Genomic DNA, 222,495 nt, shown 5'->3' on the forward strand with positions numbered 1-222,495 from the left:
CGCTGCAACTCGGCGCGCCGCAGCGCAAGGTCGCGTTCAGCGTGCCGACCGGCAACTTCGGTGACGTCTTTGCCGGCTATGTCGCCGCGAAGATGGGCCTGCCGGTAGAACGGCTGATCGTGGCCACCAACGTCAACGACATCCTCCACCGCGCGCTGTCCGACGGCGACTATTCGGCCGGCGAGGTGACGCCGACCGCGGCGCCTTCGATGGACATTCAGGTCAGCTCCAATTTCGAGCGCCTGCTGTTCGACTGCGGTGGGCGCGACGGCGCGGCGCTGGCCGAACAGATGCGCGGGTTCGAGGGGACGAAGGCGATGCGCCTCACCAACGCGCAGCGCGAAGGGGCCGCTGCGCTTTTCACCAGCGCGCGCGCCGATCAGGACGAGATGGCGCAGGCGATGCGCTGGGCGTGGGAGCATTGCGGCGAGACTGTCGATCCGCATACCGCGATCGGTCTCCACGCGGCGCGGCTGCAGGACGTCGATGCGCCGGTCGTGACGCTCGCTACGGCCCATCCGGCCAAGTTCCGCGATGCGGTGGAGCGCGCGACCGGGACCCGCCCGCCGCTGCCCCCACGCGTCGGCGACCTGTTTGCGCGCGAGGAACGCTTTACCGAACTGCCCGGCGACTATGATGCGGTAGCCACGTACATCACCGAGCATGCGAGCGTGTGATCGTGGCCTCTGCGCGTGAACGACAAGGTCCGGCATGGCCCGCCTGATCGAAAACCCTCAGGTCATGATCGGCGAACCCTGGGCCGACTACGGGCTCGTCGACAGCGGGAATGGCCGCAAGCTCGAGCGCTACGGCCGCTACCGCTTCATCCGGCCCGAGCCGCAGGCCATGTGGACCCCGCGCGATGCCGACTGGTGGGCGCACGGCGAGTTCGTGCCCGGTTCGGACGAGGACGGCGGCGGCCGCTGGCAGTTCGCGGAGCCGGTACCGGCCGAGGGCTGGCCGCTTTCCTGGAACGAGGTACGCTTCACGGCGCAATGCACCCCTTTCCGCCACCTCGGGTTCTTCCCCGACATGGCCCCCGTGTGGGAGTGGATGGGCGCGCAGCTCGGCGCGGCCGAGGATGCGCAGCTCCTGAATCTCTTCGGCTATACCGGCGTCGGGACCCTGGCGCTCAGTCGCTTCGGACAGGTCGCGCATGTCGACGCGTCGAAGAAGTCCGTCGCTCAGGCGCGCGAGAACGCGGCGCTCTCGGGCATGGAGGGGCGGCCGGTTCGCTGGCTCGTCGACGACGCGGTCAAGTTCGCCGCGCGCGAGGTGCGGCGCGGGCGGCGCTATGACGGGATCATCCTCGATCCGCCCAAGTTCGGGCGCGGCCCGAACGGGGAAGTCTGGCGGATCGAAGAGGGGCTGCCCGGCCTCGTCCGCGATTGCCGCAAGCTGCTCGACGGCGAGAGCCGCTTCCTCTTCCTCACCGTCTACGCAGTGCGCATGAGCAGCCTCGCGCTCGCCGGACTGCTGGCTGAAGTTCTGCAGGATCTGCCGGGGGAAATCCAACACGGCGACCTTTCTGTGCGCGAGGATAGTAAAGATCCCCGCCTCCTCCCCACCGCAATCTTCGCCCGCTGGTCCAATCCAGGCTAAGCGCAACACATGGCCGATTCGCTGATCCTGGAAGTTGCCGATCTCGAGCACGATGTCCTCACGGGCATCTACTCGGAGGAGACCGGCAAGCCGCAGCCGCTGCGGATATCCATCAGCGCGCAGCTCAAGTGCGCGGTCCGTTACGCGCCCGATACGCCGCTGGACGCGAGCAAGAACTACATGGACCTGAAGTTCGCCGCCACGGAGGCGCTGCCGCCCGGGGTGCACTTCAAGCTGATCGAGGCAGTCGCGGACCACATCTGCGAAACGCTGTTCCTGCAGGACGAGCGGGTCGAGGCGGTCACGGTGAAGATCGTCAAGCTGGCGATCGCCCAGGGCAACGAGAAGATCGGCATCACGCTGACTCGCGAGCGCCGCTGATGAAGCGGATCGCGGTGGACGATTTGCCGGAAGATCCCCTGTCCGCCGCGAGCGTGTTCCACCAGCACTGGCTGCCTTATGCTGAGGATGCACTTGCAGCGGGCGACGATCTGCTGCTCGTCTTCGCGCCGGCCGATCACACTCATCACGCCTGGCGACTTGCCGCCGTCGCGGGTCTGGCGCGGAAGCACGCACCGCTGCGCGTCAACGCCGCGGCGGGGAAGGGGGAGGCGATCGCCCGAACCGAGCGATACGTGGCTGCGGCGCCGGGTTTGACGGGGCAATATCTGCCGCTCGACGGGAACGGTGCCAGGGATCCGGCGGGCGCTGCGCGTTAGCGGATGCTGCGCAGCTCCGTGAGAATTGCATCCTCTTGCGCAATCATGTCCGCGACCTCGCTGCGCGCAGCGGCGATCGGCTCTCGCAACTCGAAGGCGAGGGTCGCATCGGCGAATATCAGGTCGAGATCGCCCAGCGCGACCGCCGTCCTGCTGCGATGCGAATCGAGGTCGGCCAGCGCGACCTGTGCGGCGGCCCAGCTATTCGTTTCGACGCCTGCTCCGCGAGCGGCCTCGATCGTGCGGCGCGCACCCGGCACGGCTTGAGTAAACGCCTGATGGGCGCTCGCCGCCTCGGTCCGTAGCTGCGAGAGCCGCTGGAGCAGATCGGCGCTCGGCGCTGCCGGCGGGGCCGGGGCTTCGGCTGCCGGGGCAGGTTCGAACGTGCCCTCGACGCGCTCGGCATCCCGGATCGCCAGCGACGGATAGTCGGCGCTGCCGCCAGCGCAGGCGGCCAGCGGGGCGGCGAGAACGAGTGGCGCGATGCGGGTGAGGGCTTGCTTCATTCTGCAAGGCTCATAGCATGCACCCCGCGCTGCGCCAGATGGCGCGCGCAGGCGGATTTCCGCCGTTGACTTGCGCGGGCGGTTCCCTTAACGGCACCCATCTTTCCGGACACCGCCATTGGCGGCATTTCGGTCGCGCCTCTTCCACCACGGTGGGGGCACAGCAAAGAGAATGGAAGTTACCACCATGTTCGCAGTAGTGCGCACGGGCGGCAAGCAATACCGGGTTGCCGCCGGAGACAAGATCGCGGTCGAAAAGCTCGCTGGCGAAGCCGGCGATACGGTGACGCTGGGCGACGTCCTGCTCGCCGGCGAAGGCGACAAGATTGCCGACGCCTCGAAGGTTGCCGTTTCGGCGGAGATCATCGCGCAGGCGAAGAGCGAGAAGGTCGTCGTTTTCAAGAAGCGTCGCCGCCACAACTATCGCCGCAAGGCGGGTCATCGCCAGCAGCTGACCCTGCTCCGCATCACTGCAGTCGGCGATTCGAAGGCTGCGCCGAAGAAGGAAGCGGCGAAGGCTGCTCCGGCAGAAGAAGCGGCCAAGGCCGCTCCAGCGAAGGAAGCCGCGAAGAAGGCCCCGGCCAAGAAGGTGGAAGCAGGCGAGACGAAGCCCGCCGCCAAGAAGGCCGCGCCGAAGAAGACCGGTGCCACCGACAAGCCTGCCGAGAGCAAGGCCGACGCGGCGCCCGCCAAGAAAGCCCCGGCCAAGAAGGCCGAGAAGAAGTAAGGACCACGAACGATGGCACATAAGAAAGCAGGCGGTTCATCCCGCAACGGTCGCGATTCGGCCGGCCGTCGCCTCGGCGTGAAGAAGTTCGGCAGCCAGGGCGTGATTCCGGGCAACATTATCGTGCGCCAGCGCGGCACCAAGTTCTATCCGGGCACCAATGTCGGGATGGGCAAGGACCACACGCTGTTCGCGCTCGAGCAAGGCGTCGTCCGATTCCACACCGGCAAACTTGGCCGCAAGTACGTGTCGGTCGACATGCTCGCGGAAGCTGCCGAATAACCGGACGATCCGATAACGGGATCGTCCACACGGGACGGTCCCAGCCGGGCTGAACACCGGCAGACGAAGAGGGAGATGGGGCCGACCCGTCTCCCTCTTGTCGTTTCTCCCTCTCTCGTCGGCGAAATATTCTTTCGCCGCCATCGCACTGTCACGCATCGACCCTAACGGGGCGCTGCGGGGCGAATGAGGAGAGATCGCCGTGTTCCATCGCAGCCAGAGACTGCTCCTGAGACCGCCATGGCCCGAGGATTCGGACCGGGTCTTCAGCGCGATCGCCGACGAAGGGGTGGTGCGCAATCTTGCACGCGCGCCGTGGCCCTATCGCAGCGAGCATGCGCGCGAGTTCGTTTCGCGTCCGTTCGAACCGCGCTTCCCCCGCTTCCTGATCGCCCGCGCCGACGACGCCGCGCTGATCGGCTGCATCGGGATCAACCCGGAAGGTCGGGAGATCGAGCTGGGCTACTGGATCGCCCGCGATCATTGGGGGCAAGGCTATGCGACAGAGGCAGGAAGCGCGATGATCGAGATTGCGCGCATGCTGGGGCACCGGCGGATCATTGCGAGCCACTTCCTCGACAATCCCGCTTCGGGTAGCGTGCTGCGCAAGCTGGGCTTTGCGCCGGTCGGTCGCATCCGGCCGCGGTATAGCCACGGGCGCGGCGAACAGGCGCTGGCGGCGGAGTACGCACTCGAGCTGGCGGGCGAAGAGGAACCGGGAATGTGGGCGGCGTAGAGCCGCTCGCAGGCCTCGCGCTACGCCGCAGGGCAACCTTCGCTCACCCTTTCGGGAGGGGCGAGATCACTCCGCCGGCAGCAGCGCGTCCTGAAACTCGCCCTCATAGAGGCCGATCAACTCGCGGTCGTCGTGATCCCATGGGTGAAAACCGGGCTTGAAGTAGGCGAGCCAGGCGGGGAAGATCCGGCGCAGGACACCCGGGCTGACGATCAGGTACTTGAGCAGGCCCCAGCGCGCCTTCCAGCCGATGATTCCGTCCTGCGCGAGCAGACCCATCGAATCGATCCAGCGGTTCTTGAAGAACCGGCCCGTCACGGAGAGCATCACCAGGCTGCGGACCTTCCAGCGCTGCCACTTCGACCAGTCGCGCGTCGCATGATTCCAGGTGTCGAATGCGACGCCCTTGTGCTCGATCTCCTCGACCGCGTGCCAGCGCCACATCGCGCGCACCTCGGGATCGGCATTCTTGAAATGCTGCGGATTGGCCAGGAACTCATGCGCCATCATCGCTGTGTAGTGCTCGAGGGCCATGGTCACGGCGAGATTGGCGATCGGCGGCCGGTCCTTCGTCAGCGCGAGCAGTTCCTCGACCCGCTTGTCGATCACCTTGATGTCGTAGCCGGCGTTTTCCGCCAGCTTGTTGAAAGCGATGTGCTCGCGCGTGTGGTTGATTTCCTGCTTCACGAACGCGCGGATCTCGGCGTCGAGCCTGGGGTCGGCGCCGTCGCGATGAGCCTTGACCGCCTCGATGAAGAAAGCCTCCCCGCGTGGGAAGGTGGCGGAGAGCGCATTGTGCCAGGCGGTGCCGAACGGTTCGCCGGCCCACCAGCGCCGCGGCTTGTCCTCGCGGTTGAAACGCTCGTCGCGCACGGTGATCGCGAGATCCGGCGGCGTGGGGCTCGATGATGCGCGCTCGAAAGTGATGGTCTGGGGGGCGTTCATGATTCGCTCGCAACATTACTGACACCTTTGTAAGTAGCCTATACTTACATCCGTGTCAATAGCCGGGCGCTCGGAGGGCACGGGCTGGCCATCGCTCGGTTGGCGGAGCGTTCGAGACTCGGTCTTGGCAGCAACTCCCAAAGGGCGTCGCGGCGCTATTCCGCCGGCATCACCGCATCGGCATAGGGGCTGTCGAACTTGCGGATAAGCGCCCGATCGTCCTGCTTCCAGGGATGGAAACCCGGCAGCAGGATCTTCGCCCAGTCGAAGAACATCCGTCGCATCATTCCGGGCGCGATCCACAAGTGCTTGAACAACAGCCACTTCGCACGCGCACCCGTGATCCCGTCCTGCCGCAGCAGGCCGAGCGCATCGCGTACCCGGTTGTTGTAGTAGCGGCGCGTGATCAGCAGCGTCAGCAGCGCGCGCACGCGGTACCGCTGCCACGCACTCCACCCGCGGGTGGCGTGGAGCCAGACGTCGTAGGTGATGCCCTTGTGCTCGATCTCCTCGATCGAGTGCCAGCGCCACATCTCCGCGATTTCCTCGTCCACGCCTGCGAGGTAGCGCGGATCGGTCAGCAGGCAGTGGCTGATCGACGCAGCGAAATGCTCCAGCGCGATGGTGATGGCGAGATTGAATTCGACCGGCCGCCCCTGGGTCAGCGCCAGCATCTCCTCGATGCCTTTGTCGATGCTCTCGATGTCGTAGCCATGGCTCTGCGCGAGATTGTTGAACGCCACGTGTTCGCGCGCGTGGTTCGATTCCTGCCGCGTGAAAGCGCGCAGTTCCGCCGCCATGGCGGGCGGCACCTTGTCGTCGTAGCACTTCATCACCTGGATGAAGAACTTCTCGCCCCGCGGCAGGCTGGCGGAGACCGAATTGTACCAGGCGGTCGCCACCGGATCACCCGAATGCCACCAGCGCGCCGGCCGCTCGCCCCGGCAGAACTTCTGGTCGCGGATGTTCAGCGCATGATCGGCAGGCGTCGCGCTCCCGCTGGTGTGCGGCGACTTGCCGGCAGCGCTCTCGCGCTCTACCCCGATGGTTTGATCCCCCCGCATGGTTAATCTTTTATTGTTCAAGGAATCGCATGGCAAGTCGCAAGCGCCTCAGCCCGGAAGAAAGCCGCAAGTCTGCGCTCGAGGCGGCGCGCGCATTACTTATAGAAACCGGCCCGCAATCCGTGACGCTGAAGGCCGTGTCCGCGCGGATTGGCCGGACGCATGCGAACCTGCTGCATCATTTCGGATCGGCATCGGGTCTGCAGAAGGAACTCGCGCGGCATCTGGCCGAAACCGTGTGCGAGAGCATCAAGGACGCCGTGCGGGCGAGCCGCGCTGGCCTCGGATCGCCGCGTGAGGTGGTCGACCTTGCGTTCGATGCCTTCGACAAGGAAGGCGCCGGCGCGCTCGCAAGCTGGATGATCCTGACCGGCAACGAGGATGCGCTGACCCCGATCGTCGAGGCGATCCATCAACTGGTGGACGAAATCGCGCCCGAAGAAGCGGGGCCGCATGGCGATCTGACGCGTGTGCACGAGGATACGCTGGCGCTCGTCCTGCTTGCGATGGGGGACGCGCTGATCGGCTCGGCGCTCGCGCGTTCGCTCAAGCTGCCGGACACCGCCGCACGCGACCGGGCCGAGCGGATGCTGCTGAACTCGATCGCAGCCGCTACTCAACCGGGCTGAGCGATCCGGCAAGCCAGCCGGGCGCCCACGCGGGATCGATCGCCTCCAGCCTCAGGTGATCGACCGCGAGGCCAAGCGCCGGATAGGCCGCCTTGCGCCGCTTCTCTTCCGACTTGTCGAGCGGGACGACCACGAGGCGGCGGTTGACCTTTTGCCGCCAGTTCATCCGCGCGGTGTTCTCCTGCCCGACATAGCAGCCCTTGGAGAAGCTCACGCCGTGAAGCTCCACGGCATTGGTCTCGAGCCACAGCACGTCGCCGAGCTCCGCGCGCCCCTCAGGCACGCCGAGGGCAAGGCGATGCGCACGCCATTCGGCATCCGCTGCCATGTCCTCTCCCGAAACGGGGGCCAGCCAACGCTCGCCGAGATCTGCGAGTCGCGGATCGGGCGCTGCACCGTCGCCGATCTGCTTGCGCCAATGGACGCCGACCGTGTCATCCACACGAATGTCGATCTTGCGCCGCAAGCGGTAGAGCGACAGCCGCTTGACCAGCTCCTCCGCGTGGGCGGCCTCGCAATCGAGCAGGATCTCGCCTTCGCCGCCGGGCCAGACGATCAGGTCGAACAGGGTCTTGCCTTGGGCGGAGAGTAGCGCCGCATAGGCGGGCAGTGGGCCCGCGATGTCGTTGGACAGCAATCCCTGGAGGAAGCCGGCCACGTCCTCTCCCTCATCAATCGGGCTCAGGCGCACCACGGCGCGGTCGAACAGGCGGGTCGCGGTCATGGGTGACAGATAGGCAGCGGCGCGCTTAAGGGAAGCCCCATGACCGACGCGCCCGAATCCCTCATCATCCGCCGCCCCGACGACTGGCACGTTCACCTGCGCGACGACGACGTGATGCGTGGTGTGACGCCGTTCACCGCGCGCCAGTTCGCTCGCGCGATCGTAATGCCGAACCTGTCGCCGCCGGTCGTGACGGTGGAAGCGGCCGGCGCTTACCGCGATCGTATTCTGGCCGCCGTGCCGGAAGGCGTGACGTTCACGCCGCTGATGACCTGCTATCTCACCGATCACAGCGATCCGGACGAACTGGAGCGCGGCCACCGCGACGGCGTGTTCACGGCGGCCAAGCTCTACCCCGCCAATGCCACCACCAATTCGGCGCATGGCGTCACCGATGTTGCGAATATCCGCGGAGCGCTTGAGCGCATGGCCGCTATCGGCATGCCGCTCTGCGTCCATGGGGAAGTCACCGATGCCGAGGTCGACGTGTTCGACCGCGAGAAGGTGTTCATCGACCGCGTTCTCGGGCCGCTGCTGCGTGAACTGCCGGAGCTAAAGGTGATCTTCGAGCACATCACCACGGAGGACGCCGCCCAGTTCGTCGACGCGGCCGGCGGTAATGTCGGCGCGACGATCACGCCGCAACACCTTCACATCAATCGCAACGCCATGCTCGTTGGCGGCATTCGGCCGCATGCCTACTGCCTGCCGGTCGCCAAGCGCGAGAAGCACCGGCTGGCCCTGCGCAAGGCGGCGACCTCGGGCTCTGCGAAGTATTTCCTCGGCACCGACAGCGCGCCCCATGCGCGCCATACCAAGGAAAGCGCCTGCGGTTGCGCGGGCATCTTCAACGCGCCCTACGCGCTGGAGAGCTATCTGCAGGTGTTCGAGGAAGAGGGCGCGCTCCACCGCTTCGAGAGCTTCGCTTCGGAAAACGGCCCGCGCTTCTATGGGCTACCGCTCAACGAGGAGCGGATCACGCTGGAACGGACACGCGCCGATGTCCCCGATCAGATCGACGCGGGCGGGACCATGATCGTCCCGTTCCATGCCGGCGAAACGCTGCGCTGGAGATTGCGCGCCTAGGCCTGAAGGACCTTGTCCGCCTGACGCCGTGCGAGAATGTCCCACACGAAAACGGCGATGGCGATCCAGATCAGCACGAAGCAGGCGAGCTGCACCGGCTGGAGCGGCTGATCGAACACGGTCAGGCCCAGGATGAAGACGATCGTCGGCGCGAGGAACTGCAGGAAGCCCAGGGTCGAATAATCCATCCGCCGCGCGGCGATGGCGAACAGCAGCAGGGGGATTGCGGTCAGGATGCCGCCAAGCACGATTGCGAGGCTGAGCTCGGTCGACTGGCCGAACGACGAACCCGTGGATGAGGCGGCGTACCACCAGGCGATCGCCGCCGCGGGCACGAGCAGGAGCGCCGATTCGATTGTCAAGCCGGGGAGGGCGCCGACGTCGACTTGCTTGCGCAGCAGGCCATAGGCTCCGAACGTCACGGCCAAGGTGAGGCTGATCCATAGCGTCGTCAGCGCGCCGCCGAGGAGAAGCGCCACACCGCAGGCGGCGATGGCCACCGCCAGCCATTGCCGTCGGCTCAGCCGCTCGCCCAGGACGAACGTCCCCAAAAGCACGTTGAGCAGCGGGTTGATGTAATAGCCGAGGCTCGCGGCGTAGACTTGATCTTGCTGGATCGCCCAGACGTAGACGAACCAGTTTGTGCCGATCAGCGTCGCGCTCGCGGCCAGAGTGGCAAGTACGCGGCGGTTGAACAACGCTGCGCGGATCTGCGGCCCTTGTTTGCGAACCGCCACGATCAGCAGACAGATCGGCAGCGTCCAAATGATTCGCCAACCGACGAACTCGAAAGCCGGCACCTCTCGAACGAGAAGCAGGTAAAGCGGAAGGAAACCCCAGATGAAGTAGGCCGTGAGCCCGGCGGCGAAGCCCGATTGCCGGGTCTGGGGCGGTGCATCGGTCACTTGCGAGGCATTTAGGTGCGACGATGAACCGCTGCAAGAGGGCATCTCGGCAGCCGAAATCGCTCGCTCTGTCGCAAATTCGAATTCTGTATCTCGTGTTGCAGTCCGTTCAGAAAACACGTCGTAAACATGAATGCATCGAGCGGATGACCCATCGAGTCGGGGTCCGGCGAGAAAGAAAGGACCGAGCGATGACCATGAAGACTTTCAAGATCGCAGCGCTGGCGATCGCGGCCCCTGGGCTCGCGATGGCGATGCCCGCGCAGGCAGCGGTGCCTACCGGCACCTACCAGGCGGCCCATGCGGCGACTTACGAGATCGAGAGCAGCAACCAGTGGCGCGACCGCTATCGCGATCGCGACGATCGTCGCTACGACCGCGGCCGGTACGATCGCTACCGGGATCGTGATCGCGACTATCGCGACCGGCGCACGTGGCGCGGCCGTGACGGACGCTACTACTGCCGCAAGGACGACGGCACGACCGGTCTCCTGATCGGCGGCGCAGTCGGCGGCCTGGTCGGTCACGAAGTTGCCGGCCGTGGCGATCGCACCCTCGGCGCCATTCTCGGCGCGGCGGGCGGTGCCCTCCTCGGCCGCGAGATCGACCGCAGCGGTTCGCGTTGCCGCTGATCCGATTGCACTGACAAGCTTCGGCTGCACCCACCTGCAGCCGCAGCGCGGCCCCACCGTGCCGCGGAAGGCGCTCCGTTGCCAGATGGCGGCGGGCGCCTTCAACTTTTCTGCTGACCGGTTAACCCTATTCTTCCCTCTTGCCGCTAACCCGCAGGTCGTTTCGGGCACGGGGCTGGAAAGGGGACTGGCATGGCGGAGCACCGCATCGCTTTCTGCGCGCTGCTCGCCTGCGTCCTTGCGGCATGCAGCGGCGAGCGCCTCGAGCCGACCCCCGGTGATGTCGACCCAGCGGTGATCGCCGCCCTCAACGATCAGATCCTGACGGACCCCGACCTGTCGCTCCAGAACGAAGGCAGCGCTGCGCTGACCGGCGGCATCGACCACGCGCTGCCACTTGTGAACGACAGCCCCCGCGCCATCGATGCCGCGCGCGAGGAGGCACGGGCGCTCGTCGGCGGGCGCGATCGATTTCGGCGGCTGCCTCCGGTCGGGGAGCCTGAGGCGGAAGTCCCGCTGGAAAGCCGTATCACGATCACCGCACGCGCCGCCTACGCAGGCGCGAGCGAGGCCTGCGTCCGTTCGCTCGACCAAGGCTTCATCTGGGCCGCCCGTATGCCCACGCCGTTCCCCGTCTATCCTCGCGGTGCGACGCAAGAAGCGGCGGGCAGCGATGCAGCGGGGTGCGCGCTGCGAGCAGTCAATTTCCGGACGCCCGTGCCGATCGAGGAGGTGCTTGCGTTCTACCACACCCGCGCGCTCGACGCGGGCTTCTCGTCGACCCTCGCCGCCGCAGGTGATGAATCGATCCTGCGCGGCACGCGCGAAGGGGCCTCATTCGCGCTCTACGCGCGTTCTGGCACATCCGGGCTGACGGAGGCCGATCTCGTCACGCAAGGGCTGTAAGGCGCTTCAGGCGTCCTTGAAGCCGACACCTACGCTGGCGCGCGGCTGGTCCATCTCGGTGCTCGCCACCGGATAAGCGCAATAGTCCGCCGCGTAATAGGCGGCCGGGCGGTGATTGCCCGACAGGCCGATGCCGCCGAACGGCGCGTTCGAGGATGCGCCGTTCGTCGGGCGGTTCCAATTGACGATTCCCGCGCGAATATTGGCCCAGAACCTATTGTAATCCTGGGGTGTTCCGCCGATCAACGAAGCGGAGAGACCGAAGCGTGTGTTGTTCGCCTCCGCGATTCCTTCGTCGAGATCATCCACCTTGATGACCTGCAGCAGCGGACCGAACAGCTCGACATCCGGCCGATCGGCCATCGCCGTCGTGTCGATCATCGCGGGGGAAAGGAACGGCAGGTCGTCGTCGGGCCGGGTCAGGTGGCGGATCGCCTTGCCGCCGTTCGACAGCAGGTAGAGGAAGCTCTCCATCAACTGATCCGCTGCCTGGTTGTCGATCACCGGGCCCATGAAGGGCGCGGGATCGGAGAAGGGCTGGTCGACGATAATGCGGCCGGCGAGCGCCTTCACCTCGGTCACGATCGCGTCGTACATGCTAGCCTTGACGATCAGCCGGCGCGCCGCCGTGCAGCGCTGTCCGGCCGAAGTGAATGCGGACTGGATGATCAGCGTCGCTGCATCGGAAATCTTCGGTGTATCAAGCACTACGATGGGATTGTTGCCACCCATTTCGAGGGCGACGATCTTGTTGGGGCTGGTCGCCAGCTTCCGGTTGATCGCGATCCCCGCCTGGGCCGACCCGGTGAACAGCACGCCGTCCACTCCCCGGTGAGCCACCAATTCCTTGCCTTCTTCCGGCCCGCCGACGAGTAGTTGCACTACCGCCGCGGAGATGCCGGCGCGGTGGAAGCACTCGACGAGGAACTCGCCCACGGCCGGCGTCTTCTCGCTCGGCTTGAAGATCACTGCGTTGCCCGCGATCAGCGCGGGAACGATGTGCCCGTTGGGCAGGTGCGCTGGGAAGTTGTACGGGCCGAGCACGGCCATGACCCCGTGCGGCTTGTGCCGGACCGCCGCTGTGCCCTGGAGTGCGCTGTCGAGCTTCTTCTGTCCCGTTCGCTCCGCGTAGGCGGTGACCGAAATATCGACCTTCTTGATCACGCTGTCGACTTCGGTGAGCGCTTCCCAGAGCGGCTTGCCGGTCTCGCGCGCGATCAGTTCGGCGAAGCGGTCCGACTGCTTGCGCACCTCGTTCGCGAAGCGGCGGCAGAGCTCGATGCGGGTCGCCAGCGGCTGCGCGGCCCAGGCGGGCCAGGCGCGGCGTGCGCGGTCGACTGTCTCCTCGACATTGCCGGCGGGGCTGCGCCACAGTTCCTCGCCCGTCGCGGGCGCGAAAGACACGATTTCATTGCTGCTCACTGGAGCGGGTATCCCTGCGTTCCTGAATGTCGGGGCCAATGCCATAGGCCCAAGGTAGTAACAAACCGATTGTCTGCCAGTCGGTAGCTCAGTGCCCCTGAGGCGGCGGGGGCGGGCCATGTGCATCGCCCATCCGGCGGATGGCTTCCACTTTGTCGTGGAGCGGAACCCAATCGTCGCGCTGGTCGATCGCGGACCAGATCGTCTCGACCTCCTCGACCAGCATCGTTTCTGGCGCCGGCAGGTCCCAATACGGATCGTCCGAAGGAATGGCGCGATAGTCTTTGAGCGCCTCGGCCAGTTCACCCTCGGTGTCTCGCCCACCGCGGTGGCGATGGAAGAAGCCGTCCGGTTGAGCCCCGGTCTCCCGCATCGCCCTCTCGCAGGCGGCGACTAGCACGCCGTCCTGCTCCGGCCCGCGGGATTCAACTCCCAGCCGCCAGCACCAGCGCCGCGCCACCGCATCCATGTAGAGCGGTCCGAACCGCTCCAGCGCGGCGATCAGCGGCGGCGCATCGGCGAGCAGGCGCAGCGCGACCGCAAACTGCCCTAGGTTCCAGTGCAGCGCTTCCGGCTGGCGGCCAAAGGCGTAGAGCCCCGTCTGATCGAAATAAGCCGCGGTGAAGCCTGCATCCCATTCGGGTAGCCAGCGCCAGGGGCCGTAGTCAAAGCTCTCGCCCGTCACGTTCATGTTGTCGGTGTTGAGCACGCCGTGGACAAAGCCCGCGACCATCCAGGCGGCGGCAAGGTCGGCAAGTCGCTCGACCACCTGATGCATCAGGACAACCGCCGGCTCGTCCCGCCCCGGCGCATCCGCGGGCGGCTGGGAGCCGGGGAATTGGGTGAGGCAATAGTCGACAAGGCCCGCCATATGCTCCCGTTCCTCCAGCGCGAGGAGGCGCTGGAAGGTGCCGATGCGGATATGCCCGTGGCTCAGCCGCACCATGACCGCCGAGCGGGTGGGGGAGGGCTCGTCGCCCCGCCATAGCTCCTCGCCGGTTTCGATTACCGAGAAGGTCTTGGAGGTATAGACGCCCAGCGCCTCCAGCATCTCGGTGGCGAGGATCTCGCGGACCGCACCCTTCAGCGTCAGGCGGCCGTCGGCTGTGCGGCTGTAGGGTGTAAGGCCGGACCCCTTGGTGCCGAGGTCGAGCAGCCGTCCCTCCGCGTCGCGCATCTGCGCAAATAGGAACCCGCGCCCGTCGCCGATCTCGGGATTGTACACCCGGAACTGATGGCCGTGGTACCGCAGCGCGAGCGGGCAGGGCAGATTCTCCGCCAAGGGTTCGAACCGGGCGAAGTGCGCCGCCCACTGCCGATCGTCGAGATCGTCCAGGCCGACAGCACGGTCCCACCTGCGATTGCGGAAGCGCAAAGTGGCGCGGGGGAATTCGGCGGCGGCCACTTCGTCTGCAATCCAGCCCGAGAGAGGCAGGATCGCAGGATCGGGCCGATAGGGCGACGCTTGCGGTTCTTCGCGCATCGGGCGATAGTGGGCCGCGCGGGCGGCGCTGGCAATGCGGCCGTCCGGAGATGCAGCAACTTGGACACAGGAAACTCTCCGAAGCCGATGGACACAGGATTTAGCGACCGTTTCTGGGAAAGCCCGGACGGTCTGAAGCTGCATTTCCGCGACTATCCGGGGCGTGAGGACCGTGTGCCGGTTGTCTGCATGCATGGTCTGACGCGCAATGCGCGCGATTTCGGGGCGCTTGCCGGGCATCTTGCCGGGGAGCGCCGTGTGCTCGTGCCCGAGATGCGCGGGCGGGGCGACAGCGAATATGCGCGCGACCCGGCGACTTACACGCCGACGACATATGTCGAGGACGTGTCTGCATTGCTGGCGCAGGAGGGGATTTCCCGCTTCGTCGCCGTGGGGACCTCGCTCGGCGGACTGATGACGATGATGCTGGCCGCGGCCGAACCACGCAGGATCGCCGGCGCGGTACTCAACGACGTCGGTCCCGAGCTTCAGGAGGCAGGACTGGCGCGCATCGCCGAATACGTCGGCCAGGGCCGCAACTTCCCAACCTGGATGCACGCCGCCCACGCGCTTGAGGAAGTGCATTCGGCGGCCCACCCGGAGTTCGACACCGAAGAGTGGATCGCCATGGCCAAACGCACGATGACGGTGCAGCAGAACGGCCGCATCGCGTTTGACTACGACATGAGCATTGCCGACCCGTTCCAGGCCGGCGACGGCGCTGCGCCGCCCGACCTTTGGCCTGCGTACGAGGCGCTGCAGGGCGCACCGTTGCTGATTGTGCGCGGGGCTTTGTCTGACCTGTTATCGGAAGAGACCGCCCGGAACATGCTCGCGCGGCACCCCGACGCCGAACTCGTCACGGTGGAGAACGTGGGGCACGCGCCGCTGCTCGACGAGCCGGCCGTCCTGTCGGCGGTCGACCGGCTGATGGCGAAGGCGGTATGAGCGCCACCGGGCGCGGCAAGGCGCGGATACTGCATCTCCATTCGACTTTCGCCGCCGGCGGCAAGGAACTGCGCTCGGTTCGGCTGATCAATGCCTTCGGGCCCAAGGTCTCGCACGCGATCGTCTCGGCGGAACCGGACCGGATGGAGGCAGCGCAGCACATCCTGCGGCAGATTCCCGTGACTTATCCGCGCGATTTTCCGGCGCTGAAGGGCAAGCCCACGCCGGGGCGCCTGAAGCGTCTTGCCCGCGCCATGCAGGGCTACGATCTCGTGCTGACCTACAACTGGGGCGCGATGAACGCGGTGATGGCGCATACGGTGTTCAGGGACGTTTTCCGTTTGCCGGCGCTGATCCATCACGAAGACGGTTTCAACGAAGACGAGCGCAAGCGCCTCAAGCCGATGCGCAACTGGTTTCGCAAGATCGCACTCGGGCGCACGAACGGTCTGGTCGTGCCCTCGGAAACGCTTGAGGGGATTGCGCTCCAGGTGTGGGAGCAGCCGATCGGGCGGGTGAAGCATATCCCCAACGGCATCGACACCAAGGCCTTCGCCAAGCGCCCGAAGTCGGACGCTCTACGCGGCGTGGTAAAGCGGAAAGGTGAATTCTGGGTCGGCACGCTCGCGGGCCTGCGCCCGGTCAAGAACCTGCCGCGGCTGGTGCGCGCTTTCCGTCATATGCCCGAGGATTGGCACCTGGTGATCGTCGGCGAAGGGCCCGAGCGGGACGCGATCCGCGCCGAGGCGGATGAATACGACATCGGCCACCGGGTCCATCTGCCGGGCTTTGCGCCCCATCCGGAGCGCTATGTCGGCCTGTTCGACGTGTTCGCGCTTTCGTCCGACAGCGAGCAGTTTCCGATCTCGCTGGTGGAGGCAATGGCCGCTGGCCTGCCGGTGGTCGCGCCGGCAGTGGGCGATGTTGCTGATATAGTGTCCGAGGCCAACGTACCCCTGATCGGCCCCGCAGGCGACGAAAGCGCACTGGCGCAAGGCCTCGCGCAGCTCGCGGGCGATCCCGCTCTGCGCGACCGGATTGGGCAGGCAAACCGCGACAAGGCGCGGACCAGCTACGACGAAAAACCGATGATCGCGGCCTATCGCCGTCTCTACTCCTCTGCGATGGACGACGACGCCCTGAGCTGAATGTCCGTCGCGGCCCGCTTCACCTCGGGTTCACGCGTTGGGGGACAGGCGGGTTTCCAAGTTGAATTGGCGCGGTCATCCGCTAAACAGCCCGGCGAACCTTCACTCGAATGATCGAAAGTGCCACGTCTTGGCCCTGAACCCTCTTTCCAAGCAAAACCCCGACCAGCGCCGCGCCGCGGAAGAAGACGTGCTGATGCGCGAAGTCGACGAGGCGGTCCGGCAGGATCAGTTCGCGGACTTCGCACAGCGCTACGGCAAGGCCATCATCGCCGCCGTCGTGCTCGGCCTTGCGGCTTTCGGTGGATACCTGTTCTGGGACCATCGGCAGGAAGCGGCGCGGGAAGCGGAGTCCGAAACGCTCGTCGGCGCACTCGATCAGCTCCAGTCGGGTAATTTCGGCAGTGCGACCGAAGGCCTCGAGCCGCTGGTGGCCGAAGAAGGCGGCGCAGCGACCCAGGCGGCGCTGCTCAAGGCCGGCATTGCAATGGAGCAGGGCCGCAACGAGGATGCGGCGAAGATCTACGCAGAAGTCGCAGCCGACGGCGATGTGCCGCAACTGCTCCGCGATTTGGCGACGGTCCGCGAGGTCTCCGCGACGTTCGACAGCCTGGAACCGGGCGAGGTCGTCGCGCGGCTTAAGCCGCTGGCGGTGCCGGGTAACCCCTACTTCGGCAGTGCAGGCGAACTAGTCGCGATGGCCTATCTCGACCAGGGTAAGAATCAGGAGGCGGGAACGCTCTTCGCATCGATCGCGAAGGACGAGACACAGCCCGACAGTCTCCGCTCTCGCGCACGGCAGATGGCGGGCGTCCTCGGTGTGGACGCGATCGAAGACGTCGATGCGGTGCTGGACGGAATTCGAGAACCCGCGGCCGCGCCGCAAGCGCAGCAATAATTCAGGACGGGCCTAACCGATGAAGTCGAATCGCATTTCCATTCTTGGCCGCGGCGTTGCCGTGGCGGCGCTCGCCGGCATGCTCGGTGCGTGCGGCATCTTCGGCGGCGGCGAAACCAAGACCACCCCGACGATCGGCGAGCGCAAGCCGGTGCTTTCGCGGATCGAAAGCGGGGCGAAGGTCGATCCGGCCTTGGCCGGCGTGGCCGTCGTTCTGCCCCCGGCGCAGACGAATACCGAATGGGCCCAGGCAGGCGGCACCGCCGACAAGGCTTACGGCCACCTCACCCTGGCGGACCATCCGGCGTCGGCTTGGACGGTGCAGATCGCGGGCGGCGGCGAACGCCGCAAGCTCGCCTCCGCCCCGGTCATCGGTAATGGCACACTGTTTGCCGTCGATACCGAGGGCGTGATCCATGCCTTCGACGCGCAGACCGGCGCGCGGCGCTGGAGCCATCGGATGGAACTCACCGGCAACGCGCGCAACGCGGCATTCGGCGGCGGGGTGAGCTACAACGACGGCCGCGTCTATGCGACCAACGGCGTGGGTCAGGTGATCGCGCTCGATGCGGGAACGGGCAGCGAGATCTGGAAAAAGCAGCCAGCCGGACCGCTCCGCGGAGCGCCGACGATTGCGTTCAATTCAATCTATGTGATGACGCAGGACAACCAGATCCATGCGCTGAACGCGGCGACCGGCGAAACCCAGTGGAACGAATCCGGTTCGCAGGCGCAGGCAGGCGTGTTCGGCGTCGCGACTCCTGCGGCAGGGCAGGGCACCGTGATTGCGGGCTACAGCTCCGGCGAGCTGGCGGCCTATCGTTACGAGAACGGCCGGGTTCTGTGGTCGGACGCCCTCGCTCGCACCTCGATCTCGACCGAAGTCGGATCGCTGACCGACATCGACGCCGATCCCATCATCGATTCCGGAAGCGTTTACGCGCTCGGCCAGGGCGGCCGCATGGCTGCCTACGAGCTCGTGACCGGCCAGCGGCAGTGGGAGCTGAACGTCGCCGGTATTTCCACCCCGGCGGTCGCCGGCGAATGGATTTTCGCGCTGACCGACGATGCCCGCCTTCTCGCGATCGCGCGCGCAACCGGCAAGGTGCGGTGGCTCACGCAGTTGCAGCGCTACCGCGACGAAGACGACAAGGAGGGCCCGATCTTCTGGACCGGTCCCGTCCTCGCGGGCAACAACCTGTGGGCCGCCAGCACGCAGGGCGAGATCTACAAGATCAGTGTCGGCGAAGGATCGGCCAGCCTGTTCGTCGATCTGGAAACGCCTATCTCGCTTCCGCCGGTCGTGGCCAACAACACCCTCTACCTGCTGGACGATGGCGGCACGATCCACGCCTTCCGGTAATCGCGCCGTCTAGGCTCTTACCGCGCGCTTAACCCTTTGCCGCTATCGCGCGACTCGTCATGAGCGCGCACCCGATCTCGGCAAAGGGACCCCCGGCAAGCGATGTCTCGGCGGGCGTGGGCCTCGCCGGGCTGCTAGGGCTGCTCGCGTGGATCGTCTTCTGCCGCAACTGGCCGCACATCGCGGACGCCTTTGCATTGCCGGGCCCGCGTGCGCCGCTCTCCGGGCCGCACGCGGCGCTGACCGCGCTGCTCTTCTCTGCGGCGCCGATGATCCTTTGGTCGATCTTCATCGACAAGGTCCACCGCAACCCCTCCACCGGCATCGATTGGAGCCTCAAGCGCTCCCTGCCTGAAGCGATCGAGGTCTCGCTGGTGAAGATCGCGGGCCTCTGGGCGACCTGGGCGATCCTCGGCTTCCTCTACTGCGTCGCGCGCTGGTACTGGCGGGGGCAGTATCTCTTCGCGATGGACATCGTCGCCGCGGCGGCGATCCCGCTGGTCGTGCTGTCGGTGCCTTACGTGCTCTGGCTCGACCGCTACATGGTGAACCCGCGCGATCACGCCTGGCATTTCGGCGCCATGCTCCTCGGGCGCGAGGCATTCGATCCGGATGAGGTGAAGAAGCACTGGCGGGCCTGGATCATCAAGGCGTTCTTCGGTGCTTTCATGATCTCGATCCTGCCCGCCGGCTTCGCTGCGGTGGTGGAGACGGATCTTGCGCAGATCGCCGCCAACCCCGTCGCGCTCGGCATGCTGCTGATCCAGCTTCTGTTCGTGATCGACGTGCAGATCGGCACGGTCGGCTATCTCATCACCTTCCGCCCGCTCGACGCGCATATCCGCAGCGGGAATCCGCTTCTGGCCGGATGGTTGGCGGCGTTGATCTGCTACCCGCCCTTCGTCTTCGCCTTCATGGGCGGCGACGGCATGCTGGCATACGAGGTCAACACGCCCGGCTGGGGCTTCTGGTTCGGGGACAGTCCCGTTCTGGCTTCGGTCTGGGCCGCGTGGCTCGTGTTCCTGACGGCGATCTACGCCTGGGCGACGCTCGCATTCGGGGTGCGCTTTTCCAACCTGACTTACCGCGGCGTACTGACGAATGGGCCCTACCGCTTCACGCGGCACCCGGCGTATCTGGCGAAGAACCTGTTCTGGTGGTGCTCGACGCTACCGTTTCTCGTCTCCAGCGGCTCGGCTGTGGACATGGTGCGCAACACCTTCTTCCTCAGCTGCGTGAGCGCGATCTATTTCTGGCGCGCAAGGACCGAGGAGGCGCATCTGCTGGGCGAAGATGAGAAATATCGCGCCTATCACGCATGGATGGAGCGCCATGGGCTGATCACCCGGCGGCTCGCCGCGCTCGGGCGGCGGCTGCGACTGCGCGGGCGGTCCGTGCAGCAGCAGCCCGCGGAGTAGACGCTAGAAGCTCTGCTCGTAGATCCGCGAGACGTCGCCGTTCCACTCGCCGTGGTAGAGGTCGAGCAGGCGCTGCGCCGGAACTTTGCCGCTGGCAACGATCTCGTCGAGCGTTTCGAGGAATCCCGTCTCGTTGTCGCCGCCGCTGTTGAGCCGGGCGCGTGCGGCGAGGCCAGAGCGGGAGATCGCAAGCACCTCGCGCGCGATGTCGTGGAGCTTACCGCCGTTCGGTAGTGGCGCATCGAGAGCGAGCTTCGGCACTGCACCCCGCAGCGCTTCGCGCTCTTCCATCGTCCAGTCCTTCACGACGTCCCACGCCGCATCGAGAGCGCCCTCGTCGTAGAGCAGACCGACCCAGAAGGCGGGCAGGGCGCAGATCCGGTTCCACGGCCCGCCGTCGGCGCCGCGCATCTCGAGAAAGCTCTTGAGCCGCACTTCGGGGAAGGCGGTGGAGAGATGGTCCCACCAATCGCTTTCGCGCGGTTTCTCGCCGGGAAGCGCGGGCAGCTTGCCCTCGAGAAAGTCGCGGAAGCTCTGGCCCGCAGCGTCGATGTACTTCCCGTCGCGGAAGACGAAATACATCGGCACGTCGAGCATGTAGTCGACCCATCGCTCGTAGCCGAAGCCGTCTTCGAACACGAAGGGGAGCATGCCGGTGCGGTGCGGGTCCGTGTCCGACCAGATATGGCTGCGGTAGGAGAGGTAGCCGTTGGGCTTGCCCTCCGTGAACGGCGAATTCGCGAAGAGCGCGGTCGCGAGCGGCTGAAGCGCCAGCCCGACGCGGAACTTCTTCACCATGTCCGCCTCGCTGCCGTAGTCGAGGTTCACCTGGATGGTGCAGGTGCGCAGCATCATGTCGAGGCCGAGAGTGCCCACGCGCGGCATGTGCCGCATCATGATCTCGTAGCGGCCCTTGGGCATGACCGGCATCTCTTCGCGGGTCTTGTCGGGCCACATGCCCAGCCCGAGAAAGCCGACGCCGCAGCATTCGCCGATCGCTTTCACCTGCTTGAGGTGCCGGCCGGTCTCGTCGCAGGTCTCATGCAGGTTTTCGAGCGGCGCGCCTGACAGTTCGAGCTGCCCCGCGGGTTCGAGACTGACGGTGCCGTCCGCACCCCGCATCGCTATGACCTTGCCGCCTTCCTCGACCGGCTCCCACCCGAACTTGCGCAAGTTCAGCAGGAGATCGCGAATGCCGCATGATTCGTCATAGGCGGGGGCGTGGAAATCCTCCCGCTTGTAGACGAGCTTCTCGTGCTCGGTTCCGATGCGCCAGGCGTCTTTCGGCTTCTCGCCGGCGGCAATCGGCGCGACCAGCTGGTCGCGGCTTTCGATGGTGGGATCGTTGGCGGCCGAGGCTTCACGAGTGCTCATGCGGGTTGCGATAGGCAACCGGTGAATTGGAGGAAAGCGCTAATTGCGCCAGTCCCCGGCGGCCGCCATCCACAGCGCGGTGGCGGCGATCGCCGCGGTTTCGGCGCGCAGGATTCGCGGGCCCAGCGAGACCGGCCGCGCCTGCGGCAGCGCGCGAATCGCGGCACGTTCCGCGTTGTCGAAGCCGCCCTCAGGACCGATCAGTAGCGCGGCCGGACCGGCATGGTTCGCCAGCGCCTCCGCCGGCGCTTCGCCGCCCAGTTCGTCGGCGAAGAACAGCGCGCGATCCGCCGGCCAATCGCGCAGGAGCCGGTCGAGCTTCGTCAGCGGGGCAAGCTCGGGCAGGGCGGTGCGCTCGCACTGCTCGGCAGCCTCGATCATCCGCTTCTTGAGCCGTGCATCGTTGATCTTGCGCACGATTGAGCGGCGCATCTCGACCGGAACGAACCGCCGCACGCCGAGCTCGCAAGCCTTCTCCGCCACGAGCGCGAAGTTGTCGCGCTGGAGCGGAGAGGCGCAGAGCCACAGGTCCGGCACGTCCTCGCGCGGAGCCAGCTTCTCCTCGACCGTCGCCAGGCAGCGTCCGCCCCCGGCAGCAGCTAAGCGGGCGAGGTACTCGCCGGTCAGGTCGTCGAACAGGCGCACCGCGTCCCCGTCTCCGCGCCGCATCACGCCGAGCAGGTAGCGGGCCTGGGCCTGGTCGAGCGCGATCGTGGCGCCGATTTCGATCCGCTCCTCGAGGTAGAGGCGCGGGGTCGATTTGGGCGGCCAGGCGGGGGTGGCGGGCATCGCAATCCTCTCGCTTTGTGGGTCAACGGCGGAGGTTTGTGGCGCTGCCGACCTAATCGATATGGCGCAAGACGGAATCCGCGTGCTAGGGACGCGTCCAGACCATGGCCGAACAGTCTACCACCGAGTATTTCCGCTACCGGATCCGCCGCGATGCGTCCGGCGCGTTGAACTGGTTCAGGACGAGCTGGCGCGAAAAGCGCTGGTTCCGCTGGACGACGATCCTGCTGGGCGCGTTCCTCGCGCTGTGGCTCGTCGTCTGGGCATTGCTTGCGCGCGATCTGCCGGACGCGGAAACGCTGCTCGAATACGAACCGCCTCTGCCCACGATGGTGCGCGGAATCGATGGGGACATCGTCTATTCCTACGCGCGCGAACGGCGCGTTCAGTTGCAGTATGCCGACTTTCCGGTCGAATTGATCGAAGCTTACCTGGCGGCCGAGGACAAGACGTTCTTCAGCCATGGCGGAATCGACGCCGGCGGTCTCGCCGGCGCCGTGATCGACTATGTCAGCAAGCTCGGCTCGGGCGAGCGGGCCGTCGGCGGCTCGACGATCACCCAGCAGGTGGCGAAGAACATCCTGCTGTCGAACGAATATTCGGTCACCCGCAAGCTCAAGGAAATGATCCTCGCCCGGCGCATCGAAGGGGTGCTGACCAAGCAGCAGATCCTCGAGCTCTATCTCAACGAGATTCCGCTCGGGCGGCGCAGCTTCGGGGTGCAGGCCGCCTCGCGCGCCTATTTCGACAAGGACGTCGGCGATCTCGAACTGCACGAGATGGCCTTCCTCGCGATCCTTCCCAAGGCACCGGAGCGCTACGGACGCAAGCAGCACGCGGAACTGGCGCTGGAGCGGCGCAACTTCGTGCTCGACCAGATGGTCGAGAACGATTTCGTCACCGCGGCAGAGGCAGCCGAGGCCAAGAGCCAGCCGCTCGATCTCAAGCCGATGCGTGCGCAGCATGAAACCGTCGACGCCGGCTATTTCTTCGAGGAAGTCCGGCGCACGCTGATCGAGAAGTTCGGCGAAACGGCGGCGGATGGCCGCAACAGCGTCTATGCTGGCGGGCTATGGGTCCGCACCTCGCTCGACCCGGTCCTGCAGGAGGCCGCGCGCGACGCACTGCGCAATGGCATGTTGCGCTATCACGGGAACCGCGGCTGGCCCGGTCCGGTGGCGACGATCGATCCGGACAACGGCGATCTCGTTGCACAGCTCCGCTCGTCCAACCTCAATCTCGACTTCCGCGACTGGCGCGTCGGCGTCGTGACCGAGCGCAGCGGATCGTCCGCGACCGTGGGGCTCACCGACGGCGAGACTTATCCGCTGACCGGCTTTCCCGATGCGGTGAAGGTCGGCGACGTCGTCGCGGTCGAGCGTTCGGGCAACGGCTACCGGCTGCGCTCCGTACCCGAGGTCTCGGGCGGTTTCGTCGCCATGGCCCCGCAATCCAGCCGGGTGCTCGCCATACAGGGCGGGTTCGACAGCGGCCTGAGCGACTTCAACCGCGCGACCCAGGCCCAACGCCAACCCGGATCGACCATCAAGCCGTTCGTCTATGCCACCGGCCTCGACAACGGCATGACCCCCGCGACGCAAGTGCCCGACCAGACGTTCTGCTTCTACCAGGGCGCAGCGCTGGGCGAGAAATGCTTCCGCAACTTCGGCGGCGGCGGCGGCGGGGTCCACACCATGCGCTGGGGCCTAGAGCAGAGCCGCAACCTGATGACGGTGCACGTCGCGATGGACGCGGGCATGCCCAAAGTCATCGACACGTTCGAGCGCGTCGGGATCGGCAGTTACGAGCCCTATCCGGCGTTCGCGCTGGGCGCGGGCGACACCACCGTGCTCAAGATGGTCAATGCCTATGCTGCGCTGGTCAATCATGGGCGGCAGAACAACGCCACGCTGATCGATTACGTGCAGGACCGCCACGGCAAGGTGATCTGGCGCGCCGACACGCGCAATTGCGAGCGGTGCGACATGCCGGAATGGGACGGCAAGCCAATGCCGCGGCTCGGCCGCAGCGGCAAGCAGGTGCTCGATCCGCGGACGGCCTATCAGGTCGTGCACATGCTGGAAGGTGTGGTGACGCGCGGCACGGCGGTGCGCCTGCGCGACCTCGACCTGCCGCTGTTCGGCAAGACCGGCACGACCACCGGTCCGACGAACGCCTGGTTCGTGGGCGGATCGCCGGACATCATCGCGGGCATGTATCTCGGCTTCGACCAGCCGCGGAACATGGGTGGCTGGGTTCAGGGTGGGAACACGGCCGCGCCGATGTTCAAGGAATTTGTGCAGGAGACACGCGATCGCTGGTCGGAGGAGCCGTTCGTTGCGCCGCAGGGTGTGCGAATGGTGCGGATCGATCGGCGTTCCGGCAAACGGGTGCTCGATGGCTCGCCGACCGACGATCCTCTGAGCTCGATCATCTGGGAGGCGTTCAAACCCGATACCGAGCCGCCGCGGCGCACGCGCGCCGATGCGATCGAAGCCAAGCGCCGCGAGTTCCTGGATTTGATTCGCCGGGGCGAGACAGCGCGCCGCAATCCGGGGGCCGGCACTGGGCGTCACGGCGAGCCTTCGGACTTCGTCGAGGACCAGGGCGGAATCTACTGACTTTTGGGAAGGAGAGCGCGATGAGGAAACTTGCCATGGCCGCCGCATTCGCCACGCTTCTGGCTGCGCCGGCATCGGCCGAACTGCCGGTCGGGGCGAAAGCGCCGGTGTTCGCCACCGACGCAGCGCTCGCCGGCAAGGCCTTCGCCTTCAACTTGCGCGCCGCCCTGGCGAAAGGGCCTGTCGTACTCTATTTCTATCCCAAGGCCTTCACCAAGGGATGCACGCTGGAGGCGCGCCAGTTTGCCGAGGCGTCGGACGAGTTCGCCGCTGCGGGCGCGACGGTGGTCGGGATGTCGGCCGACGACATCGAAACGCTGAAGCGCTTCTCGAGAGAGGAATGCCGCGACAAGTTCGCCGTCGGCGCTGCGACCCCGAAGATCATCGAGGCGTACGATGCGGCGCTCGTCCGCGACGGCAAGGACACCGGGCTGACCGAGCGCACCAGCTACGTGATCGACCAAAGCGGTCGGATCGTGTTCGTCCATTCGGACCTCGACTATCGCAATCACGTCCGCCTTACGCTCGCCGCGGTGAAGAAGCTCGAACGGGGCGGCTGACGCCTCGCCTTCGGGCGTCCCTTTCGCTTCGCACGCCCCTCCGCTAAGCGGGCGGCCAAATCCTTTGGAGAATCAATTTATGCGTGCCGAAGGGCAGGCCCATATCGACCGTATCGACGCCGCGTTGGCGCTGGTGCGGCAGTCGCTCGACTGGGACCGCGCGCTGCGCCGGCTGGACGAGTTGAACGCGCGCGTCCAGGATCCCACGCTGTGGGATGATCCGAAGGAAGCGCAGGCGATCACGCGCGAGCAGAAGCGGCTCGAAAGCGCGATCGGCACGGTGCGGCAGATTGGGTCCGAGAAGGACGACGCGATCGAATTCGTCGAAATGGGCGAAGCCGAAGGTGACGACGATGTCGTGGCCGAAGGTCTTGCCAGCCTTGCGAGGCTTGCCGAACGCGCCGACGCCGACAAGGTCCAGGCACTGCTCGGCGGCGAGGCGGACGCGAACGACACTTATCTCGAAATCCATGCCGGTGCGGGCGGGACGGAAAGCCAGGACTGGGCGGAAATGCTCCAGCGGATGTATACCCGCTGGGCCGAGCGGCGCGGCTTCAAGGTCGAGCTGATCGACTATCATGCCGGCGAACAGGCCGGGATCAAGGCCGCGACCCTGCTGATCAAGGGCGAGAACGCCTATGGCTATGCCAAGACCGAAAGCGGCGTGCACCGCCTCGTGCGCATCAGCCCGTACGACAGCGCCGCGCGGCGGCACACGAGCTTCAGCTCGGTCTGGGTCTATCCGGTGATCGACGACGCCATCGACATCGAAATCAACCCTGCCGATCTCAAGATTGATACCTACCGCGCGAGTGGCGCGGGCGGGCAGCACGTCAACACGACCGATTCGGCGGTGCGCATCACCCACGTCCCCAGCGGGATCATCGTCGCTAGCCAGATGGACCGCAGCCAGCACAAGAACCGCGACATCGCGATGAACATGCTCAAGGCGCGCCTCTTCGAGGAGGAGATGCGCAAGCGCGAAGAAGCCGCCAGCGCCGAACATGCCAGCAAGACCGAGATCGGCTGGGGGCACCAGATCCGGAGCTATGTCCTGCAGCCTTACCAGATGGTCAAGGACCTGCGCACCGGCGTGACCTCGAGCTCGCCGGACGACGTGCTCGACGGCGCGCTCGATCCGTTCATCTCCGCCGCGCTGGCCCAGCGCGTCACCGGCGAGAAGGTCGAGGTCGAGGACGTCGAGTAAGAGGCGTTCGGCAGCTTTGCCGGGCCCGTCGGTTCCGCTAGGGGCGTCTCAGGACCAGATGAAGACCCTTCTCTCCCTCCTCTGCGCCGTGCTGGCGCTCGGCCTCGCGGCCTGCGAGCCGGTCGACGACGGCCGGCCCGAAACCGCGCGCGATTTCCCGCTTCCCGACCGGCCCGTCTCCGGCCTCGGCGCGAACGAGTTTTCGTCGGAAGACGCGCGCGACAGCGTAGGCGAAGCGCGCAAGGTGATGGATTTCGCCGAGATCGAGCCCGGCATGAGCGTAGCCGACATCGGCGCGGGCGAGGGCTACTACACGGTCCGCCTCGCCGACCGGGTAGGGGAGGAGGGCCGCGTGCTCGCGCAGGATATCGACCGTGACGCGCTCGACCGCCTGGCGCGCCGCGTCGAGCGCGAGCGGCTCGACAACGTCTCGATCAAATTGGGCGAGATCGACGATCCGAAGTTGCCCGAAAACAGCTTCGATCGTATCTTCATGGTGCACATGTACCACGAGATCAGCGAGCCTTACGCGTTCCTGTGGCGCATGTGGCCCGCGCTGCGCGAGGGCGGCCAGGTCATCGTGGTGGACATCGACCGGCCGGCCGACCAGCACGGAATCGATCCGCTGCTGCTGGCGTGCGAGTTCACGCAAGTCGGTTTCGAGCTGGTGACGTTCCGTGACGCACCCGAGCTGGCCGGGTACTATGCACAGTTCAAGCGGGCCGCTAAGAGGCCCGGACCGGAAGAGATCAAGCCCTGCCGGGGAACCCCGGTCAAGGCAGACAATGCGGCGCAATAAGGCCGCTCACGAGGATTAGCAGTTCAATGGCATTCAAGGGTCTGAGCCCGATCGTCTATGGTGGCCGCGAGGTCTGGCCGCTCATCGAGGGCGGCAAGGGCGTCTCCGCGACCAATCACGCGAGCTCGGGCGCATGGGCGGCCGCGGGCGGGGTTGGCACCGTCAGCGCGGTTAATGCTGACAGCTACGACGCCGAAGGCAAGATCATCCCGCAGATCTATGATCAGCTCACTCGCAAGGAACGGCACGAGCAGCTCGTCCGCTATGCCATCGATGGCGCCGCCGAACAGGTGAAACGCGCCTACGAGGTTTCGGGCGGCCAGGGCGCGATCAACATCAACGTGCTGTGGGAAATGGGCGGCGCGCAACAGGTGCTGGAAGGCGTTCTCGAACGCACCAGGGGCCTCGTCACCGGCGTCACCTGCGGCGCGGGCATGCCCTACAAGCTGGCGGAGATCGCCGCGCGCTTCAACGTCAGCTATCTGCCGATAATCAGCTCCGCGCGCGCCTTCCGCGCGCTCTGGAAGCGCAGCTACCACAAAGTGAGTGAGCTGATGGCTGCAGTGGTTTACGAGGACCCGTGGCTCGCCGGCGGGCACAACGGCCTGTCAAACGCCGAAGACCCGACCAAGCCCGAAGACCCATATCCGCGGGTCAAGGCGCTGCGCGATACGATGCGCGCCGAAGGGGTGAGCGAAGACGTGCCGATCGTCATGGCCGGAGGCGTCTGGTTCCTGCGCGAGTGGGACGACTGGATCGACAACCCCGAGCTCGGCAAGATCGCCTTCCAGTTCGGCACGCGCCCGCTGCTGACCGAGGAAAGCCCGATCCCGCAAGGCTGGAAGGACATGCTCCGCACGATCGAGCCGGGCGACGTTCTGCTGCACAAGTTCTCGCCCACCGGGTTCTATTCGTCCGCTGTCAAGAACCCGTTCCTGTGGGACCTCATCCATCGCAGCGAGCGGCAGATCCCCTATTCGAAGGTCGAGGCGGGTGAGCACACGGTGCAGCTCGACGTCGGCATCAAGGGCAAGAACTTCTGGGTCACGCCCAAGGACCGCGAGCGCGCGCGGGGCTGGGTGGCCGAAGGCTTTACCGAGGCACTCAAGACCCCCGACGATACGGTCGTCTTCGTCACGCCGGAAAGCCGCGCCGAGATCCGCAAGGACCAGGCCGATTGCATGGGCTGCCTTTCACACTGCGGGTTCTCGTCGTGGAAGGACCACGACGATTACACCACCGGCCGCCTCGCCGATCCGCGCAGCTTCTGCATCCAGAAGACCCTGCAGGACATCGCCCACGGCGGCCCGGTCGAACAGAACCTCGCCTTCGCGGGCCACGCGGCTTATCGCTTCAAGCAGGACCCGTTCTACTCGAACAACTTCACGCCGACGGTGAAGCAGTTGGTCGACCGTATCCTGACCGGGGATTGATAGGCGTCATCCCAGCGCAAGCCGGGATGACGTAAATCAAACCAGCGCTTCCAACACCTGGTCCGGCGGGCGGTGCCCGTCGGCCCAGAAGCGGATGTTGGCGATCACCTTCTCGCCCGATGCCTCGCGGCCCTCGATGGTGGCGCTGCCGATATGCGGCTGCGCGATGACGTTCGGCAATGCGATCAACCGCGGGTCGACGTTGGGCTCCTCGGGAAAGACGTCGAGGCCAGCGCCGCCCAGATAGCCGCTCTCGAGCGCATCGATCATTGCCTCGTAATCGACGAGGTCCGCGCGCGCTGTATTGATCAGCGCCGCCCCGGGTTTCATCAGGGCGATGCGCCGCGCGTCGATCAGCCCGCGCGTCCCCGCGGTTGCCGGGCAGTGCAGCGTGACGATGTCCGAATCCGCCAGAAGCGTATCGAGATCTTCGACGTACTCGGCTCCGAACATCGATTCGACCGCGGGGGGAAGGCGATGGCGGTTGTGATAGCGGATCTGCAGGCCGAAGGCGCGGGCCCGGAACGCGACGGCCTGGCCGATGCGGCCCATGCCGACGATCCCCAGCACTTTACCGCCCAGCGTGCGACCGAGCATCGCCAGCGGCGCCCAGCCGGTCCAGCGCCCCTGTCGGATCAATGCGGTGCCTTCGCGCAGACGGCGCGGCACACCGATGATCAGCGCCATCGTGAGATCCGCAGTGTCTTCAGTGAAAACGCCGGGGGTGTTAGTCACCAGGATCTTGCGTGTGGCCGCTGCGGCGAGGTCGATGTGATCGGTGCCCGCGCCGAAGCTGGCGATCAGACCGAGCCTTTCGCCAGCTTGGGCGATCAGTTCCGCATCAATGCGGTCGGTGACGGTGGGGACGAGCACGTCGCACTCGCGCATCGCCGCGGCGAGTTCGTCCCGCTTCATCGGCAGATCGTTGCGGTTGAGACGCGTTTCGAACAGCTCCTCCATCCGCGCTTCGATCGAGGGCAGCAGGTGCCGTGTCACGATGACCCGGGGCTTGCCCGCCACGCGCCGATTCGCAATCTCTCCCACGTTGTCCATAGATGCCGCGCTAGGATGGCCGGTGCGTCGCGGTCAAGCCGCGTGCGAGACGGCTTGAAGCGGGGGTGCCCGACGATTTAAGGGTGGAACCCATGCGCAGCTTCATCCTCGCCGCCGTTCTCGCCCTATTCTCCGTCGTTTCCGTGCCCGCCGCGGCGCAGGAGCGCGAGGTCCCCTACTGGGCGACCGTTGGGACGACCAAGCTCAACATGCGCGTGGGGCCGAGCGTCAACTACCGGATCGCCTGGGTCTACAAGCGCGAGGGGCTGCCGGTGAAAGTGATCCGTGTGGTCGACGGATGGCGCCTGATCCGCGATCACGACGGCGCGGAAGGCTGGGTGGTGGCCCGCCTCCTCGACGCCGACCGCGGCGCCATCGTGGTGGGGGAGGGCCTGGCGTCCCTGCGGGAGGCGCCCTCCGACAATGCCAAGCTCAGGTGGAATGCCGAGCCCGGAGTAATTGGCAAGCTAGGCGAGTGCGAGAACGGCTGGTGCAGCTTCGACGTCGACGGACGGGTGGGCTGGGTCAGGGCCGAACGCCTATGGGGCGCGGGCGAACCCTAGAACCCGACCCCCGCTGGCATGAATTGAGGCTTGCCTAGCCGCGCGGGCGCAGCCAAGCTCGGTTGCGAAACGCAACGCTTGGGAGGGTGCATGGATTTCCAGACAATCAGGTTCGCGGTGGACGAGCGCGTCGCTACGATCACGCTGAACCGGCCCGAGCGGCTCAACGCCTGCTCGCTGGAAATGGCGGACGAGATGCTGATGGCGCTCGACCACCTCGGCGATGCGCGCGTGCTAGTGCTGATGGGTGAAGGGCGGGCGTTCTGCTCGGGCGCGGACCTTGCCGCGCGCGGCGACCGGCCGGTGACCGGCGCGCAGGGCAGCTACATGGCGCTGACCGAGAAATACAACCCGCTGATGATGAAGCTCGCACGGCTCGATATGCCGATCATCTGTGCCGTCAACGGTCCGGCGGCAGGGATCGGCTGCTCGATCGCGCTGGCGGGCGATTTCGTGATTGCGGGCGCGAGCGCCTATTTCCTGCAGGCGTTCGTCAACATCGGGCTGGTGCCGGACGGCGGCGCGAGCTGGATGCTGCCGCGCCTCGTCGGCAAGGCGCGCGCGACCGAGATGATGATGCTGGGCGAGAAGGTCGGCGCCGAGAAGGCCCTCGAGTGGGGCATGATCTACAAGGCCGTGGCCGACGAATCGCTGGCTGGCGAAGCCGAAGCCCTCGCCGCCAGGCTGGCGAACGGGCCGACCGTTTCCTACGCCACCATGCGCAAGAATATCCTCACCGCGCTCGAGAACAGCTACGCCCAGGCGCTGCTGGCCGAAGCCGAGGGCCAACGCATCGCCGCCTCGACCGAGGACGCACGCGAAGGCGGCATGGCCTTCCTCCAGAAGCGCAAGCCCGCGTTCAAGGGCCGCTGATGCTGTTCTACGACAGCCCCAACCCCGCGCCCAATCCGCGACGCGTGCGCATCTTCGCGGCGGAGAAGGGCATCGAATTGCCCAGCCACGAAGTCTCCATTCCCGAGCGCGAGCAGAAGTCGCCCGAATATCTCGCGATCAATCCGCGCGGGCAGACGCCGGCGCTCCAACTCGATGACGGCACCGTGATCGCCGAGAGCGTGGCGATCTGCCGCTATCTTGAGGCGTTGCATCCGGAGCCGAACCTGTTCGGCGCGGCGCCCGAGGAGATCGCGCTGGTCGAGATGTGGAATCGCCGTGTGGAGATGATCGCAATGTATCCGGTCGGCGCGGTTTGGGTTCACACGCACCGTTTCACCGCCGCGCTGCCGGGCCGCAACGAAGCCTGGGGCGAGGCCAATCGCGCGGCGGTGGCGAAGGCCTTCGGCTTCTTCGACGAGGCGCTGGTCGATCGTGAATTCCTTGCTGGCGAGCGCTTCACCTTCGCCGACATCCTGTTGCTGACGACGGTCGATTTCGCGGCTTTCGCCGATTGCCCCCCGCCGGAAAGCTGCACCCGCCTCGCCGCCTGGCACACCCGCGTCTCGGCCCGCCCGAGTGCCGATGCCTGACGCATGTTGGCCGAGGTCAAGCTAAGCTCGCATTGAAATTTCCGCCGGAATGGTGGATCGGCGTCCCCATGACCGACCACAAAGACACCCGGCCCACCCTCTCCGATTGGCAGGACCTCGCCGACAAGGAAGTGAAGGGCCGCGACCTTACCTGGCACACGCCCGAAGGGATCGCGGTCAAGCCGCTCTACACCGAAGCGGATCTCGAGGGATGGGACCCGGGCCTGCCCGGTTTCGCGCCGTACACGCGCGGCGTGAAGGCGAGCATGTATGCCGGGCGGCCGTGGACGATCCGGCAATACGCAGGCTTCTCGACTGCCGAGGAATCGAACGCCTTCTACCGCCGCAATCTCGCGGCGGGGCAGAAGGGGCTGTCGGTCGCGTTCGACCTTGCGACCCACCGCGGCTACGATAGCGATCATCCGCGCGTCGTCGGCGACGTCGGCAAGGCCGGCGTGGCGATCGATACGGTCGAGGACATGAAGATCCTCTTCGACGGCATTCCGCTCGATGAGATGAGCGTGTCGATGACGATGAACGGCGCGGTGATCCCGTGCCTCGCGTTCTACATCATCGCGGCGGAAGAGCAGGGGGTGAGCCCCGACCAGCTCACCGGGACCATCCAGAACGACATCCTCAAGGAGTTCATGGTCCGCAACACCTACATCTACCCGCCCGAGCCGAGCATGCGGATCGTCTCGGACATCTTCGCCTACACGGCGGATCACATGCCGAAGTTCAACTCGATCTCGATCTCCGGCTACCACATGCAGGAAGCCGGCGCGACGCAGGTGCAGGAGCTCGCCTTCACCATCGCCGACGGCATGGAATACGTGAAGTACGGCGTCGCCAGCGGTCTCGATATCGACAGGTTCGCCGGGCGGCTCAGCTTCTTCTTCGCGATTGGCATGAACTTCTTCATGGAGATCGCCAAGCTGCGCGCGGCGCGCACGCTGTGGCATCGCGCGATGACCCAGCTCGGCGCGAAGAGCGAACGCAGCAAGATGCTGCGCACGCACTGCCAGACGAGCGGTGTCTCGCTGACCGAGCAGGACCCGTACAACAACGTCATCCGCACGACGATCGAGGCCATGGCCGCGATGCTCGGCGGCACGCAGTCCCTGCATACGAATGCGCTCGACGAAGCGATCGCCCTGCCGACCGACTTCTCCGCGCGCATCGCGCGCAACACGCAGATCGTGCTGCAGGAAGAGACGGGGATGACCAACGTGGTCGATCCGCTCGGCGGCTCCTACTACGTTGAGGCGCTGACCAAGCAGCTCGTCGACGACGCTTGGGCGATCATCGAGCGGGTCGAGAGCGAGGGCGGCATGGCCAAGGCGGTCGCCGCGGGCTGGCCCAAGGGCATGATCGAGGAAGCCGCCGCCGGGCGGCAGGCGCGGGTCGACCGGGCCGAGGACGTGATCGTCGGCGTCAACCGCTTCCGTTTGAAAGACGAAGACCCGATCGAGACGCTCGACATCGACAACACCAAGGTCCGCCAGAGCCAGATCGCACGTATCGAGCGCGTGCGTGCCGGCCGTGACGAGGCGAAGTGCCAGGCGGCGCTCAAGGCGCTGGCCGAAGGCGCGAAGGGCAAGGGCAACCTGCTCGCCCTGGCGGTCGATGCCGCGCGCCAGCGGGCGACGCTGGGCGAGATTTCTTCCGCCATGGAGGAGGCCTTCGGCCGCTACGACACCATGCCGCGCCCGGTGAAGGGGATCTACGGCGCTGCCTACAAGGACGACGAGCGCTACGCGCAGGTCGTGCGCGGGATCGAGGCGGTTACCCGCCGGCTCGACCGCAAGCCCAAGGTCATGATCGCCAAGATGGGGCAGGACGGGCACGATCGCGGCGCCAACGTGATCGCCAGCGCCTTTGCCGACATGGGTTTCGAAGTGCTGAGCGGCCCGCTGTTCCAGACCCCGCGCGAGACGATGGAGATGGCGCTGGAGGCCGATGTCGACGCGATCGGCGCATCGAGCCTCGCCGCGGGCCACAAGACCCTGATCCCCGAACTGATCGAGCTGCTCAAGGATGCGGGCCGCGCGGACATCAAGATCGTCGCCGGCGGAGTGATCCCGCAGAGCGATTACGAGTTCCTGCGCAAGGCAGGCGTGCAGGGCATCTACGGCCCGGGCTCCAACGTCGTCGAATGCGCCGCCGACATGCTGCGCCTCCTCGGCCACAATATGCCGCCGTCGGGCGAGGACACCGAGGATGGAGATGGCAAGGCCGAGGCGGCGGAGTGAACGAGACTCCGTCATCCCAGCGAAAGCTGGGATCGCGTGTCGCCCGCTCTGACCGAGTGGAGAGCGGCCCCAGCTTTCGCTGGGGTGACGGGAGAAGGTAATGACTCTCGGTTTCTCCGTCGATGAACTGCTCCCCCGCGCCCGCGGCGGGGGCGTGCTCAAGATGGGGCTCGCCGCATTGTCGGAGGACGAGTGGCTCCAGCCCGGTCCCGACCTTGCGGCGCGCGAGGCGGGGTTCGCCACCTTCCCCGAGGGCATCCAGCTTGCACCCGAAAGCGAGGCGCCCGGGCGTGAGCTCGCGGCAATGCTCGGCATCGACGGCGGCCTGCCCGAGGCCGCGAAGGCGCGGTGGGAGGATATGTGCCTGCTCACGCGCCAGGAGGGCGAGGATTTCTACCGCCTCGTCGGCGCAGCGGTCGCGTTCCCGAGCGACTGGCGCCCGGCGGAGAAGATCGGCCTGCCGCTCGCCGCCATGCACGCGCCGATCCAGGGTTATGCCGAACATCTCGCAAGCGGTGTGGATCACTTCATCGCCAGGCTGAGGCCCGGACAGATATTCGGCCGCTGCAACTGGTTCGTTGTCGCGACGCCGGCGCTGCACTGGATCGCCGAACCGCCGGAGCAAGCCTTCGCCCATGTCACGCCGGAGAACGCGGGTGAGACGCTGTTCGTCCGTTCCGAACGCCAGACGCTGCGCCGCTTGCCGGAGACGGGCGCGATCCTGTTCGCCATCGGCGTCTATGTCGCGCCGCTCGGTTCGCTCTCGGATGAGAACGTGACGCGGCTCGCGGGCGCGATGGAGGGCCTGCTCTCGGGCGAAGGCGACCGCCGCGGCGCGCCGCACTATGCCGCCGCACTGCAAGGGTTTGCGCAAACGCGCGAGGCCGCTATCGGACTGAGGATATGACACAGAAACTGGAAACGCTCACCGTCCATGCCGGGACCGAACCCGATCCCACCACCAAGGCGCGGATCACACCGATCTACCAGACGTCCTCCTATGTCTTCGACAGCGTCGACCATGCATCGCGCCTGTTCAACCTCGAGGAATTCGGGAACATCTATTCCCGGATCATGAACCCGACGAACGGCGCGCTGGAAGGCAAGGTCGCGGCGTTGGAGGGCGGCGTCGGGGCGCTGGCGGTGGCATCTGGCCATGCGGCGCAGTTCCTGGCGTTCCACACGCTGATGGAGCCGGGCTGCGAGATCGTCGCGGCGCAGAAGCTCTACGGCGGTTCGCAGAACCAGCTCGGGCAAAGCTTCCGGAAGATGGCGTGGACGACGCATTTCGTCGACGCCGATAATGCGGACAATGTCGCCGCCGCGATCACCGACAAGACGCGCGCGGTGTTCATCGAGAGCCTCGCCAACCCCGGCGGCGTGGTGCAGGATATCGAGGCGATCGCCAAGGTAGCGCACGACGCCGGCGTTCCGCTGATCGTCGACAACACGATGGCGACCCCGGTTCTCTGCCGCCCGATCGAATACGGTGCGGATATCGTCGTCCATTCGACGACCAAGTTCCTGAACGGGCACGGCAATGCCATCGGCGGGGTGATTGTCGATGCGGGTAGCTTCGATTGGGCCAGGGGCGGCAAGTACCCGACGCTTTCCGAGCCCAACGATTCCTATCACGGCATCAGGTTCACCGAGAATTTCGGCAATCTCGCCTTCATCCTGGCTGCGCGCACGCTCGGCCTGCGCGATCTCGGGCCGGCGCTAGCGCCGATGAACGCCTTCCTGGCGCTCACCGGAATGGAAACGCTGGCCCTGCGGATGGAGCGGCATTGCAATAATGCGCTGGCGCTCGCCAAATGGCTGAAGGCGCATCCCAAGGTCGACTGGGTCTCCTACGCCGGCCTGGAGGACGACGCCTATCACGCGCTCGCGCAGCGCTATCTCGGCGGCAAGGGCGGGGCGGTGTTCACCTTCGGCCTGAAGGGCGGATACGACGCCGGCGTGAAGCTGGTCTCCTCGGTGAAGATGTTCAGCCACCTCGCCAACCTCGGCGACACGCGCTCGCTCATCATCCACCCGGCCTCGACCACCCACAGCCAGCTCGAGGGCGAGGCGCTGGAGGCGACCGGCGCAGGGCCGGACGTCGTGCGGGCATCGGTCGGCATCGAGCATATCGACGACATCATCGCCGATCTCTCGCAGGGACTGGACGCTATCTGATGACTCAAATCCGCAATGACTGGACCCGCGAGGAAATCGCCGAGCTGTTCGACCTGCCTTTTACCGAGCTCGTGTTCCGCGCGGCCTCGGTGCACCGGGAGAACCATCCGCCTGCCGAAGTGCAGCTCTGCACACTGCTCTCGATCAAGACCGGCGGATGCCCGGAGGATTGCGGCTATTGCTCGCAGAGCGTCCATGCCGACAGCGGGGTGGAGGCGACCAAGCTGATGGACGTGCAGGCCGTGCTGCAATCCGCGGCACAAGCCAAGGACCACGGCAGCCAGCGCTTCTGCATGGGCGCCGCCTGGCGCAACCCCAAGGATCGCGACATGCCCAAGATCGTCGAGATCGTGAAAGGCGTGCGCGAGATGGGGCTGGAGACCTGCATGACGCTGGGCATGCTGACGCCCAGCCAGGCCGAGCAGCTCGCCGACGCAGGGCTCGACTACTACAACCACAATATCGACAGCAGCCCGGAGTACTACGAGCGCGTCATCAGCACGCGCACGATGGACGAGCGGCTGGAGACGCTGGACAATGTGCGGCAAGCCGGGATCAACGTTTGCTCGGGCGGGATCGTCGGCATGGGCGAGACGCGGGCGGACCGGGTGGGCTTCATCCACACGCTCGCGACGCTGGAGCAGCATCCGGAAAGCGTGCCGGTCAACGCGCTGGTGCCGGTCAAGGGCACGGTGCTGGGCGATATGCTGGCCGACACGCCGCTCGCGAAGATCGATGACATCGAGTTCGTGCGCACCGTCGCGGCCGCGCGGATCACGATGCCGCTGAGCATGGTCCGCCTCTCCGCCGGCCGCGAGTCGATGAGCGAGGCGACGCAGGCCTTGTGCTTTCTCGCCGGCGCGAACTCGATCTTCACCGGCGACAAGCTCCTGACCGCGCCGAACGCGGGCGACGATAGCGACGGGGCCCTGTTCGCGAAGCTGGGCCTCACGGCGCTGCAGGGCGAGGAGCCCCTAAGGGCTTCTGGGCGTGCCTGCCGTGTCGCGGAGGCAGCCGAGTGAGCTTTAACGATCGGCCGACGCTGACCGTATGGCAGATGGCCGGTTGTTTTGCTTACATGGTGCTGGGAGCTTCGATCACATTCGCCGGGCTAATCGGTGCGGCGTTAGGCGATTGTGCCCCTAGTCCTGGCGGTTATGACTGCCGTCACGATGGCCCCGTCAAATTCGCCATGTTTCCGGGAACCCTCATTGTGATTCTTGCCGGTGGGATTCTGCTGGCGCGACATATGATGAAAGATCGAGATTGATGTTCTCCAAAATCCTCATCGCCAACCGGGGCGAGATTGCGTGCCGGGTTATCAAGACGGCGCGCCGCATGGGTATCGCGACTGTCGCGGTCTATTCGGACGCCGACGCGCGCGCGCCGTTCGTGCGGATGGCGGACGAGCCGGTGCATATCGGGCCGGCGCCGGCCTCCGAGAGCTACCTCGTCGCGGACAAGATTATCGCCGCGTGCAAGCAGACGGGCGCCGAGGCGGTGCATCCGGGCTATGGTTTCCTTTCGGAGCGCGCGAGCTTCGTCGAGGCGCTGGAAAAGGAGGGGATCGCGTTCGTCGGCCCACCTCCCGGCGCCATCGCGGCGATGGGCGACAAGATCGAATCGAAGAAGCTGGCGAAGCAGGCGGGGGTCAACGTCGTCCCCGGTTTCGTGGGCGAGATCCGCGATACCGAACACGCCGTCGAGATCAGCAACGGCATCGGCTATCCGGTCATGATGAAGGCCTCGGCCGGCGGCGGGGGCAAGGGGATGCGCCTCGCCTACGACGAGAAGGACGTCCGCGAAGGCTTCGAGAGCGTCAAGCGCGAAGGCCTCAACAGCTTCGGCGACGATCGGGTGTTCATCGAGAAGTTCATTCTCAACCCGCGCCACATCGAGATCCAGGTGCTCGGCGACAAGCACGGGAACATCGTCTATCTCAACGAGCGCGAATGCTCGATCCAGCGCCGCCATCAGAAGGTGGTGGAGGAAGCGCCGAGCCCCTTCGTTACGCCCAAGATGCGCAAGGCGATGGGCGAGCAGAGCGTCGCGCTGGCCCGCGCGGTCGGATACCATTCGGCGGGCACCGTCGAACTGATCGTCAGCGGCGCGGATGAAACCGGCGAAAGCTTCTACTTCCTCGAGATGAACACGCGCCTCCAGGTCGAGCATCCGGTGACCGAGGCGATCACCGGCGTCGATCTGGTGGAGCAGATGATCCGCGTCGCTTACGGCGAGGAATTGCCGTTCAAGCAGAAGGACATCGGCATCGACGGCTGGTCGATCGAGAACCGCGTCTATGCCGAGGATCCCTATCGCGGCTTCCTGCCCAGCACCGGGCGCCTCGTGCGCTATCAGCCGCCGGTCGAGGGCTGGACCGACGACGGCGAGGCCAACGGTCGCCGCGGCGTCGACGGCGTGCGCATCGACGATGGCGTGTTCGAAGGCGGCGAGGTGTCGATGTTCTACGACCCGATGATCGCCAAGCTGATCACCTGGGCGCCAACGCGCGAGGCGGCGGCGGACTTGCAGGTGCAGGCGCTCGACGCCTTCTGCATCGAAGGGCTCGGACACAACGTCGACTTCCTTTCCGCGATCATGCAGCACCCGCGTTTCCGCTCGGGCGAACTCACCACCGGCTTCATTGCGGAGGAGTATCCCGAAGGCTTCACCGGTGCGCCCGCCTCGGACGAGTTGGAGCACGTGCTTGCCGCCGTCGGCGGAGCCATCGCCACCGCCGATAGCGACCGTGCGCGGCGGATCGACGGGCAGCTCGATCCCGCTCTCGCCGCGCCGGGCGACTGGTGCGTCACTGTAGGCGGCACCGACTTCGCGGTAAGCCTGGAAGAAACGGCGATTACCGTGAACGGTGAGCCGGTCGAACTGGCGATGGAATACACACCGGGTGCGCGCTTCGTCGACGTCGCGCTTTACGAAACCGGTTCGGACGAGGACGCGGAGCCCGTCCAGCATTTCGGCCTCCAGCTCGAACCGACGCGCACCGGCTACGCGATCACCACGCGCGGCGCGCGCCATGTGCTGCGTATCCTGCCGGCACACGTCGCGCACCTCACGCAGCATATGATCGAGAAGGTGCCGCCGGACCTTTCCAAGCTGCTGATCTGCCCGATGCCGGGCCTGCTGGTGAAGCTCCACGTCGCCGAGGGCGAGGAGGTCCAGCCGGGCCAGCCGCTCGCCACGGTCGAGGCGATGAAGATGGAAAACATCCTGCGCGCCGAGAAACAGGCGACGGTGGCCAAGATCAACGCCGCGCAGGGCGACAGCCTCGCGGTCGACGCGGTGATCCTCGAGCTCGAGTAATGCACCTCCATCACTCACCCGATGCGCCGGCTGCCGAGCTGACCGATTTCGAGACCTTCCTCAAGGCCGATATTCGCGTCGGCACGATCGTTGCGGCCGAAGCATTCCCCGAGGCGCGCAAGCCGAGCTACCGGCTGCGGATCGATTTCGGCCCAGCCATCGGCGAGAAGAAGAGCTGCGCGCAGATCGCGGCCAACTATGAGCTGGACGAGCTTCCCGGCCGGCAGGTCGCGGCGGTGGTCAACTTCCCGCCGCGCCAGATCGGCCCGGCGATGTCCGAGGTGCTGACGCTGGGGTTTGCGGACGAGGCGGGCGAGGTCGTGCTGTTCGCGCCCGACAAGCCGGTGCCGAATGGGTCGCGCCTGTTCTAGTCCTCGATCAGCGCGACGGCCCTGATCCAGCCCGCGCTCGCGCGTTCGATCTTCACCGGGAAGCAACTGACGGTGAAGCCGCGGCTCGGCAAGTTTTCGAGGTTGGTGAGCTTTTCGATCTGGTAATACGGGCGGACGCGGCCGGCCTTGTGGCCTTCCCAGATGATCGAGGGGTCGCGGTTTTCGGCCCAGCGCCGCGCCGTGTGGCTGAACGGCGCGTCCCAGCTCCAGGCGTCGGTGCCGACCACTTCCACGCCGCGCTCGGTCAACCACAACGTAGCCTCGGCGCCGAGGCCGACGCCCTGATCGGTGAAGTTGTCAGTTCCATAGACAGCGCCCGACTGCACGAGCACGATGTCGAGCGGCTGAAGCTGGTGCCCGATGCGATCGAGTTCCCCCTCGACTTCTGCCGCGCTCACGACATGCCCGCTCGGGAGATGGCTGAAACCGAGCTTCACGCCCGGGCGGAAGAAGCGGTCGAGCGGCGCCTCGTCGATACTCGTGGCGGGGCGGGCGCCTTCGCTGGTGGTCGAGTGGTAATGCCACGGCGCGTCCATGTGCGTGCCGTTGTGCGTGGAGAGTTCGAGCATCTCTACCGCCCAGCCTTCGCCGTCGGGCAGATCCCCTTTTTCCAGCCCGGGGAAGAACATGGCGATCTGCTGCCAGGTGTCCTCGTGCGTCATGTAAGTGATCTTCGGTCGCATCACCTCGGGGTCGGAGATCACGTCGTTGGTGATCGGGATCGAGAGGTCGACGAAGCGGGTCATCGGGCGAGAGTGCGTTGGGCAGCGCGCGCGGTCAATCCTCCCCATTCCGTCGCAGGCCAAGGAGGGGAGTAGAGATCAATCCGCCCGCAGCTCTTCGTTCAGGAATTCAGTGACGTCCGTCAGCTCCACATCCCGCGCCACATAGGCGTCGCCGATGGCGCGCAGGAGGACGAAGGGGAGGGTGCCGGCGTCCATCTTCTTGTCGTGCAGCATGTGGTCCGCGAGGCGGCGTCCGTCGCAGTTGAGCCCGAGAGCGGCGATCTCGCTTGGCAGGCCCGCAGCATCCGCGGCGCGGGTTACCCGCTCCGCATCGGCATCACTGATCTGGCCCCGCCGTGCCGAGTAGCGCGCGGCGAGCACCATGCCGAGCGCGACGGCTTCCCCGTGCAGAAGGCGGTCCGAAAAGCCGGTCTCCGCCTCCAGCGCGTGGCCGAAGGTGTGGCCGAGATTGAGCAGCGCGCGCCGGTCGGCGGTTTCGCGCTCGTCCTCGGCGACGATCCGCGCCTTGGCCGCGACGCTGGCGGCGACGGCGTGCTCCAGCGGCGCATCCTCGCGCGCGAGGACAGCTTCGCCATGGGCCGAGAGCCAGTCGAAGAACTGCGCGTCGCCCAGCACGCCGTACTTGAGCACTTCGGCATAGCCGGCGCGCATCTCGCGGTCGGGCAGAGTGGCGAGCGCGCCGAGATCGGCCAGGACCAGCGAGGGCTGGTGGAACGCGCCGACCAGGTTCTTGCCTGCCCCGGTGTTGATCGCGGTCTTGCCGCCCACAGAGCTGTCGACTTGCGCCAGCAGCGTGGTCGGCAACTGGATGAAGCCGCAGCCGCGCTTGAGGATCGCGGCGGCGAACCCGACGAGATCGCCGATCACCCCGCCGCCAAGCGCGAGCACCTGGTCGCCACGCTCGACCTGCTCGGCCAGCAGCCAGTTTGTGACCCGCTGCAGGTCCGCCCAGCTTTTCGATGCTTCGCCGGGCTCTAGGACCAGCCAGCGCGGCTCGAGGCCTTCACCCTCGAACGAGGCCTGGACAGGTTCGCGCCAGTGCTGCGCGACGTTGGCGTCGGTCACGATCGGCACCGAACTCTTGCGCAACAGCGGCGCGCATTCGCGCGCAGCGTCGCGCAGCAGGTCCTTGCCGATGCGAACCTCGTAGGATCGGCCGCCCAGTTCCACCGGCACTACAGCCATCGATCGATTGCCTCCACTATGGCCATTGCAGTGTCGAGATGGGGACCGTCCTCCCCCGCGATGCGGATCGGCGCCTCGGCGTAGAACGGCATGCGCTCGCGATGGAGCCGGGTGAGTATCTCGTGAGGATCGCCATCGCGCAGCAGTGGGCGGACGTTGCGGCGACCGGTCCGCTCGACCAGCGTTGTGACATCGCAGTCGATCCACACGGCGATCGCCTTCTCGAGGATCAGCGCACGCGTGACGTCGTTGACGAAGGCGCCACCGCCGGTGGCGATCACCCCGTGCCGATCCTCGATCAGCCGCGCGATCACCCGCCGCTCCCCGTCGCGGAAGTAACTCTCGCCGAAGCGGTCGAAGATTTCCGTGATCGGCATCTGAGCCGCGTCCTCGATTGCCTCGTCCGCGTCGACGAAGCTCTTGCCCAGCAGCGCGGCGAGCTTGCGCCCGACAGTGGACTTGCCCACACCCATCAGCCCGACGAGTACGACCGGGCGGTCGATCCGCCGTGCGACGCGGGCGATTTCGGCGTCGTTCCATGTTTCGGACTGCTGGGTCATTGCCGCTTCGCCTATAGATGGGCTAGGTGCGGCGCAACTGTGCAAGGACGGGCAAAGAAGGGTCTGCTGGCTTGGCAATTACGGGTAGGCGTGTCGTATGGGCGGTGGTGGTGCTGGTCGCCGCACTGCTGCTCTATGCCTGGATCGACGGAGGAGAGGAGCCGATACGCCCCATCGCCGAGCCGATCGACCTGCCGGAGACGGCGGAATGAAGGCGGCCCTCTTCGCCGGTGGCGCGGCGCTCGCACTGAGCTCCACGTTCGTGCTGGCGCAGAGCGCGCCCGAATCGTTGTTGCCGCCGGGGTTCGACGATCCGGCGCCGGCGCCGAGTCCCACGCCCACTCCGCGCCCCACAGCCACGAGCACTGCCGCCCCTGCGCCGAGCGCGACCAGCACGCCCGTCATTCAGCCGCTGCCCGAGCTCGATGTCGCGGATATCGAGCTGCCGCCGGATCTGCCCTCGCTCGAAGAGCTGGAGGCGATGGACACCGACGAACTCGACGAGCTGCTCGGACTCAAGCCACGTGACGACATTCCGCGGGCCGCACGCCGCTCGCTTGCCGAAGTCGGCGTGCTCGCGCCGGACGAAGGCGGGTTCGCGACGGCGTCGCTTGCGGCGCAGCCCGCCTCGCTGGTGCGAGCGGCGCTCGCCGGAACGCGCGGGCCGCTCGTCTCGCGCTGGGGTCATATCCTGCTCCGGCGCGCACTCGCGAGCCGCCTTGCGGCACCAGAAGGGATGGATCCGGTCGACTTCGCAGCGCTCCGCACCGCGACGCTCAACTCCATCGGCGAATACACCGCCGCACGCGCGATCGCGCAGGACGTCGATACGAGCAACTGGAACGGCGCACTGACCGGCGCTGCGCTCGACGCCTATGTCGCGACCGGAGACATCGTCGGCGCCTGTCCGGCGGTCCAGCTTCAGGGCAGCGACCGCGACGAAGCGCGCTGGCAGCTCTGGCGCTCGATCTGCTCGGCCTTTGCGGGGCAGGGCGTGCGTGCCGGGACCGAGCTCAGCCGCGCGCTGTCGCGCGGAACCGCGCCGGCGATCGACGTCCTTCTCGCGCAGCGCTACGCCGGCGCCGCGGGATCGGGGCGGCGAGCCGTCAACCTCGAGTGGGATGAGGTCGATGAGATCACGCCCTGGCGTTTCGCGCTCGCGACGGCGGTCGGCGCGGAAATTCCCGAGAACCTGCTTGCGGACCCCGAACCCTACTATCAGCGAGTCTCCGCCGTCGCGCCAATGCTCGCCCCCACGGCGCGCGCGGAAGGTGCCGACCGAGCGGCACGTGAAGGTATTCTCTCTGCCTCCGCGATGGTCGATCTCTACAGTCAGATCTATGCAGTCGAAGGCGCCGAAGGCCCCGCTGCCGCGACCGCCGCAAGCTTGCGGGAGGCCTATGTCGGCGAACCCGCGTCGCGCCTCACTGCGATGCGGGAGATCTGGGGCTCTTCCGATTCGCCCGCCTACGGGCGGCTGGTGCTCACCGCCTATGCCGCGGCACGCCTGCGGCCGAGCGAGGATCTGGCGGAGGCTGCCCCGCAGTTGATCGCGTCGATGCTTGCCGCCGGGCTCGACCGAGACGCAATGGAATGGGCGCCCGTCGTCGAGCAGGGAAGCCAAGCCTGGGCGCTCCTCGCACTGGCGCAGCCGGATGCGCAGGATTCCATCGGCGGTGGGCCGCTCGACACTTTCATCGATGCCGACGGCAGCGCTGGACAACGCAAGTCGCGCTTCTTCGTCGCGGCCCTGGCGGGGCTGGGGCGGATCGATGGCGATACCGCCCAATCTTATTCGGCACGTGTCGGGATCGATCTCTCGCGCGAGACGAAGTGGATACGCATGATCGAACGCGCCGCCGACGTCGACAACCCGGCGCTCGTAGCGCTGCTCGCTGGGCTTGGCATGCAGGGCGAGGGGTGGGAGCGGATGACCGCGCGGCATCTGTTCCACATCGTCTCCGCGCTCAACCGAGTCGGGCTTTCGGCGGAAGCGCGCATGATCGCGGCGGAGGCCGTGGCGCGCGCCTGATCCCGCCTCGCGCTTGCGAGTGGGACCAGAGGTGGGTCAGAATGCGATTGATGCTCCGGCTCCGTACCCATCCGCCATTCCTCTCCGCCAAGCGGGAAGGAGAGTAGTGTCAGGGATCGAGGATTTCCTTGCCATGCTCGCTGCCGAGCGTGGCGCGGCGGCGAACACGCTCGCGGCGTACCGACGGGATCTCGAAGGGGCGGAGGAAGCGATCGGCTCGCTCGAGCTCGCAGAACGCGACGATCTGGCCCGTCTGGGCCAGGCATGGGCCACGCTCGCGCCGTCGAGCGTGGCGCGAAAATCCTCGGCACTGCGGCAGTTCTACGGCTTCCTGGTAGACGAAGGCCAGCGCAGCGACGACCCTTCCGCCGCATTGCCACGGCCTGCAACGCGGCGTCCGCTGCCGAAGATTCTCTCGCACGGCGAGATCGAGGCGCTTTTCGCCCGTGCAGAGGAGGAAGCCCAGGGCGACGATGCGCGCGCGGTGCGGCTCTTAACGCTGCTGGAGCTTCTCTACGGGTCGGGGCTGCGCGCGACCGAGCTCGTCTCGTTGCCGCTCTCGGCGGTGCCGCGGGATGCGCCCTTGCTCACGGTGACCGGCAAGGGCGGGCAGGCGCGCATGGTGCCAGTCAGCGGCCGGGCAGGAGCGGCACTGTCGCGCTGGCTGCCGCTGCGGCCGGAGGGATCGAAGCACCTCTTCCCTTCGCGCGGAGGCAAACACCTGACGCGCGTGCGCCTTTTTCAGCTCCTGAAGGCACTTGCCGCCCGTGCCGGCCTAGGGCCGGAAAAGGTCAGCCCGCACGTGCTGCGCCATGCCTTCGCGACGCATCTGCTGGAGGGCGGGGCGGACTTGCGCGTGCTCCAGACGCTGCTCGGCCATGCGGATATTGCAACCACGCAGATCTACACCCACGTCGACAGCGCCCGGCTGGTCGCGTTGGTCAACGAACGGCATCCTCTTGCCGTTCGCGGCTGCGCGGACTAGGCGCTCTGCGATGATTTCCTATCTCGAATTCGAGAAGCCCGTCGCGCAGCTCGAGGCTCGGATCGCAGAACTGCGCACCGCAGCCGAAGGCGACGACGTCGATATCTCGGGCGAGCTCCAGCGACTCGAACAGAAGAGCGCCGATCTGCTCTCCAGCACATATGCGGCGTTGACGCCGTGGCAGAAGACGCAGGTCGCCCGCCATCCGGCGCGGCCGCACTTCCGCGATTTCGTCGAACATGCGTTCGAAGAGTTCATTCCGCTCGGCGGGGACCGCTGCTACGGCGAGGACGAGGCGATCCTCGGTGGGTTCGCGAAGCTCGGCGATCACCGTGTCATGCTGATCGGGCACGAGAAGGGCAACGACACCGAAAGCCGCCTGAGGCACAATTTCGGCATGGGCAAGCCCGAGGGATACCGCAAGGCCATCCGTCTCATGGGGATGGCCGGGCGCTTCGGTCTGCCGGTGGTGACGCTCGTCGATACGTCGGGGGCCTTTCCCGGCGTCGAGGCGGAGGAGCGCGGCCAGGCCGAGGCGATCGCGCGCTCGACCGAAGCCTGCCTCGCACTGCCCGTGCCGATGGTCGCGACGATCGTGGGCGAGGGCGGATCGGGCGGCGCGGTGGCGCTGGCGAGCGCCGAGCGCGTGCTGATGCTCGAACATGCGGTCTACTCGGTGATTTCGCCGGAAGGTTGTGCGTCGATCCTCTGGCGGACGGCCGAGAAGGCCCCTGATGCTGCCGAAGCGATGAAAGTCACCGCCCAGCACCTCGAGCGGCTCGGTGTGATCGATCGCATCGTGCCCGAGCCCGTGGGCGGTGCGCACCGCGACCCGGTGGCGACCGCGCACACCCTGGCGCATGCAATCGGCGAAGAGCTGGACGCCCTGTCGGATCTCGCGCCGGACGATCTTAGGCGCAAGCGCGAGGAACGCTTCCTTCAGATCGGCGGCGCCTGACCCGGTAAGCAGCCGCTCGTGGCCCCCTCCCGGTCATCATCGCGAAGGTTGGGATCGCCGACCGCGAGGTCGGACTTCGCTGCGCGCGGTCCCGGCTTTCCTTGTGATGATGCACCGAGCGGCCGCGTCTCGCACCGGGAACGGGAACCAAGCCCATCCGCGCCGGGTTTCTCGCATAGAATCAACCGCAGCGGCGAGCGCAGCGTCGCGCACGCTTGGAGGAGACATCGCAATGCTTCGCCTAAAACCCCTCGCCCTGGCTTCAGTCGCCACGCTTTCCCTGACGCTCGGTTCGTGCACGTCGATGGGCAACATCCCAAGTCCGTCGACACCCATCACCCAGCCCGAGGCGCAGATGGGTGCCCAGGCACACCCGCAGCTTCTCGCCGAATTCGGCGGTGCGATGACGGGGCCGCAGGCGCAATATGTCGAGCAGGTCGGCAAGAACATCGCGGTGCAGTCGGGGCTGGGCAACGCGCAGTCGGATTTCACCGTCACGCTGCTCAATAGTTCGGTCAACAACGCCTTCGCGATCCCCGGTGGCTACGTTTACACCACGCGCCAGCTCGTCGCGCTGATGAACAATGAGGCGGAGCTCGCCGGCGTGCTCGGGCACGAAGTCGGCCACGTCGCCGCACGCCACTCGCAGCGCCGGCAGGCAACGGCGCAGCAGAACACGCTGCTCGGCGCGGCCGGGGCGATCCTCTCGGGCATCCTGCTGGGCGACAGCGGCATCGGACAGCAAATCTCGCGGGGTATCCTGCAGGGATCGCAGATGCTGACGCTGCGCTTCTCGCGCGATCAGGAACTGCAGGCGGATGACCTCGGCATCCAGTATCTCAATCGCGCCGGCTACGATCCGCGAGCGATGGCGACTGTGCTGCAGAGCCTCGCAGCGCAGAACGCGCTCGATGCTTCATTACAGGGGCGCGATGACGCGAGGGTGCCCGAATGGGCTTCCACTCACCCCGATCCGGCGAGCCGCGTGCAGTCGGCGCTGCAAAGGGCGGCGGGCGGCACCGGCGTTACCAACCGCGACACGTTCCTCACGCGGATCGATGGGCTGGTCTACGGCGACGATCCGGCGCAGGGGATTATCGAGGGGCGGCAGTTCATCCATCCGGTGTTCCGCCTCTCGTTCACCGCGCCGCAGGGATTCTACATGATCAACGGCACGCGCGCGGTTTCGATCAACGGGCAGAGCGGACAGGCGCAGCTCAGCACCGGGCCTTACGACGGCAATCTTGGCAACTACATCCGCAGCGTGTTCCGCGCGCTCGGCGGCAATCAGCAGACGCTGGCGCCGGCGAGCATGGAGCAGACGACGGTGAACGGCATTCCCGCCGCTTACGGCATCGCGCGCGTCAACAGCGGCAATGGCCAGGTGGACGTGGTGGTCTTTGCCTATGAGTTCTCGAACAATCAGGCGTTCCACTTCGCGGCGATCAGCCAAGCCGGGCGGTCGGGGGTGTTCACGCCGATGTTCAACTCGATGCGCCGGATCAGCCAGTCGGAAGCAAACCAGGTCGTACCGCGGCGGATCGATGTGGTGACGGTGCGCAGCGGCGACACAATTTCATCGCTCGCCAGCCGCATGGCTTTCGATAACGCGAAGGAGCAACGCTTCCGGGTGCTCAACGGCCTCGGTTCGGGAGACACGCTCCGTGCGGGGCAGAAGGTGAAGATTGTAGTGCGGGGGAGCTAGGGGCGAGCGGTCGCGTAAACCAAAAAGGGTGACAGGATCGCTCCCGCCACCCTTTAGCATTTATTCGCCGAGACTTACGGCGTGACGGTGTTCGACTTCGCCATTTCGGTGTGCACGGTCGAGAACGTCGTGGTCAGCTCGTCGCCGAGCGTGCTCATGGCGGTGATTGCAGCAACCGCGATCAGCGCGGCAATCAGGCCGTATTCGATGGCGGTGGCGCCCTGCTCGTCGCGGAGCAGCTTGTTGATGAACTTCATGTCAGTCTCCTGGTTCAGTCTTCGATACCCGAACTCTTTCCCGCAACGCCGGAACGAGCAGTGAGCGGCAATAAGGGGAATGGCTTTATAAAGTGCTAAGGTCGCAAGCAGCCGTTCACCTATCCCCTCTCTTTGGTGACCTCGCTCGAAACCCAGTCCCACATCTCGATGGTCTCGCCAGCGACGAGTTGGAGAGCGCCCATGCAGGCGATTACGATCAAGGCAACAATCAGGCCGTACTCGATGGCGGTTGCGCCACTGGTGTCGCGTCCGATGCGCGTCAGAAGATCCGTCTGATGCATGGGACGCTCCCCCCGGTACGGTCCTGAGGGCCGACTATGGACGGTCTCCATTAAGAAAAAGTTCTGATAGGTCCGCGAGATGGAACAGGAGCCGAAATGGATCACGGTCGTCGCGCTGGCATTGCGTGGAGCCGACGGCCGCTGGCTGATGCACCGTCGGCCGCCGGAAAAGCATCACGGCGGGCTGTGGGAGTTTCCTGGCGGCAAGGTCGAGCCTGACGAACTGCCCGACTGCGCACTGGAACGGGAAATCCGCGAGGAACTCGGCATCGCGGTCCGGCGCGATCGGCTTCAGCCCGTCAGCTTCGCCCAGTCCGCACCGTGCGCTGGCGCACCGGGCATTGTCATTCTCCTCTACCAAACCAATCACTGGATTGGGGATCCCTGCGCGCTTGAGGGCGGGGAGATTGCCTGGCTCACGCCCGAGGAGATCGCCCCGCTTCCCAAGCCCCCGCTCGACGTCGCACTTTGTCAGGCGCTGTTCGGAGGTTCACCCGAAAAACCGGCCCGATAGGGGATTGCCAAGCCCGACCGCCCCCCTTATGTGGCGCCCTCCAAGCGCGCCCGTAGCTCAGCTGGATAGAGCACCAGACTACGAATCTGGGGGTCAGAGGTTCGAATCCTTTCGGGCGCGCCATTAAACAGGGCCGTCTCCTCTGGGGGCGGCCCTGTTTGCTTATATGGTCTAGCAAGACCACACCTCACTCCGCCGCACGCCCCTCGCGAATCCCTATTGCTTCGCATGCGCTCGGGCGTAACTTCGGGCGCATGGGGCAGGGGGACGAGGAAATCCGGCGCGAGGAGCGTCACCACATTGCGGTCGAGGGGCGCTACCGCACCGGTAGTGGTGTGCCCAAGGACGTCAGCGTGCTCGACATTTCGGAACGCGGCTGCCGCTTCTTCGACAAGTTCGGCAGTCTCATCCCCGGCGCGCAGATCACGGTCCGTATCGGACCGATCGGGCCGATCGCGGCGACGGTGAAATGGGCGGAGCGCCAGGTGGTCGGTGTCGAGTTCGAGAACCCGATCTACGGCCCCGTGCTCGATCATATCCGCAACCAACTCGCCCGGGGTTCCGGCGGCTAGGGCGTAAGTTCGTCGTCCACGCTGTCTTCGAGCCAGTGCATTTCCTCGTCGGAGAAGCCGAAGTGATGGCCGGCCTCGTGAATCACGACGTGGCGCACCAGGTCGGCGAATTCGACCCCGGTCTCCCGCCATTCCCGCCCCAGCGGCTGGCGGAACAGGCTGATGACCGGCGGCAGGTCGCCGGAATCCCAGCTCGACTGCTCGCCGAGCGGACGCCCTTCGTAGAGGCCGGTCAAGTTCCACTTGCTGCGGATGTCAACCGAATCGAGTTGCTCGCGCGTGGCGAACTCCTCGATCCGGACGACCACCTGGCGCAGCGGTTCGCGGAACTCCTCGGGCAGCGAATCGATCACCGCCTGCGCCATGCGCTCCATGTCCTCGGCGGTCGGCGGGGCCTGTCGGAATGCGTCCATACCGGGAATATGGCGTGTGCCCGTGCCTTCGTCACCCCCGACCGCCGCGTGAGGAACAATGCTTCGCCTCGTCCATTTTTTGGTGGAACATCAACTGAACAGGGGCTCCCCGATATGGCAGCGGCCGAAGCGATCTTCGCGCGTCTCAAGCAGGATCACGACAAACACCGCGAACTGCTCGACCGGATTCTCGGCACCCAGGGCGAGAGCGGAGAACGCGAAGCGCTCTTCATCGAGCTGACCAAGGAACTGAAAAGCCACGCAGCGGCGGAGGAGCAAGCGCTCTATTCGACAATGCTGCGCAAGCCTGAGACCACTGACGAAACTCGCCACTCGGTGGCCGAGCATCACGAGATTGACGAGATGCTCAACGACTTGGCCGCGACCGACACTTCGAGCGGCGGCTGGATGACCAAGTTCAAGACCCTCGATGACCGCTACCGCCACCACATCGAGGAAGAGGAGGACGAGCACTTCCCCGACTTCGAAAAATACCTCACGGAGGAGGACGAGGTGTACATGGAATCGGTCTTCGAGCGCCGCAAGCGCGCGGAAAAGGCTGAGGCCGAGGTAACGCCAGAGAAGATGGAAGACGCGAAGGAATAACGGAAAGCGAGGGAGGGGTGGGCGCGGCCGAGGAAGACTTGAGCGAGCCGGAGTTCGACGACTGCTCGGAAGAACCGGGCGTCTGGCGCTATGCCCGTGTCGACCGCGCGAGCGTGATCGTCGATGCGGCAGCCTATTTCGCGCTGATGCAGCAGGCGATGCTCAAGGCGCGCCATCGCATATTCCTGGTCGGATGGGATTTCGACACGCGCATCCATCTCGCGCTGGGCCGTCGCTGGTTCCACCGGATCTTGCGCCGCAAGTATCCGCGCCGGCTGGGCAGTTTCCTGATGTGGCTCGCGCGCCATCGCCCGGGGATCGAGATTCGGGTTCTCAAGTGGAGCCTGGGCCTGGTCCAGTTCATGCTGCGCGGTTACATGCTGGTCGACCTGGCGCGCATGGCGGCGCATCAGGGGATCACCTTCAAGTTCGACACCCACCACCCGGTCGGCTGTTCGCATCACCAGAAGATCGCCGTGCTCGACGACAAGCTCGCGGTCTGTGGCGGGATCGACATGACCCAGGACCGATGGGACACGCGCGAGCATCTGCAACACGACCGGCGCCGGCGGCGCCCGCACGGCAGGCGCTACGGCCCCTGGCACGACGCGACAATGATGTTCGAAGGCGACGCCGCGCGCGTGCTGGGCACTCTCGGCCGCAACCGGTGGGAACGCGCGGGCGGCGAACCCCTGGAACAGGTGCCGATCCCCGATGAGAGCCTTTGGCCCGACGATCTGCCGGTGCAGTTCGAGAACATCGAAATCGGCATCGCGCGGACGCGCGCGAAGCACGACGGATCGCCGCAAGTGAACGAGATCGAGCAGCTACTGCTCACCCAAATCGCACGCGCCCGGCACTTCATCTACAGCGAGAACCAGTACTTCACCTCACGCAAGATCGCCGAAGCGATTGGCGAGCGGCTGAAGGAGGACGATCCGCCCGAAATCGTGATGGTCCAGCCGCTGACGGCTGAAGGGTGGCTGGAACAGCAGGCAATGGACCACGCGCGCAACTGCCTGCTCCACAGCCTGGCCGAACTCGATCACAAGCGCCGCTTTCAGGTCTATGTCCCACACACCGGCGATACGCCGATTTACGTGCACGCAAAGTTGATGATCGTGGACGATCGGATTCTGCGGATCGGTTCGGCCAATTTCAACAACCGCTCGATGGGCCTCGATTCCGAATGCGACGTATTCATCGACTGCGACCGTCCGGGCAACGATCGTGCCTGTGATGGAGTCGCCGCGCTGCGCCATTCGCTGCTCGGCGAACACTGCGGTATCGAGGAGGAAGAGGTGGCCCGGCTGCTTGCCAGCGACCCGTCGATGCATCGGCTGATTGCTGCGTGTGGGCAGGGGGACGGGCGCTCGCTGCGAGCCTTTGATCCGCCTGAGATCGGCGCAATCGAGGAGACGCTTGCGGGGTCCGGCCTGCTTGACCCCGAGCGACCGGAAGAGCTGTTCGAGCCGTTTGCCAAAGGAGGACTTTTCCGTAAGGGGAGCCGGCTGGGCCGCGCCTTTCGCGGGGCCAAGATGAGGATGGGGAAATGAGCAGCCTGGTCGGACCCGACGAAGACGATCCACGCGGCAAGCCGCCGGTGCCCGAGGATGTACAGGAAGCGATCCGCACGCTGATCCGCTGGACGGGCGACGACCCGGCCCGCGAAGGCCTGCTCGACACTCCCAAGCGCGTCGCCCGCGCGTGGAAGGAATATTGCCTCGGCTATGGCGAAGACCCCTCTATCCACCTCAGCCGCGTGTTCGAGGAAGTCGGCGGCTACAACGAAATCGTCCTGCTTAGGGACATTCCCTTCCAGAGCCACTGCGAGCATCACATGGCGCCGATTATCGGCAAGGCTGCGATCGCATATCTGCCGACTGACCGCGTCGTCGGCATCTCCAAGCTCGCCCGCGTGCTCCACGGCTTCGCCCGGCGCCTTCAGGTGCAGGAGCGGCTGACAGCCGAAGTCGCCGACTGCATATGGGAGCACCTCCACCCGCAAGGCGTCGCCGTCGTGATCGAGGCCAGCCATAGCTGCATGACTGCCCGCGGCGTCCGCACCCCCGGCGTGACGATGACCACCAGCCGCATGATGGGCACTTTTCTCGAAGACCCCCGCAGCCGCGAGGAAGTGCTCAAGCTGATGGGGTATTGAGCAGGCCTCCAGGGCAGCTTCCGCTTTCCACCGAAGGCGGCGTCCCAGCAAAAGGTGGGATCGCGTGCCACCAAGGGGGGTGTCGGAAGCGATTCCAACTTCCGCTGGGGCGACGGGGAGAAATCAGGCGAGCCCGGCCCTCAGCCTTTCCATGTGCGCCAGGTGCCGGGTGACTACGGGCGCCGTACCGGCCGCGAGCGACCGCAGTTGGGGATTGTCGCCGTGGTCGCGGAAGCCGGTCATCAGGTCGACCGTTTCCTTGTGCGCGAGGACCTGCTGGTCGACGTAGGTCTCGTCGAACTTCTCATCGGGCGCGGCCTCGAGATGTTCGATCATCGTCTTGCGCCGTTCGTCCAGTTCGGTGGGCGGCGGCGGGAGTCCGCGGGTCGAATTCATGCGCAGCGCCGAGCGGAGGTGGTGCGTGCTCGTGGTGTGATCGACGATCATCTTCCGCGCCGCTGCCTTGACCGCGTCGTTGCGGGTCCGCTGTAAGGCCAGCCTGGCGGACGCGATCTCGTACATGTCTCCTATCGCCGCGCTCGTCACGAACTCGTCGGCGCTTGTTGAACCCGCGCTGCGCGCGCTCATCCGCCCGACCATGCCGCCGACGACATCTCCGGCCTTGTCCATAGCGCGCCGCATGCCTTCATGCTTCTCATCGTTACCGGTCATCACACATTCTCCAGATGCATCTGCTCGACCTTTGCGTACGGTGTTTCCTCGCAGGTCCCACTCTCCCGCAGCGAGGCGTTCGGGTGCTCGCCTTCGCTTGCTGAGCGGTATTCGCCGCCCAGTTCCTCGCGGTGCCTGCGGATCACGTCTTCGCTCGGAACGCCGCCGGCGTTGACGGTGGCCTGATAGTCGAAGAATCTATGGTCCTCGGGCAGGTTGCCGACCGGTACGAACTCGGAATCATAGGCGGTCAGTTCGAGCGTCCGGGCAAGGACATCGCGGACGTAGAGTTTGTTGGGCTCGAAAGTCATCGGCTCGCTCACCCCCTCGCGGGGGAAGATCTCCTCCGGGTCGATGCCGTCGACTTCTTTCATCATCTCGCAGGCGAGCCGGAGATGCTCGATCTCCATCGCCAGATGCAATTCCCACACCTGGCGGATGCGCGGGTCGGGCTCGGTCTGCATGCACGACCAGTAGAGCCAGCACTCGTTGTACTCGTGCAGCGCGAGGTTGAGTAGTTCCGGCGTGGTCGGGTCGAGTATGGATTCGTAGTGGGAGACGTGCTGCTCCTCGACCATCGCGATCTCGCAATAAAGCGCGCGCGCCATCGGGTCTTTGGGCCTATTGCCGACGTTCATGTAGTAATTCATCGTCTGCTGCTCGGCGGAGACCACCGTTAGAGCGTTGAGGATCGACTGGAAATCGGACGCCTCCACCGTCATCGGGCGGCGCAACTCGTCATGCGGGTGGCGATGATGGAAGATCGTCGGGCGGCCCGGCAGGATCTCGGTCAGGTCGCCAGTGATCTCCTCAGCCTTCCGCCGCTCCCCCATCAGGTCCATCAAGTTGGCGTAGCGGTAGAGGTGATCGTAATCTTCGAGCACGCCGAACTCGTAAACCTGGTTGAGGTAAGGATCGGGCTCATGCCGCGCGATCCAGCTGGTGAGGTCCACTGCAACTTGCTCGTAGCCGATCGTGTTGGCGATCGTGCTCTCGCTGCCGGGGATCAGCCAGTTCACTGCCTTCTGTTGTTGCTGCTCGGCCTTCCTAACCAGAGCGAGCATCTGTTTGATCCCGGTGTCGGCAATTCGGCGCGCGGCGTTGTGCGAATTGACCAACGCCTCCACCTCGATCCCGTTCATCAGGATCACGCGACAGCGAGTGTACGGGTGAACGTCGTTCGTGTTGTAGGTGTGCCCGGTCAGCTCCGACCAGTTGCGGAACTGCCGTTCTATCGGAATGCCTTTTTCGGCCAAGGGATTGAAAGCCATGCGGTATGTCCTGTCCTGCAGATGAGTGACCTTGGGGCTCATCCAGTGAAATCAGGGCAACCGGTGTTCGTTCCTAAATAACTGAAAAGAACAGGTTATTATATCCTAGGTTAAAAGGTTTGATGCGTGAGCGCAAAAAAGCCGGAGCGCCGCTGGGCGCCCCGGCTCATGAAAACACCGTCGATGATCGGATCAGAGCTGGCCCAGCATATGCTCCGCGCTCGAGACCGAGAAGTCGCCCGGCTGCTCAACGTTTAGTTCCTTCACGACGCCGTCCTCGACGATCATCGAGTAACGCTGCCCGCGCGTGCCGAGGCCGAAGCCGCTGCCGTCCATTGTCAGGCCCACGGCTTCGGCGAATTCGCCGTTGCCGTCCGCAAGCATGGTGATGTCTTCCGAACCCGCGTTCTCGTTCCAGGCGCCCATCACGAAAGCGTCGTTGACGGCGGTGCATGCGATCTCGTCAACGCCTTTCGACTTCAGGTCCTGGGCCTTCTCGACGTAGCCGGGCAGGTGCCGGGCCGAGCAGGTCGGGGTGAACGCGCCGGGGACGGAAAACAGCGCCACCTTCTTGCCCTTGAAGTAGTCGCCCGCCTGGACCTTCTCGGGCCCGTTCTCGGTCGCCTTGACCAGGGTCACATCGGGAATTCTATCGCCTACCGAAATCGTCATCGGGAAATTTCCTTTCGTCGTCCCGTCCGTTCGCGCCCGATATAGAGCCTGCGCCCTGCACGGCAATATGGCATCATATAAAGATCGCTTTATATTTGCCTCGAACCAGGCCGATCGCTACATCGCAACCGATCACGAGGCGCCCCTTCGCGCGGGGCCGGACGTAGTAGAATCTCAGGAGATCATTCGTGGCCGACGCCAAGCACGACTACATCATCAAGGACATCGCCCTCGCCGAATATGGACGCGACGAGATCGGAATCGCCGAAACCGAGATGCCGGGCCTGATGGCGCTGCGTGGGGAATACGGCACCGCCCAGCCGCTCAAGGGCGCGCGGATCACCGGCAGCCTGCACATGACGATCCAGACCGCGGTGCTGATCGAAACGCTGGTCGCGCTCGGCGCAGAAGTCCGCTGGGCGACCTGCAACATTTTCTCGACCCAGGACCATGCCGCCGCCGCAATCGCCGCACAGGGCATTCCGGTGTTCGCGGTGAAGGGCGAGAGCCTGGCGGAGTATTGGGATTACGTCGGCAAGATCTTCGACTGGTCGACCGCGGATGATGCCGATCGTACCGCCAACATGATCCTCGATGACGGCGGCGACGCGACGATGTTCGCGCTGTGGGGTGCGCGGATCGAGGCGGGTGAGGAAATGCCGGAGCCGCAGAATGCCGAAGAGATCGAGATGCAGCGGGCGCTCAAAGCCTTCGTGAAGGCGAAGCCCGGCTATCTCACCAAGGCGGTGGAGAACATCAAGGGCGTTTCGGAAGAGACGACCACCGGCGTCATGCGGCTCTACCAGATCGCCAAGAAGGGCAAGCTCCCGTTCCCGGCGATCAACGTCAACGATTCGGTCACCAAGTCGAAGTTCGACAACCTTTACGGGTGCAAGGAATCGCTGGTCGACGCGATCCGCCGCGCGACCGACGTGATGCTGGCCGGCAAGGTCGCCTGCGTCGCGGGCTACGGCGATGTTGGCAAGGGCTCGGCCGCATCGCTGCGCAACGGCGGTGCGCGGGTGATGGTGACCGAGATCGATCCGATCTGCGCACTCCAGGCGGCGATGGACGGGTTCGAGGTCGTGACGATGGAAGAGGCGGTCACGCGCTGCGACATCTTCGTTACCGCGACCGGCAACGAGGACGTCATCACCGCCGAGCACATGAAGGCGATGAAGAACATGGCCATCGTGTGCAACATCGGCCACTTCGACAGCGAAATCCAGATCTCGGCGCTCGACAACTACACCTGGAAGGAAATCAAGCCGGGCACCGATCTCGTCACCTTCCCCGACGACAAATCGATCCTCGTGCTTGCCAGGGGCCGTCTGGTGAACCTCGGCTGCGCGACCGGCCATCCGAGCTTCGTGATGAGCAGCAGCTTCACCAACCAGACGCTGGCGCAGATCGAACTGTTCACCAAGTCGGACGAATACGAGAACGACGTTTACGTCCTGCCCAAGCATCTGGACGAGAAAGTCGCCGCACTGCACCTCGAGAAGCTGGGCGTGAAGCTGACGCAGCTCAGCAAGAAGCAGGCCGACTATATCGGCGTGCCGCAGAACGGCCCCTTCAAGCCGGATCATTACCGCTATTGAGCAAGCGCAGCTTCCGCTGCCGGACACCGAAGATGGGTGCCCGGCAGCGGGCGTCTGCACCGGGATAGCCGTTGCATCCTCTCCGCATGCCGCATAGCTGATCGGCATGGACCTCTCCCCCACCGCGCTGGCTTTAATCGGGCTGCTGCTTGCAGCCTGGACGGCCGGCGCAGCGTGGCTGATGATCGCCGCCGCAGGGAAGGCCAAAGGGGCGGAAACCAGCCGCCGGGCCGCACGGCGCATGGCGCGCATGATCGACGAGGCGCCGGCGATTCCGCTGCTGGTGCGTGCCGACATGCGGATCGAAGCGTCCGAGCGGCTCGCCGCCTGGCTCGGGCTTGCCAAGCTGCCCGCATACTTGAGTGAACTGGCCGGTCGGAACGGCGAGGGCCTGTCCGAGGGCCAACTCGCCGAACTGACCGAGAACGTGCGCCGCGCGCAGAAGACGGCGGCGCCTTTCCGCATGGCCATTACGCCGCCGGGATCGCAGCGCAGCCTGGCCCTGCGCGGGGCGCTCGCCGATCCGCAGGTCTCGCCTGGCGGCGCCGCGCTCGTCTGGGTGTTCGATTTCAGCGAAAGCGAGAGCGAACTCGCCCTGCTCCGGGAGGAGGCCGCGCGTGCCCGTGGGGATTTCGCCGCGCTGGTCGGCCTGATCGAAGGGGCGCCGATGCCGATGTGGTTCCGCGGGCCCGACGTACGGCTGCAACTCGTTAACGCGGCCTATGTTGAAGCGGTCGGCGCGGCCAGCGCGGCCGACGCGATCGAGCGCCAGCTCGAGCTGATTGAAGCTGTCGACGGACTAACCGCGGCGCAAGTCGCGCGCCATTCTGCCGATCAAAAAACGCCGATCGAGCGGATCGTCGCGACGACCGTGGCAGGTGAGCGGCGCTCGCTGCGGGTCAGCGACCTGCCTCTCGGGCAGGAGGGGATCGCCGGCTATGCCATCGATATCGAGGATCAGGAGGAACTCGCGCGCGAGTTCCGTGCCTTCCGCGAGGCGCAGCGGTCGATCCTCGATCAGCTCTCCGTCGGGGTTGCGCAGTTCGACGCGCGCTGCCGCCTGACTTTCGCCAACCAGCCATTCCGTCGAATCTTCGGCGTCGCGCCGGGCTCTGTGGCGACTGGCCTCGATTTCGAGCGTTTTCTCAGCGACGCGCGTGATGCAGGAAAGACTCCCGAGGTACGCGATTTCCCCGCGTGGCGCCGCGAGCATGCGGAGTGGTTCAGCGCCGGCGCGCCGCGCGAGGAAGCCTGGCCACTGGCGGACAAGACGCACCTGCGCGTCGTCGGCAATCCGATGCCCGACGGCGGCCTGGTGCTGATTGCCGAAGACCGGACCGAGCAACTCGCGCTCTCCGCCACTCGCGACACACTGCTGCGCACCCGGACTGCCACTTTCGATAGTCTGTTCGAAGCGCTCGCGGTCTTCGCGCCCGACGGGCATTTGCAGCTCTGGAACCGCGGCTTTGCGGGGAGCTGGGGCCTCGATCCCCAACTGATGGACACGCACCCTTCCGCCGACCGGTTGCTCGAAGCGATCGCGCCGAGCCTTGCAAAGCCCGTTCAGGCCAAGGCGGTCGGTGAGGTGATCCGCGCGGCAACGCTCGACCGCAAGGAACAGGGCGGGCGCATTCAGCTCGCCGACGGGCGCACGCTCGAGTTCGCCGGTGTTCCGCTGCCCGACGGCAATGGACTGCTGACGGTGCTCGACATCACGGATTCGCAGAAAGCGGAAGAGGCGCTGCGCGAGCGCAACATGGCGTTGGAAGAGGCGGATCAGGTCAAGACCCGGTTCCTGACAAACATGTCCTACGAATTCCGCACCCCGTTGACCTCGATCGGCGGCTTCGCCGAACTACTCGAGAGCGGCGTGGCGGGCGAGCTGACTGACCAGGGCAAGGACTATGTCCGCGCGATTCTCGACTCGGTCGCGAGGCTGGCCGATCAGGTCGAGAACGTGCTCGACCTCTCGCAGAGCGAGGCCGGGCTGCTGCCGATCGCGAAGGAACGGATCGCACTGATGTCGTTCGTGACAAAGGTTGTGCGGGAGCGGGAGCAGGCGATCCTCGGCGGTGGCCTAAGCCTCGACTTGCGCGGAAGCGCCGCCGGCAAGGTCGATGCCGACCCCCGCCAACTCGGCCGCGCGATCGGACACCTGCTCGACAACGCGATCGCGGCGACGGGCAAGGGCGGCAAAATTCTGGTCGACCTGACGCGCAAGGCCGAGGGCGCGCGCATCGTAATCTCGGACAACGGAAAGGGGATGACAGCCAAGGAACTGGCGCATGCGCTCGACGGCTTGCGCACCACGCCTGACGGCAATGGGCTCGTGCGGCGCCAGGGACTTGGTATCCCGCTGGCGCGCCAGCTCATCGAAGCGCAGGGCGGCACGCTCGAGATCGTCTCGCGCGAGGGCACGGGCACGACCGTGACGATCGAGCTGCCCTGATGTTTGAAGTGAATCTTCCCGACTTGACTGCGGTTGAAGCGTTCGGCAGGCGCATCGCGGCCCAGTTACGGGCGGGCGACGTGATCGCCCTCTCGGGTGGGCTCGGTGCAGGCAAGACGACATTGGCGCGCGCCATTGTCTCTGCGCGGGGCCACGAGGGGGAGGTGCCGTCGCCGACCTTTACGATCGTCGAGACTTACGACGCGCTCGACCCGCCACTTGTCCACGCCGACTTTTACCGTCTCGAACACCCTGAGGAAGCGGAGGAGATCGGCCTCGACGACTACCGCCAGGGGGCCGCGCTGCTTGCGGAATGGCCCGAGAACGCCGGCGGTTTCGCGCACGAGCCGGGCTGCCTCTCGATCACGCTCGAAATTGCAGGCAGCGGGCGCAAGGCGATTGTCGAACCCGGCGCGGATTGGCTAGGGCGCCTGGCATGAGCGAACTGCCCGATGGCTTGATTCAATTCCTCGAAAGCGCAGGATGGGGAGGGGCCGCTGTCGATCCGATCCCCGGCGATGCCTCCTTCCGCCGCTATTTCCGCGTTCGCGACGGTGACCGCAAGGCGATGCTGATGCACGCGCCGCCGCCCGAGGAAGACCCGCGCCCTTTTCTCGACGTCGCGCACTGGCTCGCCGCGCACGGCCACCGAGCGCCCGAGATCATCGCCGAGGATGCCGAGGCGGGCTGGATCCTACTGGAGGATTTCGGCGTCGACCGGATGCGCGACTGGCTGGACGAGAACCCCGAGGGCGAGACGAATGCCTACGCGGCGGCGATCGATGCCCTGGTCGAGCTGCACCGCGCGCCGCCGGGGCCGTTCGATCCCTACGACATGGCGGTCTATCAACGCGAAGGCGCGCTGCTAACCGAATGGTATTGTCCGACGATGGGCCTGACGGTCGATGTCGAGGGCTATGCCGCCGCCTGGACGGAGACGCTCCGCCCGGTGCTAGGCCGCCAGCAGCCGGGGGTTACCGTGCTGCGCGACTATCACGCGGAGAACATCATGCTGCTCGGGCCCGCGCCGGACGGCACCGGTGCGCAGGGGCTGATCGATTTCCAGGATGCCCTCGTCGGCCATCGTGCCTACGACCTCGTCTCCCTGCTGCAGGATGCGCGCCGTGAGGTCTCGGTGGAGCTCGAACGGGCCATGCTCGACCGCTACATCGCACGCGCCGCGCCCGGCGACGAGTTCGAGGCAGACTACGCCCGGCTCGGCGCGCAGCGGAATGCGAAAATCGTCGGCATCTTCACCCGCCTGTGGAAGCGCGACGGCAAGGCGCGCTATCTCGCGATGATCCCGCGCGTGTGGGAAGCGATGGAGCGTGATCTCGCGCATCCCGCGCTCGCGCCCATCGCAAGCTGGTTCGATCTCAACATCCCGCGCAATATCCGCGATACGTTCGGCGGGGAGATCCAGTGACGACGCTCGCCTCGGACACAGCGATGGTCATGGCCGCGGGCCTCGGCAAGCGCATGCGGCCGCTGACGGCGAGCCAGCCGAAGCCGATGGTGCGCGTCGCCGGCAAGCCGCTGATCGACCATACGCTTGATCGCCTTGCCGAGGCCGGCGTGGCGAAAGCGGTGGTCAACGTCCACTACCTCGCCGATTCGCTCGAGGCGCATCTGAAGGAACGCGCCAACCCGAAGATCACGATCTCGGACGAGCGCGAGCTGCTGCTCGAAACCGGCGGCGGCATGACGAAGGCGCTGCTGCACCTGCCGGACCCGTTCTTCTGCCTCAACGCTGACAACATCTGGCTGGAAGGGCCGCGCGATGCGTTCGCCGATCTGTCGGAGCTGTGGAACCCGGACGAGATGGACGCGCTGCTGCTGGTGGTTTCCCATGCGCGGGCGAGCAATTTCCGTGGCCTCGGCGACTTCCATATGGACCCGGTGGGCCGGTTGAAGCGCCGCCTGGCGGGACGGGTGGCCCCGTTCATTTACACCGGCATCCAGCTCGTCTCGCACCGCTTGCTGCGCAACGCGCCGGAGGGCCCGTTCGGCACGATGGTGCTGTGGGAGCGCGCGATCGCGGAGGGGCGGCTGTACGGTGCGGTTTTCACCGGGCTGTGGTTCGAAGTCGGCACGCCGGAGGCGATCGCGCCGACCGAAGAAGCGCTCAGGCGTGGCTGAACGCAGCGGGCCGAGCGTCTATTCGATCGCCGCGCACCGCGGCTTCGCCGATGCGCTGGTGGCCGGCCTCGTCCCACGCTACGCCGAACCCGACCTCGGGTTGGCGCGCCTGACACTGCTGCTTCCCAGCACCCGCGCGGTTCGCACCGTCACTGAGGCTTTCATCCGCCACTTCGGCGCGGAAAGTCAGTCCGGAATGCTGATGCCGCGCATGGCGGTGGTCGGCGACCTCGATCTCGACGAAGCGCTAGGCATGCTGCTCGACCCGCTGGGCGCGAGCGACACTCCTCCGGCAGTTGAGCCGACGCGGCGCTGGCTGACGCTGGCGCAACTCGTCGATCAGGCGATGGCTGCTCTGGGCCGCGATCCAAGACCGACGCCGGCGGGCCGGCTGCGGCTTGCGTACGAGATCGGGCAGACGATGGACCGGCTGCTGGTCGAAGGCATCGCGCCCGACGATTTGTGGAACGAGCCGGTGATGCAGGCGCTCGCCGAAGTCGCTGCGCACTGGAGCGAGAACACCAAGCTTTTCTACACGGTGCAGACGATGTGGCTGGCCGAGCTCAGGCAACTCGGCATGGTCGATGCCGCCACGCGCCGGAACATGCTGTTCGCCCGCGCGGCGAAGCACTGGCGGGATCATCCGCCGGCAAGTCCGATCGTTGCGGCAGGTGTGACCAGTGCTGCGCCCGAGCTCGCGAAGCTGCTGAGAGTGGTTGCCGATCTGCCCAACGGCGCGGTCGCGCTGCCCGATTTCGACCTCGCGCTCGACGATGCGGTGTGGGAAGAGCTGGGGCACGCGGGCCGCGGCGATAGCCCCGATGATATGGCGTTTGCGCGCGCCGACGCGGTGACTCATCCGCAGTACCACCTCAAGCTGCTGCTCAATCGCATGGGCGTCGCACGCGGGGAGGTGCGGCCGTGGCACCGCCGAGGGCTCGGCGCGGCCGCACCCGAGCGCAGCCACGCGATTTCCAGCCTGTTCCTACCGCCGCAGGCGAGTACGGGCTGGGTCGACCTTCCGCCGGAGAAGCGCCGCCTGGCAGGCGTGCGGATCATGGAAAGCGCCAATCCTGAGGAGGAGGCGCAGGCCATCGCCCTGCTCGTGCGGGAGGCGCTGGAGACGCCGGGAAGACGCGTGGCGGTGGTGACGCCAGACCGTGGGCTTGCCGCGCGCGTCGCGGCGCACCTGCGGCGCTGGAATATCGAGGCGGACGATTCCGCAGGTCGACCTCTCTCCCAGACAGCGGCGGGGCGGCTTCTGCTCCTGCTTGCGGAAGTCGCCGCCGAAGAGATCACACCGGTCGCTCTGATGGCGCTGCTGGAGCATCCGTTGGCCGGGCAGCCGTTCGGCCGTGCCGATTGGCTTGATCACGCGCGCGCGCTCGAACTGGCGCTGCGTGGACCGCGGCCGGCACCGGGCCTTGCTCCCTTGCGCGAGCTCGTGCTGCGCCTTGGCGATAAATCGCGAGGGATCGTGGACTGGTGGGCGGAGGTCGAGACCATTCTCGCCCCGCTCCTGCCCAGCGAGGGCGAGGAACCGCCGCTCGCTGATCAACTCGATGCGCTCGCGGTTGCCGGGGAGGGGCTGTGCGGAGAACAGCTCTGGGCGCGCGAGGACGGGCGCGCGCTCTCCGCCTTCGTCGACGACTTGCGCCTGCATGCGCGGGAGGCGGGCCTCGGCCTCGCCTCCGCCGATCTCGCCACCGTGCTGCGCGAGGCGATGGAGCGGGTCGCTGTGCGGCCTCCCTATGGCGGACATCCGCGCGTCGCGATCTATGGCTTGCTGGAATCGCGCATGAGCAGGGCAGACCTCGCGATCTGCGGCGGCCTCAACGAGGGGAGCTGGCCGCCGCGCCCCGCGCCCGATCCGCTGCTCGCGCCGCCGGTGATGCGGGCGCTGGGCGTTCCCGGCGCGGACTTCCGCATCGGGCTGTCGGCGCACGATCTCGCCGGCGCTTTGGGCGCGCCCGAGGTCGTACTGAGCCGCGCTGCGCGCGACGAGAGCGGCCCGGCAATTCCTTCCCGGTTCCTGCTGCGGGTCAAGGCACTGTTGGGTGAGACAATGCTCGAATCTCACCGGGAGAAAGCCGCGGTAGACCTGGCGCGGGCGCTCGATGCCGCGTCCGGCGAGCCGCCGCCTTATCCGCGCCCCACGCCGCGCCCGACCGCCGATCAGCGCGACGTGCCGATCGCCGTCACCGCACTCGACCGACTACTCGGCGATCCCTACCAGTTTTACGCGAGCGCGATCCTCGGCCTGCGCCGTCTCGACGCACTCGACGCCGAGCCCTCCGCCGCATGGCAGGGGACCGCTGCGCACAAGATCCTCGAACGCTGGCACCTGGCTCGTGAGAGCGATCCGCGGGCGCCGCTCAAGTCGATTGCCGAAAACGTGCTGGAGGAGATGAACGCTCACCCGCTGATGCGCGGCCTTTGGCGCCCTCGGTTGATGGCAGCTCTCGAATGGGTCGAGGCGCAGATCGACGCGGAGCCCGGGCGCGAGGTAATGGCTGTCGAGCGCAAGGGCGAGATGATCGTCGACGGTGTCCGCATCCACGGGCGCGCGGATCGGATCGATCGCTTGCCGGGCGGTGAGCTCGCGATCGTGGACTACAAGACCGGCAAGCCGCCCAGTTGGGCAATGGTGCAGGAAGGTTTCGCGCTCCAGCTCGGCCTGATCGCCCTGATGGCGCGGGCCGGGGGGATCGAAGGCGTATCGGGCGAGCCCACGGCCTTCGAATACTGGTCGCTCGCGAAGAACCGCGAGGGCGATTTCGGCTATGTCGAAACGCCGCTGCGGATCGGCACCAAGCGGGTCGGAATCGCGCCCGAGAGCTTTCTGCCGCTAACCGAGAAAAAGGTGCACGAAGCGATCGACGGGTACATCAAGGGCACCGAACCGTTCACCGCGCGCAAGAACCCCGACTATCCGGGCTATGCCGATTACGACCAGCTCATGCGGCTCGACGAATGGCAGGCGCGCTTCGATGACGACGGAAACGACGCATGAGCGGCAAGGTCTATCCGCTCCATGGCAATCAGCGCGCTGCGGTCGATCCACGGGAATGCGTCTGGCTTTCCGCTTCGGCCGGGACGGGCAAGACGCAGGTTCTTTCGGCGCGCGTGCTGCGGCTGCTGCTTCAGCCGGACACCGATCCATCGCAGATCCTGTGCCTCACCTTCACCAAGGCGGGTGCTGCGGAGATGGCAGTGCGGGTCAACGACGTGCTCGCGCGCTGGGTGCGGATGGACCCTACAGCGCTGGCTGGCGAGCTCAAGGCCATCGGGGCGCCGTTCGATCCCGAGACGCTGGCCCGCGCCCGCACACTGTTTGCCAGCGTGCTCGACACGCCGGGCGGAGGGCTGCGGATCGACACGATCCACGCCTTTGCGCAATGGCTGCTCGCGACGTTTCCCGAGGAAGCGCGGATCGTACCGGGATCGCGTCCGATGGAAGACAGAGAACGCGAGCTGCTCTCGCACGATGTGCTGGCCGATATGCTGCTCGTAGCCGAGCGCGAGGGCGACGCGGCGACACTCGATGGGATCGCCAGGCTCAGCCGCGAGAAGGGGCCCGATGGAGTGCGCGCCTGGCTCATGCGCTGCGCCGCCGCGAGCGAGCTCTGGTTCGGCCCCGGCGCCTGGCAGCCGCCTGTGCGCCCACGGGTCAACCGGCTGCTAGGACTGGAAGCCGATGCCCGACCTGAGGACGCGGCGACGCTTTGTGCGGACGAAAGCTTCGACGTTGCGGCTTTGCGGCAATGCCTCGCGCAATACCGCCAGTGGAAAGGCAAGACCGGTGCGGCCGCGGTCGAGGCGATCGGCGCCTGGCTCGACGGCGATGGCTCGATGCGCGCGGCGGGGATCGAGGCGTTGGCCGATGCGCTGTTCTACAAGAACGGCAATCCCAAGCTGCCCAAGTCCGCCGCCCCCGCATTCTCCGGCGCCAGTGCGCGGGCGAGCGAGTGCATCGGCAAAGTGCGCGAGTTCCTCGGCCTTCTGGCGCTAGCGGAAAGCATCGCGCCGCTGCTCGAGCTCGGCCGCAAGTTCGCCCTGCTGTGGGAGGAGGCCAAGGCGCGTGAGGGACTGGTCGATTTCGACGATCAGATCCGCCGGGCCGCCGATCTGCTCGGCCGTTCCGACATGGCGGCGTGGATCCGCTACAAGCTCGACCGCCGCTTCGACCACATCCTGATCGACGAGGCGCAGGACACCAATGCCGAGCAGTGGGCGATCGTCTTCGCGCTGATCGACGACTTCTTCAGCGGCGAAGGCGCGCACAACGGCAAGCTGCGTACGATCTTCACCGTCGGCGACTACAAGCAGGCGATCTTTCGCTTCCAAGGCACCAGCCCGGAGAACTTCGAAGCCGCGCGCAATCGGGTGAAGCGCGAGATGGAGGCGGCGGGGAAGTTTGCCGACGCTCCAGTCCGCCGCCTTCAGGAATACGGCCTAGGCCAGTCATTTCGCACCGGGCAGCCCGTGCTCCAGTTCGTCGATCGTGCCGTCGAGGCGATCGGGTTCGAACAACTTGGTCTTCGCGAGCGGCCTGAGGCACATGTGGGTGAGGTGCGCCCTGGGCTCGTGACGGTCTGGCAGCCGGTCACCGGCGAAACGCTCGACGGGGAGGACGACGAGGGCGAAGAAGGCTGGCTCTCGCGCCACGACCGGCAGATGGCCGACCGGATCGCGCGGCAGGTCAGGCGCTGGCTGGACGAGGGGTTCCCGCTCGCGAAGGGGAAGCCGCGGAATGCCGGCCCGGGCGACATCATGGTGCTGGTGCGCAAGCGCAAGGAGCTTGCCGGTCTGATCGTCGCGCGGCTCCACGCGGCGGGCGTGCCCGTCGCGGGCGTGGACCGCCTGCGGCTCGGCGCGCCGCTGGGGGTCAAGGACCTTATGGCGGCGCTCCGCTTTGCCGCGCAGCCGTTCGACGATCTGAACCTCGCCAATCTGCTCGTGTCGCCGCTGGGAGGGTGGAGCCAGGACGATCTGCTCGTGCACGGGTATCGGCCGAAGGGCACCCGCTTGTGGACGCACTTGCGCGCCTCGCGCGAGCCGCGCGTGGTGGAGACGCTCGAACAGCTGGGCGCGCTGCTCGCGCGGGCCGATTTCGAACTGCCGCAGGCGCTGCTCCACTGGATCCTCGTCGGGCCATGGCAGGGGCGGCGGAGGCTGGCCGCGCGGCTCGGGAGCGAGGTCAACGACCCGATCGACGAGCTGCTCAACGCCGCGCACGCCTATGCCGCCGCGCATCCGGCGAGCCTGCAGGGCTTCATCCGCTGGTTCGATGCGGGGGAGGGCGAACTCAAGCGTGAGGCGGGCGAGGGGGGTGATCTCGTCCGGGTCATGACCGCGCATGGTTCCAAGGGGCTGCAGGCACCGATCGTGATCCTGGCAGACGCGACCGGAACCCCGCCTTCCGGCGGCGCGCTGACGCTCATGGAGCCGGGTCCGGGCGGCGACAAGGGTCGCGGCGTGCCAATCCCGGGCTTGCCGAAGAACCAGCGCCTCGGCCCCGTCGCCGCCGCGCACGAAGCGGCGATGGCCGAGGAAATGCGCGAGCACTGGCGCCTGCTCTATGTTGCCATGACCCGGGCGGAGGAGGCGCTGTTCATTGGCGGGTCGCTCGGCCCACGCGAAAAGGGGGAGCCGCACGCCGACAGCTGGTACGCGCGCCTTCGCCCGTTGTTCGAGGGTGACGGCCTGGCCGACGATCTGTGGGGTGCCAGGTGGGAGATCGGCGCGCCGGCGCCGCCGCTGCCGGTCGACGACCCTGCCGAGCGGAAGGCGGAGCGTGCGCTGCCCCCTTGGGCTGTCACGCCTGTCGGCCCAGAGCCGCGCCCGCCGCGTCCTCTCGCGCCGTCCTCCGCTGGCGAGGACACCGGTGCCGACCCGCCATTGCCCCCCGATATGCTGCGCGAAGCGGCGCTACGCGGCACTCTGACGCACAAGCTGCTCGAGCGCCTGCCGGAGGTACCGATCGGCGAGCGCGAGCGGGTCGGGCGCGAGTGGCTGGAGCGGCAAGGGCAGGGCCTCTCTTCCGGGGTGCGCAATGAAGTGCTCGCCTCCGCGCTTGCCGTGATGGCCGATCCCGCTTTCGCGCACGTATTCGGTCCCGGCGCACTAGCCGAGGTTCCACTCGCGGCGATCGTCGAGGGTCAGGTCGTCGCCGGCACGGCGGACCGCCTGCTGGTCGAGCCCCACCGCGTGACCGTGGTCGATTTCAAGACCGCGAGGCGCCCGCCCCAAACCCTTGAGCAGGTGCCGCCATCTACCCTTCGCCAGATGGCCGCGTACGCCGCCGCCCTTGCGCAGATATATCCGGGCAGGGAGGTCGCTGCGGCCGTGCTCTACACGCAGGCACCGCGGCTGATCTCGATTCCGCCGGAGGTTCTGGCCGCGCAGAAAACCGCCTTGTCCACAGCGCAGGAAAGCTTTGGCCGGCCGCCCGTTGAGCCGGCAGGCCGCGGCCCTAAATAGAGGTCAACACAACAGGAGATTCCCCATGGCAACCGTCAACGTCACCGATGCCAGCTTCCAGGCCGATGTGCTCGACAGCGACAAGCCCGTGCTTGTCGATTTCTGGGCCGACTGGTGCGGCCCCTGCAAGATGATCGCGCCCGCGCTCGAGGAAATCAGCGAGGAACTGGCCGACAAGGTGACGATCGCCAAGATGGACATCATGGAGAACACCGGTGTTCCCGGTCAGATCGGCGTCCAGTCGATCCCGCTGATGGTGCTGTTCAAGGACGGCAAGCCGGTTGCCCAGAAGCTCGGCGCCGCGCCCAAGAGTCAGCTCAAAGGATGGCTCGAAGGCGAGCTTTGAGAGCCATCCGCACCGAGCGAGCCCCTGCGAAGGCAGGGGCCTCGGGCAATTGAAGAAGACCAGGCGGCCTGAGGCCGCAGCCTTCGCTGGGGCTCGGGCTCCTTTTCAGACCCCGGCCGTCCGCTCCGCCAGTTCGTCCCACAGCGCCGGGCTTGCCGCGCCGAGCAGGCCCGGCTTCTGCCATTCATCGACCCGATAGGCCGAACCGTCGGGCCGCGCGGCCTTCCCGCCTGCCTCGTTGAGCCACAGCACCCCGGCGGCGTGGTCCCAGGCCAGTGTGCGCTCGAAGATCGAGACGTCGTTCACCCCCAGCGCCAGACGCGGGTACTGCTCGGCTGCGCAGTAGGGAATGTCGGTCATGCGGTAGTGCGGAGCGATCTGCCGCTTCACCGCCTCGCGCCGCGCTTCATCCATGAAGATCAGCGAGATCGCCGCAACCGGCGGCGTTTCGCCGGTGGGATTCGCCTCGATCCGCTCTCCATCGACGAACGCGCCGCGTCCCTCGTGCGCGGCGCAGAAGCGTCCGCTCAGACAGTCGTAGATCCAGCCCGATCGCGCCACGCCGCCTTCGGCGCGCGCGATAATGATCCCAAACGGTGGTTCTCCGCGCGCAAAATTGCGGGTGCCGTCGAGCGGGTCGACGATCCAGCAGTCGCCGGAGAGCGCATCCTGTATCGAAGCATCTGCATGCGAGGCTTCCTCCCCCACGACGGGCAGGGCGGGCTCGAACGCGGCCAGCGCCTCGGCGAGCATCGCCTCGGCCGCATGGTCGGCCACCGTAACGACGTCGCCCGGCGCCTTTGCCACGATCTGGTCGTCCGCAAGCGCGCGGTAGAGCGGCACGATGGCCTCCTCGCTCACCCGCCGCATCAGGGCGAGAATCTCACGGTCGAGCAAGCTCACGACCGGTAATCCGCGTTGATCGCGATGTAGCCATGCGTGAGATCGCAGGTCCATACGGTCGCGCAGCCGTCGCCGAGGCCGAGGTCCACCGCGATGGCGATTTCGCTACCGCGGAGATGTTCGGCGACTGGTGCTTCGTCGTAATCGGCGAGCGGCAGGCCGTCGCGAGCGGTCCAGTGGCCGCCGAACCCTATCGAGAGCTTGTCGCGGTCGGCGGGCTCTCCTGCCTTGCCGACGGCCATGACCACGCGACCCCAGTTCGCGTCCTCGCCGGCGATGGCGGTCTTGACCAACGGCGAATTGGCGATCGCGAGGCCGACCTTGCGGGCGCTTTCGTCGGAGACGGCGCCAGTGACGGCAACTTCGATGAACTTGCGGGCCCCTTCGCCGTCGCGGACCACGAGGTGCGCGAGCTGACGGCAGACATCGCGCAACGCGGCGGCGAAGGCGTCAGCGCCAGGATCATCGAACGAGGCGAGCGGGGCGTTGCCGGCCTTGCCCGTCGCGAAGGTCAGCACCGTATCACTGGTCGAGGTATCGCTGTCGACGGTGATGCAGGAGAACGTCCGCTCGTTTGCTTCTGACAGCAGGCGCTGCAGGAATGCAGGTTCGACAGCCGCGTCGGTGAAAACATAACCAAGCATCGTTGCCATATCCGGCGCGATCATGCCGCTGCCCTTGATGATCGCGGAGAGGGTCACGGTGGTATCGCCGATCACCGCCTGTGCAGTGGCCCCTTTGGGGAAAGTATCGGTGGTTCCGATGGTTGCAGCCGCTTCCTCCCATGAGCACTCGTCTGCTTCCAGCGCTGCGGCGATGCCGGTGCGCGCCTTGTCCTTGGGCAGCGGCACGCCGATCACGCCCGTTGAGGAGACGAAGACCTCGGTCTTCGGGCAGCCGAGGTGTTCGGCGACCTGTGCCATTATCGCTTCCACCGCCTCGCGCCCGCGATAGCCGGTGAAAGCGTTGGAGTTGCCCGCATTGACCACCAGAGCGCGCGCACGGCCGGTCTGGATCTGTTCGCGGCCGAGTTCGACCTCGCTCGAGCAGCACACGTTGCGCGTGAACACGCCTGCGACCGCGGTACCTTCCGCAAGCTCCACGTAGGTCAGGTCGCAACGCCCCCAATCCTTGTAGCCGGCACGCGCCACGCGCGGCACCACGCCTGCGATCGGGGGCATTTCAGGAAAGGGCACGGCGAGGGGCGAGCGTTCAAGATCCATGGCGGGCTCCTACCCGGCGGACACGCGGGGGTAAATGCGGCTTTCTAGGTGGACGATCGGACGAACAGCACCTATCTTACGCCGAGATGCTGACCCGCCTTCTCGCCTGCCTTGCGCTCATTACCGGGCTTGCCGCTGCCGGCACCCCGGCGAGTGCGGCGTTCGCGCAGGCACTAAGCGCAGAGGTCAGTGACCGGGCGGAGGAGGCGCAGCCGGGCAAGGCGCAGCGCTGTGACGCCGCGGTTCGCCGGAACAAACTGCCCGCGAAGGCCGATCCTGCGCCGGGCTGCAAGGTGCGCAAGGCGGTCAGGATCTATATCCCGACCGTTCAGTTCGGCCCCGACCGCGCCTTCGAATAGTCGCGTTACCGCACTCTCAGACATGATCCGCCGCCGGCGCCGAATGCGCGCGGGCGGCTTCCATCCATTCTCAGTCCGGACAGGGCCATCTTCATGTTCCAAGCCTTCGCCAAATCGATTTTCGGTTCGTCCAACGACCGCTACGTCAAGTCGCTCGGCAAGATCGTCAACCAGATCAATGCCCTGGAAGAGCAGCTCGAGGCGTTCTCCGACGAGGAGCTTCAGGCTCAAACCGACAAGTTTCGCGCACAGCTCCAAGAGGGCAAGACGCTCGACGACATCATGCCCGAAGCCTTCGCCACGGTGCGCGAGGCTTCGAAGCGCGTGCTCGGCATGCGTCACTTCGACGTGCAGATGATCGGCGGCATCGTGCTTCATCGCGGCGAGATCGCCGAGATGAAGACCGGCGAGGGCAAGACGCTCGTCGCCACGCTGGCGACTTATCTCAACGCGATCGAAGGCAAGGGCGTCCACGTCGTCACCGTCAACGACTATCTCGCCCGGCGCGACGCCGAGCACATGGGCCGGCTTTACCGCTGGCTCGGGCTGACGGTGGGCGTGATCGTCCCCAACATGGGTGAGCACGAGCGGCGCGATTCCTACGCCGCCGACATCACCTACGGTACGAACAACGAGTTCGGTTTCGACTATCTGCGCGACAACATGAAGCACGAGCGCCGCCAGATGGTGCAGCGCCCCTTCAACTACGCGATCGTCGACGAGGTCGATTCGATCCTGATCGACGAGGCGCGGACGCCGCTGATCATCTCCGGCCCGACCGAGGACAAGACCGACCTCTACGTCTCGATCGACGAGATCGTGAAGACGCTCGACGAAACCTACTACGACGCCGACGAGAAGACCAAGAACATCACCTGGACCGAAGACGGCATCGAGAAGGTCGAGCAGCTGCTGACCGAGGCGGGCCTGCTCGAGACCGACAATCTCTACGACGTCGAGAACACCCAGGTCGTCCACCACCTCGACCAGGCGCTCAAGGCGAACATGATGTTCAAGCGCGACATCGACTACATCGTGAAGGACGAGAAGGTCGTCATCATCGACGAGTTCACCGGCCGCATGATGGACGGGCGCCGCTGGTCGAACGGCCTGCACCAGGCGGTCGAGGCGAAGGAAGGGGTGAAGATCGAGCCCGAGAACCAGACCATGGCCTCGATCACGTTCCAGAACTACTTCCGCATGTATCCCAAGCTGTCGGGTATGACCGGTACCGCTGCCACCGAGGCGGCCGAATTCTGGGACATCTACAAGATGAGCGTGGTCGAGATTCCGACCAACGTTCCGGTCCGGCGCATCGACGATGACGACGAGTTCTACAAGAACACGCAGGACAAGTTCAAGGCGATCGCGAAAGGCATTCGCGAGAAGAACGAGATCGGCCAGCCGGTGCTGGTCGGCACGGTCTCGATCGAGAAGAGCGAGCTCCTTTCCAAGTTCCTCGACGAAGAGGGTGTGAAGCACGCCGTGCTCAACGCGCGCTTCCACGAGATGGAAGCGCACATCGTGGCGCAGGCAGGGCGTCTCGGCGCGGTGACGATTGCGACCAACATGGCGGGCCGCGGCACCGACATCCAGCTCGGCGGCAACATCGAATTCCGGATTAACGATGAACTCCGCGACATGGAGGACGGCCCCGAGAAGGACGCCGCAATCGCAAAGATCAAGGAAGAGGTCGAAGCGGAGAAGGCCAAGGTGCTCGAAGCGGGCGGTCTGTTCGTCCTTGGTACGGAGCGGCACGAATCCCGGCGCATCGACAACCAGCTTCGCGGCCGGTCGGGGCGTCAGGGCGACCCCGGCCTCTCGCGCTTCTATCTGTGCCTGGAGGACGATCTTCTGCGCATCTTCGGACCGGACACGCTGTTCGCCCGGATGATGAATTCGAACCTGGAAGACGGCGAGGCGATCGGTTCGCGCTGGCTGTCGAAGGCGATCGAGACCGCGCAGAAGAAGGTCGAGGCGCGCAACTACGACATCCGCAAGCAGGTCGTCGAATACGACGACGTGATGAACGACCAGCGCAAGGTGATCTACGAGCAGCGCGCGGAGATCATGGATAGCGAGCGCGTCGACGACGTGGTGGTGGACATGCGCCACGACACGGTCGCCGGCATCGTCGCCGCCGCCTGCCCGCCCGAATCGTATCCTGAGCAGTGGGACGTGGAGGGCCTGAAGGAGCGCGTGGCCGAAGTGCTCGGCATCAATCCGCCGATCGACGCGTGGATGCAGGAGGACACACTCGATCCCGAGATCATCGAGGAGCGCATTCGTACCGAAGTTGACGGGATCATGGAGCGCAAGATGGCGGACAACGATCCGTCGATCTGGCGCCAGGTCGAAAAGTCGATCCTGCTCGAGCGGCTCGACTACCACTGGAAGGAACACCTCGCGACGCTCGACGCGCTGCGGCAGGTCGTGTTCCTGCGCGCGTATGCGCAGAAGCAGCCGATCAACGAGTACAAGCAGGAAGCTTTCGGCCTGTTCGAATCGATGCTCGACAAGCTGCGCGAGGATATCACTTCGATCCTCCTCAAGAGCGAGCTGCGCCTTGCTCCGCCGCCACAGCAGGCGCTGCCGGACCTGCCGGATTTCCTCACTGGCCATATCGATCCGTTGACCGGCATCGAGGATTCGGAAGACGGCGATGGCTCGGCGGCGCGGGCGGCGCTGTTCGGCGCGCTTGCCGGCAGTCCGCGGGCGGCCGCGGGTCCGGGCGGCGCTGCAGGCGAAAACCCCTATGCGGGCATGGACATCAGCCGCAACGCGCCGTGCCCCTGCGGCTCCGGCAACAAGTACAAGCATTGCCACGGCGCCGCCTCCTGAGGTGCGCCGTCGGCAATTGCTAGACGATCACAACGACGGGGTTGCAAACTCCGAAGCTCGACCATATACGCGCGCTCTGCCTGCAGGGGCTGCTCCCCGATAGCTCAGCGGTAGAGTAGGTGACTGTTAATCACTTGGTCGTTGGTTCGAATCCAACTCGGGGAGCCATCATTCTGTAACGGCTTGAAAAAAGGGCGCGACGGGTCTTCCCATCGCGCCCTTTTTGTGTGCCGAGAGCGCCGGCAATGCCGTCAGGCGACGAACTGTTCCGCCACGATCCGTTCGTCGAGCGCGTGGCCCGGATCGAACAGCAGGGTCAGCTCGGATTCGCGGGCAATCTCCAACGTCACTTCCGCGATATCGCGTACTTCCTTCTGGTCGGCCACGGCGGAGACGGGCCGTTTGGATGGCTCGCGCACACGCAACTGGATTCGGCTGCGGTCGGGCAGAAGCGCACCGTTCCACCGCCGCGGGCGGAAGGGGCTGATCGGCGTCAGCGCCAGCAGGTTCGAATCGAGCGGTAGGATCGGCCCGTGGGCGGACAGGTTATAAGCGGTGGATCCGGCAGGCGTCGCCACCAGCACGCCGTCGCAGACCAGTTCCTCGATCCGCACCCGATCGTCGACCGACACTTCGATCTTCGCGGTCTGGCGCGTTTCGCGCAGCAGCGAGACCTCGTTGATCGCGCAGAACGTCGTCCTCGCACCGTCCTGCGTCACCGCTTCCATGCGCAGCGGCGCGATCGCAATCGCGCGGGCGCGGTTCACGCGGTCGAGCAGCCTGCCGCCCTTGCGATACTTGTTCATCAGGAAGCCGACGGTGCCGAGGTTCACGCCGTACACGGGCTTCACGGCCCCGCTGTCGAGCATCTGGTGCAGCGTGTGGAGCATAAAGCCGTCGCCGCCGATCACGGCTACCGCTTCGGCCTCCTCGATCGGGCAGAACGTGTGCGATTGGCGCAAGTCGTGCGCCGCCTCCTGCGCACGCTCTGTGTCGGAGGCGATCATTGCCAGCCGCGTAAATCCGTTGGAAACGCCCACTTAGAGCTCCGTCCTGCCGGCGCGCACCCTATGGGCCACCGTCTCTATTTGCAACGCGCGCGGCACACGGGCAGACGGGCAGGCCGGACTGCGCCAACGGCGAGGAATGAATTTCATGACATCGACTCGCGAGCGCCGTTCCCCGACCGACCGCCGGCGCAGCGGCGCCGAGCGTTCGCAGGAGTTGTTCGCCGCGATCGAGCAGAATCAAGTCGAGCTGCTGTTCCAGCCCCAGTTCTCCTGTGCCGACGGGCGGGTGATTGGCGCGGAAGCGCTGGCGCGGTGGAATCATCCGCAGCGGGGCCCGCTCGGCATCGAGAGCTTGTTCGACCTGGCGGCGAATGCGCACGAAGCTGCCGCGCTTACCCATCACATTGCGGCACACGCACTGGCGGCCGCAGCGTGCTGGGCGGACAACCTTCGCCTCTCGCTCAACGTGACCGCCGCCGATATCTCGGCCGCGGATTTCGCCGATGGGCTGCGGGCGCTGGTTCGCGAATCAGGCTTCGATGCCGGAAGGCTGACGCTGGAGCTGACCGAGCATGCCCTGGTGCGCGATGTCGAAGGCAGCGCAGCGCAGCTCGCCTGGCTCGCGAGCGACGGCATTCGGATCGCGCTCGACGACTTCGGCGCGGGCTTCTGCAACTTCCGCTATCTCAAGCTCCTGCCGCTTGATTACCTCAAGCTCGACCGCACGATGGTCGAAGGGATCGCCACCGACAGACGCGACCTTGCCGTACTGCGCGCGATCGTGGCGATGGCGGGCGCGCTGGACCTGGCGGTGATCGCCGAAGGCATCGAGAGCGAGGCGCAACTCGACAAAGTCCGCGTGGAGGGCTGTGCGGCGTTCCAGGGTTTCCTGCGCGCGAGACCGATGGAAGCGGAGGCCTTCCTCAGCTTCGCGCGTTCAGGATAGCCGCTGCACGGGCGTCAGAGCCTGCCACGGCGGGCCCCAGGTCAGGCGGCGAGTTCCTCGCATTTGCCTGCCTTGCGCGCGATGCCGCTTAGGCCCTTGGTGAGCTGGAACAGCCCGTTCAGCCGCGACTTGGGGTCGCCCCATGCACGGTTGATGACGAGTTTCATGTCGGGGCGGAGCTTGGCGGTATCCTGCAGGCGTTCGACATAGGCGAGCAGGCCGGCTGGGTCGGGGAAGTCATCGTTGTGGAACGTCACCAGCGTGCCGCGTGCGCCGACGTCGATCTTGGCGATGTTGGCGGTGATCGCCTGATGCTTGATCTCGATCAGACGGATGAGGTTCGCGGTGGCGTCGGGCAGGGGGCCGAAGCGGTCGATCATCTCGGCCGCCATCGCCTCGATCTCGGCGCTGTCCTTCGCGTCGTTGAGGCGGCGGTAGAGCGCCATGCGAACGGTGAGGTCGGGCACGTAGGCCTCGGGGATCATGATCGGCGCGTCGACCGTGATTTGCGGGCTCAGCGGATCGCCCTGCCGCTCCAGCCCGGCGTCGCCAGCCTTGGCGGCCAGGATCGCGTCCTCCAGCATCGACTGGTAGAGCTCGAAGCCGACCTCGCGGATATGGCCCGATTGCTCGTCACCCAGCAGGTTGCCCGCGCCGCGAATGTCGAGGTCGTGGCTGGCGAGCTGGAATCCCGCGCCGAGGCTGTCGAGATCGCCGAGCACTTTCAGGCGCTTCTCGGCGACTTCGGACAGCGCGACATCCTTCTCGTATGTCAGGTAGGCGTAGGCACGCAGCTTCGCGCGCCCGACGCGGCCACGAAGCTGGTAGAGCTGGGCGAGACCGAAGATGTCCGCGCGATGGATGATGATCGTGTTGGCGCTCGGCAGGTCGAGCCCACTTTCGACGATCGTGGTCGAAAGCAGTACGTCGTACTTGCCTTCGTAGAAGGCGCTCATCCGCTCCTCGATCTCGCCGGCGCCCATCTGACCGTGTGCCGCGACGAACTTCACTTCGGGCACATGCTCGTGCAGCCAGTCGGACACCTGCTCCATGTCCGAGATGCGCGGCACGACGATGAAGCTCTGCCCGCCGCGATGGTGCTCGCGCAGCAGGGCCTCGCGCATGACCATATCGTCCCATTCCATCACGTACGTGCGCACCGCGAGGCGGTCGACCGGCGGGGTCTGGATGGTGGAAAGTTCGCGAAGACCGGACATCGCCATCTGCAGCGTGCGCGGGATCGGCGTGGCGGTGAGCGTCAGCACGTGAACGTCGGCGCGGAGCTGCTTGAGCTTCTCCTTGTGGGTGACGCCGAAGCGCTGCTCCTCGTCCACGATTACCAGGCCGAGATTGCGGAACTTGGTCGTCTTGGAGAGGATCGCGTGCGTGCCGATCACGATGTCGACCTTGCCATCCGTAAGCCCTTCACGGGTCTCCGCCATTTCCTTGGCCGGGACGAGGCGCGAAAGGCGCCCGATGCGCAGCGGGAAGCCGGCGAAACGCTCGACGAAATTGGTGTAGTGCTGGCGCGCCAGCAGCGTGGTCGGTGCGACGACGGCCACCTGCTGCCCCGCCATCGCTGCGACGAAGGCGGCCCGCAGTGCCACCTCGGTCTTGCCGAAACCCACGTCGCCGCAGACCAGACGGTCCATTGGCCGGCCGGCTTCGAGATCGCCCAGCACGTCCTCGATGGCGCGGTCCTGATCGTCGGTTTCCTGCCATGGGAAACGATCGACGAACTGATTGAAGCTCGCTTCCTCCGCCGCGAGCACCGGCGCCTTCTTGAGCGCGCGCTGGGCCGCGACCAGCATCAGCTCGCCCGCGATTTCGCGGATGCGCTCCTTCAGGCGCGAGCGGCGCTTCTGCCACGCCTCGCCGCCGAGACGGTCGAGCATGACCGCCTCCTCGCTGCTGCCGTAGCGGCTGAGCACGTCGATGTTCTCGACCGGAATGTAGAGCTTGTCGCCGCTCCGATACTCCAGCATCACGCAGTCGTGCTGGCTCTTGCCGACCGCGATCGGCTCCAGCCCGAGGTACTTGCCGATCCCGTGCTCGACATGGACCACCAGGTCGCCGCGGTTGAGCGCCGACAGCTCGGCCAGGAAGGCGTCGGAATCCTTGCGCTTCTTGCGCCGGCGGACGAGGCGGTCGCCGAGCACGTCCTGCTCGGTAAGCAGCTCTAGCTCGTCGTTGGCGAATCCGGTCTCCAGCGGCAGGACCAGCGCCACCGGCTTGCCCTTCGCCGCCGTCCCGAGCGCTTCCTGCCACCCGTCGGCAAGCTGCGTCGTCGCACCGGCCTCTGAAAGGATCGAAGCGATGCGGGCGCGGCTGCCGGTGGAATAGGCGGCGAAGATCGCCCTCTTCCCGGCCTTGCCGATCGCGCCGAGATGTTTGGCCGCGGCCTCATAGACATTGTCGCCCCGTGCGCGCTCCGGCGCGAAGTCGCGCGCGGAAGCGAAGCCGAAGTCGACCACGCGCTCGCTTTCGGGTTCGGCGAAGATCGTCGTGCGGTGGACGGGCTTCTTGTCCAGCGCGGTGCCGAACTCGTTTTCGGTGAGATAGAGCGCGTCGGCGGGCAGGGGGCGGTAGCTGCCCTTGGTCTGTCCGCCGGTGCTCGTGCGCTGCTCGTAGTAGTCGGAAATGTCCGACAGCCGCTCCTCGGCGGCCTGGAGCGCAGCGGAATCGATCGCCACCACGTCGCCGTCGCCGAGGTGGTCGAACAGCGTTACCATTCGCTCCTCGAACAGCGGCAGCCAGTGCTCCATCCCCGCGAGACGGCGGCCTTCGCTGACAGCCTCGTAAAGCGGGTCCTGCGTTGCGTTGGCGCCGAACATTTCGCGATAACGGGTGCGAAAGCGCTTGATGCTGTCCTCGTCGAGCAGCGCTTCGCTGGCCGGCAGCAGGAGGTGTGACTTGAGCACGCCGGTGCTCATCTGCGTCGAGGGATCGAAGCTGCGCAGGCTTTCGAGCTCGTCACCGAAGAAGTCGAGCCGCAGACCCTCGTCGAGCCCCGAAGGGAAGATGTCGACGATCGAACCGCGCACCGCGTACTCGCCTTTGTCGACCACCGTGTCGGTCCGGCTGTAGCCCTGCCGCTGGAGCAGCGCGGCCAGGCTCTCGCGGCCGATCTCGATCCCGGGCTTGAACTCGCGCACGCTCTCGCGGACGCGGAACGGCGTCAGCACGCGCTGGAGCACGGCGTTGACCGTGGTCACGAGGAGCTGCGAACCAGCCTTGCCGGCCTGAAGCCGGTGCAGCGCGGAAAGCCTGCGTGCGCTGACGGTGAGGGCGGGGCTGGCGCGATCGTAGGGCAGGCAGTCCCATGCGGGGAACTCGATGACGTCGAGCTCGGGGGCGAAGTACTGCGCCGCTTCCGTCACGCTGTGCATCGCCGCCTCGTCTGCCGCGATGAAGACCGCGCGGCCTTTCGCCGCGCGTGCGAGGTCGGCCATCACGAGCGGCTGCGCGCCCCGCACGACAGAGGCGAGGGTGAGCGGCCTCTCGGCCTTCAGGATACGGTGGAGGTCGGGCATGTCCTGTCCAAATCGAGTTGCCGCGCCCGCGTTCCGCGCACGAGCGAAAACCCGCTCGAGGAATTCGAGCGGGTGGGTCGTAGTGCCTCACATAGACATTCGGGACGATTTTCCCACCCCAAGGCGAGCTACGAAATGTGGACGTAATCGAGCTTCTGCATCGCCGTGATCTGGGCTCCGGCGAAGCGTTGCGGCACGGGCTGCGTCCCGAGCGCCCAGGCCATGACATCGACGTCGTCTTCTTCCAGCAGCGCCTCGAACCACGCCAGTTCCGCCTCACCCCAGCTGGCGTGATAGCGGTCGAAGAACCCGCCGATCATGTAATCGGCCTCGCGCGTGCCGCGGTGCCAGGCGCGGAAGCGGGCGCGGGAGAGACGGGTGGGATCGGGCATGCGGGGCGCCTATCTTCCCCGTCATGCCTGCGCAAGCCGGCATCGCTCTCCACAAGCGCGGCCGGTGGTACGCGATCCCGACTTTCGCTGGGACGACGATCGCGGTTAAGAGCACCACATGCGCCCCGACATCCTCAACCCGCTGTTCGCCGAGACCGCGACGCTCGACGGTGTCGGGCCCAAGCTGCAGAAGCCGCTCGACAAGCTCGGCCTTACGCGCGTGAAGGACGTCGCCTATCACCTGCCCGAACGCTTCGTCACCCGCCGCCCGGTCGATGACCTCGACAGCGCGAGTGAGGGCGAGCAGATCGTGATCGCGCTCACGCCTACGGAGCATCGCGCCCCGCGAAGCGGCCGCGGGCCTTACCGCGTGCTCGCGCAAGATGCGGCGGGCAACGTCTGTGCGCTGACTTATTTCGGCCGCGCGTCCTACACCGCGAAGAAGCAGCTTCCGGTCGGCGAGAAGCGCTGGGTCGCCGGGCGCCTCGATCGCTATGGCGACATGCTCCAGATCGTTCATCCGGATCACGTATCGGAAGACGGCGGCAATGCGCTCGGCCAGCTCTGCGAGCCCGTTTACGCGCTGTCGGAGGGACTGACGCAGCCGAAGGTTGCCAGTCTCGTCGAGCAGGCGCTCGCGCGGCTTCCCGAGCTTCCCGAGTGGATCGAACCCGGGCAATTCGCGCGCCAGAAGTGGCCCGTCTGGGCCGACGCGCTCAAGCTCGCGCATAAGGATGAGCATGCGGCCGCCCGCGAGCGGCTCGCCTACGACGAGCTCTTCGCCAATGGCCTCGCGCTCATGCTCGTGCGGGCGGACAATCGTCGCCGGCGCGGTCAGCCGCTCCGGGGCGACGGCGGACTGCGCGCCAAGCTGAAGCTGCCGTTCCCGCTCACTGGCGCGCAGAAGCGCTCGATCGCGGAAATCGAGGGCGATCTGGCGCAGGAAGCGCCCATGCTACGGCTGCTCCAGGGCGACGTCGGCGCGGGCAAGACGGTAGTCGCTCTCGAAGCCATGCTGATTGCCGTCGAAGCCGGCAAGCAGGCGGCGCTGCTCGCACCGACAGAGATTCTCGCGCGCCAGCACTTCGAGACGCTGCGGGCGATGGTGCAGCCAACGGGAGTCGAGATCGCCCTGCTGACCGGGCGCGACAAGGGCAGGGCGCGTGAATCGATCTTGATGGGCCTGATGGATGGAAGCATCGACATCGTTGTCGGCACGCACGCGATCTTCCAGGACAGCGTTGCCTACCGCGACCTGGCGCTGGTGGTGATCGACGAGCAGCACCGCTTCGGCGTCGCGCAGCGGCTGCAACTTGCGGGCAAGGGTCGCCGCACGCCGCACACGCTCGCGATGACAGCGACGCCGATCCCGCGCACGCTCACCCTCGCGCAGTACGGCGAGATGGACGTCAGCCGCCTCGACGAAATGCCTCCCGGCCGTCAGGCGATCGACACCCGCGTCGTGGCGCAGGAACGGCTGCAGGACGTCGCCGAGGCCGTCGGCCGGCACATCGTGGGTGGGCAGCAGGCCTACTGGGTCTGTCCCATGGTGCGCGAGCACGAGAGCGAGGACATCGCCGCAGCCGAGGCACGCTACGCGGCCCTGCGCGAGCGCTTCGGCGACACGGTCGTGCTGGTACACGGGCAGCTCAAGCCGGAACTCAAGGACGCCGCGATGGAGCGATTCGCGCGCGGGGAGGCGAAGCTGCTGGTCGCGACAACGGTGATCGAGGTCGGCGTCGACGTACCCGCCGCGACGCTGATGGTGATCGAGCAGGCCGAACGCTTCGGCCTCGCGCAGCTCCACCAGTTGCGCGGGCGGGTAGGGCGGGGCTCGGAAAAGTCGGTCTGCCTGCTGCTGCGGGGCGAGGCCTTATCCGAAACCGGTCGCGAACGCCTCGCCCTGATGCGCGAGACGCAGGATGGTTTCCGCCTTGCCGAGGAGGACTTGCGCCTGCGCGGCGGCGGCGAGCTTCTCGGCACGCGGCAGTCGGGCGACACCCCGTTCCGCGTCGCGACACTAGAGCAGATCCAGCGCCTCCTCCCGCTCGCGCACGACGATGCCCGCCTGCTGATGGAGCGCGATGGCGGCCTGGAAGGCGAGCGCGGCGCTGCGGCCCGCGTGCTGCTTTACCTGTTCGAACGCGACTGGGGCGTGCAACTGCTGCGCGGGGGCTAGCGCAGCAGAGCCACGAGCGCTTCGGCGCCGCGGCTCACGTCTTCCCAGGTGTAAGTGAAATTATCCTCCCCGCCGTACCAGGGATCGGCGACTTCCGCCCCTTCGCGGCCCGGCACGAGGTCCATCAGCATGGCGACCTTTGCCCTGCTGTTCGCCGGCCGCAGCCGTTCGATATCGCGCATGTTCGACCGGTCCATACCGATGATCCAGTCGAAGCGGTCGAAATCCTCCGCCGCCAGTTGCCGTCCGCGATAGTGCGAAATGTCGATCCCGTGCCGCTCCGCCGTGGCGATGCTGCGCGGGTCGGGCGGCTCGCCGACGTGGTAGTCGGCGGTCCCGGCACTGTCCGCCGTGACATCGAGCCCCGCGCGTGCCGCGGCCTCGCGAAACGCCGCCTCGGCCAGCGGCGAGCGGCAAATGTTGCCGAGGCAGACGAAGAGAACTGTGGGCTTTGTCATGACTTCCTGCCGCCGGATTGGCCGTCGTGTCCGTTACCGGGCTTCGCTCCGTCACGCGAGTTCGGCGATCGCGCGCGCGAGCTCGCTGTCCGTGAAGGGCTTGGCCAGTCGAGGGACGTTCAGTGCGGCCCCGTCGGGAAGTTCGGCATAGCCGGACGCGACGATGATCTTCAGGTCCGGCTTTACCGTCTTCGCAGCTTCGACCAGTTCGCCGCCGGTCATTCTCGGCATGGCATAGTCGGTAATCATCAGATCGACGTCCTCCTTTTGGAGAACTTCCAGCGCCGATCTGCCCGAATGAGCCTCCAAGACTTCGTGTCCCATGTCGGAAAGGACCGTGGTCGTATTCAGAAGGATTATGGGGTCGTCGTCGACGGCAAGAATCCGGAGCGGCCTGCCGGTCGGTGCCGTTTCGGCCACATCCTCAGTCTGACCAGCCGTGCCCTGCTCCACCATCGGCAACCAGATCTCCGCGGTGGTGCCGTGGCCGAGTTCGCTCTTCAGGACGAAATGGCCACCGCATTGCTCGACCATGCCTCGTACCATGGAGAGGCCCAGACCGGTCCCCTTTCCGACGCCTTTCGTCGTGAAGAATGGCTCGGTCGCGCGTGCGAGGACTTTCTCGTCCATTCCCTCGCCTTCGTCCTTGATCGCCAGACACACGAAGTTCCCTTCCTCTCCGGGAAGCTGCGCCTCGCGCGCGCTCACAAGGATGCTGCCGCCCTCCGGCATCGCGTCCCGAGCGTTCACGATCAGGTTCATGACGGCGAGTTCAAGCTGCGCCCGGTCTGCCGTCACGGGATGGAGCCTGAGCGGGAAATTCGTATCGATGGCGATGCCCGGACCGATGGTGCGCTGCAGTAGCTCCGCCATTTCCCGGACTGAGCCGACAAGGTCCACCTCCTGTAGCTGAAGTTCCTGCTTGCGGGCGAACGCGAGCATGCGCTGGGTCAATGTGGCGCCGCGATCGGCAGCCGTGATGGCGTTTTCGATGAAGCGATCGCCGACTTTGTACTCGCCTTCCGAAATGCGCCGCTGAGCAATCCTGAGGCTGCTGAGAATGGCGGCCAGGATATTGTTGAAGTCATGCGCCACGCCCCCTGTGAGCTGGCCAATGGCCTCCATCTTCTGCGACTGGAAGAACTGCTCCTGCGACTTCTCCAGCGCCTCCTGGGCGTGCTTGCGCTCGGTTAGGTCGCGGGTGATCTTGGTGAAACCCCGCAACACGCCGTCGTCGTCGTGGATGGGGTCGATCACCACATTGGCCCAGAAACGGGTTCCGTCTTTCCGCAGCCGCCAGCCCTCGGCCTCGAACCGCCCCTCCGAAGCGGCCGTCGCCAGCGCCGTCTGCGGTACGCCCGCCTCTCGATCGGCTTCGGGATAGAAGCGGGAAAAATGCTGCCCCATGATCTCGTCGGCGGAGTAGCCCTTGAAACGCTGTGCACCGGCGTTCCAGCTCGAGACGTAGCCGTTAGGATCGAGCATATAGATCGCGTAATCGGTGACGCCCTGCACCAGCAGACGAAAGCGCTCTTCGCTTTCGCGCAGTGCTGCCTCGGCCTTTCTCCTCTCCGAAAGGTCCCGTGTGATCTTGGCGAAGCCCAGGTGTGTTCCGGTCGGATCGCGTATCGGTTCGACGACCACACCGGCCCAGAAGCGGCTGCCGTCCTTCCGGACTCGCCAGCCCTCGGCCTCGAACCGGCCCGTGTCGAGGGCGGTTTGCAAAGCTTTCGCCGGAATCCCGGCGCGCTGGTCCTCTTCGGTGTAGAAGCGGGAGAAGTGCTGACCGATGATCTCTTCGGGCATGTAGCCTTTCAGCCGCTCGGCTCCAGCATTCCAGCTACTGACGACGCCACTGGGATCGAGCATGTAGATCGCGAAGCCGGTGACGCTCTGGATCAGCAGATCGGCGCTCGTGGATAAGGGCGTCATTTCCGCATCCTGTCGATGTTCCCCCAGCTTTGAATGGAGGCCTAAACCCCTTCGCGTGCAAATAGTTCCGATGTTTGAGCCACTTGCTTGGCAACCAGCCTGGCTGCATTGGCGAAGAAGATGCTTTGACGACCGAGCTACGCCAGCCCAAGCTTGCGCGTCTTCGAACCACCTTCAACCGCGGGTTTGCGCAACTTACATCTCAAAGGCTCAGGAGCCGCTGTCCGGAGCGCCGCAGTCGGCACGGCCCGCGCCGGTCTTATACCGGGGACCTGCAATAATAAGCGAAATCCGCCGCTTGGGCGATTTAATTGGTCGGGGAGAGAGGATTCGAACCTCCGGCCCCTGCCTCCCGAAGACAGTGCTCTACCAGGCTGAGCTACTCCCCGACCGTGTCGGTCCCGTCCGGCAAAGCGCCGTGCGGGTCGAGGCAAGGCGCGCCCTATAGGCAGCGTGGGTCGGGGTGGCAAGCGGGCAATTGCAGGTCTAGGAAGTCGGCATGGCCAGCGCCGCACTTCCTGCCGATTCTTCGAATCGCGATCACCCCGAACAGCAGTATCTCGACCTGATGCGCCGCATCTGGACCGAGGGGAGCGAGCGGGTGGACCGCACCGGCATCGGCACCCGGTCGGTGTTCGGCGCGATGCTGCGCTTCGATCTGGCGGACGGCGCGATGCCGCTCCTCACCACCAAGCGGGTCTACTGGAAGACGGCCACGCGCGAGATGCTGTGGTTCCTGACGGGCGAGACGAACATTCGCCCGCTGGTGCTGCAGGGCGTCAAGATCTGGAACGAGTGGCCGCACGCGCGCTACGTTCGCGAGACCGGTGATGCGATTGCGCTGGACGACTTCGTGCAGCGGGTCGCCGATGACGAGACGTTCGCCGAGCGCTGGGGCGATCTCGGACCGGTTTACGGCAAGCAATGGGTCGACTGGCCGACCTATCGCTATCGCCCGGACGGCACGTACGAGAAGGGCCCCGGGATCAACCAGGTCGCGCAAGTGATCGAATCGCTGCGCACCAATCCCGGTAGCCGGCGCCATATCATCGAGGGCTGGAACGTCGCCGAAGTCGATCGGATGGCGTTGCCGCCGTGTCACAAGACTTATCAGTTTCACGTCGCGGATGGCCGGCTCAACTGCGCTCTCTACCAGCGAAGCTGCGACGTGGCGTTGGGGCTGCCGTTCAATCTGTGGTCCGGCGCGCTGCTGCAGCGGATGATCGCGCAGCAGGTCGATCTCGAGCCCGGCGAGTTCGTGTGGATGGGGGGTGACGTGCACCTCTACCTCAACCACGAGCACCTGATTACCGAGCAGCTTGCGAGGGAACCGCAGGGCCGTCCGCGGCTTGAGATAGTGCGGCGGCCTGAGACGATTTTCGACTACCGTCTCGAGGATTTCGAAGTCCGCAATTACGCGCCGCTGGGGGCGATCAAGGCTCCTGTGGCGGTCTGAGACGGGAGAGCTTGACCCCTCCCGAGCCGTGAAATAAAATAACGCACACGTATAAGAATGCGTCTCACGCTTTGGGAGATCACCCTATGGCCGACAGGCCCGACGCGGACCGGGAAGCAGGGGCCAACAAGCCCGCGCTCCGGCTTCACGTTCCCGAACCGAAATTCCGCCCTGGCGACACGGTGGATTTCAGCCATATCCAGGTCAGCGAGCCCGGCGCGCAGCCGCGCCCCGACGAGGCGTGCGACGCCAAGGAAACGGCTCCGCTCTGCCACGATTTGATCCGGGTCCTGGGCGACGACAACCGCGCCCATGGGCCGTGGGATCCGAAGCTCGATCCCGATACCCTGCGCACCATGCTCGGGCATTTCGCGCTCGTGCGCGCGTTCGATGAGCGCATGTTCCGCGGTCAGCGCCAAGGCAAGACCAGCTTCTATATGAAGTGCACGGGGGAGGAGGCGACGTCCGTCTCCGCCGCGATGGCGCTCGCGAGCGACGACATGGTCTTCCCAAGCTACCGCCAGCAGGGCGTGCTGATCGTGCGCGGCTACGATCTCGTCGAGATGATCAACCAGATCTACTCGAACAAGGGCGACAAGCTGAAGGGCCGCCAGCTCCCGATCATGTATTCGAGCCGCGACCACAGCTTCTTCTCGATCAGCGGCAACCTCGCGACGCAGACGCCGCAGGCGGTCGGCTGGGCGATGGCGAGCGCGATCAGGGGCGACAGCCGCATTGCCGCGACCTGGGTGGGCGAGGGCAGCACCGCGGAAGGGGACTTCCATTCGGCCTGCACGTTCGCGACCGTCTATAATGCACCGGTTATCCTCAACGTTATCAACAACCAGTGGGCGATCAGCAGTTTCAGCGGATTCGCCGGTTCCGAGCGCACGACGTTCGCCGCGCGTGCGCTGGGGTACGGGCTCGCAGGGCTGCGGGTCGACGGCAACGACCCGCTCGCGGTCTATGCCTCGCAGCGCTGGGCCGCCAACCGCGCGCGCGCCAACGCCGGGCCGACGCTGATCGAATACTTCACCTACCGCGCGGAAGGGCATTCGACCTCGGACGATCCGGCCGGCTACCGCAGCGCGCAGGAGCGCGAGGAGTGGCCGCTCGGCGATCCAATCATGCGGCTCAAGAATCACCTCGTCGCGCTCGGCGAATGGGACGAAGAACGGCAGGAGGCGATGGACCGCGAGGCGGCCGAGCGGGTCAAGGCCGCGACCAAGGAGGCGGAGAAGAACGGCACGCTCGGCCACGGCATGCACCAGCCCTTCCGCACCATGTTCGAAGACGTGTTCGAGGAACTGCCCTGGCACCTCAAGGAACAGGCGGAGCAGGCGACGCGCGAGCGGTTGATCAAGTTCCACGGGGGGCGTCCGCAATGAGCGCCGAAGTGAAGGAAAACCAAGCGGCACAGAGCGGCACCGAGCGCCGCCTCAACATGATCGAGGCGATCAACGATGCGCTGGACATCATGCTGGAGCGCGATCCCGACGTGATCGTGATGGGGGAGGACGTCGGTTACTTCGGCGGCGTCTTCCGCTGCACGGCCGGCCTGCAAAAGAAGCATGGCAAGACGCGGGTGTTCGACACGCCGATTTCGGAATGCGGGATCATCGGCGTCGCGGTGGGGATGGGCGCCTATGGTTTGAGGCCGGTGCCGGAAATCCAGTTCGCCGACTACATCTATCCCGGGCTCGACCAGCTCATCTCCGAAGCGGCGCGGCTGCGCTATCGCTCGGCGACCGAATACATAGCGCCGATGACGGTGCGGTCGCCCTTCGGCGGGGGCATCTTCGGTGGGCAGACGCACAGCCAGAGTCCGGAGGCGCTGTTTACCCACGTCTCGGGCCTCAAGACGGTGATCCCCTCGACGCCTTACGATGCCAAGGGTCTGCTGATCTCGTGCATAGAGGACAACGACCCGGTGATCTTCTTCGAACCGAAGCGGATCTACAACGGGCCGTTCAGCGGCTATTACGACAAGCCGGCCGAGCCGTGGAAGCGCCACCCGCAGAGCGTGGTGCCGGAGGGATACTACAAGATCCCGCTCGGCAAGGCGCGCACGGTGACCGAGGGCGACGCGATGACCGTGCTCACCTACGGCACGATGGTTCACGTGGTCGAGGCGGTCTGCCGCGAGAAGGGGGTCGAGGCGGAAATCCTCGACCTGCGCACGCTGGTGCCGATCGACATCGAGGCGATCGAAGCCTCGGTCGAGCGCACCGGCAAGTGCCTGATCGTGCACGAGGCGACCCGCACCTCCGGCTTCGGCGCGGAGCTTTCCGCGCTCGTCACCGAACGCTGCTTCTATCATCTCGAGGCCCCGGTCGAGCGCGTGACCGGCTTCGATACCCCTTATCCGCACAGCCTCGAATGGGCCTATTTCCCAGGTCCCGTTCGCATCGGCGAAGCGATCGACAAGCTCCTGAAGGACTGACGCACATGGCCAGATTCACCTTCAATCTTCCCGACATCGGCGAAGGCATTGCCGAGGCCGAGATCGTCGACTGGCACGTCAAGGTCGGCGATCGCGTAGAGGAGGACGACCGCCTCGCCGATATGATGACCGACAAGGCGACCGTCGAGATGGAAAGCCCGGTGGCGGGCAAGGTCGTCGAGGTCGCGGGCGAGACCGGCGACACGATCGCCATCGGCTCGATGCTGGTGGTGATCGAGACCGAGGGCGAAGTGCCCGAGGACGTGCAGGGGGCAGAAGACGCCGCTCCCGCGCCGAAGGCTGACGAAGTCGAGGAGCGAATCGAGGTCGAGACCTCGGACGCGAGCGACGCCGACGATGCGATTGCGGCTGAGAAGCCCTCTCCCGTTCAGGGGAGAGGGAGGAGCGGCGAAGCCGCGGAGGGAGTGGGGGATGTGAGCGGTGTCCCCCACTCCCCGGCCCTCTCCCCTGAAGGGGAGAGGGAGAAGGTCCTCGCCTCTCCTGCCGTGCGCGCCCGCGCGAAAGATCTCGGCATCGACCTCGCCGAAGTAAGGCCGGCCGAAGACGGCCGCATCCGCCACGCCGATCTCGACGCCTTCCTCTCCTACAACGCCGGCAGCGGCTTCTCGGCCGCGGGCCGAGTACGCGCTGACGAGCAGATCAAGGTCATCGGCCTGCGCAAGCGCATCGCGCAGAACATGGCCGAATCGAAGCGGCACATCCCGCATTTCTCCTATGTGGAGGAATGCGACGTGACCGAGCTCGAGCGGCTGCGCGCCGACCTCAACGCGAACCGCGGCAGCAAGCCCAAGCTCACCATGCTGCCGCTGCTGATCGCCGCAATCTGCCGGACGCTGCCCGGCTTTCCGATGATCAACGCGCGCTATGACGACGAGGCGGGCATGGTCACGCGCCACGGCGCGGTTCACCTCGGCATGGCGACGCAGACCGACAAGGGCCTGATGGTCCCCGTGATCCGCGACGCGCAGGCGAAGAACCTGTGGCAGCTCGCGCGAGAGATCGGCCGCCTGGCGGAAGCCGCGCGCGACGGGTCCGCGAAGTCGGAGGAGCTTTCCGGCTCGACGCTTACGCTCACTTCACTCGGTCCGCTGGGCGGCGTGGCGACGACGCCCGTCATCAACCGGCCCGAAGTGGCGATCATCGGGCCCAACCGGATCATTGAGCGGCCGATGTTCGTACCCGACGGTATGGGCGGCGAACGGATCGAGAAGCGCAAGCTGATGAACGTCTCGATCAGCTGCGACCACCGCGTGGTCGACGGCTACGACGCCGCCAGCTTCGTGCAGGCGCTCAAGAAGCTGCTGGAAACGCCGGTTCTGCTGCTGGCGGACTGACCTGGATCCTCCCCATTTGCGCTTCGCGAAAATGGGGAGGATCGGGTAGGGTCGGCCTTATGCCCACCAACCCACGCATCGACGCCTATATCGACAAGGCTGAGCCCTTCGCGCAGCCGATCCTCCGGCATGTCCGCGCTCTCGTGCATTCCGCGCTGCCGGAGGCCGAGGAAGCGATCAAGTGGGGCATGCCGCACTTCACCGTGGGCGGCAAGAACGTGGTCGGGATGGCAGCGTTCAAGGCGCATGCGGCGGTGATGATCCACGGCGAGGATGATTCGGCGGAGGGCATGGGCACCCTCGGCAAGATCGCGTCGCTCGGAGAATTGCCGCCCGATGAGGATCTCGCAGCACGCTTCCGGGCGGCTGCCGATGCGTTCGTTTCAGGGAAAGCATCGACGCGCGCCGCGAGGCCCAAGCCGGAGATCGCGATGCCGGACGACTTCGGCCGCGCGCTCGAGGCCGCGCCGCAGGCGCGCGCGTTCTTCGATACGCTCGCCCCGTCCTATCGCCGCGAGTACCTGGAATGGATCGTCGGGGCGAAGCGCCCGGAAACGCGCGCGAAACGCATCATCACTGCCGTCGAGTGGCTTGGCGAGGGCAAGAAGCGCAACTGGAAGCACGCAGGCCGCTAGTCGGTCCGCTCAGCGCACGATGGCGCTGTAGGTCACGCGGGCGGAGCGCGGTGCGGCGCTGCCGTCGTCGAAGCGCCAGCGCAGATGCGTGACGTCTTCGGGCGAGGCGAGCCGCATACCGTCGCTATCCGCGGTTCGCATCGTGCCGAGCCGGCCCCAGCTGCGGCCCCCGTCGACCGAAACCTCGAGCGCGTCCGAACTGCTGCGCTGGAACGAAAGGGCGCGGGGCACCGCGCTGGAGACGGTGACCGGATCGCCGCTCCGCCGCCCGCGCCATTCGACCATCAGCACGACCTTGTCGCCGGACCGCAGGCTCTCGGCCGGCTCGATGGTGCGAACCCGCTCGCCGTCGGGCGTGGTCGCGGTACGCTCCACGTAGACCGCGCGCGAGATGCCGCTCGCTGACTGTGCTGCCACGCCGCTGGCGGCGAAGCAGGCGAGGCTGCCGATCACAAAACCGATACGCATGGGCTTTCCCCCCTTCGTCTCCTCGTGCTCCGAGGTGAGGGGAAGAGACGAAAATATGGTTAACGAAAGCCTCCGCGCGGGCGCTTTTCCACACCGTGAAAAAGCCGCGCGCGAGGCCATTGACAGCCCTTTCAGGCTGCCCTAGTGGCCCGGCTCCCAAGCGGCGCACCGCCCGAGAATGCGCGGGTGTAGCTCAGTTGGTTAGAGCGCCGGCCTGTCACGCCGGAGGTCGCGGGTTCGAGTCCCGTCACTCGCGCCACTTGGGGCTTTCTTCCAGATTTGATGGTGGTTGGCGGCAGGTGTTTCGCAGGCACCACCCCCCGACCCCCTCCTCTGAAGAGGAGGGGGAGAAAAGACCTGCGCGCTTCTAAGCCCCCCTTCTCTTTAGAGGAGGGGGTCGGGTGTGGCGGCAACTCCGCGCCGCATCAGCCCCAGCGGCCGGTTTCCATCCAGATCAGGAAGCGCCTGAGCGGCAGGAGCCAGACGAGGCCCAGCGCGAGGTAGATCGGAGTCTGCGCCCAGGCCGGCCAGCCGCCGATGAGATCGGGCACGTAGCGTGCGATCAGCAGGCCGTAGACCGTCAGGCCGGCGAGCAGCCCCAGGATGCCGACCGGAAGGCGCCAGCTCGGTTCCTCGCGCATCAGAAGGGCCCGTAGAGCCGCGTGGGTGTGACGACGGCGTCGAGCGGCATGTCATGCGGTTCGACCGGCAGTTCGCCGACGAGCTGGCTGTCCCACGCAAGCCCGATCCGAAGTGTGTCGGGATGCGCGGCGAGCCAGCGGTCGTAGTGCCCGCCGCCCTGACCCAGGCGGTCGCCACGATCGGTGAAGCCGAGCAGCGGCACGAACAACACCTGCGGCTCGATCGCTTCGGCATCGGCCGAGGGCTGGCGAATCGCGAACGGGCCCTCGACGAGATCGCTCTCCCCGAACGGATCGGTGTGCTGGGCGAACTCCATCGGCGCCTCGCGCGCGGCGAAGCGGGGAAGGGCGACCGTGTGCCCGCGCTCGGCGAAGAACCGGGTGTAGGACGCCGCCGGCGCCTCGTGCGGATGCGCGACGTAGAGGCCGATCACGGCGCCTTCGGGTACGCGTTCGAGCAGCGGCGCGGGCGGGCGGTGGAACACGAGCGCGCGAATCTGTTCGGGCAAGGCGGCGACATGCTCGCGGCGCGCGGCGCGCAGCGCCTTCCTCAGTTCGGCCTTGGTCATAGCCTCGCGTATATCGGGGAAATCGAGTGGCGGAACCACCATGGGTCGTTTTCCGGCGAAATCCTCTGACGCCTAAACGTCAGGTGGGCGCCGTATGCCCGGGTCCCCCGGACGAACCAGTGGACCAAGGCAGGGACAGCTCCCTTTGGATTGCTTATAGCCTCAGGGATATTCTAGCAGATCGTGCCGGGCAGTCCCGCCGCCCTCTATTTAGGGTGCCGGAGCCTTGCTCTCAAGCTTCTCGGCGCAATTCTCGAGCAGGTCGGCGAATCGTTCGAGCGCAGGGGCGAGATCCGGGTCGCGAAACAGGTCGGGGGCAGGGGACGCGGTCGCACCGGCGGCCTTCAGTTCCTCGAGCTCCCGGCGGAGCGTCTCGATCTCGGAGCGGGCGGCTGCCGCGTCCACTTCGGCATCCTGATGGGCGGCGCGAAGCCGCTCGATCTCGTCGTCGCGCTCGGCGATCGCCTGGCGCATTTTCCCCGCCGTGCCGTCGAGGCGTTCGCGCAGGCCGGCGGCTTCGGACGCGGCGCGGCGCTGTTCGTCGAGTTCGTCTGCGAGCAGGAGCGCGGCGAAGAGCAGGTTCTGCGCATCGCGGGCGGTGAGATTGCTGCCGAGCTGCTGCAGCTTGGCGTCGACCACTTCGCCCAGCCGCGTGACGTGCGCTTCCTCGCCATCGGCGCAGCCGACCGTGTACTCGCGGCCGCCGACCAGGAGCCTGACTTCGCTCATCGCTCAAGTCTCTCGATCAGCGCGTCCAGTTCCTTGAGAGCGCCGGAGGTCGCCTCGCGCAGCCGCTCGTGCTCGACCACCAGGCCGGAAACCGAGGGCGGGGCCGGGTGATAGTCGTCCGCCGCCTTGGCGATCCGGCCGAGTGCAGCCTCGATGCGCTGCACGGCGCGTTCGATACGCTCGCCATCCATGAGACCAAACTATCGCAAATGTGTGACCGCGCAAAGCCTTGCCGTCGCCTGTTGATAACTTGCGCCGGCTCGGCGGCCGGGGACGTGCCGCTACCCGCTGTTGACCTGCGCCTGCGCGTCCGCAAAGGCTTCGCGCGCCCGAATCGACCGGGCATGCGCATTACCTTACGCCTCCAGGAGCACACCCCGCATGAGCCTCGATCCGACCCGCCTGGCGCCGATGGCCAATGCCATCCGGGCGCTATCGATGGATGCGGTTCAGGCGGCGAATTCCGGACACCCCGGCATGCCGATGGGCATGGCCGACGTCGCCGCGGTCCTGTGGTCGAAGTATCTGAAGTTCGACCCTTCCACGCCCGGTTGGGCGGACCGCGACCGCTTCGTGCTCAGCGCCGGGCATGGCTCTATGCTGATCTACTCGCTGCTCCACCTCTCGGGCTACGCGCATCCGACGATGGAGGAGATCAGGAACTTCCGCCAGCTCGGCAGCCCCTGCGCCGGCCATCCGGAGAACTTCCTGCTCGACGGTGTGGAATGCACGACCGGCCCGCTTGGCCAGGGCCTGGCGATGGCGGTCGGCATGGCGATCGCCGAGCGGCATCTCAACGCCGAGTTCGGTGACGATCTGGTCGATCACCGCACCTGGGTGGTCGCCGGCGACGGCTGCCTGATGGAAGGCATCAACCACGAGGCGATCGGGATCGCCGGGCACCTCAAGCTCGGCCGCATGATCGTGTTGTGGGACGACAACCGGATCACCATCGACGGCTCGACCGACCTCTCGACGAGCGAGGACATCCGCGCCCGCTACGACGCGACCGGTTGGCACACGGTCGCCTGTGACGGGCACGACCCCTCCGACATCCAGCGCGCGCTCGACGAGGCGCTGACGGACGAGCGCCCCTCGCTGGTCGCCTGCCGCACCGTGATCGGCAAGGGCGCGCCCAACAAGCAGGGCACGTCCGCCACGCACGGTGCAGCGCTCGGTGCCGAGGAAGTAGCGGCGGCGCGCGTGGAACTGGGGTGGACCTCGGAGCCGTTCGAGGTTCCCGAAGCGATTCTCGCCGACTGGCGTGCGACCGGCGAGCGCGGTGCGAAGGCGCGCGGCGATTGGCATGCCCGGCTCGCGGCTTCGGATCGCAAGGGCGAATTCGAACGGCGCATGGCCGGCGACCTGCCCGCGGGCGAGGACGCCGCCAAAGCCTTCGCCGAGTGGCTCGGGAAGGACCAGAAGGTCGCCACCCGCAAGGCCTCGGAGCTGGCACTCGAGGTCCTCACGCCGCTGCTGCCCGAGATGGTCGGCGGCTCCGCCGACCTCACCGGCTCGAACAACACCAAGACCAAGGCGATGGAGCCGCTCACCGCCGACAATTACGGCGGGCGCTATGTCTATTACGGCATCCGCGAATTCGGCATGGCCGCGGCGATGAACGGCATGGCGCTGCACGGGGGCGTGATCCCCTACGGCGGCACCTTCCTGATCTTCAGCGACTATTGCCGCAACGCCGTGCGCCTCTCCGCCCTGCAGCAGGCACGGGCGATCTACGTCTTCACCCACGATTCCATTGGGCTGGGCGAGGACGGGCCGACGCACCAGCCGATCGAGCAGGTGATGAGCCTGCGGCTGATCCCCAATCTCAACGTGTTCCGCCCGGCCGACATTATCGAAACCGCCGAGTGCTGGAACCTCGCGCTGCAGACCAAGGGTACGCCGTCGGTGCTCGCGCTGAGCCGGCAGAACCTGCCCCAACTCCGCCATGAGGGCGAGATGCTGAGCGGTAAGGGCGCCTACCGCCTGCGTGCGGCCCAGGCGGAGCGCAAGGTCGTGCTGATCGCGACCGGCTCCGAGGTGCAGGTCGCCTGCGACGTCGCCGATGCGCTTGAAAGCCAGGGCATCGGCGCCGATGTGGTCTCCATGCCGTGCATGGAACTGTTCGAGGTGCAGGACCAAGCCTACCGGCGCGACCTGCTCCCGGCGGACACTCTCAAGGTCTCGATCGAGGCCGGCTCGACCCTCGGGTGGGAGCGGTACACCGGCACGGACGGGCTGCAGATCGGCCTCGACCGCTTCGGCGCCTCCGCCCCGGCGGAGGATCTGTTCGCGAAATTCGGCTTCACCGCTGAAGCCATCGTTCCCAAAATCCAGGCCAAACTCGGCCTTTAGCAGGAGCTCTTCATATGGCGACCAAGGTTGCGATCAACGGTTTCGGACGTATCGGGCGGCTCGTGGCGCGCGCCATCCTGGAGCGCGACGATCATGATCTCGAACTCGTTTCGATCAACGATCTCGCCGACACCAAGTCCAACGCCCTGCTGTTCGGTTTCGACAGCACGCATGGCCGCTTCCCCGGCAAGGTCGAGACCGATGGCAACGACCTGGTCGTCAACGGCAAGCGCATCCACGTCACCGCCGAGCGCGAGCCGGGCAAGCTGCCGCACAAGGCGAACGGCGTCGACATCGTGCTCGAATGCACCGGCTTCTTCCAGTCGGACGAGGCGAGCCGGCCGCACCTCGATGCAGGTGCAAAGCGCGTCCTCATCTCCGCCCCCGCGACGGGCGTGTCCAAGACCATCGTGTTCGGCGTCAACCAGGACTCGCTGACCGCGGACGACGTGATCGTCTCCAACGCGAGCTGCACCACCAACTGCCTCGCGCCGGTCGCCAAGGTGCTGCACGAGACCGTGGGGATCGAGCGCGGCTTCATGACCACGATCCACAGCTACACCAACGACCAGCGCATGCTCGACCAGATCCACAAGGACCTGCGCCGCGCCCGCGCCGGCGCGCAGAACATGATCCCGACCACCACCGGCGCCGCGCGCGCGGTCGGGCTCGTCCTGCCTGAGCTCAAGGGCAAGCTCGACGGTTCCTCGGTCCGCGTGCCGACGCCGAACGTCAGCCTGATCGACCTCGTCTTCACGCCCGGCCGCGACACCAGCGCGGAGGAGCTCAACGCCGCGCTCAAGGCCGCCTCGGAAGGCGCGATGAAGGGCGTGCTCGACTACACCGACCAGCCGCTCGTCTCGAGCGACTTCAACCACTATCCGGCAAGCTCGACCGTGGACAGCCTCGAGACCGCCGTGCTCGAGGGCAAGCTCGCCCGCGTCGTGAGCTGGTACGACAACGAGTGGGGCTTCTCCAACCGCATGATCGACACCGCCGGCGTAATGGCGGGGCTTCTTTGACGGCTTGCCCCCTCCCGCTTGCGGGAGCGGGGCGAGACTTGCGGGCGCGAAGCGGTCGCTAGTCGCAGCGGGGTGGGCCCTTTGCGGACCCATGCCCACCCCCGACCCCTCCCGCCAGCGGGAGGGGTGAAGGAGATGCAAATGCCCAAGTTCAAGACTCTCGACGATCTCGGCGACGTAACCGGCAAAGTCGCGCTCGTGCGGGTCGACCTCAACCTGCCGATGAAGGACGGCTCGGCGACCGACGTCACCCGCGTCGAGGCGAGTATGCCGACGATTCTCGAACTGGCGGACGCGGGCGCCAAGGTGCTGCTGCTGGCGCACTACGGGCGGCCCAAGGGCCAGCGCCATTCGACCATGAGCACGAGCTTCGTCCAGGGCGACGTGTCGCGCGTGCTCGGGCGCGAGATCATGTTCATCTCCGAAGTGATGGGGCCGGTGGTCGAGCAGTCGATTTCGATCCTTCGCAACGGCGACATCGGCCTGCTCGACAACGTTCGCTTCTGGCCGGGCGAGGAGGCGAACGACCCCGAGTTCGCCAGGGGCATCGCCGCGCACGGCGACTTCTACGTCAACGACGCCTTCTCCGCCGCGCACCGCGCGCATGCCAGCACCGAGGGGCTGGCGCATCTGCTGCCCGCCTATGCCGGCAGGGCGATGGAGAAAGAGCTAACCGCGCTCGACAAGGCGCTCGGCACTCCCGAGCAGCCGGTCGCGGCGGTGGTGGGCGGGGCCAAAGTCTCGACCAAGCTCGCCGTGCTCGAAAATCTGGTTGGGCGCGTGCAGCACCTGATCATCGGCGGCGGCATGGCCAACACCTTCCTCGCCGCGCGCGGGGTCGACGTTGGCAAGTCGCTGTGCGAGCACGAGCTGGCCGACACCGCCAACGCGATCATGGACAAGGCCGATCACGCGGGCTGCACCGTGCATCTGCCCTACGACGTCGTGGTGGCGAAGGAATTCGCCGCCAACCCGCCGAGCGTGCGCACCTGCAACGTGCACGAGGTCGCCGCCGACGAGATGATCCTCGACATCGGTCCGCAGGCGACCGAGGCGCTGGCCGACGTGCTCAAGACCTGCCGCACGCTGGTCTGGAACGGCCCCCTCGGCGCGTTCGAGACCGAGCCGTTCGACACCGCCACCGTCGCGCTCGCCCGCACCGCGGCGGCGCTGACGCAGGACGGCTCGCTCGTCTCGGTGGCCGGAGGCGGCGATACCGTCGCGGCGCTCAATCATGCGGGCGTGGCGAAGGAATTCACTTACGTTTCAACCGCCGGCGGCGCCTTCCTGGAATGGATGGAAGGCAAGGAGCTGCCGGGCGTCGCGGCGCTCTCGGCATGAGCGAGGCATCGGCGGTTAGCGAGGGAAGCGGGCTCACCCTGATCACCGAGGGTGAGTGGGCCGGCTGGTCCAGATGGATCGGCGACCCGTTCGAGGAGCGCGCAGGCCCGTTCTACGACAAGGAACTGGAGGACGGCTCGCTCGTCTCCGCCTTCCGCGCTGAAGAGCGGCACATGAACGGCGCCGGCTTCATGCACGGCGGATGTCTGATGACGTTCGCTGATTCGGCAATCTTCACCATCGCTCGCAAAGCGATGGGCGACAGTCGCGGCGTCACGCTCCACCTGACGGGCGATTTCCTGGATCCCGCGCGCGTGGGCCAGTTGATCGAGGCACGTGGAGAGGTCGTGCGCGCAGGCGGCAAGACCGTGTTCGTGCAGGGTATCGTCACCGCCGACGGCCAGCCCGTGCTGCGCTTCGACGGAATCATCCGCAAGGTTTCCGGCACGCGCACGTGAACCCGGTTGCGGGCGCGGCGGGTGCTGGCTAAGGGCTCGCGCGCATACGAATGCATAAGCCAAGGGGTAGACGATGAATCAGCAGGAAATGACCGATCGCATCGCAACGGGCCAGGGCTTCATCGCCGCGCTCGACCAGTCGGGAGGCTCCACCCCGAAGGCGCTGCGCGGTTATGGCATCGAGGAAGGCGCCTGGAACGGCGACGACGAGATGTTCGGGCTGATTCATGAGATGCGCAGCCGCATCATCGAAAGCCCCTGCTTCGGCAACGGCAAGGTCCTGGGCGCGATCCTGTTCGAAAAGACCATGGACGGTACGAGCGGCGGCAAGCCCGTGCCCGATCGCCTGAAGGAGCGCGGCATCGTTCCCTTCCTCAAGGTCGACAAGGGGCTGGAGGACGAGGCGAACGGCGTCCAGCTCATGAAGCCGATGCCCGACCTCGAAAGCCTGCTCGCCCGCGCGCGGGACAAGGGCGTGTTCGGCACCAAGATGCGCTCGGTCATCAAGGCGAACGACACCGCGGGGGTCAAGTCGGTCGTCCACCAGCAGTTCGCCGAAGGCGCGCGCATTCTGGCGATGGGCCTGATGCCGATCCTCGAGCCGGAATACGACATCAAGGCGCCCGACCGCGTGGAGGGCGAGAAGGTCCTGCTCGAAGCGATCATGGAAGGGCTCGACGCGCTTCCCGAAGGGCAGCAGGTCATGCTCAAGCTGTCGATCCCGGCAGAGGCGGGCCTCTATCGTCCAGCGATCGAGCATCCCGCGGTGCTGCGTGTGGTCGCGCTCTCGGGCGGCTACAGCACCGAGGAAGCCTGCGCCAAGCTGGCGAAGAACCCCGGCATGATCGCCAGCTTCAGCCGCGGCCTGCTGCAGGACCTGCGCGCCGGCCAGAGCGACGAGGAATTCGACGCGACGCTAGTGGCGGCGATCGACCGCATCCACGCAGCCTCGGTTACCTAAGATCTTCCCCGTTTTCGCCGGAGGCGCAAATGGGGAGGGGGACCGCGAGACGCGCAAGCGTCTCGTGGTGGAGGGGCCTTGTGTGACAATGCCCCTCCGTCACGCGCCTGCGGCGCGCGCCACCTCCCCATTTGTGCTTCGCAAAAATGGGGAGGACCTTGGAGCTACCGCGCTTCGTAGGTGAACCGGTACTCCTCCGGCCGGGTTTCCCGATCGGCCTTTTTCTCGGGAATCCCCGAAACCAGCGCGATCACGCGGCCGTGGGTGCCGTAGGTCTCGCCCAGAGTGATGTCGGTCGTGTCGCGCCAGCCTGCGCCGTCGACCTGCGTCTTCACGATCAGCCGTCCGGCCCAGACGCAACGCGCGTTCTCTGGGCAGCGGCTGTCCTCTACCACGCCCTTGGGCGTGACCACGAGATCGCCGACCTGAACCGGCTGCCCGATCGGCACCGCATAGCCTGCGGACTTCGGCGTCCGCGCCACGTTCGGCGCGTCGGGGACCACCATGCAGGCGGCGAGCGAGAGTGAGGCGAGGCCGGCGAAGGCGAGGGCGCGTTGGCGGTTCATGACTGCAGTAAACGCGCAACCCCGCTTTCCGGGCCCTGAACGCGTGACGAACGCGTGACGAATCCCCTCGGCCGCACTACCTACCGCGCGATGACCAATACGCCCCACACCACGCAGCTCTACCTCATCTCGCCCCTGGACGTCGGCGGCAGCTTTCCCGACCGTCTGGCGCGGGCGCTCGGCGCGGGCGAAGTCGCGGCATTCCAGTTCCGCGTAAAAGGCCTCGACCAGCACGACGAAGCCCGGCTCGCCGCGCCGCTGCAGGAGATCTGCGCGGCGCACGACTGCGCCTTCATCGTCAACGATTCGGTTGCGCTGGCGAAGCGTCTTGGGGCCGACGGCGTGCATCTCGGGCAGTCCGACGGGTCGCCCAAGGAAGCGCGGGAGGCGCTCGGGCGCGAGGCGCAGATCGGCGTCACCTGCCACGCCTCCAAGCATCTGGCGCTGGAAGCGGGCGAGGCCGGCGCGGACTACGTCGCCTTCGGCAGCTTCTACCCGAGCAAAACCAAGGCGAGCGAGCATCGGCCCGATCTCGAGCTGCTCGTCTGGTGGCAGGCAGTGGTCGAGATCCCCTGCGTCGCGATCGGCGGCATCACGCCGGAGAACTGCGCCCCGCTGGTGACGGCCGGTGCCGATTTCCTCGCGGTGAGCCACGCCGTGTGGGGCGGCGACGAGGCCGAGGCGGTCCGCGCCTTCCAACGTGCGATCGCGGCTGCGTCGGAGGACTGACTCGGCGCCGTTTCTCCGGCTTTTTCCTGCAGTTGCGCGGCAGGCGCGGAAATATCCCGAACATCGCGCGTTCTCTAGGGTGAGGGGCGGGTCGCGTCCCGGCAATCGGGAGAACTCCATGCGCCATGCATTCGCCGCCGCTTCACTGCTCGCCCTGTCCGCCTGCGGGTTCAACGGAACCGACAGCAAGGGCGCCGAAAGCGAAGCGACTGCTGCTCCCGCCGCGCCGGCAGACGACAATCTCGCCGATTCGATGGCCTCGCGCGATCCCGCAGAGGGGGAGCGCGTGGCGCCCGAGATCCCCGACATCGAGGAGCGCCCCATGATGCAGACGCAGGTCGTGCTCGACCGGCAGGGCTTCGGCCCCGGCGTGGTCGACGGCACCATGGGCATGAGCACACGCAACGCGCTCCGCGGCTTTCAGGAGGCGAACGGGCTGGAGGCGACGGGCGAACTGGACGAATCGACGCGTCAGGCTCTCGCGCAATGGGACAACATCGCCGCGACGCGCGTGGTCCGCATCCCCGAGGCGTGGGGGAAGCTCACCTTCGCGCCGGTTCCCGACGATCCGGCCGAGCAGGCGGAGATGGAGCGGCTTGGCTACGAAACGCTGGCCGAGAAGCTGGCCGAGCGGTTTCACACGACCGTCGAGGTGCTCGAAACGCTCAATCCCGGCGGCAAGCCTGCCGGCATGACCGGGGCCGCCGAAAAGTCTGCGGCCACGGGCGCAGCGGGCCGCGGCGGCGAGGGCGAACGGCAGGCGAAGTTCACGGCGGGGCAGCTTGTGCGCGTTCCCAACATCGGCGCGGACCGGATCGTCCCGGGTGCGATCGACAACCCTGACTGGCAGCGCACGCTGCAGATGCTGGGCGTCGGCAGCGAGCAGCCGGAGGCGGCGCGGATCGTCGTCAGCAAGTCGAAGGGCACGCTGCGAGCCTACGACGCCGATGACAAGCTCGTGGCGCTGTTCACCGTCACCTCGGGCTCGGAGCACGACCCGCTGCCGCTCGGCGAGTGGGGCGTGAACGGCGTCGCCTTCAACCCGCCCTTCGCCTACGATCCCGCGCTGTTCTGGGACGTGCCCGACGACGAGGAGGAGCAGCAGATCCCGCCGGGCCCCAATAACCCCGTTGGCGTCGTCTGGATCGATATCACCAAGGAACACTACGGTATCCACGGCACGCCCGAGCCGCAGACGATCGGTCGCACGCAAAGCCACGGTTGCGTGCGCCTGACCAACTGGGATGCCGCCCGGCTCGCGGAAATGGTGACGGGGAGCACAAAAGTGCTATTCGAGGCCTGATGGCGCTCGATTTCGTAGACAGGATGCTGACGGTCGCGGTCACGGCCACGCTCACCTCGGCCGTGTGGATCGTGGCGGGGGGTAGCCTGATCGAAATGGCCGACGGCGAGAATCAGCGCGACACCACCCGCCCGGCCGAAGCTGCGCCGAGTCCGTCCCCTGCTTCGGGCGAAGACGGCACGGTGCGACCGGCGAAGGCTCTCGACGCCGCGGCCGCCGGTTCGCCCGACGCGATCGAACTGCACGAGCTGGTCATCCCGGTGCTCAACGTGCGTGCCCAGGATCTCACCGATACCTTCACGGACGAACGCGCCGACGCGCAGCGCCTGCACGAGGCGATCGATATCATGGCGCCCCGCGGCACGACGGTGATCGCGGCGACGCCGGGGCGGATCGAGAAGCTGTTCCGCTCCAAGGCAGGCGGCAACACGATCTACATCCGCTCGAACGACGGGCGGACGATCTACTACTACGCCCATCTCGACGAATATGCGGAGGGGCTGCGCGAAGGACAGCGCATCCGCCGCGGACAGCGCCTCGGTTCGGTCGGCAGCACCGGCAACGCGCCGGAAGATGCGCCGCACCTCCATTTCGCGATCCTGCGCACAACGGCCGACGCCGACTGGTGGGAGCCGGCGAACGCGGTCAATCCCTATCCGCTGCTGACGGCCAAGGCGCCCTAGCGCGACGTTTCGCGGACGCAGCGCACCCGGCGCGGCACGCCCTCGCGGTCGGTCCGCTGCAGCGTCGCCGTTCCCGTTCGGACGAAGCGCTCACCCTTGAGCGGCCCGCGGGTGAAGACGAGCCGGTCGTCGGTCAGCAGGTACGTGCCCGATCCGGCCGCCGTCTCGTAAGTGGAGGCAGTGTCGATGGTGAACTCCCCGCCCGGAATCAGCTTCCACGGCGCGCCCATCGCGTCACCCGGCGTCGAGCAGACGTAGACCCCGTGCGGCAGCGTCCCCAGCTTGCCGCCCGGCGCGGCCTGCGCGGCGAGAGCGAGCGAGGCGAGGCCCGCCGCGGCGAGAAGAGCGATCGTACGTCCCATCATGACGCGCCCGCTCCTAACAGCGTGCTCCCGCATACGCCAGCGACCTTGCCCGCGCCCCGCGGCTCCGCTAAGGCGCGGCGCGCGATTGCGGGCGTGATTTCTCTCGCTCTTCCAACGAAGGCTCCTTGAACCATGAAAATCAGCGGCGTGGACATCCGTCCCGGCAACATCCTCGAATACGAAGGCGGCATCTGGAAGGTCGCCAAGATCCAGCACACCCAGCCCGGCAAGGGCGGGGCCTACATGCAGGTCGAGATGAAGAACCTGCAGGACGGCCGCAAGACCAACGTCCGCTTCCGCAGCGCCGACACGGTCGAGCGCGTGCGGCTCGACACCAAGGATTTCCAGTACCTCTACGAGGACGGCGAGATGCTGGTGTTCATGGACCAGGACACTTACGAGCAGATTAACCTTCCCGCCGACCTGCTGGGCGACGCCAAGGCCTTCCTGCAGGACGGGATGCAGGTCACGCTCGAACTGTGGGACGAGAAGCCGATTTTGGTCGCGCTGCCCGAGCAGGTCGAGGCGACGATCGTGGAGGCCGACGCGGTGGTGAAGGGGCAGACCGCTTCATCCAGCTACAAGCCCGCGGTGCTCGACAACGGCGTGCGCGTGATGGTGCCGCCGCACATCGGGAGTGGCACGCGTATCGTGGTCGATGTTTACGAGCGAACATACGTGGGCAAGGCGGGATGAAATGAGCGAGGGCGGGGATCCGAAGCTGGCCGGGATCGACCTCCCCACCAGCTATGTCCTGGGCGTGATCTACGACGACGAGTCGCTCACGCTCGAGATGGATTTCCGCCTCCTCGAATCGCATCCCCGATACCAGCCGCCGGGCGACGGGTCCGACGGCTGCTACGGCAAGGGCTTCATCCGCTTCGCCGATCTCGGCGACCTGCGCCTGCGCAAGGCCGAGCCCGACGAAGGACGCGAAGTGAGCTATAGCGAGATCTATTCGGCCACCATCGAGGGCGACTACGCCAATATCTCGAGCGGCTGGGGTGAAATCGAACTGACCGCGCGATCGATCCAGATCGCGCTCGACTGACGGATACGGACAAACAATGGCTCTTCCCGGACTGATCCGCGTGATGGAACGCGCCGCGCGCAAGGCGGGAGGCCGCCTGCGGCGCGACTTCGGCGAGATCGAACATCTGCAGGTGAGCCGCAAAGGCCCCGCCGATTTCGTCTCCAAGGCCGACCGCGTCGCGGAGCGCGCGGTCTACGACGAACTGCTCCACGCGCGCCCCGATTGGGGCTTCGTGATGGAGGAGGCGGGCACGATCGAAGGTGATCCGGGCAAGCCACGCTGGGTCGTCGATCCGCTCGACGGCACGAGCAACTTCCTCCACGGCATCCCGCACTTCGCAGTCTCGATCGCGGTGCAGGAACCGAAGCTCGACGGTTCGGGCTGGGGCGAAGTGACCGCCGCCGTGGTCTATCAGCCGATCACTGACGAGACCTACTGGGCCGAGAAATCGCGCGGCGCGTGGCTGCAGGACGGCCGGCTGCGCGTCTCCTCCCGCTCGCGCCTGTCCGAGGCACTGATCGGCACCGGCATTCCCTTCAGCGGTCACGGCGATTTCGGCGAATGGAGCCGGATCTTCGCTGCGATCGGCCCGCAGGTCGCCGGCATCCGCCGCTACGGCGCGGCCTCGCTCGACCTCGCCTGGCTTGCTGCCGGCCGCTTCGACGGGTTCTGGGAAAGCGATCTCGCCGACTGGGACACCGCGGCCGGTTGCCTGCTGGTGCGCGAAGCCGGCGGCTTCGTCAGCGACTACCGCGGCCGCTCGCAGCCGATCCATGCGAAGCAGGTCCTCGCGGCCAACGACAGCCTCCATTCCAAGTTGCACAAGCTGCTGGCGGGGGCGGTGAAGGTCTAAGTGCATTCTTGCCGGGGGGATACGGCTCCGCTATCCGCGCCCTCCCGCATCAGTGCCCCTGTGGCGGAATTGGTAGACGCGTTCGACTCAAAATCGAATTTCTACGGAAGTGCCGGTTCGAGTCCGGCCAGGGGCACCACACAGCCTGAAAGACGGCCAACCTCCGGCCCTCCCGCACAGTTCGGACAATAAGGCCGCAGCCGCAATGGAACTACTGCTGCGAGCTACCGTTGTGACGACACGAAACGGATTCGATCCGTGCATCGGGAGTGAGAAAAATGAAGAAGCTTCTGGCAATGCTGGCTTTGGGCGGCACAGTTATGTTCCTGCCGGCCTGCAACACCGTTGAAGGGGCTGGTGAGGACGTAGAATCCGTCGGGGATTGCGCCGATGGAGTGGAAGGAAACTGCTAGCAGCACGTCCAGAGGACTTCTGATGAGACGCCCAGAGGACTTCTGATGAGGCGGCCACCGCCTTCATTTTGATCCTTTGGCGTCTCCTCAGGCTAACGTCTGCAGTTGCGTCGCTTCCAGACAAACTTGCGAACGTAGTTTTGACGCCATGCGCGTTAGAGCTTTTGTGCACGCCTGCGATACACCCTGGCGTGAGTCCGCTGATTGCCCAGCACGGTGCCTGCCTTCGCCTCCTGAACACCAGAATTTCCCGCAACTGCAAGGACCTATTTGAAGGGCTTCCCTTTTCGTCCGGCGGAATTGGCTTGATCTTGGCGGGCGGCTCTGGGAATTGCCCGGTAGATGTTCCCCAGCGCCCCTTCTTTCCACGCGATCGCCGCCATGGCGGTTACGGTCGCGATGTTCGTCGCTTTCGCGCGCGGGCGGATGTCGACCGAGATCATCTCGCTGCTCACCATCGCGGTGATCGCGGTTGGGCTCTACTTCTTCCCGCTTGAAGGCACCGGCCCCACCGACGGCCTCCAACTCGCCTTCTCCGGCTTCGGGCACTACGCGCTGATCACGATCTGCGCGCTGATGATCATGGGCCGCGGTCTGGTGACGACCGGCGCGCTCGAGCCTGCGGCGCGGTTCCTCGAGCGCGTGTTCAAGATCAATCTTCAACTCGGCTTGCTGATCTCGCTGCTGATCGCCTTCGGACTTTCGATGGCCGTGAACGACACGCCGGTGCTGGTCCTCCTGCTGCCGATCTTCGTCAGCCTCGCGGCGCGCGGCGCCATGCCCGCGTCGAAGACGCTGATTCCGCTCAACGCGGCGGTGCTCATCGGCGGCATGGCGACCACAATCGGCACCTCGACCAACATCCTTGTCGTCTCGATCGCACGTGACCTCGGCATGCCGCAGATGGGTGTGTTCCACTACACCCCGATCGTGCTCGTCGCCGCCGTGGTAGCCTTGCCCTACCTGTGGCTCGTCATGCCGCGCCTCCTCGGCGACAACAGGACGGAAGAAAACCATGCGGCGCGCCGGTTCCAGACCCGGCTGCGTGTGGGCGACGCCAGCGCGCTGAACGGTCAGGTTCTCGCCTCGATAATGCCGAAATTGCCCGCGGATCTCGAGTTCCACGATGCGCCGCAGGGTCCGATCCAACCGCAGCAGCGGCTCAGTGTTTCCGGGACCCACGAGGCGCTGGAAGAAGCCATGCGCACGCTCAAGGGCGAGGTGGCGCCTGACTGGGTGCTCGACCGCATCCGCCGCAGTTCATCGGCCAGCGGTGAGGACATCGCCGTCGTCGAGATGACCGTGACTGCGGACTCGCGCCTGATCAACCGAACGCTGCCGACCTCGGGCATTGCCGACCTTTACGGCGTGGCAGTGCTGGGCATACATCGGCCGCAGCGGCTGGTGGGCGAGCGGGATCGCTATAACGAGGGCGGCGACTTGCGCATCGCGGAAGGCGACGTGCTGCTGGTCATGGGCATTCCCAACGACCTCGCCAACTTTGCCCGCTCCGACAGCCTTCTGACGCTGGAGGGCATGCGCGAGCTTCCGCGCCGCTCGAAGGCGGTGCTTGCGGGCGGCATCATGGTCGGCTCGGTCGGGCTCGCCTCGATCGGGCTGCTGCCGATCGCGATCTCGGCACTGGCGGGCGCGATCCTGATGTTCGTGACCGGCTGCGTGAAGTTCGACCGCGTCGGCCGCGCGCTCTCGGCGCAGGTCATCGTGCTCGTGGCGGCTAGTATCGCGATCGGGCGGATCATCCTCGAAAGCGGCGCGGCGGGCTGGCTGGGCGAGGCCCTCGCATCGGGATTGCAGTTCCTTCCGCCCGCAGGGGTCCTCGCTGCGATCATGCTGTTCGTGACCCTGCTTACCAACTTCGCCTCGAACGCGACGGCGGCAACGGTGGGCACCCCGATCGCCTTCGCCGTCGCGCAGCAACTGGACATGCCGCCCGAACCCTTGATCCTGGCCGTGCTGTTCGGGTGCAATCTCTGCTACGCGACGCCGATCGCCTACCAGACGAACATGCTGATCATGTCGGAAGGCGGCTATGAATTCCGCGACTACATCCGCACCGGCGTGCCGCTGGTGCTGTTGATGGTGACGACGCTCTCGATCCTGCTGGCGACAACCTACGGCATGTAGGACCGCGCCCGTCCGGCCGAATGGCACGAGGCGGTCTTTCCTACACGCCCGCGATCTGCAATGATCCGCTCCGATGACGCGTGCGAGGGACGAGAGGGGCGGCCGGGACCTTGAATGGACGGCCGGGTTCCGAGGTGACAGTCGAAAGTCACACTCGTGTGACCCCTGGCACGGAAGGTCACGGGAACAGGGGAATTACTCAATGACTGCAAAACGTTCTCGCGGCGCGCATGCCCGACGAGTGTCAACTCTGGCGGCCGCGGCCCTGGCCTTGACGCTCGCCGCTCCGGCCCATGCCGATGAACTGAGCGATGCGGTCGCGGCGGACATGCCCGCGCTGATGGAGCTGTACCGCGATCTCCACGCCCATCCGGAGCTGAGCTTCCAGGAAGTCGAGACTGCGAAGAAGCTCGCCGCCCGCATGCGCGAGCTCGGTTTCGAGGTGACCGAGAACGTCGGCAAGACCGGCGTGGTCGCGGTGATGGAGAACGGCGCAGGGCCGACGGTCATGCTCCGCGCCGACATGGACGGGCTGCCGGTGGTCGAGCAGACCGGGCTGCCGTTCGCCTCGAAGGAAGTCGCCGTGCCTGCGTCGGGCGTCGAGACCGGCGTGATGCATGCCTGCGGGCACGACACCCACATGACCGCCTGGATCGGCGCGGCGCAGCAGCTCGTCGAGCGCAAGGACGAATGGTCCGGCACGCTGGTGATGATCCTCCAGCCGGCCGAGGAGATCGGCGAGGGCGCGCTGGCGATGATCGAGGACGGGCTCTACACCCGCTTTCCCAAGCCCGACTATGTGGTCGCGTTCCACGACGCGGCGCAGTTTCCGGCTGGCATGATCGGCTACTCGCCCGGCTACGCGCTGGCCAACGTCGACAGCGTCGACATCACCGTCCCCGGTGTCGGCGGGCACGGGGCCTATCCGCACACGACCAAAGACCCGATCGTGCTTGCGAGCGCGATCGTGATGAAGCTGCAGACGCTGGTCAGCCGCGAGAGCAGCCCGCTCGACCCGACCGTGGTCACCGTCGGCAGCTTCCACGCGGGCGCCAAGCACAACATCATCTCCGACGAGGCGAAGCTGCAACTGACCGTCCGCTCCTACAGCGACGAGACGCGCAAGCTCCTGCTCGACGGCATTGCCCGCATCGCACGCGGCGAGGCGATCGCGGCCGGCATGCCGGAGGACAAGATGCCGACGGTCACGGTGGCGGATCCCTACACGCCCTCGACCTTCAACTCGCCCGACTTCACCGAGGAAGTCATGGCCGGCTTCCGTACCCGCTTCGGCGAAGATCGGGTGGTCGAGGTCCCCTCGGTCATGGGCGGGGAGGACTTCGGCCAGTTCCTGCGCGCCGATCCCGACGGGCTCAAGTCGCTGATCTTTTGGGTCGGCGGTGTGCCGCAAGCCCAGTTCGATGCCGCGCAGAAGGGGGAGGGCACGCTGCCTTCGCTGCACAGCCCGTTCTGGGCGCCCGATGCGGAGAAAGTGATCGCGACCGCCGCCGAAGCGCTCACCGCGGCGACGCTCGACCTGCTGCCCGCGGCGGGTCAGTAGTCGAGCGAACTCCCGCCACCGCGCGCGAGCGAGCCTTCGAGCAGCGAGCGCGCCTGTTGGGAGCGGAGCTGGCGGAATTCGCGCAGCAGCGCTTCCTGCTCCGAAGGGGCGAGCTGCTCGAATTCCTCTTTCGTGAGGCCGAGCGCGGCATAGTCCACGCCGGTGCCGACCCGGGTGGTGGTGTTGCGCGGGAGATAGCCGCTCCCGCCCCCTGAGTTGGCGCCCGCGGTGTCCATCGGTGCGCCGAACTCGCCTGCGGTTCCGCCGTAGCTGAACGTCGCCGCATGGCCGCCGCGCCGGGCCGCGCTCGTGACGAGCTTGGGCGCGCCGAACTTCTCCACCTCCGCGCGCTTGAGCTCCGCCTGCTGGTCGCGCCGGGCCAGCTCGTCGGCAACTGCCTCGCGGCTCTCCCCGTCTGCGAGGATCGCGAGCGCGCTCGTCAGGCAGACGGTGACGACGGCGAAATGCCGGTACATCTTCGCGTTCAACGCCGCCGGGTTCGCGCGCCGTGCCATCGGCCCGCAGGGCTGTCACAAAAGGGTTAAGATCGCGGCAACGGCCGCCCGGACTATGACGGCCGCCGAGGTCCGAGGAACCCCGACGGCCGTACTCTCCTCCCCAGGAGATCGTTAGCTGTAGGTGCCGAGCCGGTGATGCAGGGCGTTGATCCGGGCGAGCTCGTCGCGGTCCTCGGTCGTGCGGGCATGGCTGGCCAGCGCGGCGCGCAGCAGCTTGAAGTCCGCAGTCGAGAACAGCGCACGGGCGCGGGACGGTTCTCGGGGCAGCGTTTCGGTGCTCATGTTGCCTCTCCTTCGGGCGGTGTTCGCGGCGGCTCGGGGGTCAGGCCGCCGCGAACTGGTTCATCGTATTCGCCGTTCCGCCGGCTTTCAGCGCGGCTTCTCCGGCGAAGTATTCCTTGTGGTCGTCGCCGATGTCGGAGCCGGCCATGTTCTGGTGCTTCACGCAGGCGATGCCCTGGCGGAGCTCCTCGCGCTGCACCTGCTTGACGTAGCCGAGCATCCCTTCCTCGCCGAAGTAGCGCTTGGCGAGGTTGTCAGTGCTGAGCGCCGCGGTATGGTAGGTCGGCAGCGTGATGAGGTGGTGGAAGATCCCCGCCTCGCGCGCCGCGTCGGCCTGGAAGGTACGGATGCGCTCGTCGGCCTCGGCGGCAAGTTCGGTGCCGTCGTAGTCGACGCTCATCAGCCGCGCCCGATCGTAGGCCGAGAGATCGCGGCCCTCCACTTCCCAGGCGTCGTAGACCTGCTGGCGGAAATTGAGCGTCCAGTTGAAGCTCGGCGAGTTGTTATAGACCAGCTTCGCGTCCGGGATGACCTCGCGGATGCGGCTGACCATCCCGCCGATCTGCCCGATGTGCGGCTTCTCGGTCTCGATCCACAGCAGGTCCGCGCCGTTCTGGAGCGCGGTCACGCAGTCGAGCACGCAGCGGTCCTCGCCCGTTCCGGGGCGGAACTGGTAGAGGTTGCTCGGCAGGCGCTTGGGCCGCAGCAGCTTGCCCTCGCGGGTGATCAGCACTTGCCCATTCGATTCCGTGCCGTTTCCGATCTGCGAGAGATCGACCTCCTCGCAGTCGAGGAACCCATTGTACTGGTCGCCGAGGTCGCCCGGCTCGGTGCTGTAGGCGATCTGCTTGGTCAGCCCGGCGCCAAGACTATCGGTGCGGGCGACGATAATGCCGTCCTCCACCCCGAGCTCGAGGAAGGCGTAGCGGATCGCGCGGATCTTCTGCAGGAAGTCCTCGTGCGGCACGGTGACCTTGCCGTCCTGGTGTCCGCACTGCTTCTCGTCGCTGACCTGGTTCTCGATCTGCAGCGCGCAGGCGCCGGCCTCGATCATCTTCTTGGCGAGCAGGTAGGTCGCCTCTGCATTGCCGAAGCCGGCGTCGATGTCGGCGATGATCGGCACGACATGTGTCTCGTGGTTCTCGATCGCGTGCTCGAGGCGCTTGGATTCGACCTCGTCGCCGCGCTCGCGCGCCGCATCGAGTTCGCGGAACAATATGCCGAGCTCGCGCGCATCGGCCTGGCGGAGGAAGGTGTAGAGCTCCTCGATCAGCGCAGGCACGGACGTCTTCTCGTGCATCGACTGGTCGGGCAGGGGCCCGAAATCGCTGCGCAGCGCGGCGACCATCCAGCCGGACAGGTAGAGGTACTTGCCCTTGGTCGTGCCAAAGTGCTTCTTGATGCTGATCATCTTCTGCTGACCGATGAACCCGTGCCAGCAGCCGAGCGACTGGGTGTAGGCCGCCGGATCGGCGTCATAGGCGGCCATATCCTCGCGCATGATCTTGGCGGTGTAGCGCGCGATCTCGAGCCCGGTCTGGAAGCGGTTCTGCACCCGCATGCGCGCCGCCGCCTCGGCGTCGATCGCATTCCACGGCGCGCCCTGCGCGGCGATGGTGCTCCTGAACTCGTCAATCTTGCCCTGATAGGTCACGTCGGTCGTCTCCTGAAATCGATCGGCCGTTTCCGGCTTCGGAGACATTCATCGCGCGTCAGGCGGCAGCAGGATAGCTAAACTTACAAAGTTTCTTGTCCGATTGCGCAGCATCGTGCAGTATCTTCTGTAAATATGTAAAGGAATTTACATGGCGGATGAAGCCATCTTCGCCGGTCCAGCCTTGCGACGCCTGCGCAAACGCGAGGGGCTGACCCAGTCTGCCATGGCGGCGCAGCTCGCAATCTCGCCGAGCTACCTCAATCTTATCGAACGCAACCAGCGCCCGCTAACCGCGCGGGTCATGGTGCAGGTGGTGGAGCGGTTCGATTTCGACCCCCGGAGCTTACGCGAGTCCGAAAGCGTCGGGGGGGTCGACGGACTCGCGCGGCGGCTTGCGGACCAGCGGTTCGCGGGGCTCTCCATCGATCGCGACGAGATCGGTGAAGTGCTGGCCATGGCGCCGCACTTCGCTGCCGCTTTCGCACAGCTCTACGACACCGCGGGCGAGGGGGGTACGGCAGGGGAAGACCCGCTTGCCGGATCGCGGCGCGAGATCGAGCGCTGGCGCAATCATTTCGCCGATCTCGATGCCGCTGCGGAGGAATTGGCGGACGAACTGCGCCTGTCGCGCGCGGACATCGGCACCGCGCTGGTCGAGCGCCTGCGGGAGCGGCACCAGATCGCGCTGCGTATCCTGCCGCGTGAAGTCATGCCGGAGGCGATCCGGCGGCTCGATCTGCATGCGCGCCAGTTGCAGCTTTCGGAAATGCTCTCGCCCGCCTCGCGCAATTTCCAGATCGCGGTGCAGCTCGCGCAGCTCGAACAGCGCGAGGCGATCCGGACGCTCGCGGCGGGCGGCCAGTTCCAGAACGAGGATGCGCGCAAGCTGTTCGAGCGGCACCTGCAAGGGTACTTCGCCGCCGCGCTGATCATGCCTTACGGCCGTTTCCTGCGCGCCTGCGATGCGACGGGCTACGACTTTCCCGTTCTGATGCGGCGCTTCGGCGTCAGCTTCGAGCAGCTAGCGCACCGGCTGACCACGTTGCAGCGGGTGGGCCAGCGCGGGCTTCCCTTCTTCATGGCGCGGCTCGACCGTGCGGGGCAGTTCTCCAAGCGGTTCGCCGGGGCAAGCGGGGCGACCTTCCTCGAATCCGAAGCAAGCTGTCCGCTGTGGCACGTTCACCGGACTTTCGAACGCGCAGGCGAATGGTGCGTGCAGGAGATCGCACCCAACGTCGCGGAAGCCGCGCCCGATCACTGGCTGACTGTCTCGCGCCTGACTGAAGGCGTTGCTGCGGAGGGGGAGGCGCAGTTCGCCGTCGTCGTCGGTGTGGAGGCGCGCTTCGCGGCGGACCTGGCGCTCGCACGGGCGTTTCCGCTGCGGCGTGAACAGGCGCAGCCGATCGGTCCCGGATGCAGCGGCTGCCACATCCGCGGCTGCCGCCAGCGCTCGCTGCCGCCGCACAATGCGCGGCTTGCATTCGAGAACCACCAGCGCGGAATCACGCCGTTCCGCTTCGGCGTAGAAGACTGATGAGGGAACCGCCGTTGGCGATGGGGAGTTTCCAAAGCGGTAAAGGGAGTAGAGACATGGTAGAAGAGCGAACCACCGACGTCGAAACGCCGCGAGGCGATACCCACACTCACACCACGGTCGTCACCGACGAACCGCGGCGGCGCGGTTCGAGCGGATGGATCATCGCGCTCGTGCTGATCGTCGCGCTGATCGTCGGCATCTATCTGTTCACGCAGACTGGTGGCGCCGAAATCGCCAAGGACAATGCGATCGCCGATGCTGCGGGCGAAGTGGGCGACGCTGCCCAGCAGGCGGGCGATGCGGTCGACCGCGCCGCCGACGAAGTCACCGACGGGAACTGACCCCTTCTGATGCGCGCCCGCCACAGTGGCGGGCGGGCAGCGGTGTAAAATTTACCGACATTTCATTTCTGCGTCCTAGTCCGGCTGTCCTTCGCAAGGATTTTCCGGACCGGGACTGAGATGATCCGCCTGTTCAAGCACTACATTCCCCATGCGGTGCTGCTGCTGGGGCTGGTCGACCTGCTGCTGCTCGTGGCGGCGGGCGAGCTGGCCTGGCTCGCGCGCGCCTCGCAGGCGGGGATCGACACCGGGCCGCTGTCTGATCGGGCCGCGCCGCTCGCCGGCTTCGCGTTGACGGTGTGGATCGCGATGATCTCGGTCGGGGTCTACGGCAGCGAAGCGCTGCGGTCGATGCGCTACGCCTGTGCGCGGCTGCTGGTCGCGATCAGCCTTGCGATCATCGCGCTGTCGTTCATCGACTTCTTTCTTCCGGGGCTGACCTTCTGGCGCTCCACGCTCCTGTTCGCGATGGTAATCTCGGCCGCGCTGCTGGTGTTCGGGCGGCTGCTGATCGGCTCGTTTCTCGGCACGTCCACTTTCCGCCGGCGTGTGATGGTGCTCGGCGCCGGCCGGCGCGCGCAGCGCCTGCGCAAGCTGGCGGACCGACCCGAGAGTGGTTTCGCGATCGTGTCCTACATCGCCATGACCGATGGCGAGCGGGTGGTGGAAGAGGCGATCGCCCGCGCCGCCATCCACGACCTGGGCCGCTTCGTGGAGAATCTCGGCGTAAGCGAGGTGGTTCTCGCGCTGGAGGAGCGGCGCAACGCGCTGCCGCTCAAGGACCTGCTGCGGGTCAAGACGATGGGGGTCCACGTCAACGACTTCAGCAGCTTCATCGAACGCGAGACCGGCCGGGTCGATCTCGATTCCCTCAACCCCAGCTGGCTGATCTTCTCCGACGGTTTCTCGTCCGGCCGCATGGTTTCCAGTGCGGCGAAGCGCCTGTTCGACATTGCCGCGAGCGGTCTCCTGCTGCTGCTCACGCTGCCGGTGATCGTGCTGTTCGCGCTGCTGGTGAAGCTCGACAGCAAGGGGCCCGCCTTCTTCCGCCAGACGCGGGTGGGGCTCTACGGACAGACGTTCAATCTCATCAAGCTCCGCTCGATGACGGCCGACGCCGAGAAGGATGGGGCGAAATGGGCCGAGCGCAACGACCCGCGCGTGACACGGGTCGGCAAGTTCATCCGCAAAGTGCGGATCGACGAACTGCCGCAGGTCTGGACCGTGCTGAAGGGGGAGATGAGCTTCGTCGGCCCGCGGCCCGAAGTGCCCCGCTTCGTCGCCGAACTGGAGGAGGACCTGCCCTATTATGCCGAACGCCACATGGTGAAGCCGGGCATCACCGGCTGGGCGCAGATCAACTATCCCTATGGCGCCTCGACCGAGGATGCGCGGCACAAGCTCGAATACGACCTCTATTATGCGAAGAACTACACGCCCTTCCTCGACCTGCTGATCCTGCTTCAGACCTTGCGTGTCGTGCTCTGGCCGGAGGGCGCGCGATGATCGGGCTCCGGCGCTTCCTCCGCCACCGCTACGACTACCGCGCCGAATGGCTGCGTTTCACGCGGACCATGGGGCAGGGCGGACCGGCGGGTGAGGCACTGCCGGAGCGGGCGATCCGCGCCATTGCGGAGATGACCGAGAGCGCCGGCGGACTGCTGTTCATGCCGGAGCAGGACGGCACTCTCGTTCTCGCGGCGCGCTGGCGCTGGCCCGCGATCGAAGTGCCGGGCATGGCGTTCACGATCGAGTTCGCGGCGGAGGTCGAGCGAACGGGCAGAATCATCGATATCGGCGAGGCGCGCGCCGGACCTGAGCGGGAGCGGGCCGGGGCACCGCCCGAATGGCTTGCCGCCGCGGCGGACGCCTGGGCGCTCGTCCCGCTGCTCCATCTCGACCGTCTGCATGGAGTCATCGTTCTTGCCCATCCGGCCGTGCGACGGCAGCTCGACGGGGAGGACATCGACCTGCTCGGCATCGTAGGCCGGCAGCTTGCGAGCTATCTCGCCGAGCGCGCCGGGCAGGAAGCGCTGATGGAAGCGCGCCAGTTCGACGAGTTCAGCCGCCGCATCGCCTTCGTGATGCACGACGTGAAGAACCTGGCCAGCCAGCTTTCGCTGCTCGCCCGCAATGCCGAGCGCCATTCGGACAATCCCGCCTTCCGCGCCGACATGCTGGTGACCCTGCGCAACAGTGCGGACAAGCTCAATGCGCTGCTCGCCCGCCTCGGACGCTACGGCGCCAACGGCGGGACGCGGCGCGAGCGGGTGGAACTGCGCGAGCTTGCCGCACGAGTGAAGAATCGGCTGGCCGACGGCGCCTCCCTGAGCATCATCGATTCTGGGAGCGTCGCGGTGCTCGCCGACCCGGACGCGCTCGAGCAGGCGCTGGTCCACCTCGTGCAAAACGCGATCGAGGCGGGTGAAGGACACGGGCCGGTCTATCTCGACGTGGCCAGCGACGGCGTGCGCGGGCGGATCGACGTGATCGATTCCGGCGCAGGAATGTCTGCCGATTTCATCCGCGACGGACTGTTCCGGCCCTTCGTCTCGTCCAAACCCTCCGGGTTCGGCATTGGGGCGTTCGAGGCGCGCGAGCTGGTGCGGGCGATGGACGGACGGCTGGACGTCGACTCGCGGGAAGGGATCGGCACCCGTTTCTCGATCAGCCTGCCGCTATTTGCCGCAGCCCAGCTCATTCGCAACGCGGAGGCGGCATGATGGCGCAGGACAAGCCGCGTCTGCTGATCGTCGAGGACGATCTTGGTCTCCAGGCGCAGCTCAGGTGGGCCTACGAAGATTTCGAGGTCGTCTGCGCCACCGACCGCGAGACGGCGCTCGCCGCGCTGCGGGCCGATGCACCGGCGGTGGTGACGCTCGATCTCGGCCTGCCGCCTGATCCCGACGGGGTGAGCGAAGGCTTCGCCGTGCTCGACGCGATCATGGCGCTGAAGCCGGATACCAAGGTGATCGTGGCGTCCGGCCACGGCGCACGGGAGAGCGCGCTCGCCGCGATCGCACGCGGCGCCTACGACTTCTATCAGAAGCCCGTGGATATCGAGGCGCTCGGGCTGATCGTCCGGCGTGCTTGCAACCTGCGGCAGATCGAGCAGGAGAATCGCCGCCTGGCCCTGAGGGCTGCGGAGGACCGGACCGTGCTTGGCGGGCTCGTCACCGCGGCGCCCGAGATGATGAAAGTCGCGCGCACGATGGAGCGGGTGGCGAACACCGGCGTCTCGGTCATGCTGCTCGGCGCGAGCGGGACGGGCAAGGAACTGCTCGCGCGAGGCTTGCACGAGGCGAGCGATCGGGCGGGCGGGCGGTTCGTCGCGATCAATTGCGCCGCAATTCCGGACACCCTGCTCGAAGCGGAGCTGTTCGGGCACGAGAAGGGCGCCTTCACCGGCGCAGTGAAGACCACCGAAGGCAAGATCGAGCAGGCGCACGGTGGGACGCTGTTCCTCGACGAAGTCGGCGACATCCCGCTGCCTCTCCAGGTCAAGCTGCTGCGCTTCCTGCAGGAGCGGCAGATCGAGCGGATCGGCGGCCGCAAGGCGATCGACATCGACACGCGGATCGTATGCGCGACGCATCAGGATCTCGAGGCGATGATCGCCGAGGGCCGCTTTCGCGACGACCTGTTCTATCGCCTCGCCGAGATCGTGGTGAAGATTCCGCCGCTGTCGGAGCGGGCGGGCGACGCGGCCTTGCTCGCGCGGGTGTTTCTCAAGCGCTTCGCGGCCGAGATGAACCCTGGCGTCGGCGGCTTCGCACCCGATGCACTCGCGGCGATCGACGGCTGGAGCTGGCCCGGCAACGTGCGCGAGCTGGAGAACCGCGTGAAGCGCGCGGTGATCATGGCCGACGGGAAGCTGATCACCGCAGCGGATCTCGACCTCGACGCGGCGAACGAGGACGATTTCCCTCTCAACCTGAAGGGCGCGAGGGAACGATCGGACCGCAAGATGATCCGCCACGCACTCGCGCGCAGCGAAGGCAATATCTCGCATACGGCCAAGCTGCTCGGGATCAGCCGGCCAACGCTCTACGACCTGCTCAAGCAGTATGACTTGCAGGCGTAAACCGGTCTTGCGTCGGGCGCTGGCAGGCTTCGCCCTGCTGGCGCTGGTCGCGTGCGGTCAGGGAGAGCCCCAGCTCGCCCCGCTCGATACCGCGCGCGCCGCACTGGCACGTGGCGACGGACTGAGCGCGGAGATCGTGCTGCGGCGGATGCTGGAGCAAGGTACTCCGCGGGCGGACGTCGCGGCCTATCTCGGACAGGCGGAGCTCGCGCAGGGCAAGGTGATCGAGGCGCGCGATTGGCTCGCTTCGGGCGACTTCTCACCTGCCACCAGGGCGCACGGTTTCCATATGCTTGGCGTGCTCGAAATGCGTGGCGGCAACCTTCCCGCCGCCGGTGCTGCATTCGACCGCGCGCTGCGAAGCGATCCCGACAGTCCCGAGTTGTGGGTCGATATCGGCCGGCTGCGTTATCTCGGCGGCGAGCATACGCTTGCTCTCGAAGCGGCGGAGCGCGCGGTCGCTCTCGGCCCGCGCAATCCGGAGGCGTTGCGGTTCAGGGGGCAGCTGACCCGCGATACCCGCGGCCCGGCGGCGGCATTGCCATGGTTCGAGGGGGCGCTGGAAGCAGCGCCGGACGACGCCGACATCCTGGCGGACTACGCCGCCACGCTTGGGGAGAGCGGGCGGACGAGCGAGATGCTGGCTGCCGTGCGCCGGATGGCAGAAGTCGCTCCCCGTGATCCGCGCCTCTATTTCCTGCAGGCCACTCTGGCAGCGCGCGCGGGCGACTTCGATCTCGCGCGGGGGTTGCTCTCGCGGCGCGGCGACCTGGACCGGTTGAGCCCTGCCATGGCGCTGCTTTCGGGTGTGATCGATCTTCGGAGCGGCAACCCTGCGAGCGCCGCGCAGACCTTCGACCGCCTGCTCCTGAGTCAACCCGACAACCGCCGGGCGCGCCGGTTGCTCGCTCATGCGCTGCATCTTTCGGGCAACGACCGCGAACTGGTCTATCGCTTCGGCGATGCAGCGATGCGCTCCGATGCCGATCCCTATCTCGCTGCGACCGTCGGGCGCGCGTACGAGGCGCTGGGGCAGCGGGACAGGGCCGCACCGCTGCTGGAAAAGGCAAGCCGGGTGGATGGACCTCGCCTGGCGCCTCTCGCCACGTCCGTTCCAGTTGAGATCGCGCAGACGCGCGGCGGGGCGACCGGCGCCGATGCCGTCGCGCTCGTGCGCGGTCTGCTCGCCGCGGACCGGCTGCCGGAGGCGGCGGCGGCGGCCGAGGCCTTTCGTGAGCGGTTTCCCGGTTCCTCCGACGCGCTCGGGCTTGCCGGGGATGCCTTGCTGGCAGCCGGGCAGCCGGCTGAGGCGCTCGAGCGGTACCGCGCGGCCGCCGGCATCCGGAGGTCGTGGCCGCTGACGCGCCGCATGCTCGCGGCCTACGCCGTGCAGAACGACCGTTCCGCCGCCTACGCGCTGCTCAACGAGCATTTGCGCGCCGAGCCGCGCAACCGGGAGGCTGCGGCCATGCTTGCACTGCTCGCCTTCGATGCCGGCCGGCGGGAACAGGGCGTAGCGCTGCTCGATCACGCTCTGGTTTCCGGCGGCAGGCGCGATCCGCGGCTGTGGGCGCTGAAAGCCGAAGCCGGTTTGTTGCAGGGCGACGTCAACGGTGCGCGCGAAGCTGCCGAACACGCCTATCGCCTCCAGCGCAGCGATCCGCTGGCGAGGCGCGTTCTCGCCCGCGCTTTTGCCGCCTCCGGCAACGTCGCAGCGGCGCAAGCGCTCGCGGGGCGCTAGCCCACTCGACAGGCGAACGGCCGTTAGGCATGGCCGCGGCGTGGCCATTCCGATCCTCTCTCGCATCGACCCGATGGTGCGCCTGCTTGTTGTGGCCATCGCACTGGCGACGATTTTTCCTGCCGTGGGGGAAGGGCGGGAGGTGGCGCAGGTTGTGTCTAACTTTGCTATCTTTGCGCTGTTCGCGCTTAACGGACTAAGATTGCCGCGCGGCGAGGTGCTGCATGGGCTGCGGCATGCGCGGTTCCTCGTGCCGCTGCTCGTCTGGTGCTTCGGGGCGATGGCGCTGACGGGGCTCGGGCTGTCGCGGATCGGCGCGGGCCATCTGCCGCAGGAGCTTGCGATCGGCTTGCTGTTCCTGGGGACGCTTGCCTCGACCGTCCAGTCGGCGACCGCCTACAGCTCGCTCGCCGGCGGCGACGTCGCGCGGTCGGTCGTGGCGGCGGCACTGCTCAATATCGCGGGTGTGTTCGTTACGGCGCCGCTGTTTGCGGTGATGGGCGGCTTCGGGACGGCCGAGATCGGTATCGGCGGCCTGGGCAAGATCCTCGCGCTGCTGGTCGTGCCGTTCGTGCTGGGGCAGGCGCTGCAGGGCGTCGGACGGTCATGGGTTCGGGCACACCCGGCGCTGGTATCGACAATGGACCGGCTGGCGATCGCGATCGCGGTCTACGTCGCCTTCTCGGGCGCGGTCGAGCGAGGGATCTGGACCACGCTGGAAGCGGGACAATGGGCGATCCTGCTCGGCCTGCTGCTCGCGTTCCTGGCGGTCGGCTTCGGCGGAAGCTGGCTCTTCTCGGGCCTGTTCCGGCTCGACCGGCCGACGCGCATCTCGTTCATGTTCGCCGGCGCGCACAAAAGCGTGGTGAGCGGCGCGCCGATCGCGCTGATCCTGTTCCCTCCGGCGAGCGCGGGCCTCGTGATGGCCCCGCTGCTCGCCTACCACCTGCTGCAATTGGTGGCGTCGGCCCCGCTGGCTAGTCGGCTGTCCCGCTCTCTCCGCTGACCCCTTGGAGCCGGTTGTGGCGGACCGACCACCACAGCGACAGGCCGATCAGGATCGCGCCGATCAGGCCGGTGATCGTTTCCGGAATGTGGACCACCGCGGAGAACAGCATAATCATCCCGAGCACGATGATCGCCCAGAAGGCGCCGTTCTCGAGGAAGCGGTACTGCGCGAGCGTGCCTTGCTTGACGAGGTGAATGGTCATCGAACGCACGAACATCGCGCCGATCGAGAGGCCGAGCGCGATCACGATCATGTTGTTCGAGAGCGCGAAGGCGCCGATCACGCCGTCGAAGCTGAACGAGGCGTCGAGCACGTTGAGGTAGAGGAACCCGCCCAGGCCGCTGCGCACCACCGCACCTTGCAGCCGCGCGGCCTCCGCACGCATTTCGAGAATGGTATTGACCCCCTCGACCGCGATGAAGGTGACGAGGCCGAGAATGCCCGCGATGAGGAACGTGAGGGCATCGGCCGGATCGAGCATCGTCGAAATGCCCCACAGGACCAGCAGGAGCAGCGCGATTTCCGCCGCCGGAAGCGCGGCGAAGCGGGCGAGCTGAACCTCGACAATGCGGACCCAGTGCACGTCCTTGTCGAGATCGAAAAAGAACTTGAGGCCGACCATGGCGAGGAAGGCACCACCGAAGCCGGCGATGCCGACGTGGGCAGAGCTGACGATCTCCTCGTACCGCAGCGGATCGTTGAGCGAGAGATTGAGCGTCTCGACCGGCCCGAGGCCTGCGGCGATGGCGACGATCGCCAGCGGGAAGACGACGCGCATGCCGAAGACCGCGAAGGCGATGCCCCAGGTCAGGAAGCGGCGCTGCCAGACCTCGTCCATTTCCTTGAGCACCGATGCGTTGACCACCGCATTGTCGAAGCTGAGTGAAACCTCCAGCACCGAGAGAACGACGATGATCCACAGCAGCGATGCGGTCGCGCCCAGGTTGCCCCCCGAGCTCGACCAGCCATACCACGCCCCGAGGGCGAGGCAGATCAGCGTGAAAATAAAGGAGAACTTATAGAAGCGAAGCAGCGTAGCCATGCGGGGGTCCCGTCGAAATATCTGCGCTCGTGGAGCGAACGCGCGCTAGAAAATCCGCGGCGGAATCGCAAGTTCCCCGCGCCGCCGTTTGCCGGCCTATTTCGGCTGGTAGGTCTGCTCCTCGCCCGGAAAGGCGCGGCTGCGCACTTCGGCGGCGTAAGTCTCCGCCGCCTTCGCGATGACTTCGGCGATTTCCTCGTAGCGCTTCACGAAGCGCGGAACCCGCTCGAACATGCCGAGCATGTCCTCGGCCACCAGCACTTGCCCGTCGCACCGGGCCGAAGCGCCGATCCCGATCGTCGGACAGGAGATGCTCTCGGTCACCTCGATCGCGATGGGCTCGACCACGCCTTCGACGACGACGGCGAAGGCGCCGGCCTCGTCGAGCGCCTTGGCGTCGCCGACGATCTTGGCCGCCTCGGCGTCGCTGCGCCCGCGCGCGCCGTAGCCGCCGAGCACGTTGACCGCCTGCGGAGTCAATCCGATGTGTCCCATCACCGGAATGCCGCGCTGGCTGAGGAATGCGACCGTTTCGGCCATGGCCGCGCCGCCTTCGAGCTTCACCCCGGCCGCTCCGCTTTCCTTGAGCAGGCGCGCGGCGCTTTCGAACGCCTGCTGCGGCGAGGCTTCGTAACTGCCGAAGGGCATGTCGACGATTACCACCGAATGATAGCTGCCGCGCACCACGGCGGCCGCATGGTTGGCCATCATGTCGAGCGTGACCGGAACGGTGGAGGGGAGGCCGTAGATCACCTGGCCGAGCGAATCGCCGACCAGCAGCAGATCGCAGTGCGCGTCGAGCAACTGGGCCTGACGCGCGGTGTAGGCCGTCAGCATGACCAGCGGTTCTTCGGTAACGCCGTCCTTCTTGCGCTGCCGGATCTTGGGCACCGTGAGGCGGCGCATCGGCTGCGGAGTGGGGGTAGCGCGGCTGGTCGCGGTATCGAGCTGGAAGGTCGTGGACATGCCGGTCTTCTAGCTCGCCGGTGGGGAACCGCCAACCGTGCCCTTGGCCTTGCGCGCGAAACTTGCAACAGGGGCCTGTAAGGAACGGGAAAGGGAACAATCGATGGTCGCAACGCCAAGCGCGCAAGCGGGAACGCAAAACTGGTCCTCGCGCACGGCCTTCATTCTTGCGGCGGTGGGCGCAGCGGTGGGGCTCGGCAATATCTGGCGCTTTCCGACCCTTGCCGGCGAGAACGGCGGCGGGGCTTTCGTGCTGTTCTACCTCGGCTGCGTGCTCTTGATCGGAATGCCGCTGATGCTGTCCGAATTCGTCGTCGGGCGGGCGGGCAAGTCGGATGCGGTGCAGTCGGTCTCGCGCGTGGCCGAACAATCGGGCGTATCCCGCCGATGGCGGGTTTTCGGTGGGATCGAGATCCTTGCCGGCTTCCTTATCCTCTCCTTCTATTCGGTCGTTGCGGGCTGGGTGATCTACTACGTCTGGCTTTCGGGCGGTGATTTCCTCTCCAATGCGTTTGCAGGGGAGCCCCTGCGCGGCGCCTTTCCCGATATGGGCCAGGACGCGGTGAGCGGAATGATGGCGGATCTCTTTGCGAGCCCCGGCCGGCTGATCCTGGTGCACGCGGTGTTCATGGCGGTGACGATCGGGATCGTCGCCAACGGTGTGCACGACGGGATCGAGAAGGCGGCGCTCTGGCTGATGCCCACGTTCTTCGTCCTTCTGATCTGCATCACGATTTACGGAGCATTCACGGGCGACTTCGGCCGCGCGCTGAGTTTCCTGTTTACCCCCGATTTTTCCAAGCTGACGACGCCGGTAATGAACGAGGCGCTCGGCCAGGCATTCTTCTCCCTCAGTCTCGGCGCCGGCGGACTGATCACCTATGGCGCCTACGTCGGGAAGGACGTCAATCTCGGCCCCACGGCGGCGACCATCAGTCTCACGGATACGGCAGTGGCTCTGGTCGCCGGGCTGATGATCTTTCCCATCGTTTTCGCGGTAGGGCTCGATCCGTCAGCCGGTCCGGCGCTGATCTTCCAGTCGCTGCCCGTTGCGTTCCAGACGATGCCAGGGGGATCGCTGATCGGCTTGCTGTTCTTCGTGCTGATCTTCTTTGCCGCGCTGACGAGTTCCATCTCGCTGCTCGAAGGGCCGACCGCCTGGGCAATGGACCGCTTCGGGCTGCGCCGGCCGATGGCTGCATTGCTGCTCGGCTTCATATCGTTCCTGATCGGTATTGCCTGTGCGCTGGGCTATAACGTGTGGGCGGATGTCCGGCCGCTCGGTTTCTGGAGCATCTTCGCCGAGACCGACATCCTCGATACGCTCGACGGATTCACCGGCAAGATCATGCTTCCGCTTGCGGGGCTCTTGCTGGCGATCTTCGTCGGCTGGAGGGCCGATCGACGCCTGGTGGAAGCCCAGAGCGGACTTTCGGGCGGAGCATTTGCCCTGTGGCGTTTCCTCGTGGCCTGGCTGTGCCCGGCGGCGGTGGGTCTGATCCTGCTGTTCGGCCTGTTTCCGAGTTTGTTGACAGGTTGATGAATCCCGCTTGTCAGCGCAACGCGATCGCATAAAACGGCGCGCCGGCTGGGAGGGGCGGGGGATTCTCGCTCGGGCCGCGGAGAGCCCCTGATGTTTCTGGATCGCGTCAAACCGCTGGATGCAATTCTTGCAACGGCGGAAAAGAAGTCGCTGAAGCGTACGCTGGGCTGGTTCCAGCTCACGTTGTTCGGCATCGGCTGTGTCATCGGCACGGGCATTTTCGTACTGACCTCGGTCGGCGCACAGAAGGCGGGGCCGGGTCTCATGCTGGCCTTCGCCATTGCCGGGGCGGTCTGCATCGTCGCGGCGCTGTGTTATGCCGAGATCGCCTCGATGATCCCGGTCGCCGGCAGCGCCTACACCTACAGCTACGCGACCATGGGCGAATTCCTCGCCTGGACGGTCGGCTGGGCGCTGATCATGGAATACGCAATCGCCGCCTCGGCCGTGTCGGTCGGGTGGTCGGGTTATTTCACCGGCACGATCCTGGGAGGGCTGGGCGTAGAATTGCCCGCCTGGCTCAGCGCCGGACCGCTGGCTCTTGGCGGCGCCGAGGGCGGCCTGATCAACCTGCCCGCGCTGCTCATCGCGCTGCTGGTCACCAGCCTGCTGATCGTCGGCACGAGCGAAAGCGCCAAGTTCAACGCCCTGCTGGTCGCGATCAAGGTGACCGCGCTGACTCTCTTCGTCGCGCTGACGCTGACCAGCGTCGAGTTCGACGCGGAGAGGTTCAATCCATTCCTGCCTGCCGGCGTGTTCGGCGGCTTCGGAACCGGGGTTGGCGCCGTGGGCGCGGCGGCGACGATGTTCTTCGCCTATGTCGGCTTCGACGCGGTCTCGACCGCGGCGGAGGAAACCAAGAACCCGCAGCGCAACGTGCCGATCGGCCTGGTCGGATCGTTGCTGTTCTGCACCGTGTTCTACGTTCTAGTCGCCGCAGGTGCGATCGGCACGATCGGCGGGCAGCCGATCATGGACGCCCTGGGCATTCCGCTCGAAACCGGCTCGCCCGAACTCGCGCGGCAATGCGCGATGCCGCAATATGCCGACGCGCTGGTGTGCTCGAACGAGCCGCTCGCGCATGTGCTGAAGGTTCTGGGCTTCTCGTGGTTCGGCAATGCGATCGGGATCGCGGCGATCCTCGCCCTGCCGTCGGTCATTCTCATCCTGATCTTCGGGCAGACGCGCATCTTCTTCGTCATGAGCCGCGACGGCCTGATGCCGGAGATGCTCAGCCGCGTGCACCCGAAGTTCCACACGCCGCACGTGGTGACCGCGATCACCGGCGCGGTCGTGGCCGTGGCGGCCGCGTTCTTCCCGGTCGGGCAGTTGGCCGACATTTCCAATGCGGGGACGCTCTATGCGTTCTTCATGGTGGCGCTGGCGGTGATGGTGCTCCGGCGCCGGGATCCCGGCCGCGCGCGGGGCTTCCGGGTGCCCATACTGTGGCTCATCGCCCCGTTGACGATCGCAGGGTGTCTGTTCCTGTTCCTCAACCTGCCGAGCGCGGCCATGCTGTTCCTGCCGGCGTGGACGGTGCTGGGGCTGCTCGTCTACTTCCTCTACAGCCGCAGTCGCAGCCATCTGGGCCGCGGGATCGTGGAAGTGGTGGACGACATCGGCGGGGAGGAGACGATGATCCCGATCCATCCTGATGGGCGGGCGGACTGAGTTCTCCTTTCTGGAAAACGGGAAAGGGCTGCCTCGCGAGGCAGCCCTTTTTCTTTGTCCGCCGGATCGGCTTTAGAGCCTGGTGTCGGCGTGCTGCTTGCTCGCGTCCTCGCGGACGTCCATGCCGAGCGCCATCTTGGCGGTGTCGAGCAGTCCCATGTCGCCGTTCCAGATCTCCGCCTCGCCCAGGTCCATACGCAGGAACAGGATGTCGGGATCGTCCTTGCCGCCGTCGAACCAGGCTTCGGCGAAGTTGCTCCAGAACTGATCGAAGCGTTCGCGGCTGGTCTCGACCGTCAGCGTGCCGTGGAAACGCGCGTAGATGTCGTGGCCCTTGCCCTCGAACGTCGCGGTGGCCGGGCCGAGCGCGGCGAACTTGCCCTGCTTGTGGGTGAAAAACCAGATCGCGCTGTTCGCGTCCTTGTCGAGCTGCGCGCTCATCGGCACCGCGCTGGTGGTGTCGCTGTCGAGCTGGAGGAAGAGGAACGGCGAATCCGCGAGCGCCGTCCAGAATTGGGTCTTCAGCTTGTCGGGGTCGCCTTGGCGGTATTTCATGGGGATGGCTCCTTTCGTGGGGGCAACGGGGCGGCGGGAGCTTTCGTTCCTTACGGCACCGAGCGGTTGCCAATCGGCACAGAACGGAACATAATAGGAACATATGAGTCGTTCCTCCATGCCCAAGACGCTTTCCGACCTGTGCGATGTCGATGCGCTCGCCGCCGCGCGCAGCATGCGCTGGCGGCCGGGGCTTGCCGCGCCTGCGCATAGCGAGATCTTTGCCAGCGGGTGCGAGGGCGGCGGGGCAGGCTTGGCGCTGGCACTTGCCTGCGATGCGCTGCGTTCGCCGCTTGCCGAGAGCGAGGATGGGCGTGCCGTCCTGTGGGTGCAGGACCGCGCGGCGGTGCGGCGGACCGGGCGGCCTTACCGTCCCGGGCTTCCGGCGGAGCTGCGCTGCCGGCTGATCCATGTCGTGGCGGAGAAGGCGGAGGATGCGCTGTTCGCCCTGGAGGAAGGGCTACGCTGCCGCGAGCTCGCCTTCGTGATCGGCGAACTGACGGGCAACCCGAAGGCACTCGATTTCACCGCCTCGCGCCGATTGAGCCTCACGGCGGAGAAGCACGGCGTGCCGCTGTGGCTGGTGCGGCTCGATGCGCAGCGCGATCTTTCTTCCGCCCGGATGCGGTGGGAAGTGCGCGCTGCCGCCTCGCCGCCGCCGCGCTGGAACGCGGCCGCGCCCGGCAATCCGAGCTGGCGCGCCGAACTGTTCCGCGCGCGGGCCCATGCCCCTGGAGAATGGATATTGCGTGATGACGGACGAAGTCTCGTCGCCGCCCCGCCGCATTCTGTCGGTGTGGCTGCCGCGGCTGGCGATCGACCGCTGGCGGTTGGGTGAGAGGTGCGCGCGCGGGGAAGGGCCGGACGCCGACCCGCTCGCGCTGATCGCCGAAACCGCGCACGGGCCGCGCATCGATGCGGTCAACGATGCCGGCCGCGCCGCAGGCGCGCGGCGCGGCATGATGCTGGCCGACGCGCGTACGCTCTGCCCGAGACTGAAGGTCGCCCCGTCCGATCCGGAGGGCGATCTCGCATTTCTCGGGAAGCTGGCCGTCTGGGCGCAACAGTGGGGGCCGTGGAGCGCGCTCGACGCGCCCGACGGACTAGTGATCGACGTCACCGCCGTGGCGCATCTGTTCGATGGCGAGGCGCGGCTGCTTGCCGATGCGCAGGCCGCTTTCGCCCGTCGCGGCCTGGCCGCGCGCCTCGCGATCGCGCCGACCGCAGGCGCGGCCTGGGCGCTGTCGCACTTCGGGCCGGAGCGTGCGATCCTGCAGCCGGGCGACGATACAGCGGCATGCCTTGAGGAGCTGCCGGTCGCCGCGCTGCGGCTTGACGACGAAGTGCTCGTAGTGCTCCGCCGTCTCGGCCTCAAGCGCCTGGGCGACCTGCACGGGATCGGCCGCAGCGCGCTCCACCGGCGCTTCCGCAACCGCAAGTCGCCCGCGGCCAATCCGCTGATCCGGATGGACCAGCTTCTCGGCCGCGTGTCGGAGCCGCTGCTGCCCGTGGTGCGGCGGCAAGCGCCGCTCGTCCAGCGCCGGCTGCTCGAGCCGATCCGCCATCGCGAGCTGCTGGACCAGGTGGTGGCCGATCTGGCCGGCGACATGGCGCGCGAACTCGAAGGCAAGGGGCAGGGCGCCCGACGGCTCGAAATCGGCCTGTGGCGGGTGGATGGCGACGTGGCGACGCGGTATCTGGAACTCTCCGCCGCCACGCGGGACCCGGCGCATATGTGCCGGCTGTTTTCGGCCAAGCTCGACGACGTGGATGCCGGATTCGGTATCGAGATGGTGCGCATGCGCGCGAGCTGGACCGAGCCGCTGGCGCTGGAGCAGGACGATATCGAGGCGGCGGCCGAGACGCAGGGCACCTCGCTCGCCGCCTGCATCGACCGGCTGACGGTACGGCTCGGCGAGAAGGCGGTGCGCCGCCCGGTCGTGCACGCCAGCCACATGCCCGAGCGCGCGCAGCGCTGGCGCCCGCCGCTGGAGCATGAGCCTGCCGCACAGGAGGAACTGCGCTTCCACGCCCGACCGCTGAAGCTGCTCGACCGGGCGGAGAAGATCGCCGTGCTCTACGCCACGCCGGATGGGCATCCGAAAGCCTTCCGCTGGCGCGGGCAGGTGCGCGAGATTGCGCGCGTCGAAGGTCCCGAGCGCATTGCGCCCGAATGGTGGCGATCGAGGTCGACTGTCCGTCTGCGCGATTACTACCGAGTCGAGGACACCGCGGGATGCCGCTACTGGATCTACCGCCACGGATTGCCCGACGACGGGCGCGGCGGGCTGCCGGACTGGTTCCTGCAAGGGCTATGCGCGTGAAAGCGCTAGGCAAATCCGGCATGAGAACATATAGTGAACGAATGGAGTCGCAGTCCATTCTCGAAAGGCTCGGGATTCTCGCCGATGCCGCGAAGTACGACGCTTCGTGCGCCTCTTCGGGCACGTCCAGCAGGAACAGCCTCGGCGGCAAGGGCATCGGCTCGACCGAAGGCATGGGCATCTGCCACGCCTATGCTCCTGACGGCCGCTGCATCTCGCTGCTGAAGATCCTGCTGACCAACCACTGCGTGTTCGACTGCCACTACTGCATCAATCGCAAGAGCTCGAACGTCCGCCGCGCGCGCTTCACGCCGCAGGAAGTCGCGGATCTCACGCTCAGCTTCTACCGCCGCAACTACATCGAAGGGCTGTTCCTCTCCTCCGGCATCGTGAAGAGCTCCAACCGCACGATGGAGCAGTTGATCGAAGCCGCGCGCATCCTGCGGGAGGAGCACGACTTCCGCGGCTATATCCACCTCAAGACGATCCCGGAGGCGGATCCCGAACTGGTCCATCAGGCCGGGCTCTATGCCGACCGCGTCTCGATCAACGTCGAACTGCCGACCGACAGCGGCCTCACCCGACTCGCGCCCGACAAGAATGCGCGCCAGATCGAAGGCGCGATGGGGAGGACGAAGGACGACATTGCCGAGGCGAGTGATGCGAAGAGGAAGTTCCGCCACGCGCCGCGTTTCGCGCCCGCCGGCCAGTCGACGCAGATGATCGTCGGTGCGGACGCGGCGACCGATGCGGATATCGTGGGCAAGGCGAGCCGGCTCTACGGCAGCTTCGGACTGCGCCGCGTCTATTACTCGGCCTTCAGTCCGATCCCCGACGCTTCGGCGGTGCTGCCGCTGAAGCGCCCGCCGCTGATCCGCGAGCACCGGCTCTATCAGTCCGACTGGCTGATGCGCTTCTACGGCTACAAGCCCGCCGAGGTGATGCAGGCGGTCGGAGCGGACGGGATGCTGCCGCTCGACATCGATCCCAAGCTCGCCTGGGCGCTCAAGTTCCGCGACCGCTTCCCGCTCGACGTCAATTGCGCGGCGCGCGAGGACCTGCTGCGCGTGCCCGGGCTCGGCGTCGGCGCGGTCGACCGCATTCTCGCCGCGCGCCGCCACCGCGCGCTGCGCCTCGACGACGTTGCGCGGCTGACCCGGTCGATCGCCAAGGTCCGCCCGTTCCTGTGCACGGTGGACTGGCGCCCGACCACGCTCACCGACCGCGCCGACTTGCGCGCGCTGCTGACGCCGAAACAGGAACAATTGGAGCTGTTCGCGGCATGAGCGCGCTCCAGCACCTCGAATTCGACACCTGTTACCTCGTGCATCTGCCCGAGCCGGACGACTTCGACGCCTGGCGCAAGCGGGCACGGGCGCTGATCCAGTGCGATGTGCCGCCCGACCGGATCGTCTGGACTGCGCCGGGCGGAGCAGGGGACCTCTTCGCGCAGGGAGATCCGCGTCTACCCGTGCCGGAGCCGGATGCGCCGCCCGTGCGTGCGAGCCGCCGCTTCGTGGAACTCGCGCGCCAGGCTGTGCTCCACACCGATGCGGAGCGTTTCGCGCTGCTCTATCGCGTGCTCCGGCGGCTTCAGGCCGATCCGCGGATCATGGAGGACAAGGCCGACCTCGACGTCCGGCGCATCGAGGAACTGGACAAGACCGTGCGCCGCGACAGCCACAAGATGCATGCTTTTGTCCGCTTCCGCCGCGTCGAATCCGACGAAGAGGAGAGCGGCGAGCACTACGTCGCCTGGTTCGAGCCGGAGCACCACATCCTGCGCGCGAACGCAGGGTTCTTCGTGCGCCGCTTCGCCAACATGAAATGGTCGATCCTCACGCCGCGTGGCAGCCTTCACTGGGACGGCGAGACGCTGGAGGAAGGGCCGCCCGCGCAGCGCGCCGACGCACCCACCGGCGATCCGATGGAGGATCTCTGGCGCACCTATTACGCATCGATTTTCAATCCCGCGCGTTTGAAGGTCGGGGCGATGCTCAAGGAGATGCCCCGCAAGTACTGGAAGAACATGCCCGAGGCGGCGCTCATTCCCGAGCTTGTCGCCGGGGCGCAGAAGCGGGAATTGCAGATGGTCGCGGAAGGCGCGCCGGAGACTGAAGATCGGCCCGAGACGCTCAAGGCAGTCGACAAGGCGATCCACCGATGCCGCAGATGCCCGATCGGCTGCCTCGAGAACGATGCGGTGATGGGGGAGGGGCCGAAGGACGCGGCGCTGATGATCGTCGGCGAACAGCCGGGCGATCAGGAGGACTTGGCCGGCCGGCCCTTCGTCGGGCCCGCGGGGCAGTTGCTCGATCGGTATCTCGAGAAGGCGGGAGTTGAGCGCAAGGAGGCTTACCTCACCAACGCGGTCAAGCATTTCAAGTTCGTCCAGCGCGGCAAGCGGCGGCTGCACCAGTCGCCGACCGCGAAGGAAATCGACATCTGCCGCTGGTGGCTGGAAAGCGAGCGCGCGATCATCCAGCCCAAGCTGATCCTCGCCACGGGCGCCAGCGCCGCGCGCGGCATACTCGGCAAGACGGTGAGCATTTCGAAAACGCGCGGCGAACCCATTCCGCTCGAGGACGACAGCGAACTGTGGGTCACGGCGCATCCTTCCTACCTCCTGCGCCTCGATGGCGAGGCGAAGGAGAAGCAGTCTCGCCTGTTCGAAGCCGATCTTGCCGCGGTGAAGGAGCGGTTGGCGGAGCTGGTTGGCACATGAGCCATGAAATTTACTCCGTCACTCTGGCGAAAGAGAGCTGCCTTTCGGCCCTTCCTTTTGCGGTGAGTGCGGATGGGCCCCTGCTTTCGCAGGGGTGACGGAAGTGGTGCAAACATGCCCGATGCCCCGATCACACCCGGCAAGCGCCGGATCGAGATCGATCCCGATCTGATCGATGCGCCCCCGCGCGCGCCGTTCGTCGAACTGGGGCTGGTTTCCAATTTCAGCTTTTTGCGGGGGGCCTCGGATGCTCCCGATCTGGTGAAGGCCGCGCGCGAACTCGGCTACGACGCGATCGGGATTGCCGACGCGAATACGATGGCTGGCGTCGTGCGCATTCACTCGAATGCAAAAGAAGCGAAAATACGGCCGGTTATCGGCTGCAGGATAGAAACGGTAGAGGGCCTTTCCTTCCTCGCCTATCCGGTGGACCGCGCAGCCTATGGCCGGCTCTGTCGGCTGATTTCGGCCGGACGGATGAACACACTCGACGGCAAGTGGCAGGACAAGGGCGTGTGCGATATCTCGCTTCGCATGCTGGCCGACCATGCGGAGGGGGTGCAGTTGATCCTGCTGCCGCCGGACGATCTGGCGAAACAAGTCACGATCGCGGTGCCGAACAACGTCATCCCGTTCCCGGGCCCGGACTCACGGGTGGCCGAGGACATCTCAACATCTCTGCGCGAAATATCAGGAGGTTTCACCGATATTCTGCCGCATCTTGTGAGCCAACTCCCGACCTTGCGCCATCTGGCGGCATCTTACCTCTATAGCGGCGACGACATTGCGCGGATCGACCGGCTCGACGCGCTGGCAAGGGCGAACGGGCTTGCGCTGCTCGCTACCAACGACGTGCATTACCATGCTCCCGACCGGCGGCCTCTGCAGGATGTCATGACGGCAATCCGTCACAAGACGACGGTGGTCGAGGCCGGGCACCTGCTGTTCGGCAATGCCGAGCGGCACCTCAAGTCGCCCGGCGAGATGGTCAAGCTGTTCGCGCGCTGGCCCCACGCCATCGCAGCGGCGCGCGAGGTGGCGGATGCCTGCGACTTCGATCTGAAGGAACTGCAGTACGAGTATCCGGAGGAGATCTATCCCGACGGCATGACGCCGCAGCAATACCTTGAAAAGTCGACTTGGGAGGGGGCGCAGGGGTATTACCCAAAGGGCGTTCCCGACAGTGTGAAGAAAGCGCTCGATCACGAGCTGGCGCTGATCGCAAAGCTCAAGCTCGCCCGCTACTTCCTGACCATCAAGGATATCGTCGATTACGCGCGAACGCGGGAGCCGCCGATCTTGTGCCAGGGGCGCGGATCGGCGGCCAATTCGGCGGTCTGCTATTGCCTCGGGATCACTGCGGTCGATCCTGCCAAGCATCAGTTGCTTTTCGAGCGTTTCATTTCGGACGAACGCAACGAACCGCCCGACATCGATGTCGATTTCGAGCATGAGCGGCGCGAGGAGGTGATCCAGCACATATACAAACAGTACGGCCGCGATCGCGCGGGTCTGTGCGCCACGGTGATCCATTACCGCCCGCGCATGGCGATCCGCGAAGTCGGCAAGGCGATGGGGCTTTCCGAAGATGTGACATCGGCCTTGGCGCGCACCGTCTGGGGCGGACACGGGCGCAAGATCGACGAGAACCATGTCATGCGCGAGACCGGGCTCGACCTTTCCGACCCGCACTTGAGACGAGTTCTGAAGTTGACCGAGCAGATGATCGGAATGCCGCGGCATCTCAGCCAGCACGTCGGTGGGTTCATCCTGACCCAGGGTCCGTTGATCGAGACTGTGCCGATCGGCAACGGGGCCATGGCCGATCGCACTTTCATCGAATGGGACAAGGACGACATCGACGACCTCGGCATCCTCAAGGTCGATGTGCTCGCGCTCGGCATGCTGACCTGTATCAGGAAGTGCTTCGATCTGGTTGAAAAGCATTGTGGAAACTCGCTGACGCTTACCACGGTGCCGCCCGATAAAGAGGCTGTCTATGACATGCTGTGCCGAGGCGATTCCATCGGCGTCTTCCAGGTGGAGAGCCGCGCGCAGATGAACATGCTGCCCCGGTTGCGCCCGCGCTGTCTCTACGATCTCGTCGTTCAGGTGGCGATCGTGCGGCCCGGGCCGATCCAGGGCGATATGGTCCATCCCTATCTGAAGCGGCGGAAGGAACGGCGCGAGGGCAAGAAGGCCTTCGAACTTCCGGGGCCTGCGCCAGAGCATGGTCCACCGGACGAACTCTCATCGATTCTGGGGCGAACGCTCGGCGTGCCGATCTTCCAGGAGCAGGCGATGAAGATCGCGATCGACGCGGCCGAGTTTACCCCGGCCGAAGCGAACCAGTTGCGCAAGGCCATGGCCACGTTCCGCAACCGCGGAACCGTCGATGAACTGGAAGAGCGGATGGTCGGCAGGATGATCGAGCGCGGCTACGACCCCGAATTCGCCGAACGCTGCTTCAACCAGATCAAGGGGTTCGGCGAGTACGGCTTCCCCGAAAGCCATGCGGCGAGCTTCGCGCATCTGGTCTACGTCTCGAGCTGGCTCAAGTGCCACTATCCCGCGGTCTTCGCCTGCGGCCTGCTCAACTCGCAGCCGATGGGGTTCTATGCCCCCGCGCAGATCGTGCGCGATGCGCAGGCGCACGGCGTCACCGTGTTGCCGATCGACGTCAATGCGTCGGAATGGGATTGCACGCTGGAGAGCTGCGCGGATCAGCCCTTTGATAACGATCGCCTGGATGGATACGTCGCGCTCCGCCTGGGGCTGCGGCAAGTCGATGGCCTGCCCGAGCATGTTGCTGCCGGGCTCGTCGACGAGCGGGCCAGGAACGGCCCCTATCGCGATGTCGCGGATCTGCGCGACCGGGCGAAAGTGCCGGTAGGTCATATCGAGCGGCTCGCGAGTGCCGACTGCTTCGGCTCGCTCGAGCTGTCGCGGCGGCAGGCGCTGTGGGATGCGCGCAGTCTGGTGGCGGCGCCCGATCTGCCGCTGTTCCACTTCGCGAAGGCGCGCGACGAGGGGGTGGAGAAAGGCACCACCCGCCTGCCAAAGATGCCGCTGGGCGAGGAAGTGGTCACCGATTACCAGACGACGCGGCTCAGCCTGAAGGCGCATCCCCTGTCTTTCCTCCGCGCCGAGCTCAGTGCGCGCGGCTTCGTGCGCGCCTGCGATCTGCGCACGCGCAAGTACCGCTCGATCGTCAATGTCGCGGGAGTCGTGCTGATCCGCCAGCGGCCGGGTTCGGCCAAGGGCGTGTGCTTCATCACGCTGGAGGACGAGACGGGGGTGGTCAATCTCGTCGTCTGGCCCGATCTGATGGAAAGACAGAGAACCGTCGTGATGGGTGCGCGTTTGATGGAAGTGCGCGGAAGAGTGGAATACGACGGCGAGGTGATCCATGTCATCGCCAGCGACCTGGTCGATGCGACCCACCAGCTTCGCAAGCTGTCGGACGACACGCCGGGCGCGCCGACCGAGGAGGATTACCGCCACAGGCACCCGCGCAACGTGCGGATCATTCCCAAGTCGCGGGATTTCCATTGAGCCGCGGGCGCTGGCGCATCTCCCGCCGCATCGGGCACTTTCGCGGCGACAGGCGTGTGGTCTGGCTGCTGATCGTCGCCGGCCTGCTGCTCGCCGCGCGCGGGTGGCTGGCCGATCATCCGCAGCACAATCCCTGGGCGCCGCTCGACCTCAACGATCCGCCGGGCTGGGCGACACAGAGCAAGCTGCTCGCGCTCAAGGACGATCCAGTCGAGTGCCGCGCCGTGCTCGAGCGCAGCGGCGTCGAATTCCGCGCGCTCGAGCCGCAAGGGGAGGGAGCTTGCAGGCGCGAGGACCGCACCGTGCTCGCCGCGCTGCCGCTCTCGCCCGACGTGCCGCCGACGACCTGCCCGGTGGGCATCGGCCTCGAACTATGGCTGCATGACGTCGTGCAGCCGGCCGCGACCGAGCGCTTCGGCGCCGAAGTGGCGCGAATCGAGCATTTCGGCGCCTTCAGCTGCCGCCGCCTCTATGGCCGGGCGGAGGGACGCTGGAGCGAGCATGCCACCGGCAATGCGATCGATATCGCCGCCTTCGTACTCGCCGATGGGCAGCGGATCGCGGTGTTTGGCGACTGGACCGGCGAGGATGAGGAGGCGGCGTTCCTGCGCGAGGTGCGCGACGGTGCCTGTCCGCTGTTCGCGACCGTGCTCTCGCCCGAATACAACGCGGCGCACGCCGACCATTTTCACTTCGACCAGTCCGGTCGCTACATCGGCGTCTGCCGCTAGCTGCGCTCGCTCAGACCGCTTCGAAGGCGTACCCGGCCGAGCGCACTGTGCGGATCGGATCGGGCGCCCCGGTCAACTCGATCGCCTTGCGCAGGCGGCGGATATGAACGTCGACCGTGCGCAGCTCGATATCGCTGCCGGTGCCCCACACACCGTCGAGAAGCTGGTTGCGGCTGAATACGCGGCCCGGGCTTTCCATGAAGAACTTGAGCAGCCGGTATTCGGTCGGGCCCATCTGCAGGGTCTGCCCGCGGCGCGCGACCTTGTGCGCGACCGGGTCGAGCTTGATGTCGCCGACCTCAATCGTCTCGCCGGCGAGGGCCGGCCGGATCCGGCGCAGGACGGCGGCGACACGCGCCAGCAGCTCGCGGGGCGAGAAGGGCTTGGTCACGTAGTCGTCGGCACCAGTTTCGAGGCCGCGGATGCGGTCGTCCTCCGCCTCGCGCGCGGTGAGCATGATGATCGGAACGTGGGCGGTCGCCTTGTCGCGGCGCAGACGGCGGCAGACCTCGATGCCGCTGGTCCCCTCGATCATCCAGTCCAGAATGACGAGGTCGGGCACTTCCTCGGCGGCGAGCACAAGGGCTTCGTCACCGTCGGCCGTGGCGCGAACGCGGTAGCCCTCGTTGGCGAACCGATATTCGAGCAGTTCCGAAAGGGCGGGGTCGTCTTCGACGAGAAGGAGCGTTGCGGTGGTCATGACGAATTCAAGACACCGCGATTATTTCACTTTGACGACACGCGTGTCATGAATCGTCATCGGCCGGATAAGTGCCGGTTGCCGCGTAGTGGACCATTTCCGCCACGTTGGTCGCGTGGTCGCCGATCCGCTCGATATTGCGGGCGACGAAGAGAAGCTGGGCTGCGGTCGAAATGGTCGAAGGATTCTCGACCATGTGGCTGACCAGATTGCGGAAAATAGAATTGTAGAAATTATCGACCTTGCGGTCGGCGGCGATCACCTCGCGTGCTAACACCGGATCGCGCGCCCCGTAGGCGGTGAGCACGTCGTGAACCATCTCGGCCGCGAGCTCGCCCATCGCGGGCAGCAAAGTCAGCGGCTCGAAATGCCGGCGGTCGGCGATCTCGCGGCTCGCCTTGGCGATCGCCTTCGAATAGTCGCCGATCCGCTCGACCACGCCGGCGATCTTCAGCGCCGCGATCACCTCGCGCAAGTCGTCCGCCATCGGCGCGCGCAGCGCGATCACGCGCACGGCGAGCTTGTCGACTTCGGATTCGAGAGCGTCGATCTTCTTGTCGCCCTTGATGATCTGCTGAGCCAGAGCATCGTCGCCCTTCACCAGAGCATCCATGGCGTTCTGCACGGCCACTTCGGCGAGGCCGCCCATCTCCGCGATAAGGCCGCGAAGCCGGGTGATGTCCTCGTCGAACGCCTTGACTGTATGCTCGGTCATCAGCCGTACCTGCCCGTAATATAATCCTTCGTCCGCTCCTCGAGCGGATTGGTGAATATGTCAGAAGTCCGGCCGTATTCCACCATCTTTCCGAGGTGGAAGAACGCCGTGCGCTGGCTGACGCGTGCGGCCTGCTGCATCGAATGGGTGACGATGACGATCGCGTAGCGCCCGTTGAGCTCGTCGATCAGTTCCTCGATCTTGGCGGTCGCGATCGGGTCGAGCGCGGAGCACGGCTCGTCCATCAGGATCACCTCGGGATCGACCGCGATCGCGCGCGCGATGCACAGGCGCTGCTGCTGGCCGCCCGAGAGCGCGGTGCCGCTATCCTCGAGGCGGTCCTTCACCTCGTTCCACAGGCCTGCGCGCTGGAGCGAGGTTTCGACGATCGCGTCGAGTTCCTGCTTGCCCTCGGCCAGGCCGTGGATGCGCGGACCGTAGGCGATGTTCTCATAGATCGTCTTCGGAAAGGGGTTCGGCTTCTGGAACACCATGCCCACGCGTGCGCGAAGCTGCACGACATCCATCTTCGAGCGGTAGATGTCCTCGCCGTCGAGCACGATCTCGCCTTCCACTCGGGCCGAGGGGATCGTGTCGTTCATGCGGTTGAGCGTGCGCAGGAAGGTCGATTTTCCGCAGCCCGATGGGCCGATGAAGGCGGTGACGTACTTGGTCGGGATGTCGATCGAAACGTGGTCGATCGCCATCTTGTCGCCGTAGAACACGGAAACGTCCCGCGCGCTCATCTTCGCTTCGGTGTCGTCCAGGTTGGGATGGATTACGGTCACCACTTTTTCTCGAATTTGTTGCGCAGGTAGATTGCGAGGCCGTTCATCACGAGGAGGAACAGCAGGAGCACGATGATCGCAGCCGAGGTCCGCTCGACGAATCCCCGGTCGATCTCGTCCGACCATAGGAAGATCTGAACCGGCAGGACAGTCGCGGGTGAAGTAAATCCGTCGGGCGGCGAGGCGACGAAGGCGCGCATGCCGATCATCAGCAGCGGCGCGGTTTCGCCCAGCGCACGGGCCATGCCGATGATCGTGCCGGTGAGAATGCCGGGAAGGGCGAGGGGGAGCACGTGGTGGAACACCACCTGCACCGGCGATGCGCCGATCGCGAGCGCACCGTCGCGGATCGACGGCGGCACCGCCTTGATCGCGTTGCGCCCCGAAATCACGATAACCGGCATCGTCATCAACGCCAGCGTCATGCCCCCGATCAGCGGCGCCGACCGCATGCTCGGGAAAATCCACAGGAACACCGCGAGACCCAGCAGACCGAAGATGATCGAGGGCACGGCAGCCAGATTGTTGATCGAAACCTCGATCAGGTCGGTCCAGCGGTTCTTGGGCGCGTATTCTTCAAGATAGAGCGCGGCGAGAACGCCGATCGGGAATGCCAGCGCGAGCGTGACGATCATCGTCAGGATCGAGCCCTTGAGAGCGCCCCAGATGCCGACCTGCTGCGGATCGGTGGCATCGGCGCGGCTCAGGAAGCCCACGTCGAACGCCGTTCCGAGCTTGCCTTGCTCCACGAGCCGGGCGGCGAGAGCCTGCGTCTCGTCGGAACCCTCGCCGTTGAGCGCGGCGGCCAGATTGGGGCTCGCCGGGAGATCGAAGGTCGCTGTGGTGTTCAGCAGCGAAGGATCGTCGATGATCGCCTGGCCGACCTCGCGCCAGGCACCGCTGCCGAGTTGTGCGGCACCTTGCGGGCCAAGCTCCTGCTCGGCGAAGAATTCCACCACTGAAGGCAGGTCCTGCGCCTCGAGGCTCTGCATGCCGCCGGGCTGCGACAGCACGGCCGGATCGCCTGCTATGCCGGCCTGGGTAAAATCGATCGGCACCGTCAGCTCGGCGCGCTGGAAGCCGCCGACGCCGTTCAGCGTCATCGTTACCAGCAAGAACGCCAGCACCGCGATCGAGAACATGATCGCAGCGATGCCTGCCAGCTTGAAGCGGCGCTCGGAAGCATAGCGCTTCTTGAGCCGGTCCTCGAAGACGGGGGTGCGTGTCGGGGGAATGCGCTCACTCATAGGCTTCACGGAACCTCTTCACGACGCGCAGGGCGATGAAGTTGAGGCCAAGCGTGACCAGGAACAGCACGAAGCCGAGCGCAAAGGCGCTCAGCGTCGCCGGATGGTCGAAGCTGCCTTCGCCGGTCAGCATGGCGACGATCTGTACGGTCACGGTTGTCATCGCCTCCAGCGGATTGCCGCTGAGATTGGCGGCGGTCGATGCGGCCATGACGACGATCATCGTCTCTCCGATCGCGCGGCTGATGGCGAGCATGATGCCGGCGACGATGCCGGGCAGGGCCGCGGGCACGAGCACGCGCCGGATGGTTTCCGAAGTCGTCGCGCCCATCGCGAGGCTGCCGTCGCGCATCGCCTGCGGAACGGCAGCAATCGAATCGTCGGCCATCGAGGACACGAACGGAATGATCATCACACCCATCACCAGGCCGGCCGCGAGTGCGCTCTCGCTCGACGGATTGGACATGCCGGCGGCGAGCGCCAGGTCGCGGATCGCGGGAGCGACGGTCAGCGCCGCGAAATAGCCGTAGACGACGGTCGGAACACCGGCGAGGATCTCCAGCGCCGGCTTGACCCATGCGCGCACGCTCGGCCTGGCATACTGGGTCAGATAAATCGCGCTCATCAGCCCGAGTGGGATGGCGACGATCATGGCGATGATCGCGCCGATGTAGATCGTGCCCCAGAACAGCGGGATCGCACCGTAGCGGCTCGAATCGGGATTGGCCGCGCTCGACATCGGGTCCGGACCCCAGTGCGTCCCGAACAGGAAATCGATCGGATTGACCATTCCGAAGAACCGGATCGTCTCGAACACCAGGCTGGCGAAGATCCCAAGCGTCGTGAGGATCGCGACGAGCGAGGCGAGCAGCAGGACGACCATGATCGTCCGTTCCACGCGGGTGCGGGCGGTGAAGTCGGGCTTGATGCGCAGGAAGGCCCAGACGCCGCCCAGGAAGCCGAGCACGAGCGTTACGGTGATGCCGATGAACTGGTAGCGCCCGATCGCCTCCCGGTAGGGTTCGACCAGCGCACGCGCCTGGTCGTTGAACACGGCCGGCGCCGTTCCCATCGCCACCGCTCGGGCTTCGGCGAGCATCGATTCGCGCTGGAAACCGAACGCGGGAAGATCGGCCGCTGCCGGGGAGGCGAGCACGTGCTGGCTGACGAGGTGCGGGCCGACGATGCTCCACAAGGCGATGAAGAGGACCATCGGAACCACGATCCACAGCGCCACGTACCATCCGTGATAGCTGGGGAGGGCCGCCATCGCGCTCGCGCCGCTGGCCCGGCGGAAGGCCCATGCGCGCGACCGTGCGGCAAGCCATCCGGCCAGCCCCAGTCCCAGCGCCAGAAGAAGAAGAATGGTGAGAGACACGCCTGTTGCGACCTAGCTCGAGAGGGTTTCGAACGGACGCAAGCGCGCGGGCCACGAGCTTGCCATGGAGGCTTTGTTGAACTTTCGTGACAATTTCATGACACTTCCTCGGCGGTCTTGGCGACGGTCGGAATGCGCACGGTGATAGTCGTGCCTTGGCCAAGCTTGCTCCCAATGTCGAGGCGTCCGCGGTGTCGCTCCACAATGTGCTTGACGATGGCCAGGCCGAGCCCCGTTCCGCCCGAGGCGCGGCTGCGGCCCGGATCGGTGCGGTAGAACCTGCGCGTCAGGTGCGGGAGATGCTCGGGCGCGATGCCTTCGCCGCGGTCGGTGACGGTCAGTTCGGCATCGCCTTCGGGCAAGCGGTGCAGGGTGACCACGACCTTTTCCTCAGGCGCGCCGTACTTCAGCGCATTGTCGACCAGATTGCGGATGAGCTGTTCGATCTGGCGCGCATCGCCCCTGATCTCGATGTCGCCTTCACAATTGAGGTCAAGGCGATCCTGCCGCTCCGGACCGGCGGCGTCGCGCGCGGCGCTCTCGACCAGTTCGCGCAAGGGGAGGTGTTCCTGCGGCAGGTCGTGCTTCTCCGCCTCAACGCGCGAGAGCGACATGAGGTCGTCGACGAGGTTTTTCAGGCGCCGCGCTTCGCCGAGGACGGTGTCGAGGAACTTGGCGCGGGTTTCGGGCGGAGCCTTGCCGCCGTCCTCGCGTAGCGTCTCGACATAGCCGATGATCGATGAAAGCGGCGTCCTCAGCTCGTGGCTGGCGTTGGCGACGAAATCGGTATGCGCGCGGCTGATGTCGGCTTCCGCCGTCTGGTTGAGCAGCTCGATTACGCCGAGCTCCTCGCCAAGCCGCTGATAGTTGAGGATCCAGATGTCGCGCCGGCGGACGAGCCCCTGCACGGTTGCTTGCCCGCTCGTGTCCCGCTCGAGCAGCGCCACGGCTTCGGGATGGCGGAAGGCGACCCGGATATCCTGTCCCAGGATATGGGCGCCGAGGAGATTGCGGGCGGAGCGGTTGGCGATCGAGATCCGGCGGTTCTCGGTGACCAGCAGCGGTGTTCCCGCATGTTCGATGAACTGGCCCATATCATCGCGATTGAACGAGCCGCTGGTCGCCGATTCGAGGGACGGCGGAGGAGATGCGACCGCGAGCCAGAGTGAGCCTGCCCAGACGAGAAGCACTGCCAGTGCAAGCCACAGCGGCGCCCCGGCGATTGCCATGCCGACCGCGGTGATCGCGGCCAGCACGAGCGCGGCGACGGGGTAGGTGCGATCCTGCTCCATAGCGCGCGGGGCCTTAGCCTCGGGAAACCGCTCCGGCTAGAGAATTGCGCCAAGGTCCGGGTGAGATTTGGAACATCGCCGCCCCTTTCACACGATCGCGGTTGCCGGGGCGTAGCCGAGCACCAGCCCGAGGATGAACAGGGCCGCCGCGAGGCCGGCCCCGACGGTTCTGACGGTGTTCCAGATCGTCCAGTCGCGCAGGAATCTCCGCCACAGGGCATCGCCGTGGCCGGCGTCGACCTCCGCGAGCTGGCGGTTGAGCGGCACGTTGAACGCTATCGTCACCCCGAAGCAACCGAAGAGGTAGAGTAGGGAGGCGGCAAGCACGAGCTGGCTCGCGAGGTTTTCGATCGAGAACAGCGACCAGACCGCGAGGACGGCGGACAGCAGCGCGGTCCCCATGAACAGGATCATGAAACTCGGCGTATAGACCGCCACGTTGATCGCATTCATCGCGCCGCGGCCTTGCTCGTCCGGAACGCGGCCGAGCGCGGGCATGACGAAGGAGGAGAAGGCATAGAAGATGCCGGCAACGAGCGCGGTGGAAATGGCGCCCACAAAGAGCATGATGGGGTAAACCCAGATCATCGCCGCTGACCTCCCTCCCGGCACGGGTCGAACTCAGCGCGGACGGTAGAGATCGCGGAGGCAGCTGTCATCCACCCATCGGAACCGGGGTGCGCCCGCTCGCGAGTAAGGCTTCGGTATCTGTCGCGTGAGTTGGTGACCCCTACGGGAATCGAACCCGTGTTTCAGCCGTGAGAGGGCCGCGTCCTAACCGCTAGACGAAGGGGCCATACCATGAAGGATGGCGCGCCACGGCGACATTTCGTCGGTGGTGACCCCTACGGGAATCGAACCCGTGTTTCAGCCGTGAAAGGGCCGCGTCCTAACCGCTAGACGAAGGGGCCGAACCGTCAGGTGTCGGTGGCGTGGCGGCGCACTTAGGGGGGAGGCGCGGCGCGGTCAACCCTGTGCGTTACGCGCGGATGTCAGTCCGCCCAGGCGGCATCCTCCAGATGGAGCTCGGCCTGCGGGCGCGCGCCCCAGTCGTCGATCTTCGCACGGCCGGCCAGCCACAGCCGCCGCCCCTTCGCGCCGTGGAGTAGCGACTGGCCGAGATCGCTTTCCGCCATGCGGAAACCGATCGCCTTGAACGAGCGCCCGTCGTCGCCGCTGGCGATCACGCGCACATGGTCGCTGCCGACCAGATCCGCCTTGACCAGCCGCACCGGCCCAACCGCGAGCTTCGGTCCCGGCCAACCAACACCGAACGGACCCGCGTGCTCGAGCGTCTCCACCAGCTCCGGCGTCAGCCCACCAGGAGCGAGGGAAAGATCGAGCGACAGGACCTGCTCGGCACTTGCGCGCTGCACCGCACCCGCAAGGCGCTCGTCGAGCCAGTCGGCAAGCGAGTCGAGTTTGTCTGCATACAGCGTAAGCCCCGCCGCCATCGCGTGTCCGCCACCGGCGAGGAGGAGCCCCGATTCGCGCGCTGCGATGATGGCCGCGCCGAGGTCGACACCGGAGATTGAACGGCCCGATCCCTTGCCTTGGCCGGTCTCGCCATCGAGCGCGATCACGATCGCTGGCCGGCCCGTCTTTTCCTTGATTCGCCCTGCGACGATTCCGATGACGCCAGGATGCCAGCCCGAGCCGGCGAGTACGAGCACGGCGCGGTTGTGCTGCCGCGCGAGCTGCGCGTCCGCAGCTTCCTGCACCGCCATCTCGATCGCGCGCCGTTCCTCGTTGAGCGCGGAAAGCTGCGCAGCGATCTCACGCGCTTCGTCGGGATCTTCGGTGGTCAGCAGACGGACGCCGAGCGTCGATTCGCCGACGCGGCCGCCCGCATTGATCCGCGGGCCGAGCGCAAAGCCCAGATCGCTGCATACCGGCGCGCGCGACAGCCGGCTCGCATCGATCAGGGCGGACATGCCAACGTTCTGGCGCTTCGCCATGACCTTCAGGCCTTGCGCCACGAAGGCGCGGTTGAGGCCGTGCAGAGCCGCGACGTCCGCTACGGTGCCGAGCGCAACCAGATCGAGGAGGCCGCGCAGATCGGGCTCCGGCCTGCCTGAGAAGTACCCTCGCTCCCGCAGCGTCCGCACCACGGCGATCGCCAGCAGGAACGCCACGCCAACCGCGGCCAGATGGCCGTGCCGCGCGCCGAGATCGCTTTCGTCGAGCCGGTTCGGATTGACCAGCGCCGCAGCCTTGGGAAGCTCGGCGGCGCACTTGTGATGGTCGACCACGATCACGTCCACGCCCGCGTCGTGCGCCATGCTCAGCGCCTCGTGCGCCATCGCGCCGCAATCGACCGTGACGATCAGGCTCGACCCTGCCTCGGCCAGTCTGACCAGCGCTTCGCCGCTGGGGCCGTAGCCTTCGAGCAGACGATCGGGGATATAGTGACCGGCGTCGTGGCCGAGCATGCGCAGCAGTCGGATCAGCAGCGCCGAACTGGTTGCGCCGTCTACGTCGTAGTCGCCATAGATCGTGATCGCCTCGCCGCCGAGCACGGCTTGGGCGACGCGCTCCGCGGCCGCATCCATGTCGCGGAAGGCGGACGGGTCGGGGAGAAACTCGCGCAAAGTGGGGGTGCGGTGCCGGTCCAGCTCCTCGCGGGCGACGCCGCGCGACAGGAGAAGCTGCGCGACAATATCGTCCTCGAGCGAGGCGGCGCCGTCGGCCAGCGCCATGTTCCCGCCGCGCCAGCGCCAGGCTTTGCCGGAGAGCGAGCGTTCGATGCCGAACACGCAGGAAACCGATTGCGACGCCATAGGCCGCATCTACCGCAGCCGTGCTGCTTGCGCAAAGCACCCCGTTTGACAATCGACAGCTATCGGCGATGTTCGCCGGCATGAGCGAGGACGGAAAGCACCTGCTGATCGCCTGGCACAGCCGCACCGGTGCGAGCCGGGCGATGGCACGTGCCGCCGCCGAAGGGGCGGGACATGCGGCTCGGCCCCTGCCTGCGGGCGAGGTCTCGCCGAAGCACATCCTCGCTGCCTCCGCCTATCTTTTCGTGTGCCCCGAGAACCTCGCGAGCATGAGCGGCGAGATGAAGGAGATGTTCGATCGCTGCTACTATCCCGTGCTCGGCCGGATCGAGGGGCGGGCGTATGCAACGTTGATCGCCGCCGGCTCCGACGGGGAAGGCGCACAGCGCCAGATCGACCGCATCGCAACCGGGTGGCGCCTGCGGCGGGTGGCCGATCCGGTGATCCTCTGCTTCGACGCGCAGACGCCAGAGGCGATCATGGAGGAAAAGGCGGTTTCGGCAGAGCGCCTGTCGCAGTGCCGCGAGCTCGGCGCGGCCCTGGCAGAAGGTCTTGCTCTGGGCGTGTTCTAGCGAGCCATCGCAAATCCCTCGAAACCGGACGCATCTCTCGCCCCAGGCGACTCGACGTGCGATGCCTTTCGCGTCAGGATTTCGGCGCACTACCGAGGGACGCACCAATCGCAATCAGGTCCGACATTGCCGCGCGCGAGGCTCCGCCGGGACTGCTGCTCATGTTCCGGGCGGGGGCACGTCCCGACGTCGCCACGGTCCGCCGAGCAGTAGAAGCTGCGGAAAAGGTGGCGATCAGTCACGGCGGCGAGGAGCCGGGAGGAGCGGCAGGCGGCCAGGCGCTCTGGCTCGAGCTGCTGATCGATGGGATGACCTTCGATCTGAGCGGGATGGCGCCCGGTGCCGGTTACGCGGCGGCGGAGCTGCGCAACCGCTACGAGGTTTCACCCAATTTCGGTGAGGCGCTGGGGGAAGGCCTCTGCCTCCTGCCGGGACCTCATCTTGCAGGCGGCCGCGCCACGGTTCCCGTGGTGCGCGCGCAGGCCGCGCTGGGCGCAGAGCTCGTACGCCGCCTCCCGGGTGCCCTGGCCGTCGCTTGGACTCCGGCGCGAACCCTCGTCGGGCGCGACTTCTATCTGTCGATGATCGAAGCCTGGCTGGCGGGCGGACCGTTTCCGGCTCTCGGCCTGTGCGCGTTCCGGCAGATGCTTGGCGGTGCGGTCCAGTCCGAAGGGCTGGCGTTCTTCACCGGGCAGGAACTACACTTCGACAATGCACAGTTTCCCGACCCCGCGGCGGCGGTGCGGCTTGGCCTGAGGCTGGTGAACGAGCTGGTCGGGGGCGGCAGGATCGCCGAAGCCGTGTCGCTGACCGGACCGGAAGGCGCGCGCGTAACGCTCCGGCCCTCGGGGAACGGGCGGTTCCTCAGAGTCGAGCGTGGCTGATCGTGCGCCGGCAGGTTTCGGCGGCGCCCGCCGCAGCATTCCCTTCGGAGCGGTCAACCACCGAAATTGTCCGGGACACGATCCGAGCCTCCAGCGCCATCACCTGCTGCCGCGCCAGTTGCGCACGATGCGGTGCTTCGAGCGGATGTTTGCAGAACTCGGGATCGCACGGATGGGGCTCGAGGACTTCCGGCGCAATGGCATGCTCCTTCCGGCTCGGGAGCGTGCGGCGCTGCGCACGGGCCTGCCGCTTCACAGGGGACCGCACCGGACCTACAGCGAACTCGTCGCTCAGCGGGTCGGGCAGATCGAGCGCGGGTGGGCCGCAGCGCGGCCGCGCGATCCCGAAGGTGCCGTGGGGGAAGCGCTGATGCGGCTCGCTCTCCTCCAGCGCGGATTGCGGCGGCGGCTCCTCGACACGCGGCGGAGGATCGTCCTCAACCGACGCGATCCGATCGGACAGGGGTTCGACTTCACTGCGATGGACGAGATGGCGGAGGCCCTCTGGTCGGCCACTCAGCCGACGACTTTGGCTGCCAGTTCCTCTCGCGCAGCCTGATACTCGCGCTCAAGTCGCTCGACGCGCTCCGCCACGCTTTCGACCTCGTCGACCATGCCGACGCCTTGGCCCGAGCCCCAGATGTCCTTCCACGCCTTGGCCTTGCTGTTGCCGCCCGAACCGAAGTTCATCTTGCTCGGATCGCTCACCGGCAGGTTCTCGGGATCGAGCCCCGCAGCGACGATCGATCCGCGCAGGTAGTTGCCGTGAACGCCGGTGAAGAGGTTGGTGTAGACGATGTCCGCCGCGCGGCTCTCGACGATGCTCTGCTTGTAGCGCTCGTCGGCATTCGCCTCCCTCGTCGCGATCCAGGGTGAGCCGATATAGGCGAAATCCGCGCCCATCGCCTGCGCGGCAAGCACCGAGCGGCCGTGTGCGATCGAGCCGGAAAGCGCGACCAGCCCGTCGAACCACTGGCGGATTTCCTGCATTAGCGCGAAGGGCGACTGCACGCCGGCGTGCCCGCCGGCGCCGGCCGCGACGGGGATCAGGCCGTCGGCGCCCTTCTCGATCGCTTTTCGGGCAAAACGGTCGTTGATCACGTCGTGCAGCGTGATCCCGCCCCAGCCGCGCACGGCCGCGAAGATCTCCTCTCGCGCGCCAAGCGAGGTGATGACCAGCGGCACCTGCCACTTGGCGCAGACCTGCATGTCCTCCTCCAGGCGATCGTTCGACTTGTGGACGATCTGGTTCACGGCGAAGGGTGCCGCAGGCCGATCGGGATTGTCGCGGTTGTGCGCCGCCAGTTCCTCGGTGATCCGGTGCAGCCATTCATCCAGCACGCCCGATGGCCGGGCGTTGAGTGCGGGGAAGGAGCCGACAATCCCTGCCTTGCACTGCGCGATCACCAGTTCGGGGCCGGATACGATGAACAGCGGCGATCCGATCACGGGCAGGCGCAGGCGGTCGAAAGGGGCGGGAAGGGGCATCCGGTTCTCCGTTGTCGATTGCAACTTATTGCGCCGGGCTATCGGGGTGCCGCCGCCTTGTCGAGATTGCCGTTACGTAAGGGTCAGGCAAGGACGTGCTCGATCTCGTAGATGCGCGCCGCGGTGCCGGCGAAGAGGCTACGCTTCTCGTTCTCGCTTGCCCCGGCGGCGAGCCGCTTGAAGGCGTTCCACAGCACCGGGTAGCTGGCGCCCCAGCGGTCCACCGGATAGTTGCTTTCGAACATCGCCCGATCGGCGCCGAACGCTTCGATGCAGGTGTCGATGTACGGCTTCCACAGCGCGGCGAGTTCCTCGGAGCTGTAGCCTTCGGCCGGGCCTTCCTCCGGCATGCCGCAGAAGGCCATCGCGAGGCCGCCGAGCTTGACGGTGACGTTCGGGCATTCCGCGATCGCGCGCACGCTGGTGCGCCAGCGCTCAAAATGCTCGCCCAGCGTACCGCGATAGCAGGCGATGTTGAGCGGGGTGCCGCAGTGGTCGAGCACGATCGGCTGATCGGGAAAGGCGCGCGCGAGATCGAGCACGTCGCCAAGCTGCGGTTCGAGCACCCACGCATCGAAGGTCAGCCCGCGCTTGCCGAGTTCGGCAAACCCTTCGCGGAACTTGGCGCCGCGATAGAGGCCTTCGGGTGCATGGAAGGGTGGACCGAGCACTTCCGGGTCGGCGTCCCACGCACCCTGATGGCGGATGCCGACGAAGCGCGGGGATGCGGCCTGCAGCGCGTCGAGCACTTCGCCGGCCGCCGCACCCAGCCTCAGGTCCGCGTGGCCGACGATCGCCGCACAAGGGCGATAGGCGCCGTAGAGCCCGCTTGCCCCCTGCGCGGCGACGCCATTCGCGAACTCGACCTCCCCGACGGGCTTCAGCGCGTCTCTGCGGCTTGCATCGTAAAACGCGCCGCACTCCATGAACACGGTGGCGAGGACGTTATGGCCGCTCTGCGTATCCGTCTGAAGCTGGTCGAACGTGTACTGGGCCGCGCCGACAATCGCTTCCAGGAAAGCGTGCCGCGGCTCGGGAAATGCCGGCAGAAGTGGGCGCAGGTCCCACAAGTGGTGATGCGGATCGACGATCGGCAGATCGGGTTCGATGATCTCTTCGGTCATGGCGGCTCCTCCCGGATCGCCACGCTAACCGCACCGCCGATGTTGACAAGCTAGATCGCAGCAGCCGAGTTCGCCGCGCTCAGCACGGCGCGCACGCTGGCGGTGGCCACGTCCTCGTCGATGCCGCAGCCCCAGACACGCTCGCCGGAGGGCAGGGCGCATTCGAGATAGGCCGCCGCCCGCGCGTCAGATCCCGTGGAGAGCGCATGCTCGGTGTAGTCACATACCTCCAGGTCCAGCCCGAAACTGTCCTTCAGGGTCGCCACCACCGAGGAGATCAGGCCGTTGCCGCGCCCGGAAACGCTCTGCACTTTCCCTTCCACCTCGACCGTCCCGGCAAACACGCGGGTACCGTCGCCAGCGCGCGTTTCCTCATAGTCGACGAGCTGAAAGTGCTTGGGCCGCACCTGCACGTGGTAGGTTTGCTTGAAAACCTCCCAAATGTCGGCGGCGTTAAGCTCGCGCCCGAGCTCGTCAGCCATGCGCTGGACGTGCTTGGAGAAGTCCGCCTGCATCTTCTTGGGCAGCTTGAGCCCCTGATCCTGCTCCAGCACCCAGGCGAAGCCGCCCTTGCCGGACTGCGAGTTGACGCGGATCACCGCCTCGTAGTCGCGGCCGAGATCGGCCGGATCGATCGGCAGGTAGGGCACGCGCCAGAATTCGTCGTTCTGCTTCCCGCGAGCCTCGAACCCCTTCTTGATCGCATCCTGATGGCTGCCGGAGAAGGCGGTGAACACAAGCTCGCCGCCATAGGGATGGCGCTGGTGGACCGGGATCTGGTTGCAGTACTCGACCGTCTCGATGATCCGGTCGATGTCGGAGAAGTCGAGCCCCGGATCGACGCCCTGCGTGTACATGTTGAGCGCTACGGTCACGAGGCAGCAGTTGCCGGTGCGCTCGCCATTGCCGAAGAGGCAGCCTTCGACGCGGTCCGCGCCTGCCATCAGGCCGAGCTCGGCCGCTGCGACGCCGGTGCCGCGGTCGTTGTGCGTGTGGAGGCTGATCACCGCGCTCTCGCGGTTCGGCAGATTGCGGCAGAAGTATTCGATCTGGTCGGCATAGATGTTGGGCGTCGCCGCCTCGACCGTCGCCGGAAGGTTGAGGATGATCGGCCGCTCCGGTGTGGGCGCCAGCACCTCCATCACCGCCTCGCAGACCTCGATCGAGAAATCGAGCTCGGCGGTGGAGAACGTCTCCGGGCTGTACTGGAAATGCCATTCGGTCCCGGGGTGGCTGCTCGCCTCGTCGCGCATGACCTTGGCACCCGCGACGGCGATTGCCTTCACCTCCTCGCGGCTCATGCGGAACACGATATCGCGCCAGGCGGGGCTGACCGCATTGTAGAGGTGCACGATTGCCGCGCGCGCGCCGTCGAGGCTGGCGAAGCTGGTGCGGATCAGATCCTCGCGGCTCTGCGTGAGGACCTGCACCACCACGTCGTCGGGAACGCGTCCAGAGCGGACGAGGCCCTGGATGAAGTCGAACTCGGTCGCGCCCGCGCTGGGGAAGCCGACCTCGATTTCCTTCACCCCGATCTCGACCAGAAGGTCGAAGAAACGGTTCTTCTTCGCCGAATCCATCGGGTCGACGATGGCCTGGTTGCCGTCGCGCAGGTCGGTCGAGAGCCAGCGCGGCGCGGCCTCGATCGCGCGCGTCGGCCATTGGCGATCGGCCAAGGGCACCTGGGGGAAGGGGCGGTACTTGCGCGACGGTTCGCGGAGCATGGTCATTGTAGGGAATCTCGCAACGGAAGGTTCTGCTGTCTGGTGGCCTGACCCCTTGGGCGCCTCGCGCACCCGCAAGGCACGCGTCAGGTCACGCCCAAGGGCGAGTAAGTCGAAGCAGAATAAGTCCGTTGCGTGTCATGGTGCTCCCAATGACTCAAAGTTACCGCGATGGCAAGCGATCGAGGCCGGATTATTCCGCCGGGCGCTTCTCGAAGGCGGCGGTGAACTCCAGTTCCACGTCGTCGGACACCACCGGCACGCCGAAGCCGATGCCGAAATCCGAGCGCTTGATAAGGCCTCGGCCTTCGAAGCCGACCGTCTCCGCCTTCGTCATCGGATTGGGGCCGGTGCCGGTGAAGCGCGCCGCGAGCGTAACCTCTTTTGTGACGCCGTTCAGCGTCAGATCGCCGACCACGTCGGCCGTCATGCCGCCGGGGCTGACCTGGACCGACTTCGAGACGAATCGCGCCGGCGCGGGCTCGGGGCCGAAGAAGTCGGGCGCGCCGCCATCCTTGCCGGGCCGCAGCAGGTGATCGCGCAGTCCCTCGCTCGCAACCGTGACGCTGGCGACCGGGATCGTGACGTCGACCGACGACTGGCCCGGATTGGCCGGATCGAGTCGCAGCGTTCCCTCGACATCGCCGAAGATGCCGAAATAGTCGTTGAAGCCGAAGTGGTTGACCCGCCACTGGACCAGGCTGTGCGCCGGATCGGCGGCATAAGTGCCGCCGGTGATCTTGCTCGGATCGATGACGCCCGGCACCTCGGGCGGCGCATCCTGCGCGCCGAGCGTGGTCAGGGCCGAGAGGCCGAGCGTTGCCGCGCCGATTGCGGCGATCCAGGTCGTCTTCGTCATCTCGCGTCTCCGTATGCTGTCGGCGCGAAAGATGCCGTCAGTTCTTCTCCTTGTCGACCAGCTTGTTCTGGCCGATCCAGGGCATCATCGCCCGCAGGCGGGCGCCGGTCTGCTCGATCGGGTGCGCTTCGGCCGCCTTTCGGGCGGCCTTGAGCTCGGGCTGGCCGGCCCGGTTGTCGAGGACGAAGTTCTTCACGAAGCGGCCCGACTGGATGTCGGCCAGCACTCGCTTCATCTCCGCCTTGGTCTCTTCGGTGATGATCCGCGGACCGGTGCTGATGTCGCCGTATTCGGCGGTGTTGCTTATCGAATAGCGCATGTTGGCGATCCCGCCTTCGTAGAGCAGGTCGACGATCAGCTTGGTTTCGTGGAGGCACTCGAAATAGGCCATCTCGGGTGCGTAGCCGGCTTCGACCAGCGTTTCGAACCCGGCCTGGATCAGGTGGGTGATGCCGCCGCAGAGCACCGCCTGCTCGCCGAACAGGTCGGTTTCGCACTCTTCCTTGAAGTTCGTCTCGATGATCCCGCTGCGGCCGCCTCCGACGCCGCTGGCATAGGCGAGGGCGACGTCGTGCGCATTGCCGGTCGCGTCCTGGTGGACCGCGATCAGGCACGGGACGCCGCCGCCGCGCTGGTATTCGCTGCGCACCGTGTGGCCCGGGCCCTTCGGCGCGATCATGATCACGTCGATGTCCTTCGGCGCCTCGATCAGGCCGAAGTGGATGTTGAGCCCGTGGGCGAAGGCGATCGCGCTACCCGGCTTCATGTTGCCGGCGAGATCGTTCTCCCAGATCGCGGCCTGATGTTCATCGGGCGCGAGGATCATCAGCACGTCGGCCCATTTCGCCGCTTCGCCGTTCGACATGACGGTGAAGCCGGCGGCTTCCGCTTTCTTGGCGGTGGCCGAACCCTCGCGGAGCGCGATCGCGACGTCCTTCACGCCCGAATCGCGCAGGTTCTGCGCGTGCGCGTGGCCCTGACTGCCGTAGCCGAGCACGGCGATCTTCTTGTTGACGATCAGGTTCAGATCGGCATCGGCGTCGTAGTAGACTTTCACGTCGGTTTCCTCGTCTCTCTCGAATGTCGTCGTCCCAGCGCAAGCTGGGACCGCTGTCCACATAGTCTCACTTGGCTGCGCCCGACCCCAGCTTGGCTGGGGTGCCGGCAAAGGCTCAGGCCCCCTGTGCCCCGCGCATCATCCCCACAATGCCGGTGCGGCCGACTTCGACGAGCCCCAACTCGCGCATGAGGCCGACGAAGCTGTCGACTTTCTCCGGCGGGCCGGTGATCTCGAAGATGAAGCTCTCGGTCGTGGTGTCCACCGGGCGGGCGCGGAAGATGTCGGCGAGGCGCAGCGCCTCGACCCGCTTCTCGCCTGTGCCCGCAACCTTGACCAGCGCCAGCTCGCGCTCGACGTGCGGGCCTTCCTCGGTAAGGTCGACGACCTTGTGCACCGGCACCAGCCTGTCGAGCTGCGCGTGGATCTGGTCGATCACCTCCGGCGGACCGTTGGTGACGATGGTGATCCGGCTGACCGCGTGGTTCTCGGTGATGTCGGCCACGGTCAGGCTGTCGATGTTGTACCCGCGCGCCGTGAACAGCCCCGCGATCTTCGCGAGAATGCCCGCCTCGTTGTCGACGGTGATCGCCAGCACGTGGCGCTGCGATTCGGCTTCCTTGATCAGCATCACACCAGCGCCTTCGCTTCGTCGTCCATCGTGCCGCTGACGCGGTCGCCGTAGAGCAGCATGTCGGTATGCGCAGCGCCGCTCGGGATCATCGGGAAGCAGTTCGCCCCCTTCGACACGCGGCAGTCGACCATCACCGGCCCGTCATGCTCGATCATCGCCTGGATCCCGGCGTCAAGGTCCGCCTCGTCCTCGATCCGGATGCCTTTCCAGCCGTACGCTTCGGCGAGCTTCACGAAGTCGGGCAGGCTGTCGGAGTAGGAATTCGAATAGCGGCTCTCGTAAGTCAGTTCCTGCCACTGGCGGACCATGCCCATGTACTCGTTGTTGAGGATGAATATCTTGACCGGCAGGCGGTACTGGCTCGCGGTGCCGAGTTCCTGGATGTTCATCTGGATCGAGGCTTCACCTGCGATGTCGATCACCAGCGCGTCGGGATTGCCGAGCTGCGCACCGATCGCGGCGGGCAAGCCATAGCCCATCGTGCCGAGGCCGCCGCTGGTGAGCCAGCGGTTGGGATCGGAGAAGCCGAAATACTGCGCCGCCCACATCTGGTGCTGGCCCACTTCGGTCGAGATGATCGGGTTGTGGTGGCGGGTGAGGGCGAACAGCCGCTCGATCGCCTTCTGCGGCATGATCTCGGTCTTGCTCGGCGGATAGGCCAGGCATTCGCAGGCACGCCAGCCAGCGATGCGGGCCTTCCATTCGCCGAGATCGCGCGGTTTGCGCGTGCCCCATGCGGCGATCAATTGGCGTAACACATGCCCGCAGTCGCCCAGGATAGCGAGGTCGACCGGCACGGTCTTGTTGATCGAGCTCCTGTCAATGTCGATGTGTATCTTCTTCGAATCAGGGGAGAACGCGTCGAGCCGTCCTGTCACGCGATCGTCGAAACGGGCGCCGATGCAGACCATCACGTCGCAGCGATTCATCGCCATGTTCGCTTCGTAGGTTCCGTGCATGCCGAGCATGCCGAGCCAGTCCGGATGATCGGAAGGAAACGCGCCGAGACCCATCAGAGTGCTGGTGACGGGCGCGCCGGTCAGGTCCTGCAGACGGCGCAGCAGTGCACTCGCCTCGGGGCCCGAGTTGATGACGCCCCCGCCGGTGTAGAAGATCGGGCGCTCGGCCGCGGCCAGCATCTCGATCGCCTGAGCGATCTCGTCCGTCTCGCCTTGCACCGGCGGCGAATAGCGGGATGAGGGCAGGGGAGCAGTGTCCTGGTCGTCCCAGCTTGCGAGAGCGATCTGCACGTCCTTCGGGATGTCGATCACCACCGGACCGGGCCGCCCAGTCGTGGCGATGCGGAAGGCTTCCTCGATCGTCGCGCGGAGCTGTGTCGGATCCTTCACCAGATAATTGTGCTTGGTGCAGTGGCGGGTGATGCCGATCGTATCGGCTTCCTGGAACGCGTCGGTTCCGATCAGCGCCGTCGGCACCTGGCCGGTGATGACCACCATCGGGATGGAATCCATGAAAGCGTCGGCAATGCCGGTCACCGCATTGGTCGCGCCGGGGCCGGAGGTGACAAGCACCACGCCCGGCTTGCCGGTCGAGCGCGCGTAGCCTTCGGCCGCGTGAGCTGCGCCGGCCTCGTGGCGGACGAGGATGTGGCGGACGCGCGTGTCGGCGAAGAGCTCATCGTAGATCGGTAGCACCGCGCCGCCGGGATAGCCGAAGACGAATTCGACGCCCTCCCGAACCAGGCATTCGATCAGGATGGATGCGCCGCTGCGCTCCTCCGCCATTGTCCGACCCTTTCCTTCTCAACTTCGTCATACGCTGAAAAAAGATCGACCCGGCGCGGAGGGGGTGTTCGCGCCGGGCCAAACTGTTCACTTTGATCCGACTATGCGACAGAATATGATATGTCAAGAGCTATTGGTGAAACAATAATGCGAATTGCCCCTCGATATCATTCTGAAGTGACTCGACGCGCATCCATTCTTGCGGAGGCTGGCGGCGGAACCAGGTGTACTGCCGCTTGGCGTAGTTGCGCGTCGCCTGCTGCCCTGCGGCAATCATCTCTTCACGCGAGTGTTCGCCCCTCAGCCAAGCCGCGATCTCGCGAACGCCGATCGCGCGCATGACGGGCAGCATGGGATCGAGCCCGCGTGCCAGCAGCGCCTCGACTTCCTCCACCGCACCCGATTCGATCATCATCTCGAAACGCCGGTCGCAACGTTGGTAGAGCCACGCACGATCAGGGAGCAGGACCAGCGGGTGAAGCGTGACCGCGCCGCCGATGCCGCCTTCGCGCAGCGTCTGCCAATGGGCGAGCGTATAGCCGGTAGACCGGACGACTTCGAGCGCCCGGGCAACCCGCGTCGTATCGGCGGGAGCGAGCTGTGCGGCGCGATCGGGGTCGAGCGCCGCGAGCTCGGCATACGCTTCGTTCACCGGCATGGCGCGAACCTTTTCCCGGATATCCGGCTCGATCGGCGGCACGGGCGCGATCCCCTCGATTAGGGTACGCAGATAGAGCCCAGTCCCGCCGACCAGAATCGGGACGCCATCGCGCGCGTGCATCTCCGCGATCTCGACTTTCGCGCGCGAGGCCCAGTCGGCAGCGGAACAGGCCTCCGCCCCGTCCCAAGCGCCGAACAGCCGGTGCGGCACTCCGGCCATCTCTTCCTCGGAAGGCCGCGCGCTGAGGACGCGCAAGTCGCGATAGACCTGTGCGCTGTCGGCGTTGATTACCGCCGCGGGCCGACCGCTTTCCATCAGCGCGCGCCCGAGACGCACGGCGAGATCACTCTTGCCGCTCGCGGTCGGCCCTGCGATGAGCGCCACCGGCGGCCGTTCGCGGCGGGATTTCGGAGAATTTGCGGTGCTCATCGCCCGGCTGATAGCAGACCCGGTAAACCTTGAAACGCGCCTCGACCGCGCGACCGCCGCGCTCGAGCGCGAGGGGATGCGCGTGGCCGTGGCGCAGATGCTCGACTTCTGCGGCGACGTGTTGGAAATCGGATTGCCGGAAGGCGACGCAGCGGCGCTTCGTGCGATCCTCTACGAGCATTTCACGCCCGCTGACCTGCTCGTCTCGGCACGCGATATCGCCGTGCCCGACCTGTTCGTATCGGACATGGACTCGACCATGATCGGGCAGGAATGCATCGATGAGCTGGCCGATTTCGCCGGGTTCAAAGATCGCGTCGCGGCGATCACCGAGCGGGCCATGCAAGGGGAGCTCGACTTCGCCAGCGCGCTTACCGAACGCGTCGGGCTGCTCGCCGGCCTTTCCGAAGAGACGATCACCACTTGCCTCACCGAACGCATCCGCCCGATGGACGGCGCGAGAACGCTCGTCGCAACGCTGAAGGCGAAAGGCTGCCGCACCGTGCTGGTGACAGGCGGCTTCCATCACTTCGCCGACCCGGTGGCCGAGGACATCGGATTCGAGCAGGTGGTCGGCAACCGCCTCGCTGTTGCCGACGGCAAGCTGACTGGCGCGGTCGCCGGCGCGATCACCGACAGTTCGGTGAAGGAGCGCGTCCTGCGCGAGGAGGCGGCGAAGATCGGCCTCGATGCGACGAGTCTCGCTGCCGGGGACGGGGCGAACGACATCCCGATGCTGCGCGCGGCGACCTGGGGGCTGGCCTACCGCGGGAAGCCGAAAGCGCGCGAGGCGGCCGACGGATGGATCGACCGTGGCGATTTGACAGCGGTGCTCGAGCTGCTCGGCGTGCCCCATGAGGAATGGGTGAGCGGGTAGGGCGCGCGAGCCGACTCCCGTCGCGCGAGGCCCTTCCCCAGTCCCAGCGAAGGCTGGGACCTCGAGCTGTCGGGCGAAACGCCAGCGGCCTGAGGCCCCTGCCTTCGCAGGGGCTCGCGAAAGGCTGCCAACAGAACTAGCTTTCAATTTGCAACTGAAATGCTACATTGACAGGTGTGTCAGTAAGGGGCGACGCGATGACCGAAGTGCAGACCCTGCCGCATGCCGATCCGAACGCCGCCTGCGCGAGCGACGGCACGCTGTTCCGCAATCCCGCGCGGCCGGAAGTCAGACGCGACGTCGGCAAGGCGCTTCATCATTTCCGCGAGCTGCTGAAGGATAAGGAAGATACCGAGCAGGTCTTCCACATCTACGAGGCCTTGCCGTCGAAGACCTTCTTCCCTCGGGCCCGCGCGCTGACGCTAAGCGCAGAGGGTGAGGAACTGCGCGCGAACGAACCCTTTCTGCCGCCGATCCTCGACGATCACGATGCGCTGCGGCGGTTGCCGGCGGGCAGCGTCGCCCATGCCTACGTGGATTTCATGGAGCGCGAAGGACTGACCGCGGCGGGCCTGGTCGCCGAATCGGACAAGATGGGCCGGCCGAAGTACGGCGATCTCATCGAATGGTACGGTTTCCGCCAGCGCGACACGCACGACCTGATGCACGTTCTGACCGGCTACGGCCGCGATGCGCTGGGCGAGCAGTGCGTGCTGCTGTTCACCCATGGGCAGAGCCCGAGCCACGGGCATCTGCTGCTCGGCTATGCGGGCGCGCTCAACATCAAGAAGCAGGTCAAGAGCAAGGCGCCTGTCTACCGCGCGGTGCGCGAGGCGCATCGGATCGGCAATGCCTGTCCGTCGATCGTCGAGATGTCGGTGCGCGAGCTGCTCGCCATGGACCTGCAGGACGCGCGGCAGAAGCTGCGGATCACGGAACCGAAATGGTATCGCCGCTGCCACGAGGTGTGGCGCGGCGAGGGCGTCGACCCGTACGACCTTCTCGGTAAGGCGATGACGGAGAAGCTGGCGGCCTGACCCTTCGGATGGTTCTCAGCTGGCTTTTGGCCAACTAGCGGGTTTCGCGTCTCCAGCGGGCTGTGATCCATGCGATCGGAATGCCGACCAGGACGCAGTGCGAGAACAGCGCGTTGCCAATATTCCATGCGATCTCCGCCACGCTGTCGCCTGCGTAAGCCGCCGGCGGCCACTGCGCGGGCCAGCGCAGCGGGCGGACGATCCAGTACATGATGACCCATAGAAGCAAGCCGTAGAGCAGCCCGGCCGTCACGGGATGCTGCAGCGTTTTGGAGAAATTCGGCGCGATCACGACGTAGGTGGCGACCATCGCCAGCATGATTGCAAAGTGCGTCAGCAGCCCGAGCGGCGCGCCGGCCGCACTCTCGTACATCCCGTCGCCCAAAGGGCCACTGGCGACGAACTGCAGAACCTGGGTAGGCGTAACGCCGGCCATTCCGGCAAAGACGAACGCCGAAAGGATGTCGAGCGTCCCAGCGACAAGCCATGCGATGACAATCGTGCGTGCCATTCAAGGGCTCCCCTCACCTTTACCCCTATCCCGCATTACCCGTTCGGATCACGCTTGTCGAAGCACCGCGTTCTTCCGGTGCATTGCCTAGCGACAGAAAGGCGGCCTTCAGACGAACTCAGGACCGACGGATAGGGCTCAAGTTTGCATCCAGTCGCGGAAGAAGCTCTGGTGCGCCTCGCGCAGGTCGGCCAGCGGAACGCCCAGCAGCTTGTCGCCGCCGACCGTGCCGAGGCGGCGGAAACCGATCATCGCGGTCTCGGCATTCTCGGTGCCCTTGGCCAGCGCTTCGTTGAGCGCGTCGGCATCGGGCACGGTCACGACATAGCGGCCCTGGTCCTCGCCGAACCACCACTGTGCCGCGGTGTAGGCCTCGTTGCCGCTGACCTCGGCGCCGATCCCGCTAGCGAGCGCCATCTCCGCCAGAGCGACCGCCAAGCCGCCGTCCGAAATGTCGTGCACCGCATTGACCAGCCCGTCGGTGATGAGCTGGCGCACAATCTCGCCCGCGTTGCGCTCGATGGTCAGGTCGGTGGGCGGCGTGCGGCCTTCGTCACGGCCGTGGATCTCGCGCAGCCACAGCGACTTGCCGAGATGCGAGCGCGTCGGGTCGGGCTTGGCCCAGTATTCGGCCGCAACGAGGTAGACGATGTCGCCTTCGTTCTTGAACGGCATCGTCATCATGCGGCCGTAGTCCTCGATCACGCCCAGGCCGCCGATCGCCGGCGTCGGGAGGATCGCGCTGCCGCCGCCGGTCGCCTTGCTCTCGTTGTAGAGGCTGACGTTGCCGCTCACGATCGGGAAGTCGAGCGCGCGGCAGGCGTCGCCCATGCCTTCGAGGCAGCCGGTGAACTGGGCCATGATCTCGGGCCGCTGCGGATTGGCGAAGTTGAGGCAATTGGTCACCGCCAGCGGCCGCGCGCCGACCGCGCAGAGGTTGCGGTAGGCCTCGGCGATTGCCTGCTTTCCGCCTTCGTAGGGGTCGGCGTAGCAGTAGCGCGGCGTGCAGTCGGTCGTCATCGCCAGCGCCTTGCGGGTGCCGTGGACGCGGACCACGCCCGCGTCACCGCCGGTCTGGAGCGTGTCGGCGCCGACCTGGCTGTCGTACTGCTCGGCGATCCAGCGGCGCGAGGCGAGGTCGGGGCAGGCCATAAGCTTGAGCAGGTCCGCGCCGATGTCGGTGCTCTGAGGCACGTCATTGAGGGGCTTGATCTGCGCCCAGGCCTTGTAGTCCTCGCGGCTCATTGCCGGGCGGTCGTAGAGCGGCGCGTCGGCCGCGAGCGGGCCGAGCGGAATGTCGCACACGACCTCGCCGTCGAATTCGAGCACCATATGCTGCGTGTCGGTGACTTCGCCGATGACCGCGAAGTCGAGCTCCCACTTGCGGAAGATTTCTTCGGCCATCGCCTCCTTGCCGGGCTTGAGAACCATGAGCATGCGCTCCTGACTCTCGCTCAGCATCATCTCGTAGGGGGTCATGCCGTCCTCGCGGCAGGGCACCTGATTCATGTCGAGCCGGATGCCAGCCTTACCGTTAGTCGCCATCTCGACGCTGGAGGAGGTGAGGCCCGCCGCGCCCATGTCCTGAATCGCGACGATCGCGTCGGTCGCCATCAGTTCGAGGCAGGCTTCGATCAGCAGCTTCTCTGTGAACGGATCGCCGACCTGCACCGTGGGGCGTTTGGCGTCGGCATCTTCGGCGAAGTCGGCGCTCGCCATCGTTGCACCGTGGATGCCGTCGCGACCGGTCTTGGAGCCGACATAGACGATCGGGTTACCGACGCCGGTTGCGGCCGAGTAGAAGATCCGGTCCGCATCGGCGACGCCCACGGTCATCGCGTTGACCAAGATGTTGCCATCGTACGCCGGGTGGAAGTTCGTCTCCCCGCCCACGGTCGGTACGCCGACGCAGTTGCCGTAGCCGCCGATGCCCGCGACAACGCCCTGCACGAGGTGCTTCATCTTCGGATGGTCCGGCCGACCGAAGCGCAGCGCGTTCATGTTCGCGACCGGCCGTGCGCCCATCGTGAACACGTCGCGCAGGATGCCGCCCACCCCCGTCGCCGCGCCCTGATAGGGCTCGATGTAGCTGGGGTGGTTGTGGCTCTCCATCTTGAAAATCGCGGCTTGTCCGTCGCCGATGTCGATCACACCCGCGTTCTCGCCCGGTCCGCAGATGACCCACGGCGCCTCGGTCGGGAGCTTCTTCAGGTGGAGGCGCGAGCTCTTGTAGGAGCAATGCTCGGACCACATGACGGAGAATATGCCGAGCTCGACGAGGTTCGGCTCGCGGCCCAGCGCGTGCAGGACGCGCTCGTATTCTTCGGAGCTGAGGCCGTGCTGTTCGACGACTTCGGGGGTGATCGCGGACTCGGAGGTAGCCATGCGCGCGCCCTTAGCCTTGGTATGCCCGCGCCGCCAGTCCCACGTCATGCCCGAACGCGCGACAAATCCACATCATCCGCCTTCTCCCCCGCCTGTCGCCTTGACCAAGCGGGGGGCGCCCGCCAATGCTTCTGCGCCATGACCGAGGCTGCGCCCGAAATCGCCGAAATGTCCTTCGAAGATGCGCTGCGCGCGCTGGAGGAGATCGTGAGGAAGCTCGAGGGCGGCGAAGTCCCGCTCGACGATTCGATCACGCTTTACGAGCGCGGCGAGCAGTTGCGCCGGCACTGCCAGGCGCGGCTCGACGCGGCGCAGGCGCGGATCGAGAAAATCGTGACCGGGCCGGACGGGCAGCCGCGCGGTACCGCACCGTTCGGCGCGGACGGCTAACGTGCAACTGGTCGGCGATCGGGCGGATATTCTTTCCGGAAACCTTGCGCGGGTCCAGCGCGAGGTCGACGCCGCGTTCGAAGAGTTCCTTCCCGTTCCCGACGATACCCGCGCGCGTCTGGTCGAGGCGATGCGCTACGCCGCGATCGGCGGCGGCAAGCGGGTTCGCCCGCTGTTGGTGATGGCGACCGCCGGGATGTACGGCGTCGCACGACAGACGGCAGTGAAGGCCGGATGCGCGGTCGAGGCGATTCACGTCTATTCGCTGATCCACGATGACCTGCCGTGCATGGACGACGATGATCTGCGCCACGGCAAGCCCACACTGCACCGGGCTTACGATGAAGCGACCGCAGTGCTCGCCGGCGATGCGCTCCACGCGCTCGCCTTCGAGATCCTCTCAATGCCCGAAACCGTCAGCGACCCTTTTTGCCGCGCCGAGCTGATCGCTACGCTTGCGGGCGCGAGCGGCATGGGCGGCATGGCTGGCGGGCAGATGATGGACATGGCCGCCGCCGAGAAGGCCTACGATCTTCGCGCCATCACCCGGCTGCAGCAGCTCAAGACCGGCGCCCTGCTGACCGCTGCCGTGGAGATGGGTGCGATACTCGGCCGCGTCCCGGTCGATTCCCGGGGTCACCTGCGCAACTACGCCCGCGACGTGGGTCTTGCCTTCCAAATAGCCGACGACCTGCTCGATCACGAGGGCGACGAAGCCAAGGCCGGCAAGGCGCTGCGCAAGGACGACCAGAAGGGCAAGCAGACTTTCGTGACGCTGATGGGCGCCGACAAGGCACGCGACCAGGCACATGCGCTGGTCGAACAGGGGATTGGCCATCTCGCGCCGCACGGCCGCGAGGCCGATCTACTGCGCGCGCTGGCGCGGTACATCGTGGAGAGAGACAGGTGAGTGCCAAGGAAGATTCGGAGCGCATCGGCGTATACCCAGGTACGTTCGACCCGATCACGCTCGGGCATGCCGATATCATCCGGCGCGGGGCGAAGCTCGTCGACCGGCTGATCATCGGGGTGACGACCAATCCGTCGAAGAACCCGATGTTCTCGCCCGAGGAACGGATGGAGATGGTGCGGCGCGAGGTTGCCTCGCTCGGGCTCGGCAACGTCGACGTGGTCGGGTTCAACGCGCTGTTGATGAAGTTTGCGCGGGCGCAGGGCGCAAGCATGATCGTGCGCGGTCTGCGCGCCGTGGCCGACTTCGAATACGAATATCAGATGGCGGGCATGAACCAGCAGCTCGACGACGAGATCGAGACGGTATTCCTGATGGCCGATGTCTCGCTCCAGCCGATCGCGTCGAAGCTGGTCAAGGAGATCGCGCTGTTCGGCGGCGACATCTCCCCCTTCGTCAGCCCCGCGGTGTGTGACGAGGTGATCGCGCGGGTCGACGAGATCGGACGCCGGGGGGATTACTGATCCTTCCTTCGAAATATCCCGCCGCGCATCATTCATTGAACCGACAGTCCCCCGGCGCTAGACGCTGCCGCCGAAGCTGCCTGAAAGACGGAATACTCATGATCAGACGCCTGATTGCCGCCGGCGCCCTGCTGTCGCTTATTACCGCCCCCACCATCGCCGCCGCTCAGGACGGCGATGCGCTGGAGGACTCTGCGGCCGCGATGGAAGAAGATGCCACCGCGCAAGCAGCGGCCGCGCCGGTCTACGCGCCGATCAACTACAACATCCAGGAGGACCGGGAGAACATCCTCCTGCTCGATCTCTCGACCGGACAGCGCGTCGCGATCCGTCTGATGCCGAGCTGGGCCCCCAACCATATCGAGCGGGTCAAGACGCTGACCCGGCAGGGCTTCTACGACGGCGTTATCTTCCACCGCGTGATCGACGGCTTCATGGCGCAGACGGGCGATCCGACGGGCACGGGGCAGGGTGGCTCGCAGCTCCCCGACCTGGAGGAAGAGTTCAATCCGATGCCGCACTTGCGCGGCACCGTCGCAATGGCGCGCGCGCAGTCGGAGGACAGCGCCAACAGTCAGTTTTTCATCGTCTTCTATCCGCGCTTCAGCCTCGATAAGCGCTACACCAACTTCGGCCGTGTGATTGTGGGCATGGATGCAGTCGACGCGATCGAACGGGGCGAACCGCCGGCCAATCCGACCACGATCCTCCAGGCCTCGATCGCCGCCGACAACAAGCCGCAGCGCATGCCGCTCCCGGCCGCGCCGCAGGCGCAGGCTCAGGAGATTACCGCCGACATGCTGAACACGCCGACGAGCGAAGCGCCGGCGGGCGTGCCGGTCGAGGAATAGCCGCCGGATATTCCGCGTCCCTCTTCGCGGGGGTGACGAAGCGCGTGCGCCAGTTTAAGCGCGCGCGATGCGTGTCGACCTCTTCGATTTCGAACTTCCCCAGGATCTGATCGCGCTGCGCCCTGCGGTGCCGCGCGATTCCGCGCGCATGCTGGTGGTGCGCAGCGAGGGCGCCTTTGCAGATCACATCGTGCGCGATCTGCCGGACCTGCTCGAGCCGGGCGACGTGCTCGTGTTCAACGACACGCGCGTCATTCCCGCGCAGCTCGAGGGTATCCGAGGTGAGGCGCGGATCGGAGCGACGCTGCACAAGCGGATCGACCTTAGGCGCTGGCAGGCCTTCGTGCGCAACGCCAAGCGCTTGCGCGAGGGCGACCGGGTCGAATTCGGCGCGGGTGTGACAGCCATTGCCGAGGCGCGCCACGACGACGGCAGCTTCACGCTGGCATTCGAGGGTGAGGAGCCGGTCGAAGTGCTGCTCGAACGCGCGGGCCGCATGCCGCTGCCGCCCTATATCGCTCAGCGTCGAGAGACCGACGAGCGCGATCGGGCGGACTACCAGACCATGTTCGCCGCGCGCGACGGCGCCGTGGCAGCGCCCACCGCGGCGCTCCATTTCACACCCGAGCTGCTTGCCCGCCTCGAACAGCGCGGCGTCACCACCGAGACGCTGACGCTGCACGTCGGCGCGGGCACGTTCCTGCCGGTCAAGGCCGCGGACACTGACGAGCACCGAATGCACGCCGAATGGGGACGGATCGACGCGGCGACGGCGGACCGGCTCAACGCCGCGCGGCAAAACCGCCGACGCGTGATTGCGGTGGGCACGACCAGCTTGCGCCTGCTGGAGAGCGCAGCGGGGAAGGACGGCACGATCCACGCCTTCGAAGGCGATACCGCAATCTTCATCACCCCCGGCTACGCCTTCCGCGCCATCGACGGGCTGATGACCAACTTTCACCTGCCGAAATCGACCCTTTTCATGCTGGTCAGCGCGCTGATGGGGCGGGAGCGGATGCAGACGGCATACGCTCACGCGGTCGCGGAAAAGTATCGCTTCTACAGCTATGGGGATTCCTCGCTGCTGCTGCCCGATTAACACTTGGCAAGTGCGGCCGTTGCGGCAATGTTCCGCAGCCCATGGAACCGATTCCCCAACCCATTCTCGACATCCGCGGGCTGACCAAGGTCTATCCCGGCGGCCTCAAGGCGCTCGACAACGTCGATCTGGAGATCCGAAAGGGCGAGATCTTTGCGCTGCTCGGTCCAAACGGGGCAGGCAAGACCACGCTGATCGGCGCGGTCTGCGGCATGGTCCGCATCAGCTCCGGCACGATCAACGCGTTCGGCGAAGACCTTGCACGCCACTGGCGCAGCGCGCGTCAGCGGATCGGGCTGGTTCCCCAGGAGCTCGGCTTCGACATGTTCGATACGGTCGAGCGCCAGGTTGGCTATTCGCGCGGTCTGTTCGGCCGTGCGCCCGACGCGCACCGGATCGAAGAAGTGCTTCGTTCGCTGAGCCTGTGGGACAAGCGGGGCGAGGAAATTCGCAAGCTCTCGGGCGGGATGAAGCGCCGCGTGCTGATCGCCAAGGCGCTCGCGCACGATCCCGAACTGCTGTTTCTCGACGAACCGACCGCCGGCGTCGATGTCGAGCTGCGGCGGGACATGTGGCGCCAGATCGGGGCGCTGCGCGAACAGGGCGTAACCGTCATCCTCACCACCCACTATCTTGAGGAAGCCGAGGAGATGGCTGACCGCGTCGGCGTGATCGACAAAGGCCGCCTGCTGCTGGTGGACGAGAAGGATGCGATGATGCGGCGCCTTGGTCGGACGGAGGCGCACTTCGCGCTCGCGGCGCAACTGGCCGAGATTCCGCTCGCGCTTCGCGACTATCCGGTCACGCTTTCCGAGGACGGCCGCACGTTGTGCTACCGCGGCGGTGACGGGACGGGGAAGGGCAAGGCGGAAGTCGCGGCGGTGGCGACCGCCCTTGTCCAAAGCGGCGTCGTATTCACCGCGCTGGATCAGAAGGAATCGAGCCTGGAAGACATCTTCGTCGATCTGGTCGAGCGGCAGGGGTTGGCAGCATGATCAATTGGCGTTCCACTTTCGCGATCTACCGCAACGAGCTGTCGCGCTTCCGCCGCACGGTGTTCGGTTCGATCGTCTCGCCCGTGCTGACCACGAGCCTCTATTTCATCGTGTTCGGCGCCGCGATCGGCGGGCGGATCAACGAGGTCGACGGTGTAGCTTATGGTGCGTTCATCGTGCCTGGCTTGCTGATGCTGACACTGCTGTCCGAAAGCACCAGCAACGCCAGCTTCGGCATCTACATGCCGAAATTCACCGGCGCGATCTACGAGCTGCTCTCCGCGCCCGTCGGCGTTGCGGAGACGCTGCTCGGCTTCGTGGGGGCGGCGGCGACCAAGAGCCTGATCCTCGCTGCGATCATTCTCACCACCGCGATGCTGTTCGTCGATTACACGATCGCGCATCCGCTGTTCGCGCTGGTTTACATCATGCTCGTGGCGGCGAGCTTCTCGCTGCTCGGCTTTATCCTCGGCGTCTGGGCCGAAGGGTTCGAGAAGCTGCAGATGGTCCCGCTGCTGATCCTGACTCCGCTGACCTTCCTTGGCGGCACGTTCTACTCGATCGACATGCTGCCGAGCCCTTGGGACAAGATCGCGCTGGCGAATCCGATCGTCTATCTCGTCAATGGGTTGCGCTGGACGTTCTACGGCCAGTCCGACGTGTCGATCGGCGTTTCGCTCGGCCTGACACTGGCGTTCCTCGCAATCTGCGTGGCAGTCATCGCAGTGATCTTCCGCACGGGCTGGCGCCTCCGGTCCTGACGCGCTAACCCGACGCCGCGATGTTCCAACGATCTCCTCTATGTGTCGCGGCCGGCGTCGCCGCTGTTGTTCTCGCGTCTTCATCGGCTGCGGCCCAAACCGCGGTGCAGAATGACGGGATAACGCTCGCGCCCGTTGAGTCCGTCCCTCTGCCGGTGGGCGAAATTCAGTCCGTGGTGGAATCTCCGCCCACCGCCGAGGAGGTTTCGAATATCCCCGGCGGCGTGCGCGCGATGATCAACGCCGCGATGAAGACGAACGACAACGGCAAGATTGAAACTGTGCTCGCCCTCGCTCGCCAAGCCGCACCCCAGGGTGAGGGAGAGATGAAGGTAATCGAGAGTGCCTGGCGAGCGGACGTTGCCGAGAAGGCGAGGCTCGCGCGCGAGGCGGAGACGCACAAGATCCGGGAGGCCGGTCTGTTCGAGCTGTGGAGCGGGGAGGGCCAGCTCGGCGGATTCCAAGCCAGCGGCAACAGCAACAATATCGGGCTGTCTGCGGGCCTTAAGCTCAAGCGCCAGGGCCTGGACTGGAGCCACTCGCTGCGCGCAACGGCCGACTATCAGCGCTCCAACGGCGTGACGAGCCGTGAGCAGTTCCTGTTCGCCTACGAACCCCGCTACCAGGTCAAAGACGAGCTGTTCGTCTACGGTCTCGCCCAATACGAGCGTAACAAGCTGCAGGGCTTTACCGGCCGGTACGCGATCTCCGGCGGGATCGGCTATCAGGTCGCGAACAGCGGTGACCTGAAGCTGTCGGTCAAGGCAGGCCCTGCGCTGCGGGTCACGAATTTTACGATCGAGGAGGACGAGACCCGCCTCGCGGCGCTGTTCGGGTTGGACTTCGACTGGAAGATCGCCGAGCGGCTCTCGTTCACCCAGGACGCGAACATGGTCGCCGAAACCGGCGGTCAAGCGACGGTCATCGTCGATTCGTCCCGCACGACGTTCAATCTCGTCAGCGGACTCGACGCCAAGGTCAGCGACCGGCTGCGTTCACGCATCACATATGCCGTCGACTACGACAGCAAGCCGCCGGAAGGCAAAGTCTCGACCGATACGGTCACGCGTCTGACGCTCGTCTACGACTTCTAATGACCGGACCTCGGTTCGATTTTCGCGTCGACGCCGTCGACGGCAAGGCGCGTACCGGCCGTATCGCGATGCGGCGCGGCGAGATCCGCACGCCCGCGTTCATGCCGGTCGGCACCGCGGCGACGGTCAAGGCGATGAAGCCAGAAACGGTGCGCAAAACGGGCGCCGACATCATCCTCGGCAATACCTATCACCTGATGTTGCGCCCGGGTGCGGAGCGGGTCGCGCGGCTCGGCGGTCTGCACGCCTTCATGAACTGGCCGCGGCCGATCCTGACCGACAGCGGCGGTTATCAGGTTATGAGCCTTTCGGATTTGCGCAAGCTGACCGAGCAAGGGGTGGAGTTCCGCAGCCATATCGACGGTTCGAAGCACATGCTCACGCCCGAGCGGTCGATGGAGATCCAGCGTCTCCTGGGTTCCGACATCGTAATGGCATTCGACGAGTGCCCGCGGATCGATCGGCCTTACGACGAGATCGCTGCCTCAATGGAACTGTCGATGCGCTGGGCGAAACGCAGCCGCAATGCCTTCGATGCCAGCGGCGAGCATGCCGCAGGAGCGGCCCTGTTCGGCATTCAGCAGGGCGCGCTCGATGCGGAATTGCGCCGCCGGTCGGCCGATGCGCTGACCGAAATCGGCTTCGATGGCTATGCAGTCGGGGGCCTGGCCGTGGGCGAGGGGCAGGAGGCGATGTTCGCCACGCTCGACTTCGCGCCGGACATGCTGCCCACCGACCGACCGCGTTATTTGATGGGCGTGGGCAAGCCGGACGATCTCGTCGGCGCGGTCGAGCGGGGGATCGACATGTTCGACTGCGTCCTGCCGACCCGTTCCGGCCGCAACGGACAGGCGTTCACCTGGAACGGTCCGCTTAACCTGCGAAACGCACGCCACGCAGAAGACACGGATCCGCTCGATCCGCGTTGCACCTGCTCGGTCTGCGGGACCTACTCGCGCGCCTATCTCCATCACCTGCAGAAGGCAGGCGAGATTCTCGGCGCAATGCTCGTCACCGAGCACAACCTCGCGTTCTACCAGCAATTGATGCAGGCCATGCGCGAGGCAATTGCCGAGTGGCGCTTTGCGGCCTTTGCCGCCGAGTTCCGGCGAGACTATTTCGTCGGGTGATCCGGAGACTCGAGCGCTTCAAGGCTGGTGCCAGGGTAGGCCACGAAGCGGCCGGTCATCTGCTCCAGGAAGCCCGCGCCGATGGAGTTGGCGAAGAGCTGAGCCTGCTTGAGATCGGGGTACCACTTGCCCTTTCGGTGAGGAGTTATGAAACGGTACTTTGTCATAGCTCCAGGGAAATTCGCAAACCGGCGCCAGGTTCCTAAGCTTTTGTAATCTTGCGATGAATAGAAAAAGAGCGGCCCCGCGGGGCCGCCCTTTCTTGTTCCGTAACCGGAAATCGGATCAACGCGAATAGAACTCGACGACCAGGTTCGGTTCCATGGTTACCGGGTAAGGGACCTCGTCCAGCGTGGGAACGCGGGTGTAGGTGATCTTGTCGGTGCCGTCGGGGGCAACGTAGTCTGGGATGTCGCGCTCTGCCAGGCTCTGCGCTTCGATCACCAGCGCCATCTCCTTGGCTTTGTCGCCCAAGCTGATGACGTCGCCAACGTTGATGCGGCGGCTCGCGATGTTGCACTTCACACCGTTCACGCGAATGTGCCCGTGGTTGACGATCTGGCGCGCGGAGAAGATCGTCGGAGCGAACTTCGCGCGATAGACGACCATGTCCAGACGGCGTTCGAGTAGGCCGATCAGATTCTGACTGGTATCGCCCTTCATGCTCGACGCTTCCTGATAGGTGCGCTTGAACTGCTTCTCGGTCACGTCGCCGTAGTAGCCCTTCAGCTTCTGCTTGGCGCGCAGCTGAAGGCCATAATCGCTCACCTTGCCCTTACGGCGCTGGCCGTGCTGGCCGGGACCGTAGGAGCGCCTGTTGATCGGGGAATTCGGACGACCCCAGATGTTCTCGCCCATCCGGCGGTCGAGTTTATGCTTGGCGCTCTTGCGCTTCGACATATGTCGCGTCCTTCGATTTGCTGTCGCCACCCCAGTGGTGGCGCTTCAACCCGGCATCGCCCGCCTGACCCATTCGTCAGGCGCGGCCACCGCTTCACCGGGATGCGGGGCCAAATTCGCGAAGGCGCGCGTCTAGCAGGATTGCGCGAGGCGTCAAGCACGCGATGGGCGCTCGACAAAACCGGTCGCGCGGGGCAGGGCGCGCGCATGACCGACGAACTCAAACTGCCAGACGAATGTACCAGTATGGGCGAGGTGCGGATCGGCGTCGACGCGACCGATCGCGAGTTGATGGCGCTGCTCGACCGGCGTTTCGGCTATATGCGCGCCGCCGCCCGGATTAAGCAGTCGCGTGACACCGTGCGGGACGAAGCGCGCAAAGCCGCGGTCATTGCCGCGGTTGCCGCCGATGCGCAAACGCGAAACCTCCCTAGCGAGAAAATCGCGGAGATCTGGAATCTTCTGGTCGAAACCTCGATTGCGTACGAGCTCGAGGAGTGGGACCGGCTGCGTAGTTAGGCGCCGTCCCGCCGCGGCTTGGCGAGGCTCGACAATACCCCGCGCATGGTCCGTACCTCCAGGTGGTTCCAGCCGGGCTTGGTCAGCATCGTTCGAAGGGTCCGCCGCGTTGCCGCGGCGCGGCTTGGTGGCATGAAGTAGCCACGCGGCTCGAGCATGGCTTCGAGTTGTCCTATCATCCCTTCGAGTTCATCTTGCGGCGCTGGCGGAAGCAGGTCCTCCCCGGTGGGCTGCACGAGCGTGCCGCCCTCCCACTGCGTCTTCGACCATTCGTAAGCGCACAGGATCACCGCTTGCGCCAGGTTGAGCGATCCGAATTCGGGGTTAATGGGCACCGTCACGATCGCGCGGGCGAGCGCGACGTCGTCGGTTTCGAGGCCGGAGCGCTCGGGCCCGAACACGATTGCGGAGCGGCCTTGTGCGTCCGCGATTTCAGCTGCCGCCTCCTCAGGCGTCACCACGGGCTTGGTCACGCCGCGCTTGCGAACGGTGGTGGCGTAGACGTGCGCGCAATCGGCGACGGCGTCGGCCAGCGTGTCGTGCACCGTGGCTTTCTCCAGCACGCCATTCGCCCCGGCCGCTGCGGGTCCGGCGCTGGGGTTGGGCCACCCATCGCGCGGGGCCACCAGCCGCATCTCGGTCAGCCCGAAATTGAGCATGGCCCGCGCGGCCTTGCCGATGTTCTCGCCCAGCTGGGGGCGGACGAGGACGATGACGGGTGCGGTGCTTTCCACTCTTTCAGCGATCTCCATATCCGCTCGCCTCCTGTTTACGCACAGGATGAACGGTAACAGTGCAGAGCGCGCAACCTAATCGCCACCCGCGTCCCGCACAGTGCTGGCGAATTCCTCGAAATCCTTTGCCTCGCTGAAGTCGCGATAGACGCTGGCGAAGCGGATATAGGCGACGCTGTCGATCTGGCGCAGACCGTCCATCACCAGTTCGCCGATCCGAGCGGAGGGGACTTCGCTGTCGCCCGCCGTTTCCACCTGGCGCTGGATGCCGGAGATGAGCTGGTCGATCCGTTCCTGCTCGATCCCGCGCTTGCGGCAGGCGAGGGCGACCGATTGCTCGAGTTTCAAACGATCGAAGGCCTCACGGCGATCTCCGCTCTTGATGATCGTTACCTCGCGCAGTTGCACGCGCTCGAACGTGGTGAAGCGCGCGCCGCAGCTCGTGCACTGGCGGCGGCGACGGATGGCGGTGCCGTCTTCGGTGGGGCGGCTGTCTTTTACCTGGCTGTCGTCATGCGCGCAGAAGGGGCATCGCATCGCGCATCACATTCCCGGATAGACGGGGAAGGCGTCGCACAGCTCGTCGACCTTGCCACGCACCTGCTCCTCGATCTGCGCATCGCCTTCGGGGCCGTTCTTGGCAAGGCCATCGACCACCTCGGCGATCAGCGCGCCGACCTTGCGGAACTCGGCCGGGCCGAAGCCGCGGGTCGTGCCCGCCGGGCTGCCGAGACGCACGCCGCTGGTGACGAAGGGGCTGCGCGTGTCGAACGGGATACCGTTTTTGTTGCAGGTGAGCCAAGCCCGATCGAGGCCCTTTTCGGCCGCCTTGCCGGTCACGTCCTTGGCCGTGAGATCGACCAGCATCAGGTGGTTGTCGGTGCCGCCCGATACGATGCGCAGGCCGTTCTCCTCCAGGCTGGCGGCGAGCGCCTTCGCGTTCTCGACGACGCGCGCGGCGTAGCTCTTGAACTCGGGCCGCAGCGCTTCGCGGAAGGCGACCGCCTTCGCCGCGACGACATGCATCAGCGGACCACCCTGCATGCCGGGGAACACCGCGCTGTTGACCTTCTTGGCGATGGCCTCGTCGTTCGTGAGGATCACGCCCGAGCGGGGCCCCCGCAGGCTTTTGTGGGTGGTGGTGGTCACCACGTGCGCGTGCGGGAAGGGGGAGGGGTGCGCGCCGCCGGCGACGAGGCCGGAGAAGTGGGACATATCGACCATCAGGTACGCGCCGACGGCATCGGCGATCTCGCGGAACTTCGCAAAATCCCATTGCCGCGAATAGGCGGTGCCGCCGGCGATGATGAGCTTCGGCTTGTGCTCGTGCGCGAGTCGTTCGACTTGCTCCATGTCGAGCAGCTCGTCGTTCTGGCGCACGCCGTAGGGCACGACATTGAACCACTTGCCGCTCATGTTGACGGGCGAGCCGTGGGTCAGGTGTCCGCCCGAGTTGAGGTCGAGTCCCATGAAGGTGTCGCCCGGCTGCAGCAGCGCGAGGAACACGGCCTGGTTCATCTGGCTGCCGCTGTTGGGCTGAACGTTCGCGAAGTCGCAACCGAAGAGCTGCTTTGCACGCTCGATCGCGAGCGTTTCGACCACGTCCGCGTAGTCGCAGCCGCCGTAGTAGCGCTTGCCCGGATAACCTTCCGCATACTTGTTGGTGAAGACGCTGCCGGTCGCCTCGAGCACCGCGCGGCTCGCGATATTCTCGCTCGCGATCAGTTCAATCTTGTTGCGCTGGCGCTGGAGCTCGTTCCGGACGGCTTCGGCGATCTCGGGATCGGCCTCGGCGAGGGTGTCCTGCCAGAAACTGTGCATGATGTCGGCGTTGGCGGCTTCCGCAGTGCTCATGAAATTCCTCAGCAGCTTGGGTTCGATAGCTTGTCGACGCGGCGCTGGTGGCGGCCGCCGCCGAATTCCGTTTCGATAAAAGCGGTGACGCAGGCCCGGGCCATCTCGACACCGATCAGCCGCGCACCGATGGCGAGGCAGTTGGCATTGTTGTGTTCGCGCGCGAGGCTGGCGGAGAGCGGCTCGGACACGAGCGCGCAGCGCACGGCCGGATTACGGTTCATTGCGATGGAGATCCCGATCCCCGATCCGCACAGGGCAATCCCGCGTTCCGCCGTGCCCTCGGCAACGACGGCTGCGAGCTTATAGCCGAAATCGGGATAGTCGACGCTGTCGTGACTGTCGGGGCCGAGATCGGCCACTTCATGCCCTTCCTCGATCAGCCACTCGCGCAGGGCGGCTTTCATCTCGATGGCGGCATGGTCGGAGGCGATGGCGATACGCATGGCGTCCCCATAGTGATTCGCGCGCCATGTCGCCACCGCAAACCGGTCTTGTCCCCGGCGGGCCTCGAAAGGCGGCCTGCTCAAGGCGCCGCGGGAGGCTCAAAGCAAAAGCCCCAGCGCCGTTAGGCACCGGGGCTCCTGATAGCTTCTCCTGAGAGAAACTTCATATCCAGTCGATTTTTACATCGTCTGGACTCGAACAACGGCTGATAGCGCGACCGGTTCCCGGATCGAACTTACTGATCCAGGAAGCTCCGCATCTTGCGGCTGCGGCTCGGGTGCTTGAGCTTCCTCAGCGCCTTGGCTTCGATCTGACGGATGCGTTCGCGGGTGACCGAGAACTGCTGGCCGACTTCCTCGAGCGTGTGGTCGGTGTTCATGCCGATGCCGAAACGCATGCGCAGCACGCGTTCCTCGCGCGGGGTGAGGCTGGCTAGCACCCGGGTGACGGTTTCCTTGAGGTTCGCCTGGATCGCGGCATCTACCGGAATGATCGCGTTCTTGTCCTCGATGAAATCGCCGAGGTGCGAATCCTCCTCGTCGCCGATGGGCGTTTCGAGAGAGATCGGCTCCTTGGCGATCTTCATCACCTTGCGCACCTTTTCCAGCGGCATGGAAAGGCGTTCGGCCATTTCCTCGGGCGTGGGCTCGCGGCCTTGCTCGTGGAGGAACTGACGGCTCGTGCGGACCAGCTTGTTGATCGTCTCGATCATGTGGACGGGAATGCGGATCGTGCGCGCCTGGTCGGCGATCGAGCGGGTGATCGCCTGGCGGATCCACCACGTCGCGTAGGTCGAGAACTTGTAACCGCGGCGGTACTCGAATTTGTCGACCGCCTTCATCAGTCCGATGTTCCCTTCCTGGATCAGGTCGAGGAACTGCAGCCCGCGGTTGGTGTACTTCTTGGCGATCGAGATCACGAGGCGCAGGTTCGCCTCGACCATTTCCTTCTTGGCTATGCGCGCCTCGCGCTCGCCCTTCTGGACCATGTTCACGATACGGCGGAACTCTTCCAGGCTCATGCCCGTCTGGCTCGCGATATCGGAAATTTCGGCGCGGATGCGCTCAACCGCGTCGGCTTCCTTCTCAGCGAAGGCGGCCCACTTCTTGTCCTTCTTCGTGCGAGCAGCCAGCCAGCTATCGTCCATCTCGTTGCCGATGTAGGCCTGGAGAAAGTCGGTGCGCTTGATCTTGTGCCGTTCGGCCAGGCGCAGCATCTGCCCGCCGAGCGCAGTCAGCCGGCGATTGAAGGCATAGAGATTGTCGACCAGAAATTCGATCTTGGTTGCGTGGAACTGTACGCTCTCGACTTCGGCAGTGAGCTGTTCGCGTAGATCCTCGTACTTCTTTTCCTTCGCCGCCGGGAACTCGTCGCCGCGACCGAGCACGTCGACGCGCTCGGCCTGGAGCTTCTCGAACTTCTTGAACAGGTCGGTGATGCGAGCGAAGCGTTCGAGCGCGTCGGGCTTGAGGGCCGCTTCCATCTGGGCGAGGGACATGGTGTTGTCTTCCTCGTCGTCCTCTTCGCGCCGGCGCGAGCTGCCGCCTTCCTCGTCGTCGTCCTCGCCGTCTTCCTCGTCCTCGACCTCGTCGTCTTCGCGGATCGAAGGGCCGGCGGTTTCTTCGGAAATCTCGCCGTCGTCGTCCTCTGCGCCTTCCTCCATCTTGTCGGCCGGCGGCTCCTTCGAGAGCATGGCGTCGAGATCGAGAATCTCGCGGAGCTGCATTTCCTCGTTGTTGAGCGCTTCTGACCATTGAATGATGGCGTGGAAGGTGATCGGGCTTTCACACAGCCCGATGATCATCGTGTCGCGGCCGGCCTCGATGCGCTTGGCGATGGCGATCTCGCCCTCGCGGCTAAGCAGTTCGACCGCGCCCATTTCGCGCAGGTACATGCGCACCGGATCGTCGGTACGGTCGGTGGTGGTGGTCTTCTTGGCGGCGGTCGGGGCGGCCTTCTTCGCCGCTTTGGGCTCGTCGCCGTCGTCGTCGTCGCCGCCGATTTCCTCGACTTCGTCGCTCTCGGCGTCTGCCTCGCCGTCGGCTTCCTCGTCGTTCTCGACGATGTTGACGCCCATTTCGGAGATCGCGGACATCACGTCTTCGATCTGGTCCGTATTCATCTGATCTTCGGGCAGCGCCTCGTTGAGCTCGTCTACGGTCACGTAGCCGCGCTTCTTCGCCCTGGCGATGAGCTTCTTGATCGATGCTTCGTTAAGGTCGATCAGCGGTGCGTCGTCCTTGTCGGAATTCTTCGACGTGGTTGCCATGGAGGTGCGTTCAGTCCGTTTCTGCGCCGTTGGCGGGCCCTGTCTCCCGCCGACGCGTTGAATCAGTTTGGGCCGCCGAAGCAGCCCTTCGGCTTGCCATTTGCCCGAGTCGTCGCTCGAATTCCAGCTTTCGTTTGAGCAACCTCTGCTGCTCGGCGAAGGCTCCTTCAGGGTCGGATTCGAACCGCGCGGTGGCTGCGGCTAGCGCAGCCTCCAGCGCAGGCCTTTCGACCAGCAACGCTACGGCTTCGGCCAACTGTTCGCGCGCGTCTTGCGGATCGATGCCTTCACTGAGGAAGGCGAAACGGGTGTTATCCGGCGGCGCGACGGGACCGTCGAACGACGATATGGGGAAAATCTCTCCCGGTTCAAGCATTTCCACCGCTTCGAGTATCGCATCGACCAGCGGGCCCGACTTCGCATCCAGTTGCGCGAAGCGGCCGAGCTGCTCTGCATGGCGCAGCGCTTCCTCCGGGAAGCGCACCAATCCGGCGATCACCGCGGAGACGAGTTGATCGCGTGAGCCCTCTCGTGCGCCGCGCAGCCGCCGGGCGATATCGGGCGAAAGGCGCGGTACCGCCGGCTTGCGCCAGTCGCCACGCGTGCGTTCACGGCGCGGGAAGGCGAAGGCGGAGAAGCGCTCCAGCAGTTCGCGTTTGTAGAGAGCACGGATGTCAGGGTGCTCGATCTTCTCGACGTGATCGACCAGGCGCTGCTTGAGGCCGGCCTTGTCCTCGGGCGTGTTCAGCGGCTGCGCGGCGCGCTCGAACTCCCACAGCGTGTCGAGCAGAGTGGCCGGCTCGGCCAGCAGCTTCTCCATCGCGCCCTTGCCTTTCGCGCGCAGCAGATCGTCGGGATCGAGCCCGGCGGGAAGGCGCACCATAGTGAGCGAATGGGCAGGGCGGAGCAGGGGCAGGGCACGCTCGATCGCACGCATGGCCGCGCGCTGGCCCGCCGCATCGCCGTCGAAGCACAGAATCGGCGTTTCGACCATGCGCCAGAGCAATTCGATCTGCCGCTCGGTCAGCGCGGTGCCGAGCGGCGCCACGGCATCCTCGAACCCGTGTGCGGCGAGCGCGATCACGTCCATATAGCCTTCGACGACGATCATTCGCCTCGTCTGCCGCGAAGCGGGACCAGCGCGGTGCAGATTATAGAGCGTGCGGCCCTTGTCGAACAAAGGCGTGTCGGGCGAATTCAGGTATTTGGGGGCGTTGGTATCGGTCTCCAGGATGCGCCCACCGAACGCGATCACTCGCCCGCGGGCGTCGTGGATCGGCAACATCAGGCGATTGCGGAACCGATCGTAGGGATCGCGCTCCTCAACCGAGATCCTGAGGCCTGCTTCGATCAGCAGCTTCTCTTCGAAGCGCGAGAGCGCCGCCTTGAGCGCCTGCCGCTCGTTCGGCGCAAAGCCGAAACCGAAGCGCTCGATCGTGCGCGCATTGAACCCGCGCGTCTGCAGATATTCCCGCGCTTTGGCGCCGCCGGGTCCTTCGAGGCTGGCGACGAACCAGTCCTGCGCCGCCTGCGTCACGTCGTGCAGGCCTGCGCGTTCCTCCGCCCGCTGCGCCGCACCGGGATCGGGCGCGGGGACTTCCAAGCCTGCCTCGGCAGCGAGTTCCTTTACCGCATCCATGAAGGGAAGGCCGCGCTGGTCGGTCATCCAGCGGATCACGTCGCCATGCGCGCCGCAGCCGAAGCAGTGGTAGAAACCCTTCTCGTCGCTGACGGTGAAGCTCGGCGTCTTCTCGTTATGGAACGGACAGCACGCCTTCCACTCGCGCCCGGCGCGCTGGAGCTTGGTCGTGCGCATGATGACGCTTGAAAGCGTCACCCGCGCACGCAGTTCGTCCAGCCATTGGGGTGAGAGCGCCATACCCGACCATTGCGCGGGTGCGGCAGGGACTTCAAGTTGCGATCGGCGGAGGAGTGCCTCAGCCCAGCGCTTCCTTCACCCAGGCGCTCGCCTTGCTCATGTCTAGCACGGCGCCGTGGCGGGCTTTCAATTCGGCCATGACGCGGCCCATTTCCTTGATCGAGGAGGCGCCGAGGCTGGTCTTGACGTCCTCGATGGCGGCGCGGGCGGCGGCCTCGTCCATCATCTGCGGCAGGAATTCCTCGATCACGGCAAGTTCGTCACGCTCCTGCTGCGCGAGTTCCTCGCGCCCGCCCTCTTCGTACATCTGGATCGATTCGCGGCGCTGCTTCGCCATCTTCTGCAGCACTTCGGTGACGAGATCGTCGTCGTTCACTTCCTTGGCGGAGGTGCGCATTTCGATATCGCGGTCCTTGATCCGGGCGGAGATCAGGCGGAGCGCGGCGGTGCGCGGCTTGTCGCCAGCCTTCATTGCCTGGACCGTGGCCTGCTTGATGTCGTCGCGGATCATGGGTGCTCTTTCTGTGGAAGGGTTTTGCCGGGCAGGGCACTTAACCCGATAAATCGCAATTGGACAGGTTGACGGGCCCGCACACGAGGCTTAGCGGCAACGACTTAGCGACATCGCCGGAAACACCTGACTCGGAGTGCCACCATGGCAAACCCCGCAAACTCTCGCGCGCAACCCAGCGGCGCGACGGGAGTCCTCGTGCTGGCCGACGGAACGGTCATCTGGGGCAAAGGCTTTGGTGCCGCTGGCAATGCCGTGGGCGAGGTATGTTTCAATACCGCGATGACCGGCTACCAGGAAGTGATGACCGACCCGTCCTACGCCGGGCAGATCGTCACCTTCACTTTCCCGCACATCGGCAATGTCGGCGCGAATCCCGAGGACATCGAGTCGAAGGTGGAAGGCGCGGTCGGCTGCGTGGTGCGGGAAGAGATCACGCCGCATTCGAGCTTTCGCGCGCGCGAGCAGTTCGGCGAATGGCTGGCCGCGATGGGCAAGATCGGCCTGTCGGGCGTCGATACCCGAGCGCTCACCCGCCGCATCCGCCTGAACGGCGCGCCCAATGCAGTGATCGCGCATGATTCGAAGGGCACATTCGACATTCCCGCGCTGCTCAAGCGCGCGCAGGAATGGCCGGGGCTGAAAGGCATGGACCTCGCCCAGCGCGTCAGCCGCGAGAAGCAGGAGAGCTGGGAAGGGGGCTACTGGCGCCTCGGCACCGGCTACGGCCTCGCGCCGCGCGATGCGAAGCCCCACGTTGTTGCGATCGACTATGGCAGCAAGGACAACATCTTCCGCAGCCTGGTGAAGGCCGGCGCGCGGGTGACGGTGGTTCCGGCCAAGACCTCGCTGGACGAGGTGCTGGCGCTCCAGCCCGACGGCGTGTTCCTCTCCAACGGTCCCGGCGACCCGGCGGCGACCGGCGAATACGCGGTGCCGGTGATCGAGGGCCTGCTCGAGCGCGACATGCCGATCTTCGGCATCTGCCTCGGCCACCAGATGCTCGGCCTCGCGGCGGGCGCCAAGACCGCCAAGATGCACCAGGGCCATCGCGGCGCGAACCACCCGGTCAAGCGGCTGGAGGACGGCGTGGTGGAGATCACCAGCATGAACCACGGCTTCGCGGTCGATAATTCCTCGCTGCCCGACGGGGTGGAGGAAACCCACGTCTCCCTGTTCGACGGCTCCAACTGCGGCATCGCGATCCGCGGGAAGAAGGCCTTCGGTGTCCAGTACCACCCGGAGGCAAGCCCGGGGCCGCAGGACAGCTTCTACCTTTTTGAAAAATTTGTGGGATCGCTCGGATAAAATGCCCAAACGCACTGACATCTCCTCGATCCTCGTTATCGGCGCCGGGCCGATTGTTATCGGCCAGGCTTGCGAGTTCGATTATTCGGGCACGCAGGCGATCAAGGCGTTGAAGGAGGAGGGCTACCGGGTGGTCCTCGTCAACTCCAATCCCGCGACGATCATGACCGATCCCGAGTTTGCCGACGCGACTTATGTCGAGCCGATCACGCCGGAAATCGTCGAGAAGATCATCGCCAAGGAGCGGCCGGACGCGCTGCTCCCCACGATGGGCGGACAAACCGCGCTCAACTGCGCGCTGGCGCTGTTCAACGACGGCACGCTGGACAAGTACGGCGTTCAGATGATCGGCGCCGATGCCGACGCGATCGACAAGGCGGAGAACCGCCAGCGCTTCCGCGAGGCGATGGACAAGATCGGGCTCGAAAGCGCGCGCAGCGGGGTCGCCAATACGCTCGACGAGGCGTTCGCGGTGCTCGAACGCACCGGGCTGCCGTCGATCATCCGGCCGAGCTTCACGCTCGGCGGCACCGGGGGTGGCATCGCCTACAACAAGGCCGAGTTCGAGCGGATCGTGCGCGAGGGGCTCGATGCGTCGCCAACCACCGAGGTGCTGATCGAGGAATCGCTGCTCGGGTGGAAGGAGTTCGAGATGGAAGTCGTGCGCGACCGCGCCGACAACTGCATCATCATCTGTTCGATCGAGAACGTCGATCCGATGGGCGTTCACACCGGCGATTCGATCACCGTCGCCCCGGCGCTGACGCTGACCGACAAGGAATACCAGATCATGCGCAGCGCCAGCATCGCGGTGCTGCGCGAGATCGGGGTTGAGACGGGCGGGTCCAACGTCCAGTTCGCGGTCAACCCGGAGGACGGGCGGCTGATCGTGATCGAGATGAACCCGCGCGTATCGCGCTCCTCGGCGCTTGCTTCCAAGGCGACCGGCTTCCCGATCGCGCGCGTCGCGGCCAAGCTGGCGGTCGGGTATACGCTGGACGAGATCACCAACGAGATCACCGGCGCCACGCCCGCGAGCTTCGAGCCGACGATCGACTATGTCGTCACCAAGATTCCGCGCTTCGCGTTCGAGAAGTTCAAGGGCGCCAAGACCGAGCTCTCGACCGCGATGAAGTCGGTCGGCGAGGTCATGGCGATCGGCCGAAACTTCCAGGAATCGGTGCAGAAGGCGCTCCGCGGACTGGAGACCGGGCTCGACGGCTTCAACCGCGTGGTCGAGCTGGAAGGGGCGGATCGCGAGGCGATCACCACCGCGCTCAGCCGACGCACCGACGACCGGCTACTCAAGGTCGCGCAGGCGATGCGCGAGGGCTTCACGGTCGAGGATATTAACGGGATCACCGGCTACGACCCGTGGTTCCTGCGCCAGATTGCCGACATAGTCGCCGCCGAGAAGGAAGTGAGCGAGAACGGGCTGCCGAGCGACGCCGCAGGGCTGCGGCGGCTGAAGGCGATGGGCTTTTCCGATCGCCGTCTCGCGACGTTGGCGGTGCGCTCGGTCGGTGTCGCGGGTGGACTCGCCGAGACGCAGGCGCGCCATTCGGGGCTCCTGCACGATGCCCTGCGCGCCATGGCCGGCGCGACGAGCGAGGAAGAGGTGCGCAAGCTGCGCCGTAAACTCGGCGTGCAGCCCGTGTTCAAGCGCATCGATTCCTGCGCCGCCGAGTTCGAGGCAGTCACGCCTTACATGTACTCGACCTACGAGGCGCCGAGCTTCGGCGAGCCCGAAGACGAGGCCATGCCGAGCGATCGGCGCAAGATCGTGATCCTCGGCGGTGGGCCGAACCGGATCGGACAGGGCATCGAGTTCGATTACTGCTGCGTCCACGCCTGCTTCGCGCTCGCCGAAGCCGGGTTCGAGACGATCATGGTCAACTGCAACCCGGAAACGGTCAGCACCGACTACGATACCTCCGACCGGCTCTATTTCGAGCCGCTGACGGCGGAGGACGTGCTGGAAATCCTGCGCGTGGAGCAGCAGGCGGGTGAGCTGGTCGGCGTGATCGTCCAGTTCGGCGGGCAGACCCCGCTCAAGCTGGCGCAGGCACTGGAGGACGAGGGTATCCCGATCCTCGGCACCAGCCCCGACGCGATCGACCTCGCCGAAGATCGCGAGCGCTTCGCCAAGCTGGTCAACCGCCTCAAGCTCAAGCAGCCGATGAACGGCATCGCCAAGAGCCGCGACGAGGCTGCGGCGGTGGCCGCGCGGATCGGCTATCCAGTGCTCCTGCGCCCGAGCTACGTGCTCGGCGGGCGGGCAATGGAGATTGTCGATTCCGAGGCGCAGCTCGACAACTATATCGCCACCGCCGTGCACGTCTCCGGCGACAGTCCCGTGCTCGTCGACCAGTACCTGCGCGATGCGATCGAGTGCGACGTCGACGCACTCTGCGACGGCAAGGAAGTGCGCGTCGCAGGCGTGATGCAGCATATCGAGGAGGCCGGCGTGCACTCCGGTGATAGCGCCAGCACGCTGCCGCCTTATTCGCTGCCTGCCGAGATCGTCGAAGAGATGGAGCGCCAGACCGAGGCGCTGGCCAAGGCGCTGGGAGTACGCGGGCTGATGAATGTGCAGTTCGCGGTCAAGGACGGCGAAATCTATCTGATCGAGGTCAATCCGCGTGCGAGCCGCACGGTGCCTTTCGTCGCGAAGGCGATCGGGCAGCCGGTCGCAAAGATCGCCGCACGGGTGATGGCAGGCGAGCCGCTCTCTGCCTTCCCGCCGTTCCGGCGCGATCTCGACTATATGGCCGTCAAGGAGGCGGTGTTCCCGTTCACCCGTTTCCCCGGCTCGGACCCGGTGCTGACGCCCGAAATGCGCTCGACCGGCGAAGTTATGGGCATCGACCGCGCCTTCCCCGCCGCGTTCTTCAAATCGCAACTCGGAGCCGGAGTGAAGCTGCCCGAAAGCGGTGTGGTGTTCGTCTCCGTGAAGGACAGCGACAAGCCCATCATCCTGCCCGCGGTGCGAACCTTGATCGAGCAGGGATTCGAAGTGATCGCGACCGGTGGGACGCAGACCTACCTCGCCGATCACGGGCTGCCGGTCGCACGGGTGAACAAGGTGGCGCAAGGGCAACCGCATATCGTCGACCGCATGATCGACGGGGAGATCGCGCTGGTGTTCAACACCACCGAGGGGTGGCAGAGCCTCACCGACTCCAAATCGATCCGCGCGACGACGCTGGAAATGAAGATCCCGTACTACACTACAGCGGCGGCCTCGCTCGCGGCGGTTACGGCGATTCGCGCGGTCAAGGCGAGCCAGCTTGAAGTGCGCCCGTTGCAAGCTTATTATAGCTGAAACAACCGCGGTTCCCACTTCCGTACAATTCACCATTCAGTTTGCCGCTCCCGTTGGAGGGGCACAGCGTGAATTGCGATTGCAGGGCCGCCTGGAGGAAAGACGCGATGGCTACGATGGAAAAGGTTCCGATGCTGGCGGAGGGTTATGAGCGGCTGACGGCCGACCTCAAGACGCTGCGCGCGGAACGTCCGAAGATCGTTGACGCGATCGAGGAAGCGCGCGCGCACGGCGACCTCTCGGAAAATGCCGAATATCACGCCGCCAAGGAGCGGCAGGGTCAGGTCGAGGCGCAGATCGCGGATATCGAGGACCGCGTCAGCCGCGCGCAGATCATCGATCCCTCGACACTGTCGGGCGACAAGATCGTGTTCGGCGCCACCGTCACCTTGATCGACGATAATGACAAGCCTGTGAAATACCAGATCGTGGGCCAGACAGAGGCTGACGCGAACAAGGGGCGGATCTCCTACAACTCGCCGCTCGGCCGTGCGCTGATCGGCAAGAGCGTGGGCGACGAGATCGAAGTCACCGTTCCCTCGGGCGACAAGTTCTACCTCGTCGAGAAGATCGAATTCATCTAAATGCAGAGCTGAGCCCCGCGGAAGCGGGAGCTCAGCCCTCACACCTCCGGCGTCAGCAACCGGTGCAGGTGGACGATGACATATTTCATTTCCGCGTCGTCGACCGTGCGCTGCGCGTTCGAGCGCCAGGCTTCGACGGCGTCGTCGTAGTCGCTGAACACACCCACCACGTGAATGCTTTCCGGGTCCTGGAACTCCAGGCTCCGCGGATCCTTGACGCGGCCGCCCATCACGAGATGCAGCCGCTGCTTGGCTTCAGTTTCTTCCATGTCTTTTCTCTGGGGTCGGGGGGAGGACGGCGCGGCCATTAAAGCAAACGGCGCGGCAGGCAAGCCCACCGCGCCGCGTGCGTTGCCCGAAGGACCGGATCAGTGCGCCATCCGCGCCCGCAGATCGCGAACCTTGCGCCCGGTTTTCTTGCCCACCTCGCGCGTCAGACGGCGCGCGCCTTCGCTGGCGGCGCCGCCCTGCAAGCTTGCCTGCCTGCGCAGATCATGCGCGCTGTCGCCGATCGCATCGCCCAAATCCTCGAGGCGGTCGCCGCTTGCGCGTGCAGCAGTGCCCAGGCTGTCGATGAGGCTGGCGCCGTAAGCGAGGCCGATCTCGGCCGCCATGGCCGCCAGCGCGGAGCCGCGCCGGGTCGCCTGCTTGCGCATCCGTCGGCCCGGTCCAGGGATCATGCTGGCGACGATCACACCGATCGCGAGGCCGCCCACGACCGTCGCCACTGGATGATCCTTGACGAATGCGGTGGCCGTATCGCGCGCCTCGCGAGCGTAATCGCCCACCGTGCGGTCGGCGTGACGCTGCTCACCTGCCTCGATCCGGTTTTTCAGTTCTTCGCGTTTTTGGTTGTCGGCCATCGGCTCGTCTCCGCTGGAATGGGTTGTCGTGGATCGAACGGGCTCAATCGCGCTCGGGTTCCTCGGTTTCTTCGTCCTCATCGTCATCGTCGCCGAACAATGCGAGGAGCGGGTTGCGCGTCAGCCAAAGCACAACTGCTGCGAGCAGCGTGAACAGCACGCCGCGATTATTTTCAGCCACTTCCGCAGCTTCGTCGAGCACGTCGCTCGCCCCTTCGGCCACCCGATCGAGGAAGCGCGCGCCAATGCCCTTGGTGGTAAGATCGACGCGGAGGTGGGCGATGTCGGCCTTGACCAGCGCCAGCGCCGCATCGCGCAACGCGCGGTCTTCGATCATCTTGTGCTCGGGATCGCTCATGGCCCATCACCCGTGAAGCTGCTGCCCACGTCCCTGAAGTGCGCCAGCGCCTTGCGTGCGATGACGACCCCGGCAATCAGCAGTACGCCTGCGACGAGCGCCGTGGCGCCCCAGATGGTCAGGATAGGCGCTAGCGCAATCACCGCGCCCACGACCAACCCGATCAGTGCCGTGTGGATGAGCGCGAAGGCGATCAGTCCATGGATGATGCCGCTCTTGCTCTCGTGCGCGGCATAGATCGCGCGGCTCTTCTGATAGGCCTTCTCGGCCTCGAGATAGGTCTTCCCGTCGTCCAGCAGCGCCACAAGGTCGTCGGTCAACGAGGAGCCGGAGCGAGGGGATTCCCCAACCGGCTCCCCATCGCCGTCCTGCGCGTGCGGCAGGGGCTCGTCTTGCATGGATGCCACCGCGGTGCGGGAGATCAGTCGCGGCTGCCGCGGAACATCCGCGCCAGCATGAAACCCGCCACCGCGGCGAGGCCGACGGCAAGCCCGGGGCTCTTGCGGACCACCTCGCGCGCATCCTCGCTCAGGTCGTCGACGCTCTTGCTGTCGAGTTTGACCGAGGCTTCCTGCAGGCTACGGGATGCCCTGCGGGCATAGTCGCCGTACTGGGCGCCGAATTTCTCGTCGATCGCAGCGGCGTTTTCGGAGACCATCCTGCTGAGCGAGGACAAGGCCTCGCTAGCCTTTGTCTTTCCTTCGGTCGCGAGTTCCTTGCTCTTGCCCTTGGCCTCTCTGCCGTAGGTTTTCGCTTCTTCGACCCAGTCCTCGGAACGGCCCTTGGCCTGATCGCGATAGGCGACGGCACGGTCGGCCGCCTCGGCCTTGAGGGCCGCTGCGCCAGCCTTGGCTTCCTCGAGCGCGGAATTGAAGCGCGACTTCGCCTCCGTGCGATGGTCGGTCGTCGTTCCGGCGACGGCCGGTGCCGCCTTCGCCGCGGCGGCCGGCTTCGGAGCCGTCTTCCGCGCGGTCTTCTTCTTGCCCGTGCTGGGGGTCATCGCATCAGCCATATCTCGTTCCTTAGCCCTCATTGGTTCGTTGTCCACCGTCACCCGACGACGGTTTCGCGGTTCTGTATCGCAACGTAACTTGCGTGGCATTGTTCCGGCGCATAGAGGGCGCCTAGCTCCCGATATGGGAGTGTCCTAGTCCTTTACAACACCTCGACTTCGGAGCGCAGCATGACCGCCATCATCGATCTTCACGGCCGCGAAATTCTCGACAGCCGCGGCAATCCGACGGTCGAGGTGGACGTGCTCCTCGAAGACGGCAGCTTCGGCCGTGCGGCGGTGCCCTCGGGCGCCTCGACCGGCGCGCACGAGGCCGTCGAACTGCGCGACGGGGACAAGACGCGCTATCTCGGCAAGGGAGTGACCAAGGCGGTCGACGCGGTCGACGGCGAGATTTCGGACGCGCTGCTCGGCCTCGACGCCGAGGATCAGCGTGACATCGACCTCGCTATGATCGCGCTCGACGGCAGCGCGAACAAGGCCCGCCTAGGGGCCAACGCGATCCTTGGCGTCAGTCTGGCAGTGGCGAAGGCGGCCGCGAACGCACGAGGATTGCCACTCTATAGCTACATTGGCGGCGTCTCAGCGCATGTCCTGCCGGTGCCGATGATGAACATCATCAACGGCGGCGAACACGCGGACAATCCGATCGACGTCCAGGAATTCATGATCGTGCCCGTGGGTGCGGAAACGCTGGCCGATGGCGTTCGCTGGGGCGCGGAGGTGTTCCACACGCTCAAGAAGGGTCTGGCGGAGAAAGGCCTCTCGACCGCCGTGGGCGACGAGGGCGGCTTCGCGCCGGATCTCGCGAGCACGCGCGCCGCGCTCGACTTCATCATGCAATCGATCGAGCGGGCCGGCTTCAAGCCCGGCTCCGATATCGCGCTCGCGCTCGACTGCGCCTCGACCGAGTTCTTCGCCAGCGGCCGTTACGATCTGGCGGGCGAGGAGCTTTCCCTCACGCCCGACGAGATGGCCGAATACCTGGCGAAGCTCTGCGCCGATTACCCGATCCGCTCGATCGAGGACGGCATGAGCGAGGACGACTTCGAAGGCTGGAAGGCACTGACCGACATGATCGGCAACAAGGTCCAGCTCGTCGGCGACGACCTGTTCGTGACCAATCCGGAGCGCCTGCGCATGGGCATCGGCAAGGGCCTCGCCAACTCGCTGCTGGTCAAGGTCAACCAGATCGGCACGCTGACCGAGACGCTGGAGGCGGTCGATATCGCGAACCGCGCCGGCTACACGGCGGTGATGAGCCACCGTTCGGGCGAGACCGAGGACACGACCATCGCCGACCTCGCCGTCGCCACGAACTGCGGGCAGATCAAGACCGGATCGCTCTCCCGCTCGGACCGGCTCGCGAAATACAACCAGCTTATCCGCATCGAGGAAGAACTGGGCGACAGCGCGCTCTACGCGGGCGAGGGCTGCTTCGGGAAGCTCGCGGCGGGCTGACGCGGGGGAGGGGGGCTCAGCCGATTTCGGCTTCGGCCTCCCGCTCGGCCTCCTCTTCGAGCTCCTCCAGCTTCTCGATCTTCTTCCGGTTCTTGGGGCTGAGAAGGTACTGCCACACGCCCCAGACGTTGATCAGCAGCAGGATCGCGTTCATCGCCGCGATCGGCTGCGCATCGCTGGTGAGGCCGGAAACGATCCAGATCACGGCGACAGCGCAGAACAACACGAAGCCCCAGCCGGTGGCCTTGCGCCCGAGATCGGCTGCGATCAAACCGGCGGCGATCATTGTGCCGACCGCGGCGATCCATTCCAGCGAACCGTTCATCCCTGCCCGAGCGCTCGGCACGGGAGAAGGTTCCTGAACTTAGCTGGGCAGGGACTTCGTCAGCCGCGCGATCTGATCCTCGCTTAACTCCACCCGGGTGAACTCGAGCAGATCGTGCAACTGTTCGACCGTGCGTGCGCTTGCAATCGGCGCGGGAATGCCGGTCTGCCGGATCAACCAGGCGAGTGCGATCGCGGGCAGGCTTGCGCCGGTCTCCGCAGAGATCTCGTCCATGGCGCCGAGCACGGGCTGCCCCTTCTCGGCATAGCCTCTCACGCTGCCCGACCGCGCACCGCGCTCGAAATCCTCTGCGGTGCGGTACTTGCCGCTCAAATAACCTGCGGCGAGGCCGTAGAACGGCAGCATGGCAATCCCCCGCGCGGTGCACAGCGCCTGGAGATCTTCGGCATACTTGTCGCGGGAGACGAGGTTGTATTCGTTCTGAAGCACGGTGAACGGCGTGCGGCCGGCCGCCTCGGCAGCATCGAACGCGGTCGACAGGCGCTCCGAATTGAAATTGGAGGCGCCGAGTTCGCGCACCTTGCCGCTAGCCACCGCGCCGCCGAAGGCCTCGACGATCTCCTCGATCGGCAGTTCGGGATAGTCCTTGTGGGCGTAGTAGAGATCGAGATAGTCGGTCCGCAGTCGCTCGAGCGATGCATCGAGCGAGCGCAGCACGCGCACGGGTTCGTAAAGCTCCTTCCCGCCCATCATGCCGGTCTTGGTGTGGATCAGCATCTCGCTGCGCACGCCCCGAGATTCGAGCCATTCGCCGATTACCCGCTCGGATTCGCCGCCCTGGTGACCTTCGACCCAGGCAGAGTAGACGTCAGCGGTGTCGATCATCCGCCCGCCGGCTTCATGAAAAGCGTCGAGCACCGCAAAACTCTCGTCGCGTGCGGCAGTCCAACCGAAGACGTTCCCGCCCAGCACTAGCGGAATGCCGCCGATGGCAGGATGCACGCTCACGCGAACTTCTCCTGCAGCGCGAGCAGCGCCAGCGCCGCCTTGGCCGCTTCGCCGCCCTTGTCCTTCTGCGTTTTGTCCGCGCGGACGAGCGCTTGCTGCTCATTCTCGACCGTCAGGATGCCGTTGCCGATAGCGATTCCATCCATCGTCAGCGCCATGATTCCGCGCGCGCTCTCGCCGGCGACGATCTCGAAGTGATAGGTTTCGCCGCGAATGACCACGCCGATCCCGACGAAGCCGTCGTAGCGGCCGCTTTCCGCGGCGAGGGCGATCGCACCGGGAATTTCGAGCGCACCCGGGACGGTCAGCACCTCCACCTCGTGCCCCGCCGCCTCGATCGCGCTGCGCGCACCGTCGACCAGCATGTCGTTGAGATGGTCGTAGAACCGGGCTTCGACGATCAGGAAGCGCGCCATGTCTTTCTCCGCGGGCAATGAACCAACGCGGCGTAGCCACGGGATCGCTGCAGGGGAAGGGGGACGCAAAAGAAAGCCCCACCCGAAGGCGGGGCTTGGAGGCGAGAGCCCGTGCGAACACGGGCCCCTCGGGTCGCGCTCCGCTTCTGCCGGATTGCGGATGCCGGACCTAGCCGAAGAAATGTTGGGGTACCGGCGTGCTAACCTGCCGCGGAAGGCTGAAACATGATGACTGCCATGCCTGCGAGCGCGACCAGCACGCCCGCGATGTCCCAAGCGGTCGGACGGACTCCGTCGACCACCCAGAGCCAAACGATCGCGGCGCCGATGTAGACCCCGCCATAGGCCGCATAGACGCGCCCCGCCGCGGTATCGTGCATCGTCAGCAGCCAGGCGAACAGCGCAAGTGCGATGGCCGCCGGCACGAGCAGCCAGATGGACTTGTCCTCGCGCAGCCAGAGATAGGCCATGTAGCAGCCGACGATCTCGGCCAGCGCCGTTGCGGCATACAGCAGGAAGGTCTTCACGGCAGGCCCCTTTCGGGCCGGGGCCGTACAAGTTCCGGGGTGCGACCGAAAGCAGATGATGAAGGAGGTGGTGGACGCACTAGGGCTCGAACCTAGGACCCGCTGATTAAGAGTCAGCTGCTCTACCAACTGAGCTATGCGTCCACATCCCGGCGGATTGTCGGAGAAGCCACGAGGGCCGTCCGACTCGGGAGGCGCTGCATATAGCGATCTCCGCGCGCATGGAAAGGGTCGATTTTCGCTCTAACTCAGTCGACTGCGCGGGGCCCGGTTGTTCCAGCGGTTCACCATCATGAGCGTGCCGATGCAGATCATGTTCGTCATCATCGACGATCCGCCATGGCTCATGAAGGGCAGGGGGATGCCGACGACCGGAGCAAGCCCCATCACCATCATCAGATTGATCGCGACGTAGAAGAACATCGTCGCCACCATGCCTGAGGCGAGCAAGGTAGCGAAGCGGTCGTGCGACTTGCGCGCCACGCTCAGGCCCCAGCGCATGATGAGGCCGTAGATCAGGATTACAGCGAGCCCGCCGAGGAGACCCCACTCCTCCGCCATGGTGGCGAAGACGAAATCGGTATGCGGTTCGGGCAAGTAGTTGAGATGGCTTTGCGAGCCTTCGTTGAATCCCTTGCCGAACAGTCCGCCCGATCCGATCGCGATCTTGGACTGCGTAATGTGATAGCCTGCGCCGAGCGGATCGCTCTCCGGATCTAGGAAGGTCGTCACGCGGCGTTGCTGATAATCATGCAGCCCGAAGAAGTAGGCGAGCGGGGCGATCACCAGGGCGGCCACGCCCGCCGCAACGAACCAGCGTAGCGGCAGGCCCGCGAGGAACATCACCGTGGCGCCACCGAAGCCGATCGCCAACGCTGTGCCGAGGTCCGGCTGCAGCAGTACGAGGCCCATCGGAATCGCGATCAGCACGGCCGCGGGCACGAGTGCGCGCCACGACATGGTCATTCCCGGGGGGAGGCCGCTGTAGAACCTGGCGAGGACAAGGATGATCGCCGGCTTCATCAGCTCCGAGGGCTGCAGTTGAACGACCCCGAGATTGAGCCAGCGCTGGCTGCCGCCACCTACGAAGCCGATCGCCTCCACCGCCAACAGAAGGACCAGGAGGACAGCGTAGATCGGATAGGCGGCGAAGCGCACGAACTCGCGCCCGAACAGCGTCATCACCGAGGCCATGACGAGGAAGAGGAGGAAGCGCAGAAGGTGCGAGGTCGCGAAGGGCTCCCAGTTTCCCCCGGCCGCGGAAAACAGAACCATGGCGCCGAATCCGACCAGCGCGATCAGCGGGAACAGCATCGACCAAGGCTGGCGGGCGATGGGGGCGGGAACCACGGAGTTCATTCGGCCACGTCCGAACGGTTGATGGCGGCGTCGGTCGCCTCGGTGACCGGGACCATTGCAGCGGCGCGGGCCTCCGCGTCGACGCTGGCGAAGATCTCCTCGTCACGCCGCGGGGCGGGCGGCACGGCTTCGCCCGTCTGTGCGGCATAGGCGGCGTAGCGGGCGGCGAGCCGCTCCTGCGCGTTGCCGCCCCACTGCTTCTCCAGCGCATGCAGGGCCTCCATTCCCTTGCGCGGGTCGAACAGGAAGGTCGTCACGTCGCGGGCAATGGGGTAAGCCGAGCTGGACCCACCCCCGTGTTCGATCACCACCGCGCCTGCGTAGCGCGGATTGTCGTAGGGCGCGAAGAAGATGAACAGCCCGTGGTCGCGATATTTCCACGGGCCGGAGGTGCCGTCGGAAATCGAGAGCGAGACGACCTGAGCGGTGCCGGTCTTGCCCGCCATCAGCACGTCTTCAATGGGCAACCGTGCCCGACCGGCAGTGCCGGGCCCGTTGATTACATCGCTCATGGCCTGACGCACCAGTGCCACGTGCTCGGGGGCGAAGTCGGCCGGGGGGAACTGCCCTTTGGATTCGCCGAACAGCAGATGCGGCTCGACGTGTCGCCCGCTCGCCAGCCGCGAGGCCATGACCGCGAGCTGGAGCGGGTTTGCCAGCATGTAGCCCTGACCGATCGTGGCGTTGACCGTGTCGTAGGCCTGCCACTTCGTTCCGTACTTCTCCAGCTTCCACGCGGGGTCGGGCACTGTGCCGTAGAACTGACTGAGCACCGGCAGATCGAATTCCTGCCCCATGCCGCAGCGGCGCGCCATCGCGGCGATCGGATCCATCCCGATGCGCTGGGCGAGGTGGTAGAAATAGACGTCGCAGCTCTGGTAGATGCCCTTCGCCATGTTCACCTGGCCGTGACCGCGGCGCTGCCAGCAGTGGAACACACGGTTGCCTACCCGCAAGCCGCCCCCGCAGTAGACGGTCTCTTCAGGGTCGACCCCTTCACGCAAGAGCGCCATCGACACCATCGGCTTCACGGTCGATCCGGGCGGGTAGAGCCCCTTCAGCACCTTGTTGCGCAGCGGCACCCGCTCGTCATCGCGCAGCATGGCATATTCGACGCGGCCAATGCCGTCGGAGAAGCTGTTCGGGTCGAAGCTGGGCATCGAAGCCATGCACAGCACGTCGCCGGTGCGGCAATCCATTACCACGACGGAGCCCGACTCCGGGCCGATGCGGCGCGCCGCATAGTCCTGCAGCGGGCCGTCGATCGTCAGCTTGACCGGTTTGCCTTGAATGTCGTCGCGCGTCTCAAGGTCGCGCACGATGCGGCCGGTGGCGGTCACCTCCACGCGCCGGGCGCCGGGCACGCCGCGAAGCCGCTGTTCGAACTGCTTCTCCAGTCCGTCCTTGCCGATCTTGTACCCGGGCGTGATCAGCAGCGGATTGCGGTCCTTCTCGTACTCTTCGGCTGAGGCAGGGCCGACGTAGCCGATCAGGTGTCCGATCGACGGGCCCGTGGGATAGTAGCGCGAATAGCCGCGCTGCGGCACGACGCCGGGAAGATTCGGCAGGCGTACGCTCAGCGCAGCGAACTGCTCGTAGGAAAGGCCGCTAGCGACTTCGACAGGGCGAAAACCACGCGTCCGGCCGATCCGTTCGCGCAGGTCTGCCATCGCCGCCTGATCGAGGTTCAGCACCTCGCGCAGGACCTCCATCTGCTGTTCGGGACGATTCATCCGCTCAGGGATCACATCGACGCGGAAATCGGCGCGGTTAGATGCGAGCGGCGCGCCGCTGCGGTCGACGATCCATCCGCGGCGGGGCGGAATCAAGGACAGGTTGACGCGGTTGCTTTCCGCCTCCGTTTCGTACTTCTCGTTCTCGGCAATCGCGAGATAGCTCATCCGGCCGGCGAGCAGCACGCCGATGGTTGCGCCGAAGCCGGCCACGACGAAGCTACGCCGATCGTAGGTGTTTTCGAGTGTGGCGGAGGTGATCTGGACCTGCGGACCTTTGCGGAACAGCGGTTTCCTGCGGAACATCAGCCGAGAATCCGAACGCGCAGAAGCCTGAACCGATCGAGAGTGGAGACCATTCGTGCGATAATGGGATAGAGCATCAGCGACAGCAAGACCTGAGGAACGAGGGCCGCGAACAGGGGCACGCCGAGCGAGGCGCCCGACAGGCACGCCGCCGCAACGATGCTGCAGGCGACTATCCCCACCGCGATCAACCAGTCCTGGACGAAGCTGCGCCACGGGAAACGCGTTTCGACCGCCTCGATTACGATCATCGCCAGCGACCACAGCAGAATCCCGCTGCCGAACGGCTGACCGCTGAAGAGGTCGTTGAACATGCCAAGCGGAAACCCGGCCCAGACGGGCAGCAGCCCTGGCCTCACGAGCCGCCAGGCAAGCATCGCCATCAGCCCGATCGGTGGCAGGATCGGCGCGGCCGACGCGATCGGAAATACGGGGAGGAGGCTGGCGAACAGGATCGTCGTCCACGGCACGGCATAGGCGAGAAGCGGCGAATGCGCGCGATTAATCCGCGAGCCGTAGGCATCCCGCCGCGATCTCGGATCGGCCCGTTCCATCAGGTCTCGTCCGCATCCGCGACCGACTGCTCGACCGGAGTCTCCGCCGCCCGGATCGCCTGCGGCTGCCAGATTTCCTCGATCGCCACGTAGTCGGTCGCCGCAGGATCGCTGATGATCCGCGCGAGTGCGCCGTCTCCCGTCTTTTCGGCGACGATGGCGACTGCGGTGCCGGGTCGATAATACCCTCCGGCGCCGCTGGTCACGAAGATATCACCTTTCTCGAGCGGGTTGACGCCGAGGTTGATCAGGCGAATCCGCAGCATACTGTCGCCGCGGCCCTCGGCGTAAGCGACGACATTGCTGTCGGATAGCCGGACGGGCAGGACGCTCTGGCTATCGGTGAGCAGCAGCACGCGCGAGCTGTGCCGCCCGACTTCGAGCACACGACCGACGACGCCGCGCGGGCTGCGCACCGGCATGCCAACCCTGACACCGTCCGCACTGCCGGCGCCGAGATAGGCAAAGCGCCGCGCGCTGGCCGAACTCGACCCGATCAGCCGTGCGACGGCAACCGGCTTCGTTTCTTGCTGATCGAGGCCGAGCAGCGCCTTCAGGCGCGCGTTCTCGCGCTTGATCGCCTCCGCCTCCGCCAGACGGATGCGGGCGAGCTCGACTTCCTGCTTCAGCTCGGCATTTTGGCTTCCCGCGCGCAGATAGCCACGGATCGCCTCGATCAGATTCTGGCTTTCGGCCCGAACTTCCGCGCTGGCTTCTGCGGCGGGGGCCACTGCGTCCTGCGCAACCGTGCGCGGGCCGTTGAAGCTGGCGGGCCGCCAGAGCGAGAGAGCGAGCAGGATGGCGCCGATCAGCGCACCGACCCCGGCGATCACGTAGCCGGTGAAAACCCCGTATTGCGCCCTGCGCGAATAGCTCGAGCGCCGTGACGAAGGCGGCGCCATATCTCTCCCCTCAAGCGGTCATCAGCACGCCGCGATAGATCGGATCTTCCATCGCCCGGCCGGTGCCGATAGCGACGCAGGACAGCGGATCCTCCGCGATGCTGACCGGCAGCCCGGTCTCCTCGCGCAAGTGCTCGTCGAGCCCTTGGATCAGCGCGCCGCCGCCCGTGAGGACGATACCCTGGTCGACGATGTCGGCGGCCAGTTCGGGCGCGGTGTTCTCGAGCGCGATGCGCACGCCCTCGACGATTGCGCCGATCGGCTCGGCCAACGCCTCGGCGACATGCGCCTGGTTGATCGTGATTTCCTTGGGCACGCCGTTCACGAGGTCGCGACCCTTGAGGGTGATGATATCGCCCACGCCGTCTTCCGGCACGGTGGCGATGCCGTAATCCTTCTTGATCCGCTCCGCCGTCGCTTCACCGATCAGCAGGTTGTGATGGCGGCGAACGTAGGAGACGATCGCCTCGTCCATCTTGTCGCCACCGGTGCGGACCGAGGTGGTATAGGCCAGGCCGCGTAGCGAGAGCACCGCGACTTCGGTCGTGCCGCCGCCGATGTCGACCACCATGGAGCCGACCGGTTCGGTCACCGGCATGTCGGCACCGATCGCGGCAGCCATCGGTTCGAGGATCAGGTAGACTGCGCTTGCGCCGGCGTTGCTCGCCGCATCGCGGATCGCGCGGCGTTCGACCGAGGTCGAACCCGAAGGTACGCAGATCGTGATTTCGGGATAGCGGAACAGGCTCCGCTTTCCATGTACCTTGCGGATGAAGTGCTTGATCATCTCCTCCGCGATCTCGATGTCCGCGATCACGCCATCGCGCAGCGGACGGATCGCTTCGATGCTGTCGGGCGTCTTGCCCATCATCATCTTGGCGTCGTCGCCAACCGCCTTGACCCGCTTGATCCCGTTGATCGTCTCGATCGCGACCACCGAAGGTTCGTTGAGGACGATACCCTGGTCCTGAACGTAGACCAGCGTGTTCGCAGTTCCGAGGTCGATCGCGAGGTTGGGTGAGCCGAATTTGAACATGTTGGAGAAGAAGCTCATGCGGTTGCGTATTTCCGTAAGTGTTTCGGGCCCTTGCCGCAGTGACCTGCGACTGCCGTAACCCGCATCTGACAGGGACCGCGGGTCCTTACCCAATGCTGCAGAAAAAGGCCAAAAGAAATATGACGAAACTCGGGGGCAAAATTCACTGCCGGCCTCGAATTCACGGCGCTTCGCCGCTAGGTCCCGAAAACAATGCCGCAGATACGCCGCCTGCCCGAGAACCTGGTCAACCGCATCGCCGCTGGCGAGGTGGTCGAGCGGCCTGCGGCCGCGCTCAAGGAACTGGTCGAAAACGCGATCGATTCCGGCGCCTCCCGGATCACCGTGAAGATCGCCGATGGGGGTCTCGCGCGGATCGAGGTGACCGACGACGGCTGCGGCATGGCGCCGGACGAGATGGCGCTCGCTCTCGAACGTCATGCCACCTCCAAGCTCCCCGACGATGCGATCGAGCAGGTCGCGACACTGGGCTTCCGGGGCGAGGCTCTGCCTTCGATCGCCAGCGTCGCACGCCTCACCCTGGAAAGCCGGCCACAGGGCGCCGCGGACGGATGGCGGCGGGTGGTCGATCATGGCGAGCTGCGCGAGGATGGTCCGGCCGCGCTGCCGCCCGGCACACGGGTGCGGGTCGAGAACCTGTTCGGCAAGATCCCCGCCCGCCGCAAGTTCCTGCGCACCGCGCGCAGCGAATACGGTGCGTGCCACGAGGTCGTCCGCCGGCTCGCAATGGCGCGGCCGGATATCGCCTTCACCTTCGAGCATGGCGACCGGCGCGTGCTGTCGCTCCAGGCCGGGCAACCGCTCAGTCAGCGGGTGGCAGAGATCGTCGCGCGTGAACTGGCCGAGAACGGCGTCGCGATCGATCTCGAGCGCGGAGCCATGCGGCTGACCGGTATTGCGGGGCTGCCGACCTACAACCGCGGCGTCGCCGATCACCAGTACCTGTTCGTCAACGGGCGCCCCGTGAAGGACCGGACGCTCACCGGCGCGGTGCGCGGGGCGTATGCCGATATGCTCGCGCGCGACCGCCACGCGGTCCTCGCGTTGTTCCTCGAGCTTCCGCCGGAGGAGGTGGACGTGAACGTCCATCCGGCGAAGACCGAGGTGCGTTTCCGCGACGCACCGGCGGTGCGCGGCTTCATCGTCTCGGGTCTGCGCCAGGCGCTTGCCACCGGCGACAAGCGCAGCGCGCAGACGCCCGACGCAGGCGCAATGGCGCGCTGGCAAGCGGAACCTACGGGAACACAAGAGGTACCTAGCGCGCTCGAAACGATGTTCTCGGGCCGCGACTGGTCCCGCCCGCAGAGCAGCGTGCGCGAGGCCTCCGAAGCCTGGCGCAGCTACGAAAGCCAGGTCATGGCCGCGCCCCAGGGCAGAGCGGAAGAAGCGGCTCCGCTGCCGGAGGAAGCGACCGAGTACCCTCTCGGGATCGCGCGCGGCCAGGTTGCCAGCACCTATATCGTGGCAGAGGCTGCCGACGGGCTGGTGATCGTGGACCAGCATGCCGCGCACGAGCGGCTCGTGCTCGAACGCCTGCGCGCGGCGGGGGCGGGGAACTCCGTCGCGCGGGCGCAGGCGCTGCTCATTCCGGAGGTGGTCGAACTCGAGGAGCCGGCCTGCGACCGGCTCGAGGATGCGGCGGAGAAGCTCGGTGCGCTGGGCCTTTCGATAGAACGCTTCGGCCCCGGTGCCATGCTGGTGCGCAGCGTTCCGCATGCGCTCGGCAAGTCCGATCCGCAAAAGCTGCTGCAGGACATCGCCGACGATCTCGCGAACCACGGCGAGGCGCTGCTGCTCGGCGAGAAGCTCGATCTGGTGCTCGCGACCATGGCCTGCCACGGGTCGGTTCGCGCAGGCCGGACGCTCTCGGTTTCGGAGATGAACGCACTGCTGCGCGAGATGGAGCGGACCCCGCGTTCGGGGCAGTGCAACCACGGGCGGCCGACCTGGGTCAAACTTCGGATGGAAGACGTCGAGAAGCTGTTCGGGAGACACTGAGATGAGAAAGGCCGTTCTCTTCCTCCCGCTCCTGCTCATGGCCTGCAGCGAGCCCGAACTGACGCCCGAGCAGCAGGAGGCGGCGGAGGAGCGCGCCATCGCGGCGGTGGAGGCAGCGCAGACCATCCCTCCCGAACCCGTGACGCCGGAACCGATCCTCTTTGCCGATATCGAGCGATACGACCTGTTCAGGGCCGGATGCAGCTTCATGCCCGGCGGCCGGCCCGCCGAGGCGCCGAACGGGGCGGGCGTGCTCGCGCTCACCAGCGAGGGCGGCGCCTACATCAAGGTGGAGGGCGAGCTCCACCGCCTCGCGCCCGACGTCGGCAGCCCGGGACTGCCGCTCGGAACACGCGGCAAGTACGACGGCAGGGAGTTCGCCCTGATCCTCGACATCGCGGCCGAGGAAGGCGCGCCGAGCGGAATGGAGACGATCGACTTCCCCGCGCGCCTGGTGCTGCGCAACGCGCGCGACCAGACCGTCTACGCCGAAACGGGCATCGCGCAGTGCGGCTCGTGAGCCGCTAGTCCCCGATCGGCGCGTCGGGGTCGCGCACGCTGATCAGGCCGTTGGAGGTCATCTCGAGAACCGGCGTGTCGTCCTGATTGAAGACCCGGATCCGTGACTTGAACAGGCCCATGTCGCGCCGCGACTTGCTGCGGCGCTTCTCGATCACTTCGGTTTCGCACCGCAGCGTGTCGCCGGGATAGACAGGCCGCAGCCACTTGAGCTGATCGACGCCGGGCGAACCCAGCCCCGCCTGCGTCTGCGATTTCATGTTCTCGACCAGCATCGCCATGGTCATCGCGCAAGTGTGCCATCCGCTGGCGGAAAGCCGCCCGAAGTGCGTCTTCGCCGCGGCTTCGTCGTCGAGGTGGAACGGCTGGGGATCGTACTTTGAGGCGAAATCGGTCACCTCCTCGCGCGTGACTTCATAGCGGCCGAAGCTCTGCTTCCCGCCGACTTCGATATCCTCGTAGTAGTTCATCTCGTCCCCTCAGGCTGAATCGAACGCCGATCGTGTAACGCATCCGGCGGCCAACGCCATAGAGGGCGAAGCGCGGCTCGCGGCCGAGCGCCTCACGGCATAAAGATCATCCAGATCGCCATGCCGATCATGAACAGGTTCTCGGTCAGCGAAACGAAGCCCAGGGGCACGTTGCTCGATCCGCCAACGCAGGCGCACTTGATCTCGCGCTTCTGCACATAGACGGCGTAGAACACGCTGACCGCACCGATCGTGCCGATGAACAGCGCCACGGGGATGGAGAGCCAGTCGAGCGCGTGCGCCGCCATCAGCACGCCGGCGCCGGCCTCCAGGAAGGGGTAGGCATAGGCGTAAGGCACGAAGCGCTTGGCAAGCAGGTCGTAGCCCAGGAACATGGTCGAGAACTGCTCGACGTCCTGCAGCTTGAGCATCGCGAGGATCGCCATGGTGAAGGCGACGAACCACTCGGCCGCGCGAATGGTGAAGGGCGAGCCGAACATGAACTGACTGACCGCCATCCCCAGCGCAGCCGCGATGACGAACACGGCGATCACCGGCGTATAGCTGGTGGCCCCCTTCTCGGGCAGCGGCTTGCCGAGGAAGGCGCGCAGCTCGGTGTAGCCGCCGATGCGCTTGCCATCGATGAAGGTCTGCGGAGTGGTCGCGACGTCGTGTTCGCGCTTGAACGCGTCGGTCTCCTCGCGAGTCGTCAGCCAGTTGTCCTCCACCGTGTAGCCGTGGCGCTTGAGCAGCCACTTCGCTTTCACGCCGTAGGGGCAGATGTGTTTGTCCATCACCATGCGATGGAGGCGGGCGGTCTTGTTTCCAGTCATGAAAGCACCCATAACCTCCGTACTATGGTACGGAGTCAAGCATGAAAGCGATGCGCATCTCGGATCTCGCAAAGGCCGGCGGTGTCGGGGTGGAGACCGTGCGCTTCTATCAGCGCAAGGGGCTGCTGCAGGTTCCGCGCGGCGATGCGCCCGGCGGGCGGCACTACGGCCCCGACGACCTGCGCCGCCTGCGCTACGTCAAGCAGGCGCAGACCGCGGGGTTCACGTTGGCGGAGATTGCCGAGTTGATCGATCTCGATCGCACCGATGACCGCCCCCGCGCCCGGGACATGGCCCGGGAGCGAATCGCCGCCCTGGACGAGCAGATCGCGCAGCTCACCGCTGCACGCGCGTCGCTCGCGAAGCTCGCGTCCGACTGTGCGAAGGGCGGGGAGGGGCCCTGTCCGATCCTGGCGGCGTTCGCCTAGGTGCGAAAGCTCGGCTGCAGTCCCTGCGACCCGAGATCCGGGATGATCCGGTAGCGCGCCAGCACGAGGCTGAATGCCCCGAACAGCATCAGACCGGCGGCGACCAGCGTGTAGAGCGCGCCCATGTCCCGCAGCGAGAGTATCGCTTCGCCGAGCCCCTTGATCTGGCTTTCCTGCGCGAACCAGGCGCCCTGAACCATCGACCAGCCGATGATCGCGAAGACGATCGCACGCGCGGCGTGTCCGATCCGGCCCACGGTGCGCACGCCGGCCGGGGCGCGGCCGCTGATCCGGTGCATGAACTCGCAGGTCCAGGCCTTCTTGCCCTGCATGAAGCCGGCCACCAGAAATCCGAGCCCCACCGCCCCGATGAGTACCGAGCCGAGCTCCATCGACAGCACGGAGCCGGCCATCTCCTCCCCGCTCGAGCCGCCGCCCGAACTCTGCTGCGCGCCGCTGGCGAACTGATAGCAGGCATAAGCGAGAAAGGCGTGTGCCACACCGCTCGCGGCGTCGCCGATGCGTTTCAGGCCGCCGGAGGTGTCGTTGCCGCGGTGCTGGATATCGGCGAAAGCGGAGAGGAACTTGAACGCGGCGTAGCCGAGCAGGCCCAGGGCCATGATCCATAGCAGCGGCGTGCCGAAGGGCACTCCCTGGATATAGTCGAATACGGCCGACTGGCCGTTCTCCGCCTCGCCCGCGGTTCCGAGCGCGATATAGCCGAGCAGAAGATAGACCACCCCTCGCGCCGCGAAGCCAAGGCGAACGAGCCAGCGGAACTTCTCGGATTTGTCGACCATTCGCTCTCCCCTTGAAATTCCTGGCGAAACGGGCGGGGAGGGAATTGGTGCCCGGCGTAGGCCGGCGGCCCACGCGTGAGGCGTTTAGCGCGGGGCAGAAAGCGCCCCGCGCACCGGCTCCAGCGAGCCGTCGGCGGCCGCCACCTGCGGCAGCCCGATCAGCTCGCGGATCAGCGGCGTTATCGCCGTGTTGCGGAAGGACGGCAGGGCCGCGCCGCTGCGGAAGGCCGGGCCATGGGCTACAAACAGCGCGGCCATCTCGGGCGCGGCGGGGTCGTAGCCATGGCTGCCGCCGTTCCACGCCTGCGCGGGCCGGGTGGGAGCGACCGTCCAGCCGACCTCCGGCAGGCAGAAGTAGGGCGGAATGCGATCATGGGTGCCGTAAGCGAAGCGTTCCGGGATCTCGCCCTTACGCCAGCACTCCATATGCTCGTGCTCGCGCAGGAGCGCCTTCTCGAGCGCGGCGGTGTTGCCTTCGGTCGGCTCGAATGTGGCATAGGCGCCGCCCTCGACGAGCCGGTAGAGCGAAGCATCGAGCACCTGGTCGAGCGCGATCACGCGCTCCGAACTCGTCGCCGCCATGCCGTGGTCGGACACGATCACGAGATTGGCCGGTTGATCGAGATCATGCAGGCCGCCGACCAACCTCTCGATGTCGCCGTCGATGCCGCGCAGGGCCTCGTTCAGTTCCTCGCTGTCGGGTCCGCCGCCGTGGCCCGCAGTGTCGACCGTGTCGAAATAGAGCGTGACGAACTCGGGGCGGATTTCGGCGGGACGGCGCAGCCAGTCGAGAACGGTGTTGACGCGCTGCACGTTGGTGACCTGCATACTGAACTGCTGCCAGTCCTGCGGCAGTGTTCCGTCAGTGACCGGCCCCCAGTTCCCTTTCGGCATCGTGCCGCCCCAGGCGACCGCAGAACCCGGCCAGAACATTGCCGCGCTGCGGATGCCCGCTTCCTCCGCGGCGACCCACACCGGCTTCGCTTCATTCCACCACCACGGGTCGAGCGTCGCCATGGTGAACACTTCGTCCGGGCGCTCGGGGTCCTCGATCCGGTTAGCCACAATGCCGTGATGATCGGGCACCATGCCGGTCACCAGGGTCCAGTGGTTGGGGAAGGTCTTGGTCGGAAAGGACGCCTGCATCGGCGCGCGCACGCCTTCGGCAGCGAGCGCGGAAAGCGTCGGCGTCAATCCGCGATCAAGATAGTCGGGCCGAAAGCCGTCGATCGACACCAGGATGGTGACAGGCGCGCGCTGTTCGGCCTGCACGGCGCTGGCGTTCGCGGGAGCGCTGCTTTGGGAAATCGGCGCGCAGGCGGCGAGCAGCGCCGCCGCCGTCAGGGTGAGGGCACTCGCAAGCCTGCGCATCTCGTCACTCCGCGTGTTCAGACGTTGAACTTGAACAGCAAGACGTCGCCGTCCTGGACGAGGTATTCCTTGCCTTCCTGCCGCAGCTTTCCGGCTTCGCGCGCACCGGCCTCGCCGCCGAGCGCGACGTAGTCATCGAAGGCAATTGTTTCAGCACGAATAAAGCCGCGCTCGAAATCGGTGTGGATCTCGCCGGCAGCCTGCGGCGCCTTGGCACCGGCGGGGAAGGTCCAGGCGCGAGCCTCCTTCGGCCCGGCGGTGAAGAAGGTCTGCAGGCCGAGCAGCTTGTACCCGGCGCGGATCACCCGGCTGAGGCCGCTCTCGGTCAGGCCGAGCTCGGAGAGATACTCGGCGCGTTCTTCCGCATCCATGGCGACGAGTTCGCTCTCGATCGCCGCGGAAACGACGACCGCTTCGGCGCCTTCGGCTTTCGCCTTCTCGAAGACCTGCTCGCTCAGGGCGTTGCCCTCCGCCGCGTCTTCCTCGGCGACGTTGCAGACGTAGAGCACCGGCTTGGCGGTGAGGAGCTGCGCCTGTTCGAACAGGCGCTCCTCCTCGTCGTCCTTCGGCTCGGTCAGCCGGGCGGGCTTGCCGTCGCGCAGCAGGTCGAGCGCCTGGCCGAGCACGCTCGCCATCGCCTTCGCTTCCTTGTCGCCGCCGGTCGCCTTCTTGGCCGCGGCGGGGACGCGCTTCTCGAGGCTTTCCAGATCGGCCAGCATCAGTTCGGTCTCGACCACTTCGGCGTCGGCGATCGGATCGACCTTGTTGGCGACGTGCTGGATGTCGTCGTCCTCGAAGCAGCGCAGGACGTGGACGATTGCATCGACCTCGCGGATATTGCCGAGGAACTGGTTGCCGAGCCCTTCACCCTTGCTGGCGCCTTTCACGAGACCCGCGATGTCGACGAAGGCGAGCTGGGTCGGAACGATCTTGGCCGAACCGGCGATCGCGGCGATCTTCTCGAGCCGGTCGTCGGGCACGGCGACCTGGCCGACATTCGGCTCGATCGTGCAGAACGGATAGTTCGCCGCCTGCGCCGCCTGCGTTTCTGTCAGCGCGTTGAACAGGGTGGACTTGCCGACATTAGGCAGCCCGACGATTCCGCAACGGAAACCCATGAGATTCGAATACCTTCCATGAACGGTTCGGCCTGAGCTGTTCGCACGGCCGTTCTCGCGACGCCCGCTAGATGAAAAGGCGGTGCTTCGACAAGCTCAGCCCGACGTGAATCTGATGATGCGGCCTAATCGTGCACCGCCCGCACCAGAGGGCCCAGCGTTTCCGAGCGGCCGAGCCAGCCGACCTGGGTTTGCGCCGTGACCTCATTGATCTGCGTCTGCGGGATCGCGCTCCCGCTTACGGCGCGGCGGAGAGGGCGCGTGCCGGCGGGGAGGGCGATGATCTCGGCGATCGCGCGCGGCACGTCCATGGCGTCGGCGGTGCGGCCCGAGCCGTCCTCGGTGCCCATGCGGGCGACGACTTCGGGATAGCCTGCCTTGTGGATCGCCTCCGCCCGTTCCTTCAGCGCGCCGGTGTAGATGTTGCGGTTGACCCACACCTCGGTCGGATAGCCGCCCGGCTCGATGATGGTCACGTCGATGTTGTGCGGCACGAGCTCGTAAGCGAGTTGCTCGAACATCGCCTCGACCGCGAACTTGTTGGCCGAATAGTGCCCGCCATAGGGCACGATGACCCGGCCGAGTTGGGAGGAGACGGCGAAGATCTGGCCACTCTTCTGCGCGCGCATGCCCGGCAGCACGGCGCAGGCGAGACGATGATAGCCGAAGACGTTGGTGTCGAAGGCCAGCCGCGTCGCCTCCATGTCCTGGACCTCGACCGGGCCGGAAATCCCAATACCAGCATTGTTGACCAGCACGTCGAGAGGGCTGCCGTTGATTCGCTCCGCCTCGGCCACCCCCTGCGCGACCTGCTCGTCAGAAAGCACGTCGATCTCGATCACGTGCAGATCGAGCTTGTCGTCGGCCGCGAGCTGCCGCAGTTCCTCCGCTTCGGGCCGCGGAATGTTGCGCATGGTCGCGAACACCTTTGCGCCGAGCCGCGCGTAGTGCTCTGCTCCGAGCCTGCCGAAGCCGGAAGAACAGCCGGTGATCAGGATCGCCTTGCCCGAAAGATCGGGCGTGGCTGCAACGGCATCCGGCTGTGCGCGCGATGCGCTGGCGGCAAGGGCGGTGGTGGCGGCTACGCCTGCGAGCAGAGTGCGGCGGTCGATCGAAGGCATGCGGGGCTCTCCTCTTCCTTTTGCTCCCTATTACCCGAAGCCTTCGGCTCTGCGAAGGCAGAGCGACCCGCTCCGATTGCAGGAGAAAAGAGTGAGCCTACCTCTGCAGCCGCAGCGCGACATCGCTCATGAAGCGGGCGTCTTCGCCCTTCGCGAGCCACTCCGCTTCCGCGCCCATCGCAGCGAGCATGTCGGTCAGGTCTTCCAGCTCCGCCTTGGCGTAGTTGCCTAGGACGTGGCCGGTCACGCGGTCCTTGTGCCCCGGATGGCCGATGCCGACGCGGACGCGGCGGAAGTCGGGGCCGAGATGCTTGTCGATGCTCCTGAGGCCGTTGTGCCCGGCGAGGCCGCCGCCGGTGCGGACCTTGACCTTGAACGGCGCGAGATCGAGCTCATCGTGAAATACCGTCAGCGCCTCGGTGCCGAGCTTGTAGAAGCGCAGCGCTTCTCCCACGCTGCGGCCGCTCTCGTTCATATAGGTCGCTGGCTTCAGGAGCAGTACCTTGTCGCCGCCGATGCGGCCTTCCTGCACCCAGCCGGAGAACTTCTTCTGCACCGGGCCGAAATCATGCATGTCCGCGATCACGTCGCAGGCCATGAAGCCCACGTTGTGACGATGGAGCGCATATTGCGGTCCGGGGTTACCGAGGCCTGCCCAAATCTGCATGCGCGCTCCCTAGCCGGGTTGGCGGGGGCGGCAAGCCCCCAGGGCAGGTCAGCGGTTCAGCCGTCCCTCGATCAGCCCGTCGACGAGCGAGGGATCGGCCAGCGTCGAGGTGTCGCCGAGCGAGCTGTAGTCGTTCTCCGCGATTTTGCGCAGGATGCGGCGCATGATCTTGCCCGAACGGGTCTTGGGGAGGGCGGGCGTGAAATGCAGGTGGTCGGGCGTCGCGATCGGGCCGATCTCCTTGCGCACCTGCTGGCGCAGCTCCTCGGCGAGATCATCGGACGGCTCCTCGCCTGCAATGAGCGTGACGTAGCAGTAGATGCCCTGGCCCTTGATGTCGTGCGGGAAGCCGACCACGGCCGCCTCCGCTACCTTCGGGTGGAGCACCAGCGCGCTCTCGACTTCGGCCGTGCCCATGCGGTGGCCGGAGACGTTGATCACGTCGTCCACCCGGCCGGTGATCCAGTAGTATCCGTCCTCGTCGCGGCGGCAGCCGTCGCCGGTGAAGTACTTGCCGGCATAAGTGCTGAAATAGGTCTGCACGAAGCGTTCGTGGTCGCCGTAGACGGTGCGCGCCTGGCCGGGCCAGCTTCGCGAGATGCACAAGTTGCCGGAGCCGGCGCCCTCGATCGGCTCGCCGTCGGCGTCGACGATCTCGGGGCAGACGCCGAAGAACGGCCGGCCCGCGCTGCCCGGCTTCATCGGGTGCGCGCCCGGGAGCGTGGTAATCATGATACCGCCTGTCTCTGTCTGCCACCAGGTGTCCACGACCGGGATCTCGCCCTTGCCGACAGTGTCGTGATACCAGCGCCAGGCCTCCGGGTTGATCGGCTCGCCCACGGTGCCGAGCAACCGCAGGCTCGACAGATCATGCTTCGTCACGTGCCCGGCGCCTTCGCGCATCAGTGCTCGGATCGCGGTGGGGGCGGTGTAGAAGATGTTGACCTTGTGCTTCTCGCACACGGCCCAAAACCGGTCGTGATCGGGCCAGTTGGGCACACCTTCGAACATCAGCGCGGTCGCACCGGCCTGGAGGGGGCCGTAGACGATGTAGCTGTGGCCGGTGACCCAGCCGATATCCGCCGTGCACCAGTAGATTTCGCCCGAACGGTAGTCGAAGACATAGCGGAAGGTCGACTCAACCCAGACGGCGTAGCCGCCGATCGTGTGCAGCAGACCCTTGGGCTTGCCGGTCGAACCGGAGGTGTAGAGGATGAACAGCGGATCCTCCGCGTTCATCTCCTCGCATGGGCACTCCTCGGAGACACCCTCGGACAGCTCGTGGTACCAGTGGTCACGCCCGCCCTTCATCGATATGTCGGCGCCGGTGTGGCGAACCACAAGTACGGCCTTGGCCGAGACCTTCTCCAGCGCCGCGTCGACATTGGCCTTCAGTGGAATCGCCTTCGATCCGCGGAGGCCTTCGTCGGCGGTGATGACCCAGTCGCTCGCGCAATCCTCGATCCGGCCGGCGATGGCGTCGGGCGAGAAGCCACCGAAGATTACGGAATGGACCGCGCCGATGCGCGCGCAGGCAAGCATGGCGATCGCGCCTTCGGGGATCATCGGCATGTAGATCGTCACGCGGTCGCCCTTGGCCACGCCCATTTTCCTGAGCGTGTTCGCCATCCGGATCGTTTCGCGCTGGAGGTCCGCATAGGTCAGGCGCCGCACCGCCCCGTCCGGATCATCGGGCTCGAAGATCAGCGCAACGGTGTCGCCGTGGCCGGCATCGACATGGCGGTCGACCGCGTTGTGGCAGATGTTGAGCGTGCCGTCGGCGAACCATTTGATCGAGACCGAGTCAAAGTTCCAGTCGGCGATCGTCGTCGGCGAGCGAAACCAGTCGAGCCGCTGTGCCTGTTCGGCCCAGAACGCATCGGGCTCCTCGATGCTGCGGCGGTACATCGCCTCGTACTGTTCGAGCGTGCACCCGGTCCGCTCCTCCGCGGCGGCAGGGACAGGAACGGTTTCGGCAGTGGCATCGGTGTTACTCAAGTCGGTATCTCCCGGGGCTCGCGATGCGAGTCAGCGTGATCGTATCGCGGCGCGGGAGATAGACAAGCGAGCGTGCAAAGACAAAGCGCCGGCCCATCGCTGGACCGGCGCTTCGAAAAATGCCGTGAAAGGAAAAGGCGGGATTATTCCTCGCCGGCTTCCTCTTCTTCGGTCTGCTCGGTGGCAGGAACCTCGTCAGCCGCGGCTTCCTCGCCCTCGGCGGCCTCGGCGCGCTTGAGCGCGGACGGGGCGACGATGGTGGCGATGGTGAAGTCGCGGTCGGTGATCGCGCTCTCCGAACCTGCGGGCAGCGTGATGTGGCTGATGTGGATCGCGTCGCCGACCTCGAGGCCGGTGACGTCGATTTCGATCTCGCTCGGGATCTTGTCCGCTTCGCAGACCAGTTCGAGTTCGTGACGCACGACGTTGAGCACGCCGCCCTTCTTGAGGCCGGGGCTCGCTTCTTCGTTCACGAACACCACCGGCACCGCGACATCGACCTTGGCGCCCTTCGCCAGGCGCAGGAAGTCCACGTGGATCGGGCGGTCGGTGACCGGGTGAAGGGCAACGTCCTTCGGCAGCGTGCGCAGGGTCTTGCCGCCGAACTCGATCTCAACGATCGAATTCATGAAATGGCCGGTGCCAAGCTGCTTCACCAGCAGGCGTTCCTCGACGTGGATCGGGGTGGGGGCTTCCTTGCCGCCGTAGATGACGGCGGGAACACGGCCTTCGCGACGCAGTGCACGGGAGGCTCCCTTGCCAGCCCGATCGCGCGTCTCGGCCGGCAGGGTCAGAGCGTCGCTCATGTCGCTTACCTTTCGAAATGCTTCTGAGTACAGGTTTCCGCCACGCCTCCAGGGATGACCATGGCCGGAAGCGCGCGCCTATAGCGGACCGGGGCGGGAATGCAAGCGCGCTACTGGATGCGCCGCACTGTGTAGCCGTAGGCGGCGAGGAGCGCGGGCAGGCCGTCCTCGCCCGCGAGGTGGGCCGAGCCCACCGCGATCAGCGGGCGCGGCTCGCGTTCGAGCAGCGCCGCAAGCCGTTCGGTCCATTCACGGTTGCGACGGGCGTAGAGCGCCTCGCGCAGCTCCGGATCGGCAAGGATCGCGCTCGTGGCGGGATTGGCAAGGTGATCGATCCGGCCTGCGTACCAATCGGTCGCATGGCGCATGGGATCCTCGCCCTCCCGGGTCATGTCGGCGATTACCGCTTCCAGGAGATCGCGCTGTTCGGCCTCGGGCAGGCCGTCGAACACATCGAGCTGCCGCGCCGCCCCTTCCAGTTCAACCACCTTCTCACGCGAAACACGGGCGAGCAGCGCACGGTCGACGCCGTTCGCTGCCTCCCCGGTTGCGGCATATTGGGCAAGCGTTAGCGCCGCCGCCCAGGTTTCCATTCCGGCAAACGCGCTGGCGGCGAGATCGTGCTCGGCAAGAACCGCGAACAGATCGCCGCGCATCGGGGCAGGGACCTTCACGGCCAGCGGCGGCTGACCTGCCGTATAGGCGCGCTCCGCGAAAGCCTCGCGCAGCCCGGAAGCATCGTCCAGATCGCGCACTTCGACCACCAGCAGGTCTGCGCGCGCAAGCACGCCCTCCAGCGCTTCGGTCTCCCAGGCGACACCGTCGGGCAGCGAGTGGATCGTGCCGAACATCCACCCTTCGACCGCGCCGTCCGGAGAGGATACCTCGAACAACGCGGGTGAGGGCCGGCCTTCGAAACCCGGCGGGGGATCGGCCTTCCCGCAGGCGGCGAGCGCGAGCGGGGCCGCCAACGGGAAAGCCAATCGTCGGATCACAGGACGGGTCCGATCACTGAACTCGCGCGGTCTCGATGCCGAGCTCGGCGAGCTTGTCCTGCACGCTCTGCTCACCCGCTAGGTGCCCCGCGCCGACCGCGACGAATACCGTCCCCGGCGCATCGAGCCGCTCGTCGATCCATTTCGCCCAGTTGGCATTGCGCGCGTAGAGCAGGCGTTCGGCAAGCACCGGATCGGTCATGCCCTCGTTCATCAGCCGCGCAAGTTCATCCGCGTCGCCTTCCGCCCATTCGGCGACCATTGCGTCGAGCATCGCCTTGATCTCGTCGACGGCATCGACCGTCTCCATCAGGAATGCGATCTGCGTCTCCGGCGGCAGATTGTCGAAGATCGAAAGCTGCTCCTCGACTGTCTCGAGTGCACCGCGCTCCAGCTCCTTGCTTGCCTTCGTTTCGAGCACCGCCTCGACGCCCGCATCGGTCGTATAGCCCTGCTTGAGCAGCGGCAGCATGGTGAGCATCATCGCGCCGTACCATGGCTCAAACCGATCGAAGGCGGCAGGCGGCAGTTCCACCCGCGCCAGCGCCGCCTCGTAAGCCGCGCGCTGCTCGTCGCTGAGCATCTCACGCAGCGTCTCGCCTTCGGGCAGCACGCCTTTGGTCATCACCAGGTTCTGGGTCGCGGCCATCGATTCAGGCGTCATCTCGATCTCGGTCACCAGGATATCGGAGGTGCCCAGCGCGTCGGCGATAGGGCCGTGATACCATTCGATCCCATCTGGGAGAGCATGGACCGTGCCGAACAGATAGATGGTCGTATCCTCGTCCGCGACCTTCCACAGCGCCGGCGTCGCGATCTCGACTTCCTGCCTCTCCGCAGGGACGGGGGCAGGCGCCGTCTCCTGCGCCTGGGCCGGGGTAACAAACGCGAGGGCGCAGGCGGAGACACCGAGCGAGAGCGCACGGATTTTGGTGGGGATGCGGTTCAGCTTCATCGTTCTTGGATCCTTCATTGTGGGAGATGGTCTCGGCGGGTCAACGGTACCGACGAACCACCCAACCAATCAGCCAGGTGACCATAACCACCCAGAAGATGACGTAACCGTTCGGCACCGCGGCGAATCCTCCGCGCGCGAGCAACCACCACCCGGCGCTCAGCAGGAAATACAGGTAGATCGAGACGACAGCTCCGAAATCGTAGGCGGCGCGCTCATGCTCGTCGAGGAGCATATGCCAGCGGATCGACAGGCCGAACCCGCCGATCAGGGCGGCGAGCAAGATCAGCGTGGCCGCCGGCGAGATCGGTTCGTCCGAAGCGAAGAGCGTCCGCCATCCTGCCGTATCGCCACCCTCGAAGAGTACCATCGCCATGCCAGCGACGAGGCCTACGACGCCGGATGCATAGAGAATTATGCGCGACTTCCGCATGCGCGGACTCGCCGGGAGATCCACGATTGCCCGGTTGCGAAAGATCAGCCAGATCGCCCCTGCGGCAAGCGATACGACAGCCAGAAGAATGAGGTAAAAGGTGGCGCTGTGCGACCCGCCCTGGCTTGCAGCCGCGCTGATCATTCCGGCTGCCACGCCGAGCGCGAAAATGACTACGAGACTCGCGGCTACGACAATCAATATACGAACGAGCCCGGACGGGGGAGGCTCGTCCCGTTCAAGCCTGGTCATCGAAAATCTCCTCGATCGGCATCCCGAACAGGCGGGCAATGCGAAAAGCGAGTGGTAGCGACGGATCGTGCTTGCCGGTCTCGATCGCGTTCACCGCCTGGCGCGAGACGTCCAGCTGGATGGCCAATTCCGCCTGGCTCCAGTCGCGTTCCGCTCTCAGCACTTTCAGCCGGTTGTTCATCAGCTTCGCAGCCGTTTGAGATAGAGGGTGGCGCGACGCGAGGCCGACATGGCAATCCTTCGTGTGTCAGGTATACCTGACTATATGTCGCGATTCGCTGACTGTGTCAACATTACCTGACATCATGTCGTGAGAACCTGTCATTTCTCCAGAATGCCCGTCGCACCATTGACGGGTTTTGCCTGCTACGTCATGGCGCGGCCCGATGGACCGGAATCCCGCGAAAAGCTTCCAGGACATGATCCTCGCGCTTCACGACTTCTGGAGCGCGCAGGGCTGTCTTATTCTTCAACCCTACGACATGCGGATGGGGGCCGGCACGTTTCACACCGCCACGACGCTGCGCGCGCTCGGGCCGGAGCCGTGGAACGCGGCCTTCGTGCAGCCCTGCCGCCGCCCGACCGACGGCCGCTACGGCCAGAACCCGAACCGGCTGCAGCATTATTATCAGTATCAGGTGATCCAGAAGCCGAGCCCGGCCGACATTCAGGACCTCTATCTGGAAAGCCTGCGCGTCATCGGGATCGACCCGCTGCTGCACGACATCCGCTTCGTCGAGGACGACTGGGAAAGCCCGACGCTCGGCGCCTGGGGGCTGGGCTGGGAAGTCTGGTGCGACGGGATGGAGGTGACCCAGTTCACTTACTTCCAGCAGATGGGCGGGTTCGACTGCAAACCCGTCGCTGGCGAGCTGACTTATGGGCTCGAGCGCCTGGCGATGTACATCCAGGGCGTCGACAACGTCTACGACCTCGATTTCAACGGCCGCGGCGTCACTTACGGGGACGTGTTCCTCGAGAACGAGAAGCAGATGTCGAAGTGGAACTTCGAGGTCGCCGATACGGACGCGCTGTTCGACCTCTTCCGCAAGGCCGCGGCGGAGTGCCGCAACTGCCTCGACAACGACGTCCCGATCGCCGCCTACGAACAGGCGGTCGAAGCGAGCCACGTGTTCAACCTGCTCCAGGCGCGCGGCGTGATCAGCGTGCAGGAACGCGCCAGCTACATGGCCCAGGTGCGCGACCTCGCCCGTGGTAGCTGCGAGGTCTACATGGCGAAGGAAGCCCCGCGCTGGGCTGAGAAATACCCGGAGTGGTCGAAATGAGCGACTTCCTCCTCGAACTGCGCTCCGAAGAAATTCCGGCCCGGATGCAGGCCGGCGCACGGGCGGAGCTGGAGAAGCTGTTCCGCCGCGAGATGGATGCAGCGGGCGTCGAGATCGGCGAGGTGACCATCTGGTCGACCCCGCGCCGGCTCGCCCTGATCGCGCGTGGTCTGCCGGAAAGCACCAGGGCCGTGCGCGAGGAAGCCAAGGGACCGCCGGAGGGCGCGCCCGACGCGGCGATCGACGGCTTCTGCCGCAAGAACGGTGTCACCCGCGAGCAGCTCGAGCTGCGGGAGATCAAGGGGCGGGCAACCTGGTTCGCGGTGATCGAGAAGCCCGGGCGCGCCACCCGCGATCTCCTCGCCGAAGCAATCCCCGCGATTGCGCGCGATTTCGCCTGGCCGAAGTCGATGCGCTGGGGCGCCGCCTCGGTCTCGACCGGATCGCTGCGATGGGTGCGCCCGCTCTCCGGCATCGTCGCCATTCTGGGCGAGGATCTGGTCGAGTGCGCGGTGGACGGGGTCCGCTCCGGCTACGCCACACTGGGTCACCGCTTCCACTGCCCGGGCGAGATCACCATCGGCGGTGCGCACGACTATGCCGAGAAGCTGCGCGCCTGCCACGTGATCGTCGACCACGAGGAACGCGCCGCGTTGATCCGCGACGGTGCGCACAAGGCGGCGGCGGAGGCCGGGCTCGCACTGGTCGAGGATGAGGGACTGGTGATCGAGAACGCCGGCCTCACCGAATGGCCCGCGCCGCTGCTCGGCCGTTTCGACGAGGCCTTCCTCGACGTCCCGCCCGAGGTGATCCAGCTCACGGCGCGGACCAATCAGAAGTATTTCGTATGCGAGAATGAGGGCGGGAAGCTCGCCAATGCTTTCGTCTGCACCGCCAATATCGAGGCCGGGGACGGCGGTGCGGCCATCGTCGACGGTAACCGCAAGGTCCTCGCCGCGCGCCTTTCCGATGCCCGCTTCTTCTGGGAGCAGGATCGCAAGACCCCGCTCGCGGACCACGCGAAGAAGCTAGAGCGGATCACCTTCCACGAAAAGCTCGGCACCGTCGCCGACAAGGTCGAACGCGTCGCCAGACTGGCGCGCTGGTTGGCGGAGGAAGGGATCGTCAAAGACGCGAACCCCGATCTGGCCGAGGCCGCCGCGCGTCTCGCGAAGGCCGACCTTGTCACCGAGATGGTCGGTGAATTCCCCGAACTCCAAGGCCTTATGGGCGGCTACTACGCCCGTGCCGAGGGCCTGCCCGACGAAGTCACCGATGCTATTCGCGATCACTACAAGCCGGTTGGGCAGGGCGATGATGTGCCCACTGCGCCGATTACGGTGGCGGTGAGCTTGGCGGATAAGCTGGATACGTTGGCTGCGTTCTTTGCAATTGACGAGAAGCCAACCGGCTCCAAAGATCCTTACGCTCTGCGACGAGCGGTACTAGCCTGCATTTCGCTGTTCCTTACCAACGATCTACGAGCTTCATTAGGTTCGCTTATTCGGCGCTCACATCGGTCTTTGATCGCCCAGCTTGGCGAACGTGACGATGTATACGTAAGTGGCGAACCTAAGAACATCCTAGGCTGGACTCGGATTGAAGATGTAGGACGAAGCAAGAGGCTTTACTTCGTTGAGGGTTCACCAGAACTACCCGCAGAGGACTTTATCTACTTAGGTCCGAGCGACGAACCGGAAGAACGAGTTGATTATTGGATAGCGAGTGCCGCTGAAACAGAGATTGGCATCCTCGACTTCCTCGCCGACCGCCTCAAAGTCCAACAACGCGAAGCCGGCGTCCGCCACGACCTGATCGACGCCGTGTTCGCGCTCGGGAACGAAGACGACCTCGTGCGGCTTCTTGCTCGTGTGAACGCTCTGCAGGCCTTTATCGAAACCGAGGACGGCGCCAATCTGCTCGCCGCCTACAAGCGTGCCTCGAACATCCTCAAGAAGGAGGACTGGCGCGGCATCGAGGGTCAGATCGCGCAGACCGGCGAGGAGGACCCGCTGGCCAACGTCGACGATCCCGATCTCGCCGCGGTGGTCGCCGCCAAGATGGCCGAGCGCCATACGCAGGAGTTGTCCTACACGCCCGAGCCGGCGGAGAAGGCGCTGATCGAGGCGCTCCACACCGCCGAGCCGGCGGCTGCGCGCGCGGTCGAGGCGGAGGACTTCTCCGCCGCCATGGCCGCGCTCGCCACGCTGCGCGCGCCGATCGACCGCTTCTTCGACGAAGTGACGGTAAACGCGGATGAAGAAAAGAAGCGCGCGGCGCGGCTCGATCTGCTTGCGCGCTTCCGTGCTGCGGTGCACAAAGTCGCCGACTTCTCGCGCATTGAGGGGTAGACGCTACTCTCCTCGCTGTTCTCCCTAACCTGGCGACGGACCGCTCTTGTCGAGCGCGGCAGTGAACGGGTAGCGACCTCTCGGAATCTCTGGGTTAACGGATGGGCACGATGGAACAGACGGTCTTCACCTTCGGCGGCAACGCACCGCATACGAATGCACGGCAGAAGGACAAGACCGTCACCGGGGGCAAGGGCGCCAACCTCGCCGAGATGGCGTCGATCGGCCTGCCGGTGCCGCCCGGCTTCACCATCGCCACCGAGGAGTGTGTCCGCTACCTGAAGCACGGTGGCGACTTCTCCGACGAGCTGCAAAGCTCGGTCGCCAAGGCGCTGAGCCACATCGAGAAATCTGTCGGCAAGCGCTTCGGCGATGCTGCCGACCCGTTGCTCGTGTCGGTGCGCTCGGGCGCGCGAGTCTCGATGCCGGGCATGATGGACACGGTGCTCAATCTGGGCCTGAACGACGAGACGGTGGAGGGTCTTGCCGCCGCCTCCGGCGATCCGCGCTTCGCGTGGGACTCTTACCGCCGCTTCATCCAGATGTATTCCGACGTCGTCCTCGGCCTCGATCATGGACTGTTCGAGGAGGCTCTCGAAATCACGAAGGAAGACAAAGGTTTCTATAACGATACCGAGATGGAGTACGAGGACTGGCAGGCGCTGGTTGGCGATTACAAGCGGATCGTCGCCGACACGCTGGGAGAGTCGTTCCCACAGGACGTCTCTCGCCAGCTCTGGGGTGCCATCCGCGCCGTCTTCGATAGCTGGGATTCCGAGCGCGCCAAGGTCTACCGCCGCCTGAACGACATCCCCGGCGACTGGGGCACCGCGGTCAACGTCCAGGCGATGGTATTCGGCAATATGGGCGACACCTCCGCCACCGGCGTCGCGTTCACTCGCGATCCGGCGACCGGTGAGAAGGTCTATTACGGCGAATACCTGATCAACGCGCAAGGTGAGGATGTCGTCGCCGGCATCCGCACGCCGCAGTACCTGACGAAGGCCGCACGCGAAGCCGCCGGAGCGAAGCCGCACTCCATGGAAGAGGCAATGCCCGAGGCTTTCGCGGAGCTCGCCCGCGTGTTCGACCTGCTGGAGCGGCACTACCGTGACATGCAGGACATCGAATTCACCGTCGAACGCGGCAAGCTGTGGATGCTGCAGACCCGCAGCGGCAAGCGCACCGCGAAGGCCGCGCTCAAGATGGCGGTCGACATGGTGGGCGAGGGCCTGATCAGCGAGGAAGAGGCAGTGCTGCGCGTCGATCCGATGGCGCTCGATCAGCTTCTTCATCCTACGCTCGATCCCGATGCCCCGCGCGACGTGCTCACCACCGGCCTGCCGGCGTCTCCCGGCGCCGCCTCCGGCCGTATCGTGCTCGACGCCGATACCGCCGAGCAGTGGTCGCAGCGCGGCGAGAAGGTCATCCTCGTCCGGGTCGAAACCAGCCCGGAGGACATCCACGGCATGCACGCCGCGCAGGGCATCCTCACCGCGCGGGGCGGCATGACGTCACATGCGGCCGTCGTTGCTCGCGGTATGGGGCGGCCCTGCGTGTCGGGCGCGCCGAGTGTGTCAATTGACCTCAAGACGCGCACGCTGCGCATCGGCGAGCGTGAGCTGGCCGAGGGTGACACGCTCACGCTCGACGGCAGCAAAGGCCAGGTCATGGCCGGGGAAGTTGCGACGGTCGAACCCGCGCTCGCCGGCGACTTCGGCACGCTGATGGAGTGGGCCGATCGCCACCGCCGAATGAAGGTGCGCACCAATGCCGAGACTCCGGCCGACTGCCGCATGGCGCGCCAGTTCGGCGCCGAGGGTATCGGCCTCTGCCGCACCGAGCACATGTTCTTCGACGCCGGCCGGATCAGCGCCGTGCGCGAGATGATCCTGGCCGAAAACGAGCAGGGGCGCCGCGCGGCGCTTACCAAGCTTCTGCCCGAGCAACGTGCCGACTTCCGCGAGATCTTCGATGTCATGGCCGGTCTGCCGTGCACGATCCGCCTGCTCGACCCGCCGCTGCACGAATTCCTTCCACACGGCGATGCCGAATTTGCCGAACTCGCGGCGGTCACCGGCGTCGACGTCGATCGCCTCAGGCGCCGTGCGGACGAGCTGCACGAGTTCAACCCCATGCTCGGCCATCGCGGTTGCCGCCTCGGCATCACTTATCCCGAGATCTACGAGATGCAGGCGCGCGCGATCTTCGAGGCCGCCTGCGAAGTCGCCGAACGATCGGGCGAAGCGCCCGTGCCCGAGATCATGATTCCGCTGATCGCGACCCGCCGCGAGCTCGAGCTCCTGCGCGCACTGGTCGAGCGTGTCGCGACCGAGGTGTTCACCGAGAAAGGGCGTACGCTCGAATATCTCGTCGGCACTATGATCGAGCTTCCGCGCGCCGCCCTGATGGCGGGTGAGATTGCAGAGGAGGCGACGTTCTTTTCCTTCGGAACCAACGATCTGACGCAGACCACTCTTGGGGTTTCGCGGGATGATTCAGCGCGCTTTCTCGCCCCTTATGTGGAGAAGGGTATATTCGCGCGCGATCCGTTCGTGAGCCTCGATATCGAAGGCGTCGGGCAACTCGTGGAACTCGCAGCGGAGCGGGGCAGGGCGGCGCGGCCTGACCTCAAGCTCGGCATTTGCGGCGAACACGGCGGCGATCCGGCGAGCATCGCCTTCTGCAACACAGTTGGGCTCGATTACGTCAGCGCATCGCCCTACCGTGTGCCGATCGCGAGGCTGGCTGCGGCACAAGCAGCCCTGCGTTAGCTTTTCCAGCCGGTTAGGGTAACAATCTCGAAGATCTCGGTAACGCGGCCCTCGGCATCCGCGGTTTCGACGAAGGCCTCCCGCGCTCGCTGGAGCGCGGCACGGGATAGCGCGGGCGGGGCCGCCGTCAGGACGTTCGTTAGCGCCTGACTGCGCAGATCCTCGACGAGCCTGTCGAGCGCGCCGTAGCGCACGCGCAGCGGATAGCTATCCGCTACTTGCCGCGCGAAACCGGCGCGCTGCATCAGCGCCGAACCCGCCTGCATGTCGATCATCGGGTGCATGCGCGCCGCCGGCCTGTCGGGCTCCGCCGCCAGTAGGGCCCGCCTGAGATTGGCGAGGCTCCCTGCGCCCACGAAGCTCACCATTGCGATGCCGCCCGGTGCGAGCGCGTTGCGCAGATGGATCAGCGCGCCCGGGACATCGTTGACCGTATCAAGCGCGCCGAGGCTGGCGATCAGGTCGAACGAGCCCTCGATCGCCTCCTCCTCGTCATGATCGAACGGATCGACGGTACGGACGGTCTCGGTGCATTCCGCCAGCACGGCACGCGCCAGTCCGGTGGGATCTCCGGACAGCAGCGCGGTGCCGGCGCGGACGTTCATGAAGGAGAGACGCTCCTCCAGTTCTTCGGCCATGGACCGGAAAACGAAATCGGCCGCGCCCTCGCGGCGCTGCTCGGCCATGGCGCGGCGCCAACGCGCATGCCGCCGGTGAGGAGAGAATATCTGCGGAACCCGGGCTGCCGTCATCCGCCCGCCCTGCCGGGGTTGCCTTTGCCTTGCAAGAGCGACAGCATCGCGGGGTGAGCGCCGCCGCATTCCTGCACGAATCGATCGCCCCCTTCGTCGATCTGGTCTTTCCGCCGCGCTGCCCCGTCTGCGGAGCCGGAATTGCGCAGCAGGCCGGGCTTTGCGCGTCGTGCTGGAGCGAGCTCGTCATTCCGGGTGAGCCCGCGTGTGCTGCGTGCCAGCGGCCATTCGCGAGTGAGTCGATGGCAGGCGGCGCGATCTGTGCGCCTTGCCTGGCGCAGCCTCCGCGTCACGACGGCATCGCAGCCGGGACGATCTACAACGATACCGCGCGCAAGCTCGTGCTTGCCTTCAAGCATGGCAGGCGCATCGCACTTGCACCGATGCTCGCCCGCCTGATCATCGCGCGGCTGCCGCCGATGGAGGGGGAGTGGCTGGTTATGCCGGTGCCACTCCACCGGTGGCGCCTGTGGCATCGCGGCTTCAACCAGGCTGCCCTCATTGCGGGAGAGATCGCGCGTTCGACGGGCGCGGAACTTCTCGTCAACGGCCTCGAGCGCCGCAAGCGCACGCCGGCGCTTGGCGGGTTGGGGCGCCAGGCGCGGATGCGGACGCTTCACGGGGCGATCGCCGTCGACTCGCGCCGCCGCGCACGCATTCGCGGATCGCAGGTCCTGCTGGTGGATGACGTACTTACGAGCGGCGCGACCAGCGACGCCTGTGTCGCCGCTCTCAAGCGCGGGGGTGCGACGCGGGTCGTCGTCGCATGCTTTGCACGGGTGCTGGAGAATGAGGGCGGTTGGGGCGAACGCAGGGCTCTGGCGGCACCTGAAAGCTAGACGCCTCACAAACGAAACGCCCGAAGCCGAGGCTCCGGGCGCCACGTGACGAAAATCGTCGGTCCCGCTTTAGCTGCGCAGTCGCCCCCATCGACTGCGGGCACGAGACCCGATCCCTCAACGTTGCGGGGGCGCCATCACCTTGCGGCGGGCTGCGTCCCCAATTCCCCCTGAACCTGGCGCTCTTGCGGCACCGAACGGTCGGCGGGCGGCTCTTGCGAGCTGCCTGCACTTCTTCCCACCTGAGGGCTGTTCATCAAAGCGACATGTGCGGCAGGCGGGGATTTTGGGCAGCCGCTGTGGTTATCGTGCAACAAATCAACTAACGGGCGGGGCCGCGCATCCGTTCAGCATGATGGAGAACACCTTGATCGACCGATTCGAACCCAAGTTCGACAGCAGCGGATTGCTCACCGCAGTGGTGGTCGACAGCGCCGGCGGGGCGGTGCGCATGGTTGCGTTCATGGACAGGGAAGCTCTGGCCAAAACGCGTGAGACGGGCTTGGCTCACTTCCACTCGCGCTCGCGCGGTGCGCTCTGGCTGAAGGGTGAGACTTCGGGCAACACCCTGCAGGTTGAAGAGATCCTGGTCGATTGCGATCAGGACGCGGTAGTGCTTCGCTGTCACCCGCAGGGGCCAACCTGCCATACTGGGGCGGAGAGCTGCTTCTTCCGGAAGCTCGACGGCGATAGGCTGATCCCGGCCGAAGATTGACGTTTACGTAAAGGGTATTATTCTGCGGCCATGCCTGATCCAGTCCGCAAGCTCCCCGAACCGCATTCCGGCGCCCATCTCGAGCGGCCCGACAAGCATTCGCGCGAGCAATACTCCATCTCCGACCTGACGTCGGAGTTCGGCTGCACCGCGCGCGCGCTGCGCTTCTATGAGGACGAAGGGCTGATCGGCCCGAAACGCCTCGGCCTGACGCGAGTCTACTCGAAACGCGACCGCGCGCGACTGGCGTGGATCATGCGCGCAAAGAACGTCGGATTCTCGCTATCCGAGATCCGCGAAATGATCGACCTCTACGATCTCGGCGACGGGCGTGTGGAGCAGCGGCGCGTTACGGTCGAGAAATGCCGCGCGCACGTTGCCAAGCTCAAGCGCCAGAAGGCGGACATCGATTCGTCGATCAAAGAACTGAGCGCCTTCATCAAGCTCGTCGAATCGATTGACTGACGAGCACCCTTCTTCGCAGGACCAACGCATGCCGACTTATACCGCTCCGACCCGCGACACGCGCTTCGTCGTCAACGAACTGCTGGACCTTGCGAGCTACGGCGATCTGCCGGGCTTCGAGAGCGCCACGCCGGACATGATCGACACGGTCATCAACGAGGCAGGCAAGTTCTGCTCGGAGGTTCTCGCGCCGCTCAACCAGGCAGGGGACGAGCACGGCTGCACCCGGAACGACGACGGTTCGGTCACCACGCCGCCCGGATTCAAGCAGGCGTTCGAGCAGTTCCGCGAGGCGGGCTGGGGCACGATCTCCGCTCCGGAGGAATTCGGCGGGCAGGGCATGCCGCATGTCCTCGGCTTCGTCATTGAGGAGTTCATCTCCTCGGCCAACCAGGCTTTCGGCATGTATCCGGGCCTAACCAACGGTGCAGTGTCGGCGCTGCTTGCCAAGGGATCGCCCGAGCAGCAGGCCAAGTACGTGCCGAAGATGATCGCCAACGAATGGCTCGGCACGATGAATCTGACGGAGCCGCAGTGCGGCACCGATCTGGGCCTGATCCGCACCAAGGCGGAGCCGCAGGCCGACGGCAGCTACGCGATCACCGGCACGAAGATCTTCATCTCGGCCGGCGAGCACGACCTGACCGAGAACATCATCCACCTGGTGCTCGCCAAGACCCCCGGCGCGCCGGATTCGACGAAGGGTATATCGCTGTTCGTGGTGCCCAAGGTGCTGGTGAACGACGACGGCTCGCTGGGTGAGCGGAACGGCGTCACCTGCGGCTCGATCGAGCACAAGATGGGCATTCACGGCAATTCGACCTGCGTGCTCAACTACGACGGGGCGAAGGGCTGGATCGTCGGCGAGGAGAACAAGGGCCTCGCTGCGATGTTCATCATGATGAATGCTGCGCGACTCGGCGTCGGCATTCAGGGCTTCAGCCAGGCGGAAGCCGCCTATCAGAACGCGGTCGCCTATGCGCTCGACCGGCGGCAGGGCAGGGCGCTCACCGGCCCGGCCGAACCGGAGGAGAAGGCCGATCCGATCATCGTCCACCCCGACGTACGGCGGATGCTGATGGACGCCAAGGCCTTCACCGAGGGCTTCCGGGCGCTAGCGCTGTGGGGCGCGCTTCTGGTCGATCTGACGCACCGGGCCGCGACTGAGGAGGAACGGGCCGAGGCCGACATGCTGCTCGGGCTGATGACCCCTGTGATCAAGGGCTACGGCACCGACAAGGGGTTCGAGACGGCGGTCGACATGCAGCAGGTCTTCGGTGGGCATGGCTACATCAAGGAATGGGGCATGGAGCAGTTCGTGCGCGATGCCCGCATCACGCAGATCTACGAAGGCACCAACGGCATCCAGGCGATGGACCTGTGCGGCCGCAAGCTGGCGCAGAATGGCGGCGCGGCGATCCAGGCGTTCTTCAAGCTGGTCGGCGAGGAAGCCGCGGCGGCCAAGGGCGATGAGACACTCGGCCCGCTCGCGGAGCGGCTCGAGAAGGCCCTGAACGAGCAGCAGGCCGCGACCATGTGGTTCATGCAGAACGCGATGCAGAACCCGAACAATCTTGGCGCGGGCGCGCATCACTACATGCACATCATGGGGCTGGTGACGCTGGGCCTGATGTGGCTGCGTATGGCGAAAGTCGCGCAGGAAAAGCTCGCCAGCGGGGCGGAGGACAAGGGGTTCTACGAGGCCAAGCTCGTCACGGCCCGCTATTATGCCGAACGCTTCCTTCCGGATGCGGGCGCGCTGCGGCGCAAGCTCGAAGCGGGCAGCGAGGCGATGATGACGCTCGGCGAGGAGGCGTTCGCGACCGCCGTTTAGGCAGGTCGCATCCGCCTGTCGTTATCCGAGCGGAAGCCGGGGTCGTTGCGGTCCCGTGCTCGATTGGAGAGCGATCCCCAGCTTTCGCTGGGATGACGCGGTTGGTTTGTCCCTCGGCACATTGTAGCGCGAGTGAACTGAGCGCTAGCGGGACGCGGAAACCAACAGCATCATCGGTCGCTCCAGTTCTTCGGCAAGTTGCGGCATCTGCCGGATCTGCTCGGCCGTAGGCACAAACTCGACGACCCGCTGAAGACGGAAACCTGCATCGAGGAGCGTGTTCAAGGTCGTGTCGAGCGTTCGGTGGTATTTCCTTACGCCTTCGACGAACCATGTCGTGATGCGCTCTCCCTCCCGGAAATAGCCGTTCACCGGCCACGTCATGCGGCCGTCCGGGTCGACGATCCAGTTCGGATGAGTGGCCGCCATGTAGATCGGGTGCTCGATCGTGAAGATGAGATTCCCACCCGGCCTGAGAGCGGCTCGGATCATACGGACGAGGCGTCCGAAATCCTCGACATAGTGGAAGGTGAGGGCGCTGTAGGCGAGATCGAACGCGCCGGTCGGCAGTATCAACGTGTCGAGATCGGCAATCCGGTATTCGATAGCTGGGTCCGTGGTGCTGGCACAGGCGCGGTCGATCATGTTCTCCGAGAGGTCGAGCCCAAGGACCGAGGCGGCGCCTTGCGCTCTCATCCAGCGCGAGGCCCATCCGAAGCCGCATCCCAGATCCACCACATCCTTGCCAGCGAGATCGGGCAGAAGCGCGCGGATTGCCGCCCATTCCGGTGCGCCGTCGAGGCCGTGCACCTGGCGGGGGAGCTTGCTGTAACCCGCGAAGAACGCGGGATCGTCATAGACATTCTGTGCCATCGTGCGAACGCTGATGGTGGTTTGGCGAGCCCGGCGCAATCTTCCCGCTACGGGCCACTATGTTCAGTGCCGCCCCACGTCTTCAAGCGCAGGGCGGCACACGACGCTCAAGTCACGCCCGTTCGGCATCTCCGCCGACGTGGTCCAGAGTCTCGCCCGGCATCAACAGGAAGCGCCAGATCAGCGCACCCAGCGCCCCGCCAACCAGCGGCGCGAGCCAGAAGAACCATAGCTGGCCCATCGCCGCAGTGTCCGCGAACAGTGCCACACCGGTCGAGCGCGCCGGATTGACCGAGGTGTTGGTCACCGGGATTGAGATGAGGTGGATCAACGTGAGAGCCAGGCCGATCGCCAGCGGCGCGAAACCCGCCGGGGCGACGCGGGACGTCGAACCGAGAATAACGATCAGGAACCCGGCAGTCAGGATCACCTCGATCAGCAGGGCAGCCTCCATCGTATAGCCGCCCGGCGACAACTCGCCGAACCCGTTGGTCGCGAACCCGCCGGCCTCGAAGCCCGCTTGTCCTGAGGCAATGGCCAGCAAGGCAGCACCCGCCACGATTGCCGCCACCACCTGGACGACCCAGTACGGGATGACGTCTTTCCATGAGATGCGATTGGCGATGGCGAGCCCCAGCGTCACCGCCGGATTGAAATGCGCTCCGGAGATTCCTCCTACCGCATAGGCCATCGTCAGGACCGTAAGGCCGAAGGCCAGCGCAACACCGGCAAAGCCTATCCCGAGTTCGGGAAACCCCGCCGCGAGAACCGCTGCGCCGCAGCCGCCGAAAACGAGCCAGAACATGCCGAAAAACTCAGCCCCAAGTTTGCGAACCATGTCTTATCCTCCCTCTCCGTTGTTCATCGTCTCCCCTGACAGGTTAAGACACAATCGCCGAAAAGAGAAAAGTTAATGAATGTGTCCCCGCTTGCCGCGCGCACCGGCGCAGCAGGGGGCTAGCCGAGAACCTCGCGGAAGAGTTCCAGCATCGCAGCCCAGCTTTGCCGGCCTGCGCTGGGGTCGTAGTCCACGGCAGCGCTGCCGGGCGGCGGATTGGGATTGGTGAAGCCGTGCTTCACACCGCTGTAGCTGTGGAAGTGCCAATTCGCGCCAGCGCGGTCCATTTCTTCCCAGAAGGCCAGCACCTGCGCGCGCAGGACGAGGGGGTCGGCATCGCCATGGCAGACCAGGATCCGCGCACCGACGGCGCCGGGCTCGGCGGGCGCCTGGGTATCCAGCAGGCCATGAAAGCTCGTCACCAGCGCCAGATCGGCGCCATCGCGCGCGAGTTCGAGCACGGCCTGCCCGCCCATGCAGAAGCCGATCGCCACCTGCCGCAGGCTCGGCGCAGCTTCGCGCAACGCGGCAAGCCCAGCACGGAGACGCGCGCGGTAAACGCGCGGATCTGCGCGCAGGGCATTCGCCCATTCGTTCGCTTGTGCAAGGTCATGCGGAGCAGCGCCGTAGAAGTCGCAGACCATCGCCAGATAGCCCGCTTCGGCCAAGGCGCGCGCCTTGGCCTCGACGGCGGGCGTGGGGTTCATGATCGTCGGGAAGACGGCGACCGCCGCGCGGGGCTCGCCTGCGGGCCGGATCAGGTGACCGGTGAGCGCACGGTCACCATCGGTGTAAGAGACTGCTTCGAAATTTGCCATGATCGCTATTCCGCCTGGGCGACGTAAGCCTGCCGCAAGATCGCGAGGGCGCGGTCGGTTTCGGCGCGGTCGACCACTTCGTTCGCGTCGCCATAGCCGAAGTCCTCGTTCGGTCCGTAATACTGGATCACGACCCCATCGCGGCGCGAGATCGCGTTCACGCCACCGTAGTAGAGCGAATAGCGCGCCTCCGGCTGCGGGATAAGCCATCCGATCTGGCCGCGAACCGGCACCATGCCGGCGTCGCCCCAGATGGCCTTCGCGCCGTAGCCCATGCAGTTCACTATCACCGGTTCCGGTAATGCGAGTGCTGCTGCGCGGTCGGGGAAGCTGCGGCGGATCATCCGTCCGCCGCGCAGCATAAAGAGCCGTGCGAGCCGGTCCGCGTAGCTGGCGACGTTGAACACCATTCCGTTTCCTGTCGCAGTTTCGCG

214 protein-coding genes and 8 tRNA genes (2 of these 222 only partly in view) are annotated in these 222,495 nt (G+C 66.1%); 120 read left to right on the forward strand and 102 right to left on the reverse strand.

Annotated elements, in window-relative coordinates:
• The 4 genes in view from thrC to AC3A5N_RS06160 are tightly spaced (at most 34 nt apart) and all read left to right on the forward strand, a layout consistent with a single transcriptional unit that may run on beyond the window.
• A protein-coding gene (thrC, locus tag AC3A5N_RS06145) for a threonine synthase (RefSeq protein ID WP_487736434.1) crosses the window boundary here: on the forward strand, window positions 1–677 show its end. 727 nt of this gene lie to the left of the window's left edge; the window shows 677 of its 1,404 coding nt (coding positions 728–1,404); its start codon lies off the left edge, out of view; the stop codon is at window positions 675–677.
• Window positions 678–711: 34 nt separating this feature from the next.
• Window positions 712–1,602 carry a class I SAM-dependent methyltransferase gene (locus AC3A5N_RS06150; RefSeq protein ID WP_487736435.1) on the forward strand — a complete coding sequence of 297 codons (891 nt, stop codon included), beginning with the start codon at window positions 712–714 and terminating at the stop codon, window positions 1,600–1,602.
• A 9-nt stretch (window positions 1,603–1,611) separates the two neighbouring features.
• Window positions 1,612–1,983 carry a dihydroneopterin aldolase gene (locus AC3A5N_RS06155; RefSeq protein ID WP_487736436.1) on the forward strand — a complete coding sequence of 124 codons (372 nt, stop codon included), beginning with the start codon at window positions 1,612–1,614 and terminating at the stop codon, window positions 1,981–1,983.
• A complete protein-coding gene (locus AC3A5N_RS06160; RefSeq protein WP_487736437.1) occupies window positions 1,983–2,321 on the forward strand; it encodes a Rossmann fold domain-containing protein in 339 nt (112 codons plus the stop codon). Before AC3A5N_RS06155 ends, AC3A5N_RS06160 begins: the two co-directional genes overlap by 1 nt.
• On the opposite strand, the gene AC3A5N_RS06165 is transcribed toward AC3A5N_RS06160, so the two are convergent.
• Window positions 2,318–2,827, reverse strand: coding sequence for a hypothetical protein (locus tag AC3A5N_RS06165; RefSeq protein ID WP_487736438.1), 510 nt, complete (start codon window positions 2,825–2,827; stop codon window positions 2,318–2,320). The two genes, AC3A5N_RS06160 and AC3A5N_RS06165, sit on opposite strands and share 4 nt — an antisense overlap.
• Window positions 2,828–3,014: 187 nt before the next feature.
• Here AC3A5N_RS06165 and rplU point away from each other — a divergent pair, with 187 nt between their 5' ends.
• From rplU to AC3A5N_RS06180, 3 genes are all read left to right on the forward strand, one after another.
• The gene (gene rplU, locus AC3A5N_RS06170) at window positions 3,015–3,554 is read left to right on the forward strand and encodes a 50S ribosomal protein L21 (protein WP_487736812.1); all 540 of its coding nucleotides are present in this window, start codon (window positions 3,015–3,017) and stop codon (window positions 3,552–3,554) included.
• A gap of 12 nt (window positions 3,555–3,566) precedes the next feature.
• Window positions 3,567–3,836 carry a 50S ribosomal protein L27 gene (rpmA, locus tag AC3A5N_RS06175; RefSeq protein WP_487736439.1) on the forward strand — a complete coding sequence of 90 codons (270 nt, stop codon included), beginning with the start codon at window positions 3,567–3,569 and terminating at the stop codon, window positions 3,834–3,836.
• Window positions 3,837–4,038: 202 nt separating this feature from the next.
• A complete protein-coding gene (locus tag AC3A5N_RS06180) occupies window positions 4,039–4,572 on the forward strand; it encodes a GNAT family N-acetyltransferase (RefSeq protein ID WP_487736440.1) in 534 nt (177 codons plus the stop codon).
• A gap of 66 nt (window positions 4,573–4,638) precedes the next feature.
• Here AC3A5N_RS06180 and AC3A5N_RS06185 read toward each other — a convergent pair whose 3' ends face one another.
• Both AC3A5N_RS06185 and AC3A5N_RS06190 read right to left on the reverse strand, forming a co-directional pair.
• Window positions 4,639–5,517 carry a metal-dependent hydrolase gene (locus AC3A5N_RS06185; protein WP_487736441.1) on the reverse strand — a complete coding sequence of 293 codons (879 nt, stop codon included), beginning with the start codon at window positions 5,515–5,517 and terminating at the stop codon, window positions 4,639–4,641.
• A gap of 155 nt (window positions 5,518–5,672) precedes the next feature.
• Window positions 5,673–6,581: a metal-dependent hydrolase gene (locus tag AC3A5N_RS06190; RefSeq protein WP_487736442.1), complete on the reverse strand. Its 909-nt coding sequence runs from the start codon at window positions 6,579–6,581 to the stop codon at window positions 5,673–5,675.
• A 29-nt stretch (window positions 6,582–6,610) separates the two neighbouring features.
• Between AC3A5N_RS06190 and AC3A5N_RS06195 the strand changes: the two genes are divergently transcribed.
• The gene (locus AC3A5N_RS06195; RefSeq protein WP_487736443.1) at window positions 6,611–7,210 is read left to right on the forward strand and encodes a TetR/AcrR family transcriptional regulator; all 600 of its coding nucleotides are present in this window, start codon (window positions 6,611–6,613) and stop codon (window positions 7,208–7,210) included.
• Here the strand turns inward: AC3A5N_RS06195 and ygfZ are convergent.
• Window positions 7,194–7,934, reverse strand: a complete 741-nt coding sequence (gene ygfZ, locus AC3A5N_RS06200; protein WP_487736444.1) for a CAF17-like 4Fe-4S cluster assembly/insertion protein YgfZ — start codon at window positions 7,932–7,934, stop codon at window positions 7,194–7,196. The genes AC3A5N_RS06195 and ygfZ overlap by 17 nt on opposite strands.
• 39 nt (window positions 7,935–7,973) lie before the next feature.
• On the opposite strand from ygfZ, the gene pyrC reads away from it, so the two are divergent.
• On the forward strand, window positions 7,974–9,020 hold the full coding sequence (gene pyrC, locus AC3A5N_RS06205) for a dihydroorotase (RefSeq protein WP_487736445.1): 1,047 nt from the start codon (window positions 7,974–7,976) through the stop codon (window positions 9,018–9,020).
• Here the strand turns inward: pyrC and rarD are convergent.
• The gene (gene rarD, locus AC3A5N_RS06210; RefSeq protein ID WP_487736446.1) at window positions 9,017–9,925 is read right to left on the reverse strand and encodes an EamA family transporter RarD; all 909 of its coding nucleotides are present in this window, start codon (window positions 9,923–9,925) and stop codon (window positions 9,017–9,019) included. The two genes, pyrC and rarD, sit on opposite strands and share 4 nt — an antisense overlap.
• 191 nt (window positions 9,926–10,116) lie before the next feature.
• Between rarD and AC3A5N_RS06215 the strand changes: the two genes are divergently transcribed.
• Together AC3A5N_RS06215 and AC3A5N_RS06220 are read left to right on the forward strand one after the other, a co-directional pair.
• Window positions 10,117–10,557, forward strand: a complete 441-nt coding sequence (locus AC3A5N_RS06215; RefSeq protein WP_487736447.1) for a glycine zipper 2TM domain-containing protein — start codon at window positions 10,117–10,119, stop codon at window positions 10,555–10,557.
• Window positions 10,558–10,749: 192 nt separating this feature from the next.
• Window positions 10,750–11,463: a hypothetical protein gene (locus tag AC3A5N_RS06220; RefSeq protein ID WP_487736448.1), complete on the forward strand. Its 714-nt coding sequence runs from the start codon at window positions 10,750–10,752 to the stop codon at window positions 11,461–11,463.
• Between the two features lie 6 nt (window positions 11,464–11,469).
• Here the strand turns inward: AC3A5N_RS06220 and astD are convergent, their stop codons facing one another.
• Both astD and AC3A5N_RS06230 read right to left on the reverse strand, forming a co-directional pair.
• The gene (gene astD / locus AC3A5N_RS06225; protein WP_487736449.1) at window positions 11,470–12,930 is read right to left on the reverse strand and encodes a succinylglutamate-semialdehyde dehydrogenase; all 1,461 of its coding nucleotides are present in this window, start codon (window positions 12,928–12,930) and stop codon (window positions 11,470–11,472) included.
• Window positions 12,931–12,973: 43 nt separating this feature from the next.
• Window positions 12,974–14,368, reverse strand: a complete 1,395-nt coding sequence (locus AC3A5N_RS06230) for a protein adenylyltransferase SelO family protein (protein ID WP_487736450.1) — start codon at window positions 14,366–14,368, stop codon at window positions 12,974–12,976.
• Window positions 14,369–14,455: 87 nt separating this feature from the next.
• Between AC3A5N_RS06230 and AC3A5N_RS06235 the strand changes: the two genes are divergently transcribed.
• From AC3A5N_RS06235 to AC3A5N_RS06255, 5 genes are all read left to right on the forward strand, one after another.
• Complete coding sequence (locus AC3A5N_RS06235; RefSeq protein ID WP_487736813.1) at window positions 14,456–15,316, forward strand: alpha/beta fold hydrolase; 861 nt, start codon at window positions 14,456–14,458, stop codon at window positions 15,314–15,316.
• Window positions 15,313–16,464 (forward strand): glycosyltransferase family 4 protein, encoded by a 1,152-nt coding sequence (locus tag AC3A5N_RS06240; RefSeq protein WP_487736451.1) that lies wholly within the window; start codon window positions 15,313–15,315, stop codon window positions 16,462–16,464. Before AC3A5N_RS06235 ends, AC3A5N_RS06240 begins: the two co-directional genes overlap by 4 nt.
• Before the next feature lie 130 nt (window positions 16,465–16,594).
• Window positions 16,595–17,362 carry a tetratricopeptide repeat protein gene (locus tag AC3A5N_RS06245; protein ID WP_487736452.1) on the forward strand — a complete coding sequence of 256 codons (768 nt, stop codon included), beginning with the start codon at window positions 16,595–16,597 and terminating at the stop codon, window positions 17,360–17,362.
• Between the two features lie 19 nt (window positions 17,363–17,381).
• Complete coding sequence (locus tag AC3A5N_RS06250) at window positions 17,382–18,725, forward strand: outer membrane protein assembly factor BamB family protein (protein WP_487736453.1); 1,344 nt, start codon at window positions 17,382–17,384, stop codon at window positions 18,723–18,725.
• A 59-nt stretch (window positions 18,726–18,784) separates the two neighbouring features.
• Entirely contained in the window at window positions 18,785–20,143 is a 1,359-nt protein-coding gene (locus AC3A5N_RS06255; protein WP_487736454.1) for a methyltransferase family protein, read from the forward strand.
• Window positions 20,144–20,146: 3 nt separating this feature from the next.
• Here AC3A5N_RS06255 and AC3A5N_RS06260 read toward each other — a convergent pair whose 3' ends face one another.
• On the reverse strand, window positions 20,147–21,517 hold the full coding sequence (locus AC3A5N_RS06260) for a glutamate--cysteine ligase (protein ID WP_487736455.1): 1,371 nt from the start codon (window positions 21,515–21,517) through the stop codon (window positions 20,147–20,149).
• Between the two features lie 39 nt (window positions 21,518–21,556).
• Window positions 21,557–22,306 carry a 16S rRNA (uracil(1498)-N(3))-methyltransferase gene (locus tag AC3A5N_RS06265; protein WP_487736456.1) on the reverse strand — a complete coding sequence of 250 codons (750 nt, stop codon included), beginning with the start codon at window positions 22,304–22,306 and terminating at the stop codon, window positions 21,557–21,559.
• 104 nt (window positions 22,307–22,410) lie between these two features.
• Here AC3A5N_RS06265 and AC3A5N_RS06270 point away from each other — a divergent pair, with 104 nt between their 5' ends.
• The 5 genes from AC3A5N_RS06270 (at window position 22,411) to AC3A5N_RS06290 (ending at window position 28,926) form a co-directional block, all read left to right on the forward strand.
• Window positions 22,411–24,927 carry a penicillin-binding protein 1A gene (locus AC3A5N_RS06270; RefSeq protein WP_487736457.1) on the forward strand — a complete coding sequence of 839 codons (2,517 nt, stop codon included), beginning with the start codon at window positions 22,411–22,413 and terminating at the stop codon, window positions 24,925–24,927.
• A 20-nt stretch (window positions 24,928–24,947) separates the two neighbouring features.
• Window positions 24,948–25,487 carry a peroxiredoxin gene (locus AC3A5N_RS06275; RefSeq protein ID WP_487736458.1) on the forward strand — a complete coding sequence of 180 codons (540 nt, stop codon included), beginning with the start codon at window positions 24,948–24,950 and terminating at the stop codon, window positions 25,485–25,487.
• Window positions 25,488–25,566: 79 nt separating this feature from the next.
• Complete coding sequence (gene prfB, locus AC3A5N_RS06280; RefSeq protein WP_487736459.1) at window positions 25,567–26,694, forward strand: peptide chain release factor 2; 1,128 nt, start codon at window positions 25,567–25,569, stop codon at window positions 26,692–26,694.
• Window positions 26,695–26,752: 58 nt separating this feature from the next.
• Entirely contained in the window at window positions 26,753–27,493 is a 741-nt protein-coding gene (locus AC3A5N_RS06285) for a class I SAM-dependent methyltransferase (RefSeq protein WP_487736460.1), read from the forward strand.
• A 26-nt stretch (window positions 27,494–27,519) separates the two neighbouring features.
• On the forward strand, window positions 27,520–28,926 hold the full coding sequence (locus AC3A5N_RS06290; protein WP_487736461.1) for an NAD(P)H-dependent flavin oxidoreductase: 1,407 nt from the start codon (window positions 27,520–27,522) through the stop codon (window positions 28,924–28,926).
• A gap of 36 nt (window positions 28,927–28,962) precedes the next feature.
• Here AC3A5N_RS06290 and AC3A5N_RS06295 read toward each other — a convergent pair whose 3' ends face one another.
• Window positions 28,963–29,979: a 2-hydroxyacid dehydrogenase gene (locus AC3A5N_RS06295; RefSeq protein WP_487736462.1), complete on the reverse strand. Its 1,017-nt coding sequence runs from the start codon at window positions 29,977–29,979 to the stop codon at window positions 28,963–28,965.
• Window positions 29,980–30,071: 92 nt separating this feature from the next.
• On the opposite strand from AC3A5N_RS06295, the gene AC3A5N_RS06300 reads away from it, so the two are divergent.
• From AC3A5N_RS06300 to AC3A5N_RS06345, 10 genes are all read left to right on the forward strand, one after another.
• Window positions 30,072–30,542: an SH3 domain-containing protein gene (locus AC3A5N_RS06300; protein WP_487736463.1), complete on the forward strand. Its 471-nt coding sequence runs from the start codon at window positions 30,072–30,074 to the stop codon at window positions 30,540–30,542.
• A 90-nt stretch (window positions 30,543–30,632) separates the two neighbouring features.
• Window positions 30,633–31,415, forward strand: coding sequence for an enoyl-CoA hydratase-related protein (locus AC3A5N_RS06305; protein WP_487736464.1), 783 nt, complete (start codon window positions 30,633–30,635; stop codon window positions 31,413–31,415).
• Entirely contained in the window at window positions 31,415–32,026 is a 612-nt protein-coding gene (locus AC3A5N_RS06310; protein WP_487736465.1) for a glutathione S-transferase family protein, read from the forward strand. Before AC3A5N_RS06305 ends, AC3A5N_RS06310 begins: the two co-directional genes overlap by 1 nt.
• 68 nt (window positions 32,027–32,094) lie before the next feature.
• Entirely contained in the window at window positions 32,095–34,278 is a 2,184-nt protein-coding gene (gene scpA / locus AC3A5N_RS06315) for a methylmalonyl-CoA mutase (protein WP_487736466.1), read from the forward strand.
• Between the two features lie 100 nt (window positions 34,279–34,378).
• The gene (locus AC3A5N_RS06320) at window positions 34,379–35,185 is read left to right on the forward strand and encodes a heme-dependent oxidative N-demethylase family protein (RefSeq protein ID WP_487736467.1); all 807 of its coding nucleotides are present in this window, start codon (window positions 34,379–34,381) and stop codon (window positions 35,183–35,185) included.
• Entirely contained in the window at window positions 35,182–36,456 is a 1,275-nt protein-coding gene (locus AC3A5N_RS06325) for an O-acetylhomoserine aminocarboxypropyltransferase (RefSeq protein WP_487736468.1), read from the forward strand. Before AC3A5N_RS06320 ends, AC3A5N_RS06325 begins: the two co-directional genes overlap by 4 nt.
• Window positions 36,456–37,478: a biotin synthase BioB gene (gene bioB, locus AC3A5N_RS06330; RefSeq protein ID WP_487736469.1), complete on the forward strand. Its 1,023-nt coding sequence runs from the start codon at window positions 36,456–36,458 to the stop codon at window positions 37,476–37,478. The genes AC3A5N_RS06325 and bioB overlap by 1 nt, the downstream gene beginning before the upstream one ends.
• Window positions 37,475–37,726 carry a hypothetical protein gene (locus AC3A5N_RS06335; RefSeq protein ID WP_487736470.1) on the forward strand — a complete coding sequence of 84 codons (252 nt, stop codon included), beginning with the start codon at window positions 37,475–37,477 and terminating at the stop codon, window positions 37,724–37,726. Before bioB ends, AC3A5N_RS06335 begins: the two co-directional genes overlap by 4 nt.
• Window positions 37,726–39,777, forward strand: coding sequence for an ATP-binding protein (locus tag AC3A5N_RS06340; protein ID WP_487736471.1), 2,052 nt, complete (start codon window positions 37,726–37,728; stop codon window positions 39,775–39,777). Before AC3A5N_RS06335 ends, AC3A5N_RS06340 begins: the two co-directional genes overlap by 1 nt.
• A complete protein-coding gene (locus AC3A5N_RS06345) occupies window positions 39,777–40,148 on the forward strand; it encodes a tRNA-binding protein (RefSeq protein WP_487736472.1) in 372 nt (123 codons plus the stop codon). The genes AC3A5N_RS06340 and AC3A5N_RS06345 overlap by 1 nt, the downstream gene beginning before the upstream one ends.
• Here AC3A5N_RS06345 and AC3A5N_RS06350 read toward each other — a convergent pair.
• From AC3A5N_RS06350 to AC3A5N_RS06360, 3 genes are all read right to left on the reverse strand, one after another.
• The gene (locus AC3A5N_RS06350; RefSeq protein ID WP_487736473.1) at window positions 40,145–40,915 is read right to left on the reverse strand and encodes a cyclase family protein; all 771 of its coding nucleotides are present in this window, start codon (window positions 40,913–40,915) and stop codon (window positions 40,145–40,147) included. The two genes, AC3A5N_RS06345 and AC3A5N_RS06350, sit on opposite strands and share 4 nt — an antisense overlap.
• A gap of 75 nt (window positions 40,916–40,990) precedes the next feature.
• Complete coding sequence (gene aroB / locus AC3A5N_RS06355; protein WP_487736474.1) at window positions 40,991–42,100, reverse strand: 3-dehydroquinate synthase; 1,110 nt, start codon at window positions 42,098–42,100, stop codon at window positions 40,991–40,993.
• On the reverse strand, window positions 42,091–42,660 hold the full coding sequence (locus tag AC3A5N_RS06360; protein WP_487736475.1) for a shikimate kinase: 570 nt from the start codon (window positions 42,658–42,660) through the stop codon (window positions 42,091–42,093). The genes aroB and AC3A5N_RS06360 overlap by 10 nt, the downstream gene beginning before the upstream one ends.
• 71 nt (window positions 42,661–42,731) lie before the next feature.
• Here AC3A5N_RS06360 and AC3A5N_RS06365 point away from each other — a divergent pair, with 71 nt between their 5' ends.
• The 5 genes from AC3A5N_RS06365 (at window position 42,732) to AC3A5N_RS06385 (ending at window position 48,340) form a co-directional block, all read left to right on the forward strand.
• The gene (locus tag AC3A5N_RS06365) at window positions 42,732–42,872 is read left to right on the forward strand and encodes a hypothetical protein (protein ID WP_487736476.1); all 141 of its coding nucleotides are present in this window, start codon (window positions 42,732–42,734) and stop codon (window positions 42,870–42,872) included.
• Window positions 42,869–44,692, forward strand: coding sequence for a hypothetical protein (locus AC3A5N_RS06370; RefSeq protein WP_487736477.1), 1,824 nt, complete (start codon window positions 42,869–42,871; stop codon window positions 44,690–44,692). Before AC3A5N_RS06365 ends, AC3A5N_RS06370 begins: the two co-directional genes overlap by 4 nt.
• A gap of 106 nt (window positions 44,693–44,798) precedes the next feature.
• Window positions 44,799–45,677, forward strand: a complete 879-nt coding sequence (locus AC3A5N_RS06375) for a tyrosine recombinase (RefSeq protein ID WP_487736478.1) — start codon at window positions 44,799–44,801, stop codon at window positions 45,675–45,677.
• Window positions 45,678–45,687: 10 nt separating this feature from the next.
• Window positions 45,688–46,635, forward strand: a complete 948-nt coding sequence (locus AC3A5N_RS06380; protein ID WP_487736479.1) for an acetyl-CoA carboxylase carboxyltransferase subunit alpha — start codon at window positions 45,688–45,690, stop codon at window positions 46,633–46,635.
• A 232-nt stretch (window positions 46,636–46,867) separates the two neighbouring features.
• On the forward strand, window positions 46,868–48,340 hold the full coding sequence (locus AC3A5N_RS06385; protein WP_487736480.1) for a M48 family metalloprotease: 1,473 nt from the start codon (window positions 46,868–46,870) through the stop codon (window positions 48,338–48,340).
• A gap of 74 nt (window positions 48,341–48,414) precedes the next feature.
• Here the strand turns inward: AC3A5N_RS06385 and AC3A5N_RS06390 are convergent, their stop codons facing one another.
• Together AC3A5N_RS06390 and AC3A5N_RS06395 are read right to left on the reverse strand one after the other, a co-directional pair.
• Entirely contained in the window at window positions 48,415–48,597 is a 183-nt protein-coding gene (locus AC3A5N_RS06390; protein ID WP_487736481.1) for a Flp family type IVb pilin, read from the reverse strand.
• 119 nt (window positions 48,598–48,716) lie between these two features.
• A complete protein-coding gene (locus AC3A5N_RS06395) occupies window positions 48,717–48,899 on the reverse strand; it encodes a Flp family type IVb pilin (protein ID WP_487736482.1) in 183 nt (60 codons plus the stop codon).
• Window positions 48,900–48,978: 79 nt separating this feature from the next.
• Here AC3A5N_RS06395 and AC3A5N_RS06400 point away from each other — a divergent pair, with 79 nt between their 5' ends.
• From AC3A5N_RS06400 to AC3A5N_RS06410, 3 genes are all read left to right on the forward strand, one after another.
• A complete protein-coding gene (locus AC3A5N_RS06400; RefSeq protein ID WP_487736483.1) occupies window positions 48,979–49,413 on the forward strand; it encodes a (deoxy)nucleoside triphosphate pyrophosphohydrolase in 435 nt (144 codons plus the stop codon).
• A gap of 46 nt (window positions 49,414–49,459) precedes the next feature.
• A tRNA-Arg gene (locus AC3A5N_RS06405) sits at window positions 49,460–49,536 on the forward strand.
• 131 nt (window positions 49,537–49,667) lie between these two features.
• Window positions 49,668–49,985 (forward strand): PilZ domain-containing protein, encoded by a 318-nt coding sequence (locus tag AC3A5N_RS06410; protein WP_487736484.1) that lies wholly within the window; start codon window positions 49,668–49,670, stop codon window positions 49,983–49,985.
• Here the strand turns inward: AC3A5N_RS06410 and AC3A5N_RS06415 are convergent.
• Window positions 49,982–50,398, reverse strand: coding sequence for a metallopeptidase family protein (locus AC3A5N_RS06415; protein ID WP_487736485.1), 417 nt, complete (start codon window positions 50,396–50,398; stop codon window positions 49,982–49,984). The genes AC3A5N_RS06410 and AC3A5N_RS06415 overlap by 4 nt on opposite strands.
• 114 nt (window positions 50,399–50,512) lie before the next feature.
• Between AC3A5N_RS06415 and AC3A5N_RS06420 the strand changes: the two genes are divergently transcribed.
• Genes AC3A5N_RS06420 through folE form a run of 3 tightly spaced genes read left to right on the forward strand, consistent with a single transcriptional unit; the run spans window position 50,513 to window position 53,165 of the window.
• Complete coding sequence (locus AC3A5N_RS06420; RefSeq protein WP_487736486.1) at window positions 50,513–51,004, forward strand: hemerythrin domain-containing protein; 492 nt, start codon at window positions 50,513–50,515, stop codon at window positions 51,002–51,004.
• A 38-nt stretch (window positions 51,005–51,042) separates the two neighbouring features.
• Entirely contained in the window at window positions 51,043–52,560 is a 1,518-nt protein-coding gene (locus AC3A5N_RS06425; protein WP_487736487.1) for a phospholipase D-like domain-containing protein, read from the forward strand.
• Window positions 52,557–53,165: a GTP cyclohydrolase I FolE gene (gene folE, locus AC3A5N_RS06430; RefSeq protein WP_487736488.1), complete on the forward strand. Its 609-nt coding sequence runs from the start codon at window positions 52,557–52,559 to the stop codon at window positions 53,163–53,165. The genes AC3A5N_RS06425 and folE overlap by 4 nt, the downstream gene beginning before the upstream one ends.
• A gap of 123 nt (window positions 53,166–53,288) precedes the next feature.
• Here the strand turns inward: folE and AC3A5N_RS06435 are convergent, their stop codons facing one another.
• The 3 genes from AC3A5N_RS06435 to AC3A5N_RS06445 form a co-directional block, all read right to left on the reverse strand.
• Window positions 53,289–53,837, reverse strand: a complete 549-nt coding sequence (locus AC3A5N_RS06435) for a DUF4142 domain-containing protein (protein WP_487736489.1) — start codon at window positions 53,835–53,837, stop codon at window positions 53,289–53,291.
• On the reverse strand, window positions 53,837–55,108 hold the full coding sequence (locus AC3A5N_RS06440) for a hypothetical protein (protein WP_487736490.1): 1,272 nt from the start codon (window positions 55,106–55,108) through the stop codon (window positions 53,837–53,839). The genes AC3A5N_RS06435 and AC3A5N_RS06440 overlap by 1 nt, the downstream gene beginning before the upstream one ends.
• Before the next feature lie 192 nt (window positions 55,109–55,300).
• Window positions 55,301–55,780 carry a redoxin family protein gene (locus tag AC3A5N_RS06445; RefSeq protein ID WP_487736491.1) on the reverse strand — a complete coding sequence of 160 codons (480 nt, stop codon included), beginning with the start codon at window positions 55,778–55,780 and terminating at the stop codon, window positions 55,301–55,303.
• A 188-nt stretch (window positions 55,781–55,968) separates the two neighbouring features.
• Here AC3A5N_RS06445 and ahcY point away from each other — a divergent pair, with 188 nt between their 5' ends.
• The 8 genes from ahcY (at window position 55,969) to trxA (ending at window position 68,798) form a co-directional block, all read left to right on the forward strand.
• Window positions 55,969–57,381 carry an adenosylhomocysteinase gene (ahcY, locus tag AC3A5N_RS06450; RefSeq protein ID WP_487736492.1) on the forward strand — a complete coding sequence of 471 codons (1,413 nt, stop codon included), beginning with the start codon at window positions 55,969–55,971 and terminating at the stop codon, window positions 57,379–57,381.
• Window positions 57,382–57,487: 106 nt separating this feature from the next.
• Window positions 57,488–59,830, forward strand: coding sequence for a PAS domain-containing sensor histidine kinase (locus tag AC3A5N_RS06455; RefSeq protein ID WP_487736493.1), 2,343 nt, complete (start codon window positions 57,488–57,490; stop codon window positions 59,828–59,830).
• Complete coding sequence (gene tsaE, locus AC3A5N_RS06460; protein WP_487736494.1) at window positions 59,830–60,270, forward strand: tRNA (adenosine(37)-N6)-threonylcarbamoyltransferase complex ATPase subunit type 1 TsaE; 441 nt, start codon at window positions 59,830–59,832, stop codon at window positions 60,268–60,270. Before AC3A5N_RS06455 ends, tsaE begins: the two co-directional genes overlap by 1 nt.
• A complete protein-coding gene (locus AC3A5N_RS06465; protein WP_487736495.1) occupies window positions 60,267–61,256 on the forward strand; it encodes an aminoglycoside phosphotransferase family protein in 990 nt (329 codons plus the stop codon). Before tsaE ends, AC3A5N_RS06465 begins: the two co-directional genes overlap by 4 nt.
• Window positions 61,253–61,969 carry a nucleotidyltransferase family protein gene (locus AC3A5N_RS06470; RefSeq protein ID WP_487736496.1) on the forward strand — a complete coding sequence of 239 codons (717 nt, stop codon included), beginning with the start codon at window positions 61,253–61,255 and terminating at the stop codon, window positions 61,967–61,969. Before AC3A5N_RS06465 ends, AC3A5N_RS06470 begins: the two co-directional genes overlap by 4 nt.
• Window positions 61,962–64,982 (forward strand): PD-(D/E)XK nuclease family protein, encoded by a 3,021-nt coding sequence (locus AC3A5N_RS06475; RefSeq protein WP_487736497.1) that lies wholly within the window; start codon window positions 61,962–61,964, stop codon window positions 64,980–64,982. The genes AC3A5N_RS06470 and AC3A5N_RS06475 overlap by 8 nt, the downstream gene beginning before the upstream one ends.
• On the forward strand, window positions 64,979–68,452 hold the full coding sequence (gene addA, locus AC3A5N_RS06480) for a double-strand break repair helicase AddA (protein ID WP_487736498.1): 3,474 nt from the start codon (window positions 64,979–64,981) through the stop codon (window positions 68,450–68,452). The genes AC3A5N_RS06475 and addA overlap by 4 nt, the downstream gene beginning before the upstream one ends.
• Before the next feature lie 25 nt (window positions 68,453–68,477).
• Window positions 68,478–68,798 (forward strand): thioredoxin, encoded by a 321-nt coding sequence (gene trxA / locus AC3A5N_RS06485; protein WP_129523774.1) that lies wholly within the window; start codon window positions 68,478–68,480, stop codon window positions 68,796–68,798.
• A 105-nt stretch (window positions 68,799–68,903) separates the two neighbouring features.
• Here the strand turns inward: trxA and AC3A5N_RS06490 are convergent, their stop codons facing one another.
• Both AC3A5N_RS06490 and argJ read right to left on the reverse strand, forming a co-directional pair.
• Complete coding sequence (locus tag AC3A5N_RS06490; RefSeq protein WP_487736814.1) at window positions 68,904–69,668, reverse strand: inositol monophosphatase family protein; 765 nt, start codon at window positions 69,666–69,668, stop codon at window positions 68,904–68,906.
• Between the two features lie 29 nt (window positions 69,669–69,697).
• The gene (argJ, locus tag AC3A5N_RS06495) at window positions 69,698–70,924 is read right to left on the reverse strand and encodes a bifunctional glutamate N-acetyltransferase/amino-acid acetyltransferase ArgJ (RefSeq protein ID WP_487736499.1); all 1,227 of its coding nucleotides are present in this window, start codon (window positions 70,922–70,924) and stop codon (window positions 69,698–69,700) included.
• 86 nt (window positions 70,925–71,010) lie between these two features.
• On the opposite strand from argJ, the gene AC3A5N_RS06500 reads away from it, so the two are divergent.
• The 3 genes from AC3A5N_RS06500 to AC3A5N_RS06510 all read left to right on the forward strand — a co-directional run bounded on the left by AC3A5N_RS06500 (window position 71,011) and on the right by AC3A5N_RS06510 (window position 74,292).
• Complete coding sequence (locus tag AC3A5N_RS06500) at window positions 71,011–71,283, forward strand: hypothetical protein (RefSeq protein ID WP_487736500.1); 273 nt, start codon at window positions 71,011–71,013, stop codon at window positions 71,281–71,283.
• Between the two features lie 93 nt (window positions 71,284–71,376).
• A complete protein-coding gene (gene secA / locus AC3A5N_RS06505) occupies window positions 71,377–74,124 on the forward strand; it encodes a preprotein translocase subunit SecA (protein WP_487736501.1) in 2,748 nt (915 codons plus the stop codon).
• Window positions 74,125–74,217: 93 nt separating this feature from the next.
• A tRNA-Asn gene (locus AC3A5N_RS06510) sits at window positions 74,218–74,292 on the forward strand.
• An 83-nt stretch (window positions 74,293–74,375) separates the two neighbouring features.
• On the opposite strand, the gene AC3A5N_RS06515 is transcribed toward AC3A5N_RS06510, so the two are convergent.
• Window positions 74,376–75,164 (reverse strand): NAD kinase, encoded by a 789-nt coding sequence (locus AC3A5N_RS06515; protein WP_487736502.1) that lies wholly within the window; start codon window positions 75,162–75,164, stop codon window positions 74,376–74,378.
• A gap of 115 nt (window positions 75,165–75,279) precedes the next feature.
• Here AC3A5N_RS06515 and AC3A5N_RS06520 point away from each other — a divergent pair, with 115 nt between their 5' ends.
• Window positions 75,280–76,080, forward strand: a complete 801-nt coding sequence (locus AC3A5N_RS06520; RefSeq protein ID WP_487736503.1) for an EAL domain-containing protein — start codon at window positions 75,280–75,282, stop codon at window positions 76,078–76,080.
• Between the two features lie 41 nt (window positions 76,081–76,121).
• Here AC3A5N_RS06520 and mfd read toward each other — a convergent pair whose 3' ends face one another.
• Together mfd and AC3A5N_RS06530 are read right to left on the reverse strand one after the other, a co-directional pair.
• A complete protein-coding gene (gene mfd, locus AC3A5N_RS06525; protein WP_487736504.1) occupies window positions 76,122–79,613 on the reverse strand; it encodes a transcription-repair coupling factor in 3,492 nt (1,163 codons plus the stop codon).
• 128 nt (window positions 79,614–79,741) lie between these two features.
• Window positions 79,742–80,005: an FAD assembly factor SdhE gene (locus AC3A5N_RS06530; RefSeq protein ID WP_487736505.1), complete on the reverse strand. Its 264-nt coding sequence runs from the start codon at window positions 80,003–80,005 to the stop codon at window positions 79,742–79,744.
• Window positions 80,006–80,123: 118 nt separating this feature from the next.
• Here AC3A5N_RS06530 and recG point away from each other — a divergent pair, with 118 nt between their 5' ends.
• The gene (gene recG / locus AC3A5N_RS06535; protein ID WP_487736506.1) at window positions 80,124–82,184 is read left to right on the forward strand and encodes an ATP-dependent DNA helicase RecG; all 2,061 of its coding nucleotides are present in this window, start codon (window positions 80,124–80,126) and stop codon (window positions 82,182–82,184) included.
• Here recG and AC3A5N_RS06540 read toward each other — a convergent pair.
• The 3 genes from AC3A5N_RS06540 to AC3A5N_RS06550 all read right to left on the reverse strand — a co-directional run bounded on the left by AC3A5N_RS06540 (window position 82,181) and on the right by AC3A5N_RS06550 (window position 84,963).
• Window positions 82,181–82,642 carry a low molecular weight protein-tyrosine-phosphatase gene (locus tag AC3A5N_RS06540; protein WP_487736507.1) on the reverse strand — a complete coding sequence of 154 codons (462 nt, stop codon included), beginning with the start codon at window positions 82,640–82,642 and terminating at the stop codon, window positions 82,181–82,183. The two genes, recG and AC3A5N_RS06540, sit on opposite strands and share 4 nt — an antisense overlap.
• 51 nt (window positions 82,643–82,693) lie before the next feature.
• Complete coding sequence (locus tag AC3A5N_RS06545) at window positions 82,694–84,574, reverse strand: hybrid sensor histidine kinase/response regulator (RefSeq protein WP_487736508.1); 1,881 nt, start codon at window positions 84,572–84,574, stop codon at window positions 82,694–82,696.
• A 312-nt stretch (window positions 84,575–84,886) separates the two neighbouring features.
• Window positions 84,887–84,963 (reverse strand) — tRNA-Pro (locus tag AC3A5N_RS06550).
• Between the two features lie 110 nt (window positions 84,964–85,073).
• On the opposite strand from AC3A5N_RS06550, the gene thyA reads away from it, so the two are divergent.
• The 5 genes from thyA (at window position 85,074) to AC3A5N_RS06575 (ending at window position 90,463) form a co-directional block, all read left to right on the forward strand.
• Window positions 85,074–86,030, forward strand: coding sequence for a thymidylate synthase (gene thyA / locus AC3A5N_RS06555; RefSeq protein ID WP_487736509.1), 957 nt, complete (start codon window positions 85,074–85,076; stop codon window positions 86,028–86,030).
• Window positions 86,031–86,116: 86 nt separating this feature from the next.
• Window positions 86,117–87,418 (forward strand): thiamine pyrophosphate-dependent enzyme, encoded by a 1,302-nt coding sequence (locus AC3A5N_RS06560; protein WP_487736510.1) that lies wholly within the window; start codon window positions 86,117–86,119, stop codon window positions 87,416–87,418.
• Window positions 87,415–88,473: an alpha-ketoacid dehydrogenase subunit beta gene (locus tag AC3A5N_RS06565; RefSeq protein ID WP_487736511.1), complete on the forward strand. Its 1,059-nt coding sequence runs from the start codon at window positions 87,415–87,417 to the stop codon at window positions 88,471–88,473. The genes AC3A5N_RS06560 and AC3A5N_RS06565 overlap by 4 nt, the downstream gene beginning before the upstream one ends.
• Window positions 88,474–88,478: 5 nt before the next feature.
• Window positions 88,479–89,828, forward strand: a complete 1,350-nt coding sequence (locus tag AC3A5N_RS06570; protein ID WP_487736512.1) for a dihydrolipoamide acetyltransferase family protein — start codon at window positions 88,479–88,481, stop codon at window positions 89,826–89,828.
• Between the two features lie 59 nt (window positions 89,829–89,887).
• Window positions 89,888–90,463, forward strand: a complete 576-nt coding sequence (locus tag AC3A5N_RS06575; protein ID WP_487736513.1) for a YdeI/OmpD-associated family protein — start codon at window positions 89,888–89,890, stop codon at window positions 90,461–90,463.
• A gap of 9 nt (window positions 90,464–90,472) precedes the next feature.
• Here the strand turns inward: AC3A5N_RS06575 and AC3A5N_RS06580 are convergent, their stop codons facing one another.
• Window positions 90,473–90,931 carry a hypothetical protein gene (locus tag AC3A5N_RS06580; RefSeq protein WP_487736514.1) on the reverse strand — a complete coding sequence of 153 codons (459 nt, stop codon included), beginning with the start codon at window positions 90,929–90,931 and terminating at the stop codon, window positions 90,473–90,475.
• Between the two features lie 182 nt (window positions 90,932–91,113).
• Between AC3A5N_RS06580 and AC3A5N_RS06585 the strand changes: the two genes are divergently transcribed.
• Window positions 91,114–91,190 (forward strand) — tRNA-Asp (locus tag AC3A5N_RS06585).
• Between the two features lie 166 nt (window positions 91,191–91,356).
• Here the strand turns inward: AC3A5N_RS06585 and AC3A5N_RS06590 are convergent.
• From AC3A5N_RS06590 to AC3A5N_RS06605, 4 genes are all read right to left on the reverse strand, one after another.
• Window positions 91,357–91,572, reverse strand: a complete 216-nt coding sequence (locus AC3A5N_RS06590) for a DUF2842 domain-containing protein (protein ID WP_487736515.1) — start codon at window positions 91,570–91,572, stop codon at window positions 91,357–91,359.
• Window positions 91,572–92,141, reverse strand: a complete 570-nt coding sequence (locus AC3A5N_RS06595; protein ID WP_487736516.1) for a 5-formyltetrahydrofolate cyclo-ligase — start codon at window positions 92,139–92,141, stop codon at window positions 91,572–91,574. The genes AC3A5N_RS06590 and AC3A5N_RS06595 overlap by 1 nt, the downstream gene beginning before the upstream one ends.
• A gap of 210 nt (window positions 92,142–92,351) precedes the next feature.
• The gene (zapA, locus tag AC3A5N_RS06600; RefSeq protein ID WP_487736517.1) at window positions 92,352–92,870 is read right to left on the reverse strand and encodes a cell division protein ZapA; all 519 of its coding nucleotides are present in this window, start codon (window positions 92,868–92,870) and stop codon (window positions 92,352–92,354) included.
• Window positions 92,867–93,061, reverse strand: a complete 195-nt coding sequence (locus AC3A5N_RS06605) for a hypothetical protein (RefSeq protein WP_487736518.1) — start codon at window positions 93,059–93,061, stop codon at window positions 92,867–92,869. The genes zapA and AC3A5N_RS06605 overlap by 4 nt, the downstream gene beginning before the upstream one ends.
• Before the next feature lie 190 nt (window positions 93,062–93,251).
• On the opposite strand from AC3A5N_RS06605, the gene tkt reads away from it, so the two are divergent.
• The 5 genes from tkt (at window position 93,252) to AC3A5N_RS06630 (ending at window position 99,007) form a co-directional block, all read left to right on the forward strand.
• A complete protein-coding gene (tkt, locus tag AC3A5N_RS06610; RefSeq protein WP_487736519.1) occupies window positions 93,252–95,225 on the forward strand; it encodes a transketolase in 1,974 nt (657 codons plus the stop codon).
• A 14-nt stretch (window positions 95,226–95,239) separates the two neighbouring features.
• On the forward strand, window positions 95,240–96,247 hold the full coding sequence (gene gap / locus AC3A5N_RS06615; RefSeq protein WP_487736520.1) for a type I glyceraldehyde-3-phosphate dehydrogenase: 1,008 nt from the start codon (window positions 95,240–95,242) through the stop codon (window positions 96,245–96,247).
• A 141-nt stretch (window positions 96,248–96,388) separates the two neighbouring features.
• Window positions 96,389–97,588 carry a phosphoglycerate kinase gene (locus AC3A5N_RS06620; RefSeq protein WP_487736521.1) on the forward strand — a complete coding sequence of 400 codons (1,200 nt, stop codon included), beginning with the start codon at window positions 96,389–96,391 and terminating at the stop codon, window positions 97,586–97,588.
• Entirely contained in the window at window positions 97,585–98,046 is a 462-nt protein-coding gene (locus AC3A5N_RS06625) for a PaaI family thioesterase (protein ID WP_487736522.1), read from the forward strand. The genes AC3A5N_RS06620 and AC3A5N_RS06625 overlap by 4 nt, the downstream gene beginning before the upstream one ends.
• Window positions 98,047–98,119: 73 nt before the next feature.
• Window positions 98,120–99,007: a fructose bisphosphate aldolase gene (locus tag AC3A5N_RS06630; RefSeq protein WP_487736523.1), complete on the forward strand. Its 888-nt coding sequence runs from the start codon at window positions 98,120–98,122 to the stop codon at window positions 99,005–99,007.
• A gap of 164 nt (window positions 99,008–99,171) precedes the next feature.
• On the opposite strand, the gene AC3A5N_RS06635 is transcribed toward AC3A5N_RS06630, so the two are convergent.
• Window positions 99,172–99,573, reverse strand: coding sequence for a hypothetical protein (locus AC3A5N_RS06635; protein WP_487736524.1), 402 nt, complete (start codon window positions 99,571–99,573; stop codon window positions 99,172–99,174).
• 90 nt (window positions 99,574–99,663) lie between these two features.
• Here AC3A5N_RS06635 and thiE point away from each other — a divergent pair, with 90 nt between their 5' ends.
• The 3 genes from thiE to AC3A5N_RS06650 all read left to right on the forward strand — a co-directional run bounded on the left by thiE (window position 99,664) and on the right by AC3A5N_RS06650 (window position 102,288).
• Window positions 99,664–100,302, forward strand: a complete 639-nt coding sequence (thiE, locus tag AC3A5N_RS06640) for a thiamine phosphate synthase (RefSeq protein ID WP_487736815.1) — start codon at window positions 99,664–99,666, stop codon at window positions 100,300–100,302.
• Between the two features lie 118 nt (window positions 100,303–100,420).
• Window positions 100,421–101,605 (forward strand): L,D-transpeptidase family protein, encoded by a 1,185-nt coding sequence (locus AC3A5N_RS06645; RefSeq protein ID WP_487736525.1) that lies wholly within the window; start codon window positions 100,421–100,423, stop codon window positions 101,603–101,605.
• Window positions 101,605–102,288, forward strand: a complete 684-nt coding sequence (locus tag AC3A5N_RS06650) for a M23 family metallopeptidase (RefSeq protein WP_487736526.1) — start codon at window positions 101,605–101,607, stop codon at window positions 102,286–102,288. The genes AC3A5N_RS06645 and AC3A5N_RS06650 overlap by 1 nt, the downstream gene beginning before the upstream one ends.
• Here AC3A5N_RS06650 and AC3A5N_RS06655 read toward each other — a convergent pair.
• Window positions 102,285–102,653, reverse strand: a complete 369-nt coding sequence (locus AC3A5N_RS06655; protein ID WP_487736527.1) for an elongation factor P — start codon at window positions 102,651–102,653, stop codon at window positions 102,285–102,287. The genes AC3A5N_RS06650 and AC3A5N_RS06655 overlap by 4 nt on opposite strands.
• Window positions 102,654–102,785: 132 nt before the next feature.
• Between AC3A5N_RS06655 and efp the strand changes: the two genes are divergently transcribed.
• The 7 genes from efp (at window position 102,786) to AC3A5N_RS06690 (ending at window position 108,658) form a co-directional block, all read left to right on the forward strand.
• Window positions 102,786–103,349 (forward strand): elongation factor P, encoded by a 564-nt coding sequence (gene efp, locus AC3A5N_RS06660; protein WP_487736528.1) that lies wholly within the window; start codon window positions 102,786–102,788, stop codon window positions 103,347–103,349.
• A gap of 1 nt (window position 103,350) precedes the next feature.
• A complete protein-coding gene (locus AC3A5N_RS06665; protein WP_487736529.1) occupies window positions 103,351–103,704 on the forward strand; it encodes a hypothetical protein in 354 nt (117 codons plus the stop codon).
• A 16-nt stretch (window positions 103,705–103,720) separates the two neighbouring features.
• Window positions 103,721–104,539 (forward strand): inositol monophosphatase family protein, encoded by an 819-nt coding sequence (locus AC3A5N_RS06670; RefSeq protein ID WP_487736530.1) that lies wholly within the window; start codon window positions 103,721–103,723, stop codon window positions 104,537–104,539.
• 54 nt (window positions 104,540–104,593) lie between these two features.
• Window positions 104,594–104,678, forward strand: a tRNA-Leu gene (locus AC3A5N_RS06675).
• 139 nt (window positions 104,679–104,817) lie between these two features.
• Entirely contained in the window at window positions 104,818–104,952 is a 135-nt protein-coding gene (locus AC3A5N_RS06680) for an entericidin A/B family lipoprotein (protein WP_487736531.1), read from the forward strand.
• Window positions 104,953–105,294: 342 nt separating this feature from the next.
• On the forward strand, window positions 105,295–107,097 hold the full coding sequence (locus tag AC3A5N_RS06685; protein ID WP_487736532.1) for an SLC13 family permease: 1,803 nt from the start codon (window positions 105,295–105,297) through the stop codon (window positions 107,095–107,097).
• Between the two features lie 202 nt (window positions 107,098–107,299).
• A complete protein-coding gene (locus AC3A5N_RS06690; protein ID WP_487736533.1) occupies window positions 107,300–108,658 on the forward strand; it encodes an amidohydrolase in 1,359 nt (452 codons plus the stop codon).
• Here the strand turns inward: AC3A5N_RS06690 and AC3A5N_RS06695 are convergent.
• The 3 genes from AC3A5N_RS06695 to AC3A5N_RS06705 form a co-directional block, all read right to left on the reverse strand.
• Window positions 108,652–109,173 (reverse strand): hypothetical protein, encoded by a 522-nt coding sequence (locus AC3A5N_RS06695; RefSeq protein ID WP_487736534.1) that lies wholly within the window; start codon window positions 109,171–109,173, stop codon window positions 108,652–108,654. The two genes, AC3A5N_RS06690 and AC3A5N_RS06695, sit on opposite strands and share 7 nt — an antisense overlap.
• Before the next feature lie 114 nt (window positions 109,174–109,287).
• The gene (locus AC3A5N_RS06700; protein ID WP_165271700.1) at window positions 109,288–109,458 is read right to left on the reverse strand and encodes a hypothetical protein; all 171 of its coding nucleotides are present in this window, start codon (window positions 109,456–109,458) and stop codon (window positions 109,288–109,290) included.
• A 40-nt stretch (window positions 109,459–109,498) separates the two neighbouring features.
• On the reverse strand, window positions 109,499–111,112 hold the full coding sequence (locus AC3A5N_RS06705) for an isocitrate lyase (protein ID WP_487736816.1): 1,614 nt from the start codon (window positions 111,110–111,112) through the stop codon (window positions 109,499–109,501).
• 151 nt (window positions 111,113–111,263) lie between these two features.
• Between AC3A5N_RS06705 and AC3A5N_RS06710 the strand changes: the two genes are divergently transcribed.
• The 7 genes from AC3A5N_RS06710 to AC3A5N_RS06740 all read left to right on the forward strand — a co-directional run bounded on the left by AC3A5N_RS06710 (window position 111,264) and on the right by AC3A5N_RS06740 (window position 119,824).
• Window positions 111,264–112,649: a helix-turn-helix domain-containing protein gene (locus tag AC3A5N_RS06710; protein WP_487736535.1), complete on the forward strand. Its 1,386-nt coding sequence runs from the start codon at window positions 111,264–111,266 to the stop codon at window positions 112,647–112,649.
• A gap of 56 nt (window positions 112,650–112,705) precedes the next feature.
• Entirely contained in the window at window positions 112,706–112,993 is a 288-nt protein-coding gene (locus tag AC3A5N_RS06715; protein ID WP_487736536.1) for a hypothetical protein, read from the forward strand.
• 120 nt (window positions 112,994–113,113) lie between these two features.
• Window positions 113,114–114,499 (forward strand): TIGR03013 family XrtA/PEP-CTERM system glycosyltransferase, encoded by a 1,386-nt coding sequence (locus AC3A5N_RS06720; RefSeq protein ID WP_487736537.1) that lies wholly within the window; start codon window positions 113,114–113,116, stop codon window positions 114,497–114,499.
• Window positions 114,496–115,716: an XrtA/PEP-CTERM system histidine kinase PrsK gene (prsK, locus tag AC3A5N_RS06725; RefSeq protein WP_487736538.1), complete on the forward strand. Its 1,221-nt coding sequence runs from the start codon at window positions 114,496–114,498 to the stop codon at window positions 115,714–115,716. The genes AC3A5N_RS06720 and prsK overlap by 4 nt, the downstream gene beginning before the upstream one ends.
• The gene (gene prsR / locus AC3A5N_RS06730) at window positions 115,716–117,077 is read left to right on the forward strand and encodes a PEP-CTERM-box response regulator transcription factor (RefSeq protein WP_487736817.1); all 1,362 of its coding nucleotides are present in this window, start codon (window positions 115,716–115,718) and stop codon (window positions 117,075–117,077) included. Before prsK ends, prsR begins: the two co-directional genes overlap by 1 nt.
• Before the next feature lie 7 nt (window positions 117,078–117,084).
• Complete coding sequence (locus AC3A5N_RS06735) at window positions 117,085–118,818, forward strand: tetratricopeptide repeat protein (protein WP_487736539.1); 1,734 nt, start codon at window positions 117,085–117,087, stop codon at window positions 118,816–118,818.
• Between the two features lie 40 nt (window positions 118,819–118,858).
• On the forward strand, window positions 118,859–119,824 hold the full coding sequence (locus AC3A5N_RS06740; protein ID WP_487736540.1) for a bile acid:sodium symporter family protein: 966 nt from the start codon (window positions 118,859–118,861) through the stop codon (window positions 119,822–119,824).
• Here the strand turns inward: AC3A5N_RS06740 and AC3A5N_RS06745 are convergent.
• Together AC3A5N_RS06745 and panB are read right to left on the reverse strand one after the other, a co-directional pair.
• Window positions 119,796–120,869, reverse strand: coding sequence for a DUF475 domain-containing protein (locus AC3A5N_RS06745; RefSeq protein WP_487736541.1), 1,074 nt, complete (start codon window positions 120,867–120,869; stop codon window positions 119,796–119,798). The genes AC3A5N_RS06740 and AC3A5N_RS06745 overlap by 29 nt on opposite strands.
• Before the next feature lie 96 nt (window positions 120,870–120,965).
• Window positions 120,966–121,835, reverse strand: a complete 870-nt coding sequence (gene panB, locus AC3A5N_RS06750; protein WP_487736542.1) for a 3-methyl-2-oxobutanoate hydroxymethyltransferase — start codon at window positions 121,833–121,835, stop codon at window positions 120,966–120,968.
• A 103-nt stretch (window positions 121,836–121,938) separates the two neighbouring features.
• Between panB and AC3A5N_RS06755 the strand changes: the two genes are divergently transcribed.
• Window positions 121,939–123,375 (forward strand): sodium-dependent transporter, encoded by a 1,437-nt coding sequence (locus AC3A5N_RS06755; protein WP_487736543.1) that lies wholly within the window; start codon window positions 121,939–121,941, stop codon window positions 123,373–123,375.
• 93 nt (window positions 123,376–123,468) lie between these two features.
• Entirely contained in the window at window positions 123,469–125,049 is a 1,581-nt protein-coding gene (locus AC3A5N_RS06760; protein ID WP_487736544.1) for an amino acid permease, read from the forward strand.
• 72 nt (window positions 125,050–125,121) lie between these two features.
• Here the strand turns inward: AC3A5N_RS06760 and AC3A5N_RS06765 are convergent, their stop codons facing one another.
• A complete protein-coding gene (locus AC3A5N_RS06765; protein WP_487736545.1) occupies window positions 125,122–125,604 on the reverse strand; it encodes a pyridoxamine 5'-phosphate oxidase family protein in 483 nt (160 codons plus the stop codon).
• 103 nt (window positions 125,605–125,707) lie between these two features.
• Here AC3A5N_RS06765 and AC3A5N_RS06770 point away from each other — a divergent pair, with 103 nt between their 5' ends.
• The 6 genes from AC3A5N_RS06770 (at window position 125,708) to AC3A5N_RS06795 (ending at window position 134,939) form a co-directional block, all read left to right on the forward strand.
• Window positions 125,708–126,442 carry a hypothetical protein gene (locus tag AC3A5N_RS06770; protein ID WP_487736546.1) on the forward strand — a complete coding sequence of 245 codons (735 nt, stop codon included), beginning with the start codon at window positions 125,708–125,710 and terminating at the stop codon, window positions 126,440–126,442.
• On the forward strand, window positions 126,357–127,928 hold the full coding sequence (locus AC3A5N_RS06775) for a DUF6504 family protein (RefSeq protein WP_487736547.1): 1,572 nt from the start codon (window positions 126,357–126,359) through the stop codon (window positions 127,926–127,928). The genes AC3A5N_RS06770 and AC3A5N_RS06775 overlap by 86 nt, the downstream gene beginning before the upstream one ends.
• 41 nt (window positions 127,929–127,969) lie before the next feature.
• Window positions 127,970–129,214: a putative DNA modification/repair radical SAM protein gene (locus tag AC3A5N_RS06780; RefSeq protein WP_487736548.1), complete on the forward strand. Its 1,245-nt coding sequence runs from the start codon at window positions 127,970–127,972 to the stop codon at window positions 129,212–129,214.
• Entirely contained in the window at window positions 129,211–130,653 is a 1,443-nt protein-coding gene (locus tag AC3A5N_RS06785; protein WP_487736549.1) for a UdgX family uracil-DNA binding protein, read from the forward strand. The genes AC3A5N_RS06780 and AC3A5N_RS06785 overlap by 4 nt, the downstream gene beginning before the upstream one ends.
• Before the next feature lie 114 nt (window positions 130,654–130,767).
• Window positions 130,768–134,208: an error-prone DNA polymerase gene (locus tag AC3A5N_RS06790; RefSeq protein ID WP_487736550.1), complete on the forward strand. Its 3,441-nt coding sequence runs from the start codon at window positions 130,768–130,770 to the stop codon at window positions 134,206–134,208.
• On the forward strand, window positions 134,205–134,939 hold the full coding sequence (locus AC3A5N_RS06795; RefSeq protein ID WP_487736551.1) for an extensin-like domain-containing protein: 735 nt from the start codon (window positions 134,205–134,207) through the stop codon (window positions 134,937–134,939). Before AC3A5N_RS06790 ends, AC3A5N_RS06795 begins: the two co-directional genes overlap by 4 nt.
• A gap of 10 nt (window positions 134,940–134,949) precedes the next feature.
• On the opposite strand, the gene phoB is transcribed toward AC3A5N_RS06795, so the two are convergent.
• From phoB to recJ, 10 genes are all read right to left on the reverse strand, one after another.
• Window positions 134,950–135,639 (reverse strand): phosphate regulon transcriptional regulator PhoB, encoded by a 690-nt coding sequence (gene phoB / locus AC3A5N_RS06800; RefSeq protein ID WP_119512325.1) that lies wholly within the window; start codon window positions 135,637–135,639, stop codon window positions 134,950–134,952.
• Between the two features lie 46 nt (window positions 135,640–135,685).
• Complete coding sequence (gene phoU / locus AC3A5N_RS06805; RefSeq protein ID WP_487736552.1) at window positions 135,686–136,354, reverse strand: phosphate signaling complex protein PhoU; 669 nt, start codon at window positions 136,352–136,354, stop codon at window positions 135,686–135,688.
• Window positions 136,354–137,100, reverse strand: coding sequence for a phosphate ABC transporter ATP-binding protein PstB (pstB, locus tag AC3A5N_RS06810; protein ID WP_487736818.1), 747 nt, complete (start codon window positions 137,098–137,100; stop codon window positions 136,354–136,356). Before pstB ends, phoU begins: the two co-directional genes overlap by 1 nt.
• A gap of 38 nt (window positions 137,101–137,138) precedes the next feature.
• On the reverse strand, window positions 137,139–138,389 hold the full coding sequence (pstA, locus tag AC3A5N_RS06815) for a phosphate ABC transporter permease PstA (protein ID WP_487736553.1): 1,251 nt from the start codon (window positions 138,387–138,389) through the stop codon (window positions 137,139–137,141).
• Window positions 138,382–139,767: a phosphate ABC transporter permease subunit PstC gene (pstC, locus tag AC3A5N_RS06820; protein WP_487736554.1), complete on the reverse strand. Its 1,386-nt coding sequence runs from the start codon at window positions 139,765–139,767 to the stop codon at window positions 138,382–138,384. The genes pstA and pstC overlap by 8 nt, the downstream gene beginning before the upstream one ends.
• A gap of 95 nt (window positions 139,768–139,862) precedes the next feature.
• Window positions 139,863–141,059: an ATP-binding protein gene (locus tag AC3A5N_RS06825; protein ID WP_487736555.1), complete on the reverse strand. Its 1,197-nt coding sequence runs from the start codon at window positions 141,057–141,059 to the stop codon at window positions 139,863–139,865.
• A gap of 87 nt (window positions 141,060–141,146) precedes the next feature.
• The gene (locus tag AC3A5N_RS06830; protein WP_487736556.1) at window positions 141,147–141,647 is read right to left on the reverse strand and encodes an anthrone oxygenase family protein; all 501 of its coding nucleotides are present in this window, start codon (window positions 141,645–141,647) and stop codon (window positions 141,147–141,149) included.
• Window positions 141,648–141,780: 133 nt separating this feature from the next.
• Window positions 141,781–141,855, reverse strand: a tRNA-Glu gene (locus AC3A5N_RS06835).
• 40 nt (window positions 141,856–141,895) lie between these two features.
• Window positions 141,896–141,970 (reverse strand) — tRNA-Glu (locus AC3A5N_RS06840).
• A gap of 81 nt (window positions 141,971–142,051) precedes the next feature.
• A complete protein-coding gene (gene recJ / locus AC3A5N_RS06845; RefSeq protein WP_487736557.1) occupies window positions 142,052–143,839 on the reverse strand; it encodes a single-stranded-DNA-specific exonuclease RecJ in 1,788 nt (595 codons plus the stop codon).
• A gap of 80 nt (window positions 143,840–143,919) precedes the next feature.
• Here recJ and AC3A5N_RS06850 point away from each other — a divergent pair, with 80 nt between their 5' ends.
• The 3 genes from AC3A5N_RS06850 (at window position 143,920) to AC3A5N_RS06860 (ending at window position 145,854) form a co-directional block, all read left to right on the forward strand.
• Window positions 143,920–144,411: a flavodoxin family protein gene (locus tag AC3A5N_RS06850; RefSeq protein ID WP_487736558.1), complete on the forward strand. Its 492-nt coding sequence runs from the start codon at window positions 143,920–143,922 to the stop codon at window positions 144,409–144,411.
• 161 nt (window positions 144,412–144,572) lie between these two features.
• Window positions 144,573–145,295 (forward strand): hypothetical protein, encoded by a 723-nt coding sequence (locus AC3A5N_RS06855; RefSeq protein WP_487736559.1) that lies wholly within the window; start codon window positions 144,573–144,575, stop codon window positions 145,293–145,295.
• Entirely contained in the window at window positions 145,288–145,854 is a 567-nt protein-coding gene (locus AC3A5N_RS06860) for an AHH domain-containing protein (protein ID WP_487736560.1), read from the forward strand. The genes AC3A5N_RS06855 and AC3A5N_RS06860 overlap by 8 nt, the downstream gene beginning before the upstream one ends.
• Here AC3A5N_RS06860 and AC3A5N_RS06865 read toward each other — a convergent pair.
• The 8 genes from AC3A5N_RS06865 to miaA all read right to left on the reverse strand — a co-directional run bounded on the left by AC3A5N_RS06865 (window position 145,812) and on the right by miaA (window position 155,016).
• Entirely contained in the window at window positions 145,812–146,783 is a 972-nt protein-coding gene (locus AC3A5N_RS06865) for an NAD(P)H-dependent flavin oxidoreductase (protein ID WP_487736561.1), read from the reverse strand. The two genes, AC3A5N_RS06860 and AC3A5N_RS06865, sit on opposite strands and share 43 nt — an antisense overlap.
• Before the next feature lie 83 nt (window positions 146,784–146,866).
• On the reverse strand, window positions 146,867–147,907 hold the full coding sequence (locus AC3A5N_RS06870; protein WP_487736562.1) for an amidohydrolase family protein: 1,041 nt from the start codon (window positions 147,905–147,907) through the stop codon (window positions 146,867–146,869).
• 50 nt (window positions 147,908–147,957) lie between these two features.
• Window positions 147,958–149,637, reverse strand: a complete 1,680-nt coding sequence (gene leuA, locus AC3A5N_RS06875; RefSeq protein ID WP_487736563.1) for a 2-isopropylmalate synthase — start codon at window positions 149,635–149,637, stop codon at window positions 147,958–147,960.
• Between the two features lie 187 nt (window positions 149,638–149,824).
• Window positions 149,825–150,490, reverse strand: a complete 666-nt coding sequence (locus tag AC3A5N_RS06880; RefSeq protein ID WP_487736564.1) for a YceI family protein — start codon at window positions 150,488–150,490, stop codon at window positions 149,825–149,827.
• Between the two features lie 37 nt (window positions 150,491–150,527).
• On the reverse strand, window positions 150,528–151,547 hold the full coding sequence (gene ilvC, locus AC3A5N_RS06885) for a ketol-acid reductoisomerase (RefSeq protein WP_487736565.1): 1,020 nt from the start codon (window positions 151,545–151,547) through the stop codon (window positions 150,528–150,530).
• 115 nt (window positions 151,548–151,662) lie between these two features.
• Window positions 151,663–152,178: an acetolactate synthase small subunit gene (gene ilvN / locus AC3A5N_RS06890; RefSeq protein WP_487736566.1), complete on the reverse strand. Its 516-nt coding sequence runs from the start codon at window positions 152,176–152,178 to the stop codon at window positions 151,663–151,665.
• Entirely contained in the window at window positions 152,178–153,926 is a 1,749-nt protein-coding gene (gene ilvB, locus AC3A5N_RS06895; RefSeq protein WP_487736567.1) for a biosynthetic-type acetolactate synthase large subunit, read from the reverse strand. The genes ilvN and ilvB overlap by 1 nt, the downstream gene beginning before the upstream one ends.
• 130 nt (window positions 153,927–154,056) lie before the next feature.
• Entirely contained in the window at window positions 154,057–155,016 is a 960-nt protein-coding gene (gene miaA / locus AC3A5N_RS06900) for a tRNA (adenosine(37)-N6)-dimethylallyltransferase MiaA (protein WP_487736568.1), read from the reverse strand.
• Here miaA and serB point away from each other — a divergent pair.
• Window positions 154,961–155,893 (forward strand): phosphoserine phosphatase SerB, encoded by a 933-nt coding sequence (gene serB, locus AC3A5N_RS06905; RefSeq protein WP_487736569.1) that lies wholly within the window; start codon window positions 154,961–154,963, stop codon window positions 155,891–155,893. The genes miaA and serB overlap by 56 nt on opposite strands.
• 197 nt (window positions 155,894–156,090) lie before the next feature.
• The gene (locus AC3A5N_RS06910) at window positions 156,091–156,930 is read left to right on the forward strand and encodes a Coq4 family protein (protein WP_487736570.1); all 840 of its coding nucleotides are present in this window, start codon (window positions 156,091–156,093) and stop codon (window positions 156,928–156,930) included.
• A gap of 34 nt (window positions 156,931–156,964) precedes the next feature.
• Here AC3A5N_RS06910 and AC3A5N_RS06915 read toward each other — a convergent pair whose 3' ends face one another.
• The gene (locus AC3A5N_RS06915) at window positions 156,965–157,441 is read right to left on the reverse strand and encodes a hypothetical protein (protein WP_487736571.1); all 477 of its coding nucleotides are present in this window, start codon (window positions 157,439–157,441) and stop codon (window positions 156,965–156,967) included.
• Window positions 157,442–157,579: 138 nt separating this feature from the next.
• Entirely contained in the window at window positions 157,580–159,826 is a 2,247-nt protein-coding gene (gene purL, locus AC3A5N_RS06920; RefSeq protein ID WP_487736572.1) for a phosphoribosylformylglycinamidine synthase subunit PurL, read from the reverse strand.
• 138 nt (window positions 159,827–159,964) lie between these two features.
• Here purL and AC3A5N_RS06925 point away from each other — a divergent pair, with 138 nt between their 5' ends.
• The 9 genes from AC3A5N_RS06925 (at window position 159,965) to tgt (ending at window position 167,580) form a co-directional block, all read left to right on the forward strand.
• Window positions 159,965–160,216, forward strand: a complete 252-nt coding sequence (locus AC3A5N_RS06925; protein ID WP_119512307.1) for an exodeoxyribonuclease VII small subunit — start codon at window positions 159,965–159,967, stop codon at window positions 160,214–160,216.
• Between the two features lie 7 nt (window positions 160,217–160,223).
• Window positions 160,224–161,126, forward strand: coding sequence for a polyprenyl synthetase family protein (locus tag AC3A5N_RS06930; RefSeq protein WP_487736819.1), 903 nt, complete (start codon window positions 160,224–160,226; stop codon window positions 161,124–161,126).
• Complete coding sequence (coaD, locus tag AC3A5N_RS06935; RefSeq protein ID WP_487736573.1) at window positions 161,123–161,650, forward strand: pantetheine-phosphate adenylyltransferase; 528 nt, start codon at window positions 161,123–161,125, stop codon at window positions 161,648–161,650. The genes AC3A5N_RS06930 and coaD overlap by 4 nt, the downstream gene beginning before the upstream one ends.
• Window positions 161,651–161,748: 98 nt before the next feature.
• The gene (locus tag AC3A5N_RS06940) at window positions 161,749–162,501 is read left to right on the forward strand and encodes a peptidylprolyl isomerase (RefSeq protein ID WP_487736574.1); all 753 of its coding nucleotides are present in this window, start codon (window positions 161,749–161,751) and stop codon (window positions 162,499–162,501) included.
• Between the two features lie 67 nt (window positions 162,502–162,568).
• The gene (queA, locus tag AC3A5N_RS06945; protein ID WP_487736575.1) at window positions 162,569–163,600 is read left to right on the forward strand and encodes a tRNA preQ1(34) S-adenosylmethionine ribosyltransferase-isomerase QueA; all 1,032 of its coding nucleotides are present in this window, start codon (window positions 162,569–162,571) and stop codon (window positions 163,598–163,600) included.
• Window positions 163,601–163,641: 41 nt separating this feature from the next.
• The gene (locus AC3A5N_RS06950; RefSeq protein ID WP_487736576.1) at window positions 163,642–164,595 is read left to right on the forward strand and encodes an ABC transporter ATP-binding protein; all 954 of its coding nucleotides are present in this window, start codon (window positions 163,642–163,644) and stop codon (window positions 164,593–164,595) included.
• Window positions 164,592–165,356 (forward strand): ABC transporter permease, encoded by a 765-nt coding sequence (locus AC3A5N_RS06955; protein WP_487736577.1) that lies wholly within the window; start codon window positions 164,592–164,594, stop codon window positions 165,354–165,356. The genes AC3A5N_RS06950 and AC3A5N_RS06955 overlap by 4 nt, the downstream gene beginning before the upstream one ends.
• Before the next feature lie 173 nt (window positions 165,357–165,529).
• Window positions 165,530–166,450 carry a DUF481 domain-containing protein gene (locus tag AC3A5N_RS06960; RefSeq protein WP_487736578.1) on the forward strand — a complete coding sequence of 307 codons (921 nt, stop codon included), beginning with the start codon at window positions 165,530–165,532 and terminating at the stop codon, window positions 166,448–166,450.
• On the forward strand, window positions 166,450–167,580 hold the full coding sequence (gene tgt, locus AC3A5N_RS06965) for a tRNA guanosine(34) transglycosylase Tgt (RefSeq protein ID WP_487736579.1): 1,131 nt from the start codon (window positions 166,450–166,452) through the stop codon (window positions 167,578–167,580). The genes AC3A5N_RS06960 and tgt overlap by 1 nt, the downstream gene beginning before the upstream one ends.
• Here the strand turns inward: tgt and AC3A5N_RS06970 are convergent.
• Both AC3A5N_RS06970 and rpsD read right to left on the reverse strand, forming a co-directional pair.
• Window positions 167,565–167,747, reverse strand: a complete 183-nt coding sequence (locus tag AC3A5N_RS06970) for a hypothetical protein (RefSeq protein ID WP_487736580.1) — start codon at window positions 167,745–167,747, stop codon at window positions 167,565–167,567. The genes tgt and AC3A5N_RS06970 overlap by 16 nt on opposite strands.
• A 118-nt stretch (window positions 167,748–167,865) precedes the next feature.
• Window positions 167,866–168,480 carry a 30S ribosomal protein S4 gene (rpsD, locus tag AC3A5N_RS06975; RefSeq protein WP_487736581.1) on the reverse strand — a complete coding sequence of 205 codons (615 nt, stop codon included), beginning with the start codon at window positions 168,478–168,480 and terminating at the stop codon, window positions 167,866–167,868.
• Between the two features lie 207 nt (window positions 168,481–168,687).
• Between rpsD and AC3A5N_RS06980 the strand changes: the two genes are divergently transcribed.
• On the forward strand, window positions 168,688–168,999 hold the full coding sequence (locus tag AC3A5N_RS06980) for a chorismate mutase (RefSeq protein ID WP_487736582.1): 312 nt from the start codon (window positions 168,688–168,690) through the stop codon (window positions 168,997–168,999).
• Here the strand turns inward: AC3A5N_RS06980 and AC3A5N_RS06985 are convergent.
• From AC3A5N_RS06985 to AC3A5N_RS07015, 7 genes are all read right to left on the reverse strand, one after another.
• Window positions 168,996–169,751, reverse strand: a complete 756-nt coding sequence (locus tag AC3A5N_RS06985) for an RNA methyltransferase (protein ID WP_487736583.1) — start codon at window positions 169,749–169,751, stop codon at window positions 168,996–168,998. The genes AC3A5N_RS06980 and AC3A5N_RS06985 overlap by 4 nt on opposite strands.
• Window positions 169,752–169,808: 57 nt before the next feature.
• A complete protein-coding gene (gene nrdR, locus AC3A5N_RS06990) occupies window positions 169,809–170,270 on the reverse strand; it encodes a transcriptional regulator NrdR (RefSeq protein WP_487736584.1) in 462 nt (153 codons plus the stop codon).
• 6 nt (window positions 170,271–170,276) lie between these two features.
• Window positions 170,277–171,587 carry a serine hydroxymethyltransferase gene (gene glyA / locus AC3A5N_RS06995; RefSeq protein ID WP_487736585.1) on the reverse strand — a complete coding sequence of 437 codons (1,311 nt, stop codon included), beginning with the start codon at window positions 171,585–171,587 and terminating at the stop codon, window positions 170,277–170,279.
• 8 nt (window positions 171,588–171,595) lie between these two features.
• Window positions 171,596–172,033, reverse strand: coding sequence for a ribose 5-phosphate isomerase B (gene rpiB / locus AC3A5N_RS07000; RefSeq protein WP_487736586.1), 438 nt, complete (start codon window positions 172,031–172,033; stop codon window positions 171,596–171,598).
• Window positions 172,034–172,269: 236 nt separating this feature from the next.
• On the reverse strand, window positions 172,270–174,303 hold the full coding sequence (rpoD, locus tag AC3A5N_RS07005; protein WP_487736587.1) for an RNA polymerase sigma factor RpoD: 2,034 nt from the start codon (window positions 174,301–174,303) through the stop codon (window positions 172,270–172,272).
• Window positions 174,304–174,313: 10 nt separating this feature from the next.
• Window positions 174,314–176,182 (reverse strand): DNA primase, encoded by a 1,869-nt coding sequence (gene dnaG / locus AC3A5N_RS07010; protein WP_487736588.1) that lies wholly within the window; start codon window positions 176,180–176,182, stop codon window positions 174,314–174,316.
• Between the two features lie 58 nt (window positions 176,183–176,240).
• The gene (locus AC3A5N_RS07015; protein WP_487736589.1) at window positions 176,241–176,693 is read right to left on the reverse strand and encodes a GatB/YqeY domain-containing protein; all 453 of its coding nucleotides are present in this window, start codon (window positions 176,691–176,693) and stop codon (window positions 176,241–176,243) included.
• Window positions 176,694–176,837: 144 nt separating this feature from the next.
• Here AC3A5N_RS07015 and carA point away from each other — a divergent pair, with 144 nt between their 5' ends.
• From carA to greA, 3 genes are all read left to right on the forward strand, one after another.
• Window positions 176,838–178,001 carry a glutamine-hydrolyzing carbamoyl-phosphate synthase small subunit gene (gene carA / locus AC3A5N_RS07020; protein WP_487736590.1) on the forward strand — a complete coding sequence of 388 codons (1,164 nt, stop codon included), beginning with the start codon at window positions 176,838–176,840 and terminating at the stop codon, window positions 177,999–178,001.
• 1 nt (window position 178,002) lies between these two features.
• The gene (gene carB, locus AC3A5N_RS07025) at window positions 178,003–181,326 is read left to right on the forward strand and encodes a carbamoyl-phosphate synthase large subunit (RefSeq protein WP_487736591.1); all 3,324 of its coding nucleotides are present in this window, start codon (window positions 178,003–178,005) and stop codon (window positions 181,324–181,326) included.
• 107 nt (window positions 181,327–181,433) lie between these two features.
• Entirely contained in the window at window positions 181,434–181,910 is a 477-nt protein-coding gene (gene greA, locus AC3A5N_RS07030; protein ID WP_487736592.1) for a transcription elongation factor GreA, read from the forward strand.
• Window positions 181,911–181,948: 38 nt separating this feature from the next.
• Here the strand turns inward: greA and AC3A5N_RS07035 are convergent, their stop codons facing one another.
• The 5 genes from AC3A5N_RS07035 to AC3A5N_RS07055 form a co-directional block, all read right to left on the reverse strand.
• Complete coding sequence (locus AC3A5N_RS07035; RefSeq protein WP_487736593.1) at window positions 181,949–182,179, reverse strand: DUF4170 domain-containing protein; 231 nt, start codon at window positions 182,177–182,179, stop codon at window positions 181,949–181,951.
• 99 nt (window positions 182,180–182,278) lie between these two features.
• Window positions 182,279–182,773, reverse strand: coding sequence for a hypothetical protein (locus tag AC3A5N_RS07040; protein WP_487736594.1), 495 nt, complete (start codon window positions 182,771–182,773; stop codon window positions 182,279–182,281).
• 43 nt (window positions 182,774–182,816) lie between these two features.
• Window positions 182,817–183,131 (reverse strand): hypothetical protein, encoded by a 315-nt coding sequence (locus tag AC3A5N_RS07045; RefSeq protein ID WP_487736595.1) that lies wholly within the window; start codon window positions 183,129–183,131, stop codon window positions 182,817–182,819.
• The gene (locus AC3A5N_RS07050; RefSeq protein WP_487736596.1) at window positions 183,128–183,529 is read right to left on the reverse strand and encodes a phage holin family protein; all 402 of its coding nucleotides are present in this window, start codon (window positions 183,527–183,529) and stop codon (window positions 183,128–183,130) included. The genes AC3A5N_RS07045 and AC3A5N_RS07050 overlap by 4 nt, the downstream gene beginning before the upstream one ends.
• Window positions 183,530–183,552: 23 nt before the next feature.
• Window positions 183,553–184,143, reverse strand: coding sequence for a hypothetical protein (locus AC3A5N_RS07055; protein WP_487736597.1), 591 nt, complete (start codon window positions 184,141–184,143; stop codon window positions 183,553–183,555).
• Window positions 184,144–184,314: 171 nt separating this feature from the next.
• On the opposite strand from AC3A5N_RS07055, the gene eno reads away from it, so the two are divergent.
• Window positions 184,315–185,604 carry a phosphopyruvate hydratase gene (gene eno / locus AC3A5N_RS07060; RefSeq protein WP_487736598.1) on the forward strand — a complete coding sequence of 430 codons (1,290 nt, stop codon included), beginning with the start codon at window positions 184,315–184,317 and terminating at the stop codon, window positions 185,602–185,604.
• A gap of 16 nt (window positions 185,605–185,620) precedes the next feature.
• Here the strand turns inward: eno and AC3A5N_RS07065 are convergent, their stop codons facing one another.
• From AC3A5N_RS07065 to AC3A5N_RS07110, 10 genes are all read right to left on the reverse strand, one after another.
• A complete protein-coding gene (locus AC3A5N_RS07065; RefSeq protein ID WP_487736599.1) occupies window positions 185,621–185,929 on the reverse strand; it encodes a hypothetical protein in 309 nt (102 codons plus the stop codon).
• A 39-nt stretch (window positions 185,930–185,968) separates the two neighbouring features.
• Window positions 185,969–186,898 carry an aldo/keto reductase gene (locus tag AC3A5N_RS07070; RefSeq protein ID WP_487736600.1) on the reverse strand — a complete coding sequence of 310 codons (930 nt, stop codon included), beginning with the start codon at window positions 186,896–186,898 and terminating at the stop codon, window positions 185,969–185,971.
• Window positions 186,895–187,314 (reverse strand): 6,7-dimethyl-8-ribityllumazine synthase, encoded by a 420-nt coding sequence (gene ribH, locus AC3A5N_RS07075; protein WP_487736601.1) that lies wholly within the window; start codon window positions 187,312–187,314, stop codon window positions 186,895–186,897. The genes AC3A5N_RS07070 and ribH overlap by 4 nt, the downstream gene beginning before the upstream one ends.
• A gap of 200 nt (window positions 187,315–187,514) precedes the next feature.
• The gene (locus AC3A5N_RS07080; protein ID WP_487736602.1) at window positions 187,515–187,841 is read right to left on the reverse strand and encodes a YnfA family protein; all 327 of its coding nucleotides are present in this window, start codon (window positions 187,839–187,841) and stop codon (window positions 187,515–187,517) included.
• 68 nt (window positions 187,842–187,909) lie between these two features.
• Window positions 187,910–187,985, reverse strand: a tRNA-Lys gene (locus tag AC3A5N_RS07085).
• 99 nt (window positions 187,986–188,084) lie between these two features.
• Window positions 188,085–189,200 (reverse strand): rod shape-determining protein RodA, encoded by a 1,116-nt coding sequence (rodA, locus tag AC3A5N_RS07090; RefSeq protein WP_487736603.1) that lies wholly within the window; start codon window positions 189,198–189,200, stop codon window positions 188,085–188,087.
• On the reverse strand, window positions 189,197–191,239 hold the full coding sequence (gene mrdA, locus AC3A5N_RS07095; RefSeq protein ID WP_487736604.1) for a penicillin-binding protein 2: 2,043 nt from the start codon (window positions 191,237–191,239) through the stop codon (window positions 189,197–189,199). Before mrdA ends, rodA begins: the two co-directional genes overlap by 4 nt.
• Complete coding sequence (locus AC3A5N_RS07100) at window positions 191,239–191,793, reverse strand: rod shape-determining protein MreD (protein ID WP_487736605.1); 555 nt, start codon at window positions 191,791–191,793, stop codon at window positions 191,239–191,241. The genes mrdA and AC3A5N_RS07100 overlap by 1 nt, the downstream gene beginning before the upstream one ends.
• Complete coding sequence (mreC, locus tag AC3A5N_RS07105; RefSeq protein WP_487736606.1) at window positions 191,793–192,695, reverse strand: rod shape-determining protein MreC; 903 nt, start codon at window positions 192,693–192,695, stop codon at window positions 191,793–191,795. Before mreC ends, AC3A5N_RS07100 begins: the two co-directional genes overlap by 1 nt.
• Window positions 192,696–192,705: 10 nt before the next feature.
• Window positions 192,706–193,749, reverse strand: a complete 1,044-nt coding sequence (locus AC3A5N_RS07110; RefSeq protein ID WP_119512275.1) for a rod shape-determining protein — start codon at window positions 193,747–193,749, stop codon at window positions 192,706–192,708.
• Between the two features lie 195 nt (window positions 193,750–193,944).
• On the opposite strand from AC3A5N_RS07110, the gene mutL reads away from it, so the two are divergent.
• On the forward strand, window positions 193,945–195,750 hold the full coding sequence (mutL, locus tag AC3A5N_RS07115) for a DNA mismatch repair endonuclease MutL (protein WP_487736607.1): 1,806 nt from the start codon (window positions 193,945–193,947) through the stop codon (window positions 195,748–195,750).
• A 1-nt stretch (window position 195,751) separates the two neighbouring features.
• Window positions 195,752–196,270 carry a hypothetical protein gene (locus tag AC3A5N_RS07120; protein WP_487736608.1) on the forward strand — a complete coding sequence of 173 codons (519 nt, stop codon included), beginning with the start codon at window positions 195,752–195,754 and terminating at the stop codon, window positions 196,268–196,270.
• 4 nt (window positions 196,271–196,274) lie between these two features.
• Here the strand turns inward: AC3A5N_RS07120 and AC3A5N_RS07125 are convergent, their stop codons facing one another.
• Window positions 196,275–196,739, reverse strand: coding sequence for a MaoC family dehydratase (locus AC3A5N_RS07125; RefSeq protein WP_487736609.1), 465 nt, complete (start codon window positions 196,737–196,739; stop codon window positions 196,275–196,277).
• A gap of 92 nt (window positions 196,740–196,831) precedes the next feature.
• Window positions 196,832–197,572 (reverse strand): MauE/DoxX family redox-associated membrane protein, encoded by a 741-nt coding sequence (locus tag AC3A5N_RS07130; RefSeq protein WP_487736610.1) that lies wholly within the window; start codon window positions 197,570–197,572, stop codon window positions 196,832–196,834.
• Between the two features lie 41 nt (window positions 197,573–197,613).
• On the opposite strand from AC3A5N_RS07130, the gene AC3A5N_RS07135 reads away from it, so the two are divergent.
• On the forward strand, window positions 197,614–198,000 hold the full coding sequence (locus tag AC3A5N_RS07135) for a MerR family transcriptional regulator (protein WP_487736611.1): 387 nt from the start codon (window positions 197,614–197,616) through the stop codon (window positions 197,998–198,000).
• On the opposite strand, the gene AC3A5N_RS07140 is transcribed toward AC3A5N_RS07135, so the two are convergent.
• The 11 genes from AC3A5N_RS07140 to AC3A5N_RS07190 form a co-directional block, all read right to left on the reverse strand.
• A complete protein-coding gene (locus AC3A5N_RS07140) occupies window positions 197,997–198,800 on the reverse strand; it encodes a DUF1206 domain-containing protein (protein ID WP_487736612.1) in 804 nt (267 codons plus the stop codon). The two genes, AC3A5N_RS07135 and AC3A5N_RS07140, sit on opposite strands and share 4 nt — an antisense overlap.
• Before the next feature lie 84 nt (window positions 198,801–198,884).
• Window positions 198,885–200,171 carry an alkaline phosphatase family protein gene (locus AC3A5N_RS07145; protein WP_487736613.1) on the reverse strand — a complete coding sequence of 429 codons (1,287 nt, stop codon included), beginning with the start codon at window positions 200,169–200,171 and terminating at the stop codon, window positions 198,885–198,887.
• A gap of 17 nt (window positions 200,172–200,188) precedes the next feature.
• On the reverse strand, window positions 200,189–201,289 hold the full coding sequence (ychF, locus tag AC3A5N_RS07150) for a redox-regulated ATPase YchF (protein ID WP_487736614.1): 1,101 nt from the start codon (window positions 201,287–201,289) through the stop codon (window positions 200,189–200,191).
• A gap of 125 nt (window positions 201,290–201,414) precedes the next feature.
• The gene (locus tag AC3A5N_RS07155) at window positions 201,415–202,410 is read right to left on the reverse strand and encodes an SDR family oxidoreductase (protein WP_487736615.1); all 996 of its coding nucleotides are present in this window, start codon (window positions 202,408–202,410) and stop codon (window positions 201,415–201,417) included.
• Between the two features lie 97 nt (window positions 202,411–202,507).
• Window positions 202,508–203,077 carry an aminoacyl-tRNA hydrolase gene (gene pth, locus AC3A5N_RS07160; RefSeq protein WP_487736616.1) on the reverse strand — a complete coding sequence of 190 codons (570 nt, stop codon included), beginning with the start codon at window positions 203,075–203,077 and terminating at the stop codon, window positions 202,508–202,510.
• Between the two features lie 48 nt (window positions 203,078–203,125).
• On the reverse strand, window positions 203,126–205,075 hold the full coding sequence (acs, locus tag AC3A5N_RS07165) for an acetate--CoA ligase (RefSeq protein WP_487736617.1): 1,950 nt from the start codon (window positions 205,073–205,075) through the stop codon (window positions 203,126–203,128).
• A gap of 143 nt (window positions 205,076–205,218) precedes the next feature.
• Window positions 205,219–205,881 (reverse strand): 50S ribosomal protein L25/general stress protein Ctc, encoded by a 663-nt coding sequence (locus tag AC3A5N_RS07170; RefSeq protein ID WP_487736618.1) that lies wholly within the window; start codon window positions 205,879–205,881, stop codon window positions 205,219–205,221.
• A 110-nt stretch (window positions 205,882–205,991) separates the two neighbouring features.
• Window positions 205,992–206,876, reverse strand: a complete 885-nt coding sequence (locus AC3A5N_RS07175) for a TraB/GumN family protein (RefSeq protein ID WP_487736619.1) — start codon at window positions 206,874–206,876, stop codon at window positions 205,992–205,994.
• A 13-nt stretch (window positions 206,877–206,889) separates the two neighbouring features.
• Window positions 206,890–207,831, reverse strand: a complete 942-nt coding sequence (locus tag AC3A5N_RS07180; RefSeq protein ID WP_487736620.1) for a TraB/GumN family protein — start codon at window positions 207,829–207,831, stop codon at window positions 206,890–206,892.
• 40 nt (window positions 207,832–207,871) lie between these two features.
• The gene (locus tag AC3A5N_RS07185; protein ID WP_487736621.1) at window positions 207,872–208,408 is read right to left on the reverse strand and encodes a hypothetical protein; all 537 of its coding nucleotides are present in this window, start codon (window positions 208,406–208,408) and stop codon (window positions 207,872–207,874) included.
• A 94-nt stretch (window positions 208,409–208,502) separates the two neighbouring features.
• The gene (locus AC3A5N_RS07190) at window positions 208,503–208,697 is read right to left on the reverse strand and encodes a helix-turn-helix transcriptional regulator (RefSeq protein ID WP_487736622.1); all 195 of its coding nucleotides are present in this window, start codon (window positions 208,695–208,697) and stop codon (window positions 208,503–208,505) included.
• A 205-nt stretch (window positions 208,698–208,902) separates the two neighbouring features.
• Between AC3A5N_RS07190 and AC3A5N_RS07195 the strand changes: the two genes are divergently transcribed.
• From AC3A5N_RS07195 to ppdK, 3 genes are all read left to right on the forward strand, one after another.
• A complete protein-coding gene (locus AC3A5N_RS07195) occupies window positions 208,903–209,802 on the forward strand; it encodes a glycine--tRNA ligase subunit alpha (RefSeq protein WP_487736623.1) in 900 nt (299 codons plus the stop codon).
• Window positions 209,799–212,153, forward strand: a complete 2,355-nt coding sequence (glyS, locus tag AC3A5N_RS07200) for a glycine--tRNA ligase subunit beta (protein ID WP_487736624.1) — start codon at window positions 209,799–209,801, stop codon at window positions 212,151–212,153. Before AC3A5N_RS07195 ends, glyS begins: the two co-directional genes overlap by 4 nt.
• Before the next feature lie 110 nt (window positions 212,154–212,263).
• Entirely contained in the window at window positions 212,264–214,927 is a 2,664-nt protein-coding gene (ppdK, locus tag AC3A5N_RS07205) for a pyruvate, phosphate dikinase (protein WP_487736625.1), read from the forward strand.
• On the opposite strand, the gene AC3A5N_RS07210 is transcribed toward ppdK, so the two are convergent.
• Window positions 214,924–215,613, reverse strand: coding sequence for a methyltransferase domain-containing protein (locus tag AC3A5N_RS07210; RefSeq protein ID WP_487736626.1), 690 nt, complete (start codon window positions 215,611–215,613; stop codon window positions 214,924–214,926). The two genes, ppdK and AC3A5N_RS07210, sit on opposite strands and share 4 nt — an antisense overlap.
• Before the next feature lie 119 nt (window positions 215,614–215,732).
• On the opposite strand from AC3A5N_RS07210, the gene AC3A5N_RS07215 reads away from it, so the two are divergent.
• The 4 genes from AC3A5N_RS07215 to AC3A5N_RS07230 all read left to right on the forward strand — a co-directional run bounded on the left by AC3A5N_RS07215 (window position 215,733) and on the right by AC3A5N_RS07230 (window position 219,532).
• Complete coding sequence (locus tag AC3A5N_RS07215; RefSeq protein WP_487736627.1) at window positions 215,733–216,518, forward strand: double zinc ribbon domain-containing protein; 786 nt, start codon at window positions 215,733–215,735, stop codon at window positions 216,516–216,518.
• A gap of 352 nt (window positions 216,519–216,870) precedes the next feature.
• The gene (gene hisI, locus AC3A5N_RS07220) at window positions 216,871–217,233 is read left to right on the forward strand and encodes a phosphoribosyl-AMP cyclohydrolase (RefSeq protein WP_487736820.1); all 363 of its coding nucleotides are present in this window, start codon (window positions 216,871–216,873) and stop codon (window positions 217,231–217,233) included.
• A 30-nt stretch (window positions 217,234–217,263) separates the two neighbouring features.
• Window positions 217,264–217,698 (forward strand): MerR family transcriptional regulator, encoded by a 435-nt coding sequence (locus tag AC3A5N_RS07225; protein ID WP_487736628.1) that lies wholly within the window; start codon window positions 217,264–217,266, stop codon window positions 217,696–217,698.
• Window positions 217,699–217,726: 28 nt separating this feature from the next.
• Window positions 217,727–219,532, forward strand: a complete 1,806-nt coding sequence (locus AC3A5N_RS07230) for an acyl-CoA dehydrogenase C-terminal domain-containing protein (RefSeq protein ID WP_487736629.1) — start codon at window positions 217,727–217,729, stop codon at window positions 219,530–219,532.
• 144 nt (window positions 219,533–219,676) lie between these two features.
• Here the strand turns inward: AC3A5N_RS07230 and AC3A5N_RS07235 are convergent, their stop codons facing one another.
• The 4 genes from AC3A5N_RS07235 to AC3A5N_RS07250 all read right to left on the reverse strand — a co-directional run.
• Complete coding sequence (locus AC3A5N_RS07235) at window positions 219,677–220,405, reverse strand: class I SAM-dependent methyltransferase (RefSeq protein ID WP_487736630.1); 729 nt, start codon at window positions 220,403–220,405, stop codon at window positions 219,677–219,679.
• 112 nt (window positions 220,406–220,517) lie between these two features.
• Complete coding sequence (aqpZ, locus tag AC3A5N_RS07240; protein WP_487736631.1) at window positions 220,518–221,243, reverse strand: aquaporin Z; 726 nt, start codon at window positions 221,241–221,243, stop codon at window positions 220,518–220,520.
• Between the two features lie 119 nt (window positions 221,244–221,362).
• Window positions 221,363–222,061: a dienelactone hydrolase family protein gene (locus tag AC3A5N_RS07245; RefSeq protein ID WP_487736632.1), complete on the reverse strand. Its 699-nt coding sequence runs from the start codon at window positions 222,059–222,061 to the stop codon at window positions 221,363–221,365.
• A gap of 5 nt (window positions 222,062–222,066) precedes the next feature.
• Window positions 222,067–222,495 carry the final stretch of an FAD-dependent oxidoreductase gene (locus AC3A5N_RS07250; RefSeq protein WP_487736633.1) on the reverse strand. The gene runs 723 nt beyond the window's last position, so only the last 429 of its 1,152 coding nucleotides appear in the window; its start codon lies off the right edge, out of view — the gene reads right to left on this strand; it ends in the stop codon at window positions 222,067–222,069.

The sequence above is a fragment of the Pelagerythrobacter sp. Soil_C_18 genome (genome assembly GCF_057657235.1).

Excerpts from the sequence above, each read along its gene's own strand:
- AC3A5N_RS06150 (WP_487736435.1), top strand. The coding sequence starts at position 712 with ATGGCCCGCCTGATCGAAAACCCTCAGGTCATGATCGGCGAACCCTGG.
- AC3A5N_RS06155 (WP_487736436.1), top strand. The coding sequence starts at position 1,612 with ATGGCCGATTCGCTGATCCTGGAAGTTGCCGATCTCGAGCACGATGTC.
- AC3A5N_RS06160 (WP_487736437.1), top strand. The coding sequence starts at position 1,983 with ATGAAGCGGATCGCGGTGGACGATTTGCCGGAAGATCCCCTGTCCGCC.
- AC3A5N_RS06165 (WP_487736438.1), bottom strand. The coding sequence starts at position 2,827 with ATGAAGCAAGCCCTCACCCGCATCGCGCCACTCGTTCTCGCCGCCCCG.
- rplU (WP_487736812.1), top strand. The coding sequence starts at position 3,015 with ATGTTCGCAGTAGTGCGCACGGGCGGCAAGCAATACCGGGTTGCCGCC.
- rpmA (WP_487736439.1), top strand. The coding sequence starts at position 3,567 with ATGGCACATAAGAAAGCAGGCGGTTCATCCCGCAACGGTCGCGATTCG.
- AC3A5N_RS06185 (WP_487736441.1), bottom strand. The coding sequence starts at position 5,517 with ATGAACGCCCCCCAGACCATCACTTTCGAGCGCGCATCATCGAGCCCC.
- AC3A5N_RS06190 (WP_487736442.1), bottom strand. The coding sequence starts at position 6,581 with ATGCGGGGGGATCAAACCATCGGGGTAGAGCGCGAGAGCGCTGCCGGC.
- AC3A5N_RS06195 (WP_487736443.1), top strand. The coding sequence starts at position 6,611 with ATGGCAAGTCGCAAGCGCCTCAGCCCGGAAGAAAGCCGCAAGTCTGCG.
- ygfZ (WP_487736444.1), bottom strand. The coding sequence starts at position 7,934 with ATGACCGCGACCCGCCTGTTCGACCGCGCCGTGGTGCGCCTGAGCCCG.
- pyrC (WP_487736445.1), top strand. The coding sequence starts at position 7,974 with ATGACCGACGCGCCCGAATCCCTCATCATCCGCCGCCCCGACGACTGG.
- AC3A5N_RS06215 (WP_487736447.1), top strand. The coding sequence starts at position 10,117 with ATGACCATGAAGACTTTCAAGATCGCAGCGCTGGCGATCGCGGCCCCT.
- AC3A5N_RS06220 (WP_487736448.1), top strand. The coding sequence starts at position 10,750 with ATGGCGGAGCACCGCATCGCTTTCTGCGCGCTGCTCGCCTGCGTCCTT.
- astD (WP_487736449.1), bottom strand. The coding sequence starts at position 12,930 with ATGGCATTGGCCCCGACATTCAGGAACGCAGGGATACCCGCTCCAGTG.
- AC3A5N_RS06230 (WP_487736450.1), bottom strand. The coding sequence starts at position 14,368 with ATGCGCGAAGAACCGCAAGCGTCGCCCTATCGGCCCGATCCTGCGATC.
- AC3A5N_RS06235 (WP_487736813.1), top strand. The coding sequence starts at position 14,456 with ATGGACACAGGATTTAGCGACCGTTTCTGGGAAAGCCCGGACGGTCTG.
- AC3A5N_RS06240 (WP_487736451.1), top strand. The coding sequence starts at position 15,313 with ATGAGCGCCACCGGGCGCGGCAAGGCGCGGATACTGCATCTCCATTCG.
- AC3A5N_RS06250 (WP_487736453.1), top strand. The coding sequence starts at position 17,382 with ATGAAGTCGAATCGCATTTCCATTCTTGGCCGCGGCGTTGCCGTGGCG.
- AC3A5N_RS06255 (WP_487736454.1), top strand. The coding sequence starts at position 18,785 with ATGAGCGCGCACCCGATCTCGGCAAAGGGACCCCCGGCAAGCGATGTC.
- AC3A5N_RS06260 (WP_487736455.1), bottom strand. The coding sequence starts at position 21,517 with ATGAGCACTCGTGAAGCCTCGGCCGCCAACGATCCCACCATCGAAAGC.
- AC3A5N_RS06265 (WP_487736456.1), bottom strand. The coding sequence starts at position 22,306 with ATGCCCGCCACCCCCGCCTGGCCGCCCAAATCGACCCCGCGCCTCTAC.
- AC3A5N_RS06270 (WP_487736457.1), top strand. The coding sequence starts at position 22,411 with ATGGCCGAACAGTCTACCACCGAGTATTTCCGCTACCGGATCCGCCGC.
- AC3A5N_RS06275 (WP_487736458.1), top strand. The coding sequence starts at position 24,948 with ATGAGGAAACTTGCCATGGCCGCCGCATTCGCCACGCTTCTGGCTGCG.
- prfB (WP_487736459.1), top strand. The coding sequence starts at position 25,567 with ATGCGTGCCGAAGGGCAGGCCCATATCGACCGTATCGACGCCGCGTTG.
- AC3A5N_RS06285 (WP_487736460.1), top strand. The coding sequence starts at position 26,753 with ATGAAGACCCTTCTCTCCCTCCTCTGCGCCGTGCTGGCGCTCGGCCTC.
- AC3A5N_RS06290 (WP_487736461.1), top strand. The coding sequence starts at position 27,520 with ATGGCATTCAAGGGTCTGAGCCCGATCGTCTATGGTGGCCGCGAGGTC.
- AC3A5N_RS06295 (WP_487736462.1), bottom strand. The coding sequence starts at position 29,979 with ATGGACAACGTGGGAGAGATTGCGAATCGGCGCGTGGCGGGCAAGCCC.
- AC3A5N_RS06300 (WP_487736463.1), top strand. The coding sequence starts at position 30,072 with ATGCGCAGCTTCATCCTCGCCGCCGTTCTCGCCCTATTCTCCGTCGTT.
- AC3A5N_RS06305 (WP_487736464.1), top strand. The coding sequence starts at position 30,633 with ATGGATTTCCAGACAATCAGGTTCGCGGTGGACGAGCGCGTCGCTACG.
- AC3A5N_RS06310 (WP_487736465.1), top strand. The coding sequence starts at position 31,415 with ATGCTGTTCTACGACAGCCCCAACCCCGCGCCCAATCCGCGACGCGTG.
- scpA (WP_487736466.1), top strand. The coding sequence starts at position 32,095 with ATGACCGACCACAAAGACACCCGGCCCACCCTCTCCGATTGGCAGGAC.
- AC3A5N_RS06320 (WP_487736467.1), top strand. The coding sequence starts at position 34,379 with ATGACTCTCGGTTTCTCCGTCGATGAACTGCTCCCCCGCGCCCGCGGC.
- AC3A5N_RS06325 (WP_487736468.1), top strand. The coding sequence starts at position 35,182 with ATGACACAGAAACTGGAAACGCTCACCGTCCATGCCGGGACCGAACCC.
- bioB (WP_487736469.1), top strand. The coding sequence starts at position 36,456 with ATGACTCAAATCCGCAATGACTGGACCCGCGAGGAAATCGCCGAGCTG.
- AC3A5N_RS06340 (WP_487736471.1), top strand. The coding sequence starts at position 37,726 with ATGTTCTCCAAAATCCTCATCGCCAACCGGGGCGAGATTGCGTGCCGG.
- AC3A5N_RS06345 (WP_487736472.1), top strand. The coding sequence starts at position 39,777 with ATGCACCTCCATCACTCACCCGATGCGCCGGCTGCCGAGCTGACCGAT.
- AC3A5N_RS06350 (WP_487736473.1), bottom strand. The coding sequence starts at position 40,915 with ATGACCCGCTTCGTCGACCTCTCGATCCCGATCACCAACGACGTGATC.
- aroB (WP_487736474.1), bottom strand. The coding sequence starts at position 42,100 with ATGGCTGTAGTGCCGGTGGAACTGGGCGGCCGATCCTACGAGGTTCGC.
- AC3A5N_RS06360 (WP_487736475.1), bottom strand. The coding sequence starts at position 42,660 with ATGACCCAGCAGTCCGAAACATGGAACGACGCCGAAATCGCCCGCGTC.
- AC3A5N_RS06370 (WP_487736477.1), top strand. The coding sequence starts at position 42,869 with ATGAAGGCGGCCCTCTTCGCCGGTGGCGCGGCGCTCGCACTGAGCTCC.
- AC3A5N_RS06380 (WP_487736479.1), top strand. The coding sequence starts at position 45,688 with ATGATTTCCTATCTCGAATTCGAGAAGCCCGTCGCGCAGCTCGAGGCT.
- AC3A5N_RS06385 (WP_487736480.1), top strand. The coding sequence starts at position 46,868 with ATGCTTCGCCTAAAACCCCTCGCCCTGGCTTCAGTCGCCACGCTTTCC.
- AC3A5N_RS06390 (WP_487736481.1), bottom strand. The coding sequence starts at position 48,597 with ATGAAGTTCATCAACAAGCTGCTCCGCGACGAGCAGGGCGCCACCGCC.
- AC3A5N_RS06395 (WP_487736482.1), bottom strand. The coding sequence starts at position 48,899 with ATGCATCAGACGGATCTTCTGACGCGCATCGGACGCGACACCAGTGGC.
- AC3A5N_RS06400 (WP_487736483.1), top strand. The coding sequence starts at position 48,979 with ATGGAACAGGAGCCGAAATGGATCACGGTCGTCGCGCTGGCATTGCGT.
- AC3A5N_RS06410 (WP_487736484.1), top strand. The coding sequence starts at position 49,668 with ATGGGGCAGGGGGACGAGGAAATCCGGCGCGAGGAGCGTCACCACATT.
- AC3A5N_RS06415 (WP_487736485.1), bottom strand. The coding sequence starts at position 50,398 with ATGGACGCATTCCGACAGGCCCCGCCGACCGCCGAGGACATGGAGCGC.
- AC3A5N_RS06420 (WP_487736486.1), top strand. The coding sequence starts at position 50,513 with ATGGCAGCGGCCGAAGCGATCTTCGCGCGTCTCAAGCAGGATCACGAC.
- folE (WP_487736488.1), top strand. The coding sequence starts at position 52,557 with ATGAGCAGCCTGGTCGGACCCGACGAAGACGATCCACGCGGCAAGCCG.
- AC3A5N_RS06435 (WP_487736489.1), bottom strand. The coding sequence starts at position 53,837 with ATGACCGGTAACGATGAGAAGCATGAAGGCATGCGGCGCGCTATGGAC.
- AC3A5N_RS06440 (WP_487736490.1), bottom strand. The coding sequence starts at position 55,108 with ATGGCTTTCAATCCCTTGGCCGAAAAAGGCATTCCGATAGAACGGCAG.
- AC3A5N_RS06445 (WP_487736491.1), bottom strand. The coding sequence starts at position 55,780 with ATGACGATTTCGGTAGGCGATAGAATTCCCGATGTGACCCTGGTCAAG.
- AC3A5N_RS06455 (WP_487736493.1), top strand. The coding sequence starts at position 57,488 with ATGGACCTCTCCCCCACCGCGCTGGCTTTAATCGGGCTGCTGCTTGCA.
- tsaE (WP_487736494.1), top strand. The coding sequence starts at position 59,830 with ATGTTTGAAGTGAATCTTCCCGACTTGACTGCGGTTGAAGCGTTCGGC.
- AC3A5N_RS06465 (WP_487736495.1), top strand. The coding sequence starts at position 60,267 with ATGAGCGAACTGCCCGATGGCTTGATTCAATTCCTCGAAAGCGCAGGA.
- addA (WP_487736498.1), top strand. The coding sequence starts at position 64,979 with ATGAGCGGCAAGGTCTATCCGCTCCATGGCAATCAGCGCGCTGCGGTC.
- trxA (WP_129523774.1), top strand. The coding sequence starts at position 68,478 with ATGGCAACCGTCAACGTCACCGATGCCAGCTTCCAGGCCGATGTGCTC.
- AC3A5N_RS06490 (WP_487736814.1), bottom strand. The coding sequence starts at position 69,668 with ATGCGGCGGGTGAGCGAGGAGGCCATCGTGCCGCTCTACCGCGCGCTT.
- argJ (WP_487736499.1), bottom strand. The coding sequence starts at position 70,924 with ATGGATCTTGAACGCTCGCCCCTCGCCGTGCCCTTTCCTGAAATGCCC.
- AC3A5N_RS06500 (WP_487736500.1), top strand. The coding sequence starts at position 71,011 with ATGCTGACCCGCCTTCTCGCCTGCCTTGCGCTCATTACCGGGCTTGCC.
- secA (WP_487736501.1), top strand. The coding sequence starts at position 71,377 with ATGTTCCAAGCCTTCGCCAAATCGATTTTCGGTTCGTCCAACGACCGC.
- AC3A5N_RS06520 (WP_487736503.1), top strand. The coding sequence starts at position 75,280 with ATGACATCGACTCGCGAGCGCCGTTCCCCGACCGACCGCCGGCGCAGC.
- mfd (WP_487736504.1), bottom strand. The coding sequence starts at position 79,613 with ATGCCCGACCTCCACCGTATCCTGAAGGCCGAGAGGCCGCTCACCCTC.
- AC3A5N_RS06530 (WP_487736505.1), bottom strand. The coding sequence starts at position 80,005 with ATGCCCGATCCCACCCGTCTCTCCCGCGCCCGCTTCCGCGCCTGGCAC.
- recG (WP_487736506.1), top strand. The coding sequence starts at position 80,124 with ATGCGCCCCGACATCCTCAACCCGCTGTTCGCCGAGACCGCGACGCTC.
- AC3A5N_RS06540 (WP_487736507.1), bottom strand. The coding sequence starts at position 82,642 with ATGACAAAGCCCACAGTTCTCTTCGTCTGCCTCGGCAACATTTGCCGC.
- AC3A5N_RS06545 (WP_487736508.1), bottom strand. The coding sequence starts at position 84,574 with ATGACGCCCTTATCCACGAGCGCCGATCTGCTGATCCAGAGCGTCACC.
- thyA (WP_487736509.1), top strand. The coding sequence starts at position 85,074 with ATGGCCAGCGCCGCACTTCCTGCCGATTCTTCGAATCGCGATCACCCC.
- AC3A5N_RS06560 (WP_487736510.1), top strand. The coding sequence starts at position 86,117 with ATGGCCGACAGGCCCGACGCGGACCGGGAAGCAGGGGCCAACAAGCCC.
- AC3A5N_RS06565 (WP_487736511.1), top strand. The coding sequence starts at position 87,415 with ATGAGCGCCGAAGTGAAGGAAAACCAAGCGGCACAGAGCGGCACCGAG.
- AC3A5N_RS06570 (WP_487736512.1), top strand. The coding sequence starts at position 88,479 with ATGGCCAGATTCACCTTCAATCTTCCCGACATCGGCGAAGGCATTGCC.
- AC3A5N_RS06575 (WP_487736513.1), top strand. The coding sequence starts at position 89,888 with ATGCCCACCAACCCACGCATCGACGCCTATATCGACAAGGCTGAGCCC.
- AC3A5N_RS06580 (WP_487736514.1), bottom strand. The coding sequence starts at position 90,931 with ATGCGTATCGGTTTTGTGATCGGCAGCCTCGCCTGCTTCGCCGCCAGC.
- AC3A5N_RS06590 (WP_487736515.1), bottom strand. The coding sequence starts at position 91,572 with ATGCGCGAGGAACCGAGCTGGCGCCTTCCGGTCGGCATCCTGGGGCTG.
- AC3A5N_RS06595 (WP_487736516.1), bottom strand. The coding sequence starts at position 92,141 with ATGACCAAGGCCGAACTGAGGAAGGCGCTGCGCGCCGCGCGCCGCGAG.
- zapA (WP_487736517.1), bottom strand. The coding sequence starts at position 92,870 with ATGAGCGAAGTCAGGCTCCTGGTCGGCGGCCGCGAGTACACGGTCGGC.
- AC3A5N_RS06605 (WP_487736518.1), bottom strand. The coding sequence starts at position 93,061 with ATGGATGGCGAGCGTATCGAACGCGCCGTGCAGCGCATCGAGGCTGCA.
- tkt (WP_487736519.1), top strand. The coding sequence starts at position 93,252 with ATGAGCCTCGATCCGACCCGCCTGGCGCCGATGGCCAATGCCATCCGG.
- gap (WP_487736520.1), top strand. The coding sequence starts at position 95,240 with ATGGCGACCAAGGTTGCGATCAACGGTTTCGGACGTATCGGGCGGCTC.
- AC3A5N_RS06620 (WP_487736521.1), top strand. The coding sequence starts at position 96,389 with ATGCCCAAGTTCAAGACTCTCGACGATCTCGGCGACGTAACCGGCAAA.
- AC3A5N_RS06625 (WP_487736522.1), top strand. The coding sequence starts at position 97,585 with ATGAGCGAGGCATCGGCGGTTAGCGAGGGAAGCGGGCTCACCCTGATC.
- AC3A5N_RS06630 (WP_487736523.1), top strand. The coding sequence starts at position 98,120 with ATGAATCAGCAGGAAATGACCGATCGCATCGCAACGGGCCAGGGCTTC.
- AC3A5N_RS06635 (WP_487736524.1), bottom strand. The coding sequence starts at position 99,573 with ATGAACCGCCAACGCGCCCTCGCCTTCGCCGGCCTCGCCTCACTCTCG.
- thiE (WP_487736815.1), top strand. The coding sequence starts at position 99,664 with ATGACCAATACGCCCCACACCACGCAGCTCTACCTCATCTCGCCCCTG.
- AC3A5N_RS06645 (WP_487736525.1), top strand. The coding sequence starts at position 100,421 with ATGCGCCATGCATTCGCCGCCGCTTCACTGCTCGCCCTGTCCGCCTGC.
- AC3A5N_RS06650 (WP_487736526.1), top strand. The coding sequence starts at position 101,605 with ATGGCGCTCGATTTCGTAGACAGGATGCTGACGGTCGCGGTCACGGCC.
- AC3A5N_RS06655 (WP_487736527.1), bottom strand. The coding sequence starts at position 102,653 with ATGATGGGACGTACGATCGCTCTTCTCGCCGCGGCGGGCCTCGCCTCG.
- efp (WP_487736528.1), top strand. The coding sequence starts at position 102,786 with ATGAAAATCAGCGGCGTGGACATCCGTCCCGGCAACATCCTCGAATAC.
- AC3A5N_RS06665 (WP_487736529.1), top strand. The coding sequence starts at position 103,351 with ATGAGCGAGGGCGGGGATCCGAAGCTGGCCGGGATCGACCTCCCCACC.
- AC3A5N_RS06670 (WP_487736530.1), top strand. The coding sequence starts at position 103,721 with ATGGCTCTTCCCGGACTGATCCGCGTGATGGAACGCGCCGCGCGCAAG.
- AC3A5N_RS06680 (WP_487736531.1), top strand. The coding sequence starts at position 104,818 with ATGAAGAAGCTTCTGGCAATGCTGGCTTTGGGCGGCACAGTTATGTTC.
- AC3A5N_RS06685 (WP_487736532.1), top strand. The coding sequence starts at position 105,295 with ATGTTCCCCAGCGCCCCTTCTTTCCACGCGATCGCCGCCATGGCGGTT.
- AC3A5N_RS06690 (WP_487736533.1), top strand. The coding sequence starts at position 107,300 with ATGACTGCAAAACGTTCTCGCGGCGCGCATGCCCGACGAGTGTCAACT.
- AC3A5N_RS06695 (WP_487736534.1), bottom strand. The coding sequence starts at position 109,173 with ATGGCACGGCGCGCGAACCCGGCGGCGTTGAACGCGAAGATGTACCGG.
- AC3A5N_RS06700 (WP_165271700.1), bottom strand. The coding sequence starts at position 109,458 with ATGAGCACCGAAACGCTGCCCCGAGAACCGTCCCGCGCCCGTGCGCTG.
- AC3A5N_RS06710 (WP_487736535.1), top strand. The coding sequence starts at position 111,264 with ATGGCGGATGAAGCCATCTTCGCCGGTCCAGCCTTGCGACGCCTGCGC.
- AC3A5N_RS06715 (WP_487736536.1), top strand. The coding sequence starts at position 112,706 with ATGGTAGAAGAGCGAACCACCGACGTCGAAACGCCGCGAGGCGATACC.
- AC3A5N_RS06720 (WP_487736537.1), top strand. The coding sequence starts at position 113,114 with ATGATCCGCCTGTTCAAGCACTACATTCCCCATGCGGTGCTGCTGCTG.
- prsK (WP_487736538.1), top strand. The coding sequence starts at position 114,496 with ATGATCGGGCTCCGGCGCTTCCTCCGCCACCGCTACGACTACCGCGCC.
- prsR (WP_487736817.1), top strand. The coding sequence starts at position 115,716 with ATGGCGCAGGACAAGCCGCGTCTGCTGATCGTCGAGGACGATCTTGGT.
- AC3A5N_RS06745 (WP_487736541.1), bottom strand. The coding sequence starts at position 120,869 with ATGGCTACGCTGCTTCGCTTCTATAAGTTCTCCTTTATTTTCACGCTG.
- panB (WP_487736542.1), bottom strand. The coding sequence starts at position 121,835 with ATGTCCACGACCTTCCAGCTCGATACCGCGACCAGCCGCGCTACCCCC.
- AC3A5N_RS06755 (WP_487736543.1), top strand. The coding sequence starts at position 121,939 with ATGGTCGCAACGCCAAGCGCGCAAGCGGGAACGCAAAACTGGTCCTCG.
- AC3A5N_RS06760 (WP_487736544.1), top strand. The coding sequence starts at position 123,469 with ATGTTTCTGGATCGCGTCAAACCGCTGGATGCAATTCTTGCAACGGCG.
- AC3A5N_RS06765 (WP_487736545.1), bottom strand. The coding sequence starts at position 125,604 with ATGAAATACCGCCAAGGCGACCCCGACAAGCTGAAGACCCAATTCTGG.
- AC3A5N_RS06770 (WP_487736546.1), top strand. The coding sequence starts at position 125,708 with ATGAGTCGTTCCTCCATGCCCAAGACGCTTTCCGACCTGTGCGATGTC.
- AC3A5N_RS06775 (WP_487736547.1), top strand. The coding sequence starts at position 126,357 with ATGACGGACGAAGTCTCGTCGCCGCCCCGCCGCATTCTGTCGGTGTGG.
- AC3A5N_RS06780 (WP_487736548.1), top strand. The coding sequence starts at position 127,970 with ATGGAGTCGCAGTCCATTCTCGAAAGGCTCGGGATTCTCGCCGATGCC.
- AC3A5N_RS06785 (WP_487736549.1), top strand. The coding sequence starts at position 129,211 with ATGAGCGCGCTCCAGCACCTCGAATTCGACACCTGTTACCTCGTGCAT.
- AC3A5N_RS06790 (WP_487736550.1), top strand. The coding sequence starts at position 130,768 with ATGCCCGATGCCCCGATCACACCCGGCAAGCGCCGGATCGAGATCGAT.
- phoB (WP_119512325.1), bottom strand. The coding sequence starts at position 135,639 with ATGACCACCGCAACGCTCCTTCTCGTCGAAGACGACCCCGCCCTTTCG.
- phoU (WP_487736552.1), bottom strand. The coding sequence starts at position 136,354 with ATGACCGAGCATACAGTCAAGGCGTTCGACGAGGACATCACCCGGCTT.
- pstB (WP_487736818.1), bottom strand. The coding sequence starts at position 137,100 with ATGAGCGCGCGGGACGTTTCCGTGTTCTACGGCGACAAGATGGCGATC.
- pstA (WP_487736553.1), bottom strand. The coding sequence starts at position 138,389 with ATGAGTGAGCGCATTCCCCCGACACGCACCCCCGTCTTCGAGGACCGG.
- AC3A5N_RS06825 (WP_487736555.1), bottom strand. The coding sequence starts at position 141,059 with ATGGAGCAGGATCGCACCTACCCCGTCGCCGCGCTCGTGCTGGCCGCG.
- AC3A5N_RS06830 (WP_487736556.1), bottom strand. The coding sequence starts at position 141,647 with ATGATCTGGGTTTACCCCATCATGCTCTTTGTGGGCGCCATTTCCACC.
- recJ (WP_487736557.1), bottom strand. The coding sequence starts at position 143,839 with ATGGCGTCGCAATCGGTTTCCTGCGTGTTCGGCATCGAACGCTCGCTC.
- AC3A5N_RS06850 (WP_487736558.1), top strand. The coding sequence starts at position 143,920 with ATGAGCGAGGACGGAAAGCACCTGCTGATCGCCTGGCACAGCCGCACC.
- AC3A5N_RS06855 (WP_487736559.1), top strand. The coding sequence starts at position 144,573 with ATGTTCCGGGCGGGGGCACGTCCCGACGTCGCCACGGTCCGCCGAGCA.
- AC3A5N_RS06865 (WP_487736561.1), bottom strand. The coding sequence starts at position 146,783 with ATGCCCCTTCCCGCCCCTTTCGACCGCCTGCGCCTGCCCGTGATCGGA.
- AC3A5N_RS06870 (WP_487736562.1), bottom strand. The coding sequence starts at position 147,907 with ATGACCGAAGAGATCATCGAACCCGATCTGCCGATCGTCGATCCGCAT.
- leuA (WP_487736563.1), bottom strand. The coding sequence starts at position 149,637 with ATGACCATGCTCCGCGAACCGTCGCGCAAGTACCGCCCCTTCCCCCAG.
- AC3A5N_RS06880 (WP_487736564.1), bottom strand. The coding sequence starts at position 150,490 with ATGACGAAGACGACCTGGATCGCCGCAATCGGCGCGGCAACGCTCGGC.
- ilvN (WP_487736566.1), bottom strand. The coding sequence starts at position 152,178 with ATGCTGATCAAGGAAGCCGAATCGCAGCGCCACGTGCTGGCGATCACC.
- ilvB (WP_487736567.1), bottom strand. The coding sequence starts at position 153,926 with ATGGCGGAGGAGCGCAGCGGCGCATCCATCCTGATCGAATGCCTGGTT.
- serB (WP_487736569.1), top strand. The coding sequence starts at position 154,961 with ATGAGCGCCACCGGCGGCCGTTCGCGGCGGGATTTCGGAGAATTTGCG.
- miaA (WP_487736568.1), bottom strand. The coding sequence starts at position 155,016 with ATGAGCACCGCAAATTCTCCGAAATCCCGCCGCGAACGGCCGCCGGTG.
- AC3A5N_RS06910 (WP_487736570.1), top strand. The coding sequence starts at position 156,091 with ATGACCGAAGTGCAGACCCTGCCGCATGCCGATCCGAACGCCGCCTGC.
- AC3A5N_RS06915 (WP_487736571.1), bottom strand. The coding sequence starts at position 157,441 with ATGGCACGCACGATTGTCATCGCATGGCTTGTCGCTGGGACGCTCGAC.
- purL (WP_487736572.1), bottom strand. The coding sequence starts at position 159,826 with ATGGCTACCTCCGAGTCCGCGATCACCCCCGAAGTCGTCGAACAGCAC.
- AC3A5N_RS06925 (WP_119512307.1), top strand. The coding sequence starts at position 159,965 with ATGACCGAGGCTGCGCCCGAAATCGCCGAAATGTCCTTCGAAGATGCG.
- AC3A5N_RS06940 (WP_487736574.1), top strand. The coding sequence starts at position 161,749 with ATGATCAGACGCCTGATTGCCGCCGGCGCCCTGCTGTCGCTTATTACC.
- queA (WP_487736575.1), top strand. The coding sequence starts at position 162,569 with ATGCGTGTCGACCTCTTCGATTTCGAACTTCCCCAGGATCTGATCGCG.
- AC3A5N_RS06950 (WP_487736576.1), top strand. The coding sequence starts at position 163,642 with ATGGAACCGATTCCCCAACCCATTCTCGACATCCGCGGGCTGACCAAG.
- AC3A5N_RS06955 (WP_487736577.1), top strand. The coding sequence starts at position 164,592 with ATGATCAATTGGCGTTCCACTTTCGCGATCTACCGCAACGAGCTGTCG.
- tgt (WP_487736579.1), top strand. The coding sequence starts at position 166,450 with ATGACCGGACCTCGGTTCGATTTTCGCGTCGACGCCGTCGACGGCAAG.
- AC3A5N_RS06970 (WP_487736580.1), bottom strand. The coding sequence starts at position 167,747 with ATGACAAAGTACCGTTTCATAACTCCTCACCGAAAGGGCAAGTGGTAC.
- rpsD (WP_487736581.1), bottom strand. The coding sequence starts at position 168,480 with ATGTCGAAGCGCAAGAGCGCCAAGCATAAACTCGACCGCCGGATGGGC.
- AC3A5N_RS06980 (WP_487736582.1), top strand. The coding sequence starts at position 168,688 with ATGACCGACGAACTCAAACTGCCAGACGAATGTACCAGTATGGGCGAG.
- AC3A5N_RS06985 (WP_487736583.1), bottom strand. The coding sequence starts at position 169,751 with ATGGAGATCGCTGAAAGAGTGGAAAGCACCGCACCCGTCATCGTCCTC.
- nrdR (WP_487736584.1), bottom strand. The coding sequence starts at position 170,270 with ATGCGATGCCCCTTCTGCGCGCATGACGACAGCCAGGTAAAAGACAGC.
- glyA (WP_487736585.1), bottom strand. The coding sequence starts at position 171,587 with ATGAGCACTGCGGAAGCCGCCAACGCCGACATCATGCACAGTTTCTGG.
- rpiB (WP_487736586.1), bottom strand. The coding sequence starts at position 172,033 with ATGCGTATCGCCATCGCCTCCGACCATGCCGCCATCGAGATGAAAGCC.
- rpoD (WP_487736587.1), bottom strand. The coding sequence starts at position 174,303 with ATGGCAACCACGTCGAAGAATTCCGACAAGGACGACGCACCGCTGATC.
- dnaG (WP_487736588.1), bottom strand. The coding sequence starts at position 176,182 with ATGGCGCTCTCACCCCAATGGCTGGACGAACTGCGTGCGCGGGTGACG.
- AC3A5N_RS07015 (WP_487736589.1), bottom strand. The coding sequence starts at position 176,693 with ATGATCCGCGACGACATCAAGCAGGCCACGGTCCAGGCAATGAAGGCT.
- carA (WP_487736590.1), top strand. The coding sequence starts at position 176,838 with ATGGCAAACCCCGCAAACTCTCGCGCGCAACCCAGCGGCGCGACGGGA.
- carB (WP_487736591.1), top strand. The coding sequence starts at position 178,003 with ATGCCCAAACGCACTGACATCTCCTCGATCCTCGTTATCGGCGCCGGG.
- greA (WP_487736592.1), top strand. The coding sequence starts at position 181,434 with ATGGCTACGATGGAAAAGGTTCCGATGCTGGCGGAGGGTTATGAGCGG.
- AC3A5N_RS07035 (WP_487736593.1), bottom strand. The coding sequence starts at position 182,179 with ATGGAAGAAACTGAAGCCAAGCAGCGGCTGCATCTCGTGATGGGCGGC.
- AC3A5N_RS07040 (WP_487736594.1), bottom strand. The coding sequence starts at position 182,773 with ATGGCCGACAACCAAAAACGCGAAGAACTGAAAAACCGGATCGAGGCA.
- AC3A5N_RS07045 (WP_487736595.1), bottom strand. The coding sequence starts at position 183,131 with ATGAGCGATCCCGAGCACAAGATGATCGAAGACCGCGCGTTGCGCGAT.
- AC3A5N_RS07050 (WP_487736596.1), bottom strand. The coding sequence starts at position 183,529 with ATGCAAGACGAGCCCCTGCCGCACGCGCAGGACGGCGATGGGGAGCCG.
- AC3A5N_RS07055 (WP_487736597.1), bottom strand. The coding sequence starts at position 184,143 with ATGGCTGATGCGATGACCCCCAGCACGGGCAAGAAGAAGACCGCGCGG.
- eno (WP_487736598.1), top strand. The coding sequence starts at position 184,315 with ATGACCGCCATCATCGATCTTCACGGCCGCGAAATTCTCGACAGCCGC.
- AC3A5N_RS07065 (WP_487736599.1), bottom strand. The coding sequence starts at position 185,929 with ATGAACGGTTCGCTGGAATGGATCGCCGCGGTCGGCACAATGATCGCC.
- ribH (WP_487736601.1), bottom strand. The coding sequence starts at position 187,314 with ATGGCGCGCTTCCTGATCGTCGAAGCCCGGTTCTACGACCATCTCAAC.
- rodA (WP_487736603.1), bottom strand. The coding sequence starts at position 189,200 with ATGAACTCCGTGGTTCCCGCCCCCATCGCCCGCCAGCCTTGGTCGATG.
- mrdA (WP_487736604.1), bottom strand. The coding sequence starts at position 191,239 with ATGTTCCGCAGGAAACCGCTGTTCCGCAAAGGTCCGCAGGTCCAGATC.
- AC3A5N_RS07100 (WP_487736605.1), bottom strand. The coding sequence starts at position 191,793 with ATGGAACGGGCCGATCCGAGATCGCGGCGGGATGCCTACGGCTCGCGG.
- mreC (WP_487736606.1), bottom strand. The coding sequence starts at position 192,695 with ATGGCGCCGCCTTCGTCACGGCGCTCGAGCTATTCGCGCAGGGCGCAA.
- AC3A5N_RS07110 (WP_119512275.1), bottom strand. The coding sequence starts at position 193,749 with ATGAGCTTCTTCTCCAACATGTTCAAATTCGGCTCACCCAACCTCGCG.
- mutL (WP_487736607.1), top strand. The coding sequence starts at position 193,945 with ATGCCGCAGATACGCCGCCTGCCCGAGAACCTGGTCAACCGCATCGCC.
- AC3A5N_RS07120 (WP_487736608.1), top strand. The coding sequence starts at position 195,752 with ATGAGAAAGGCCGTTCTCTTCCTCCCGCTCCTGCTCATGGCCTGCAGC.
- AC3A5N_RS07125 (WP_487736609.1), bottom strand. The coding sequence starts at position 196,739 with ATGAACTACTACGAGGATATCGAAGTCGGCGGGAAGCAGAGCTTCGGC.
- AC3A5N_RS07130 (WP_487736610.1), bottom strand. The coding sequence starts at position 197,572 with ATGACTGGAAACAAGACCGCCCGCCTCCATCGCATGGTGATGGACAAA.
- AC3A5N_RS07135 (WP_487736611.1), top strand. The coding sequence starts at position 197,614 with ATGAAAGCGATGCGCATCTCGGATCTCGCAAAGGCCGGCGGTGTCGGG.
- AC3A5N_RS07140 (WP_487736612.1), bottom strand. The coding sequence starts at position 198,800 with ATGGTCGACAAATCCGAGAAGTTCCGCTGGCTCGTTCGCCTTGGCTTC.
- AC3A5N_RS07145 (WP_487736613.1), bottom strand. The coding sequence starts at position 200,171 with ATGCGCAGGCTTGCGAGTGCCCTCACCCTGACGGCGGCGGCGCTGCTC.
- ychF (WP_487736614.1), bottom strand. The coding sequence starts at position 201,289 with ATGGGTTTCCGTTGCGGAATCGTCGGGCTGCCTAATGTCGGCAAGTCC.
- AC3A5N_RS07155 (WP_487736615.1), bottom strand. The coding sequence starts at position 202,410 with ATGCCTTCGATCGACCGCCGCACTCTGCTCGCAGGCGTAGCCGCCACC.
- pth (WP_487736616.1), bottom strand. The coding sequence starts at position 203,077 with ATGCAGATTTGGGCAGGCCTCGGTAACCCCGGACCGCAATATGCGCTC.
- AC3A5N_RS07170 (WP_487736618.1), bottom strand. The coding sequence starts at position 205,881 with ATGAGCGACGCTCTGACCCTGCCGGCCGAGACGCGCGATCGGGCTGGC.
- AC3A5N_RS07180 (WP_487736620.1), bottom strand. The coding sequence starts at position 207,831 with ATGAAGCTGAACCGCATCCCCACCAAAATCCGTGCGCTCTCGCTCGGT.
- AC3A5N_RS07185 (WP_487736621.1), bottom strand. The coding sequence starts at position 208,408 with ATGATCAGCGCGGCTGCAAGCCAGGGCGGGTCGCACAGCGCCACCTTT.
- AC3A5N_RS07190 (WP_487736622.1), bottom strand. The coding sequence starts at position 208,697 with ATGAACAACCGGCTGAAAGTGCTGAGAGCGGAACGCGACTGGAGCCAG.
- AC3A5N_RS07195 (WP_487736623.1), top strand. The coding sequence starts at position 208,903 with ATGGACCGGAATCCCGCGAAAAGCTTCCAGGACATGATCCTCGCGCTT.
- glyS (WP_487736624.1), top strand. The coding sequence starts at position 209,799 with ATGAGCGACTTCCTCCTCGAACTGCGCTCCGAAGAAATTCCGGCCCGG.
- ppdK (WP_487736625.1), top strand. The coding sequence starts at position 212,264 with ATGGAACAGACGGTCTTCACCTTCGGCGGCAACGCACCGCATACGAAT.
- AC3A5N_RS07210 (WP_487736626.1), bottom strand. The coding sequence starts at position 215,613 with ATGGCCGAGCAGCGCCGCGAGGGCGCGGCCGATTTCGTTTTCCGGTCC.
- hisI (WP_487736820.1), top strand. The coding sequence starts at position 216,871 with ATGATGGAGAACACCTTGATCGACCGATTCGAACCCAAGTTCGACAGC.
- AC3A5N_RS07225 (WP_487736628.1), top strand. The coding sequence starts at position 217,264 with ATGCCTGATCCAGTCCGCAAGCTCCCCGAACCGCATTCCGGCGCCCAT.
- AC3A5N_RS07230 (WP_487736629.1), top strand. The coding sequence starts at position 217,727 with ATGCCGACTTATACCGCTCCGACCCGCGACACGCGCTTCGTCGTCAAC.
- AC3A5N_RS07235 (WP_487736630.1), bottom strand. The coding sequence starts at position 220,405 with ATGGCACAGAATGTCTATGACGATCCCGCGTTCTTCGCGGGTTACAGC.
- aqpZ (WP_487736631.1), bottom strand. The coding sequence starts at position 221,243 with ATGGTTCGCAAACTTGGGGCTGAGTTTTTCGGCATGTTCTGGCTCGTT.
- AC3A5N_RS07245 (WP_487736632.1), bottom strand. The coding sequence starts at position 222,061 with ATGGCAAATTTCGAAGCAGTCTCTTACACCGATGGTGACCGTGCGCTC.